This window comes from Microbispora catharanthi (assembly GCF_006334915.2).
Classification (GTDB): domain Bacteria; phylum Actinomycetota; class Actinomycetes; order Streptosporangiales; family Streptosporangiaceae; genus Microbispora; species Microbispora catharanthi.
In genome coordinates, this window is record NZ_VDMA02000006.1 from 230,687 (window position 1) to 456,830 (window position 226,144).

Here is a 226,144-nt window from a genome sequence, read left to right on the forward strand (position 1 = left end):
CCACGCGGGGCGCGAAGCCCACGTAGTAGTTGCCGTCCCGCTGGAGGTGAACGCCGACATGGTCGCGCCGGTCCCCCCGCGGCGCCGCGGGGGCCGGGCCGTCGGGCAGCTCGTACTTGAGGTACTCGGTCTGCAGCACGTCGCGGAACTTCTCCGCGCCCCAGTCGCTGACCAGGAACTTCAGCCGCGCCCTGCCGCGCAGCCGCCGGTAGCCGTAGTCGCGGAAGATGCCGGTGACCCCGGCCCACACCTCGTGGGCCTGCTCGGGCCGGACGAACACGCCGAGCCGCTTGGCGAACATCGGGTTGGTCGACAGGCCGCCGCCCACCCACAGGTCGAAGCCGGCCTCGCCCTGCTCGTTCACCACGCCGACGAAAGCGATGTCGTTGATCTCGTGGACCGTGCAGTGGGCGGCGCAGCCGCTGATCGCGGTCTTGAACTTGCGCGGCAGGTTCGAGAACGCCGGGTCGCCGATGTACCGCTCGCGGATCTCCTGGAGCTGCGGCCGTCCGTCGATCACCTCGTCGGCGTCGATCCCGGCCAGAGGACAACCGAGCATGCCGCGCGGCGTGTCACCGCACGCCTCGGTGGTGGACAGGCCCACGGCCTCCAGTCGCGTCCACATGTCCGGCACCGACTCGATCTCCACCCAGTGGAGCTGGATGTTCTGCCGGTCGGTGACGTCGGCGGTGCCCCTGGCGTAGTCGTTGGAGACGTCGGCGATCACCCGGAGCTGCTCGAGGCTGAGCTGGCCGCCGTCGGTCCGGATGCGGATCATGAAGTAGCGGTCGTCGAGCTCCTCGGGCTCAAGGACGGCAGTCTTGCCGCCGTCGATGCCCGGCTTGCGCTGCGTGTACAGGCCGTACCAGCGGAAACGGCCGCGCAGGTCGGCGGGGTCGATGGAGTCGAAGCCGCGCTTGGAGTAGATGTCGATGATCCGCTGGCGGACGTTCAGCCCGTCATCGGCCTTCTTGTTCTCCTCGTTCTTGTTCAGCGGCTCACGGTAACCGAGAGCCCACTGACCTTCGCCGCGCGGGCGCTTGTGGTGGCGGTTCGCCGGGCGGGCCGGGGTGCTCATGGGCACACGTCCTTCTCCGAGGCTCGGTCTGAGATCGGGTTTCGGCGGACACCGGCGCAGGCGGCCTCTCACCTCGCCGTCGAGTGTGAGGGCATACGAAAACGACGCCTGGCCGAGCGCCCGGGATGGATCAGCGGAGGGCGACGGTCAGCCGGCGTCGATACAGATCGCGCTACGGACACGCAGGAGATCGACGTGGCGTCGCACGACGAGCAACGGGTCCGCTGGCATGTCCCAAACGATACCTCTGAGATCCCCGATGTCCAAGTTCGTGTCCAGGATGCGGGATTGTGACGGCAATGTGACGCGCGTCAGCCCTTGCGGACCCAGTTCTCGGGCGGCTCGGCCTCGTGCTGACTCTCGGACGGCTCCTGATGCTGGCAGTCGCACCAGGACCCGCCGCGGCACTCCTCGTGCCGATGCTCCCTGCACGCTCGGCAGATCATGTCTCCATTGTGAACGCCATGCTGCGAACAGAGCGAACCGGAGAGGCGCTCCGCAGGCACGACCGGCGGATATGACCGCTCGATGGCGAAGTGGGGAACACGGTTCTCGCGAGCAGGGGGCGCAGGCCCCTATTCTTGGCGGCGACAATCCGCCCGCAGGTCACGTACTAACCGCCGCGGCAGCGGGTAGAGCCCATATCTCATGACCGGTTGGGTGCCATGACCTCCACGGACGCGCCGTCGCGCAGGCCGCGGCACATCACGCGCAAGGGCATGGCGCTCGCCCGGGCGCGTCTCACCTGGCTGCGCGACAGGAACATCTGGGCCCTGGTGAAGGCGACCACGATGGCGGGCGTCAATTACCGGGTGACCGGTCTCGCGGGCGAGGCGGCGTTCTTCGCGCTGCTGTCGCTGCCGCCGTTCGTGCTCGGGCTGCTCGGCGTCATGGGCCACCTGAGCGGGCTGCTCGGCCCGGCCGCCATCGCCGAGATCAGGCGCTGGGTCGTGGACCAGTCCGAGCTGCTGTTCACCGACAACACCGTCCAGCGGGTCGTCAAGCCGCTGCTCGCCGACGTGCTGAGCGGCGGTCAGGTCTCGCTGATCTCCGTCGGCTTCCTGCTGTCGCTGTGGTCGGGCTCGCGGGCCCTGTTCGTCTATGTGGACCTGATATCCATCGCGTACGGCCTGGGGGAGACCCGGGGGATCATCCGCACCCGGGTCCTGTCGTTCGTCCTCTACCTCGCCGCGCTGCTGATCGGGCTGGTCGTCATGCCGGTCCTGGTCATCGGGCCCACCCTGATGTCCACCGCCCTGCCCAGGTACGCCGCGCTCGTGACCGTTCTCTACTGGCCCGTGGTCGTGATCGGCTCGGTGCTGATGCTCACGCTGCTCTACCACGTGAGCGTGCCGCACCGGACGCGCTGGTGGCGCGAGACCCCGGGGGCCGTGCTGGCGCTGCTGATCTGGATCGTGTGCGCCGCGTTCCTCCGCGAGGTGCTGGCGGCCTGGTTCACCCCGCTGTCGATCTACGGTTCGCTCGCGGCGCCGATCGCCGTGCTGCTGTGGCTCTACATCACCGCGCTCGCCGTGCTCATCGGGGCGACGCTGAACGCGGAGGTGGACCGGTTGTGGCCGCTGGGCGGCGCCACCAGGCACGAGCACCATCACCGCAAGTCCGATAAAGGCTGATCTAGCCCGGTAGCGGTGGAAGGATGGCGTCGATGGACGCACAGCCTTCCACCGGTGACCCCACCGCGACCCACCGGCGCACGATCGGCCCCTACGTCCCCGTACGCCGCCTGGGGGAGGGCGGCATGGGCATCGTCTATCTCGCCCGCGACCCGGGGGGCCGCCAGGTGGCGCTCAAGGTCATGCGGCCGGAGCTGGCCGCCCAGGAGGAGTTCCGCGCCCGGTTCCGCAAGGAGGCGGAGGCCGCCAAGCGGGTCGCCAGGTTCTGCACCGCGCCGCTCCTCGACGCCGGACGGGACGGCGACCGGCACTATCTCGTCACCGAGTACGTCGACGGTCCCGACCTGTCGTCGGTGATCGACGCGCAGGGGCCGTTGTCCGGCTCGAACCTCGACGCGCTCGCCGTCGGCGTCGCGACGGCCCTCGCCGCCATCCACGAGGCGGGGATCGTGCACCGCGACCTCAAGCCGTCCAACATCCTGCTCTCGCCCCTCGGCCCCCGGGTGATCGACTTCGGTGTCGCCCACCTCGCCGACACGCTGGCCGAGCGGACCGGCACCGTGATCGGGACGCCCAGTTACATGTCACCCGAGCAGGCGCGGGGAGAATCGGTGACCTCCGCGGCCGACGTCTTCGCCTGGGGCTGCGTGGTCGCGTACGCCGCCACCGGCAGGCCGCCGTTCGGCTCGGGCCCCATGCCGGAGGTGCTCTACCGGGTCGCGCACCACGTCCCCTACCTGACGGGGATGGACGAGCGCCTGCGGACCCTGGTCGAGCAGGCGCTGGACAAGGACCCGGCCCGGCGGCCGAGCGCCCAGCGGCTTCTCGACCGGCTGCTCGGCCGGGAGGAGGTGGCGGTCGAGGCCGCCACGAGGATCGTCAGCGACATCTGGGCCACGCCCGCCGAGACGACCCGCCGCGCGGGCGCGGCACCGGACGGCGCGGACGGGCCGGACAGGACGGGGCCGGGCGGCACAGAACGGAGCGACGCGGGGGCGGGCGGCGCGGGCAGGCGGCGCGGCCGCCGCTGGGTGCCGGTCGCGGTGGCCGGCGGGGCGCTCGCGGTGGCCGCCGCGATCCTGATCTTCGCACTCCATCCTTTCGGCGGCGGGACGACGCCGCCGAAGGGCCCGCTGGCGTCCAGGGACATCAAGGTCAACGGGCATCCGCTCCACGTCACGGTGGACGCCGTGAAGCGGCGCGGGACCTCGGTGACCGTCCAGTGGACGATCACGATGACCGGCAGCGAGGGATCGTGGTGGCCGAGGGACCTGTTCGGCGACGAACTGTCCGGCGCGGGCCTCGTGGACCCGCCCAGCGGGTCGAAGTTCCTGCCCGCGCGCAAGGACGACCGCTGCGTGTGCAGCGCCCTTCCGACCCAGTGGCTCCATCCGGGTGACGTGCTCCCTCTCTACGCCACGTACACCGGCGTACCGCAGGACCTGGAGACGATCGGGGTCGACGTCCCCGGGTTCGGGCTTTTCGCCGACGTTCCCGTCTATGACGGCTGACCGGACCGCTTCTTCCGTACAGTCCGGGAATCCGTCGCGAAAGACTGATCTATCCGCCACCATGGGGCGGGTGACGACGCCGATTCCCCCCACTGACGATGCGTCGACGTCCCCGGCGCCGCCTCGGCCCTCGATCGGGGGTTACACACTGCTGCGGCGGCTCGGGGAGGGCGGGATGGGGATCGTCCACCTCGCGCGGGATCCGTCGGGCCGGCCGGTGGCCGTCAAGATCATGCGCCCGGAGCTGGCGGCCGGGCCGGAGTTCCGGCGCAGGTTCGCCCAGGAGGCGCAGGCCGCCCAGCGGGTCGCCCCGTTCTGCACCGCGGCCGTGCTCGACTCCGGACTGGACGGCGACCAGGCCTATCTGGTGACCGAATACGTGGAAGGGCCCGACCTCGGCTCGCTGATCAGGGATCAGGGTCCGCTCACCGGCGGAAGCCTGCAGGCCCTGGCCGTCGCGACGGCCGCCGCCCTGGTCGCCATCCACGCGGCCGGCGTCGTGCACCGGGATCTGAAGCCGTCGAACATCCTGCTCGGCATGCTCGGGCCCAAAGTGATCGATTTCGGCATCGCCCGGCTGGCCGACGCCGACGCCACCCGGACGGGTTCCATCGTAGGCACCCCCGCATACATGGCTCCGGAGCAGGCGAACGGCGATCCGATCACCGCGGCGGCCGACGTCTTCGCCTGGGGATGCGTGATCGCCTACGCCGGTGCCGGCAGCCCGCCCTTCGGCGGCGGCACCCCCGCCGAGGTGCTCTACCGCGTGGTGTCCCGGCCGCCGCGGCTCGACGGCCTCGACGAGCGCCTGCGGCCGCTGGTGGAGCGGGCGCTGGACAAGGACCCGGCCCGCCGCCCCACCGCCCAGGGGCTCCTCGACGCGCTGCTCGGCCGGGAGAGCGCCGGGATCGAGACGGCCACCCGGGTGGTCGGGGACACCTGGACTCCGGTCGTCGCCCCGGCGGCCACCCTCGCGGCTCCCGTTCCACCGGAGCGGCGCGGGCGGCGCCGGTGGCCCTACCTCGCGGCGGCGGTGCTCGCCCTGGCCGTCGCCGCGACGGCGCTGGTGATCGCCCGGCCATGGGAGCCGAAGGGCAACCTTCCGGGCACGCCCGCGACCACCCGTGACATGGAGATCGATAAGAATCCGATGCGGGTGCAGATCACCGAGGCGGTCCGGCTGCGCGACGGCGACGTCCGGCTGAGCTGGGCGCTCACGAACCGGGGACCGAACGCCTGGATATTCATGGACGACTTCGGCAGGAGTGCGCTCGACTACTCGGTGTCCCGGGTCGGCCTGACGACGCCGGGAGGCAAGGAGCCCCTCTACCCCACCTGGAAGGACGGCGCGTGCATGTGCAGCTCCGGGGTCACGGCGGTGCGCTCCGGTGAGGAGAAGCGGTTCTACGCGGTCTACACGTCCGTGCCCGAGGAGGCGGAGTCGGTGGACGTCGACATCCCTCGCCTGGGCGTCTTCCGGGATGTGTCGATTTCCGACGCCTGAGCCGCACTCGGCTTTCCGGCGAGGCGCGCTCGGATAGGGTTGGAGGCATCGCGACTGGCGCTGACGTGCTGCTGTGGCGCGTCGCTAGGTGGGGCACCACCGGGGAGCGAATTCGCGGAGGCCGTGCGCCTGGGTCGCCGCCGAAGAGTCGACGTGGAGAAGGAAGGCGCCATGGCTGGGAACTCGCTGAACGTCGTCGATCCCGAGATCGCCGAATTGATCAGGGCGGAGGAGCGGCGGCAGGCCGACACCGTCAAGCTGATCGCGTCCGAGAACTACGTGTCCCGGGCCGTCCTGGAGGCGACCGGGACCGTTCTCACCAACAAGTACTCCGAGGGCTACCCGGGCAAGCGTTACTACGAGGGCCAGCAGGTCATCGACAAGATCGAGACGCTGGCGATCGAGCGGGCCAAGTCGGTCTTCGGCGTGAGCCACGCCAACGTCCAGCCCTACTCGGGCTCGCCCGCCAACCTCGCCGTCTACCTGGCGTTCCTGAACCCGGGCGACACCGTGCTCGGCATGGGCCTGCCGTTCGGCGGCCACCTCACCCACGGCTGGTCGGTGTCCGCCACCGGCAAGTGGTTCAACTCGGTCAAGTACGGCGTGCGCCGCGACACCGGCCGGATCGACATGGACGAGGTGCGTGCGCTGGCGCTCGAGCACCGGCCCAAGCTGATCTTCTGCGGCGGCACCGCGATCCCGCGCACGATCGACTTCCCGGCCTTCGCCGAGATCGCCAAGGAGGTCGGCGCGGTGCTCGCGGCCGACATCGCCCACATCGCGGGCCTCGTCGCCGGCGGCGCCCACCCCTCCCCGGTCGGGCACGCGGACGTGATCTCCACGACCACCCACAAGACCCTGCGCGGCCCGCGCGGCGCGATGCTCATGGCGAACACCGACGAGGTCGCCAAGGCGCTCGACAAGGCCGTGTTCCCCGGCCTGCAGGGCGGCCCGCACAACCACACCACCGCCGCCATCGCCGTCGCCCTGCACGAGGCCGCCCAGCCGGACTTCAAGGCGTACGCCGCGCAGATCGTGAAGAACGCCCAGGCGCTCGCCGACGAGTTGCTCGCCCGCGGCTTCGACCTGGTCTCCGGCGGCACCGACAACCACCTGATCCTGATGGACCTCACGTCCAAGGGCGTCGGGGGCAAGCCGGCCGCGCAGGCTCTCGACCGGGCGGGCCTGGAGACGAACTACAACACCGTGCCCTTCGACCCGCGCAAGCCGTTCGACCCGTCCGGCATCCGCATCGGCACGCCGTCGGTCACCTCGCGTGGGATGGGCGAGGCCGAGATGCGCCAGATCGGCGCGTGGATGGACGAGGTCGTCACCGCCGTGGCCAAGGGCGACGCGGAGGACGTGATCGCACGGGTGCACGGCGAGGTCACCGAGCTGACGAGCCGGTTCCCCGCGCCCGGCCTGTCCTGATCACCCCAGATCGACGAGCGACGGCTCCCCGCGACCTCGCGAGGTCGCGGGGAGCCGTTCTCGTGCCGCCCGTCGGCAGTGCCCCCGAGGGGATTTAACCGGTTGCGCGGGGCCGCCCGGGTGCTGCTAGTGTTCCCCCCGTCGCCGCCGTCGAGCGGCCAGGACCAGGGAGGTGAGGACTATGCGGGTCTTTCTGACGACCATGCCGTCCGTCAACTCCCGGGTGTCCGCCTAGTCTCTTCTCGCTGGGACGCCCGGTTTCCGAAGGGTGTTCACCAGCAGTGTTCAACGATCTTTCTCTTCTCGGCTGGCACGACGGGCTCGCGGAGCAGCTGCCCGACCTGCCCGGCGGCGCCGTTCCCGCGCGTGTGGCGCGGGTCGACCGGGGCGCCGCCGAGGTCATCGCCGCCGACGGAAACCATCAGGCGCGGTTCGGCGCCCGCGTACGCAGGGCCGCGGCCGCCGATCCGCTCGAGCTCCCGTGCGTGGGGGACTGGGTCGCGCTCGCCCGGCTCGATGAGGGCCGCTACGAACTGGCCGAGGTGTTGCCCCGCCGTACGGCCTTCGTCCGGGGCGGCGTGAGCCGCGACTCCCGCGGAGGGCTGTCGGGCGACGGCCAGGGCCAGGTCCTGGCCGCCAACGTCGACGTGGTCTTCGTGGCCGAGCCGTCCATGCACGCCACGGACTTCGCGGATCTCGGCAGGATCGAGCGCCTCGTGGCGCTCGCCTGGGAGAGCGGCGCCCGGCCGGTCGTGCTCGTCACCAAGGCCGACCTCTTCGATCAGGGACTGGACGATCTCCTCGCCGACGTCGAGGCGGCGGCGCCGGGCGTCGACGTCCACCCGGTCTGCTCGCTCACCGGCGACGGCGTGGACCTGGTGCGCGCCCACCTCGGCCCCTCGGGGACCGCGGTGATCCTCGGCCCGTCGGGCGCGGGCAAGTCGACGCTCGTCAACGCCCTCGCCGGCACGGAGGTCATGGAGACCCAGCAGGTCAGGGCCGCCGACGGGCGGGGCAGGCACACCACCGTCCACCGGCAGCTGATCACGCTGCCCGGCGGCGGGCTCGTCATCGACACCCCCGGCATCCGCCGCGTCGGGCTGTACGAGATGAGCGAGGGCGTCGACCTGGTCTTCTCCGACATCGAGGAGCTGGCCGAGGGCTGCCGGTTCTCCGACTGCCGGCACCGGGAGGAACCGGGCTGCGCGGTGCTGGCGGCGGTCGAGTCGGGCGAGCTGCCCGAGCGGCGGCTGGAGAGCTGGAACAGGCTCCAGCGCGAGGCCGCCTGGATGGCCCGCCGCACCGACGCCCGGCTGCGCGCCGAGGAGACCCGCAAGTGGAAGACCATCCACAAGCAGATGCGGGGCATGAGCCGCCCGTAGGCTCGGGTGCCTCCCGTTCCGGGCGGGTATGACCGGGGCGTGAGGACGATGCGGGTGCGGCTGCCGTACGCCGACCGCGCCGAGGCGGGTGCGCTGCTCGCCGAGGTCCTGTGGGACGTGAACCCGCGGGATCCGGTGGTGCTCGCCCTGCCGCGCGGCGGCGTGGCGGTGGCCGCGCCGATCGCGGAGCGGCTACACGCCCCGCTCGACGTGCTGGTGACCCGGAAGATCGGGCATCCGGCCCGGCCCGAGCTCGGGGTCGGCGCGATCGCGGAGGGCGGGCGGCCCGTGTTCGACTCCGAGATGCTCGACCGGCTCGGTCTGGAACCGGAGGACGTGGCGGAGGTGACCGGACGGGAACGGCGTGAGCTGGCCAGGCGGGTGCGGGTCTACCGGGGAGACCGGCCGCTGCCGGAACTGCGCGGCCGTGACGTGATCGTGGTGGACGACGGCCTGGCGACCGGAGGCACGGCGCGCGCGGCGCTGCGGGCCGTACGGGCGATCCAGGCGGGGCGGGGCCGGGTGACGCTGGCGGTGCCGGTCGCCGCTCCGGAGACGGTGGAGGCGATGCGGGGCGAGGCGGACGAGATCGTCGTGCCGGCCACACCGGAGAACTTCCGCGCGGTGGGCCAGTGGTACCGGCGGTTCGACCAGCTCACCGATGACGACGTGCTGGGCCTGCTCGCCACGGCGGGAAGCGGAGGGACGGATGGATGAGACCTGAAGGGCGCCTCGCGTGCGCCGTCGCCCACATCGGGGGACGGGACGCGAAGCGCCCAGCGGTGACGCGTGTCGGGGAAGGGGGAAACGCTCAGGCGACGGCGCTGATTCCGGCGCTGGCGGCGCGACGCATACGACGGCGACGCTCGGACGCGCGCTCGTCCTCGTTGAGGCCGCCCCACGTGCCGTACTTCTCCGGACGGGAGAGCGCGTAGTCGAGGCACTCCGCTCGCACAGGACACTGAGCGCAGATGGCCTTGGCCTTGCGCTCCCGGATGTCGCGCTCGGGCTGACGCTCGCCGTCAGGACCGAAGAACAGCACCAGGTCCTCTCCCCGGCACGCGGCATCATCCTGCCAACCCCAGCTGGGGCGCGGGCGGGCGAGCTGCCGACGTACCTGAGACATGAGAAACCACCTTTGGTGAGAGGTATTTCAGTGTTTGTGCCGCATTGGACGCTTGTGGCGTCCCTTGTGCCAACGCCGGGATAGGCCGTGGTGTTCCCGGCTCCGGGGCGGAGCCCTCAGGTCAATACCGGCGTGAGCTCGCTCAGCTCGGCCAACCTGTAGGTCGGGATTCCGTCGGCGCATGTCAACCCGCACGGTGCGGTGAACACCGTGGGCTCGACCACGACCCGGAATCGCGACGTCCCACGCTCCGTCGTGCGCCGCACGACGCAGATCGTGGTGTCGTCCACCGACCGGGAGGATTCCACGGCCACCCCGCCGACCGAGATCTCGCCGGTATGCGCCCGGACGAAGTGCTCGGCGGCCTGCAGTGGCTCAGGGATACCCGCGCGTCCCCGGAAACGGTCGAGGACGACCTCGCCGTGCCGGTACGCGTTTGCCGCCGCGATCGCAGCAGCCTGAGACATGCTGCCGTAGTAAAGCCCGTGTGGCAAGCATACGAGGTTGGCGGCGTATCGATCGCCGCCGACATGTGTGGTTTCCCACACTTCGCCGGGCAGGTTCTCGTCGAGGAACCGCGCCAGCGGGAGTCCTAGACGCGCACAGCACGCGTTGTGCCTGCCGTGCGTGCAGACCAGGTACATCGGCTCGTTCACCAGTATGCAGGACTCCGGAACCACTCCGTGCACGAGAGCGCCCAGGTCAAGATCGTCGGGGCGCCCCACGAAGCCCTCGGCGAGCCACGGATCGTCCACCGCGGACGCGGCGACGTAGACGTGCAGGGGGCCCGTGAGGGCCTCGCGGCGGCCGGGCCGGCGGATGAGTTGCGGCCGGATGTCAAGAGCCCTGGCGCGGGAGATCAGCCGGTGGACGTCATCCGGCAGCCGGCACTCCTCCAACTCCGCGGCCCAGGGCCCCGCATGCTCGACGAGCAGCCAGAACCGGCCCTTCTTGGTCGCGCTCGCCAGGATCGGCGCCTCCCCCGTGTGGCAGGCGGCGGGGTGCTCGCACCCGTTGGCCATCCGGTCCCGTCCTTCACTCGTGTTTCTTAGGTAAGACTAACCTTAACCAATGGCGTCAGGGGTTGCGGGCGCGGGGTCGTAAATCCACGTTAAATCCACAAATATCCGGAAACTGCCGGTGCGTACGGCGGAGGTCGTCCGAGAACAGACAGGGGCGGCGCCGAGGGGACGGGCGCCGATCAGGAGTAGGCCAGGGCGGCCTCGGCGGCGGGGAGGGCCGCCGCGCGGTCCTCGGGCACCAGCCCGATCCTGGTCCGCCGGTCCAGCAGGTCGCCGGCGTCCAGGGCGCCCTCGTGGCGCACCGCCCACACCAGTTCGGCCCGGGTGATCCCCAGCGCCACCGGCTCGGCCAGGGCCGGGTCCCCGCGCATCAGGTCGCGCACCGCCCAGGCCTCCGAGCCGTACCTGCGGGCCAGCCGCCCGGGCGCGCCAGGACGCACCGGCCCGGCCCCGACGAGGGGCAGCCGGGCCGTACGGCTCGCGCGGGCGTGGGGGCAGGCGGCGTCGACGGCGTCCTCGGCCATCCGCCGATACGTCGTGAGCTTCCCGCCCACGACCGTCACGACGCCGTCCGGCGAGCGCAGCACGGCGTGGCGGCGGGACAGGTCGGCCGTCCGGCCGTCGGCGGAGTCCGATGCGTCCACCGCGTCGGCCGTGTCTGCCGTGTCCACCAGGGGCCGCAGCCCGGCGAAGGCGCCGGCGACGTCCGCGCGGGACAGCGGCCGGTCCAGCGCCGTCCCGATGACCTCCAGCAGGAACGCGACGTCGCTCTCGGGGGCCTCGGGGACGTCCGGGACCGGGCCGTCGAGCGGCTTGTCGGTCAGCCCGGCGTAGACCCGCCCGTCGGCCTGGGGGAGAACCAGCGCGAAGCGGGCGCGCTCGCCGGGGATCGGCACGTGCAGCCCCGCGCGCAGCGCGCCGAGGGCCCCGGGGCGCAGGACGAGGTGCGTGCCCCGCGAGGGACGCAGCGCCACCGACGGCGTCAGCTCTCCGGCCCACACGCCGGTCGCGTTGATCACCGCACGGGCCCGGATGTCGAACTCGTCGCCGGTCAGCTCGTCGCGCACCCGGGCGCCGTCCCCGGCGAGGGCCAGCGCCCGGCAGCGGGTGAGGATCCGCGCGCCGTGGGCGGCGGCCGTACGCGCCAGCGCGACGACCAGGCGGGCGTCGTCCACCACCCGGCCGTCCCAGGACAGCAGCGCCCCGCGCAGGCCTTCCGCGCGCAGCGACGGGGCGAGCGCGAGCGCCCGGCCGGACGCGAGCCGTGAGGGGCCGGGCAGCAGGCGCCGCGGCGTGCCCGCGGCGGCCCGCAGCGCGTCGCCCAGGCGGTAGCCGGCCATGAGGGTCGCCGCCCGGGCCCGGGGGACGGCCGGCGTCAGCGGCAGCAGATACGGGTGGGCGGCGACCAGATGGGGCGCCGTGAAGCGCAGCAGGGCGTCGCGCTCCACCGCGCTCTCCCACGCCACGCCGACCTGCCCGCTCGCGAGGTAGCGCAGCCCGCCGTGGATCAGCTTGGAGCTCCACCGAGAGGTGCCGAACGCCAGGTCGTGGGCGTCCACGGCGGCCACCGACAGCCCGCGGGAGGCGGCGTCGAGCGCGGCTCCGGCCCCCGTCGCCCCCAGGCCGACCACGAGCACGTCCACGACGTCCGTGCCCGCCTCGTTGAGCTCCCACCGGCGCCTGGCCGCGTTCAGTGAGGAGTTCATATCCCCTCCACTACTTCCGCATTACTCTTTAGTAACCTACCTGGAGGCGCGACGGCTATGGAAACCCCTCTCACCGCGGCGGAACCCATGCTCTGGTCGGGCTGGGGCGATCCCGCCAAGGCCGCCGAGCTGCCCGCGCCGGTGCGCGACCTGCTGGCGGAACTCCTCGGCGTCCGGGCGCCCGCCACACCGGCGGCGACGTTCGGCGAGGTGCGGCTGCCGCCGGTGGCGCTGCCGCCGCCCGTCCTGGCCGCGCTGGCCGCGATCGTGGGGGACGAGCACGTGCGGGCCGACGACGACGCCCGCATCCGGCACACCCGGGGCAAGTCCACCCCCGACCTGCTGCTCATGCGCGCGGGGGACGCCTCGGACGCGCCCGACGCCGTCGTGCTCCCCGGCTCGCACGACGAGGTGGCCGCCGTGCTGCGCCTGTGCGCGGAGCAGCGGGTGGCCGTGGTGCCGTTCGGCGGGGGCACCTCGGTGGTCGGCGGCCTCGTGGCGGCGCGGTGTGGCTCCGAGGGGGGCTTCACGGGCGTGGTCGCGCTCGACCTGGCCCGGCTCAACCGGCTCGTCTCCGTCGACCCCGTCTCCATGATCGCCGAGCTGGAGCCGGGCCTGCGCGCGCCGCAGGCCGAGCAGCTCCTCGCCGCGCACGGGCTGACGCTCGGGCACTTCCCCCAGTCGTACGAGTACGCGACGCTGGGCGGGTTCGCGGCGGCCAGGTCCAGCGGGCAGGCCTCGGCCGGGTACGGCAGGTTCGACGACATGGTCGCCGGCATGACCGTCGCGACGCCTCGGGGCACGCTGGAGATCGGCCGAGCGCCCAGGTCGGCCGCCGGGCCGGACCTGCGTCAGGTGTTCCTGGGCTCCGAGGGCGCCTTCGGGGTGATCACCTCGCTTCGGCTGCGCGTCCGCCGGGCCCCGGACGTCAGGACGTACGAGGGCTGGCGCTTCGCCACCTTCGCCGAGGGCACGGCCGCCATGCGGCGGCTCGCGCAGCAGGAGGGCCCGCCGCCCACGGTGCTGAGGCTGTCGGACGAGACCGAGACCATGGTCGGGCTGGCGAAGCCCACCGACCTCGGCGCGGCCGGGCATGACTCCGGCTGCCTGCTGGTGGCGGGCTTCGAGGGCTCCCCGGGCGACGTGGCCCACCGGCGGGACGGCGCCTCCGCCGTGCTGGTCGAGGCGGGCGGGGTGCACCTCGGGCCGGAGCCGGGGGACAAGTGGGCGCAGGGCCGGTTCTCCGCCCCCTACCTGCGCGACTCCCTGCTGGCCGCGGGGGCGACGGTGGAGACGCTGGAGACCGCCTGCTTCTGGTCGAACCTGCCGCGTCTGTACGACGCCGTACGGCTGGCCCTGCTCGGCGCGCTCGGTTCCCCGCTGATCATGTGCCACATCTCCCACGTCTACGCCACGGGGGCCTCGCTGTACTTCACGGTGGTGACCGCGCAGACCGGCGACCCGCTCGGCCAGTGGGCGGCCGCCAAGCGCGCGGCGAACGAGGCGATCGTGCAGGCGGGCGGCACGATCTCGCACCACCATGGCGTGGGCCGCGACCACCGCGAGGCGTTCGCCGCGGAGATCGGCGACCTGGGCGGCGAGATCCTGCGGGGGATCAAGGAACGGCTCGATCCCGCCGGGATCCTCAACCCGGGTGTGCTGATCCCATGAAATTGCCAAGATTGTTCCCATGGTCGATGTTGGCGCGGCCGCCGCGCGGGGGAAGCAGGTCTCGTCACGGGTGTCGCAGGCCGGAGCGGGCTGGGACTGCTCGCAGATCGGCACGTTCGACGCGCTGCGGCCCAACCGGAACTCTTTCACCTGGCTGAACCCCGCGACCCTGTGGCGGTCCCGCAACGAGATCCTCGCCCAGCTGTTCGGCGACCCCTCGCCGCAGGTGCGCCGCCGCTGGGTGGCGGCCCAGCACGACCGCGGCGTGGACGAGGACTTCCGTATCAGGCTCGACCTGGGGGAGGAGTTCTCCTTCCTGGTGCTCGGCGACACCGGCGAGGGCGACGCCTCGCAGTACGCGGTGGTGCCCGGGCTGCTCAAGCTCGGCGCGGACACCGCGTTCGCCGTCGTCGCGAGCGACGTGATCTACCCGACCGGCTCGGGCAACGAGTACTGCGACAAGTTCTTCCGGCCCTACAAGGACTATCCGGCCCCGATCTTCGCCGTGCCCGGCAACCACGACTGGTACGACGGGCTCGGCGGCTTCATGCGGGTCTTCTGCGACGCGCGCCCCCTGTCCGCGGAGCAGCGAGGGTTCCGGTTGTCTCCCGACGGGCTGCGCGGGCTGCTGTGGAAGAAGCCGGAGACGATCGACGAGGACGCCCTCGCCGAGGCCAGGAAGATGCGGCCCAACCCCGGCCCGGCGTTGCCGGGGCCCTACTGGGTGATCGACACCGGCCGCCTGCTGCTCGTCGGCATCGACACCGGGATCAAGGGCACCCTCGACCGCGAGCAGGGCGAGTGGCTGCGCCGGGTCTCCGCCGACCCCCGGCCCAAGATCCTGATCACCGGCAAGCCGATCTACGTCAACAACGCCTACCACCCCTGCGACATCGAGGGCGGCGGCACGGTGGACGACGTGGTCCGCGACCCGGCGCACAACTACGTCGCGGCCATCGGCGGCGACGTGCACAACTACCAGCGCTACCCGGTGCGGGCGGAGGGGCGGCTCATCCAGTACGTCGTGTCCGGGGGCGGAGGGGCGTTCATGCACGCCACCCACACGATTCCCCGGGTGGACGCGGGCGGCGTCCACGAGGACGACTTCAAGTGCTATCCGCTGCGCGGCGACTCGCTGTCCTTCTACAGCCTGCTCTACAGCAGGAGGCTGCGGCTGCGCGGGCTCTACATCACGCCGGAGGAGGGGCTGGCCCTGATGTCCCGGCAGATCGGCAACACCCCGCCCCGGCCGACGCCGGGGGCGCCGATCGGCGCGCGGGTGAAGTGGGCGGCCCGGCTGCTCGGCGGCTGGCCGATGCCGTTCCGCCTGCCGGTGGGGCGGGTTTTCCACCGGTACATCTCCGAACTGTCCGACTGGGACACCCCGCCCTTCTTCAAGAGCTTCCTCCACATGTCGGTCACGGGGGACACGCTCCGGCTGCGCTGCTTCGCCGCGACGGGCTGCCTGCCGCAGGAGGAGGAGCCGCCGCTGGAGGACGAGGTCGAGATCCCGCTCTGATCGGCCGGGCGCGGCCGGGGAAATGTCGGCGCCGCCTGGCACGCTGGTGGGGTGCACGTTGTGGTGGCGGCCGACGCCGAGGGGGGCGGCACCGTGAAGCCCCTCGGCGGGCCGGCGAGCCGGGTCTCCGATCTCGCGGCGGCCGTGCGCTCGCTGGAGGGCGCCGAGCGGCCCCGCTGGGTGTGGGCCGACGCGCGCCGCGTCTACCCGGCGCTCCTGTCCGCCGGCGTGCGGCTGTCGCGCTGCCACGACGTCGCGCTGACCGAGAACCTCCTGCTGGCGGCGGACGGGCGCTACGGAGAGCCCAGACAGGTCCAGGCGGCCTACGCGCGCCTGCGCGGCCTCCCGGTGCCCGACGACCCGCACGAGGCGTCAGACGCGCACCAGGGGGCCGGGACGCAGGCGAGCCTGTTCGACCCGGCGCCCCCGAGGCACGGCGTGCCCGAGGCCGACATGGTCGCGGAGGTGTTCGAGGATCAGCGCCGCCGCGTCGCGCGCACGCCCGATCCCGGGCGGTTCCGCCTGCTCGTCGCCGCCGAGTCGGCCGGCGCGCTCATCGCGGCGGAGATGGGCCACGACGGCATGCCCTGGCGCGAGGACGTCCACGACGCGCTGCTGACCGACCTGCTCGGGCCCCGCCCCGCCCACGGCATGCGGCCCGCGAAGCTCCAGGCCCTGGCCGACGAGGTGTCGGCCGCCTTCGGCCACCTGGTCAACCCCGACTCCCCGCAGCAGATCGTCCGGGCGTTCAAGACCGCGGGGATCGAGATCCCGTCCACCCGCTCCCGCGTGCTGAAGACCGTCGACCACCCCGCCGTCGCGCCGCTGCTGGCGTACAAGGAGCTGGCCCGTCTGTACAGCTTCCACGGCTGGACCTGGGCCGACCAATGGGTCGGCGGCGACCGCTTCAGGCCCGAGTACGTCGTGGGCGGGGTGGTGAGCGGCCGGTGGGCCACCAGCGGCGGCGGCGCGCTGCAGATCCCCAAGGTCATGCGCAGGGTCGTGGTGGCCGACGACGGCTGGACGCTCGTGGTCGCCGACGCCGCGCAGCTCGAACCCCGGGTGCTGGCCGCGCTGTCCGGAGACCGGGGGCTCGCGCGGGCGGCCGGGGAGATCGATCTGTACGCCGCGCTGGCCCAGGCGTTCGGCGGGGTCCGCGAGTCGGCCAAGATCGCCATGCTGTCCGCGATGTACGGCGGGACCAGCGGCGACGCCTCCAAGCTGCTGGCCGTCATGCGGCAGCGGTTCCCGAAGGCGTACGCGTTCGTGGAGGACGCGGCCCGCGCGGGGGAGGAGGGGCGGCTGGTCCGCTCGTGGCTGGGCCGCACCTGCCCGCCCCCGTCGGACCGGTGGCGGCGCCTGGTGGCCGGTCCTGAGGGCGCCAGGGCGGCCAGGGACCGGGGGAGGTTCACCCGCAACTTCGTCGTGCAGGCCACGGCGGCCGAGTGGGCGCTGACGCTCCTCGCCGTGCTGCGCGGGCTGCTGCCGGACCCGGCACGGCTGGTGTTCTTCCAGCACGACGAGGTGATGGTGCACTGCCCGCTCGACGTGGCGGGCGAGGTCCGCGAGGCCGTCGGCCGCGCGGCGCACGAGGCGACCCGGCTGCTGTTCGGCGACACCTCGGTCCGCTTCCCGATGGAGGCGGTGGCCGTCGCCTGCTACGCCGACGCCAAGTGACCGCGGGACACCTCCGGCTCAGGGGGCCGGGCGTGACTTCCGGGTGACGAGGGCGGCCAGCAGCAGGGCCGGCACTCCGAAGGCGGCAAGGAGCACCAGGAGCGCCACGGCGGCGCCGGCGACGCTCCGTACGTCGGCCGAGGGCGCCGCTCCGACGCCGAACACGGTGTCGTCGCCGGAGCACGTCACCTTGTAGGTGTCCGTCTTCGGCGCGCGGATCTCGTAGAGCAGCCGCCACTTGGCGTCGCCCATGGCGAACGGCCGGTAGCTCGCCGCCGGCCGGGCGAGCCTGGCGTTCCGCCCACGGCCGGTCTCGACCTCGCAGCGCGGATCGGGGGACGCGCCGGAGACGTAGATCGCCGGCTTCAGCGCCGGGTTCAGCGCGACGGTCAACGGAGAACCGTCGCGGGAAATGCTCCTCGGCGTGGCGGAGATGCCCATGCCGACCTCGCACACGGCGGCGACGGCCGTGAGGAGCCCGCAGAGGACCGCCCAGGCGCGCGTGATCCGCCGCAGCCAGGCGGGGTACCGCCTGGGCCGCCGCCCGGCCGTGGGGCGCACCGGCGGCGCGTACGGCCTCGCCGGGAGGCGCGCGGGCCCCGCCGAGTAGGGGGCGGGAGGAATGTACGGAGGGTTCGGCGCGGGGAAGGCCGGTCGCGGACCGGGTGCGATCACCTGCGGGCCTGGTCCGCCGCCCGCCCGGGGGCGCCCGGGCGCACCGGACATGTACGGATACGGCGCCCCCGGCGCCCCCGGCGGCTCCGGTGACGCGGTCGAGGCGCGGGTCGGGGCGACGCGCGTACGCACCGCCTGCGCCACGGTCGGGGGAAGCCACCTGCCCTGCTGGGTGGGCGAGGCGAAGTCACGGCCGCCGCCGGCCAGTTCGTTCAGCACGGCCGACAGGGTCGGCCGCCCTTCGGGTTCCTTGGCCAGGCACCGCGCGACCAGCGTCCGCACGGTGGGCGGCAGCGCGTCGAGGGCGGGCTCCTCGTGGACGATGCGATACCACAGCCCCTGCCACGACCCCTGGCCGAACGGCCCGGTGCCCGTCGCGGCGAACGCCAGCACGAGCCCCAGGCAGAACACGTCGCTCGCCGGTCCGACCCGGGTGCCCTTGAGCTGCTCCGGGGACATGAACCCGGGGGTGCCCATGGTGATGCCGGTCTTCGTCAGCGAGCCGCCCTCGGTGGCCAGGGAGATGCCGAAGTCGATGACGCGGGGGCCGTCCCCGGCCAGCAGCACGTTCGACGGCTTGAGGTCCCGGTGGACGACCCCGGCCGCGTGGATCGATTCCAGCGCCTCGGCCAGCCCGGCGGCCAGGGCCAGGACGGACTCCTCCGGCCACGGCCCGTGCTCGTTCACGGCGTCTTCCAACGACACGCCGGGCACGTACGCCGTCGCGAGCCACGGCGGAGACCCCTGTGGGTCGGCGTCGACCACTCCGGCCGTGAAGAAGCCGTTGACCTTGCGGGCCGTGGCGACCTCGCGGTCGAACCTGAGGCGGAAATCGGCGTCGCCGGCCAACTCGGGCCGCACCACCTTCACCGCGACGGCCCGCCCGCTCCGCGAACGCCCGAGATACACGCGGCCCATCCCGCCCTCGCCGAGGCGTGCCTCGATCCGGAAGGGCCCCACCTGCCGGGGATCGTCCTCCCGCAGCGCCTCGAAGGTCCGCACCGGCACTCCTTGGAATCCGGGATTCACGCGTGGTCGATCAGGACATTCTCTCCAAAGAGCGCGGGAACAGGTCGCCACGCGACGGCGCCGGGGTGAGGCGCGCGCCGCTGCGACGCCGTCGCCGACGCCGGCGAGGGGCAGGCGTCAGGCGGGGCGGAAGGTGCTCCAGAGGGCCTGCCGAACCGGTGCGGCGGACTCGTTCCAGTCGAAGTCGGGCGAGGCGAACATGATGGCGTAGGCGCGTTCGCCCGCCTCCAGATAGCGGATGACCGCGTGGACGGTGACCTCGCTGCTGTTGGTGTAGGTGTACTCCCATTCGGCCGCGGGGTAGCGGTAGTCCACCTGGCGCAGCTGGACCTGCGTGTAGTCCGTGAAGTCCTTGATGTCCAGGTTCTGCTCGGCGGACCGCAGCGCCGCCAGGCTGCCGTCGGGGATCCTCTTGATCGTGACGCTCTGCCCGCTGTCCTTCGGGCCCGTGAGCCTGACGACGTCGTCGTCGGCTGTGGAGGTCCATTCCTTCGGCACCGCCAGCGCCACCCCGCCCTCGGTCACCAGGTGGTAGCCCTCGGGCACGCGTACGGCCGACAGCGGGCGAGCGGTCGGCGTGGCGGCGTCGGTGGGCGCGAGGGTGGCGCCCGACCTGCCGTCCTGCTGCGAGACCACGGCCTCGTCCGGGCCGCTCGGCAGCAGCACGAACACGATCGCGACGATCACCGCGACCACGGCCGCGGCGGCGACGACGAGCAGCAGCTTCGACCGGCCCTCGCCGCCGGCGACCTCGTCGGCCCGCTCCTTGCGCCTGCGCCCGACCCGGGGCCCCTGCGGGCCCGCGGCGTCCGCGACCGGCCCTGAGTCGCCGGCCTGCGCCGAGACGGCCTGCGCGGCGGCCTGTTGCGGTGCCGCGTGTTGCGGCGCCATGTGCTGCGGTCCCGTCTGCTGGGGCGCCGCGTGCTGCCCGGGCCGGTGCGGCGCCCGCGGCGTGCCGCCCAGGTCGCCGGGCATGTCGCCCGGCGTGGGCGTCGGCCACATGGCCTCCTTCGCCCGCTCGGGCGCGTGCGTCGACCCCGAGGGGGACGACAGCGGGTCGAAGCCCGCGTCGAAGGCGGGGTCGAAGGCAGGGTCGAAGGAGGGGGTCTGCCCGAAGGCGTTCACGGGCCCGAACGCGCCCGGGGGCTCGTACGCGGGGTCGGCCGGCCGCGGCTCCCCGGCATGGGGCTCCATGGGACGGGGCGCGGCGCCGGGCGGGGTGGCCGCGCCCGGGGCCAGGTTCTCCGCCGTGAGCGGCACGCGGACCGGACCCGAGGGCGTCTCGATGATGCGCGAGGGCAGCGGCCCCGAGGGGATGTCGAGCGGCGGCAGCAACCCCGCGGGCGTGGAGTCCTGCGGGGTGGGCACCGACGTCGGCGTGCCGGCGCGGCCCGGCAGCCCGGCGCCGTGGCTGTGCAGCACCCGCTCCAGCATCTCCGCGACCTGCGCGGCCGGAAGGCGGTCGGCCGGGTTCTTGCGGAGCAGGCCCTCGATGACCGGCAGCAGCGCGCCCGCCCGGCGCGGCCGGTTGGGCTCCTGCGTGAGCACCGCGCCGAGCACGGCGACCGCGTCCGGCCCCTCGTACGGCGGGCGGCCCTCCACGGCGGCGTACAGCGTCGCGCCGAAGGACCACAGGTCGGCGGCGTGGGTGATCGTGCGGCCCTGGAGGCGCTCCGGCGGGATGTAGGCGGGCGAGCCCATGAGCAGCCCGGTCTGGGTGATCGTGACGTCGCCCTCGATGGCGGCGATGCCGAAGTCGGTGAGCACCACGCGGTCGGCGGTGAGCAGCACGTTGCCGGGCTTCACGTCCCGGTGGAGGATGCCGGCGGCGTGGGCGTGGCGCAGCGCGTCGAGCACCCGGATGCCGATCTCGGCGGCCTGCACGACCGGCAGCGGGCCGCTCTGCCGCACGGCCTGCTCGAGGGACCAGGCGCGGACGAGCTCCATGACGATCCACGGCCGCCCGTCCTCCTCGACGACGTCGTGGACGGTGACGATGCCGGGATGGCTGAGCCGGGCGGCCGAGCGCGCCTCGCGCAGCATGCGCCGGTGGGCGGTCTGCGCGCCGGCGTTGTCGAGCCCGAACGGCAGGAGCAGTTCCTTGACCGCGACGTCCCGGTCCAGCAGCACGTCGTGGGCGTGCCACACCATCCCCATGCCGCCGCGGCCCACCGGGGACAGCAGCCGGTAGCGCCGGCCGACGAGACGGCCCTGCCCTTCGGGGGCGCCCCCCGCGGGGACGCGGCCCACAGGTCCCTGACCCTCTGGCATAGGGGGGACCATACCGAGCAGGCGATCTGTCGTCATAGATAAGGTCCCCAATTCACGCTCGATCCGCAAGATCCCCCGAACGGACCGTGCGAATTGCATCGGATATCTGAGGTTGACGACGATATTACGGTCTGATGACGGTCAAAGGGAATTCACGCCTCGCCCAGCGCGTCGAGGGCGGCGGTGAAGGCCTCGGCCGGCGGGCTGACCAGACCCGCTCCCACCTGCCCGGTTCCGGCGATCCTGCCCGCGATGCCGGTGTTCACGACGGGCAGCAGACCGGTCCTGGCCACGAGCGCGACGTCGATGCCGGCCGGCGTCCCGCGGAAGCCCAGCCCCGGGATCTGGTACGCCGGGTGCTCGGCCATGGTGATCTCGTACATCGAGGTCGTGGCCGCCACGGCGTCGGACACCTCGCCGCCGACGAACCGGACGATCGCGGGGGCCGCCGCCATGGCGAAGCCGCCCAGGCCCGCCGTCTCGGTGATGGTGGAGTCGCCGATGTCGGGGTTGGCGTCGTCCGGGCCGTATCCGCCGAGGTACAGGCCGTCGGGCACGCCGGCGGGGCCGGTGAACCACCGGTCGCCGAGGCCCGACACCTGTATTCCGAAATCGGTTCCATTGCGCGCCATCGCCACGACCAGGCTCGACCCGGGCACGCCGCGCGCCGCGTCGGCGCTCACTTTCGCCGCCGCCATTCCCGCGTTCAGGAAGAAATGATCATTTCCATTGATGAATCGCAGCACCTCGGCCGCGTGCTGCGGGGCCGCCTCCACGACCGCGGGCGCGATCTCGCGCACCAGCAGGGACGTCGCGGCGCGGTTACGGTTGTGCAGCTCGTCGCCCATCTGCAGCGCCTGCGCGATGAGCGTGCGCAGGTCGAGAGGGCCGCACCGCGCCAGCGCCGCCGCGAGCACCGGCCCGAGCACCTCGCCCATCCAGCGCAGCCGCTCGATCACCTCGGGCCCGTACGCGCCGTAGCGCAGGACCTTGCCCAGCCCCTCGTTCAGGGAGCAGTAGGCCGTGCCGCCGTGCTCGGCGTCGGCGACCTCCAGCATCCACATGGACGGGCTGACCACCCCCGCCATCGGACCGACCGTGCGGTGGTGGTGGCAGGAGTCGAGGGTGATCCCCGCGCCGGAGGCCAGGCGGTCCTCCGCCTCCTCCGGGGTGGCCGCCAGGCCCTCGAACAGCATCGCCCCGGCGAGCGCCCCCCGCATCGGGCCGGAGGCCCGTTCCCAGGTGATCGGCGGACCGGCGTGGAAGAACTCCCCGGCCCCCAGGCCGAGAACCTCACGCGCCGGGCGTACGCCGGTCAGCATGGGGCGCGCCGACAGCATCCGCCCGACGGCGGTGGCGTTGGCGCTCTCGCGCCGGGGGTCGGCCAGCACCCGCGCGAGGGCCGCGGAGGCACCCCGCAGCGGCGGCCGCCAGTCGACCTCCCGCCGCGGCACGGCCTGCCGGTCCAGCGCCTCGCCCAGCACCTGCGCGCCCACCGTGATGACGCGCGGCTCGCCGTACAGCATGGAGAGGGTCATCAAGCTCCGATCGGGGTCGGCGCGGCCACGCCCGTCACCCGCCCGCGAGGAGGCGGGCGTGCCGGGCGGCCGCGGCGTTGGAGGTGAAGACCGCCGCCCCGGCCTCGTTCAGCCGGGCGGCCTGGGCACGCAGCCCCTGAGGGTCGCCGTCGGTGCCGACGACGGCCACGACCACGTCCACGCCCCCGGCCACCGCGTCGCGGATCGCGGGCGCGAGCCAGGAGGACGGGTCGGGGTCGGCGCCGTGCCCGAGCACGACGTCCATCAGCACGACGCCGGAGGCGACGCCGCGCAGCGCCTCCAGGCGCAGCGCCGGGTCGATCATGGGATGGGCCCGGCCCCGCGTGTAGGCGTCGTCGCCGAAGTCGGTGAACTCGCCTGTGCCCGCGACGAGCGCCGCCTCCGCGCACAGCGTGCCGCCGGCGTAGAGCCCCCGCAGGACCGCCGCGTCCCGGCGCCCGGCCGAGGCCGGCGGCGCGGGCCAGGAGGGCCACTCGGGGACGTCGCGGCCGAGGGCTCGCAGCACCTTCTCCGCGGCGGTGGTCAGGTCGTCCTGCCCCGGCCCGAGGAGCGCGGCGACGACCGGCGTCGCCAGGTCGAGGTCCCGTACGGCACGGGCCACCTCGGGGGCGGGGGGTTTGGAGACCAGCACGATCAGCTCGGTCGCCGGGTCCTCGTCGAGCGCGCGCAGCGCCTGCACGGCCGAGCGCCCGCCCACCTCGGCGGACAGGTCCCTGCCGCCCACGCCGAGCACGTGGGACACGCCGACGCCGGCGAGGTCGAGCAGGCTCGTCACCTGCTGGGCGCCGGTCCCCGAGGCGGCCACGACGCCGACGGGCCCGGGGCGCAGGACGTTGGCGAAGCCCAGGCCGGCCCCGCCCACGACCGCGGTGCCGCAGTCGGGCCCCATCACGAGCACGCCCCTGGCCCGTGCCCGGTCCTTGAGCAGGATCTCCTGCTCCACGGGCATGTTGTCACTGAAGATCATTACCGAGAGCCCGGCCTCCACGGCGTCGAGCGCCTCGGCGAAGGCGTGCTCGCCCGGCACGCTCACCAGCGCCAGGCTCGCCTCGAAGGCCCGCGCCGCCGACCGGGTCGTACGCGGCGGCGCGTCGCCCCGCGTCCCGCTCGCCGGCGCCCGTGCGGCGAGCTGTCGCTCCAGTTCGGCGGCGGCGTCCTCCAGTTCCGCAGGAGAGTCCGCCCGGACCGCCACCAGCAGGTCGCCGGGCGTCGCGGGCGGCACCGCGAAGCCGAGATCGCGGGCGAGGCCCAGGTTGAGCTCGGTCGCCATCGCGACGACGGCGACGGCCACTCCGGGCATTGCGGTGAGCGCCCGGCTCACCCGCATCAGCGTCACGGAGTCGCGGTAGACCCCGGGGCGCACCTCGACCAGGTCGTTCACTGGCCCTCCCGATGGGCGAGGACGGCGGACAGGCCGATCTGCACGCCCCACGCCAGGTCGGCGCCCGAGGTGTGGCCGAGGCGGAGCAGGCGGTGCACGGCCGGCTCCAGCGGCTGGTGCCCGGCCACGCCGCGCAGCACGCCGGTGACCTCCGGGCTCGCCTCGCCTCTGGCGGCGCAGTGCAACAGGGTGGCAGAGATGGGTGTGGTCCGGGTGCGGGCGTCGTAGGTGACCGCCGCGGCGAGCCAGTCGGCCAGCCAGACGGCGCGCGGCACTCCCGCCGCCGCGCCGAGGTGCCGCAGCGCGACCAGCAGGCCGGCGAGCATGTCGTCGCCGCTCGGCGTCAGCCCCGGGCCGAGGCCGATCAGCCGCTCGGCCGCGGTGATGCTCTCCACCAGAGAACCGGCCCGGCAGCCGCGCTCGAGCAGCGCCGGGGCGCCGTCCGGGTCCAGCCCCGGCCGCCGGGGCGAGGCCGCGCGGGCACGGCGGAGCAGGCCGAGGGCGGGTGCGAGCCGTGTGGGGTCGGCGGGGCCGAGCGGGGGAGCGGGGTCCCACCAGCGGCGCACGCAGATCGACACGCCGCCGACCTCGACGGAGCCCTCGCCGACCCAGGCGTCGTCGCCCGCCGACACCCCGTCGAGGCGCTCCGCGAGCACCACCGCGTTGGGCAGGCGGACGGCCTCGCCCGTCACCACGGCGACGACGTGCGGCTCGGCCTCGCTCCTGATCTCCAGGTAGAGCGCGAGGGGAAAGGCCGCGAGCACCCTGGCCGGGCGGCGGGGCGCCTCGATCGCGGGCCGTACGGCCACGCTCGCGGCGCCGCTCACGTAGGCGGAGGCCGCCGGGGGGCGGGACGCGGGCGTCGTCGCCCGCCGCCCTTTCGGGCGCGTGCCAACACTCACCGGACCTCCCGAAGCCAGTCGTTGCCGACGCTAAGGCCCGGTCTCCCCCCTCCGTACGGAGAAAGATGCCAACAGTCGGCCGAATGCTTGGCTCTTCCTGACAGGACCGTGGTCGGGCACAATCGGCCTGAGACGTCCCCGGAGCGAGCCCGACGCGGTGAGCGGAGTGGTCCGCGAGGTACGAGCGGCCCGCGTAGCGAACGAGGAGGGTGAGCGACCGATGACCCGAGGACGTCGCGACCCCCGGTGACGGCATTCTCGGAGACGGCATTGCAGAACGACCCGGCCCCGCCCGCCATGCGCCTGGCGAGCACTGGAACGATCCTGCACGGCGTGTCGGTGGGCGAGGTGCTCGGGGTCTCGACGCTGGCGGACGCCCGCCTGATCGCCGGGCGGGCCGGCCTCGACCGCATCGTGCAGCGCCTCAACGTGATGGAGGTGCCCGACATCCTCGCCTGGGTGAAGCCGCACGAGCTGCTGCTCACCACGGGCTACCCGCTGCGCAACACGCCGCAGTCGCTCGACCGGCTCGTGGCCGACCTGGACGAGCGCGGCCTCGCCGCCCTGGCGATCAAGCTCGGCCGCTACCTGGACGAGCTCCCCGGGGAGATGGTCGAGCAGGCCGACCGGCTGGGCTTCCCGCTGATCCTGCTGCCCAACGACGTGGGCTTCGACGACATCCTCAACCAGGTGCTCACCGACATACTCAACCGCCAGGCGGCGATCCTCGCCCGTACGGAGGAGGCGCACCGGGCGCTCGTGCAGATCGTGCTGGCCGGGGGCGGGATGCGGGAGGTGACGGCGGAGGTGGCCGGGCTGCTGCAGGTGGCCGTGGGGGCGACCGACGCCGCCGGTCATCTCCTCGCGGCCGCCGGGGAGTCCGCGCAGGTGGCGCGGCTGCGGGAGATCAACGCGGCTCTCGCGCGGACGCCGGCGGCCCCGCCCGCGGGTGGCGACGGGCACTACGCGGCGGTGCCCGTCGTCGCGGGCGGGCACCACCACGGGAGGATCGCGGCCTACAGCGCCCACGGCACGCTGACCCCCAGCGACATCGGCATCCTGGAGCGCGCCGCGACCGTCGCGGCGCTGGTGATCACGAAGCAGGAGGCGGTCACCGCCGTCGAGAGCAAGTACCGCGCCGACTTCCTGCGCGACGTGCTCACCGGCAGGGGCGGGCTGCGGGTGGCCGAGCGCGCCCAGGCGTTCGGCTGGGACCTGGAGCGCCCGGTGAGCGTGCTGGTCGCCGAGATCGACCCGGACGCCGAGGAACGGCCGGTCCAGGACCGCATGCTGGCGGCGTGGCAGGCGTCGGTGCGCAAGCACGACCCGCGCGGCGCGGTCGCCGGCTTCTCCCACGAGGTCGTGGCGATCGTCGGGGCGGCGGCCGATCCGGCGAAGGTGGCCAGGGACGCGCTCGCCGCCGTCTCCGACGGCACGTTCTCCACCGGCCTCAGCCGGGTCGCCTCCGGCGCGGACGCCCTGCCCGGCGCGTACGGCCAGGCGCTGAAGGCCGCCAGGGTGGGCCGCCAGCTCCACGGGGCCGGCGCGGTCGCCCACTTCGACGAGCTGGGCGTCTACCGGCTGCTGTCGCTGGTGAACGACACCGACGAGCTGCACGCCTTCGTCCGCGAGACCCTGGGCCCGCTCGCGGGGGACGACGACGCGGAGAACGCCGACCTGCGCCGCACCCTGCAGGCGCTGCTGGAGACCAACCTCAACGTCGCCGAGACCGCGCGCCGCCTGCACTTCCACTACAACACCCTGCGCTACCGGATCGGCAAGCTGGAGCGCATGCTGGGCAACTTCACCGAGGACGCGCACCTGCGGCTCAACCTCACCCTCGCCCTCCACGTCCTGCGCATGAGGGGCATCTAGGTCGTGCCCCTTAGATCTCTTGCCTACTCCGGTCGCCCAGGCGGCGCCTCGCTTCGTTGTCGCCCCACCCACGAAGATTCCTCGCAAGCTCGGAATCTCCGCGGGGCCCGGGAAGGTCGCCCATAGCTCCGCTATGGGCTCCTCCTCCGCCTTGCGATGCATCCACCTGGCCGATCCTCGCTACGGCGAGATCTGCGGGACACTCCCTGACTATCTAAGCTGGCGGCGTGAACGACGCGAAGGCCCCAGCGATCACCTTCGAGCTGGACGGCGACTACATCCCGCTCTGCGATCTCCTCAAGTTCTGCCAGATCACCGACAGCGGCGGAGCGGCCAAGCACCTCGTCGCGGAGGGCCGGGTGCGCGTCGACGGACGCGTGGAGTTGCGCAAGGCCTGCAAAATCCGGGCGGGCCAGGTCGTCACCGGCGAGGGGTACACGATCCGTGTGGTGTGACGCTCCGGAGCTCGCCGGTTTGGCAGATCATGCCCATGTCTGTCGCGCACGCCAGTCCTAAAGTGCCCCAAACGGTCTAGAACGCCGCGGAGGGACGCCTGCGGGGTGGCCGCCCGGCCCACGGCCCAGTACCAAGAGGGGCGTAAATGGCTTTCAGATGGACAGTGCACGGCGACGGGAGAGGGCTGGCCCCCGGGGAGGTCGTCAAACCGGACGAGAGGCTGAGCTGGCCGCGCATGGTCGGCATCGGCGCCCAGCACGTGATCGCCATGTTCGGCGCGACCTTCGTGTTCCCCCTCGTCATGGGGCTGGACCCGAACACGGCCGTGATGATGTCGGGCGTCGCGACGATCCTGTTCCTGCTCTTCACCCAGGGGCGTATCCCCAGCTACCTGGGCACGTCGGCGTCGTTCGTCGGCGGCGTCGTGGCGGTGCGTGCGGCGTTCGGCGGCGACACCCCGGCGGCCGACCAGGTCGTGACCGGCGCGATCCTCGTCGCCGGCCTGGTGCTCGCCCTGTGCGGCGTGGCGATCCACGTGCTCGGCGTGCAGATCATCCACCGCGTCTTCCCCCCGGTCGTGACCGGCGCGGTGGTCCTGCTGATCGGCTTCGGCCTGGCGTACGTCGTGGCCGACGTGTACTGGCCGCAGGACCCGTGGATCGCGCTCATCACGATGGTCGCGACGTTCGTGTTCATCGTGCTCTTCCGCGGCTTCCTCGGCCGGATCGGCGTGCTACTCGGGCTGGTCTTCGGGTTCGTCCTGTCCTGGCTCGCCGACAAGGTCTTCGGGAACATCACCGCCTACAACGCGGGCACCGGGAAGATCGACACCCACCCCCGGGTGAGCTTCCAGGCCGTCGCCGACGCCGACTGGATCGGGCTGCCGCACTTCCACGCCCCGTCGTTCCAGGCGTCGGCCGTGCTGGTCGTGCTGCCCGCGGTGATCGCCCTGATCGCGGAGAACGTCGGCCACGTCAAGGCCGTGGGCCAGATGACCGGCGCCGACGTCGACCCCCAGATGGGCAGGGCGGTCATCGCCGACGGCGTCGGCACCGTGGTCGCCACCGCCGTCGGCGGCTCGCCCACCACGACGTACGCCGAGAACATCGGCGTCATGGCGGCCACGCGGGTCTACTCGACGGCCGCCTACTACATCGCCGCGGTCATCGCGATCCTGTTCGGCCTGTGCCCCAAGTTCGGCGCGCTGGTCGCCGCCACGCCCGGCGGCGTGCTCGGCGGCGTCACGGTCATCCTGTACGGCATGATCGGGTTGCTCGGCGCCAAGATCTGGGTGGAGAACCGGGTGGACTTCGCCGACCCGGTCAACATGGTGCCGATCGGCGCGGGGATCATCCTCGCGATCGGGCCGGTCACCCACCAGATCACCGGCGACTTCTCGCTCGCCGGGATCGCGCTCGGCACGATCGTGGTGCTCGCCGGCTATCACCTGCTCCGCGCCATCGCGGGCAGACGAGCGAAGGAGGTCACGGGTGGGGAGATCGGGCTCGAACGCGACCCGGCCGTCTGAACGGCCCGCGCCGCGGGTGCGAACGCGGTGAAGCCGCCTCCGTTCGGCTACCACGGCCCGGCCACCCTCGGCGAGGCGCTCGACGTCCTCGCCGAGGCCGGGCCCGACGGGAAGGTGCTGGCGGGCGGCCAGAGCCTGATCCCGCTGCTCAACATGCGGCTGGCCGCGCCCGCCCACATCGTCGACGTGAACCGCGTGCCCGGCCTGGACGGGATCGAGGCCGGGCCGTCCGGCGTACGCGTCGGGGCCCTGGCCCGCCACGCCGCCGTGGAGCGCTCGCCGGAGGCCGCCGCCGCGCAGCCGTTGCTGCGGCAGGCGCTGCGGCTGGTCGCCCACCCCGTGATCCGCAACCGCGGCACTGTGGTGGGCAGCCTCGTGCACGCCGACCCCGCCGCCGAGATGCCCGCCGTGCTCGCCCTGCTCGGCGGGTCCGTACGGCTGGCGAGCCGGGGCGGGGAGCGGGAGGTGCCGGCCTCGGAGTTCTTCACCGGCCCGATGGAGTCGGCGCTGCGGCCCGGTGAACTGGCCGTGTCGGCGTTCTTCCCCGCGCTGCCCCGGCGGTCGGGCACGGCCTTCCACGAGGTGGCCCGGCGGCACGGCGACTACGCGGTGGCCGGGGTGGCCGCCGCCGTCACGCTGGACGAGGACCTCCGGATCGCCGCCGCCCGCGTCGCCTGTGTGAGCGTGGGACCGGTCCCGGTGGTGGTGGACGTGACCGCCGCCTGCGGCCCGCGCCCGGCCGCCTCGGCCGGCTGGGAGGCCGCGGCGGAAGCCGTACGGGACCGGATCGATCCGGAGGGCGACATCCACGCGACGGCGGACTACCGGCGGCACCTCACCGGGGTGCTCGCCGCACGGGCGCTGCGGGACGCCGCCTCCGCGGCCCGCGGGGAGGAATCGTGAACGAGACAGGCCATCACGTGAGGCTGACGGTCAACGGGGTCGTGCGGGAGGCGACGGTGCCCGGGCGGCGGCTGCTGTCGGACTGCCTGCGCCACGACCTCGGCCTCACCGGCACCCACGTGGGCTGTGAGCACGGCGTCTGCGGCGCCTGCACGGTGCTGCTGGACGGCGAGCCGGTGCGGTCGTGCCTGACGTTCGCCGTCACGGTGGACGGCCACGAGATCACGACGGTGGAGGGGCTGGCGCGCGACGGCGAGCTGTCGCCGGTCCAGCGGGCCTTCACCGAGTGCCACGCCCTGCAGTGCGGGTTCTGCACGCCGGGGTTCCTGTGCACGGTCACCGCGTTCCTGCGGGACAACCCCGCACCGACCGAGGAGGAGGCGCTGAAGGCCGTGGCGGGCAACCTGTGCCGGTGCACCGGCTACCAGAACATCCTCAAGGCGGTCCACCGGGCAGCGGAGATCCAGGCGGAGGAGGACCGGTGACGACCAGGTTGTTCGGCGAGCCGGTCCGGCGGCGCGAGGACGCCCGGCTGATCACCGGTCAGGGGCGCTACCTCGACGACCTGGGCGGAGGCGCGCTGGCCGCCGCCTTCGTCAGGTCGCCGCACGCCCACGCGCGGATCCTCGACATCGACGTGTCGGCCGCCCTCGACGTCGAGGGCCTCGTCGCGATCTACACGTGGGAGGACCTGCCGGGCGCGCTGGCCGAGCCGCTGCCGCTGCTGATCCCGCACCCCGCGCTCACCCACGGCCGCACGGCGTACCCGCTGGCCCGGGAGATCGTCCGGCACGTCGGCGAGCCGGTCGTGATGGTCGTGGCCCGCGACCGCTACCTCGCCGAGGACGCCTGCGCCCTGATCCGGGTCGACTACGAGATCCTCAAGCCCGTCGTGGGCATCGAGGAGGCCGTGCGCGGCGTTCATCTCGTGCACGAGGACGTGCCGGGCAACATCGGCGCGCACCTCGTCCAGGAGGTGCCGGGACCGGGCGGCCTGACCGCGCGGGAGGCGATCGACGCCGCCCCGCACACGCTGGAGTTCCGCCTCGACGTCGAGCGCAGCGCGTGCACGCCCCTGGAGGGGAAGGGCGTGTACGCCCGCTGGGACGCCGACGACGGGTCGCTGCGCGTCTACTCCTCCACGCAGACGTCCACGAGCGTGCGGATGGCGATCGCGGCCAAGCTCGGGCTGCCGCTGCCCAAGGTGGAGGTCATCGCGCCCGACGTCGGCGGCGGGTTCGGCGTCAAGATCGTGCATCCGTGGCCCGAGGAGGTCCTCGTCCCATGGGCGGCCCGGCTGCTGAACCGCGAGGTGAAGTGGACCGAGGACCGGCGCGAGCACTTCGTCTCGTCGTCACACGAGCGCGGCCAGGTCCAGCACGTGCGGGCCGGGTTCGACGACGAGGGGCGCGTGCTCGGCCTCGAGGTCGAGATCCTGCACGACCACGGCGCCTACACGCCGTACGGGATCATCGTGCCGATCATCACCTCGACGCAGCTGCTCGGGCCGTACAAGGTGGGGGCCTACCGGGTCGAGTTCTCCTCGATCTACACCAACACGGTGCAGGTCACGCCCTACCGGGGCGCGGGCCGCCCGCAGGGCGTGTTCTGCATGGAGCGGACGATGGACCGCATCGCCGCCCACCTCGGCAGGGACCGCACCGCGGTCCGCGCGGCCAACTTCATCCAGCCGCACGAGTTCCCCTACGACCAGGGCATGACGTTCCAGGACGGGCGCCCGCTGATCTACGACAGCGGCGACTACCCCGAGGCGCTGCGCATGCTCAAGGAGCTGATCGGCTGGGACTCCTTCCCGGAGACGAAGGCCCGCGCGGCGGCCGAGGGACGCAGGATCGGCATCGGCGTCGGCTGCTACGTCGAGGGCACCGGCGTCGGCCCCTACGAGGGCGGGCACGTGCAGGTGACCTCCGACGGCCGGGTGCACGTCTCGACCGGCCTGACCTCCCAGGGACAGGGGCACGAGACCGTGTTCGCCCAGATCGCGGCCACCGAGCTCGGCGTGCCGATCGAGAAGGTGTCGGTCGTCACCGGCGACACCCGGCGCTTCGGGTACGCCGTGGGCACCTTCGCCTCACGGGCGGCCGTGATGAGCGGCAACGCGATCGCGCTCGCCTGCCGGAAGGTCAGGGAGAAGGCGCTGCGGATCGCGGCGGAGGCGCTGGAGGCCGACCCGCGCGACCTGGAGATCACCGACGGGATGGTCCACGTCGCCGGCGTGCCGTCGGCGTCGATCCCGCTGGCGACCGTCGCCGTGCTGTCCAACCCGCTGCGATACGCCTTCGACGAGGAGGCCAAACGGGCCACCCAGTTCGCAGGCCCCGCCTCAGACGACCGGCCGCCGGTGGCGGAGGGGGAGGAGCCGGGTCTGGAGGGCCGTGACTACTACTCGCCGGTCAGGTCCACCTTCGCCGCCGGCATGCACGCGGCGATCGTGGAGACCGACCTCGACACCGCGGAGATCAGGATCCTGCGTTACGCCGTCGTCCACGACTGCGGCAAGCTGATCAATCCGATGATCGTCGAGGGGCAGATCCACGGCGGGGTCGCCCAGGGCGTCGGCGGGGCGCTGTACGAGAAGATGGTCTACGACGAGCACGGCCAGTTGCTGAACGCCTCGTTCATGGACTTCCTGATGCCGTACGCCACGGAGGTGCCGCGCATCGAGACGGCCCACCTGGAGACGCCCTCACCGCTGAACCCGCTGGGGATCAAGGGCGCGGGGGAGGCCGGGGTCATCCCCGTCTCGGCCGTCATCGCCTCCGCGGTCGAGGACGCCGAGGGCATCACGATCGCCCGGATGCCCGTCTCCCCCTCCGACCTCCACCACCTGCGCCTGGAACGGTGACCACCGTCAGAGCGCCGGAGTACACGTCCCGTTCCTGAGTCAGGACACTTCGGCGGTGAGGCGCTTGCGGAAGACCCAGTAGGTCCAGGCCTGGTAGGCGATGACGCCGGGCAGGGCGATCAGGCCGATCCAGGTGAGGACGGTCAGCGTGTACGGCGCCGAGGCCGCCTCGGCCAGCGTGAGCCCGGGCAGGGGAGCGGTCCACAGCACGCCGAAGACGGTGGCGGTCGTCGCGGCGATCGCGGTCGCGGTCGCGGTGAAGGCCCAGCCCTCCCGGCGGCCCCACACCAGCGTCACCCCGGCCGCCAGCGCCGCGGCCGCGAGCAGGGCCGTGCCCAGCGTCCACATCGGCCCCTTGCCGGGCACGGACGGCAGCGTGGCGATCGCCACCGGCACCGCCCCGACGGCCGCGAGAAGCGCGGCGCGGCGGGCGCGGGCCCGGACCCCGCCGGTCGTCTTGAGCGCCACGAACACCGCGCCGTGCAGCACGGCCACCGACAGCGACAGGGCCCCGCCGAGCACGGTCGCCAGCGCCGTGCCGAACAGCAGGTTGCCGAAGATCGCGCCCCACAGGAACGCCGGGAGCACGCTGCCGGTGACGATCCCGGCGTCGCACAGCGCGATCTCGCGCCGGGAGTGGACCTTGCCCCGCCACTCCAGGCCCACGCCGCGCACGACCAAGCCGGCGATGACGAGGAAGACCGCCAGGTAGAAGCCGCTGAGCAGGCCGGAGTACCAGGCCGGGAAGGCGGCGAACATCGCTCCGATCGCGGTGATCAGCCACACCTCGTTGCCGTCCCAGACCGGCCCGATGGTGGCCAGCACCTGCCTGCGGTCGGCCTCCGAGCGCGACAGCAGCGGCAGCAGCGCGCCCACCCCGAAGTCGAATCCCTCCAGGACGAAGTAACCCGTCCAGAGGAACGCGATCACGATGAACCAGAAGGTCGTCATCTCGTGGCTCCTCAGTACATGAGCGTCGGCGTGAGCCGCGCCTCGTCGGGGCGGGCGGGAACGGTGCCGGCGGGCATGTTCTCGACCGGCGGCAGCTCCGGGCCCGCCTTGACGTGCCGCATGAGCAGCACGCCCTCGGCCACCGCCAGCACGCCGTACAGGACCGTGAAGATCGCCAGGGTGATCGCGACCTCGCCGAGCGAGACGCCGGGCGACACGCTGGCGGCCGTCATGAGCTCGCCCTGGACGGTCCACGGCTGACGGCCGATCTCGCTGAGCAGCCACCCCGAGATGATCGCGACGGCGGGCAGCGGGAGCGCCAGCACGCACAGGCGGGCGAACCAGCCAGGCACCGGCTTCGCCGGGCCGCCCTGCCGCCGCCGGGGCCGCCGGGTCAGCCACAGGCCGAGCGCGGACAGGCCGACCGTGGCCATGCCGAAGCCGATCATCACGCGGAACGACCAGAAGACGACCGGCAGGTTCGGGGTGTAGTCGGCCGGGCCGAAGGTCTTCTCGTACCGCGCCTGGATGTCGTCGACGCCCTGGACCGTCGCGCCGGGGTCGTGCGCGGCGAGCAGGCTGAGCAGGCCGGGCACCTCGACGCCGGGCACGATCGAGAACGGCGCTCCGGCGGTGTCGTGGCGCAGGCCTTCCGCCGCGGCGAGCTTCATCGGCTGCTGCTCGCGCAGCAACTGGCCGGACAGGTCGCCGCTGCCGGCGACGACGGCCCCCGCGATCGCCGTCATGACGAGCGCGGCGCGCAGGCTGGTCCGCCACATGTCCGGGAGGCGGCGCATCGGCGTGGTGGCGTCCCCGACGGCCGTACGGGCCGGGCGGCCGTCCTTCCGAGACCGCTCGGGCCGCAGGCCGAGCCCGCGCTCACGCAGGATGCGGTAGCCCGCGACGGCGATGACGAACCCGCCCGCCACGACGAACGAGGCGGCGACGACGTGCGGCACCTGGGCGAGGGCCGTCGAGTTGGTCAGCACCGCCCACAGGTCGGTCATCCTGGCCCTGCCGTCCACGACCTCGTAGCCGACCGGGTGCTTCATCCACGCGTTGGCCGCGAGGATGAAGTACGCCGACAGGTTGGAGCCGATGACGGCCGCCCACAGACAGGCGAGATGGATCCGCTTGGGCAGCCGGTCCCAGCCGAAGATCCACAGGCCGAGGAACGTCGACTCCAGGAAGAACGCGAGCAGCGCCTCCAGTGCCAGCGGCGCGCCGAACACGTCGCCGACGAAGGTCGAGTACTCGCTCCAGTTCATCCCGAACTGGAACTCCTGGACGATGCCGGTGACCACGCCCATGGCGAAGTTGATCAGAAAGAGCTTGCCGAAGAACTTCGTGAGCCTGAGGTAGTGCTCCTTGCCCGTCAGGTGCCAGGCGGTCTGGAGCCCGGCGACGTAGACGCCCAGCCCGATCGTCAGGGGTACGAAGAGAAAGTGGTACACGGTGGTCACCCCGAACTGCCACCGTGCCAGGTCAAGCGCGTCCATGTCTCCCTCACGCCGGAGCTCTACAGCTCGTAGTTCTATAACCAGTAGTACTACAAGCTGTAGAGCATTAGGGCTCCGCGAGGTGCGATCTTCGTCACAGCCGGGCGGTGTGCCGCCCGGACCCCGGTTCGCGGTGCCGGATCCCCGTCGCTTGCAGTACCGACGATTGCGGTCGGACCGTCCCGGTCACCAGGGACAGGGGTCCCGTCCCGCCGGGAGCGCCTCCTGGGGAGGCACGGGATCAAGAATGGACGAACGATGACAAGTGCCGCGTCCGCCGCGCGGCTGATTCACTCGTACGCCGCGCGGTTGACGGCGCGAAGGCCGGATCGGTGGACGGGTGTACGGGCCACCACACCGCGGGGCCGGGCTGGGGACTGATCACAAACACGGGGGAGGGGGACGACGCGCCGGCCTGTTACGTGGCGGGGACGGCCGGGCTGGAACCGCTCGCGCCGCCCGGCGCCCGGGCGTCCTACAGCCAGGCGGGCTACAACCTGGCCGGGCGCGTCGTGGAGAAGGTGACGAGGCTGACGTACGAGCGCGCCGGCCGCGATCGGCCTGCTCCCCGGCGGCGCCGACGAGTGCGGGCGCGGCGCGGCGTTATGGTCATGACTCCGGTAGCCGGCCGTGCCTCCGGGGCATGTGAACTCTGCACGACCGCGGCGCCGTGGCGGGGCAGATGTTGCCGTTCTCGCCGTACGGGTGATTCTCTAGGGTGCTCGGCATCGGAGGTGGCCCATGAAGGTCTCAGGCAGCGCGCTGGTCGCGGCGGAGCGCAAGCGGGTCTGGGACGCCCTCCAGGACCCCGGCGTCCTGGTTCGGACGATCCCCGGCTGCGAGCGCCTGGAGACGATCGGCGAGCACGTGTACGCGATGACGGTGACCGCGGGGGTCGCCTCGATCAAGGGCGTCTACCAGGGCGAGGTGGCGCTGCGCGACCAGGAGGAGCCGGACCGGTTCACGCTCGGCGCACGCGGCCAGGGCGCCCCCGGCACGGTCGAGGCGACCGTGGCCGTACGGCTCAGCGACGCCGGAGGCGGCACCCGGATCGACTACGACGCCGAGGCCGTCGTCGGCGGCATGATCGGCGGCGTGGGGCAGCGGATGCTCGCCTCGGTCGCCAAGAAGACCGCGGGGGAGTTCTTCTCCGCCGTCGAGCGGCACCTGCTGTCCGTCCCCGCCGGATCCGTGGAAACCGTCGTCGCCGAGGTCGCGCCGGTGGCGGCGGCCGGCGACGAGCGTGCGGCGGTGGCGGCGGCCGTGACCGGGGAGGCCGCGCCGCGGGTGTTCACGCGAGAGGTCCCGGCCGCGCCCCGCCAGGGTGTGCCGGCCTGGACGATGCTCGCGGCGTTCGGCACCGGCGCCGGGGTGGCGCTCGGCAGCGCCGTCATCGGCTGGCTCCTCGGCCGCCAAAGCCGCCGCAGGTAGGACGCGCGCCGCCCCGGGCAGGACATACGCCGCCGCGGGTGGGGCAGGCGTCGCGACCACCGACGTCCCGCGACTCCGCGGACAGGCCGGTTCCGCCGTGGCGGGACCGGCCTGTCGTGGTTCGGCTTCCGGCTGCGGGTTCCTAGGAGAGGGCGCCGACGGGCGCGTCCCAGTCGATGCGGTAGCGCTGTTCCGGGCCCACGGTCTTGTCCGGATTCAGGAACGTCTTCACCATCAGCGGCATGAGAAGCGGCACCAGCTTCTGCATGACCGGACCCGGCGTCTTGGCGCTGATGATCTTGGAGGTGCGTGCCGCGACCTTCTCCACCCGGGTGCGGCGGAGCCGCTCGTACGTGGCGAACGCCCGTGGTACGTCCTCGATGTCCCGCAGGCAGCGGGCGAGCTCGACGGCGCTCTCGATGGAGAGCGACGCGCCCTGCCCCGAGCTGTTCGACGGCGCGTGGACGGCGTCGCCGACCAGGACCATCCGATCCCGATACCAGTGCGGGACGCTGGGCATGATGTAGAGGGCCCCCGTCACCTGCATCGATGTCACCGGGGTGTGACGGAGCAGATCCCCGCCGGGCACGTCCTCGCCGTACTTCTCACACAGGATGCGCATCCACTCCTCGCGCGGCACCTCGCGGGCCTGGGTGAGGGACAGGGGGCGGTGGTAGGGCAGGTTGACGCCCCAGGTGGTGCCGCCCGCGGCGTTCAGCCAGTAGAGGTAGTAGCCGCGCCTGCCGAAGGCGAAGACCGTCGTCTCCGGGTCTTCGGGCACCTCGTGCGAGGACACGCCTTCCAGGCCGAGCATCCCGGTCCACTTCGGGCCGGGCGCGTCCGGGTCGATGAGCCGGCGAACGGTGGAGTGGACGCCGTCGGCGCCGACCAGGACGTCGAACCGGGCCCGGCTGCCGTCCTCGAAGACCGCTGTGGTGCCCTCGACCCCGGTGAGCCGTCTGCCGTACTCGATGTTGACGCCCTGCTTCACGGCCTCGTCGTGCAGCGCCCGGTAGAGGTCGGCGCGCCGGACCGCGTGCAGCGGTCCGACCTGGGACAGGCTGGGCAGCTCCAGGCGCGTGCGACTGCCGAGCGTCATCACCGAGCGTGTGCTGGGCTGCGCGGCCGCCCGCACCGCGTCGGCCGCACCGACGATCTCCAGTGCCGCCATGCCGTTGGGGGCGAGGACGAGCGATCCGCCGACGCCGTCGGCGCTGGTGGGGTACGCCTCGTAGACGGTGGCGTCGATGCCCGCCTTACGCAGCGCCAGCGCGGTGACCGGGCCGGCGATGCCGCCGCCGATGATCGCGACGTTCTTCATTTCTCCTCCTGTCGATTGACGTGCTCGCCGAACCGTCATGGGAGGAGACCCGTTATTCTCGATTCGTTGCATCTTCGGGCCACCGCATGCCGGTTCGAAGGTTCTCCTGGTGGCGGTGTTGCAGCACCGCCACCAGGGCTAAATGTCGGTGATGTTCTTTTCCGCGAGTTCCTTCATCTCGGCCGGCAGTCCGCCGGCCTCGTGGAAGGCCCGCCACTCCGGCAGGCCGGGGAAGGTGCCCGCGGTCAGCTCGTCGAGCAGGGCGCCGATCCAGCCCTCTTCCGCCTTGAGTATCGCCAGGTCGTACTCCGTCTCGATGAGGAAAAGACGCGGCACCTGCGCGCTGTCACGTTCGTAGAGCTCCTCCAGCCCGGCGATCCCCTTCCTGATCGCCGCGAGCCGGTCGGTGAGCAGCCCGGCCACGTCGTCCGGGGGGAGCACCGCCATGACCGACAGGCCGGCGCGAAACCACGGGAACTCCGTGTGGGGGACGCGGAGCAGCTCCCGGGTCCAGTCGACCAGCTCCTCCCGGCCCGCCTCGGTGATCCGGTAGACGGTCCGCTCGGGGCGGCGCCCCTGGCGACCGCTCTCCAGTTCCTGGATCAGCCCATGCTTGGCCAGGTTGCCGACGACCGTGTAGAGAGACCCCCACTTGATCCCCATGTCGTGCTCTTTGTTCCAGCCGCGCAGGGCCGCCGCCATCTCGTAGGGATGCATCGGCCGATGCGCGAGCGCGGAGAGCACCGCCAACGCCAGCAGGTTCGCCACCTTGCGCCGCTTCGCCATCGACGATCACCCTCCTGCTCGCTTACTCGCATACGAATATACGGCTGCGAGTCCACTGGCCGCAAGACCGGGGGCCCCGGCGTACGCCGCGGGCGGGCCGGGCGGATCAGGCGGCGGCGCGGTAGACGGTCGCTCTGCGAACCCCGCCGCCCTTGCAGGAGGAACGGGTCCCGACCGCCCACAGCGCCGGCGTCCCGGGCCGGGAGGCCAGGGCCGTGACGTCACCTCCCTCGCACTTGCCGTCCTCCAGGCGCTGGCGCAGGGTGATGCGGCCGTGCCGGTCCATGTGGAGGAGCCGGACGCCCCACTGCGCCTCGATCCACGCGCCGTGCCTCCCGTCGTCCACGATCTCGGTGAGACCCGTCCCGTCGAGCTCCTCGTCGCGGATGACGTCCATGGACCACTCGCGGCCGTTCCAGTGGCCGATCAGCCATTGTGCGAGCTCCTCGTCGCCGGTGTCGTTGAAGACGCCCCCGACCGCCCACACGTCCCTCGTGCCGCGTGCGAGGACGTCCCAGAAGAGCGCGCTCAACCCCTCCACCAACGGCAGGCGGGGAAGGGCCACACTGGTCCAGGCGCGGCCGTTCCACCTCGCCGCGGCGGGCTGACGGGTGGCCGTGTCCCGGCCCACCGCCCACACATCAGAGGGGGTGCGCCCGTCGATCGACTCGGCCCGGATCGGCACGTGCGTGTCCGTCCAGCGGCCGTCGGGCCGCCGGCGCTCGACGACGGTGGCGCTCGTCTGGCCGGCGTCGCCCTTCCGCGCCAGGAACCACACCTCCGGGCCGATCGCCCGTGCCCGGGTGATGCCGAGGCCGCCGCCGAGATCGGTGACCCGCCAGGATCGGCCGTCCCACCGTGCGGCAGAGGATCGGGACATGTCCGGCGCATAATCGGGGGCGCCGGTGAAGACCCACAGGTGATCCTGCTGGTCCACCACCACGGCGCGCCCGGGGCCCTCCACACCGGTCAGCGGCACCCGCTTCCAGCCGCGTACGGTGAACCGTCCCACCCATGCCTCGTTGTCGGCGCCCGCGCCGACGGCCCAGGCGCTCCCGTCCGCTCGCATCGCCACGCCGGTGAACGTCAAAAGTTCCGCCTCCGGTAGGACGCGCACCGGCCGCCATGGTCCCGCCATGGTGGGGGCGGGCAGGAGCGGGGACGCCGGCCGGGCGGCCGGCTGTCCGGGCGTGGGCGTACGCCGGGCCGGCGACTGCGGCCGAGGGGTGTCCGACGACGCGTGCACCGTACGGCGCCTCTCTCCGGGTCCGGCGCACGACGCGACCAGGACGGCCGAGAGCAGGGCGACAAGGAGTTTCCCGCGGGGTGACATGCGCCACAGCGAACTAGACGCACCGGCCCCGCCGCAACCGGTCGGCGCGGGCCTGCCTCCGGTCCTGGTGCGGGCCGAGAAATGCCGCGCCCGGCCGGTTGACGTGAGGCTGTGGCCGCCCCTGCCGCTCCCGGGAAACGCCGCCGGCGGGGAATCGGCCGCCGGAGGCGCTGGTTGGGACATGTCGTGAAAGTCGAGATCTTCTCCGATGTCGTGTGTCCCTGGTGCTACATCGGTCACCACCGTCTCCGGGAGGCCGTGCGCCTCTACGAGGGGGACGTCGAGGTCGCCCATCGTCCGTTCCAGCTCGACCCGGACGGAGTCTCCGGCGGTGAGCCGCTGCTGCGCGCGCTGGAGCGCAAGTTCGGCGGCGCCGCCCGGGTGGCGCAGATGACCGGCCACGTCACGGGCGTGGCGGCGCAGGACGGGCTGGAGCTCCATTTCGACCGGGCGGTCGCCGCCAACACGTTCGAGGCGCACCGGCTGATCCGGCTGGCCGGCCGCGCGGGGCGCGACGCGGACATGGCCGACAGGCTCTTCCGGGCGCACTTCACCGACGGCCTCGACGTCGGCGACCCCGCCACGCTGGCCGCCCTGGCCGCCGAGGCGGGAGTCGAAGACAGGGGCGAGGGGGCGGACGAGGTGCGCGCGGAGCTGGCCCGCGCCCGTGCGCTCGGCGTCCGCGCCGTCCCGCTGTTCCTGTTCGAGGAGAAGTTCGCCGTCTCGGGCGCGCAGCCCGTCGAGACGCTCGTGGCCGCCCTGCGGGAGGTCGAGGCGCGTACGGCCGAGGAGAGGGCCGTACGCGTGCTGGCCGGCGAGGACTGCGACGACGGCACCTGCGCGGTGTGAGTCACCCGTCCGGGCAGGGTCTGACGACAGGACGGCGATTCTTCGGCAGAGTGCGCCGGTTCTTCCGATCGGCGGCGATCGGTAGACACGGAGCATGTCCAGCGTCCGCATCGGGGTCGACACAGGCGGCACCTTCACCGACGTCGTGCTCGTCGACGAGGAGTCCGGCCAGATCGTCACGACCAAGACTCCCTCGACTCCTGCCAACCCGGCCGACGGGTTCATGGCAGGCGTTCACAAGGTGCTCGAGGCCCACGCGGGGTCCCGCGCCCTCGATGCCGTGTCCGCCCTCGTCCACGGCACCACCGTCGCCACCAACCAGTTGCTGGAGGACCGCCCGGACGGCACGTCTCACCTGGGCTTCGTCACCACGGAGGGCTTCGAGTCCGTCCTGGAGATCGCCCGGCAGAGCGTGCCGGACGGGTACGGCAACTCCTACTTCTGGGTCAAGCCGCCGCGGATCGTGCCCGTCCACCGGGTGCGCACCGTCGGGGGACGGCTCGACCACCTCGGCCGTGAGGTCCGGCCGTTCGACGAGGAGCAGGCCGCGGACGTCGCGCGGTGGTTCAGGGAGCGGGGCGTCACCGCGATCGGGGTGTGCTTCCTGCACTCCTACGCCGACCCCGGGCACGAACGGCGGATGCGCGAGGTGCTGGAGCGCGAGCACCCCGAGGCGGTCGTGTCGCTGTCGAGCGACGTGCTGCGGGAGTACCGGGAGTACGAGCGGTCGGTGACCACGCTGGTGGACGCGGCGGTCAAGCCGATCATGCGGCGATACATCGAGAACCTGTCGGAGCGGCTCGGCCGGCCGTTCTCCGTCATGAAGAGCAACGGCGGCGTGCTGTCGGCGGCCGAGGTGGTGCACCAGCCGATCACGACCGTGCTGTCCGGCCCGGCCGCGGGGGCGCTCGGCGCGGCGCTGATCGCGAGGACCGCCGGGCACCCGAGCGCCATCACCCTCGACGGCGGCGGCACCTCGACCGACGTGGCCGTCGTGGTGGACGGAGAGCCGTCGCTGACGACCGAAGGCAGCATCGGCCGCTACCCGTGCAAGATCCCGATGATCGACATCGTCACGGTCGGGGCGGGCGGCGGATCCATCGCCTGGATCTCCCCCGAGGGGACGCTGAAGGTCGGCCCGAGGTCGGCGGGCGCGGACCCCGGGCCGATCTGCTACGGCAGGGGCGGCACCGAGGTGACGGTGACCGACGCGCACGTCTTCCTTGGGCGGGTGCCTCCGCATCTGCTCGGCGGCGAGATCTCCCTCGACGTCGCCGCCGCTCGGGCGGGCGTCGAGGCGCTGGCGGGCCGTCTGGGGCTGACCCCGGAACGCTGCGCCACCGGGATCCTGGAGATCAGCGCGTTCAACCAGTCGAACGCGATCAGGCAGATCACGGTCCAGCGCGGCCTCGACGTGCGGGACTTCCCGATGGTCGCCTTCGGCGGCTCCGGGCCGCTGCTGGCCTGCCGCCTCATCGACATCCTCGGGCTGCGGGCCGCGATCGTCCCGCCCGACCCCGGGAACGTGTCCGCGTTCGGCCTGCTCACGGTCGACGTGAAGAACGACTACGTGCGCACGCACGTCGCCCGCGACCCCTCCCCGGATGCGCTCGGCGAGATCCTCGCCGACCTGGAGGCCCAGGCGGCGGCCGCGCTCGACCGCGAGGGGTTCGCCGAGCACGTGTACGCGCGCAGCGCCGACCTGCGTTACTACGGCCAGGCGTACGAGGTGCGGGTGCCGGCCCCCGACGGCCCGGTGGACGAGGCGTGGCTCGCCGTGATCGCCGAGCGGTTCCACGCCGAGCACGAGAGGCTCTACGGGTACGGCTACCGCGACGACCCCCGCCACGCCGTCGAATGGGTCAACCTCCGGGTGTCCGGCATCGGCCCGATCAACCGGCCCAAGATCGCGCGCAGGCCCCGTCAGGAGGACGAGCCGAGCCCGGTCGCGACCCGCGACGTGTACTACGACCAGTGGGGCCGCACCGTGATCTACCGCCGGGCCGACCTCGGCGCGGGAGCCGCGGTGCGCGGCCCGGCCGTGATCGAGGAGTACGGCTCGACCCTGCCGGTGCACCCCGGCTTCACGGCGACCATGGACGACTACGGCAACCTCGTGGTGGTGAGCGATGACCGATAGGAACGTCGACCCCGTGCTCGTGGAGATCGTGGAGGGCACGCTCGCCTCCGTGGAGATGGAGGTGGAGACCGCGATCGCCCGCACCGCCCGCTCGCCGATGATCCGCGACGCCCACGACTTCCGCGCGGGCATCCACGACGCGCGGCTGCGCAAGCTGACCGGGCGCTCCTATTCGGCGCTGGTGCAGCCGATCGTCCGCGACTTCCCGATCGGCACCATGCGGCCCGGCGACGTCTTCTTCCACAACGACGTCTACCTCTCGGAGGGCGGCATCGGCCACCTGCCCGACCTGTGCGTGACGGTGCCGGTCTTCCACGGGGGCGACGTCGTCGCGTTCGTCCAGGCGTTCGGCCACCACGACGACATCGGCGGCGCGGTGCCGGGATCGATGCCGTCGCACGCGCGCAGCGCGTTCGAGGAGGGCCTGATGGTCCCGCCCATCAAGCTCTGGGACCAGGGCGTGCCCAACCGCGCCGCGCTCACCATCATGACGCGCAACTCCCGGATGCCCGATTCGCTGGCGGGGGACCTCGACGCGGAGTGCTCGGCCTGCCTCATGGGCGCCCGGCGGCTCGGCGAGCTGTTCGACCGGTACGGCCGGGAGGCGGTCGAGGCGTGCTTCGACGCGATCATCGACAAGACGACCGAGACGTTCCGCCGCGAACTGCTCGCGAAGATCCCTGAAGGTGTGCACATCTGGGAGGACTACGCCGAGCACGACGGCGTGGACGAGCCGCGCCTGCACACCCAGCGGATCACTCTCACCGTCGACCACGCGGCGGACACCCCGCTGACCATCGACTTCACCGGCACCTCGCCTCAGGCCAAGGGACCGATCAACCACGCCGGCGACTACGCCGACGGCGTCTTCCTGAAGAAGTGGCTGGCGCCGATCCTGCGCAACCTCGCCGACACGCCCGAGCGGATGGCCGAGCTCGACGTCAACGAGGGCGTCGTGCCGCTGATCAGGATGGTCTTCCCGGAGAAGGGCACCCTGCTGACGCCGATCTTCCCCGCGCCCACCAACGCCCGTACGTTCGTGATCCTGCGCCTGCTCGGCGTGCTGGCGGGCGTGCTCGCCAAGGCGACCGGCGGCCGCATGCCCGCCGACCAGGAGACCATCCGCTACACCGGCGTGTACGGCGAGTCGGACGACGGGCCCTACCTCATGCGCGAGGTGCTCGGCGGCGGCTCGGGCGGGCGCTGGTACGCCGACGGGGAGGACACCATCCACGTGGTGCCCGACAGCCGCAACATCCCGGTGGAGTTCGCCGAGGCACGCTGGCCGTTCCGGGTCGAGCGGCTGGGCCTGGCCGTGGACAGCGGCGGGCCGGGGGAGTTCCGCGGCGGCCTCGGCTACGACAAGCACATCCGCATGCTGCGGGACGCCTCCTTCATGTCGATCGCCGACCGCTCGATCCTGTCGTGCTGGGGCGTCAACGGCGGCCGGGCGGGCCGTCCCTTCCAGGTCACGGTGGACGGCGTGGAGATGGAGGGCCTGGTCGACGACTTCCCCGTACGCGCCGGGCAGGTCATCCGCATCCGCACGACCGGCGGAGGCGGCTGGGGCTCGCCCTACGACCGGCCGGCGGAGAGGGTGGCCGCCGACGTCCGCGACGGGAAGGTGTCGCCCGAGGGCGCGCGCGAGGACTACGGCGTCGTGCTGTCCGTCTCACACGAGGCCGGAGCCGTCGACGAGGTCGTCATGGACGTGGAGGCGACCGAGCGCCTGCGGGAGCGGCTGCGCGAGACGCGTCCCGCCGCCTTCTTCGACCGCGGCCCGGGGTACCCCAAACTCTCCGGCGGCCTCCCGCATGCGGAGGTGGACACCGTCTGACGTGCCGCCGGCCTCAGCCGCTCATCGCGGCGGAACGGGAGACCTTGGCGGGTGTGGTGCGCAGCTCCGCCTCGAGTTCGGCGATCACGTGCTGAACGGCGCTCCTCATCCGTGCCCGGCGGCCGTTGAGCTCTTCGGCGAAGGCGCGAGCCGCCGGGCCCACCCACACCGGTTCACCGCCGAACTGGGCGCAGGCCCGGTCCAGGGCCGTCTCCAGGACGTGAACGTGCTCCCGAACCGTCTCGAGCGCGGCCCGCAGGTCGTCGTACTTCGGATTCGGCACCAGGTCGTCGTCCGTGGGCACGTTTCGGGCTCCCGTTTACAGCGGCAGAAAAGACAGGTGGTCGTAGCGTGCTACTCCCTGAGATTATGTGGCCGGATATGGTTCCGGCGAGACACGGAGGCGGACTCGATGCCCGGCGCGCCCTTTTCCGTACGGCTACGCCCCATCGCTGCCGCGCTCCTGTTGGCGCTTCTCACCTCAACCGCCTGCACATCAGAAGATTCCCCCACAGCAGCACAAGCAGGCCAAACCCTAAAAAAACACGTCCTTCAACTTCTGGAGGAGCGCAACGCCCGGAACGTGACCGTCACCGACCCCGGCGGCAAGAACATCCCCTGCGGCGACGGCAAAGCCAAACAAACCTTCGCCGCCACTGGAGAAGACCTTTGGCCAGGAACCGAACCCGACGCGCTCAACGACATGCTGCTCGGCGCGCTAAAGCGTGTGGGTGCCTATCGGATATCTGGAGCATCTGACGCGAAAACTCCGGTGGAAGTCGTCAACCGATCAACGCGCACCATCCTCCGGCTGAGCTCCAGAGAGAAGGGCCGATATCAGGTGCAGGGGGAGACCGAATGCCTCTTGATTTCCTAGCCGCCGAGTAGCTCTGCACGCGCCTGCGCGCGTTGTTTATTGCCGTCGAATCGGTCGGCCCAGCGTTGTGACGACTGTCCCAGTGAAAGTTGTTCGTCGCCGCCGAGGCCGTTGGCGATGAACCATTGGTCGAGGGCTCGCAGGCCCTGGTTGCCTGACTGAGCTATGGCCGGGAAGGGGCGGAGGTTGCCCTCGCCGTCGGCGATGGCGACACCGGGCGGGCAGGTGGCCTGGTAGTCCTTGGGCGATACGGCCGCGGGGAACCCGGCGCCGAGGAGAAGCCCGGCCACGGTGTGCTGCCGGCCCAGGGTTTCGGCGTCGTCGCTGTCGCGCAGTCGCTCGACGTTCGTCTCCTCACCGGGGCTGATGTTGTTCAGCAGGCCACGGCCCTGGTCGAGCATCAGCCACAACAGTTCCCCCTGCGGCAGGGCCTTGCCGAGCACCAACTGGCTGACGTCCCAGGCCATGTCGTCCGCGATGTCGTTGCGTTCCGCGACGTCGTCAAGAGCCTTGAGGTGTTTTTCCGCGGCGGCGAGTTCGAAGCCGCGGACGTTGCCCAGCGCGGCGAAGAGGTCATCCAGGCGAGAGGGGTCTGCGGCCTTGAGCATCGGCGGCACGTTCACGCCGACGAGGCGCTTGGCGAGGTCCCCCATGCCCTGATCGAAGGGCCTGCGGTCGGACTCGCCGCCGGCGAAGGTGAGCAGGAACCGGTAGGTGTCCTCCGGGCTCAGCCGGAACGCCGGCGACAGTCCCGGCACGCGCGACTCGACCGGGCCGAAGGCGCTGGGCAGCAGCTGGTTGGAGTCGCCGAGGTTCGCGCCCTCGGTCATCTCGGTGGCGTACGCGCCCGCGATCTCGGCGAGGTGGACGCGCGTGGGCGGGGCGAAGCGGAACGCCGAGGTCCCGGTGACGACGGCGAAGGCGAACCGCGCCGCGACGTCGCTGTGGGCTCCGTCCTTCTCGTCGTACGCGCCGGACGCGGCGGCGAGCATCCGCCCGAACGCGTCGGCGGACGTGGCGTCCACGGCCGCGCGGTCGTTCAGGTCCCGCAGGAACGTCACCAGGTCGGGCCGCCGGTCACGCGAGCCGAGACCCGGGCGCGTGAGCAGGCGGGCGGCGGCGTCCCTCGGCAGCGGGTTGTTCCTGGTCGCCAGCGCGATCGCGAGCCGCGCCGCCGCGGGATCGGCGGCCAGCGCCTCGAGGTATGGCGTCAGCGTCTCGCCGCGTGTCGTCTCCCCGGGGAGGAACACCTGTGCGGCCACCACCTCGGCCAGCCACTCGGTGGGCAGTCGCCCCGCCGACAGCAGGTCGCCGATGTCCCTGCGGTCCTCCTCGTCGTCCGCCCTGGTGCGCACGGCGGCGGCGACGGCCGCGAAGCCGGGGACCGCGGACCCTCCGCTCACCGCCGAGCCGAAAGCCCGGCTCGCGGTCCGCGCGGCCTCGTCCACGTTCTCCTGCAGCACCTGGCGCAGCCGCCGGGGCAGTTCGACGGTCCGGCGTACGCCGATGCCGGCGAAGAAGGCGGCGGCGAACTCGGAGTCGTCGGCGTGCGCGGCCAGGTCCTCGACGAGCTTGCGGTACTTGTCCACGAGGTGGAAGTCGAACGGGGCGTCCGGATCGACGTCCTTGTACGCCGCGGCGAGTGCGCCGCCCAGTCGCCGGGCCTCGGCCGACCCGAGGAGGTTCTTCTCGTCGTACGGCACCAGCGAGCCCGGCGACCAACTGGGCGCGTGGGAGAGGCTCACGGCCATCCGGTGGCGGCGGCGCAGATCGGGCAGCCGTTCGTCGATCCACCGTTCGACCTCGCCGACGGGGCTCAGGGACGCGGCGGGCAGTCCCCTCGCGGCGAACACCCGCCGGACGGCCTCGGCGCGTTCCCCGATGACCCCGCGGGCGTGCTCCAGTTCCTTGACGAAACGATCCATGGGCCCGGGGGACATGCCACTGAAGTCCGGAGACAACGGTCCCGTGCCCGGTGCATCCGATCCCACGTCTCGCCCCCAGGTCGCGTACCGACACCGCACGTCGTCCCGGTCTTCACCGTACCGCCCCGCGCGCCCCGGCACCGGTGATTGGCGGCGGTGTCCGTGGGTAGCCGTCCAGTAACGGCACAAACGGGATGGTGAGTTATAAATGGCATCTATCGTCCAGCGCATCAGGGACTACCTGCAGAGCCCCAAGGGCCGGGAGAACGTCGAGAAGGCCAAGACCGCGGCGCGTGATCCGCAGAACCAGCAGCGGCTGCGCCGGCTGATGGACCAGTGGCGCGGCCATCGCACGCATCGCTGACGCAGCCCGGGGTAGGGTGGCGGCCCGGGGCGCCGGGCCGTACCGGGAGTACGGACCGGGCTGTCGCGCCGGCGGGGTGACCTGGCAGGCTTTCCGGTGGAGACCGAAGGACGTTCTCCTCAGCGACCCCCGTGGAGGCTGGCCGTGCAGGGACCTCTCAGCGGCATCGTCGTCCTCGATCTGTCCCGGGCCCTCGCCGGGCCGCACTGCGCGCAGATGCTTGGCGACCTGGGCGCCCACGTGATCAAGGTGGAGCACCCGTCGGGTGACGAGTCACGCGGATGGGGCCCGCCCTTCGTAGGCCCGGATCACGACATATCCACGTACTTCCTCGCGGCCAACCGCAACAAGCGGTCGCTCACGGTGGACATGAAGTCCGAGGAGGGCCGCGACCTGATCGAGCGGCTCGTACGGCAGAGCGACGTGCTGGTGGAGAACTTCCGCACCGGCGTGCTCGACCGCCTCGGGTTCTCCGCCGAGCGCCTGCACGGGCTCAATCCCCGGCTGGTGATCCTGTCCATCACCGGATTCGGCCACGACGGTCCCGAGGGCGGCCGGCCGGGCTACGACCAGATCGCCCAGGGGGAGGCCGGGCTGATGTCGCTGACCGGTCCTTCGCCCGACGAGCCCTACCGGGTCGGAGCCTCGATCGCCGACCTGCTCGCGGGCATCCACGGCGCGTACGGCGTGGTCGCGGCGCTGTACGAGCGCGAGCGCACCGGTCGCGGGACGGTCGTCAGGACGTCCCTGCTGGCGTCGGTCGTGGGTGTGCACTCCTACCACGGCACCGCCTGGACCGTCGGCGGCGCGGTGCCGAAGGCGGGCGGCAACCACCACGCCTCCATCGCCCCGTACGGCGCCTTCCGCTGCGCCGACGGCATGATCCAGATCGCGGTGGCCAACGACGGGCAGTGGCGCAAGGTCGCCCAGCTACTGGACATCGATCCCGGAATGCCGAAATATGCGACGAACAGGGATAGGTTCGCCCATCGGGAAGAGCTGATCGCCGAGATGGAGAAGGCGCTGGCGGCGCACGATCGCGAGCACTGGCTCGCGGCGCTGGGGGAGATCGGCGTGCCCGCGGGCGCGATCCGGTCGATCGACGAGGTGTACGCCTGGGACCAGGTGCGGTCACAGGGCCTGCTCGTCACCGTCGACCATCCCGTGCTCGGCCCGATCGAGCTGCCCGGCCCGCCGCTGCGGTTCGACGGCCGGGCCTCGGATGACGGGCATGCCGCGCCTCCCGGCCTGGGCCAGGACAACGACGCCGTGCTCGACTGGCTGGCCGAACGGGAGCGGCGCTCGCCGTGAACGAAGGCGACGCGGGCAGGCCGGACGCGCGGACGCTGATCGCGCGGGTGCTCGACGCGCACTCGTGGAAGTCGTGGGACGAGCCTCCGCGGGACCGGGCCGCGCCCGGGTCGGAGTACGCCGCCGAACTCGCCCGCGTCCGGGCCAGGACGGGGTACGACGAGTCGGTCGTCACCGGTGAGGGCACGCTCGACGGACGCCGGGTGGTCGTCGTCGCCTGCGAGTTCTCCTTCCTGGCCGGCTCGATCGGGGTGGCGGCGGCCGAGCGGCTCGTCCGGGCCGTCGAACGGGCCACCGCCGAGCGCCTGCCGCTGCTCGCCGCCCCCGCCAGCGGCGGCACCCGCATGCAGGAGGGCGCGCTGGCCTTCACCCAGATGGTGAAGATCACCGCGGCGGTCGCCGCCCACCGCGCCGCCGGCCTGCCGTACGTCGTCTATCTGCGCCATCCCACGACGGGCGGGGTGTTCGCGTCATGGGGCTCGCTCGGGCATGTGACGGCCGCTGAGCCGGGCGCGCTCATCGGCTTCCTCGGGCCTCGGGTGTTCGAGGCGCTGCACGGCTACCCGTTCCCCCAGGGAGTCCAGGTCGCGGAGAACCTCTACGCCCATGGGCTGGTCGACGCCGTGGTCTCGGCCGAGGACGCGCGGGAGATCGCCATCCAGGCGCTGGCCGTGCTCTGCGCCCCGCGCGCGGGTCTGAAGCCCGGCCAGGAACCCGAGGAGGCGGCCGAACCGGCACCGGCGTGGGAGGCCATCACCCGCTCGCGCCGTGACGACCGCCCCGGCGTGCGCGACCTGCTCAGATACGGCGCGCGGGACGTGACACCGCTGCACGGCACCGGCACGGGGGAGCGTGACCCCGGCCTCCTGCTGGCGCTGGCCAGATTCGGCGCCGCGCCCGCCGTCGTCCTCGGCCAGGACCGGCGGCGGCAGCGGGCGGGCAGCACGCTCGGCCCGGCCGGGCTGCGGGTGGCCAGGCGCGGCATGCGCCTGGCCGGCGAACTGCGCCTGCCGCTGGTCACGGTCGTGGACACCGGCGGGGCGGAGCTGTCGAAGGCGGCCGAGGAGGGCGGCCTGGCCGCCGAGATCGCCCGCTGTCTGGCCGACCTCGTCATGCTGGACGCGCCGACCGTGTGCCTGCTGCTGGGGGAGGGCGCGGGCGGCGCCGCGCTGGCCCTGCTCCCGGCCGACCGGGTCGTCTGCGCGCAGCACGCCTGGCTGTCACCGCTCCCGCCGGAGGGCGCGTCGGCGTTGCTGTACCGGACCGTCGACTTCGCCCAGGAGATCGCCGCCGCACAGGGCGTACGCGCCGCCGACCTGCGGCGGGACGGCATCGTGGACAGGATCGTGCCGGAACGGCCGGACGCGGCGTACGAGCCGGAGGAGTTCTGCCGCAGGGTCGGCCGCACGCTCGAACACGAGATCGCGGGCCTGCTGGACCGCCCGGCGGGGGAGCGGACGGCGGCCCGCTTCGCCCGCTATCGGTCGCTCGGCTCCTGAACCGGCCGCCTCACCCTCACTCAAAACCCTGCCTCGCCCGGGTCCTCACGGGCTCTCGTGACCGTCCGCCCGGTCAGGAGTGAGCGGCACGGGCACGCGCTCCACCCGGATCGCGTGGACCTCGTCGCGGGGCACGACCACCTCGTAGGCGCCGTGGTCCACCAGCCAGTAGCCGAGCGCCTCGGCCTTGAGGCCGTTGTGGCCGGTGTAGGCGATGTGCAGGCCGCCCTCTCCGCCGTCGCCACCGTCGTCCTCGTCCAGCACGAGGCACGGCTCGCCGCCGAACGCCCCGACCGTGCGCAGCAGGGTCAGCCGCTCCAGCGCGGAGCGGCTCACCCGCAGCCGCCAGTAGCCGCCCGCGGAGGTGAACCCCTCCTGCGGCGTCTCGCTGAACAGCACCACGTCGTCGCCGCCGGGCCCGACCGCGGCGGCGTAGTCCCGGTCGCGGTAGCGGGCGACGAATCCCAGGCCGGCCGGCTCGATCTCGCTCATCGCGCCGGCCGCCAGGTCAGGCCGTCGTACCCGGCGAAGGGACGCTCACCGGCCGCGGTGAGGTGGACGATCTCCGCGCCCGCGGGGATCGGCATGGGCATCGTGTGGAACTGTGGCACCACCTGCTCGCGCGAGGCGGTGAAGCCGTTCCCGGTGAAGGGCGGTGCATCGCTCCAATCACCGCCCATGTGCGGGCCGTACGGGACGACGTAGGTGTCGATGTCCCGCGCGTCCCAGCGCATGATGTACAGCTCGGGCACGTCCGGCGTCAGCTCCGATCCGTCGAAGCACAGGTCGAGGGCCTCGACGAGCGCGGCGGGGGTGGTGAGGCGGTCGCAGTCCTGCACGCGGTACACGTAGCCGGAGATGATCGTGCGACGGCCCGACAGGTATGGCACGAGCAGCCGCGGCGGAACCACCTTCTGCATCCGTGTCCTGTGTCCCGGCTCGCTCATGGGGCCAAGTTTACGATCTGTGGACTCCGAGCCGGCGGTGTTCGAGCGAGGGGAGGGTGGCGCGGGCGGTCTCCGTCCACGCCGCGTCGATCTCCGCGATCAGCACGCCGGGGCCGGTGCCCAGGTCATGCCGGGCGACGCCCATCGGATCGACGAGCATGCTGCGGCCCACACCGAACCCGTCCGGTATGGCGGGATTGGGCGCTTGACCGACCGCGATGGTCCAGGTGGTGTTCTCGATCGCCCTGGCCCTGACGAGGGTCGTCCAGTGGTCCTCCTTCAGCGGCCCCGAGCCCCAGGCGGCGATCACCGCGAACGTGTCCGCGCCCTGGTCGACCAGCGCGCGGGCCAGTTCGGGGAAGCGGACGTCGTAGCAGGTGATCAGGCCGATCCTGAGCCCGGCCAGCTCCACGACCGCCGGCGCGTCCCCCGGCGCGACCAGCTTCGACTCCTTCGCGCCGAAGGAGTCGAACAGGTGGATCTTCCGGTAGGCCGCGGCGAGCGACCCGTCCTCCCGCAGGGCGACGGCCGTGTTCCAGACCCTGCCGTCCGCGGCGGGCTCGAAGACGCCGGCGATGACGGCCGTGCCGTGCTCGCGCGCGGCCTCGGCCAGGCCGGTGACGAACGGGCCGTCCAGCGGCTGGGCGGTCTCGACGATCCCCGGGCCGAACCGGGCGAGCGTCGCCTCGGGGAACACAGCGAGGTCCGCCCCCCGCGCCCGTGCGAGGGCGTCACGCACGGTCGAGAGGTTGGTCTCCGGGTCGTGGTCGACGGGGATCTGGCACAGCGCTACGCGGGTCACGGATCACAGTCTGCCCGGTCGCCGCCACACCCCACCAGGTGCCCCGTGAGGTGCCCCACCAGGTGAGCGTGCGCCACACCCACTCCAGCGGGCCGTACCGGTGCCGGGCGAGCCACCACCTGCAGAAGACCGCCTGCGCGGCGACGGTGACGACGGCGAGCACCACGACGGCGGCTCCCGTGCCGTCGGCCTCCAGAAGCGGCATCGCCACCACGATCACCGTCGTGCCCGTCACGTAGTTGGTCAGCGTCATCCGGCCCAGCGCCTCGAACACCGCCGCATGACGGGCGAGCAGCAGGAACGCCGTCGCGTACGCCATCGCGCCGCACAGCGCCGCCGCCTGATAGATCCCCCCACCGGGCGGCGCGTGGTTCCACCACCAGGTCAGCCCGGCCGCGAGCAGGGCCGCCGTCCCGCACACGACGCCGAGGAACGGCCCGCTGCCCAGGCCGTCCGTCCCGCCGAGGCGCCCGGCCCCCCTCGCCCGCTCCTCGGGGGCGGCGGCCAGGCCGAGCAGGAACAGCGCGGTGATCAGCACGTACGGATGGGGGTCGAGCACGGCGGCGACCAGGACGCCGCAGCCCACCAGCAGCACGGCCGCCCGGGGAAGGAAGCTCGCCGGCAGCAGGACGACCACCCCCAGCAGCGCGTACGGCAGCAGCACCTCGCCGGGGTCGATCAGGATGTGCGCCGCGCCCAGCGCCGCGAGCACGGCCAGGCGCCGCAGCATGACGACGCGCGGGCGCCGCGTGCGCAGCCGTGCGGAGCGCAGGAACAGCGCGAAGGACAACCCGAACAGGAACGCGAACATCGGGTAGAAGCGGCTCTGGAACAGGTTCTCCATCACCCAGTCCAGCGAGGTCGGCCCCAGCCGCAGCCTCTGCTGCCAGGCGTTGACCAGCATGATCCCGCACACGGCGAACCCGCGCAGCGCGTCGACCCGCCGGATCCTGCCTGTCGCCACGCTCACCCGCCGGTCCCTTCGTCAGCGCGCATCGAGGCGCGGGCGGGTCCACCCGTCGGCGGCCACGTCCCGCAGCGCCCGCTCGTGCGTGCGACCCTCCCATCGACTCTCACCAGCGCAGCAGCCGTCGCCACCGAAGTCGCCACGGTGCCGGCGAATCCGCAGGGACGGCCCTGCCGGCCCTGATCGCCAAGATACGTGAGCGCTTCGCGCGGCGTCCGGAGCGGCTCGAATCCAAGGAACGGCTTGCGCTCGCGCTCGATGAGGAGTTCATGAGCCGGAGGTGTCGCCGGATAGGGTTGACCGCGTGAGCGAGCCGCTGGTGCGGCGGATGCGGGAGTTCGGCACGACCGTGTTCGCCACGATGACGAAGCTGGCCGTGGAGACGGGCTCGATCAACCTGGGCCAGGGCTTCCCGGACACCGACGGGCCGGAGCGCATGCTGGAGCGGGCGGTCGAGGCCGTGCGAAGCGGCCTCAACCAGTACCCGCCCGGGCCGGGCCTCCCCGAGCTGAGGCAGGCGGTCGCCGAGCACCGCAAGCAGTGGTACGGCCTCGCCTACGACCCCGACGGGGAGGTCCTCGTCACCGTCGGCGCCACCGAGGCCATCGCCGCGGCGATCCTCGCGCTCTGCGAACCGGGCGACGAGGTGGTCGTCTTCGAGCCCTACTACGACTCCTACGCCGCGGCCGTCGCGCTCGCGGGAGCCGTGCGCAGGGCGGTCACGCTGCGTGTCGACGCGGGGCGGTTCACCTTCGATCCGGCCGAGCTGGAGGCCGCGATCACGCCCCGCACCCGCGCGATCCTGGTGAACTCGCCGCACAACCCGACCGGCACCGTGTTCACCCGTGAGGAGCTGGAGTGCGTCGCCCGGGTCTGCCTGGAGCACGACCTGATCGCGGTGACCGACGAGGTGTACGAGCACCTCGCCTTCGACGGCGTCGAGCACGTTCCGCTCGCCACGCTGCCCGGCATGCGCGAGCGTACGGTCATGATCTCCTCAGCGGGCAAGACCTTCAGCGTGACCGGCTGGAAGACCGGCTGGGTGTGCGCTCCGGCGCCGCTCGCGGGCGCCGTGCAGGCGGTCAAGCAGTTCCTCACCTTCACCGCGAACGCCCCCTGGCAGGCCGCGGTCGCGTACGCCCTGCGGGAGGAGATGGAGTGGGTCGCGGCCCAGCGGGCGGCCCTGCAGGCCAAGCGGGACCGCCTCGTGACGGGCCTGGCGAAGGCCGGCTTCGACGTGCTCCGGCCGGCCGGCACCTATTTCGTGCAGACCGACATACGGCCGCTCGGCTTCGACGACGGGCTGGAGCTGGCCCGGCGGCTGCCCGAGCTGGCGGGAGTGGTGGCCATCCCGACCCAGGTCTTCTACGACCACCCCGCACGGGGTCGTCACTTCCTGCGGTTCGCCTTCTGCAAGCGGGACGAGGTCATCGACGAGGCGGTGACCCGCCTGCGCCGCCTCGGCGGCGATCAGGCGTGATGGCGGAGGGTCACCTCCTGCCGATTCTCGGCCGACGGTATCGGCGTGACACCGCTCCCTAGGATGAAGGCATGGCCATGACGCTTCGCCTGACCGACGAGCAGACCGAGGCCCTCCGGCGGCGTGCCGAGAAGGAAGGCCGGAGCATGCAGCAGATCGCCCTGCACGCGATCGACGACTACCTCGCCCGCGTCGCCGACGACGAGTACTCCGACATGCTGGCCGAGAAGGGGGCCCAGCGTTTCGCGGACCTCCTGCGCAGGCTGGGAGAGTGATCCGCTACATCAGCCTTGACCAGGGGCTGCGCATCGCCCGCCACGCGACGGGAGCGCCGGTCGAGGTGCGTGACATCGGGCTTCTCGAGGCGGCGCTGCTGCGTCCGCGGACGTCGTTGTTCGGGCGGGACGCCTACCCGGGCCTGCTGACCAAGGCCGCGGCCATCCTGCATTCGATCCTCTCCAACCACCCGCTCGTGGACGGCAACAAGCGAGCGGCATGGCTCACGATGTACGTCTTCTGTGCGAAGAACGGAGTGGAGATCGAACCGCGGGACGACGACGTCGCCTACGACTTCGTGATCGCGGTCGCGTCGGGGAAGCTCACCGAGGTCGACGAGATCGCGGACGTGTTGCGCGGCTTCACCGCCTCATCCTGAGCACACGGACCGTGCCGGCGGCGACGAGCGGGGTCGCCAGCCACAGGAAGGGCACCGCGGTGACCGCCCACGCGCTCGCCGCGGCGGTCAGCAGCCAGTAGATCCCGATGGCCCAGTAGATGCAGGCGTTGCCGCGCAGGCGTCGCAGGTCGGCGTCCGGCCGGTGCACGCGCTGCGCCAGCACCAGGGTGAACAGCGCGCCCTGGGCGAGCAGCAGGATGGCCTCGTTGCCGGCGAACAGGCCGGTCGCCAGGGCCCTCGCGTCCGCCTCGGCCGGCAGGTGGCTGGCGTTGGTCTCGCCGAAGATCGACGTCGTGTACGGCAGGACGGCCACGAAGAACAGCAGCGGGATGTGCAGCAGGAGCATCGACTGCGACACCCGCTCGATCTGGTCGAACAGCGTGTGATGGGCCCGCCAGGCGAACCAGAGCATGAGAAAGGCGATGGCGAAGGCCATGAAGGAGCCGAAGTGGTCCCCGAAGAAGGCGCCCAGCCGCTGGAAGTCCTCGCCCTCAGGGCGGGGGAGTTCCAGAGCGAGCAGCGTGATGGCGATCGCGAAGATCGCGTCGGCGAAGACGCCGACGCGTTCGTGCGTGAGCCCGGGACGCACCTGAGGCGTGGCCATGCGGATCTCCATGAAAGGGGGGCAGTGGCGAGCATTCTGGCAGAAGTCGCCTCGGACCGGAGCCGGCCGGCGACGGGAAGGCCATGTGCCCGGACCCCGGTGGTGACGGCCTCCGCCGCTCGGTGCCGAGCGTGTTTGCCGAGCTTGGTGAAATCTGCCCATGAATGCGGCAGGGGTGGGCGAGACTCGCCAATGAAGGCCCGGATGGGGCTGGATAGTTTCCGGGTGTGGGCGGACGCGTACTGATCGCACTGGGCGGCAACGCCATGACGGCTCCCGACGGGAGCGCGTCCCCGGCTGACCAGCAGCGGGCGATCGGCGAGGCGATGGCCCACGTGGCGGCGCTGAGCAGGGCTGGGCACGAGGTGGTGCTCACCCACGGCAACGGCCCCCAGGTCGGCAATCTCCTGCTGAAGAACCAGCTCGCCGCCCACGTCGTGCCGCCGGTGCCGCTCGACTGGTGCGTGGCCCAGACGCAGGGCACGATCGGCACGCTCATCATGAACGCCCTGCAGCGCGAGGCGGGGCACGCCCGGGTGGCGGCGATCGTCACCCGCACGCTCGTGGACCCGGCCGACCCGGCGTTCCAGGACCCCGTCAAGCCGATCGGGCGGTACTTCGGGGAGGAGGAGGCGCGCCGATTCGAGGGGCACGGCCAGGTGTGGCGGCGCTTCGACCGCGGATGGCGCCGGGTGGTCGCCTCGCCGCGGCCCGTGGAGATCCTGGACGCCCCCGCGGCCGTCGCGCTCATCGACGCCGGGTTCACCGTCGTCGCCGCGGGAGGCGGGGGAGTGCCGGTCGTGCGCGGGGAGGACGGCACGCTGACCGGAATCGAGGCCGTGATCGACAAGGATCTCGCCGCCGCCGCGCTGGCGGTCGCCGTCGGTGCCACCGACCTCGTGATCGCGACCGACGTGCCGTACGCCGCCGTCGACTTCGGCACGCCCCGCGCCCGCCCGATCGGGGAGATCGACGTGGCCGCCCTGCGCGAGTTGCAGGCGGCCGGTCACTTCGCCGGAGGCAGCATGGGGCCGAAGGTCGAGGCCGCCCTGTGCTTCGCCGAGGAGACCGGGGGACGGGCCGTGATCACCTCGCTGCACCACATCGGTGCCGCGCTGTCAGGAAATATCGGTACGAGGGTGTACAGAGGGGTGGAGAGATAGTGCCGGATCCGATCGAGGTACGGAAGGTTCCCATCGAGAGCGTCACCGACGCCTCCGGGCTGGCGAGGCTGATCGACGACGGCGTGATCGAGGCCGACCGCGTGCTGGCCGTGATCGGCAAGACCGAGGGCAACGGCGGCGTGAACGACTACACGCGGATCCTGGCCGACCGGGCCTTCCGCGAGGTGCTCGTGGCCAAGGGCACGCGTACCGCCGAGGAGGCCGCGCAGGTGCCCCTGGTGTGGTCCGGCGGCACCGACGGCGTGCTCAGCCCGCACGCGACGATCTTCGCGACCGTCGATCCGGCCACGGCCGTACGGACCGACGAGCCGCGGGTGAGCGTCGGCGTGGCGATGAGCGAGGTGATCCTCCCCGAGGACATCGGCAGGCCCGCCATGGTCGAGAAGGTGGCCGCCGGGGTGCGCGAGGCGATGAAGATCGCCGGCATCGACGACCCGGCCGACGTCCACTACGTGCAGACCAAGACGCCGCTGCTCACGCTGTCCACGATCACCGACGCCAAGGAGCGCGGCCAGACGGTCGTCACCGAGGACACGCTGAAGTCGATGGACATCTCCAACTCCACCACGGCGCTCGGCATCGCCGTCGCGCTCGGGGAGATCGAGACGCCCTCGGCGGAGCAGATCCACAAGGACCTGTCGCTCTACTCGTCGGTCGCCTCCTGCTCCAGCGGCGTCGAGCTCGACCGGGCCCAGATCGTCGTGGTGGGCAACGTACGCGGGATCGGCGGGCGCTACCGCGCCGGCCACTCGGTCATGAAGGACGCCCTGGACGCCGACGGGATCTGGGAGGCCATCCGCGGCGCGGGCGTCGACCTACCGGAGCGCCCGCACCCGGACGACCTCGGCGACCGGCTGGTGAACCTGTTCATCAAGTGCGAGGCCGACCCGTCGGGCCGCGTACGCGGGCGGCGCAACATCATGCTCGACGACTCCGACGTCCACTGGCATCGCCAGATCAAGGCGACCGTCGGCGGGGTGGCGGCGAGCGTGACCGGCGACCCGGCCGTGTTCGTCTCCGTGGCGGCGGTCCATCAGGGCCCGTCCGGAGGAGGCCCCGTGATCGCCATCGCCGACCTGGGCTGACGCCTCCGGCGCGGTCCTTGGGTAGGGTCGGGAGACGTGCCATCGATTCCGCAGCCCCTGCGCCCCGACGACGACGGCGGCACCGACGCGTCCGTCGCGTCGGCGCTGTCGGCGTTCCAGGCCGGCACGGCGACGGCGGCCGACGTCCTGGCGGCGCTCGCCGGGACGAGGCTGCTGGTGCCCGTGGTCGCGCTGCTCACCGAGTCGGAAGTGGGGGAGCACGGCCTGCGCCAGGAGAAGGAGAGCGAGATGGCCCTCCCGAAACTGGTCGGCAAGGACGGTCGTGAGGCCGTGCTCGCCTTCACCGGGACCGAGCCGATGCGCAGGTGGCGCCCGGACGCCCGGCCGGTGCAGGCCACGGCCCCGCAGGTCTGCCAGGCGGCGCGGCACGAGAGCGCCGCCGCCGTGGTGGTGGACGTGGCCGGGCCGGTCCCGTTCGTGATCGAGGGCGGCATGCTGCAGGCGCTCGCCACGGTGGAGGAGGCTAAGCGGGACGCCTCCGCCGTGGACCGCCTCGCCCGCGAGGTGCCGGGTGCCACGGTGGCCCGTCTGGGGACCGCGGAGGACAAGCGCCGCGGCCGCTGGTGGAGCCGCCGCCGCGCCTGAGCGGCCTCGACCGCCGCCCCGCGCGCTGCCCGGCACCTCCTGCCTGACACGCCTGTGCCGCCGTGGCACCCGAACGTCCGCCCGATCCCGCCCGACCCCGGCTGACCTCCTGTGACGCTCGACCCGCCGCGGGCCGAGACGGGCCGCGCGGCCGGCGACGGCCGCGTCGTCCACAGGAACGCGGTCGTCCACAGGGGGCCCGCACCCCGGCCCTCGGCGGCGCGCGGGCGTTAGTGTCGGCCGCGTGCCCCTCGTCGTCCTCGCCGCCGTCCTCGGCCTGATCGCCGGCGTGTACGCGCGGGCGGCCTCCCGCGGGTTCTGCGCGGAGCCGGACGACCGGCGCGAGAGCCGCCGCGGAGAGGCGCGGAAGGCTCTCGCGGCGGCGGCCCGCACCGTGCCGCTGCCCCGCCCGCCGTTCGCGGTCGAGGGCGCGACCGCGCTGGCCGCGGCGCTGGTGGCCTGGCGCGTCCACGACGGCTGGGTGCTCGCCGCGTGGCTGTACGCCGTGGTGGCGGGGGCCGCGCTCGCGGAGATCGACCGGAGGACCTGGCGGCTGCCCGACGCGATCACGCTGCCGTCGTACCCGATCCTGCTGGCCCTGCTCGCGCCGTCCGGCCGCCTGCTGCCCGCGGTGGCGTCGGGCTGCGCGCTCGGCGCCGTCTACGCCGTGCTGTGGTTCGCCCGCCCCACGGGCCTCGGGCTCGGCGACGTCAAGCTGGCCGGGCTGATCGGCCTGCTCACCGGCGCGCTCGGCGTGCAGGCCACGGTCGTCGCCGGGATGGCGGGCCAGGTCCTCGGCGCGCTGTACGCCGTGGGGCTGCTCCTGGCCCGCAGAGCCACCCGCACGACCGAGTTCCCGTTCGGCCCTTTCATGCTCGCGGGGGCGCTCGTCGCAGTGGCCTTTCCCGGGGCTTTCCCCGGTGGGTAGCACGTGCGGTTTCGGGTCAGGGGGCATCCGCGTACGGTCATGGGGGTGTCAGGGGGACGCCGCAGTCGGGCGCACATGGAAGACTTGTCACCATGCTGCGCTGGTTGACCGCCGGGGAGTCACACGGCCCCGAGCTTCTCGCGATCCTGGAAGGCCTGCCCGCCGGGGTGGAGGTGACCACCGCCGACCTCGCCGAGGCGCTGCGCCGCCGCCGTCTCGGATACGGCCGCGGGGCGCGGATGAAGTTCGAGCAGGACGAGGTGACGATCTCGGGCGGCGTACGGCACGGCCGCACGCTCGGCTCGCCCGTCGCGATCCGCATCGGCAACACCGAGTGGCCGAAGTGGGAGACCGTGATGGCCGCCGATCCGGTGGACCCGGCGGTGCTGGAGGGCCAGGCGCGCAACGCGCCGCGGTCGCGGCCCCGTCCCGGCCACGCGGACCTCGCCGGCATGCAGAAGTACGGCTTCGACGACGCGCGGCCGGTGCTCGACCGGGCCAGCGCCCGGGAGACCGCCGCCCGGGTGGCGCTCGGCCAGGTCGCCCGCGCCTTCCTCAAGCAGGCACTGGGCGTCGACATCGTCAGCCATGTGACCTCGATCGGCGAGGCCGTCGCGCCCCGCGACGTGCTTCCCGGCCCCGGCGACATGGAGGCGGTGGACGCCGACCCGGTGCGCTGCGTCGACCCGGCCGCGAGCGCGGCGATGGTCGCCGAGATCGACAAGGCGCACAAGGACGGCGACACCCTCGGCGGCGTGGTCGAGGTCGTCGTCTACGGCCTGCCGCCGGGCCTCGGCAGCTACACCCACTGGGACCGCCGTCTCGACTCCCGCCTCGCCGGGGCGCTCATGGGCATCCAGGCGATCAAGGGGGTCGCCGTCGGCGACGGCTTCGAGACCGCCCGCCGCCCCGGCTCGCGGGCCCACGACGAGATCGAGAACACCCCCGAGGGCGTGCGCCGGATGACCAACCGGGCCGGCGGCGTCGAGGGCGGCATGACCAACGGCGAGCCGCTGCGGGTCAGCGCCGCGATGAAGCCGATCTCCACCGTGCCGCGCGCGCTCGCCACGGTCGACGTGCTGACCGGCGAACCGGCCAAGGCGCACCACGAGCGCTCGGACGTCTGCGCGGTCCCGGCCGCCGCGATCGTCGCCGAGGCGATGGTGGCGCTGGTGCTCGCGGACGCGGCCGTCGAGAAGTTCGGCGGCGACTCCGTCGAAGAGGTCGCGCGCAACCTGTCGGGTTACCTGTCGTCCCTGGTCATCAAGTAATAGGGTTTGTGATCATGCAATCGGCGTCCCAAGGCCCCGCCGCGGTCCTCATCGGCCCGCCCGGCTCGGGCAAGTCCACGGTCGGGCGGCTCCTCGCGGACCGCCTCGGCCTGCCGTTCCGCGACACCGACGCCGACGTCGAGGCCGTCACGGGCAAGACCGTCAGCGACGTGTTCGTGGAGGACGGCGAGGAGAGGTTCCGCGAGCTGGAGGCGCAGGCCGTGCGCGACGCGCTGGAGACGCACCCGGGCGTGCTCGCGCTCGGCGGCGGGGCGATCATGCACGAGCACACCCAGAAGCTGCTGTCCGGCCACCGGGTCGTGTACCTCCAGGTCGGGCTCGACCAGGCGGTCAAGCGGGTCGGTCTCGCCTCGGCCCGCCCGCTGCTGGTGCTGAACCCGCGCAGCCGGCTGAGGCAGCTGATGGAGCAGCGCCGTCCGATCTACGAGGGCCTCGCCGCGATCACCGTCGCCACCGACGGCCGCGAGCCCGAGGACGTGGTGACCGAGATCGAGGGGGCGCTGTGACCGCGACACGCATCACCGTGCGCGGCGAGAGCCCGTACGACGTCGTCGTCGGCACCGATGTGCTGCCGGAGCTGCCGGGCCTGCTGGACGCGAAGGTGCGCACGGTCGCCGTGATCCACCCCGCCGGGCTGCCCGAGATCGCCAGGCCCGTGCGCGAGAGCCTGGAGGGCGCCGGACACGAGGTCGTCGCCCTGCCCGTGCCGGACGGCGAGGAGGCCAAGTCCGTCCACGTCGCGGCCGAGCTGTGGTCGGCGTTCGGCCGGTACGGCATCACGCGTTCCGACGCGGTCGTCGGCGTCGGCGGCGGGGCGACCACCGACCTGGCCGGATTCGTGGCCGCGACGTGGCTGCGCGGCGTCCAGGTCGTGCAGGTGCCGACCACGCTGCTGGCCATGGTGGACGCGGCCGTCGGCGGCAAGACCGGCATCAACACCCCCGAGGGCAAGAACCTGGTCGGGTCCTTCCACCCGCCGAAGGGCGTGCTGTGCGACCTGGCCACGCTGGCGAGCGTGCCGCGCGAGGACTACGTCGCCGGCCTCGCCGAGATCATCAAGGGTGGGTTCATCGCCGACCCCACGATCCTCATGCTGATCGAGGACGACCCCGCCGCCGCCCGCACCCCCGAGGGCGAGCACACCCGCGAGCTGGTCGAGCGCAAGATCCGGGTGAAGGCCGACGTCGTCGGGGCGGACCTGCGCGAAAGCGGCATCCGGGAGATCCTCAACTACGGCCACACCCTCGCCCACGCGATCGAGCGGGTCGAGGACTACCGCATCAGGCACGGCGAGGCCGTGGCCATCGGGCTGGTCTACGCCGCCGAGCTGTCCCGGCTCGACGGCCGCGTCGGCCGCGACGTCGTGGACCGCACACGCTCGATCCTCGAATCGGTCGGGCTGCCCACCTCCTACCGCGCCGACGCCTGGCCGCGGCTGCGCGAGCACATGCGCGTGGACAAGAAGGCCAGGGGAGCGGTGCTGCGGTTCGTCGTGCTCGACGACATCGGCAGGCCCGCCCGCCTGGAGAACCCCTCGGAGGAGCTGCTCGAAGCCGCCTACCGGGAGGTCGCCCGATGAGGCAGGTGCTCGTCCTGAACGGGCCCAACCTGGGCCGTCTCGGCAGCCGGGAGCCCGACGTCTACGGCGCGCAGACCTTCGACGACCTGGCCGCCCTGTGCCGCGAGTCCGGCCGCGAGCTGGGCCTGTCGGTGGAGGTCAGGCAGACCGACGACGAGGCCGAGCTGGTGAGCTGGATCCACGAGGCGGCCGACAGCAGGACCCCCGTGGTCCTCAACCCCGCCGCCTTCACCCACTATTCGTACGCGCTGCGCGACGCGATCGCGCAGCGCACGGCTCCGCTGGTCGAGGTGCACATCTCCAACCCGAACGCGCGGGAGGAGTTCCGCCACACCTCGGTCGTGGCGGCGGTGGCCACCGGGACGATCGCGGGGTTCGGCATGCGGTCGTACGAGCTCGCGCTGCGCGCGATCGCGGACATGGGCGAGTGACGAAAGAAGGGACCATGGGCTACCGGTCGTACGTGGCGGTCGGAGACAGTTTCACCGAGGGACTCAACGACCCCCTCCCGGACGCGCCCCCTCCGGCGCCGGGTGAGGTGGTCCGTTACCGGGGCTGGGCCGACCGGGTCGCCGAGCGGCTCGCCTTACTCGAACCGGACTTCCGCTACGCCAACCTCGCGGTGCGGGGGAAGCTGATCGACCAGATCGTCGCCGACCAGGTGCCCGTGGCCGTCCAGCTGAGGCCCGACCTCATCAGCTTCTGCGCGGGCGGCAACGACCTCATCCGCCCCGGCGCCGACCCCGACGAGATGGCCAAGAAGCTGGCCGCCGCCGTACGCGACCTGCGGGCCACCGGCGCCGACGTCGTGCTGTTCACCGGGACCGATCCCCGGGACACCCCGATCATGCGGCAGCTGCGCGGCAAGTTCGCGATCTTCTTCATGCACGTGCGCTCGATCGCCGACCTGTACGGCTGCCACCTGGTGGACATGTGGTCGATGCAGGGACTGCGGGACTGGCGGGCCTGGAGCGGCGACCGGCTGCACATGAACGCCGAGGGCCACCGCCTGGTCGCGGCCCGGGTCCTGCACGTGCTGGGCGTGCCCGGCGAGGACGACTGGCGCAAGACCTGGCCGCCCCGGGAGACGGTGGACCCGAGGGCCAAGCGCCGCGAGGACGTGCAGTGGCTCAGAGAGCACTTCGGCCCGTGGATCGGGCGGCGCCTTCGCGGCACGTCCTCCGGCGACGGCCTCGCCCCCAAGCGGCCCGAGCTCGGTCCGCTGCCCCCTGCTCCCTGACCCTGCTCCCTCTCCCCGACCCGGCGGGCCCGCGCCGCGGTGCCGGCGCGTCCCCGCCGACGACTACGCCGGCGTGCCGATCAGCGCCGTCGCGCGGCGCAGGCTCCGCGATGTCCAGGGTGGGCAGTCCGGATCGCCTTCGACCTCAGCGGCGGTGAGCCAGAGGAACTCCTCCACCTCCTCCGGCGAGGCGGCCACGGGCTGGGCGTGAGGCGGCATCGTCGCGCGGAAGACCACGTTGACGACGGGGTCGCCGTCGTCGGTGACGAAGAACCCGCTCTCCACATAGGAGAGTCGGGCTCCCGTGATGTCGACCCCGATCTCCTCGGCGACCTCACGCCGTGCCGTCTCCTCGAGCACGTCGAGTCCCGCGCCGTCTACCTCGACCTTGCCGCCCACGCCGGCGAGCATGCCGGGTGCGTGAGCCTCCCGCCTGCCGCGCCGGATGAGCAGCCACCGGCCGTCTCGCTCCAGGAAGACCTCGACGTTCACGACGAAGGCCGGTCGGCCGCCCCGGGTGAGGCACACCGACGTGACAGGGGTGTCAGCGCTCATCCCCCGCACTCTACGCGCGGTTGCGGGCCTCACGCCCTGCCCGAGGCGCGGATGGCGGCGCGCGGCCCCCGCACCGGCGCCACCGGCAGCCCGGCCGGTGCGAACGCCGCCTCAGACCAGAGGAGGTCCTACCACGGTCCGATGCGCGACGGGCGGGCATCGCGCGAGGATCCTGCTTCACTACCACCGGCGCAGTGGACGCCGATGCCCAATTCGAGCAAGGGGAGTGACGATGGCGTGGAAACGACGGCGCGTGCCCCGGCGCGGACGGGTGTGGCTGCTCGTCGTGCTCGCGGCCCTGCCGATCGCCGCGGCCGCCGTCGTGGCGGTGGCCTTCCCGTCGGTCGCCGCCACGACCTGCCCCGGCTGTTACGGGCTGGAGCGGCTGGCTCCGGACGTCTACACGGAATCGGGACTGCCGCCGGACCGGAGGCGGCAGGTGGTCTCCACCGTGGAGGAGGCGGAGCGGCGCGTCCGCGACTTCTACGGCGGCAGGCAGGCCTCTCCGCGGATCCTCGCCTGCCTCAGCGACCGCTGTTACCGCCGGATCGGCGGCGGAGGGGAGCGGGGCGTCGCGGTGCTGAACCGGGCGGTGATGCTGTCGCCCGAGGGGGTGGATCCGGTCATCGCCTCACACGAGATGTCGCACGTCGAACTGCATGCCCGGCTCGACTCGGGTGGTGCGGAGGTGCCCCAGTGGTTCGACGAGGGCCTGGCCGTCCTGGTCGCCGGCGACCCGCGGTATCTCGCGCCGGAGACGGCGGCCGACCGCTGCCTGGTGAGCACGGACGCCGCGCTGCCCGTGACGCTGGACGCCTGGCTGCGGGCGGCCGGCGCCGACCAGCGCACCTATGCGAAGGCGGCGTGCCGGGTGAGCCGATGGGTCACCGCGAACGGCGGGCCGCACGCCGTGCTCGACCTCGTCCGGCGCCTCAACGCGGGGGAGACGTTCGGCACGGTCACGAAGATGTGACCGGAGCCGGAGCGGCCGGGTTCCCCTCACGCGGAGGCCCGGCTCAGGAGTCGGCGGTGAGGCGGCGCAGGGCGTCGCGGACCTTCGCGGGATCGGTGGTGCGCCAGAAGGGCGGCAGCGAGTTGAGCAGGAACCCGCTGTAACGGGCGGTGGCGAGCCTCGGATCGAGAACGGCGACGACGCCCCGGTCGTCCATCGACCGCAGCAGCCGGCCCGCGCCCTGCGCCAGCAGCAGCGCGGCGTGGGTGGCTGCCACCGCCATGAACCCGTTGCCCCCCGTGGCCGCCACGTGCCGCTGCCGGGCCGAGGCGAGCGGGTCGTCGGGTCGCGGGAACGGGATCCTGTCGATGATCACCAGGGTCAGCGACGGGCCCGGCACGTCGACGCCCTGCCACAGGGACAGCGTGCCGAACAGGCAGGTGGCGGGGTCGCCCGCGAACTGCTTGACGAGCTGCGAGGTCGAGTCGTCGCCCTGGCAGAGCAGCGGCACGTCGAGCCGCTCGCGCAGCGCCTCCGTGGCGGCCTTCGCGGCCCGCATGGAGGAGAACAGACCGAGCGTCCGGCCGCCGGCCGCCTCGATGAGCTCGGCGATCTCGTCGACGTACGCCTCGGGCAGGCCGTCGCGGCCGGGCTGGGGGAGATGCGTGGCGACGTAGAGGATGCCCCGGCGCGGGTGATCGAACGGCGAGCCGACGTCGAGGCCGGTCCACTCCCCGGCTCGCAGGCCCCACTGGCGGGACAGGCTGTCGAACGAGCCGCCGAGTGCGAGCGTCGCGCTCGTGAGGACGACGGTGCGGTCGCCGAACAGCTTGTCGCGCAGCATGCCGCCGACCGAGAGCGGCGCCACCCGCAGGGTGGGAGGAACGCGCCCGCGCCCCTCCTCCAGCCAGACGACCTCCGCCCGGTGGACCTCCTCGGACCGCGCGTCACCCGGGCCGCCGTTCGCGCCGCGCTCCGAATCCCGTGAGCCTCCTGAGTCCCCGGTGTCCTCCGAGTCGTCTCCGGCCTCGTCGCGGCCGGCCGCCGGGCCGAAGGCGTCGAGCATGCGCTGGGCGGTGTCGTGCACCTCGTCCAGCGCCGTGAAGGCGGCCTTGCGCAGCCCGGCGTTCTCCGGGTCGTCCTTGTCCTTGTTGCGCGGTCCGAGGGCCGTGATGCAGGCGAAGGCGGCGTCGCGCACCAGCGCGAGCGTCATCCCGAGCGACCCCGGCAGCGTGTCGACGCGGCCGGGCGGGGCGACGGCCAGCAGGGAGCGCAGGTCCTCACCCGCCTCCTGGAGCCGGTCGGCCACCCCCTGCTCGACGAGCCGTCCGGCCCGGCGCACGGCGAGGCTCACCGTGCTCTCCGACAACTCTCCGGTGACCACCGACGTCACCCGGTCGACCAGCTCGTGCGCCTCGTCCACCACGACCACGTCGTGCTCGGGCAGGACCGCGAAGTCCTCCATGGCGTCGATCGCCAGCAGCGCGTGGTTGGTGACCACGACGTCGGCCTCGCCCGCGCGCTCCCGCGCGAGCTCGGCGAAGCAGTCGGCGCCGCTGGGGCACCGCTGGGCCCCCAGGCACTCCCGGGCCGTCACGGAGAACTGCCGCCAGGCCTGGTCGCTCACGCCGGGCACGATCTCGTCGCGGTCGCCGGTCTCGGTCTCGTTGGCCCACTCCTGGATGCGCTGCACCATCCGGCCGGTGGCGCTGACCTCACGCGGGTCGAAGAGCTGGTCGTCCTCGTCCTCGGGCATCCCGTCGGCCATCTTGTGGCGGCACAGGTAGTTGCGGCGGCCCTTCAGGATCGCGAACTCGGGCCGGTGCGGCAGCAGGCTCTCCAGCGCGTCGGCCAGCCGGGGCAGGTCGCGGTCGACCAGCTGGCGTTGCAGCGCGATCGTGGCGGTGGACACCACCACGGCCTCGCCCTTCTCGGCCGCGTGCCTGATCGCGGGCACGAGATAGGCCAGCGACTTGCCGGTGCCGGTGCCGGCCTGCACCGCGAGGTGCTCCTCGCTCTCGACGGCGTCGCGCACCGCCTGTGCCATCTTGACCTGCCCCGGGCGCTCGACGCCGCCCAGTGCGGTCACCGCGGCGGTGAGGAGTTCTTCGACGGGCGGGAGCTCGGGACGGTCCTTGGGCACGGAAGAACGCTACCCGGTGCCACCGACATCCTGTGCGTGTCCGCCCCACCACATCCTGGCGTTCCAGGAACTCCCTCCCGGCACGCGTGGCACACTGAGATGTCAGTGCTCTCAAGGTCAACAGCGATCTACCCAGTGAGGTCGAAAAGGGGCGAAACGGAAGTTTCGCGAGGGTTCCCGAGATCGAGTGGACGGAAAAGGGCAGGTAAAGGCACTATGTCTGCCATGTCGGAAGTTGTCCCACTGCCATCGTTCGGCGAGGTGTTCTTCGACGCGCGAGGCCAGGACCGTGTGCTCCGGGTCACGTGGCACGACGGCACGCTGGTGCTGAGCCTGTGGCGGGGCGAGATGTGCACGGCCAGTTTCCGCATGCCCATGAACGACGTGGGACGGCTGATCGACACTCTCGACGAGGGTTTCGCCGAGGCGGGTGGCGAGGAGCAGGACGCCGGGACGGGACCGTTCCCCCGGCAGGGAACGGCGGGCCAGGACGGCTACGCCCCCCAGGAGCCGTACCCCGCGCACCCGCAGGACCAGGGGCAGGACGCCTACGCGACCCAGGTCCACGACCCGTACGCCACGCAGGTCCACGACCCGTACGCGGCCGAATCCCCGGACGCGTACGCGACGCGGGCCCAGGACGCCTACGCCGTGCCCGACGCGTACGCGGGGCAGCCCGGTGACGGATACGCGGCGCAGGACCCCTACGGCGCGCCCCAGAACGCCCCGCACAACGCGCCCCAGATCCCGTACGGCCAGGTCCGGGACGGGTACGCAGGCGACGAGGGCCACGCCACCGCGCCCGACGGCTACGGCCAGGCCCCGGACGGGTACGGCAGGGCCAGCGACGGCTACGCGCAGGGCGAGAACGGATACGTCGCCCGGGACCGTCGCGGATCGCACGACGCCGGGTTCCCCGAGCAGCCCGCCCCGTCCGGCTACAACTACCCGGACTATCCCGGCCCCGATTATCCGGGGACGGGGCAGTACGCCCGTCCGCCGGTGCCGCCGCCCGCCCCGGCCCCCGAGGCCTACCCGGCGCCCGCCGCGCTCGGCCCCAACGACGTGCTCGTCGCCCGGGGCACGCCCACCCAGGACCGCCTCGTCGCCTCCTCGGCCCAGACCGGGCCGCAGCCGGCCTACCCCCAGGCTCCGCAACCTCATGCCCCGCAACCTCACGCCCCGCAGCCCGCGGGGCCGCAGCCCGGGGCGGTCGACCCGAGCGACCCCCTCGGCCTCGGCGCGGTCCGGCCCTACGTCAACGAGCAGCACCCGAGCGAGCAGTACGCGAGCGAACCGCCGCTCTACACCACGGGCGAGCGCCTGCGGCCGGACCAGTGGCCGGCCGGTCAGGCCCCGGACCAGCACGCCGAGCACGAGCGCCGCGGGGGGCGGCGCGGCGGGCAGCCCGCCGCGGACTCCCCGATCCCCTGGTCGGACGAGGACGGGGAGGGCTGGGATACCTCACGGGGGTGGTGAGGGTCCCGGTCCGCGGGAGTTGCAGCTGTAAGTAACCTCGTCGTTTGATGGACACATCAACGGCACTGCAGTTCCTCCTGCTCCCGGCCGGCGCCCTCGGCGTCGCCGCCCTGGCCAGATGGCGTGACTGGTCGGCCCCACTGCTCCTGGTGGTGGCCGGCCTGGCCGCCTCCTACGTGCCCGGGGTCCCCGACTACAGCCTCGACCCCCATATCGTCCTGGTGGTCTTCCTGCCGCCGATGCTCTACTCGGCGGCGCTGGACAGCTCATACCTGCGGCTGCGCGACGCCGCCAGGCCCGTCGGCCTCCTGGCCGTCGGGCTCGTCCTGGCGACCACCCTGGTGGTCGGCTTCGTCGCGCACGCGATCGTCCCCCAGCTCCCGCTCGCGGCGGCCTTCGCGCTCGGCGCGATCGTCGCCCCTCCCGACGCCGTGTCGGCGGTCGCCATCGGACGCAGGCTCGGCCTGCCGCGACGCGCGCTGACCATCCTCGTGGGCGAGAGCCTGTTCAACGACGCCACGGCGCTGACCGCCTACCGCGTCGCGGTCGGCGCGGTGACCGGCGCCGCCGCCGACCTGCTCGACATCGGCGGGCAGTTCCTCCTGGCCGCCGGCCTCGGCGTGGCGATCGGCCTCGCCATCGCCTACCTCGCGGGGTTTGTGCTGCGGCGGCTCGACGACGCGCTGATCGCCAACGGCGTCTCGCTGCTCGTGCCGTACGCCGCCTACCTCGCGGCCGAGGCGGTGCACGCCTCCGGGGTGATCGCCGTCGTGATCGTCGGCATCTACCTGGGCCACGAGCTCAGCCGGACGACGTACGGCACCCGGCTGCTGTCGGGCGCGGTGTGGAAGGTCGCCGACCTGGTCCTGGAGTCGATCGTGTTCGCCCTGATCGGCCTGCAACTGCGTCCGATCATCGCCGGGCTGAACGGCGAGCGGCCGGGAGAGCTGGCGACGTACGCGATCGTGCTGTTCCTGGTGGTCGTGCTCGTGCGGATCGCGTGGGTGCCGCCCAGCACCTACCTGCCGCGGATGCTGTCGAAGCGGGTGCGCGCCCGGGAGCCCAAGACGCCGTCCTGGCAGAACGTGATGCTGACGAGCTGGGCGGGCATGCGCGGGGTGGTGTCGCTGGCCGCGGCCTTCGCCCTGCCCGAGCACTTCCCCCAGCGCAACCTGCTGCTGTTCCTGACGTTCGCGATCGTCGTGGGCACGCTGATCGTCCACGGGCTCTCGTTCCCCTGGCTGATCAGGCGGCTGGGCGTCTCCACCGCCCGGGAACGGTACGCCGACGACCTCGCGGAGGCGGGCGCCCAGCAGGCCGCCGCGGCCGCGGCCCTGGCGCGGCTGGAGGAACTCACCTCCGACGGCGTGCTGGACGTCCACGAAGAGGTCGTCGACCAGTTGCGCACCCGCTCCGAGCGCCGGGCCCTGCACGCCTGGGAGCGGCTCGGCGGCGGCACCGGCCCCGAGGGCGAGGAGACGCCCGCCTCGCTCTACCGGCGGCTGCGCCGCGAGATGCTCGCCGCGGAACGCGAGGTGTTCGTGCGGCTGCGCGACGAGCGGCGCATCGACGACGAGGTCCTCCATCGCGTCATGCAGGAGCTCGACTTCGAAGAGGCGACGCTCGAACGCGGCTGAGCGGGCTCAGGGCGCGGCCTACTGGCTCAGGCGCTGGTCCACGAAGCACCAGCGCCAGTTCTCTCCCGGCTCGAACGAGCGGATCACCGGGTGGCCGATCTCCTTGTAGTGAGCGGTGGCGTGCTTGCCGGGAGAGGAGTCGCAGCAGCCGATGTGGCCGCACTCCAGGCACTTGCGCAGGTGGACCCATCGCATGCCGCGCTCCAGGCACTCCTGGCAGCCTTCGGGCGTGAGCGGCTCAGGGTCGGCCGCCACGAGCAGGTGTTCGCAATTCCCCATGCCGCAGATGCTACGGCCCGCGATCGGGTGCCCGACGCGCCCCCGCGTCCGTGGGCCGTGTACGCCGAACCTCTACAAACTCCCCCTCGGGATCTGCACATCGCTTCCGTAGGTTCGTGGGCCATGACGACGACGGTCGACACGGGCGACTTCACCGCCTGGTTACGCGACTTCGAGGGCGCGGCGCTGTTGCGGCGCACCTGGGGCGACCCCGACTGGAGCACGGCTGGAGCCCGCCCTCGTACGGAGCCTCCAACGGTTCCAGGTGGGGGAGGACGGCGACGGCGCCCGCCTGATGGACAAGGCCCGTCAGGCGGGCGACCCCGTGTACGCGGAGGCGGTCCGCCTGTTCGTGGCCGAGGAGTGCGAGCACGCCCGCCTGCTGGGCCGGCTCCTGGAGGCGGCGGGCGCGGCGACGATCTCCGGACACTGGACCGACGCCGCCTTCGTCCGGCTGCGGCGGCTCCTCGGGCTGCGCACGGAGCTGATGGTCCTGATGCTCGCCGAGGTGGTCGCGCTCGGCTACTACCGGGCGGTGCGCGACGGCGTTCGGGACCTGCTCGCCGCGGAGGTCGCGGGCCGGATCCTCGCCGACGAGCTGCGCCATGTGCCCTTCCACCGTGACCGGCTGCGGCGGTCCTTCCTGAGGTCCTCCCGGCTGTCGCGGGTGATCGCCTCGGCCCTGTGGTGGTCGCTGCTGGCGGGCGTGCTGGCCGTGGTCTCCCTTGATCACGGCGACGCCCTGTGCCGGGCCGGAGTGTCCAGGACCGCCTTCGCCCGCGAGGTCGCGGGGTATTTCCGCGGCGTCGTCGCCGAGGTGATGACGCGGTGACGACGCGGTGATGACGGGGTGAGTGCGGAGGGGCCCGAAGGGCGCCCCGGCTTCGGTTCCGCGGCGGGCGGGCCGCCGTTGGGTAGGGTGATCGGCATGCGACTCCTCCCGTTCGCCGCCGCCTGCGCGGCCGCCGTCCTGCTCGCCTCCGGCTGCGCGAGCGCGGACAAGGCGCAGACGTGCGCCGAGTCGACGCGACTGATCACCCAGACCATCAGCGAAATCGGCAAGGTCGTGGACGACCCCGCCGCCATGCGCAAGAAGATCGAGGACGGCGCCGCCGATCTGGAGGACATGGCGAACAAGGCCGCCGACACCACGCTCAGGGACGCCCTCCAGGGACTCGCCGACAGCCTCAAGAAGCTCGATGTCGACGACGCCAACGCGGCGGTGGACGCGGCGCAGAAGGTCGCCACCGACGGCGCGAGCTACCTGCGCGAGGTCAGCCGGGCCTGCCTCTGACCCGGCCCCCGGCACCGCCCCCTCCGCTCAGGCGCGGTCCGCGAGCCGGTCCCTTCCGGCCGGACCGAGTGCGAGCGTGACCACCACGCCGGTCACGGAGATCACGGCGGCGACCAGGACGGCGGAGCGCAGACCGCCGGCGGTGGCGGCGCGCAGCGCCTCCCCGGTCAGGCCGGCGGTCCCGCGGCCGGCCACGGCCACCAGGACGGCCAGGCCCGCGGCGCTGCCCGCCTGCAGGACGGTGGAGGACAGGCCGGAGACCACGCCCTGCTCCTGCGGGGCCACGCCGGTCGAGGCGAGGATGAACATCGTGGAGAACCACAGGCCCGCGCCGACCCCGAACCCGACGACGCCGGCCAGCAGACCGAGGTAGGACCCGTCGGCCGACAGGCGCCACGCCAGCACCGCCGTGCCCGTCGCCCCCACGGCCATGCCGAGGATCAGCGTGCCGCGCAGGCCGAGGCGCGGGATGAGCCGTTCGGCGGCCAGATTGCCCGCGGTGATCGCGAGGGTGGGACCGAGGAAGGCCAGGCCCGACGCGGCGGCGTCGTAGCCGAGCACGTCCTGGAAGTGCAGCGTGAGGAAGTACGGCACGCACTGCAGGGTCAGGCCGTAGACCAGGATGACCCCGGCCCCGGCGGCCGTGTGCCGGTTGGCGAGCAGCCGCGGCGGCAGCAACGGCTCGCGGCTCCGCGCCTCGATCACGAGGAAGGCGGCGAGCAGCCCGGCCGCCGCGGCGGCGGACGCCAGGGCGCCGGGGGAGGTCCAGCCCCGCTGAGGACCCTGCGCGACGGCGAACACGAGTCCGGTGACGCCCGCGGTGCCGATGAGGGCTCCCGGCAGGTCGAGTCCGCCGGCCCGCCGCCTCCCGTCCGGTGTCAGCACGGCGAACGCCGCAGCGGCGCCCACCGTGGTCAGCGGCACGTTCACGAAGAAGACCGCCTCCCAGCCGAACGCGCGGGTCAGGACGCCGCCGAGCAGCGCGCCGAGGCTCAGCCCGGCGGCGCCGCACGTCGCCCACACGGTCATCGCCCGGTTGCGCGCGGGCCCCTCCGCGAACATGGTGACGACCAGAGAGAGGGTCGCGGGCATCAGCACCGCTCCGCCGAGCCCCTGCAGCGCCCTGGCGCAGACCAGCGGTGCGGGGGAGGAGGCCAGCCCGCCGAGCAGTGAGGCGGCGCCGTACAGCAGCAGGCCGGCGACGAACATGCGCCGCCTGCCGAGCAGATCGGACAGGCGGCCCCCGAGCAGCAGGAAGCCGCCGAAGGGCACCGCGTAGCCGCTGACCACCCATTGCAGCGCGTACGGGGAGAACCCCGCCTCGCGGGCGATCTGCGGCAGCGCGACGTAGACGACGGTGAAGTCCAGGGCGGTGATCGAGCTGCCCAGGCCGAGAAGGACGAGAGGGATCACGGATCGCATGCAGGCAGCCTGATCGCGGCCCCGGGTCCCAGCCAGCCCCGAGTTCTGACTACTCAAAAGTCGCCTAGGCTGGACGACCGTGGATCGAGGGGTCGAACTCAGCGAGTTCCTCAAGTCCCGCAGAGCGCGGGTGCGGCCGGAGGACGTCGGCCTGCCCTACAAGGGCAACGGGACGCGGCGCGTGCGCGGCCTGCGCCGCGAGGAGCTGGCGCTCGCGGCGGGGGTCAGCGTCAGTCACTACACGCGCCTGGAACAGGGCAACAGTCGGAACGTCTCGGCCGAGGTGCTGGACGCGATCGCCGACGTGCTGCGGCTTACCGGGGACGAGCGGGCCTACCTGCACGCGTTGGCCCGCCCGGCGCATCGGCGCCAGGACGTCGCGCGGGCCCCGGTCAGGCCGGGGCTGCAGCGTGTCCTGGACTCGCTGGTGCTCACCCCGGCGCTCGTCCTCGGGCGGCACGCCGACGTGGTGGCCTGGAACAGGCCGGCGGCCGCCGTGTTCGCCGACTTCGCCGCGATCCCGGAAGAGCGCAGGACGATCGCCCACCTGATCTTCCTGGACGAGGGGATCAGGCGCATGCACGGCGAGGGGTGGCCGCGGCTGGCCCGGGAGCACGTGGCCCAGCTCCGCGTCCTGGCCGCGCGTCACCCGCAGAACGCGAAGATCATGGAGCACGTCGACACCATCTGCCGGCAGAGCCCCGAGTTCGGGAAACTGTGGCACGAGCATCACGTGGCCGTCGCGACGCACCGCGACTACGTCCTCGACCACCCGGTCGCAGGCGAGCTGCGGCTGTCCGCCGAGCTCGTCGGCCTGTCCGGGGACCCCGAGCTGCAGGGGATGGACCTGTTCGCCGCAGAGCCCGGTTCGGAGTCGGAGGACAGGCTACGCCACCTGATCGCCACGACAACGCGTGTGGCGTCGTCCTGTCTCCCCTAAGAAGTGGCAACCCGGCAAATCTAGGGGAAAAGGGGCAGAAATAGCGTTCTCGCATGGAAGAGAACGAACCCGACCCCCGCTTCGTCCTCGCCAACGAGCGCACGTTCCTCACCTGGATCAGCACCTCCCTCGCGCTGAGCGCGGGCGGCATCGCCATCGCGGTCGTTCCCGAGGACGTCTTCGTGCCGTGGGTGCGCACGCTGCTCGCCGTCGTGCTCGTGCTGCTGTCCGCCGTGGCGGCCGGCTCGGCCTATCCCCGCTGGAGGCACATCGACCGGGCGCTCCGGCAGGACCGCGCACTCCCGCCGCCCGCCCTGGCCCCCATGTTCGGGTACGGCGTGGCCGGGGTGGCCGTCCTGGCCCTGTTCCTCATCCTCCTGGCGCGGTGAGCGGCGCGTGAACGGCGAGCCGAGGCCGGGCCTGCACAGCGAGCGGACCCGGATGGCCTGGGTCCGCACGGCCGTGACCATGTCGGGCTCGGCCGTCGGAGCGGCGGGGATCATGGTCCGCCACGACCTGCCCGGCCTCGCCGTCCCCTTCGCGGCGGCCGCGCTGGCCGGGGCGGTCCTGCTGCTGCGCACCGGGAGGCGGCACCGCGCCCTGGAGCGTACGCTCCGGCACGGGCGTCCGCTCGACCACCGGCTGGACGCCCGCATCGCCTGGGCGGGCGCGCTGGCCGTCGCCGCCGCGGCGCTGGTCGCGGTGCTCGTACTGGCCGCGTGAACCACCGGTCCGGCGGAGCCGGAAGGGGGACGCCGCTCCCGCGCGGCTCGCTCGCTCCTCCGTGCCGTCACGTGGAATGGCGGGTCGCCGAGGGGAATCGTGGCCGGCAGGATCTTTCAGATCGCCGGCACGGCTTCCATGCTGTGCGGACGCGGGCTGGTCTCCAGCCGGACGCCGCCGATGGCCGTCACCGCCGCCTTGTCCGCGTTCTTCCCCGCCCACGCCTCCGCCTGCCCGCGCAGGGTCCGATCGGGAGAAAGCAGAGTGTCGGCCATCATCGAGAAGAGGCTCGTGCACGCCTTCGATCTGGCGCCGAGATCGCAGCGGGCTTTCACGGACAGCACCTTGTCCGGCCCGTCGTACCAGATATAGACGGACATATGGAGCCTGGCGGCGTCGCCGGGCCGGCAGATCATCCCCATCTTGGCGCCGGTCAGCGGGTCGGACGCCGCGGACCTCGCGCAGCTCCACGAATTGGCCGCCTGCAGCCAGTTCACCGCGACCATGGTGATCGTCACCTTGGGCAGGTAGCGCTGCCTTCCCGTGGGGAACCTCCCAGGGAAGGAAGGCGCGGGGGCGTCCGTCACCGGTTCGGTGGTCGCCAGGCCGACGGCACCGCCGGCGACCCCGCCCAGCGCCAGCGCCGCGATCAGCGTACCCACCGTGACCAGCACGAACACCGCGGTTCCCGCCCGGCGGGGCCGAGGGCCGGCGTCGGAGGGGGCCGGAGGAGGAACCCCGGTTCCTGGGGGCGCGTACGGGGGCGTCTGCTGGACGGCGTACGGCTGGGCCGCCTGCGCTCCGGGTGTCTGCGGCCCGGGTGTCTGCGGCCCGGGCGAGGCCGCGGACGGGTGACCGGTCGCGGGCCTGGGAGGCGGCGCCGCGGTGAGGCCCTGCTGGGCGGGTGTTCCGGGAGGCGTCGGCACCGGCTGCCAGGCGGCGCCGTCCCACCAGAACCTGCCGTCGGGAGAGTACGGCCAGCCGGGTGGCGCCGCCATCAATGTCTCCTCTTCATCGTGAGCTCGATGGATCGGGTGTTCGCGTTCCGCTCCAGCGCGTACTCCCAGTCGAGAATGAAGGCGATATCCCCGTCGCCCGCGATCTGCTCGGCCAGCCAGCCGCCGACCTTCTTGACCGTCGGGGGATCGTCACGGTGGGGCAGCGTCGCGAACCACGACATGTAGTCCAACCCGGCCGCCGCCGTAGTGCTGTCCGGGTTGATGATCCTGGCCTCGACCTTGCTGATGTATTCGTAGAAGTCCGCCACGTTGACGGCGCGGAAGAGGTCCGCTTCGAACCGGACCTTGCCGATTCTCAGCTCACAGGACCAGAACCGCCTCTTGTCGGCGCAGGTGTGTCCCTGGCCCTGCAGCGCCTCCACCACGGTGCCGATCTCGAGGCCGGGAACGCAGTCGTGGCCGCAGTATTTCGTGTCCTGCTTGCGAACGTTGGAGGCGACGGCGTAGGCGCCGACGCCGGCGAGCAGGAAGACGACCGCGGCGATCGCCACGACCGTGATCCGGCGAGACCCGCGGCCACTCCGCGTCAACTCCACAGTCACGAAGACGGAGTATGGCAAGGATTCCCCATATATGGGGACAAGGATCGCCAATCTCGCCGATCGGTTGGCCGGCGTCCGCGGTGGTGACGATCACGATGTGAGCCGCGGTCAGTCGCCCGCGGCGGCGATGGTCCCGGCGACCTCCTCCGCCCGTTCCTCCTCCTCACGGGCGAAGCGCTCGGCGTCGAGCCGCTCGGCGATCTCCTCGTCCTGCCGCATCAGCGCGTCGAGGCTCTGCCCGGCCATGTCGAGCACGCCCATGTCGGCGTACGCCTTCTGCAGGCGGGGGCTCCACAGGCCGATGTCCTTCACGCAGGGGACGATCCGGCTGAACAGCAGCGAACGGAACAGCCGCAGGTATTCCGACCGGTCCACGCACTCCATGGCCTCGGCGGATTCCTGTCGCGACAGGCCGACGGTCTCCCAGATCTCCTCGCCGCGCAGCCGGTCGCGCATGAGGTAGCACCCCTCGATGACGAAGTCCTCGCGCTCGCGCAACTCGGCGTCGGACAGGTTGCGGTAGTAGTCGCGCAGCGCCATCCGGCCGAACGCCACGTGCCTGGCCTCGTCCTGCATCACGTACGCGAGGATCTGCTTGGGCAGCGGCTTGGTGGTGATGTCGCGCATCACCCCGAACGCGGCCAGGGCCAGGCCCTCGATCAGCACCTGCATGCCGAGGTAGGGCATGTCCCACCGGGAGTCGTTCAGCGTGCTGTCCAGCAGCGCCTTGAGGTGCTCGTTGATGGGGTAGGCGAGCCCGACCTTCTCCTGCAGGAACCGCGCGTACGTCTCGGCGTGCCGCGCCTCGTCCATCGTCTGGGTGGCGGCGTAGAACTTGGAGTCGAGATCGGGCACCGACTCGACGATCCGGGCCGAGCAGATCATCGCGCCCTGCTCGCCGTGCAGGAACTGGGAGAACTGCCAGGCGGCGTTGTGCCTGCGCACCTCGTCGCGCTGTCGGCGGTCCATGCGGTCCCACAAGGGAGAGCCGTAGATGGCGAGCGTGGTGTCGGGGATGCCGAGCACGTCGTAGGGGTCGACCTCGAGGTCCCAGTCGATCCGCTTGACGGAGTCCCACTGCTTGTCCTTGCCCTTCTGGTAGAGGGCGAGCATGCGGTCCCGGCCGTCGTCGTACTCCCAGGTGAACCGGGCCGCTCCGGTCATCTCCACGTCCCACGTGGACAGCTCGGCGGGGATGGTGTAGAGCTCGTGGGTCGACACGGGGGACCTCCCTTGACGTACACCGTACGTATCCCTGTGAGCGTGTCACGTACGCTGTACGTACGTCAATGGACGGGCGACTGTGCGCGGCGAGAGAGGATTCGGCCATGCTCAACCGCAACCGCATCGTGACCGCCGCCGTGGAGCTCATCGAGAGAGAGGGCGCCGACGCCGTCTCGATGCGCAGGATCGCCGCGGAACTCGGCGTCGGCGTCATGTCGCTGTACAACCACGTGCCCAGCAAGGCCGCGCTGCTCGACGCCGTCGCCGAGGACGTGCTGTCGCGGATCGGCTTCACCGACGACCCGTCCGCCCACTGGACCGAGCGGGTGCGCATCCAGGCGCGGGCCTTCCGGCGCATCGCCCACCACTACCCCCGTTCCACGATGGTCGTGGTGAGCAGGCAGCTGAGCTCGACCGCGGGCCTCCTCCCGGTGGAGCGCGCCCTGGCGACCCTGCGCGAGGCGGGCTTCGACGGCCGGGAGGCCGTCCGGATGCTGCGCATGTTCATCGCGTACGTCGTCGGCTCGCTGCTGCGGGAGGTGGGGGTGACCCCCACGTTCGCCCCCGTACGGGCCGACGCGATCATCGCCGAGGTGGACCCCGCGCTGTTCCCCGTGGTGAGCGAGCTGCGGCCGCATCTGGACTCCTGCGACCACGACGAGGAGTTCGAGTTCGGCCTGGAACTGCTGGTCCAGGCGATGGCCGTACGAGCCGCCGCACGGGCGGACGCGCAGGCCGGCCGCGGGGCCGGCGAGCGGGGCGGCGGGCGGGCCGGTCATGGAGGCGCCCGGCAGTAGGCCGCCGGGCGCCTCCGCCCGGGTCAGTACCAGTTGTGGGACCGGAAGTGGCCCCAGGCGCCGCACGGCGAACCGTAGCGGCCCTTGATGTACCGCAGCCCCCACCTGATCTGGGTCTGCGGGTTGAACCGCCAGTCGCTGGCGACGTAGCCCATCTTCCGCCCGGGCAGCGCCTGCGGGATGCCGTAGGCGCCCGAGCCCTGGTTGTAGGCCCGGTGGTCCCAGTTGCTCTCCCTGGTCCACAGGCTGTCCAGGCACTGGAACTGCTCGCCCGACCACGTGTGGCGGGTGACGAGCCGGAAGGCGTACGCCTTGCTGCGGATCTTCGCCGGCGCCTGGCGGAACCGGGGCGGCTGCGCCGCCACCCGCGTCGTCCACACTCCGACGTGGGTGACGGGCCGCACGCTCTCCCCGGTCCGCTCCGCGGCGGTCCACTCGTCGGCCCACGCCACTCCGCTTCCGCCACCGGTGACGGTGGCCGCGATGACGGCGGCGACTGTGTTGCGTAGAACGCTTCTGCTGTCCAAATCGGTCCTTGTCGTCGGGTCGCGTGCGGAAGGCGGGCGCGCGTGGCGCCCGCCGCGCGGCCGCGCGCCCATGGCGTGGGCGCCGCCGTCCGCTCGGCCCGCACCGGATCACCACAAGCTTCCGGCGGGCACCGCGACGGGTCCTCACGCGGATTGAAATACGGCCGCCCGCCTCCCCGGCGGCATCCGCGGCACCTCGCGGACGGTTCTTTGCCGATCCGCCCCCCAACGCCGACCGTTCCCGGAGGCGCGGCTTACCGTGCACGGCGCGCCCTGCGGCGAGAACGGACGGGACGCTCGTTTAGGGTGCGGACATGAGCGTTCTCGATATTCCGGTGACCACGATCGACGGCGAGGGCACGACCCTCGGCGACCTGCTCGGCGGCGGGGCCGCCCTGGTGGTCAACGTGGCGTCCAGGTGCGGGCTGACCCCGCAGTACGAGGGCCTGGTCGCGCTCCAGCGGGCGTACGCCGACCGGGGGTTCACCGTCGTCGGCGTGCCCTGCAACCAGTTCATGGGCCAGGAGCCCGGCTCGGCGGAGGAGATCAAGGAGTTCTGCTCCACGACCTACGGCGTGGACTTCCCGTTGCTGGAGAAGACCGAGGTCAACGGCCCGGGGCGGCATCCTCTCTACGTCGGGCTGACCGAGACCCCCGACGCGGAGGGCGAGGCGGGCGACATCCAGTGGAACTTCGAGAAGTTCCTGGTCGCCGCCGACGGCCAGGTGGTCGCCCGGTTCCGCCCCCGCGTCGTCCCCGAGGCCCCGGAGATCGCCGAGGCGATCGAGAAGGTCATCGCCTAGGAACCGAGACCTTGGGCCCGCAGCTCGCCCGTACGACGAGCTGGGTGGGCAGCGTGACGGTCGGAGGACGCCTGCCCTGCCGCAGCACCAGCTCGGCGGCGCGGTAGCCGATGTCCTGGGCCGGCTGGGCGATCACGGTCAGCGGCGGGGAGCACAGCTCGGCCCAGGGCACGTCGTCGAACATGATGAGCGACACGTCCCTGGGGATGCGCACGTCCAGCTCGCGGGCGGCCAGCACGGCCGCCTCGCCGAGCACGTTGCCGCCCGCGATCACCGCGGTGACGTCCGGCCGGTGCTGCAGCAGGCCCGCGGCCGCGGCGTAGGCGGAGTCGCGGCTCGACCGGGCGTGCACGACCAGATCCCGGTCGGCGGGCAGGCCCAGCGAGGCGATCGCGGCGCTGAACGCGGCGACCCGCTGCGACTGCCCGTGCCGGCCGAGATAGGCGATCTTGCGGTGGCCCAGCCCGGCCAGGTACTCGACGGCCGTCAGCACCCCCGCCCGGTCGTCGGGCACCACGCTGGGCACGTCGGCGCGCACCCGCCGGTCGGCGAACACGACGTTCAGCCCCGCGCGCAGGGCGGGCGCCCACATCTCGCCGTCCCCGGACGGCACCGCGATCAGCCGGTCCATGCTCTGCTCGATGAGCGTGCCGATCAGCTCGGCCTCCCGTTCGGGATCGTCGCCGGTGACCCCCACCGTGACGGGCTCGCCGTACGAGCGCGCGCACGACAGCACGCCGTCGGTCAGCCGCGCGTAGAAGCTGTCGGTGATGTCGGGGACCAGCAGGCCGATGCCGCCCGTCCGCTGGCGCCTCAGGTTGCGTCCCAGCGCGCTCGGCCGGTAGTCGAGCCGCGCCGCCGCGGCGAGCACCTTCTCGCGGGTCTCCGCGCTCGCCGAGCCGCCCGACAGGACACGGGACACGGTGGCCACCCCGACCCCGGCCGCCTCCGCCACTTCCTTGATGGTTATCCGCCGCTGCGCTGGACCACTCATGGAAACGATTCCATCATGATTCCATGGGTCGTGTCACCGAAATCTTGACAATAGGCGGTATTTCACGGGACAGTCTTGAAAACGTATCCACTTCTTCTTGTTGTCTCGGAAGCGCGAAGGACTGGCATGGCTTCTATCGTTCTGAACAACGTCGACAAGATCTACGCGGGTGGGGTGAAGGCCGTCAACGGCCTCAACCTGGAGATCAAGGACGGCGAGTTCATGGTGCTGGTCGGCCCGTCGGGCTGTGGCAAGTCCACCGCCCTGCGGATGATCGCCGGCCTGGAGGACATCAGCGGCGGCGAGATCGTCATCGGCGACCGTGTCGTGAACCACCTTCCTCCGAAGGACCGCGACATCGCCATGGTCTTCCAGAACTACGCGCTGTACCCGCACATGACGGTCGAGGAGAACCTCGCCTTCGGCCTCAAGCTGCGCAAGATGTCGAAGACCGAGATCCAGAAGCGGGTCAACGACGCCGCGCGCATGCTCGGCCTGGAGCAGTACCTCAAGCGCAAGCCGGCCGCCCTGTCCGGTGGTCAGCGCCAGCGTGTCGCGATGGGCCGCGCCATCGTCCGCGAGCCCCAGGCCTTCCTCATGGACGAGCCGCTGTCCAACCTGGACGCCAAGCTCCGTGTCTCCATGCGCGCCTCGCTGAACCAGCTCCACGAGCGCCTCGGCGTCACGACCGTGTACGTCACCCACGACCAGGTCGAGGCCATGACCCTCGGCGACCGCGTCTGCGTCCTGCGCGACGGCGTCCTCCAGCAGGTGGACACTCCGCAGAACCTGTTCGACAACCCGGTCAACCTGTTCGTCGCCGGCTTCATGGGCTCCCCGGCCATGAACTTCACCTACGCCGAGCTGATCCGCGACAACGGCGGCGCGGCCGTGGCCTTCGCCGGCTACCGCCTCCCCGTCCCCGACTCGACCTTCGCCGAGAAGCCGGGCCTCGACCGCTACATCGGCCGTAAGATCATCCTCGGCATCCGGCCCTCCGACTTCGAGGACGCCGGTTCGGCCAGCGGCAACGGCGCCGGGTGGGTGCGCATCCCGGTGCGCGCCAACGTCACCGAGGAACTGGGCTCGGAGATCAACGTCCTGTTCACGATCGACGCCCCGCCGGTCGAGCACAAGGACACCGTGGCCGCCGCCCACGACGGCGACGACGAGGAGACGACGCTCCCGCTGACCGGCGACAAGTCGCTGTGGACCGCGCGTGTCAACGCCCGCAGCCACGTCCGTCCCGGCCAGGAGATCGAGCTGGTCGTCGACACGCACAACCTGCACTTCTTCGACGTCGACTCGGGCCTGTCCATCGGCCACGAGGCCAACATCGGCCGCTGACCCGGGTCACCCCCGCCGTACTACGGGCGGCGGGGGGTTTCCGGCGGAGCGCGGGCGCGGCACGCGCCCGCGCTGCCGGTCGTCACCGGCCGGCATCCACAAGGACGCCCACGCCCACATCGGGCGCGCGTAGATGAAGTCGTGCCGGAGGCGCGCACAGCAGAGCAGCGCGGTGGCGGTCGCGGCGGTGACCGCGGCCGCTGTGCTCGCGGGCACCCAGCCGAGCGCGACCGCGAGCCCGGCCGTCCCGGTGCCGGCCGAAACACCGCACAGCGCGGGCGCCGCATTCCGCGCCGGTCCCGCCGGCCGGCCCGCCCGCCGCGGACGGCGGACGGCGTACGCCCCGGCCCCCACGATCGCGGCCAGCGCCGGCAGCAGCAGCCCGGCCGCGACCACGGCTGTGCCGCGTCCGGCCGTCAGCCCGGCGGCCGTGCAGGTCAGGACGAATCCGGCGAACAGCGAGGCGGACGGCCCGAGCCGGACCCTGCCACGCGCCCTGCCGTACGGGAGGGCGCCGAGGCACGCCCCCGCCAGGGCGGCCGCGAGCGCCGCGAGGGACGGGTCGCCCAGCACGAGCGCCGTCCCGGCGAGGAACGCGCCGGTGACGGCGCCGACCGCGGCCAGCGCGCCGCCGAGCCGGTCGAGCAGCCCGTACGCGTTGGTCATCGCGACGATCCACATCACGCTGACCGGGCCGTCCAGCCAGTCGCCCGTCAGCGTCACCTGCACTCCGCACAGCACGACCCCGCCCGCCGCCACCGACTCCACGATGAGCCGCGTGACGAGCGGCAGCGCGCCCACGTCCGCGATGAGCCCGAGCAGCGCCACCGCGGCGGCGGCCAGCAGGACCGCGCTCACCCGCCGGTCGAGCGGGCCCATGGCCGTCATCGTGCCCGTCACCGCGGCGCCCGCCGTGGCCGCCGCCAGCGTCACCCCGCCCAGATAGGGGACCGCGCGCCGCACCGGCCGCAGGCCCGCGGCGGCGAGCAGGCAGGCGACCGCTCCCGCGAGCGCGGGCGCCAGCGCCGGGAGGGGCGTCATCGGCTGCCCACCTCCGACCGCGTCGCGCCGCGCAGCGCCCGGTAGAGGGCCTCGGTGTCGGCCACCAGCCGGTCCACGCAGAACGCCCGCCCGGTCCACGCGCGGGCCGACTCGCCCATCCGCCGCGCCAGGCCGGGGTCCACCAGCAGCCGTACGACGTGGTCGGCCATCTCGTCCGAGTCCGGCTCGGTCAGGAATCCCGTGCGGCGGTCCATGACAACCTCGGGAACGCTGCCGACGCGCGTGGCCACCACCGGCAGGCCCGCCATGCCGGCCTCCACGAGCGCCAGCGGCGTGCCCTCGCTGTCGGAGGTGAGCAGCACCACGTCGGCCGCGGCGTACACGGTCTCGACGTCGCGCCGCCAGCCGAGCAGCCGGAAGGATTCCCACATCGGCATGACGGCCCGCTCCACCTCCTCCTTCAGCTCGCCGCTGCCGCAGACGAGGAACCGGGCACCGGGCAGCCGGGCCAGGACGGCCCTGGCGACCTCCGCGAGCCGGTCGGGCCGTTTGGCCTTCTTCAGCCGGCCGACGTACGCCACGACCGGCGCGTCCAGTGGGACGCCCAGCGCGGCGCGGGCCCGGGCACGCTCGGGCAGCGGGGCGAGCCCGGCGCCGGGCGGGATGACGACGTACTGCTCGGGCCGGCCGATCCCGGCCGCGAGGAGGTCGTCGCGCACCCGGGCGCCGACCGTGACGAGGTGGTCGGTCATCCTCGCCAGCCGGCGCTCGGTGCGGACGTAGACGGCCCGCCGCAGGCGGGAGAGCTGTCCGTCGAGGAGGTGGCCGTGGTAGCTGTGCACCCGGGCCGCCCCGACGCCCGACAGCCGCACCGCGAGGCGGCCGAGCGCGCCCGCCTTGGTGGTCCTGGTGTGCACGATGTGCGGCCTGAACTCGCGCATCGCGTTCGTCAGCCGGAACAGGGCCCGGTAGTCGTCGGCCGGCTTGATCGCACGGCCGAGGCCCGGCACCCGGTGGACCGGGATCGTCACGTCGCGAAGCTGCAGGTGGTCGCCCTCGCCGCCGTCGACGTATCCGGTGTACAGGCGGTGGTCGAACTCCACCGGGCTGAGCCGCTCGCACAACCCGGTGACCTGGGTGGCGGGACCGCTCACGTTCATCCGGGCGATTATCTCCATGACACGAATCCGGTCGTCCGGTTTCATGCTGGCTCCTCCCTGATCATGTCGGAGAAGCTAGTCCGCGGTCCCACCGCCGACGGGGCGCCCGGACGCCGCCGGAAGAGACTTTTCCCTATCCGTACCCAAGCCTTACAGCCATCCCGTCCGCCAATCCCGGGGGCGGCGGCGGGGTCGCTCCTACAGTTCGTAGCGTGGCGGAGAAGCTGGTGGTCGTGGGCCAGGGCCCGGCCGGGCTGCCCCTGGCGATGCGCGCCGTGGAGGCGGGATTCCGCGTCGTCGGCCTCGACGAGGACGAGTGGCGGGTCAAGCGGCTGAACGCGGGGGAGCCGTGCGCCGAGGGCGTCGGCGCCGCCGCGCTGGCCGCCGCACACGCCTCCGGCCGGTACGCGGCGAGCGCCGACGCGGCCGACGCCTCCGGGTTCGACGTCTGCGTGCTCACCTCGCCGGTGCGGATGCGGGGCGGCGCGCCCGACCTCGGCCCGCTCGGCTCGGCCGCCGGCCGGATCGTCCCGTTCCTGCGGCCGGGGGCGACCGTGGTGCTGGAGGGCACCGCCTATCCCGGCACCACGGAGGAGTTCGTACGGCCGCTGCTCGAACAGGGGTCGGGACTGCGCGCGGGGGACGACTTCCACCTCGGCCACAGTCCGCACCGGGCCGAGCCGGGCAATCCGCGCTGGCGGCTCGGCAACACGCCCAAGGTCGTCTCGGGCGTCGACGCGGCCTCGCTGCGGGCGGTGACGGACTTCTACGGCAGGCTGGTGCGGGAGACCGTCCCGGTCTCCTCGCCCCGGGTGTCGGAGCTGTGCGCGCTGCTGGAAAGCGCCCGCGCGCACGTCGGCGCGGCCCTGGCGAACGAGCTGTCGATCTTCGCCGCGCACCTCGGCGTCGACGTGTGGGAGGCGGTTGAGGCCGCCGCCTCCACGCCCTTCGGGCACGCCGCCGTGGCGCCCTGCCCCGGGCTCGAGGACTCCTGCCTGCCGCTCGACGTGGCCTACCTGCCGTGGGGGATCCGGCGCGGCGTCGGGCGGGGATTCCGGCTGGTCGAGGCGGCCAACGACGTCAACGCGCACATGCCCGCCCATGTGGTCGACCGGCTCGGCCTCGCGCTCAACCGGAGGTGCCGCTCGATCAGGGGCAGCAGGATCCTGCTGCTCGGGCTGTCGCCTGTCGAGGTCGCCAAGACGCTGTGCCGGCTCGGCGCCCGGGTGCGGGCCGCGGATCCGCATGCCGACGATCTCGTCGTGCCGGCCGGGGTCGAGGTGGTCGAGCCGGACGCCGCGGAGATGGCCAGGGCCGACGCGGTCGTCGTGCTCGGCGGGCAGGACTGCTACGACTACGACCTGGTCCAGCGGGCGAGCCGGTTCGTCTTCGACACCCGGGGCCGCTGCCGCGGCCCGAACGTCGAGCGGCTGTGAGTCAGCGGTAGCGCAGCTTCGCCATGCGGCCGACCAGGTTGAGCGGCAGGAGCCTGGCGAGCGCCGCGACCGCCTTGTAACGGGCCGACGGCACGCTCACCCAGGCCCCGCGGGCCAGGTCGCGCATCGCGTCGGCGGCGACGCGGTCGGCCGACAGCCACGCGAAGCGCGGCAGGCCGGACATGTCGAGCTTGGCCCGGTCGTGGAACTCGGTCCGCACGAACCCCGGGCACAGCGCCATCACCCGCACGCCGTGCCGGTTGACCATGTTGGCCGCCGAGGCGCTGTAGTTCACCACCCACGACTTCGTGGCGCTGTAGGTGCCGCCGGGGAGGAACGCCGCGACCGAGGCCACGTTGATCACCCCGCCCCGCCTCTTGGAGATCATGTACGGCAGGGCCGCCCGGGTCAGCCGCAGCACCGCCTCGCAGTGCAGTCGCAGCATCCGGACCTCGTCCTCCACGGGGGTGTCGAGGAAGCCCCCGGGGTGCCCGAACCCGGCGTTGTTGACCAGCAGGTCGATGCCGGAGCGCAGCCGCTCCTCGGCCGCCGCCATCCCCTCCTCCGTGGTCAGGTCGGCGTGCAGCGGCTCGACCGGCACGCCGTACCGCTTGTGCAGGGCCTCGGCGGAGGCGGCGAGCCGCTCCTCGTCGCGGGCCACCAGGACCAGGGAGAATCCGTCGGCGGCCAGGCGGCGCGCGAAGGCGGCGCCGATCCCGGCGGTCGCGCCGGTGATGAGTGCGGTGGGCATGACGGCAGCGTACCCACCGCACGGGTCCACCCGTCCGGCCCGTAGCGGCGGTCACACCTCGGCGGCGCGGCTGATCAGCTCCTCCACCTTCGCGCTGAGCCGGGCGGCACGGGGCCACCCGGCGTACAGGGTGAGGAACACGACCGTCTCGCGCAGTTCGGCCGGGGTCAGCTCGCCCGAGCGCAGGGCGGTGTCGAGGTGCAGTTCGAGCATGTCGTCCATGTCCTGGCCGACGAGCAGGCCGAGCAGCAGCAACCGCCGTTCCCTGACCGTGAGGACCTGCCGGGACCACACCTCGGAGAACATGCGCTCCGCCGTCACCCCGAAGAAGCCGTCCGGCCCCTCGCCGGTGCCGTCTTCTTCGTAGACCTGCTTCATGTGCGCCAGCCCTCCCACGGTGATTCCTGACGGCATGCATCAAGTTGTCGTGTTCGAGGCAGTCAGGCGTTACATGATCTGCTCATCCGACACCGGCCGATCTCACCGCGCGGGTCTTCCCCTGCTTTCGCCGGTCGTCCATTGGGTATCGCCATCAGAGGGCCACCGGGGGCGGATGCCGGTGCCGGCCGGGCGTTGCGAGCAGCTTCCGTATAACAGGAACAACCAAGATCCGAGAAAGATTCGGTCTAGTTTTCCGGCCCATCGCAGATTTACCGTTGAGAGGGATAGTTGGAAAACGGGCACTACTACCTCGTAGACCCGCAAAGCGGAGGTTGGGCCCTGGTGGAAAGACCGCGGGTAAGGATCGGGGTGGTGGGAACGGTCGTGGGGGCGGCGGTGGCCGCCTCCTTGCTGTCCGGCTGTGCCGGCGCCGAATACACCTACGTACGCGACGATTCGGGCGGCACCTACTTCAAGGTCCCCGCGTCATGGCGGCAGATCGACCAGAAGACACTCGACAAGGAGGTCTTCGGCGACACGGAGTCGGCCAGCGCCCAGCTCGCGAAGCAGGCGCTGTGGACGGCGGCGTTCGACGCTTATGACGAGCCATCCCTCATGCACCTGGTTCAGGGTTCGGCCGGCGCCGAGGACAAGCCCTTCGTGTTCGCGAAGGTGCAGAAGCTCAGCGAGGACGACCAGAACGCGGTGTCGCTCGACGCTCTGCGCCTGTCTCAACCGATTCCGGTGCCGGTGACGAAAGAGCAGCAGCAGGCGATTGAGGCGAGCGGCTTTTCGGGCTTCGAGTTGCTGGCCGACGAGGTGCTGCCCGTCACGGACGGCGTCCGGGGCGTCCACAGCGTCTACAACTACCGGGTGGGAAGCGGGCCGGTGCAGACGTTCGACAAGACCGCCTATCTGTCGGCCGACGGGACGACGGTCTCCACCCTTCTGATCCGCTGCTCGCCCGCGTGCTACAGGAAGCGGGCCACGGAGATCGCCACCGTCGTCAAGTCCTTCAAGGTCAAGCACCTCATCAACCCGTGAAGGAGCCCCTCATATGAGCACGGCCCTCCCACCGAAGCACCACGAGGGGCTTCGCGAGCCGGGGTCGGGTCCGGTGGACCGCGACCCTCGCACCAGGAAACGTCTGCCGCTGTGGGACCGGACCAAGTTCCTGATCCTGCTCGCCGTCGCGTTCGGCGTGCTGCTCTGGAACCAGATCGCGACGTACGAGGGCATCATCTCCCTCTACGACGCCTTGGTGATGACCGTCAGGGACGCGTCCTGGGTCCTGTGGCTGGCGGGCATCGAGGTGGTCCGGCAGATCCACTTCCTCATCAGCGAGCGCTCGGCCGGCTACCACCGGTTCTGGACGCACAAGGTCTTCGGCGGCTGGAACCGCTGGACCCACCGCAGGTTCAACGACTGGAACCGCTACCGCATCGCGCGGGCCGTCAAGTGGGTCGTCTGGATCGCGGTCATCGCGCTGGTGCTGGGCAAGGTGCAGCAGGTCTCGCCGCTGGAGGCGCTGTACAGCGTGCCGGCCACCGTGTGGGGCTTCCTCCCCATGGTCCTGCAGATCGTGCTGCTCATGGTGCTCGCCGTCGGGCAGTTCGTCGCGATCTTCTGGTTCCTGTCGCGGGGCGGTGTCGACGTCTACTACCCCGACGACATCAAGACCCGCTTCTCCGACGTCTGGGGCCAGGACCACGTCGTGGAGCGGGTCAAGGAGAACATCGTCTTCCTGGAGAAGCCGGACGAGATCGAGGCCAGGGGCGGCTACGTGCCCAGCGGCATCCTGCTGTGGGGCCCGCCCGGCACCGGCAAGACGCTGATGGCCGAGGCGGTCGCGGGCTCGACCGGCAAGCCGTACGTGTTCGTCGACCCGGGCGCGTTCATCAACATGTTCTTCGGCGTCGGCGTCCTGAAGGTCAAGTCGCTGTTCCGCAAGCTGCGCAAACTGGCCCTGCGGTACGGCGGCGTCATCGTCTTCTTCGACGAGGCCGACTCGCTCGGCAACCGCGGGGCGCTGGCGCAGGGCGGACCCGGTGGCTGGGGCAGGTCGGTGCCGGCGCCGTTCGGCCCTGCGTCCTTTGAGGGGGCCGGCTGCAACGGCTTCGCCTACCTCGACCCGCACACCCGCACCGCGCTCGGGCGTCACGCCGCCGGCCCGGCCGGCGAGGCCGCGCCCGCGCGGATGCCGCGCACCGGCGCCTTCGTCAACCGCCTGATGTACGGCGGGGGCATGGGCGGCGGTGGCGGCATGGGGACACTGGAGGCGCTGCTCACCGAGATCTCCGGCCTGAAGAAGCCGCGCGGATTCGTCAACCGCTACGTGCGCAGGCTGCTCGGCATGCGGCCCAAGCCGCCGCCGAAGTACCGCATCCTCATCATGATGGCCACCAACCTGCCCGAGGCCCTGGACGAGGCGCTGCTGCGGCCCGGCCGCATCGACCGCATCTACAAGGTCGGCTATCCCTCGAAGGCGGGCCGGATCCGCACGTACAAGGGCTACTTCGACAAGGTCAGCCACCAGCTCAACGACGAGCAGATCGACAAGCTGGCCACGATAACGCCGTACGCCACCGGCGCGACGATCAAGGACCTGGTCAACGAGTCGCTGATCACCGCGATCCGGGACGGCCGCGAGACCATCACCTGGTCGGACGTCATGCGGGCCAAGCGGCTCAAGCAGCTCGGGCCGCCCGAGGACGTCGAGTACATCGAGCGTGAGCGGCACGCGGTCGCGGTGCACGAGGCGTGCCACGCGGTCGCCGCCTACCGCACCCGTCACCACCTGGAGATCGACCTGGCGACGATCGAGAAGGGTGCCGACTACCTCGGCATGGTGGCCAGCATCAAGCCGGAGGACCAGTTCACCCGATGGAAGTCGGAGTACGAGGCCGACATCATGGTGTCCCTCGCCTCGCTGGCGGGGGAGCGGATGTTCTTCGGCGAGGACAACTCCTCCGGCGTCTCCGGCGACCTGCAGAGCGCGACCGCGATCACCGGGCTGATGGAGGCCCACTGGGGCATGGGCATCGGGGTGGCCTCGCTGCCGGCGCTGCAGGAGCTCGGCCTGCGCGAGGGCAAGGCGGCCCAGCCGCAGCCCGGGGGCGGCGGCACCGGCTTCACCGGCACCCCGGCGGGCGGGCGCGACGAGATGGTGCCCGACATGCTCCCCGAGCGCATCGAGTTCAACCTCAGCCGGCTGCTGGAGAAGACGGCCGAGCTGCTGCGCGAGAACCGCCGCGAGGTGCTGTCGGTCGCGCACGCGCTGGAACAGCACAAGACGCTCAACGGCGACGACGTGGTCGCGGTCATCGAGGGCAGGATGGGCCCGCTGATCGACGGCAGCGCCTACACCTCCGACGAGTTCTACGAGGAGATCGAGGCATACCACACGGCCGCGGCGGCGGCCCACAAGGCGCACAGCGAGGTTCCCGTCGAGCTCCCGCTGCCCCGGACGCGGGTGATCGAGGCGTCGGTCGTGGCGGCGTCCTCGGGCGGCGCCGCGCCGGTGCTGGTCGCCCCGCCGCCGAACGGCCTGGCCGGCGGCAACGGGCACGCCCCGGCGGTGCAGCCCGGCGTGGCGCAGCCGGACTTCGTGCCCTGGAACGGCGCGCCGCCACCGGTCTCCCCGGCTCCGCTGCTCGGGGGGTCGCCCGGCGCGCCGTCCCGCACGTCGTACGGCGCGTTGTGGGCGGTCGTCGGCGTCGTCGTGGCGGTGGTGCTGCTCACGCTGCTGGGGGTGCTGCTCTTCGCCTCGCCGCGGGGCGCGGCCGGCGCCGGGGCCGCCGCCGCCGTCGGGGGCGTGCCCGCCGGAACGGCCGTGCTGCTGGCCGTCGCGCTGGTCGCGGTGATCGGCGGCATCGCGGTCGCGGCCCTGCTGGTCCGGTCCCATCAGACGGGGCGGCGGCGGGCCGAGGAGGCCAGAGACCGGGCAGCCGAACGGGCGCAGTTGCTCGCGGCGGCCATGGACCCCGAGGTCGCGATGCGGCTGCTCGGCTACGACGGCAGGCGAGGCCCGGAGGCCTGAGACGTCCTGCGATTTCGATCCCCGGCGGGCACGGCCCGCCGGGGATCGGCGTTTTCCGGCCACTATTCACTTCAGTAACTTAATTAAGTTTCTGATACAGTTCGCCGCGTGCCTGAGTTCGCCGAGCTGAGCATCGCCGGTCTGACCCGCGTGCTCGAAGACTTCACCCGCATGCACATCCGGCTGCCCGCGGAGCGGCGGCTGAGCTTCACGACCCTGTCCGTGCTCCACACGCTGGCGGGCGACGGACCCAAGCGGCTCACCGAACTCGCCGGCAGCGAACAGGTCACGCAGTCGGCGATCACCCAGATGGTGACCAAGCTGGAGCGTGAGGGCCTGGTGGAGCGTCACCCCGATCCGTCGGACGGCCGGGCGGTCCTCGTCAGCGTCACGGCCGCGGGCGCGGCGATCGTGGACGGACGGCGCGCCGAGCGCATGGCCCGGCTCTCCGAGCTCGCCGACCGGCTCACGGAGGCGGAGCGGACGGCCATCGCGGCGGCGCTGCCCGCGCTGGCCCGCATGGTCGAACTGCACTCCACCGCGATCGGGGACTCACCGATCGAAAGGGAAGCCTGTGCGGGCGACTCCGGCACGGACACGCCGCGCGACAGTGCGAGGAGATGAACGATGCACCCCACGACCACCCCGTCCGCCGAGGCCCGGCCGTTCCCGCTGGAGCCCGCGCCGATCCACGTGCCCGACGAGGTGCTCGCCGACCTGCGGCGGCGCCTGGAACTGACCCGCCTGCCGGACGACGCGGGCAACGACGACTGGCGCTACGGCGTGAGCGCCGCCTACCTGCGGGAACTCGTCGACTACTGGCGCGACGGCTACGACTGGCGGGCGGCCGAGGCCGCGATCAACGCCTACGAGCACTACCGCGTCGAGATCGAGGGCGTGCCGGTCCACTTCATGCGCAGGCCCGGCGCCGGTCCCGCCCCCACACCGCTGATCCTCACCCACGGCTGGCCCTGGACGTTCTGGCACTGGTCCAAGGTCGTCGATCCGCTGGCCGACCCCGGCGCGTACGGCGGCGACCCCGCCGAGGCGTTCGACGTGATCGTGCCCTCGTTTCCCGGCTTCGGGTTCTCCACCCCGCTGCCGGGCCACCTCGGCATGAACTTCTGGAAGGTCGCCGACCTCTGGCACACGCTGATGACCGACACGCTCGGCTACGAGAGGTACGGCGCGGCGGGCTGCGACGTCGGAGCCATGGTGACCGGACAGCTCGGCCACAAGTACGCCGACGAGCTGCACGCCATCCACATCGGGTCGGGCCAGAAGCTCACGTTGTTCAACGGCGACCGGGGCTGGGATCTCAGCGGCGGCAAGCCCATCCCCGACGGCCTGCCCGCCGACGTCCACGCCCAGGTCGTCGCGTGGGAGAGGCGGTTCGCCGTCCACCTCGCCGCGCATGTGCTCGCCCCGAGCACGCTCGCCCACGGGTTGTCCGACTCGCCCGCAGGGATGCTCGCCTGGATACTGGAGCGCTGGGCGAACTGGAGCGACAACGGCGGCGACGTCGAGACCGTCTTCACCAAGGACGACCTGCTCACCCACGCCATGATCTTCTGGGTGACCAACTCCATCGGCACGTCGATACGGACCTACGCCAACAACAACCGCTACCCCTGGACCCCGTCCCATGAGCGGCAGCCGGTCGTCGAGGCGCCCACCGGCATCACCTTCGTCGGCTACGAGAACCCGCCCGGCGTGAGCACGGACCAGCGGGTGCGGCACTTCCTCGACGGCGACCGCGCCGGCTGGTACAACCTCGTCAACCCCAACGCCCACGACCGCGGCGGCCACTTCATCCCCTGGGAGATTCCCGGCGAGTGGGTGGACGACCTGCGGCGAACCTTCCGGGGCCGGCGCTGACCCGTCCTGCCCCGGCGGGGACCTGGGCGAACGGACTGTCCGGCGGTAATTCTGGTTCGGCCACGACTTTGTCCTACCTCATGCGAAAGTCGTTGAAACATGTACGTAACTTCTTCCCACTCGTGACCAAAGAGGGTAACTTGGCGCCCACTTGAGGCCGTCGTCACCTTCCGGCGTACGACCCCGCCTTCGTCACCGGACCCGTGGCCCACCCCTGAGGGTGGGCCACGGCGTCCAGGGCGCACGAGATGGAGGACTGTCACCCATGTCACGTAAGCGACTACTCGCTCTGGCGGCGCTGTCCGCGATCGTCGCGCCGGCGTTCGTCGGCGTCAGCGCGCATGCGGCCGGCGCGGACGACTCCGCGTTCCGCGTGCTGGTCTTCTCCAAGACCACCGCCTTCCGCCACGACTCGATCCCCGCCGGTGTCGCTGCGATCCAGAAGCTCGGCCAGGAGAACGGCTTCGCGGTGGACGTGACGGAGGACGCCGCCCAGTTCACCGACGCGAACCTGGCCAAGTATCAGACCGTCGTCTTCATGTCCACGACCGGCGACCCGCTGGGCCAGCCCGAGCAGAAGGCGGCGTTCGAGCGCTACATCGAGAACGGCGGAGGATTCGCCGGCGTGCACGCCGCCGGGGACTCGGGCTACACCTGGGCCTGGTACGGCGGCCTCGTCGGCGCCTACTTCCGCAACCACCCGGCACAGCAGTACGCCACGGTGAAGATCGTCGGCCAGGGCGCGGCGTCCAACCGCGGGCTGCCGAACCGCTGGAACCGCTGGGACGAGTGGTACAACTACCGCACCAACCCGCGCGACGCCGGGGTGCGCGTGCTCGCCGCCCTCGACGAGACGTCCTACAACCCCGGCTCCGGCGCCATGGGCGACCACCCGATCGCCTGGTGCCACAACTACGACGGCGGGCGCGCCTGGTACACGGGCATGGGCCACACCAAGGAGGCCTACAGCGACCCGCTGTTCCTGAAGCACCTGCTCGGCGGCATCCAGATGACCGCCGGAGCGGCGAGCTTCCCCTGCGACCCCCACGACGACTGAGCACGCGCGGGGAGCGTTCCACCGCGTGACGGGCGACCGGCGGTGCCGGGGCCGATGCCCTGAGGCACCCGGGTGAGGCACGTGACGGGCACGCCGTCCGGTGTGGTCACCGGGCGGCGTGCCCACGCGTGTCAGGGCCGCGGTCGCGGGGCGGCGATCGGTCCTCGGGTGTCAGGGCCGCGGTCGCGGGGCGGCGATCGGTCCTCGGGTGTCAGAGCCGGAAGCCCAGGTCGGGCGTGATCTCCGCCACGTCCATCTGGGCCTTCTGCAGGCGGCCCGAGTAGTCCCAGTTCATCGCCTGCCAGCGGGTGAACTGGTCGAGCACCCACATGCCGCTCTGCCTGCTGCCGTTGCCCGACTTGCCGTTCCCGCCGAACGGCAGGTGGGCCTCCGCGCCGGAGGTGGAGTTGTTGACGCTGACCATGCCGGCCGACACGCCCTCGCGGAACCGGAACACCGCCTTCGGGTCGGTGGTGTAGATGGACGACGACAGGCCGTATCCCGGCCGGTTGGCCAGGGCGATCGCCTCGTCGAGGGTGGAGAACGTCGTCACGCCCACGATCGGGCCGAACGTCTCCTCCAGGAACAGCCGGTCGTCGGGGCGGACGCCGTCCACCACGACGGGGTGGTAGTAGAGGCCCTCGCCGTCCATCCGGCCGACCGGGCCCGGCAGCACGGTGTGGTGCGGCTGGATCCAGCCCAGGTACTCCTCGTATCGCTCGGCGAACTTGTGGTCGAGCAGCGGGCCGTACAGCACGTCGCCGTTCGGGTCGCCGATCTTCGCGTCGCGCACGGCGGCGGTGAACCGGCGCAGGAACTCGTCGTGGACGTCCTCGTGGACGATGACCGTGCCGAGGGAGGTGCACCGCTGACCGGCGGTGCCGAAGCCGGAGAACAGGGCGCCCTCGGCGGCGAGGTCGAGATCGGCGTCCGGCATGACGACCATCGGGTTCTTGCCGCCGAGCTCCAGACAGGGTGACTGCAGGTGCCGCCCGCACAGCTCGCCGACGGCCCGGCCGACCGCGCTCGATCCGGTGAAGCCGACCTTCTGCACGGTGCCCTCGCCGAGCGCGCGATCAAGGCCCTCGTATGTCTGGGCGCCGTCGGCGAAGACGAGGTTGAGCACGCCGTCGGGCAGTCCGGCCGCCGCGAACAGCCGGTAGAGCGCGTGCGCGGAGGCCGCGGCGTATTCCGCGGGCTTCCACACCACCGCGTTGCCGCACAGCAGCGCCGGAACCAGATACCACGAGGGGACGGCCACCGGGAAGTTGCCCGCCGTCACGACCGCCGCCACGCCGACCGGGACGCGGAAGGTGAACAGGCTCTTGTCGGGCATCTCCGACGGCACGGTCTGCCCGTAGAGACGGCGGCCCTCGCCGAGGAAGAAGTCGCAGGTGTCCACGATCTCGCGGACCTCGCCCAGCGCCTCGGCGTACGGCTTGCCGATCTCCTCGGTCACCAGCCGGGCCAGCGCCTCGGTGTTGGCCTCGACCAGGCGGCCGATCGACGCGATTACCCGTCCGCGCACCGGTGCGGGGACGCGCGCCCACTCCCGCTGGGCAGCCGCCGCGGCGCGGCAGGCGCCGGCGAAGTCGTCCGCGCCGGCGAGCAGGATGGTCGCCACCGTCTCCGAAGGCCGCGCCGGGTTCACGGACTCGTACGGCGTGCCCGAAGAGAGCTCCTCACCCGCGACGACGGAAACGATCTGCAGAGCCACCGCTGACCTCCGGAATTGTTGCTGGTGCCGGGCCTCGATTACACAGTATTTCCGTCCGCGGCGCCCGGCGACAGCCCCTCCTGCAGGGCGACGGCGGCAGCCTGGGTGCGGCTGGTCACGCCGAGCTTGGCCAGGATGTTCGAGACGTGCACGCTGACCGTCTTCTGCGAGATGAACAGCCGCGCGCCGATCTCCCGGTTGGCCAGACCGTCCGCGACGTGGGCCAGCACCTCCCGCTCGCGGGCGGTGAGCGCGGACAGCCGCCGCCCCGGCTCCCGTGCCACTCTCGGCGGCTCACCGGCGGCGATCTCCTGTGCGTCACCGTCGTGGGCGGCGGGAGAGGCCGTGGGAATGGCCGCCGTCGGGTCGGGGAATCCGGCCCGCGCCCCGACCGCCCTGAGCGTCTCGAGGAAGGGCCGGGCTCCCAGCGCGGCAGCCACGTGCACTGCGCGCTCCCACTCGGCGCGGGCCGCCGCGCGGTCACCCGTCCGCAGCAGGCTCTCGGCCAGGCGCCACCGCGACCGCGCCTCCTCGTAGACGAAGCCGAAGCCGAAGGCCGCGGTGGCGCGCCGCCAGACCTCCGGATCCTCCGTGCCGTGAGCGCGGTGCCACTCGGCCTCCGCCCGGGCCAGCCAGGCGACCCCTTCCGGCCCCAGCCTGCCGCGCGGGCCGTTCGGCCCGTTCTCCGCCGCCCACCGCGCCCGGCGCAGCAGGTCGTCGCAGGGCTTGCCGGTCCTGCCGAGGTCGGCCAGCGCCCACAGGCCGGTGGCCGCGATGCGGATCACACTGGGATCGAACGGCTCGAGCGCCGCGACGATCGCGTCGACGTGGTCGAGCGCGGTCTGCGGGTCGCCGCGCCACAGCGCCTGCTCGGCCGCCATGCCGCGCGCCATGTAGCCGATCAGCGCGTCCGACCAGAAGCGGGACAGCCACCGCAGTCTCTCGTCGGCGCCCGGGCGCCCCCGGCCCACCTCGGCGAAGAGGGCGAACGACGACAGCTGGGCCTCGGCCCTGGTGCCGACCCGGACGCCGAACCCTCCCGCCAGCCGCTCCGCGGCGTCCCAGTCGCCGTCGGCGTAGTGCACCAGGTAGTGCAGGAAACGCAGGTCGGTGCCGAACGTGCTCCAGGTGAGCCCGGTCTCCCCGGCGAGCCGTACGCCGTCCTCGGTGATGCGGGCGGCCACCGCGAGGGCGCCGTTCTCGTAATGGATGCGGGCGAGGTTGAAGCGCGCCCGCAGGTCGATGGACAGGTCGCCCGAGGGGCGGCGGGTGGCGCGCGTGAGCAGGTCGACGGCGCGCTCGACGCTGCTCCCGAACTCCTCCTCGATCAGGGCGAGCGAGACGAGGGCGCTGACCTCCGCGTCGTGGGCGCCGGTCGCCTCCGCGACCTCCAGCGCCCTGGACGCCGTCGCCGCCGCCTCCTCGTCGTGGTATTGCCTGAAGAGGGCGCGGGCGTAGGTGGCCAGGGCCCTGGCCAACAGCGGGCTGTGCGGTGCGATGTCCACCGCCTCCCGGGCGGCCGCGACCGCCTCGGCCTCGTCGCCGCCCGCGTCCGCCAGATAGTAGGACAGGCGCTCGCCGGTCTCCGCGATCAGGACCGGGTCGCTCGCCTCGCGGCGCAGCCGCCGCACCTGTTCCGCCGCCCGGTGGTAGTCGCCGGCCGCGGCCGCCGCCGCGGCGCTGGCCAGCGCGATCCTCGCCCTGTGCTCCCCGGCCAGCCGTTCGGCCTCCGGCACCTGGTCCCAGACCTCGAGCGCGCGCTCGAAGTGCCGGTGCGCCTCCGCCGGCGCGCCGAGCCCGGCGGCCAGCCGCCCGGCCTCCACCGACGCCCGCAGCGCGCCCGGCAAATCGTGCCCGGCGAGATGGTGATGGGCCAGCTCGGCGGGGGCGCCGCCGCGTTCGGCGAGCAGCGCGGCGAACGCGGTGTGCAGGCGGGTCCGCTCGCCCGGCAGCAGGTCGTCGTAGACGGCCTCCTGGAGGAGCGCGTGCCGGAACGTGTAACCGTCGCTGCCCGCCGTGAGCAGCCGCTGCGAGACGATCTCGCGCAGCGCGTCCTCCAGCGGCAGGTCGCCGAGCCCGGTCGCGTCGCGCAGCAGGTCGTGGCCGACCCGGCGGCCGGCCACCGCGGCGACCCGCAGCACCTGACGGGCGGTCTCCGACAGGGTCTCCACCCGGGCGAGCAGCAGGTCGGCCAGCGTTCCGGGCAGCCGAGCCCGTTCGGCGCCGGCCGCCAGGAGTTCCTCGGCGAAGAACGGGTTGCCCCCGGCGCGCTCGATAACGGTGGTCAGGCCGTGTCCCGCCACCGGGCCCGCGGGGCCCTCGCCGTACCGGTCGAGGACGGCGAGATACTCCGCCATCTCGTCGTCGCCGAGCGGTGGCAGCTCGACGGAGGTGACCAGCGGCAGCCGCCGCAGCTCGGCCAGGACCGGACGCAGCGGGTGGCGGCGGTGGAGGTCGTCCGTGCGGTAGGTGCCGACGAGGCAGACCCGCTCGCGCTGCAGCATGCGGGTGAGGAAGACGAGCAGGTCCCGGGTCGAGCGGTCGGCCCAGTGCAGGTCCTCGAACACGAACAGGACCGGCTGCCGTCCGGCCACCTCCGACAGCATGTCGAGCACCGAGCCGAACAGGCGCTGCTGGGCGAGCCCCCCGGTGGTCCCCTCCGCCGGGCCCGCCTCGTCGCCGGGCAGCAGCCGCCGCAGCGCGGGACGGGCCGTGACGGCCGGACCGACCGGCCCGTCGGCGTCGGCGGCGGCGCCGCGCAGGGCGTCCGCGAGCGGCAGGTAGGGCAGGGCGTCGCCGAGCTCGGCGCACTGGCCGGTGAGCGTCACGAAGCCCCGCCGCTGCGCGAGGTCGCACAGCTCGGTGACGATCCGGGTCTTGCCGATCCCCGCGTCGCCGCCCACCAGAGCGACCCCCGCGAGCCCGGCCGTGGCGGCGTCGAGCACGCCCACGAGCCGATCGAGCTCTGCGGAACGCCCGATCAGCACCCTTTGGGGCGTACGCGCAACCACGCAGGTGAGTATGACACGCGACCCCGACAGAACCGGTTCCGCGCTTCCGCCCGCCTCGGCATCGCACGCCGCCGCATCCGGCCCCGAAGCGTCATCCGAAAGTCTGCTGAACTTTTCAGCGTCGGCCGAACCGTCCGTCGAGCGGTTCGATCGCATCGCCATACCTTCCACCAGGCTGAATGCTTCCTCTCGTGCGATGCCGGGTGGAATGTGCTTTTCCGGATCATTTCGGGTGACGTTGACGACTCGGCGAGGCGGTCCGATACTTTCGCCACTACGCCGATACTTTCGGCTGCGCGGCGCCGGCGCGGTGGCCGTCACTTCGGCCGTCCCAGCCCACGGTGCCTGTCCCCGTCAGCCCTCACGAGGAGGAAGCGCGCATGATCGACGCTCCCGTTCACTGGTCAGGCCGCAGACGCGGCGGCCTCAGGCTGCTCGTCGTCCGGGCCTGCGCCGTGGCGCTGGCCGCGGCCGTGGCGCTGCTGCCCGGCGTCGCCCACGCGGCCGTCACGACGAACCAGACCGGCACCAACAACGGATACTTCTTCTCGTTCTGGACCGACAGCCAGGGCACGGTCTCCATGGATCTGGGGTCCGGCGGCAACTACAGCACCTCCTGGCGCAACACCAACAACTTCGTCGCCGGCAAGGGCTGGAAGCCCGGCGGACGCAGGACCGTCACCTACTCCGGTAGCTTCAACCCCTCCGGCAACTCCTACCTGTCGGTGTACGGCTGGACCCGCAACCCGCTGGTCGAGTACTACATCGTCGACAGCTGGGGCTCCTGGCGGCCCACCGGCACCTACAAGGGCACCGTCACCAGCGACGGCGGCACCTACGACATCTACGAGACCACGCGCTACAACGCGCCGTCCATCGACGGCAACCAGACCTTCAACCAGTACTGGAGCGTCCGCCAGCAGAAGCGCGTCGGCGGCACCATCACCACCGGCAACCACTTCGACGCCTGGGCCCGCTACGGCATGAACCTCGGCACCCACGACTACCAGATCCTCGCCACCGAGGGCTACCAGAGCAGCGGCAACTCCAACATCACCATCGGCGGCTCCACCTCCACCGGCGACCCCACCACCTCTCCGAGCAACCCGCCGTCCGGTGGCGGTGGCCAGATCAAGAACGTCGCCGCCGGCCGCTGCCTCGACGTGCCGAACGCCAGCACCACCGACGGCACCCAGGTGCAGCTGTGGGACTGCAACGGTCAGAGCAACCAGCAGTGGAGCTACACCTCCGCCCAGGAGCTGCGGGTCTACGGCAACAAGTGCCTGGACGCCGCGGGCACCGGCAACGGCGCCAAGGTCCAGATCTACAGCTGCTGGGGTGGCGACAACCAGAAGTGGCGCCTCAACTCGGACGGGACCATCGTCGGGGTCCAGTCGAACCTGTGCCTCGACGCCGTCGGCGCGGGCACGAGCAACGGCACCCAGATCCAGCTCTACTCCTGCTGGGGCGGCAACAACCAGAAATGGACGCGGAGCTGACGCCCGGGGCCGCGATCCCCGCCTGATGATCCTTTCCTTCCGGTGAGGAGGCTCCGGTGCGGCGGCATCCGCCGCGCCGGAGCCTTCCCTGACGGGGCATCCCGTGGGCATCCGGTGCCGATGCCGGCGTAGGGCTCTGGGAACCGCCAGCGCGGGAGCGGGGCCTTCCCTCCCGGGCCGTCTCCTACCACGATGGGCCGCAGCAGTTGCCGATGGAGAAACAGTCGTCGACTCGTGAAGGCACATACTGATGCGACTTGTTCGTGGTTACCTCGCCGGTGATGCCGGCGCCTCGGGCCCCGCACGCTGGGCCGTCCGTGACGAGGAGGGCGACCGCCTGCTTCCCGAGGACTTCTCACTCGGGGAGGCGCTCTCGTCCGGTCTCGGCCACTTCCGCCGATCCCTCGCGGCGGAGACGGGTGAGGCCGCGACACTGGCCTCGCTCGCGGCCCCCGTGGACCACTGGACGGAGGTCTGGGCCGCGGGGGTCACCTACCGTAGATCGCGGGAGGCGCGCAGAGAGGAGAGCCGCGCCCCCGACGTCTACGAGATGGTCTACGACGCTCCCCGCCCCGAGCTGTTCTTCAAGTCGCTCGGCTGGCGGGTGCGCGGGCATGGGCAGGCGATCGCCGTAAGGCCCGACTCGTCCTGGGACGTCCCGGAGCCGGAGCTGGCCGTGGTCGTCTGCGCGAACGGGGAGATCGCCGGTTACACCATTTGCGACGACGTGAGCTCCCGTTCAATCGAGGGCGAGAACCCGCTGTACCTCCCGCAGGCGAAGGTCTACCTCGGCGGAACCGCGCTGGGGCCTGGCATCCGCCCCGCCTGGGAGGTGCCGGACCCCTACGCCCTCGGCATCCGTCTCGGCATCTCGCGCGACTCCCGGGAGATCTGGACGGGCTCGGCGAGCACCCGCCTGCTCCACCGGCGGATCGACGATCTCGTCGAACACCTCCTGCGCGCCGACCGCTATCCGCACGGGGTGATCCTGGCCACCGGCACCTGCCTCGTGCCCGAGTCGGACTTCACGCTGACCCCCGGCGACGAGGTGCGCATCGAGATCGACGGTCTGGGCCGCCTCGTCACCCCCGTGGGCGCGGTCACGGACATCGACCCCTGATCGGGAGAGCCGGCCGGCTCGGCGTTAACCGGTCGCGGGCGATCCCCGGGGACCGCCCGGCTCATGTCCTCATTGGCCGGTGGCGCCGTCGATCCGCTCGCGGAGCAGGTCGGCGTGCCCGTTGTGGCGCGCGTACTCGGCGATCATGCCGACCAGGACGCGGCGCAGCGAGACCGGCTGTCCGGTGGCGCGGTGGACACCGGTCTCGTCCAATGAGCGGGCGGCGGAGACGATCTCGCGGGAGCGCGCGCACTCCGCCCGCCACACGGCGAACGCCTCCTCGACGTCCCCGTCCAGATCCTCGAAGTCCTGGTCGGGGTCGTCGTCGGAGTAATAAAGGAGCGGGACGTCCTCGCCGGCGAACTGGATGCGGAACCACCACCGCTCCACGCCCCCGAGGTGCCGGAGGATCCCGTGGAGGCTGAGCACGGACGGCGGCACCCCCTTGTCCGACAGCCGATCCTTCGGGATGCCCGAGCACTTCAGCGCGAACGTCTCGCGGTGCCAGTCGAGGAAGGCCGTGAGGATCTCCCGCTCGTCGCCGACGAGGGGAGGGGTGGACCGGGAATCGTCGTCCCACTTCTTCGAGTAGTTGGCCTCGGGTATCTCGCTCATGGGCCCGACCCTGCCAGACGTCGCCGACATTTCCGCCCGGGCGCCGGACACGGAGGCACACTCAGCCGCCGGGAGCCTGCCCCCGGCCGTCCGCCCGAGGATCCGTGCGAGGTGCGTGATCCCCCCTGCGGGGGAGGAGGACCGGCGGCGACTTCGGCAAAGTGGCAGGGTGAATGAGGAGCCACGACGGATGTCATCGCATGACCAGCCGTCGCTCAAGGGCCGAGAGGTCCAGCGGACGTTCGACAAAGTCACCGACTACTACGACCGGATGAATCGCCTCATGACACTGGGACGGCATGCCGCCTGGTGTCGTGACGTCGCGGCGAGCGCGGGAGTCCCTCCAGGTGGAAGCCTGCTCGACATCGCCACCGGAACCGGCGTCATCGCTCTTGCGGCACTGGAGAGGTATCCGGGCTCGGCCGTCTTCGCCGTCGATTTCTCGGAGCGGATGCTGGCGGAAGCGGCGAACAAGCCGGGGGCGTCCGCCGTCACCTGGCAGCATGCGGATGCGAACGATCTGCCCTTCGATGACGAGTCATTTGATGCCGTCACGCATGGTTACCTCCTCCGCAACGTCGATGATGTCGAGCGCGTGCTCGAAGAGCAGCACCGGGTGCTCAAACCCGGAGGCCGGGTCGTCATTCTGGAGACCTGCCCACCACGAGGGCTGCTCCGCTACCCGGTGAGCCTGGGAGTTCGGGTGATGATCCCCCTTCTCGGCCAGATGGTCGCGCGCGATCGTGAGTCGTACGCATACCTGCAAAGATCCACGCTGGGATTCATGACCCCGCAGGAGGTCGTCGCGATCCTGCGTCGAGTCGGCTTCGTCTCCATGGCGTGGAAGAAGAGGTTCTTCGGCACTCACATGATCATCTCGGCGCGGAAGCGGTAGCCGTCGTAAGGCGCCGCTGATCCTCCGGCGCCGGGCGAACCGCCGGATCACCGTGCGCGGCGGGCCCGGGCTCGCCGCGGCGAGGGTGTCCTCCGGACACCGTCTCCCCGGACCGTGAACTGGCCCGACTTCACGAGCGAGCCTAAATGTCGGAGCGCGTGGCTACTGTGCGGCGCGTGGAGGAACGGTGGGGCGGGGCCGCGACCCGGAACACGGGCGACGCCGAGGCGGGCCGCGGCCGGGCCGGCGCCGAGGGCGGTGACCGGGCGGCGGCCAGGCGCACCCAGGCCGAGCAGCGGGAGAGCAGGGTCGGCGCGGGCCTGTCGGAGCTGGAGCGGTGGCTGGCCGACCAGATCGGGCAGGGGATCGCGCAGGCGCGACAGACGGGGCCGGCCGACTGGGACGACCTCGCCAGGCGACTGGTCGACGCGCAGGCGCCGGGTGTGGCGGGGGCGGTCACCCGGCTCTCGCGGGTGCTCGGCGCCGAGGACTGGCCGGGCCTTCTGCTCGGTGAGTACGCGCTGCTTCATCTGCTCGCGGTCGCCTATCGCCGCGCCGCGGCGCTGCCCGAGCCGTTGCGGCAGACCGTGCGGGCGCGGGTCGGCTTCTCCGTCACCAGGGAGTCCGTCCTGGCCACCCCGGCGGTGCCCGACCACTGGGATGTCGTCGGCTGCCGGGACGAGGAGCAGGACCGGCTGGTCGCCCGGCGCGTGTGGCTGGCGGGGCGGACGACGGGCCGCCTGGCGATGGTGCTGTCGTTCGCGCCTGCCGGGCAGCCGCTCGAGTCGTTTCCGCCGCCGGGCACGACGATCGACGCCGACCTGGCCTTCTACCCGGGGGCGTCGCCGCTGCGCGCCCTGGTCGCCGAGCGACGGGGCCTCGTCGACGCGGGGCCGCCCCCGGGGACGAAGGTCTCCCAGGTGCCCGCGCTGATCGCGGAGGTGCTCGCGGCCGATCCCTGGACCGACTCCTGGCCGCTGGTGCTCGACGGAGCCGTCCCCTGCCCGGACGGGCTCGCGGACGACGAGGGGAACGCGCTGCCGCTGCATCCGTCCGCGGGTGTCCCGTGGCGGCTGCTGGCCGTCTCCGGCGGGCGGCCGGTGACGGTCGCCGCCGAATGGACGCCGCGCGGGCTGCTCCCGCTGACGGCGTGGAACGAGGACGGCGGGGTGGTGCGGTTATGACGCGGGCCGCTTCCGGCGGATGGGAGGCCGGGCGGGTTTCGTGGGAGGAACTGGTGTCCACCGCGCTGGTCGGCGCCGACCGCCGCGCCGTCCCGCCGGAGAGCCTCCTGGAGCGGGCCGCCGAGCAGGTGGTCCGGATGCGCGCGGGGCGGCGGCCGGGCAGGGGCAGGCCGCCGGCCCCGGCGGCGGCGGAGACGCTGCCACTCGTGCCCGGGGCCGCCGCGGACCGGCTGGCCCGGATGCTCGCGGGTGAGCAGGGGAGGCTGCTGACCGAGTGGCTGGAGACGGCGGCCGCGCGGCGGGTGCGGGTCCCGGCCGAGATGATCCCCGGGCTGCTCGACCTCGGGGCGCGGGACCGGTCGATCCGCGCCTGCCTGGGGGCGGTCGCCGGAGCCCGGGGCCGCTGGCTCGCCGGTCTCAACTCCGCCTGGGCCTATCTGCTGGCGGAGCCGGCGCAGGTGCCGCCCGACGAGGTGTGGGAGCTCGGCACGAGCGGCGACAGGCGTGCCTTCCTGACCGTGTTGCGGCGCCGCGACCCCGCTGCCGCGCGGGAGCTGCTCGAACGCGGCTGGAGCGCGGAGACGCCGGAGGAGCGTGCCGTCTTCGTGACGATCCTCGCGGACGGCCTCGGCATGGCCGACGAGCCGTTCCTGGAGGCGGTGCTCGACGACCGGCGCCGCGAGGTGCGGCAGGCCGCCGCCGACCTCCTCACCCGCCTGCCGCGGTCGCGGCTGGCCCTCCGCATGACCGCACGGGCGCGCCGTTTCGTGACCAGGAACGGCTCCGGGCTCCGGGCGGAGCCGCCGCCGGCCTGCGACGGAGCGATGGAGCGCGACGGTGTCAGGGCGCGGCCACCCGCCGGGATGGAGACGCGGGGCTGGTGGCTGCAGCAGGTGGTGGCGCACACGCCGCTGTCGTTCTGGCCGGGTCACCTCGGCATGCCGCCGGACGAGATCGCCGGGGCCCGGATCGGCGACTGGGAGCGGGAGGTCCGCATGGGCTGGACCAGGGCCGCGATCCTGCAGCGGGACGCGACCTGGGCGCGTGCCCTGTTCGAGGCCGAGCCGCTGACCGACCTGCTGGCGGTGCTCCCGCCGGAGGAGCGGTCCCACCGGGCTGCCGAGCTGGTGGCGGGCCATCCGGTGGACGGCCAGATGGTCATGATGCTGGGCGGCGTGCCGCGGCCGTGGGGGCACCGGCTGGCGAGAGCCGTGCTCAAGAAGATCGTCGAGACCACGCGGACGCAGCCGTGGAACGCCGGCGAGCTGATCCGGCTGGCGGGGGAGCGGTTCCACCCCGCGATGCACGAGCACGCCGGGGAGGTCCCCGAACTGGCCGCGACCCTGCGGTTCCGCTTCGACATGCTCAAGGAGCTTGCATGACCAGCGTTCTGCGCCCGCACGCGGAGGACCAGTTCGCCGACGAGCTGGTGATCCTCGCGAAGACCGACGACCGGCCACGCCCGCCGGGCTGGCGGCTGTCGCCCTGGGCGGTGACGACCTACGTGCTGGGGGACGGCGGCCAGATCACGCCGAAGTACATCGGCCCGCGCAGGATCGTCGAGGTCGCGGTGGCGACGCTCGCCACCGACAGGGCGCTGCTGCTGCTCGGCGTGCCCGGCACGGCCAAGACCTGGCTGTCCGAGCACCTCGCCGCGGCGATCAGCGGTGACTCGACCCTGCTCGTGCAGGGCACGGCCGGCACGGCGGAGGAGGCCGTCCGCTACGGGTGGAACTACGCGCGGCTCCTGTCGGAGGGCCCTTCCCACGGGGCGCTGACGCCGAGCCCGATCATGCGCGCGATGGCGGAGGGACGGCTGGCCCGGGTCGAGGAGCTCACCCGCATGCCGTCCGACGTCCAGGACGCCCTGATCACCGTGCTGTCGGAGAAGACGCTGCCGATCCCTGAGCTGGGGGAGGAGGTGCAGGCGGCCAAGGGCTTCAACGTCATCGCCACCGCCAACGACCGCGACCGCGGGGTCAACGACCTGTCGAGCGCGCTGCGCAGGCGGTTCAACACCGTCGTGCTGCCGGTCCCCGCCACCACGGAGGAGGAGGTCGGCATCGTGGCCCGCCGCGTGGCGCAGCTCGGCCGCTCCCTGGAGCTGCCCGAGACCGTGACCGGGCTGGAGGAGATCCGCCGCGTGGTGACGGTCTTCCGGGAGCTGCGCGCGGGCGTGACCTCCGACGGGCGGACCAAGGTCAAGTCGCCCAGCGGCACGCTCAGCACGGCGGAGGCCATCTCGGTCGTCACCAACGGGATCGTGCTCGCCGCCCACTTCGGGGACGGCGTGCTGCGCCCGGCCGACGTCGCGGGCGGCATCCTGGGGGCGGTGGTCCAGGACCCGGTGTCCGATCGCGTGGTCTGGCAGGAGTACCTGGAGACGGTCGTCCGCGACCGCGACGACTGGCGCGACTTCTACCGGGCCTGCCGCGATGCCGGCTGAGATCGCCGCCGGCGCCTCGTCCGGGCCGGGGGCGCCGGTGCCGGAGGTGCCGGTGCCGGGTTCGTCTGTGCCGCCGGGTTCGTCTGTGCCGCGTTTGTCGGTGCTGGGGGTGCGGCACCACGGGCCGGGATCGGCCAGGGCCGTGCGTGACGAGCTGAACAGGATCAGGCCCGATCTGGTGCTCGTCGAGGGCCCGCCCGAAGCCGACGGCCTGGTGGCGCTCGCCGCCGATCCCGGCATGCGCCCGCCCGTCGCGCTGCTGGCGTACGTGCCGGGGGAGCCGTCGCGGGCCGCCTTCTGGCCGTTCGCGGAGTTCTCGCCGGAGTGGCAGGCGATCGCCTACGCCGCCCGGGCGGGCGTCGAGGCGCGCTTTTGCGACCTGCCCGCCGCGCACGGTCTCGCGCTCGACGCCGACCCCGTACGCCGCGATCCCATCGGCGAACTCGCCCGCGCGGCGGGCTACGACGACCCGGAGCGGTGGTGGGAGGACCTGGTCGAGCACCGGGGCGAGGCCGGGACTCTCGACGTGGTCGCCGAGGCGATGAGGGCCGTGCGCGAGGGGCACGTCGCGGAAGGTGTCGAGGCCCGGCGCGAGGCGTACATGCGCAGGACGCTGCGGAAGGCGGCGCGAGAGGGCTTCGCCCGGATCGCGGTGGTCTGCGGGGCCTGGCACCTGCCCGCGCTGTCCCCGCCCGCCCTGTCCCTGCCCACGCTGTCCCTGCCCGCGCTGTCCCCGCCCGGAGGCCGCGCCCGCGGGAGCGGCCTGCCCGCCGGGTCCGGCCCGGACGCGCCGGACGGGCCCCGCCGGCTGCCCTCCCCGGCCGAGGACGATCGGCTGCTGCGCGGTCTGCCCAAGGTCAGGATCGAGATGACGTGGGTGCCGTGGACCCACGGACGGCTCGCCGCGGGGGCGGGCTACGGCGCGGGCGTCGCCGCGCCCGGGTGGTACGAGCACCTGTTCACGGCGCCCGACCGCCCGGTGGAGCGCTGGCTCGCCCGAGCCGCCGCGATCCTGCGGGAGGAGGACCTGCCCGTCTCCTCCGCGCACGTCATCGAGGCCGTACGGCTGGCCGAGGGGCTGGCGGCGCTGCGCGGTAGGCCGCTCGCCGGGCTGTCGGAGGTCACCGAGGCGGTCAGGGCGGTGCTGTGCGGCGGCGACGAGCTGCCGGTCGAGCTGGTGCAGCGGCGGATGGTCGTGGGGGAGCGGCTCGGGCGGGTGCCGGACGCCACGCCGATGGTGCCGCTGCGGCGGGACCTGCGCGACGAGCAGCGGCGGTTGCGCATGAAGCCCGAGGCGATGTCCGGGGAGCACGACCTCGACCTGCGCAGGCCGCTCGACCTCGGCCGAAGCCGGCTGTTGCACCGGCTCGCCCTGCTGGACGTGCCCTGGGGGACGCCACGGCGGGCCCGGAGCAAGGGGACGTTCAAGGAGTCCTGGTCGCTGGAGTGGCGTCCGGAGCTCGACGTGGCCCTGGTCGAGGCCGCCGTGTGGGGGATCACGGTCGAGGCGGCGGCGACCGCCCGCGTCCGCAACCTCGCGGGCGGCGCGGGCCTGCCCGAGTTGTCCGCGCTGGTCGAGCGCTGCCTGCTCGCCCACCTGCCGGACGCGCTGCCGTACGTCCTGGGGCGGATCGAGGACCGGGCGGCGCTCGACGGCGAGGTGCGCCATCTCATGGGGGCGCTGCCCGCGCTCGTGCGGGCCCGCCGGTACGGGGACGTGCGCGGCACCGAGGGGCTCGCGGGCGTCACCGAGTCGATGCTCGCGCGGATCTGCGCAGGGCTGTCCCCCGCCCTCACAGGACTGGACGAGGACGCGGCCCGCCAGATGGCGGCGCTGATGGACGGCGTCCACACCGCGGCCGGGTTGATGGGGAGCGGCCGGTGGCTCGCGACGCTGACCGGGATCTCCGGGCGCGACGACCTGCCGGGGCTGCTCGACGGCCGGATCGTGCGGATCCTGTTCGACGCCGAGGCGCTGGGGGACGACGTGGCCGCCCGCATGGCGCGGTCGATGTCGCCCGGCAACCCCCCGGCCCGGTCGGCGGCCTGGATGGAGGGATTCCTGTCCGGGGGCGGCCTGCTGCTCGTCCACGACCCGCGCCTGCTCGCCACCGTGGACGCCTGGCTCACCGGCCTGTCACCCGAGGCGTTCGTCGACGTGCTGCCGTTGCTGCGGCGCACGTTCGGCGCGTTCCCGGCGCCGGAGCGGCGGATGATCGGCGGGCGGGTCCGCTCCGGCGCCGCACCGCGTCCCGGTTCGCCGGGCGGTGACGAGGGGGCGGACTACGACGACGGGCTGGCGGCGGGAGCCGTGCGGACCGTGCGCGACATCCTGGGACGCGGGACGGGCGGGAGGCCATGATGGGCGGCGAGGACGAGCGGCTGCGCCGATGGCGGCTGGTGCTGGGCGGCGCGGCGGAGGGAACGCTGGAGGGAGCGGACGCCCGGATGGACGCCGCCCTCACGGCCCTCTACGACGGGCAGGAACGGCGCGGCGCCGGTCTCGGCGCGTCCGCGCCGCGGGTGGCCCGATGGCTGGGGGACATCAGGGAGTACTTCCCCGCAGGCGTCGTGCAGGTCATGCAGAAGGACGCCATCGAGCGGCTCGACCTGACCCGGCTGCTGCTGGAGCCCGAGATGCTGGAGGCCGTCGAGCCCGACGTGCACCTGGTGGGCACGCTGCTGTCGCTGAGCCGGCTGATGCCGGAGCGGGCCCGCGAGTCGGCCAGGGCCGTCGTCCGCACGGTCGTGCGGGAGCTGGAGGCGCGGCTCACGCGGCGCACTCTTACGGCCGTCGGCGGCGCGCTCGACCGCTCGGCCAGGACCCACCGGCCCAGGAGGGCGGCCGAGGTCGACTGGAACCGTACGATCCGGGCGAACCTGCGCAACTACCTCCCCGAGCGGAAGACCGTCGTGCCGTCCCGGCTGGTCGGGTACGCCCGCGGGCAGCGGGCCGTCCAGCGGGAGGTCGTGCTGGCCGTCGACCAGAGCGGCTCGATGGCCGCCTCGGTGGTGTACGCGGGCGTCTTCGCCGCGGTGCTCGCCTCGATGCGTTCGCTCAAGACCTCGTTCGTGGCCTTCGACACGGCCGTGGCCGACCTGACCGACCGGCTGCGCGACCCCGTCGAGGTGCTGTTCGGCACCCAGCTCGGCGGCGGCACCGACATCAACCGGGCGGTGGCCTACTGCCAGAACCTCGTCACCCGGCCGGCCGACACGATCTTCCTGCTGGTCAGCGACCTGTACGAGGGCGGGCCGCGGGAGGAGATGCTGCGCAGGATCGCCGCCATGACCGCCGCCGGGGTCCAGGTGATCGTGCTGCTCGCACTGTCGGACGAGGGGGCGCCGCAGTACGACCACGACAACGCCGCGGCGCTGGCCGCGATGGGCGTGCCGGCCTTCGCCTGCACACCGGACGCCTTTCCCGGCCTCATGGCGGCCGCCATCGAGCGCCGGTCCTACGACCAAGGTCGCATTTTCGCGTCAGGACGGTGATTTGTAATGTCCGTATCATGTCTTCGGTAATGACCGCCCCAGCAGCCGTCTTCAGTCAGCGCTACCGTGCCCTGAGCGTCGGGATCGTGGCCCTGGTGATGCTCGTGGCGTTCGAGTATCTGGCGGTGGCCACCGCGATGCCCCTGATCGGCCGGGAGCTGAACGGCTACCACCTGTACGGCCTCGCGTTCAGCGGCGGCATGGCGGCCAACGTCATCGCCACGGTGGTGGGCGGGCGCTGGAGCGACGCACGGGGGCCGTTCCCCGCCTTGTGGACGGGAGTGGCGGGATTCGTCGCCGGCCTGGCCGTCTCCGGGTTCGCGCCCGCCATGGAGGTCTTCCTCGTCGGGCGCTTCCTCCAGGGACTCGGCGGCGGTCTGTTCAACGTGGCGCTGTACGTCCTCGTCGCCCAGGCGTACCCCTCCGCCATGCACCCGCGCGTGTTCTCCGCGCTGGCCGCGGCGTGGGTGCTGCCGTCCGTGGTCGGCCCGGCCGTCACCGGCTTCGTGGCGGAGACCTGGAGCTGGCGCTTGATCTTCCTGGGCGTGGCGGTGCTGTCGGTCCCCGCCGCGCTGATCATGTGGCGGGGACTGCCCGCCACGGGCGGGCAGCCGAGGGAGGCGATGGGCCGGGCCTTCCTGCCCCGGTTCGCCTGGGGCGTGTGCGCCGCGATCGGCGCGGCCCTGCTGCAGTACGGCAGCGGCGCGGCGGGTGCGGGGATCGTCCTGGCGGTCGCCGGAGTGGCGGTCCTCGCGCTGGCGCTGCCGAAACTGCTGCCCAAGGGGACGCTGCGGGCGGCCCGCGGGCTGCCCACCGTGATCGCGCTGCGCGGCCTGGCGGCCGGATCGTTCTTCGCCGCCGAGGTGTTCGTGCCGCTGATGCTGGTGCAGGAGCGGGGCCTGAACACGGCCGAGGCCGGGCTCGCGCTCACCGGAGGGGCCCTCGCCTGGTCGCTCGGCTCGTGGATCCAGGGCCGCAGGCCCCACGCGCGGGCGCTGACCATCCGCATCGGCGCGACGCTGATCGCCGTCGGCATCTGCGTCACCGCTCTGATCGTCATCCCCGCCACGCCGGCCGTCGTGGTCTTCGCGGGCTGGGTGGTGGCGGGCCTGGGCATCGGAATGGTCTTCCCGACGTTGTCGGTGCTGGTGCTGGAGTTGTCCGCGCCGGGGGAGGAGGGCCGCAACAGCGCGTCGCTGAGCATCGGCGAGTCGGTCTTCTCCGTCGTCGCCGTCGCGATCACGGGGGCCGTGTTCGCCGCGTACGGGGGCCGGCCGTGGGTCTACGTGACGTGCCTGGGCCTGCTCGTCGTCATGGCGGGCACGGCCACTCTCGTCGGCGGCCGTTTCGAGCACCGCCGCGAAGCGGGCACCATGGAGGTCTAGGGAATCCCGGGAATCCCGCCGTGGAGCAGGCCGGCCGGACGCAGCGCACCCGAGGCGCCGCCGGGACGGCCTTCGGCGGGATCCGGGGGAAGAAGCGAGGGGATCCGAGTGCCGCGTGTCCGGGAGCTGGAGGTCTTCAGGATGACCCTGCCGTACGGCAGGCGTCCCGAGACCGTCCTGATAAAGATCACGGACTACGGCGGCATGGTCGGCTGGGGCGAGGCCGTCGATCCCGCCGAGGCCGGGCCGCTCGAGCGGGGCCTGCCCGCGCTCGTCGGCCTCGACTGGGAGCACCCCTCGGAGCTGGGGGAGATCCCCGGCGGCGCGGCCGGTGACATGGCCTGCTGGGACCTGTGGGGCCGCATGAACGGCGTCCCGCTCTCCCACGCCCTCGGCGGCAGCCGCACGTCGCTGATCGCGACCGTCAGGCTGGCGGCGGACCGGTCCCTGGAGAGCATGGTCGCCCGGGTGAACCGGCACGTGTGCGCGGGCTACGGCCACGTGACGCTGGACGTCCACCCCGGCTGGGACGTCGAGCCGCTGCGCGCCGTGCGCGCCGCCTATCCCGGCCTGGCCATCGCGGTGGACGGGCGCGGCGCCTACACGGAGATCGCGCAGCTGGAGGCGCTGGACGCCTACGGGGTGGTGGCCATCGAACGCCCCTTCAAGGACCTGCTGACCAGCGCCGACCTGCAGGACCGGGTGTCCGCCGCGGTCGCGGTCGAGGTGACCTCCGTGTCCGACCTCGACGAGGCGGTGAGCCTCAAAGCGGGCCGGGCGCTGCTGCTGCGCCCCGCGAAGTTCGGCTCGCTCGGCGCCGTACGGCTCGCGCACGACCGCGCGGTGGAGGCGGGGTGGGACATCGTCTGCGCCGGTGGCCTCGGCGCGGGGCTGGCCCGGGCCGCGACGGTCGCCGTCGCCAGCCTGCCCGGCTGCTCTCTGCCCAGCGACGTGGCCGAGCCGCCGCGAAGCGCCCAGGTGGTGCTCCCGCCGGTCGGCGCGTCCGGAGGAGTCGTCGCCGTGCCGCTCACCCAGCCCGGTCTCGGGCACACGGTGGACGAGGACCGGGTGCGCCGCATGGCCCGCGAGTCGTTCCGCGTCTGACAGTGATGACGCACTCATCGAACGGGTGGCCTCACAGGAACCCGCCCTTCATCGGTCACTCGGCCGGCTGAGGCGAGGAGAACCCGGCGGCGGCCGTCGAGGCTTGCGTGCACGACAAGCCGCTGCACGCGGGCTTCCGTGAGGAGGACGCGCGACCGGCGCGGACGAGAAGAGACGGGCTCAGCGTGCCATCGCCGTATGCGGCGCCCCGCAGCCGTCGTCGATCGGGCTGGGCGTCCCCGGCGGCGAGAGCACGGGCGTGGGGGAGGGCGGCGGCAGGAAGTGCCGATGCCGGTGCGGCCCCAGCGCGGGCGGGGAGCCGGACGGCGTGGCGGAAGGGCCGGCCTGGGCGTGGACCGAGGCGCGGATCGCCCTGGCCGTGAGCAGCCGGATCCGGTCCCAGTCGGGATAGGCGGTGTTGATCAGGGGCGGCACGAACTGCAGGCTGGTGATCGCGGCGTGTTTGACCTTCCAGGCCAGCGGCACCAGGTGCTCCAGCATGGGCCGGGGCACGTCGGTGCTGATGATCCTGCGCGTGGCCGCCGCGATCTCGGTGAACCGCGTCAGCACCGTGGCCGGGTCGGCCTGGGAGAGCAGGGCCCCGAGAACGCAGCGCTGCCGGTGCATCCGGTCGAAGTCGTCGCTGAAGGTGCGGGAGCGGGCGTACCACAGCGCCTCGGTGCCGTTCAGCCGCCGGGTGCCCGCCCTGACGGTGCCCTCGTTGTGCAGGCCGTACACGATGTCGCGGTCCACCGCCACCACGAGCCCGCCGAGGGCGTCGATCATCTTCGCGAAGCCCCAGATGTTGACCAGGGCGTACCAGTCGATCCGCAGGCCCAGGATGTGGCCGACCGTCTCCTTGAGGACCTCGGCGCCCATGTGCCGCCGCCCGCCGAACAGCTCGGGGTGGTCGTCGGCGTACTGCCACACCGAGAACAGCAGGTCCTCGCGCCAGCCGGGGCGATACTCCGGAAGCTGGAAACCGAAGGGGAACCGGGCGGCCATGGCGCTGCCCGGGGGGAAACGGACGTGCTCCAGGTTGCGCGGCAGGCCGAGCAGCACGGTGTTGCCGGTCCGTACGTCCACGCTGGCGACGTTGATGCTGTCGGTGCGCATCCCGATCCGGTTGTCGCCCCAGTCGCCGCCGAGCAGGAGCACGTTGACCCGGTCGCGGCCGGCCCACGGGTCGTCCCGGCGTACGGCGCCGCCCGCCTGGGCGGTCCCGCCCGGCGCGGCGAACAGCGAGTCGAGGGTCTGCTCGGACACGCGGGCATACCGGGCGGCGATCGCGAACGGCACCGCGACGACGACCGCGAGCACGCCCGCGGCCAGCCCGGTGAGGATCTGCCCCTTGCGGGGCAGCCGCCCGGGACGCAGGACGACGTACGAACGGACGACCAGCCAGAACCAGGCGACGGCACAGGCCGCGAACACCAGGGAGATCTGGCCCAGCCAGCCCAGCGCGCGCCCGGCGAGGCCCGCGTCCGCGCCGACGGCCAGGCACGCGACGGCGACGACCACGGTCAGGTAGCCGCCGAGCAGGAGCAGCCCGGTGCGCCACCGGCCCGCTCGAAGGTGGGCCGCGCCGGGCAGCACCGCCGACAGCGCCACCCAGCCGATGAGCGCGGCGGCTCTGAACACCGGCCCGCTGCGACGCGTCGCCGGCGAGGCGCCGTTCCGGGGTGCCAGATCAGGGGTGACCACGCGTCAATTGAAGCGACACCGGCCGCAGAAAACCCGTGACCGGCCCGAGCCGGAGCAGTCCATACCGGCATTTGACCGAGGCTCGACCTGGGGCTCGACCTACCAGGGGAAGGCGAACAGGCCGTAGTAGGCGGCGGTCAGCAGCAGCAGCGCGGTCCCGCCGAGCACGCCGGCGAGCACGCTCTTCTGCCAGGGCGTCGGCTCCCAGCCGTCCCGCAGGCCGCCGATCACCGCCGCGAACGTCGTGACCGTCTGCACGAGCATCAGGATGGCGAGCAGGCGCACGACCAGCCATCCGGCTTGCACGGCGGGCCAGGCGCCGGCCTGGTTGACCGAGAACAGCACGATGAGCGTGATGAACGCCAGGACGGCGGCGAGCTCCCCGAGGCCGGTCCAGGCCATCCGGCGCAGCCGCCGCCGGATGGCCGGCCACAGCCGCACGTTGGCCTCCACCCTGGCCTGCAGTCGCAGGTCGCGCCCGCGCAGCCGGACGACCATCTCGGTCACCGGCGCCGCGACGTACCCCACCGCGGCCAGGCAGAGCGCGAGCCACAGGAACGTGCTGTCCCCCCACCACGGCGCGGCCGGCACATCGGCCGCCTCGAAGCGCTGCACCGGCGTCGCTCCCGCGATCGCCACCGGGGACCTGGCCGTACGCGGCAGGTCCTTCATCCAGTTGGCCAGCGTGGGCAGATAGTCCGCCGCGTACGGCCCGCCGCGGATCCGCATGGCGTGGTCGGCCCCGGCGAGGAAGCGGATCGTGTAGTCGGTGTTGCCGCCCTCGGCCAGGGCGCCGGTGAGCGTCTCGGTGCTCTCCACGAACGGGATGGACGGGTCGTCGGTGCCGTACAGCGCGAGGACGGGCTGGGTGATCCCGCGCAGGGCGGGCACCCCGTCGTAACGCAGGAAGTCGAAGCCGACCCCGCCCATCGCCCGGGTGAGCAGGTCGCGTACGCCGGTCGGGGCGTGCAGGCGCAGCAGTTGCTCGTTCAGCGCCCAGGCGACCTGGCGCAGCGGTGAGACGTTCGGAGAGGAGACCAGGACCACGAACGCGGCCTGCGGATCACGCTCGGCGGCGATCGGGACGACCCAGCCGCCCTCGCTGACGCCCCACAGGCCGGCTCGCGCCGGGTCGACGTCGGGCCGCCCGCGCAGCACCCGCAGCATGCGCAGGGCGTCGTCGGCGAGCAGACCGAAATCGCGGCTGCGGAAGGAGTAGCCCACCGTCCGCTTGTCGTAGGCCAGCGTCACGATGCCCGCCTGGGCCAGCCACTCGGCCTGCTGGGTGAACTCCCCGCCGTCGCCCGACCCCGAGCCCTGCACGAACACCATCGCGGGGTGGCGTCCCGGGGACAGGGGCGCTTTGATCGTCGCCTTCAGCGTCTCGTTCTTCGCCGGCACGAGCAGCGACTCGGTACGGAACCGGCCGGTGCGGGTGACCGGCCGCGCTTCGCCGGCGGGCTGGGGAGGTAAGTCGCGAAACTGAGGCGAAGTGGACAGAGGTGGGGGATCGAAGGCCGGTGGGGAGAGCATGTAACCGACTGCGGCGAGCACCACCATCAGCACACCGGCGATCACCCCGAGAGTGCCCCGGCCGACGTTCATGAGGCCGCTCCCCCATGCGTACTCGCGATACCGAACCCAGGCTAAGTCATTACTCCTCCTTTGCGTCATACACCAGAGGGGCGGTTGGGGCCGCGTTTGTCGGCGGGACCTGTTAGCTTCCTGCGACATGCGTGTCCTGCACAGCTCCGACTGGCATCTCGGCCGGTCGTTCCACCGCGAGAGCCTGCTCGGCGCCCAGGCCGCGTTCGTCGACCACCTGGTCGAGACCGTGCGGGCCGAGCGTGTGGACGTCGTGGTGGTCTCCGGCGACGTCTACGACCGTGCCCTGCCTCCCGTCGACGCGGTCGCGCTGTGCAACGAGGCGCTGGCCAGGCTCAAGGCCCTCGGCGTGCACACCGTGCTGATCAGCGGCAACCACGACTCCGCCGTACGGCTGGGCTTCGGCGCCGACCTCATGGAGCGGGTGCACCTGCGCACCGACCCCGGCAGGGCCTGGGAGCCGGTCGTGATCGGTGACGTGGCCTTCTTCGGCATCCCCTACCTCGAGCCCGAGCTGGTCAGGGGGCCGTGGGAGCTGGCCGAGCGCAGCCACACCGCCGCCGTCACGTACGCGATGGACCGTGTGCGGGCGCATCCGGCGGCGCGCAGGGTCGTGCTCGCCCACGCGTTCGTCACCGGGGGAGAGGCCAGCGACAGCGAGCGGGACATCAGCGTCGGCGGGGTCTCGCACGTGCCGCTGAGCGCGTTCTCCGGGGTCGACTACGTGGCGCTGGGGCACCTGCACGGCCGTCAGGTGATGAGCGAGACGGTCCGCTACAGCGGCTCGCCGATCGCCTACTCCTTCTCCGAGGCCGGCCACACCAAGGGCTCCTGGCTGGCCGACCTCGACGCGGGCCGGACGGAGTTCGTCCCCGCCCCCGTGCCCCGGCCGGTGAGCACGGTGCGGGGCCGCATCGACGACCTGTTGACCGACGGCCGTTTCGAGCGGTACGAGGACCACTGGCTGCAGGTGACGCTGATTGATCCGGTGCGGCCGCGCGAGGCGATGGAGCGCCTGCGCCGGCGCTTCCCGCACACGCTGGCGCTCGCCTTCCAGCCGGACGGCGTGCCGGAGGGACCGGCGGGCCGGGCGAGGATCGCCGGCCGGGCCGAGATCGAGGTGGCGCTCGACTTCGTCCGCGAGGTCCGCGGTGAGCCCGCGGACGACGACGAACGGCGCCTGCTGCGGGAGGCGGTCGAGGCGTGCCGTATCAAGGAGAGCGCGTGAGCGAGCGGAGCGAGCGAACCGGGAGGCACAGTGCGAGCGGAGCGAATCGGTAGGCACCAGCGGCCTGCCCGGACCGTGGACGAGTGAGGAGGTCCGGTGAGGCTGCATCGACTGCGCCTGGTCGCGTTCGGGTCGTTTCCCGGGGCGGAGGAGGTCGACTTCGACGCGCTCGGCGAGGCGGGCCTGTTCCTGATCCACGGGCCGACCGGCGCCGGCAAGACGACCGTGCTCGACGCCGTCTGCTACGCCCTGTACGGCAGGGTGCCCGGCCAGCGGGAGAGCGCCAGGAGCCTGCGCTGTGACCACGCGCCGCCCGACCGCGGGCCGTCGGTCACGCTGGAGCTGACGATCCGGGGCAGGCGCCTGCGCATCACCCGTTCGCCCGCCTGGATGCGGCCGAAGCTGCGGGGATCCGGCCTGGTTGAGGAGAAGGCCAAGGCCCGGATCGAGGAGCTGACCGAGCCGGGCGGGCAGTGGATCGTACGCAGCACCCGCAGCGACGAGGCCGGCGACTTCGTGAACGCGCTGACGGGCATGACCGCGGCCCAGTTCTGCCAGGTCGCGATGCTGCCGCAGGGCGAGTTCGCGAAGTTCCTGCGGGCCGGCGGCGAGGAGCGGCGCGAGCTGCTGGAGCGGCTGTTCTCCGTACGGGTGTTCGGCGACATGGAGCGGTGGCTGGCCGACCACCGCACGCGCGCGTGGCGGGAGGCGCAGGAGCTGGGCCAGCGGGTCGAGTCGGTGCTCGACCGCATGCGCGGCGCGGCGGGCGACGGCCTGCCGCTGCCCGAGGACGCCGACGACCCCGCGGTCTGGGCGGGGGAGGTGCTCGACCTCGCCCGCGGGGCGCTCGCCGACGCGGTCGCGGCCCGCGCGGCGAGCCAGGAGGCGCTGCTGTCGGCCCGCGCCCGCCTGGAGGAGGGCAGGGCCCTGGCCGACCGGCAGCGCAGGCACGCCGCCGCCCTCGCCCGGCGGCAGGAGCTCGACGCGGCGGCGGACGAGCGGTCGGACCTGGAGGCGATGCTCGACGAGGCCGCCCGGGCCGATCGGGTGGCGCCGCTGATCCGGCAGGCCGCCCAGCGGGCGGAGGCCGCCGCCAAGGCGCGGCGGGTGGCGGCCGACGCCGTGCTCCGCGCGCTACCGGGCGGCGGGCCGGGGCGCAACGGGGAACCGGGCGTGAAGCGGCCGGGCGAGCGTGCGGGCGCGGAGTGGCCGGAGGTCACGCGGCCGGGTGACATGTGGCCGGAGGCCGAGAGCGTCGTCGCCCGGCCCGGCCCGCAGGGACCGGACCCGGAGCGGATGGACCCGGAGCGGCCGGACCCCGAGCGGATAGACCCGGAGCGGCTGGCCGTGCTGGAGCGGGAGCGGCGCGACGAGGTCGCCCGGGTGCGTCAGATCCTTCCGGAGGAGGCGCGCCTGCGGCAGGTGCGAAGCGAGCGCGCGGACGCCGAACGCGGGCTGGCGGAGTTGACCGAGGAGGAGGCGGAGCTGACCCGGCGGCTGGCGGCCCTGCCCGCCGAGCGGCTCGACGCCGAGGAACGGCTCGCCCGGGCGCGCACGGCGGCGGCGAGCCTGCCGGGCCTGACGGCCGCCAGGGACGCCGCGCTCCGGCTGCGGGAGGTCACCGGGCAGGCCGCACGGCTGGACGCCGAACTGGCGCGGCTCGCCGAGGACGAGGTGCGGGCGCTGGCCGCGCAGGCCGAACTGCCGGAGTCGCTGGCCGGCGCCGAGGAGCGGCTCAGGGGCTTACGCGACATGGCCGCGCGCGTCCCCGCGCTGGAGGCCGCCGCTCATATGGCGGGGGAGCGGCTGGAGGCGGCGCGGTTGCGCGACGCCTTGACCGCCGATCTTGAGCGGGCCGAGCACGACCGGCGCGCGGCCGTCGACCTGGCCCAGGAGCGTCGCGACCGGCTCCAGGAGGTCCGCCAGGCCAGGATCGACGGAATGGCCGCCGAACTGGCGGCCGCGCTCGTGGCCGGGGCGCCCTGCGCCGTCTGCGGCGCCACCGAGCACCCCCGTCCCGCCGCGCCCGCCGGACGGGCCGCGACCGCGGACGACGAGCAGGCGGCGCAGGAGGCGTTCGAGGCCGCGCAGCGGGCCCGCGAGGAGGCGGAGACGAGCGTCGCCGCCCTCTCGTCTCGGCTCGGCGACGCGGCGGCGCGCGCCGGCGACCTGTCCCAGGAGGACGCGTCCGCCACCCTCGCGGACGCCCGCGAGGAGCTGGCACGGCTGCGCGCGGCCGAGACGGCGGTCGCGGCTGCGGAGGCGGAGGCCGGGCGGCTCGCGGCGGAGCTGGAGTCGGCCCGAGAGCGGGCCGCGGAGCTGACCGGGCTGCTGACCGAGATCAGGACCAGGCGGGACGCCCTGATCGCGGAGGGGGAGCGGCTCGCCGCCGGTCTGCAGGGCGACCTCGCGACGGCGGAGGCGGACCTGGAACGCGCCCGGTCCCTGGCCGCGGCCGAGGAGGAACTGACCGCCCGCGCCGCCCGGCTCGCGGCCGAGCTGGAGGAGCTGGGCGCGCGGGCCGCGCGCACCGGCGCGGCGTTCGCCGAGGCGCGCGCGCACCGGGACAGGCTGGAGGCCGACGAGCGCAGGCTGGCCGAGGTGATCGACGGCTCCCGGGGCGAGGACCTTTCGCTCGCCGCCCGCCTCGACCGGCTGAGCGAGGAGGCGGACCTGCTCAGGGAGGCCGCCGAGGCGGCGGCCGAGGCGGCCGCCGCCGACCGCGAGAGCGAGACGGCGCTGGTCGAGACGGCCAGGGCGGCCACCGGCGAGGGGTTCGCGAGCGTGGAGCACGCGGCGGCCGCCGTGCGCACGCCGGAGGAGCGGGAGGCGATGTCCGAGCGGCTGGGACACCTGGACGCCGAGCGGGCCACGGTCGAGGGGCTGCTCGCCGATCCCGAACTGGTCGCGGCGGCGGCCGAGCCCGCCGCGGACCTGCCGGAGCTGGAAGCCGGCCACGAGCGGACCGAGCGGGACCACACCGCCCGCACCTCGGCGCGCGACCGGGCGAAGGGCAGGCTCGACCAGCTCACGGGGCTCGCCGGCGAACTGGACGCGGCGCTGCGCGCCTACCGGCCCGCGGAGGAACGGCACCGCCTGGCGCGCCGGCTCGCCGAGCTGGCGACCGGCACGTCCGGCGACAACCGGTGGCACATGAGGCTGTCGGCGTACGTGCTGGGCGAGCGCCTCCGCCAGGTCGTCGACGCGGCGAACGAGCGCCTCGACCGCATGTCGAGCGGGCGCTACCTGCTGCGGCACGACCTGAACCGGTCCGCGGGCGACCGGGGCCGGTCGGGCGGCGGACTGGGCCTGCGCGTGCTCGACGCCTGGACCGGCGTGGAACGCGACCCGGCCACGCTCTCCGGCGGCGAGAGCTTCATCACCTCGCTCGCCCTGGCGCTGGGGCTGGCCGACGTGGTGACCGCCGAGGCGGGCGGCGCGGAGATCGGCAGCCTCTTCGTGGACGAGGGCTTCGGCACCCTCGACGACGAGACGCTCGACGACGTGCTCGACATCCTCGACGGCCTGCGCGAGGGCGGCCGGGCCGTCGGCGTGGTCAGCCACGTCGCCGAGCTTCGGGTGCGCATCCCCGCCCAGCTCCGCGTGGTCAAGGGCCGTTCCGGCTCCACCCTGTCGCACCGCTGAGCTTCCGCGCTTGTCCCACCGGCTCCGGCGGTTCCGCCTGCCGTGGGGTGTGAGGCGCCCAACCGCACGACGCCCACATCCTGAGGACCGCAACCCGCCGGCTGACCTCCCCGCCCGCGGCGCTCCCGCAGTCCGACGGCCCGGGTCAGGGGCAAGAGCGGTCACGGGCAAGAGAAGGTCAAGCACTCTGCAACCGTGCGGACCTATCAACGGTTTGCAAGGCCCGCGGAGCCCACCACGGGGCTCCGCCAGACCGGCTGAGCGGCACAGCGACCGATGAGAAATGAGCATGTCATGAAGAGCATCCGCAGGAGCACGGTCATGGTCGTCACCGTGGGCGCCCTCGCCCTCGGCCTGTCGCTCCCCACGGGAACGGCCAACGCGTCCGCCGGCTACAAGACGTTCACCTGGAAGCACGGCTCCACCGCGGGTGACTGCACGATGTACAGCGGCGGCGCCGGCTGGACGGCCCCGACATGGACGCTCTACCCGGACGGCACGGCCTGGTTCGACGCCACGCTCACCAGCATGTCAGGTGACGACGCCTGGCTGATGTGGGCACATCTCAAGGACGAGAACGGCGCACTGCTCGCCGACATACGCATACCCGGCAGCACCAGCACCAAGTTCGTCAAGAACCTGCCCCTCGCCTGGCCGCGGAAGTATCGATGGCTGGCCGAAGGCAGGTTCGACCCCAGCTTGTACCCCCTGATCAAGGGGATGTCGCTGAGCAAGCACTGCTGAGCGTCGGCCACCGCCGAGGACCCGCCGGAGCGCCGGGCGGGGAGAGGGCCGGACGGGCCGGGCTCGGCTCACCAAAGGGCGAGCGAACGGGTCAGGATGCCGGCGAGATCCTCCTCCCGCACGGGCCTGGGAGAGGTGGTGAGCAGCCGCTGCTGCTTCATCGCCCCTTCCACCAGCGCCGGCACGTCGGCCTCCGCGTATCCCACCCCGCCGATGCCGTTCGGGATGCCGACGTCGCGCATGAGCGCGGCCAGCACGCCGGGCAGGAACTCCGCCGGCTCGTCAGGCACGGCCGCCGTGGGATCGAGCAGCCCGGCCACGCGCAGGTGCCGCGCCGGGGCCGCCTCGAAGGTGAACCGGAACGCCTCCGGCGCGGTCAGCGCCACGGCCATTCCGTGCGGCACCATCGGCTCGCCGCCGGGATAGCCACGCGGGTGGAAGTCCTTCACCCGGCCCGCGATCGGATAGGCGTTGGCGTGCGGGATGTGCACGCCCGCGTTGCCGAATCCGAGCCCCGCGAACGTCGCCGCCAGCGCCATCGCGCCCCTCGCCTCCACGTCGTCGCCGTGCCGTACGGCGGTGCGGAACGAGCCCGCGAGCAGCCGGATCGCCTGCTCCGCCCACATGTCCGCCACCGGGTTCGACCCGCAGTACGGCACGCGCTCCTCCGGCCGCCTGCGCTCGTAGGAGGTGTACGGCCGGGCGGTGTAGCTCTCCAGGGCGTGACAGAGGATGTCCATCCCCGCCGCGGCGGTCACCTCGGGCGGTTGCGTCATCGTGAGGTCCGGGTCCACGACGGCCAGCACGGGACGGAGGCGGGCGTGGCTGATCCCCGTCTTGACCTTCAGGCCGAGCACGTCGAGCACGCAGATCGTGGTGCTCTCCGAGCCGGTGCCCGTGGTCGTGGGCACCGCGACCAGCGGCTTGAGCGGCCGGGAGGGGGCGCGCCCGGCGCCGATCGGCGCGTTGACGTAGTCCATCAGCTCGCCCGGATTCGTCGTCAGCAGGTTGACGGCCTTGGCCGTGTCGATGCTCGACCCGCCGCCGACGGCGACGAAGGCGTCCCACGGGCCGCTCGCGCGGGCGTGCCCGATCGCCGCGAGCAGGCTCTCGTCGGTGGGCTCGACGTGCACGCCGTCGTACACCTCCGCGTGCATGCCGAACCCGGCGATCTGTTCGGCGATCCGCGCCGGGGCGCCCGTCGCCGCCACGCCCGCGTCGGTCATCACCAGCACGCGGCGCACGCCGTACTGCCCGAGGTCGAAGCCGATCTCGGCGGACGCGCCGGGGCCGAACTTCAGGGCGGGCGCGCCGTACGTGAAGACGGACTCGGGGTTGCTCGGCACGATCACGATCGCGGGGCCTTTCACTCGCGGGGTCATGAGGGCACAGGCCGGCATGCCCACGCGGCGCGCGGCACACCCGATGGGCAACCTGGCATGTAGCATGCTGCATGTCAATGCGCCGCCGTACGCGGGCGAGCCCATTCCCGGAGGGTGGTCAGACGGTGCGAGCGGTCGCCGGCACGTCCAGTCTCACCGAGCAGGTCATCGAGGCGGTCAGGGAGGCCATCCACACGGGGGAGCTGCGGCCGGGAGAGCTCTATTCGGTGTATCGGCTGGCCGAGCAGCTCAACGTCTCCCGCACCCCCGTACGCGAGGCGATGCTCCGGCTGGCGGAGGCCGGCCTGGTGCGGTTCGAGCGGAGCCGGGGTTTCCGGGTGCTGCGCCGCGACCCCAGGGAGATCGCCGAGGTGTTCCACCTGCGGCTGCTGCTCGAGGTGCCGGCGACCAGGCGGGCGGCCCGCCATGCCGGTCCAGGCCTCTCCCGCGCGCTGCGCGAGGAGCTGGAGGCCATGCGCGCCGCGGCGGCCGACCACGACGAGCCGCGGTTCATGCGGCACGACCGGGCGTTCCACGACGCGATCCTCGCCGCGGGGGCCAACCGGCGCCTCGCCGAGGTCGTCGCCGGGCTCAGGGACGCCACGGTGACGCTGGGCGCCTCCACCGTGGACCGCTCCCGCTCGCTGGCGGACGTCGCAGCGGAGCACGAGCCGATCCTCGCCGCCGTCCTCGGGGGCGACCCGGACGCCGCCGCCGCGGCGATGCGCGGCCACGTGGCCCACACCGGCGAGCTCCTCGTGGCCCAGGCCGCCGCCGAGAACGGCCGGCCCGCCGACCCCGCCGACATCGCCCTCATCCGCGACGCAACGGACGAATCTACAACGTAAAGGACCCGGGCGGGCCGCAGCGACGAGCGACCGCGCACATGATCGGAACATGGACGAGAACCGATCGGTGCGAACCGTCGTCATCCCCCGGCACGACGATCTGGAGAACGCCAGGCGGGTGGTGCGGGCCCACCTGCGCCCCACACCCGTGGACCTGGGCGCGGGCACGGCCGGTGACCCCACGCTGAAGCTGGAGAGCCTGCAGCCCACGGGGTCGTTCAAGGTCCGCGGCGCGCTCAACGCCGTGGCCGCCGCACCCGCACCCCGTGTGGTGACGGCGTCGGCCGGCAACCACGGGCTGGGCGTCGCCTTCGCCGCGAACGCGCTCGGCGGCAAGGCCACGGTGGTGGTCCCGAGGACCGCGTCGGCGGCGAAGACGGACCGGCTGCGCCGCCAGGACGTTGACCTGGTGTGCGCCGGAGAGAGCTTCGACGAGGCGGAGGAACACGCGCTCGCGCTCGCCGAGGCGTCGGGGTGGTGCTACATATCGGCTTACAACGATCCGTACGTCATCGCGGGTCAGGGCACGATCGGACACGAGCTGGACGAGCAGCTCGACGGGCCGTTGACCGTGGTGTGCCCGGTCGGGGGCGGAGGGCTCGCCTCCGGGCTGGCGCTGTGGGCCGCGGGCCGCGCGGACGTACGCGTCGTCGGCGTGGAGGCCGCGGCCTCCACCGCCGTGTCCGCGGCGGTCGCCGCGGGCCGCCGTGTGCCCGTCGAGGCCGGCCCGACCCTCGCCGACGGCCTGGCCGGGAACATCGAGCCCGGATCGGTCACCGTCGGCCTCGTCGCGCAATATGTGCATCAACTGGTCACGGTGACCGAGGACGAGATCCGCGCCGCGCTGCGCTACCTGGCCGCCGAGCGTGGATACGTCGCCGAGGGCGCGGGAGCGGTGCCGGTCGCCGCCCTGCTCGCCGGGAAGGTCGCCGCGTACGGACGGGTCGTGGCGGTGGTCTCGGGCCGCAACATCACCGCCGCCGCGCTCGCGTCCGTCCTCGCGGCCGGTGAGGCGGAACCGGCCGCGTCGTCGTGAACCCTGGGCCGTGTTCGGCAACCGGGAGCGGGGCATCCGGTTCCCGCCGTTCGGCCCTGAGCATCTCATCAACTCGCTGCACCACCTGGCCGAGCTTGTCTCCGACAGGTGACGCCGTCGTCCACGATGACCATCAGTGCGACATCGAGAGCGCGCCGACGGCCCGCACCGCCGCCGGGTCGTCGGCGAAGAACCGCACCCGCCGTACGGCCGCCGCCGAGCGCACGGCCGTCATCCAAGGGCGGCGCGGGCGGGGCACCTCGATCGGTTCGCGCAGCTCGGCCACGATGTTCGTCTGGGACGAGACCGCGAGGGCGAGTTCGCCGTCCGCAAGGCACACGAGTCTCTTCTCGTCGTAGCGGCGGTCGATCCGCGCCGACGCGATGAGCTCCGCCGGGACGTCCAGGCTGAACAGCCGGCCGTACCGCAGGCGCAGCCCGTCCGGCGACACGGTGTGCGGCCGGCGGGCGCAGCTCACCATGACGCCGAGGACGCCGACGGCCGACGACGCGTCGAGTGCCAGGATCACCAGGCGCGGCACGTCCGGCAGCCCGAACCGGCGCAGCAGCAGGGCAGGTGGGCGGCGAAGTCGGCGGCGAGGGCGCCGACGCGGGGATCGGCGGGGTCGGCGCGGTCCAGCTCCGCCAGCCTCCGATACAACGCCTCAGCCCGGGCCAGCGCCTCCGGCGTGATCATGGGCCGCATCAGCTCCAGCAGGCGGTCCCGGTCCTCCGGCTCCGCCGCGGTGTCGAGGAGGGCGAGCAGCTCGGCGTCGGCCGCCGCGAACGGGGAGTCACGCACGGGCTCGAGGCACCGCAGGAACTCGGCCATCCGCGGCGAGACGGCTCCGTCCGGCGACGGCGACTCCTCGCTCAGCAGCACGGCGAGCCGCTCGCGCCTGGCCCGGATCGCCGCCTCCTGACGGGCGAGGTCGGCGTCCAGTTCCAGCAGGATCTCCCGCAGCTCCCTGGCGGAGTCGCCGGCCAGCACGTCGCGCACCTCGTCCAGCGACAGGCCCAGCTCGGTCAGCCTGCGGGCCCGGGCGAGGCGGAGCGCGTCGCGCAGGCCGTACTCGCGGTAGCCGTTGACCCGCCTCGGCGGCTCGGGCAGCACGCCCTGGTGGTGGTAGTGCCGCACGGTACGGGTGGACACCCCGGCCAGCGCGGCGAGTTCTCCGATCCGCATGCCCTCATTAGAGATGTTGCCGTCGCGTCAAGGTCAACGGCTCACAGAGGCAGCCAGCGGGCGGTGAGGAGATAGCCGCCGTAGACGAGCGCGGCGGCGGAGACGACCAGGAACAGCAGCACCCAGAGCGTGCCGGGCACGCGGGTCAGCCGGGCGAGCTGGTCGGCGTCGGAGTCCGGGGCGCGGCCGAGGCGGCGCTTGGTCTGCAGCTCCAGGATCGGCCGCACACCGCCGAGCAGCAGGAACCACGCGGCGGCGTACGCGCAGGCCGACTGGACGTGGGGCGGGGCGAACCACGACAGCGCGAAGACCGCGCCGCCCACGGCGAGCACCGACACGGCGCCGAAGAAGTTCCTGATCATCAGCAGCATGCAGGTCAGCAGCGTGAGCACGGCCCACAGCAGCATCGTGATCCGCCCGCCGGAGACCAGCCAGGCCGATCCGAGCCCGATCAGGGAGGGCGCGACGTACCCCGCCGCGGCCGTGGCGATCATGCCGGGCCCCGTCGGCCTGCCCCTGGTGAGCGTCACGCCCGAGGTGTCCGAGTGGAGGCGGATGCCCCGCAGCTTGCGCCGGGTCAGCACCGCGACCAGCGCGTGGCCCCCCTCGTGCGCGATCGTGATCAGGCCGCGGGAGATGTGCCACGACGCCGGGTAGGCGACGACGGCGAGAGCGGCGAACCCGGACAGGACGACCAGCCAGAGCGGGGGCGCGATCTGGGTGGCGGTCAGGTGGTTCCACAGGGGCTTCAGGGGGTTCACCCCCGAGATCGTACGGCCCGCCGCACCGGCCCGTGCTCCCCGTGCTTCGGTCCTCGGTCCGTACGGTCCGCCTGAGTAAGGGTGACGATGGTGGTTACCTTCTATGTGTGGCTGAGCGGCGTATGCGTGGACTACGTGGATTGAGCGGATTGAGTGGGCTGATGAGGGCGAAACCGGAGCATGCTCCCGAGCACTCCATGGACCCCCGTGCGGACGAGGGGGAGACGTTCAGGCAGAGCGTGATCGACAACGCGGTGTACGTGGACGGCGAGCGCGTGGACTCGCCGCTGTCGCTGGGCGACGCGATCGCCTCGCTGCGCTCGCGGCCGAATGCGATGGCGTGGATCGGCCTCTACCGGCCGGAGGAGGCCGAGCTGATCAAGGCGGCCGAGGAGTTCGGCCTGCACGAGCTCGCCATCGAGGACGCCATCGTCGCCCACCAGCGGCCCAAGGCCGATCGGTACGGCGACACGCTGTTCGTCGTGCTGCGGGCGGCACAGTATCTCGACAAACCCGAGAAGGTCGCCTTCGGCGAGCTGCACGTCTTCGTCGGCCCCGACTTCGTGCTGACCGTACGGCACAGCGAGGCGCCCGACCTGTCCAAGGTGCGCCGGCGCATGGAGTCGGACCCCGACCTGCTCCGCCAGGGGCCGCAGGCCGTGCTGTACGCGATCCTCGACGTGGTGGTGGACGGATACGCGCCGGTGGTCGCCGGGCTGCAGAACGACATCGACGAGATCGAGGTGCAGGTCTTCGGCGGCGACCCCGCCGCGCCCAGGCGCATCTACAGCCTGTCGCGGGAGGTCATCGAGTTCCAGCGGGCGACCAGCCCGTTGGTCCCGATGCTCGACGGCTTCATCGCGGGCTCTCCCAAATACGGCGTGAACGAGGAGCTGCAGCGCTACCTGCGCGACGTGTCCGACCACGCCATCACGGTCACCGAGCGTGTTGCGGGCTTCCGGCAGATGCTCCAGGACATCCTCGTCGTCAACTCCACACTCGTCAGCCAGCAGCAGAACGAGGAGATGACCAAGCTCACGGCCGCGAGCATCGCCCAGGGCGACGAGGTCAAGAAGATCTCGGCGTGGGCGGCCATCCTGTTCGCCCCGACGCTGGTCGGCACGATCTACGGGATGAACTTCGACCACATGCCCGAGCTGCACTGGCTGCTCGGATACCCCGTGGCGATCATGCTCATGGGCGTCGTCTGTCTCACGCTCTACCTGGTCTTCAAACGCCGCGACTGGCTCTGAGCCTCCTGGGGCCGGGCGCGGCCTTGTCGTGCCAACTATCTAGATATATCGTTTACGTATCTCGATAGTTGGAGGATACGTTGCACGATGAGATGTGGCCTCCGGCGGCCCCGTTCGCACCGCCTCCGCCACCCCACCTCGATCTCCCGCTCCCGCCGGTTCCACCCGAACCCCCGCTCGGTGTGCCGCCCGCGCTGGGCCCGCGCGTACGGCGGGGCGACGTCCGCGCGGCCCTGCTGCGCCTGCTGACGGAGGAGCCGCGCAACGGCTACCAGATGATCGAGGAGATCGCGCGGCGCAGCGGGGGAGTGTGGCGGCCCAGCCCCGGCTCCGTCTACCCCGCCCTCCAGCAGATGGAGGACGAGGGGCTGGTCAGCGGGGTGGAGGCCGGCGGCAGCCGTACGTACCGGCTGACGGAGGAGGGGCGGCGGCAGGCCGACGAACGGGCCGAGCCGTGGGCCGACGTGTGCCGCAGCCTGCCGGAGGACCGGCACGAGCTGCGGATGCTGTGGGGGCAGCTGAACGAGGCGTTCGTCCACCTCACCCACGTCGCGGACGACCGCCAGGTCGCCGCGACCAAGAAGCTGCTCAAGAGCACCAGGCAGGCGATGTTCCGGATCCTCGCGGAGGACGCATGAACACCGCGGTGGAGGTGCGCGGGCTGCGCAAGAACTACGGCGAGGTCGAGGCCGTCAAGGGCGTCGGCTTCGAGGTGGCGCCCGGCGAGGTGTTCGGCTTCCTCGGACCGAACGGCGCGGGGAAGACCACCACGATCAGCATGCTGTGCACGCTGGTCACCCCGACGGGCGGCACGGCGCACGTCGCGGGGTACGACGTGGTGAAGCAGCGTGACGAGGTGCGCCGCAACATCGGCCTGGTCTTCCAGGACCCGACCCTGGACGGCTACCTCACCGCCGAGCAGAACCTGCGCTTCCACGCCGAGCTGTACGGCGTGCCGAAGGAGGTGCTCGGCGACCGGATGCGCCAGGTGCTGGAGATGGTCGGGCTGTGGGACCGCAAGGACAGCAAGGTCATGACGTTCTCCGGTGGCATGAAGCGCCGCCTGGAGATCGCCCGTGGCCTGCTGCACTCGCCCCGCGTGCTGTTCCTGGACGAGCCCACGGTGGGCCTGGACCCGCAGACGCGCTCGGCCATCTGGGGGTACATCGACAAGCTGCGTCACAGCGAGGACATCACGATCTTCATGACGACGCACTACATGGACGAGGCCGAGTACTGCGACCGCATCGCGATCATCGACCACGGCGAGATCGTCGTGATCGACTCGCCGGAGGCGCTGAAGGCGAGCGTGGGCAAGGACCGGGTGCAGATCCAGACCGGCGACGACGAGCGGGCCATCGGATTGCTCAAGGAGAGGTTCGGTGTCGACGCCGCCGTGCGCGAGGGCCAGGTGACGTTCGCGGTGGCGTCCGGGGAGGAGTTCGTGCCCCGGCTGTTCGCCGGCCTCGGCGTGCCGATCCGGTCGGTGAGCGTGTCACGCCCGTCGCTCGACGACGTCTTCATGTCCTACACCGGCTCCACGATCCGCGACGCCGAGTCGTCGGGCGCGGGCAACCAGTGGATGCGGGCGAGAGCCATGCGGGGAAGGTGAGCCGATGACGACCGACGTGGTCCGGGTCAGCGTGCCGCGCGCGAGCGGCGGCCACGACCTGCGTGCGATCAAGGTGGTTCTGCACCGGGAGATGCTGCGGTTCGCGAACGACCGCACCAGGATCGTCTCCTCGCTGGTCCAGCCCGTGCTGTGGCTGTTCGTGATGGGCACCGGGCTCGGCACGCTCGTGCGCGGGTCGATCCCCGGCGTCGACTTCCGCACGTTCATGTACCCCGGCATGATCTCCATGACGGTGATCATGACGGCGATGTTCTCGGCCGGTTCGATCGTCTGGGACCGCGAGTTCGGCTTCCTGCGCGAGATGCTGGTCGCGCCGGTCAGCCGGGGCGCGATCGTGATCGGCAAGTGCCTCGGAGGCGCCGTCGTCGCCTGCCTGCAGGGTGTGATCATCCTCGCTCTCGCGGGGCTGGTCGGCGTGCCGTACTCGCCGATGCTGATCCTCACGCTGCTCGGCGAGATGTTCCTGGCCGCCTTCACGATCACGGCGTTCGGTGTGACGCTGGCCGCCAGGATGCGCAACATGCAGAGCTTCTTCGGCGTGATGCAGATGGCGATCATGCCGATGATGTTCCTGTCGGGCGCGATGTTCCCGCTGGCCAACCTGCCGTCGTGGCTGCACGTGCTGACCACGGTCAACCCGCTGACGTACGCGGTGGACCCGATGCGCCGGGCGGTCTTCGGCCACCTCGCCGTGCCGCCGCGGGTGGACGCGATGCTCAACCCCGGAGTGAGCTGGTTCGGCCACAGGCTGTCGGTGCCGCTCGAACTCGGCCTGGTCGCCGCGATCGGCGCCGCCCTGCTCGGCGTGGCCGTCCTCCAGTTCCGTCGTACGGACTGAACGGCCGCGCCGGGTCACTCCTCCCGGCGCTCCCGGAAGATCGCCACGAGCACGCGCAGCGCGAGGATGGCGCTCACCACCAGCAGGTTGTAGCCGATGAGCTGGTAGAGCGTGACGGCGGGGGTCACCCGCGGCCCGCGCTCCGAGTCGAGCAGCAGCACGGCCATGATCCCCGCGGTGGCCGCCAGCACCGTCAGGAGTGCCTGGTGGAGCAGGCCGGTCATGTGCCGCCGGTCCCGGGCGTCGGCGAACAGCCGCACGTTGACGCTGAACCTGCCGCTCTCCGCCGCTCCGACGATGCGGTCCACGCTCCGGGGCAGCCGCCGCAGCAGGGGCAGCAGGCGCACCGCCTCCTGGGCCACCGCGGCGCGGATCTCCTCCCGGCCGCCGGGCGGGGACAGGCGGCGGCCGGCGAAATCCCGCGCCTCCTTCACGATGTCGAACCCGGGCGCGAGGCCGGTGAGCGTGCCCTCGATCGTCCCGAGCGCCCGGAACACCGCCGCCACCTCCGGCGGCACCGAGAGCTTGTGGGCGAAGACCAGGCGGAACAGGTCGGCGAACATCCGGGAGTCCGGGACGATGCCGGGCACCAGGTGCCGGGCCATGAAGCGGCCGATCTCGCGCTCCAGCTCGCGCTCGTCGATCTCGTCCGGCCGGGGGACCAGCTCCAGCAGGGCGTCGCCGACGCCCGCGGGGTCGGCCAGGTCCAGCGCGGCGAGCAGGCGCTGGAGCGCGGCCCGGAGGGCGCCGTCGAGACGTCCGACGGACCCGTAGTCCAGCAGGGCGACGCCCCCGCCGGACAGCAGCATGATGTTCCCCGGATGGGGGTCGGCGTGGAACACGCCGTTCAGCAGGATCTGCTCCAGCAGCGCGTGCAGCACGGCCCTGGCGGCCTCCTCGCGTTCGGCGGGGCCGAGGCCGTCCTGACCGGTGGCGAGCGGAACGCCGTCCAGCCGCTCCATCACGAGGAGGCAGCGGCCGCTCAGCCGCGGATGGGGCACGGGCGACCGTACGGCCGAGTCCTTCGACGTCGCGGCGACGGCGGCCATGTTCGCCGCCTCGACCCGGAAGTCGAGCTCCTCGCGCAGCGCCTCGGCGAACCCCCGGGCGAGGTCGCCGACGCCCACCCCGCGGGCCCATCGCGTGCGCCGCTCCGCCGTACGGGCGAGGCGGGCCACGATGTCCAGATCCCTCTCCACCACGGGGGCGATCCCGGGCCGCTGGACCTTGACCACCACTTCCTCTCCCGACCGCAGCCGCGCGAGGTGGACCTGCGCGATCGACGCCGCCGCCAGCGGCTTCCGCTCGAACGAGGCGAAGACCTCCTCCACCGGCCCGCCGAGTTCTCCGGTGACGACGCGCTCGATCTCCTCCCAGGGTGCGGGCTCGACCCGGTCCTGGAGCAGGCGCAGTTCCTCGACGAACTCGGGCGGCAGCAGGTCGCCGCGGGTGGACAGGATCTGCCCCAGCTTCACGAACGTGACCCCGCCCTCGTCGAGTGCCTCGCGCAGCGAGCGGGCCAGCCGTAAGCGGCTGGAGGGGGCGCCCAGGTCGGGGTCGCGGCCGCGCAGATAGGGGCCGAGGCCGTGGCGGATGAGAATGCGGGTGATGCGCAGATAGCGTCGTGACCGTCCTGCTCGCCGCCGGATCGCGGCCACCGCCTCCAAGGGGCCCGGGATCGAGCCCGTCGGCACCAGGGCCTCGGCGATCGCCAGGAACACCATCGAGGCCAGCAGCGCGCAGGCGTACGCGAGGATGATGAACCACATCGGGGTGATTCCGGCATGGTCACCCACCACCGGGCCGACCAGGGCCTGTGAGACCGGGCCGAACAGCACGACGGCGAGGGCGGCGCCGAGCAGTGTGCGGACCGTCCCGAAGCGCAGGCCGAGAAGCCGCCGGGCGGCCAGGGCGAAGGCCGCGACCATCACGACGGCCGTCACCGCGAAGGCGATCAATATCAACGCGTCCAACCGTCGCCCCCGATGCCGTGCTCGCCGTGATCGCCGAAACTCTAGCCGTCCCGGCCGCTGGACGATCGCGGACGCGAACCGGCCCGGGGCGTGCGGCACGCCCCGGGCCGGCTCAGTGATTGCCTAGCGCTTCACGCGCACCCAGTCGCTCCGGCTGGTGGAGCGATCGGCCTCGCCGTTCCCGGCGAAGACGACCTTCCAGTAGCCGGACGCCGACGCCTTGGTCTTGCCCCAGAACTTGCCGGTGCTGTTCGTCCACAGCGTCTTGACGTAGTGCCAGGAGCCGCCGGCCTTCTTGAACCACACGGACACCCTCTGGTGGCCGTAGCCCTCCCAGCCGTCGTCCCAGGCCTGGAGCTTGCCCCGGAAGGTGAGGTACCGGTGATACCTGACCGGCTCCGGCGCGGCGTTGAACTGGACGACGCGGGTGTCGGCCTTGGGCGCGGGCGGAGGCGTCGGCCGGGGCACGCGGACCGTCACGTAGTCGGTCGCGCTCGCCGAGTGGCCCGCCCCGCCGGCGCCCTCGAACTCGGCCCGCCACCAGCCGGAGGTCCTGGCCGTGACGTCCGCGGAGAAGCGGCCGTAGGAGTCGGTCCAGTCGGAGGTGACGTACTGCCAGCGGTAACCGCCGGCCGGCTTGAACAGGATCTTCACCTGCCGGCCCGGGTAGCCGCTCCAGCCGGCGAAGCCGGAGATCTCCAGCCGCCCGCGCAGGCGCAGGTCGTCACCGGCGTCGACGGGCTCGGGGGAGGCGTCGAATCCGGTGATCCGGGTGTGACTGGACTGGGCCCTGACGTCGACCCGGTCGCTGTCGCTCGTCGCGGGCTCGGCGTCGGAGGCGCCCTCGAACTCGGCGCGCCACCAGCCGCTCCTGTCCGCCCTGCGATCGACCGAGAAGCGGCCGTGCCGGTCGGTCGTCACCGAGCCGACCCGGCTGTAGGAGCCGCCGACCGGCTTGAAGGCGAGGTACACCCGCTGCCCGTCGTACGCCTGCCGGCCGTCGCCGTCCCGGTAGGTCAGCGCGCCGGTCAGCCTGATCCCGTCGCCCCGGTCGACGACGTCCGGCGCCGCGTCGAAGTCGAGGTCGGTGGTCCAGTGGACCTGGAACTCCTTGCTCGCGGTGCCGCCGCCGGCCCGCACCTCCAGCTTCCAGACGCCCGGCTCGTCCCTGAACGTGAAGCCGTACGTGGCCGAGTAGGCGCCGGAGCCCGCGGGGGCGGGGTCCAGGGGGACGGCCCGGCCGTCGCGGTCGACGAGCCTGGCCGCGCCCTTGTCGGACGCCTTGTAGGTGAAGGTCGCCGTCGTGCCCGCGTCGCTGCCGACGACCACGGGACTGGGGGAGACGGCCAGGTCGCCGGGACCCGCCGCCGTCGCCGCGCCGGCGGTGGCCGGGAGCGCGACGAGGGCCGCCCCTCCCAGAACCACTGCCGCGATCGCGGCGTGAATGCGTTTCAACATTCCGGTGAACCATCCTTCCGGTGGTTGAACGCGGCCTGAGGGTGCCACGTCATTCATAACGAGTAGACGGGCGAATACCGGCAATGGTTGAGCCCTCTTACTTATCGTCATCGATTCGTGTCAAAAGGCGTGATCCATAACCGTCTGGTGTACGGAGTTGTCGCTGTGCGGGACGGAGCGTGCATCGTGCGACATAATCGGCCGTGTGGTGCGGGACGCTGTGGAGACGCATTTCGCCGAGGCCGTCGGGGCGCTGACCCCCGGACCCTCCCGGGATCCGGACCTGCCGGTGCGGCCGGGCACGGGCCTGACGGGGACGCGGTGCCGTGAACTGTTCGCCGTGCAGCTCGGCAGCCGGCTCCTCGACGTCGCCGCCCGCCTCATGCGTGAGCGAGACGAGGGCTTCTACACGATCGGGTCGTCGGGGCACGAGGGCAACGCCGCCGTGGCGGCCGCGCTCCGTGTAGACGACCCCGCGCTCCTGCACTACCGGTCCGGCGCCTTCTACCTGACCCGTTCGGCTCAGGCCGGGCGGCTGGCCGAGGAGGGGCTGCGCGACGTGCTGCTGGGGATCGCGGCGTCGGCCGAGGAGCCGATCGCGGGCGGCCGGCACAAGGTTTTCGGCCACCCCGGCCTCGCCGTCATCCCGCAGACCTCCACGATCGCCAGCCACCTGCCGCGCGCGGTCGGCGTCGGCTTCGCGATCGAGCGGGCGCGCATGCTCGGGCTGCCCTCGCCCTGGCCCGGGGACGCCGTCGCCGTCTGCAGCTTCGGCGACGCGTCGATGAACCACGCCTCCGCGCTGACCGGGCTGAACACCGCCGCGTACGGCCGCTTCCGCGGGCTGCAGATCCCGGTGCTCTTCGTGTGTGAGGACAACGGCCTCGGCATCAGCGTGAAGACCCCGCCGGAGTGGGTCGCGCAGGCCAGGCACCCCCTGCTGGAGTACTTCCAGGCCGACGGCGGCGACCTGGCCGAGACCTACGACGTGGCGCTGCGCGCCGTCGAGCACGTGCGCGTCAACCGCGCCCCGGCGTTCCTGCACCTGCGCACCGTCCGCCTGATGGGCCATGCGGGGTCCGACGTGGAGATCGGCTACCGCACCCGCCGGGAGATCGCCGCCGACCTGGACCGCGACCCCCTCGTCCGTACGGCACGGCTGCTCGTGGAGGCGGGCCTGGCCGCGCCCGACGAGTTGCTCGCACGCTACGAGGCCGAGCGCGACCACGTGCTCAAGCTGGCGTCGGAGTGCGCGCGGCGGCCCCGGCTCGCGACGGCGGCGGAGGTGATGGCTCCGCTCGCGCCGCGCCGTCCCGAGGCGGTGGCCGCCGAGGCCCTGCGGTCCGCGCCCGCCGAGGCGCGCGAGCGCGCCTTCGCCACCCTGCCGGAGCAGGAGGGCAGGCTGACGGTCGCCCAGGCGGTCAACCGGGCGCTGGCCGACGCGATGGCGCTGGACCCCGGGGTCCTGGTGTTCGGCGAGGACGTGGCCCGCAAGGGCGGGGTGTACGGCGTCACGCGCGGGCTGCTGCGCAGGTTCGGGGCCGAGCGGGTCTTCGACATGCTCCTGGACGAGCAGGCGATCCTCGGCCTCGCGCTCGGTGCCGGGGTGTCGGGGCTGCTGCCGGTGCCGGAGATCCAATACCTGGCCTACCTGCACAACGCCCTTGATCAGATTCGCGGCGAGGCGTCGACCATGCAGTTCTTCTCGCAGGGCGCGTATCGCAATCCCCTGGTCGTACGAGTCGCCTCATATGCCTACCAAAAGGGCTTTGGGGGACATTTCCATAATGACAACTCAATTGCCGCATTGCGGGATATTCCCGGCGTGATCGTCGCCTCTCCGGCGCGGCCCGACGACGCGGCCGCGATGCTGCGCACCTGCCTGGCCGCCGCCCGCGCGGACGGCAGCGTCTGCGTGTTCCTCGAACCCATCGCGCTGTACCACACACGTGATCTCTTCGAGGAGGGCGACGACGGCTGGCTCACGCCGTACGCGCCGCCGGCGCGCTGGGACGAGACGCACGTCCCGGTCGGCCGCGCCCGCTCCTACGGGGACGGCCGCGACCTGACCATCGTCACATACGGCAACGGCCTGCGGATGAGCCTGCGAGCGGCGGTCAAGCTCACGGCGGAGGACATGGGCTGCCGGGTGCTCGATCTGCGGTGGCTGTCGCCGCTGCCGGTCGACGACCTCATGCGCGCGGCCGAACTGACCGGGCGCGTGCTGATCGCCGACGAGACCCGCCACAGCGGCGGCGTCTCCGAGAGCGTGATCGCGGCGCTCGTCGACAACGGCTTCCGCGGCCCGATCGCCCGGGTGACCTCACAGGACAGCTTCGTGCCGCTCGGCCCGGCCGCCGACACCGTGCTGCTGTCGGAGTCCGACATCGAACGCGCCGCCCGCAAACTGCTCGGCTGACCGGGAGAACGGGGCCTGAACCCGCGATCTTCATTGGTCTTCTCCACGGGGTTCATCCTGTGGTCATCCAGCCCCCGGTCGCCGTCATTTGAATAGTGCCACCTTCATGGGTGGCCGATGTCCCCGTCCAGCCCCTAGCCGCCCATTCCTCCGTATGTGGGTGGAATATGTATAAAACTAGCGGACTGGCGTTTATATCACGTCATGTCCCGATCGTCGTGATGGCCATCATCATGGTGGTGTGCCTCGCTCCCGTCACACCGGCGCGAGCGGCCGCGCGGGATGTCACCATCACCCTCAGCGCCTCAGACCTCGGCGTGAACCCCGCCGTCCTGCGGGACATCGTCCCGGAGATGCAGGCGGAGATCACAGAGCACGGCGGACTGGGCGACACGCTCAAGCAGGCGATCGCGGACAGCCAAAGCCCGGTGAGCATCACCGTCGACACCTCGGTGTGGCCGAATTTCAGCGGCACGGTGAATGTGACCCCCGACGGCGCCGGCCTGGTCCTGACCATCCCGGCCGCGGAGATCACCACCTCCGGCTTCTGGCAGCAGGTCGCCGCCACGGCGATCGCCTGGATCGTGGGATACGGGCTCAGGATGCTCTGCATCGGCTCCTTGACAGCCAGCGGGGTCCTCGCCGCGACCATTCCGCTGGTCTGCACCCCCCTTCAGACCACCGTCACCGGCATCATGGCGGCGCTCGTGACGCACGCGTTCGCGGGAGACCTGGGCACCCCCGAGGCGACCAGGGACATCATCATCGCCGGGATACTCGGGCTGGCGGGGGGCTTCCTCTGGGAGAAGTACCTCGCCCCGTGGGCGAAGGCCAACCTCGCCGATGCCATCAAGAGGGCCGGGATCTGGATCAGGTCCCAGGTGCCCTGGCTCGACTCCTGGTTCGGAGGTGTGGTCGCCGGCAGGGTGGAGCAGCTCGGCTGGCGGTTCCAGGAGCTGGAGAACCTCATCGCCGAAGAGACGGCGGCATGGGCCGGGGTCACCTCGAACCTCCAGCGGAATGTGCGGATCATGGCGTTGGGCGACTCGATCACCTACGGCGCGGGCAGTTCGAACGGAGGCGGTTACCGGTCGACTCTCGGCGACATGCTGAGAGAGGACGGGGCCACCGCCACGTTCGTCGGCTCACAGCACTCGGGCCCGGCGCCCGACGCCCACGAGGGACACTCCGGCTGGACGATCTCTCAGATCGCCGGCATCACGGACGCGGCGATGGCCACGTATGCGCCCAATGTCGTGCTGCTGCATATCGGCACCAACGACCTGAACAACAATGACGACCCGGACGGCGCACCGGCCAGGCTCGGCAGCCTCATCGACCAGATCTTCCGGGCCGACCCCAATGTGACCCTCCTGGTCTCGACCATCGTCCCGTCCAACTGGGGGGCGACCCAGGCGCGGATCCTGCGGTTCAACGAGGCGATCCGGTCGGAGACAGGGTCGCGGTGGGCCGCCGGCAAGCACGTCTACATGGTCAACATGAGTCCGGTGACGCTCACCGATCTGGCCGACCTCCTGCACCCCAACGACTCCGGGTACCTGAAGATGGCGGCATTGTTCTACCGCGGCCTGGTGGACGTGGGGCGGGCCGGATGGATCGCAGGATCCGGCGGCGGGACGTCGGCTGCCGGTCCCGTCAAGGGCTGGTTTCCGCAAGGCACGATCGCGTCCGGGACCTTCGCCGAATTCAACGGGCGGGTCGTCTACGCCGACATCAACGGCGACCGCAAGGCCGACTATCTTGAGATCAACGACGACAGCTCGGTCCGGGCCTGGCTGAACGGCGGTGCGAAGCCCGGTGGCGGGGACTGGTACTGGTGGCCGCAGGGCACTATCGCCGGTGGCGTCGGCGCGATCGGCATCCATGTCCACTTCACGGACATCAACGCCGACGGCCGGGCCGACTACCTGGTAGTCGGTTACGACGGCTCCGTCCAGGCCTGGCTGAACGGCGGTCCCAAGCCCGGTGGCGGGGACTGGTACTGGTGGCCGCAGGGCACTATCGCCGGTGGCGTCGGCGCATCCGCCAGCCATGTCCAGTTCGCCGACCTCGACGGCGACGGCCGGGCCGACTACCTGAAGGTCAATGACGACAGCTCGGTCCAGGCCTGGCTCAACGGCGGTCCCAAGCCCAGCGGCGGCGACTGGTACTGGTGGCCGCAGGGCACCGTCGCCGGCGGCGTCGGCGCGCCCGGAAGCCGGATCCGCTTCGCCCCGCTCTACGGCACCCGGTCCGCGGACTACGTCCGGATGGGCGGCCTCAGCGACCCCGGCGCCGCGGGATACGACAGCTCCGTTCAGGTCTGGCAGAACGGCGGTCCCAAGCCGAGCGGGGGCGACTGGTACTGGATCCCCGGCGGACAGGTCGCCGGCGGCGTCGGCGTCGACGGCAGACAGATCCAGTTCGCCGACCTCGACGGCGACGGCCGGGCCGACTACCTCGACGTCGATCCCCGAACCGGAGCCACCCGAGCCTGGACCAACTTCGGCTGACGACATCGCGGACATCGGACGACCGCTCTCCTGTCCCGCGGCCGGAAGCGCCGATCCGCCAGGGCCGGACGACGGGGGAGATTCAGAGCCGGGACAGAGCGGCGCGGGCCATGGTGCGGAGCAGGTCGGCCATGGCCTCGGGCGCGAGCTCCCCGGCGCTGCGCGGGGTGGAGTTGAGCAGGCCGAAGACCGCGTGGGTGGCGGCGCGCAGCCGCGCGGGCGGGCACGCGGGGTGCAGTTCGGACAGCACCGTCACCCATTCCTCGACGTACAGCCGCTGCAGCCGCCGGATGGCCCGGCGGGCCTGCTCCGGCACGTTGTCCAGCTCGCGCTCGTGGACGCGGATGAGCGCGGGGTGAGTCAGCGCGAACTCGATGTGCCCGGACAGCAGCGCGTCGAGCGCCGCCTCCGCGGTGTCGGGGTCGGCGGTGGTGGCCAGCCGTGCCCCCTGCTCGCGCAGCCGCTCGCTGATGTCGAGCAGCATCTCGGCGAGCAGGGCCTCCTTGCCGCTGAAGTGCCGGTACAGCGCCGGCCCCGACACGCCCACGGCCGCGCCGATGTCCTCGATGGACACGCCGTGGAAGCCGCGTGCCGCGAAGAGGTCCGCGGCCGCTTCGAGGATCTCGGCCCGCCGATTGCGGGTAGGGGTCTTCACGGTCCTCCCGGTCGTCACGGCACCATGGTAGACGGAGTCTGTTAATGATGATTAACATCCGAGCATGAGTACGAGTGACTGGCCGGTGCTGGAGAGCCGGTGCGACCCGGGCGGCGAGCCGTACAAGCGCAACGCGGAGGCGAACGAACGCTTGGTGGCGGACCTGCGGGAACGGCTCGCGGCGGCGGCGCGCGGCGGCCCCGAGCGGGCCAGGGCCAGGCACGTCCAGCGCGGCAAGCTGCTGCCCAGGGACCGCGTCGACACGCTCCTCGACCCCGGCGGGCGCTTCCTGGAGCTGTCCCCGCTCGCGGCCACCGGCATGTACGACGACCAGGCCCCGGCCGCCGGGATCATCACCGGCGTGGGGCGGGTGAGCGGGCGCGAGGTCGTGATCGTGGCCAACGACGCCACCGTCAAGGGCGGCACGTACTACCCGATCACGGTCAAGAAGCACCTGCGCGCCCAGGAGGTCGCCCTCCACAACAACCTGCCGTGCGTGTACCTGGTCGACTCGGGCGGCGCCTTCCTGCCGAAACAGGACGAGGTCTTTCCCGACCGCGAGCACTTCGGCCGCATCTTCTACAACCAGGCCACCATGTCGGCGCGGGGCATCCCGCAGATCGCGGCCGTGCTCGGCTCCTGCACCGCGGGCGGCGCGTACGTCCCGGCGATGAGCGACGAGGCCGTGATCGTCCGCAACCAGGGCACGATCTTCCTGGGCGGGCCGCCGCTGGTGAAGGCCGCCACCGGCGAGACCGTCACGGCCGAGGAACTGGGCGGCGGCGAGGTCCACGCCCGCGTCAGCGGTGTCACCGACCACCTCGCCGAGGACGACGCGCACGCCCTGAAGATCGTGCGGGACATCGTGTCGACGCTCGCGCCGAAGAACCCCCGCCCCTGGGAGGTCGCGCCCGCCGAGCCGCCGCTGTGGGACCCGCGCGACCTGTACGGCATCGTCCCCCAGGACACCCGCCGGCCGTACGACGTGCGCGAGGTGATCGCCCGGGTGGTCGACGGCAGCAGGTTCCTCGAGTTCAAGGCCGAATACGGCCCGACCCTGGTCACCGGGTTCGCCGGCATCCACGGGCACCCCGTGGGGATCGTGGCCAACAACGGCATCCTGTTCAGCGAGTCGGCGCTCAAGGGCGCCCACTTCATCGAACTGTGCGACCGGCGGTCGATCCCGCTGGTGTTCCTGCAGAACATCAGCGGCTTCATGGTCGGCAAGGCGTACGAGGCCGGGGGCATCGCCAAGCACGGCGCGAAGATGGTGACGGCGGTCGCCTGCGCCCGGGTGCCGAAGTTCACGGTGATCATCGGCGGCTCGTTCGGCGCGGGCAACTACGCGATGGCAGGGCGCGCCTACTCGCCCCGCTTCCTGTGGATGTGGCCGAACGCCCGCATCTCGGTCATGGGCGGCGAACAGGCGGCCACCGTGCTCACCATGGTCGGCGACGCCGACGCCGACGAGATCCGGGCCCAGTACGAGCACCAGGGCAACCCCTACTACTCGACCGCGCGTCTGTGGGACGACGGGGTGATCGACCCGGCGGACACCAGGACCGTCCTCGGCCTGGCGCTCGGCGCCGCCGCGAACGCCCCCCTCGAACCCGTCGGCTACGGCGTCTTCCGGATGTGAGTGATGTTCTCCAGTGTCCTGATCGCCAACCGGGGCGAGATCGCCGTCCGGATCATCCGTACGCTGCGGGCCCTGGGCGTGCGCGCCGTCGCCGTCCACAGTGACGCCGACCGCGACGCGCGCCACGTGCGCGAGGCCGACCTCGCCGTACGGCTCCCGCGCGGTTACCTCGACATCGACGCGATCGTCGAGGCCGCCCGGACGAGCGGCGCCGAGGCCGTCCACCCCGGGTATGGCTTCCTCGCCGAGAACGCCGAGTTCGCCCAGCGCTGCGCGCAGGAGGGCCTGGTGTTCGTCGGCCCGCCGGCCGGGGCCATCGAGGCCATGGGCGACAAGATCCGGGCCAAGGAGACGGTCGCCCGCGCGGGCGTTCCGGTCGTGCCCGGCGGCGCGGAACCGCACGACGACCTGGCCGAGGTCGCCGAGCGCATCGGCTTCCCCGTGCTGATCAAGCCGTCCGCGGGCGGGGGCGGCAAGGGCATGCTGCGGGTCGAGTCCGCCGACGGCCTGGCCGCGGCCGTCGAGTCGGCCCGCCGTACGGCGACGGCGGCCTTCGGGGACGGCACCCTGCTGATCGAGCGGTTCGTGGACCGGCCCCGGCACATCGAGATCCAGGTCATGGCCGACGGCCACGGGAACGTCGTGCACCTCGGCGAGCGTGAGTGCAGCCTGCAGCGGCGGCACCAGAAGATCGTCGAGGAGGCGCCCTCGCCGCTGCTCGACGACGAGACGCGGGCCCGCATGGGGGCGGCGGCGGTGCAGGCCGCCCGGTCGGTCGGCTACGTCGGCGCGGGGACGGTCGAGTTCATCGTCCCCGGCTCCCATCCCGGCGACTTCTTCTTCATGGAGATGAACACGCGGCTGCAGGTCGAGCACCCGGTCACCGAGCTGGTCACGGGCCTCGACCTGGTCGAACTGCAACTGCGGATCGCCGCGGGAGAGTTGCTGCCGTTCGGGCAGGACGAGGTGCGCCTGCGCGGCCACGCCGTCGAGGCTCGCGTCTACGCCGAGGACCCGGCCCGCGACTTCCTGCCGACCGGCGGCCGGATCCTGGCCCTGCGCGAGCCCGCGGGCGAGGGCGTGCGGTTCGACTCCGGGCTGACCGGCGGGATGGCCGTGGGCAGTGACTACGACCCGATGCTGGCCAAGGCGGTGGCCTGGGCCCCCGATCGGGCGGGCGCGCTCGCGACCCTCGACCGTGCGCTGGCCTCGACCGTGATCCTCGGGGTCACCACGAACATCGGGTTCCTGCGCGCGCTGCTGGCCGACCCCGAGGTCGCGGCCGGGCGCCTCGACACCGGGCTGGTCGAGCGGCGGCTCGGCGACCTGGTGAGCGGCGAGGTGCCGGACGAGGTGCTGGCGGCGGCCGCGCTCGTCTTCCACTCCGGGTTCCACGTCTCCGGACGCACGACCGACGACCCGTGGGACGTGGCGGACGGGTGGCGCGTCGGAGAGCCCGCCTGGACCGTGCACCGGCTCGGCGTGCCCGTACGAGTGCGGGGCGCCGCCGGCGACGCGGAGATCGAAGTTAACGAGCGTTCACTCGGCCGGGTGCGGCTGGAGTGGACCGGCACCGATGAGGCGGCGGTCACCCTCGGCGGCGTCACCCGGAGGTACGCGGTGGCCCGGAACCGCGACACGGTGTGGCTCGCCGAGGGCGGCCGCGCATGGCCCGTCACCCGGCACGATCCCGGCGACCCGAAGGACCGGCAGGGTGGGGCGCTCGCCGGCGACGGGGTCGTACGCAGCCCGATGCCGGGAACGGTGCTGCTCGTGAAGGCGGCGGAGGGCGACCGGGTCACCGCGGGGCAGCCGCTGGTCGTCGTGGAGGCGATGAAGATGGAACACACCCTGACGGCGCCGGCCGACGGCGTGCTCGCCGAGCTGCGCGCCCGGCCGGGGCAGACGGTGGAGCTGGACGCGCTCGTGGCGAGGGTGACGCCGTGCGAGTGACGATCTACGAGGTCGGCCCGCGCGACGGCCTGCAGAACGAGTCCGCCGTCGTGCCCGTCGAGGTCAAGCGCGAGTTCATCGGCCGGCTGGCCGAGGCCGGGCTGACGACCATCGAGGCGACGAGCTTCGTGCACCCCAAGTGGGTGCCCCAGCTCGCGGACGCAGGGGAGCTGCTGGAGAGCCTGCCGCGGGTGCCGGGAGTCCGCTACCCGGTGCTCGTCCCCAACGAGCGGGGCCTCGACCGGGCCACCCTGCAGCAGGGCGTCACCGACATCGCGATCTTCGGCAGCGCCACCGAGTCGTTCGCCCAGCGCAACCTGAACCGGACCGTCGAGTCGCAGTTCGAGATGTTCGCCCCCGTCGTCGCACGGGCCCTCGCCCACGGCATGCGGGTCAGGGCGTACGTGTCGATGTGCTTCGCCGACCCCTGGGAGGGACCGGTCGCGCCCGAGCAGGTCGCCCGGGTCGGGCGCAGGCTGCTCGACCTCGGCTGCTGCGAGCTGTCGCTCGGCGACACGATCGGCGTCGGCACGCCCCGGCACGTCGAGGCGCTGCTCGACGCCTTCGCCGAGGCCGGCGTCGGGCCCGACCGGCTGGCCGTCCACTTCCACGACACCTACGGACAGGCCCTGGCCAACACGCTCACCGCCCTCAAGAGGGGGATCACTGTCGTGGACTCCTCCGCTGGCGGCATCGGCGGCTGCCCGTACGCCAAGAGCGCCACCGGCAACCTCGCGACCGAGGACCTGGTCTGGATGCTCGACGGTCTCGGCGTCGAGACCGGGGTGGACGTCAGGTCGCTGGCCGCCACCAGCCTCTGGCTCGCCGAGATCCTGGGCCGGCCGAGCCCCTCCCGCGTCGTCCAGGCTCTGGCCAAGGAGATTTGAGATGCTCAACGACGAGCACGTCGAACTACGCAAGTCAGTCGAGGAGTTCGCCCGTGAGGTGGTGGCCCCCGTCATCGGGGACTACTACGAGCGGTGCGAGTTCCCGTACGACATCGTCCGCAGGATGGGCGCGATGGGCCTGTTCGGCCTGCCCGTTCCGGAGGAGTACGGCGGCATGGGCGGGGACTACTTCGCGCTGTGCCTGGCCCTGGAGGAGCTGGCCAGGGTCGACTCCTCGGTGGCGATCACCCTGGAGGCGGCGGTCTCGCTGGGCGAGATGCCCATCCTGCGGTTCGGCACGGACGCCCAGAAGCGGCGGTGGCTGCCGAAGATGGCGGCGGGGGAGATCCTCGGGGCGTTCGGCCTGACCGAGCCCGGCGGCGGGTCCGACGTGCCGGGCGGCATGCGCACCACGGCCGTCCTCGACGGCGGCGAATGGGTGATCAACGGCGCGAAGGCGTTCATCACCAACTCGGGCACCGACATCACCGGCGTCGTCGCCGTGGCGGCGATCACCGGCCGCAGGGAGGACGGCAGGCCGGAGATCTCCACGATCCTCGTGCCGTCGGGCACGTCCGGCTTCACCGTGTCGAAGAAGTACTCCAAGGTCGGCTGGTCGGCCTCGGACACCCGGGAGCTGTCGTTCGCCGACTGCCGGGTGCCGGAGGAGAACCTGCTGGGCGAGCGCGGCCGGGGCTACGCGCAGTTCCTCCAGACGCTGGACGAGGGCCGGGTGGCCATCGCCGCGCTGTCGGTCGGCCTCGCCCAGGGCTGCGTGGACGAGTCGCTGCGGTACGTGCGCGAGCGCCGGGCCTTCGGCCAGGAGATCGGCCGCTACCAGGCCATGCAGTTCAAGATCGCCGACATGGAGGCCAGGGTGCACACGGCCCGCCTGGCCTACTACCACGCCGCCGAGCGCATGCTGGCCGGTCTGCCGTTCAAGAAGGAGGCGGCGATCGCCAAGCTCGTGTCGTCCAACGCCGCGATGGACAACGCCCGCGACGCCACCCAGATCTTCGGCGGCTACGGCTTCATGAACGAGTTTCCCGTCGGCCGCTTCTACCGCGACGCGAAGATCCTGGAGATCGGCGAGGGCACCAGCGAGGTGCAGCGCATGCTCATCGCCCGCGAACTCGGCCTGCCCGCTTAGATCGCTCTTACCTGGAGATACGCCGTGCTCGATCGTGCGAGCCGGGGTCGCGTACACGCCCCCGGAGGCCGTCGTCGCCGGGGCATGCCCCCGCGGCAACGAGCAGCTTGCCCCGAAAACGGCCTCAGGCGCTCGTGCCGCTCGGCCGGCCGGTGAGCGGCCGGACGTCGATGATCGCCATGCCCGCCGCCTGGGCAGCGGCGATGCCTTCGTCGCTGTCCTCGTACACGGTGCAGCGGTTTGGGGGGATGCCGATCAGCTTCGCCGCGCGCAGGAAGATGTCCGGCGCGGGCTTGCCCCGTTCGACGTCGTCGCGGGTGACCACGGTGCCGAACCGGTGACGGATCGGCAGGTGGCGGAGCGTCATCTCGATCACTCTCCGGGCGCCGCCGGAGGCCACGGCCATGGGCAGCCTTCCGTGGAAGGAGGAGACCACGGCCTCGATCTCCGGGTGCACGCGGATCTCGTGCGCCGTCCGCAGGAACCGTTCGTCGCGATCCGCCACTATCTCCTCCACGGGCCGCCGGAGGGTGAGCCCGCCCTCGCGTGCCAGCAGACGGACCATCTCGGCCGAGGAGAGGCCGGTGCGCGCGTCGAACCATTCCTGGTCCAGCTGTACGCCCTCCTCGGCCAGCGCTCCGGCCAACGCGACATAGTTCGCCCGCTGGCTGTCCACCAGCGTTCCGTCCCAGTCGAAGAGCAGGGCACCGGCGTCTCCGGGATGGAGTTCAGGCAACAAGGTCCTCCGCCTTCCGACGAGGGTGATCGATTCTCACCGTTGCACCGTACGCGCTCGCGCGGTCAGGCGATGGTGTAGCGGAGCTCCGGGCGGCCGGGGCCGCCGTACCGCGGGACCCGGCGCGCGACGCCGGTGTCGACGAGGTGTTCCAGATAGCGCCGGGCCGTCACCCGGGACGCGCCCACGGCCGTGCCCACGGTCTGGGCCGACATGCCGTCGGCGGCGTCCCGCAGCGCGCCCGCCACCGCCTCCAGGGTGTCGGCCGTCATCCCCTTCGGCAGATGAGGGCGGGCGGTTCCGCGCAGGGTGGACAGCGCTCGGTCCACCTCGCCCTGGCCGCTGACCTCGCCCGACCCGCTGATGGACGACCGGAACGCCGCGTACCGTTCGAGCTTCTCCTGCAGCAGGGCGAACGTGAAGGGCTTGAGCAGATACTGCACGACCCCGGCGGAGACGGCCGACCTGACCACCGACAGGTCTCGCGCGGAGGTGACGGCGATGACGTCGCAGGGGAGGCCCGCGGCCCGCATGGCCCGGCAGACGTCCAGCCCGTGCATGTCCGGCAGGTAGAGGTCGAGGAGCACGAGATCCACCGGATCGCGGCGCAGCACGCGGACGGCCTCGCCGCCGGACCTGGCCACGTCGGCGACCCGGAAGCCCGGCACCCGCTCGACGTACAGGCGGTTCGCCTCGGCCGTGAGCTCCTCGTCCTCCACGATCAGGACCGAGATCACGGCCGCACCTCCTCGCGCGCCGAGCCGCCGCCGGGAGCGCCTGCGGGGGCCGGGCCCGACCCTTCCGTCGGGGGCGGCAGCGGGAGCCGTACGGTGAAGACCGCACCCTGACCACCGGTGCCCTGACCGCCGGGGCCCTGACCACCGGTGCCCACCTCGATGCCGCCGCCCAGGCGCCGGGCGGCCTGCCCCGCCATCGCGAGGCCGAGCCCCCGGCCGTCGCCCTTCGTGGACCAGCCGCGCCGGAACACGTCCCGTACGACGGCGGGGTCGAGCCCGGGACCGCTGTCGGCGACCCGGATCAGGAACGTGCCGTCCTCGGCGCGCAGGTGGACGCGGACCCGGGCGGGCGGCGCGCCCTGGACGGCCGCGCCTACAAATGCCATGCCCAATTGTTCTAACGATCCGTACTCGCTAGTCAACGGATGGTAAGACGCTGGTGTGAGGCTCCGGTACAACTTCCGCCTCTACCCCACCCCGGACAGCGCGTCGCGCTGGCCAAGGCGTTCGGGTGTGCGCGGGTGGTGTTCAACGACGGGTTACGGGCACGAGTCGACGCCCACGCGGTCGGGTTGCCGTATGTCTCGGACGGCGAGTTGTCCAAGCGGGTCATCACCGAGGCGAGGAGGCCCCCGGAACGCTCCTGGCTGGGCGAGGTGTCGGCTGTGGTGTTGCAGCAGGCGCTGGCGGACTTGAACACCGCGTACCGGAACTTCTTCGCCTCGGTCACGGGTAGGCGGAAGGGGCCGAAGGTCGCCCCGCCCCGCTTGCGATCGCGGAAGGACACTCGGCAGGCGATCCGCTTCACCCGCAACGCCCGGTTCTCCATCACCCCGAGTGGGAAGCTTCGCCTTCCGAAGATCGGGGACCTGGCAGTGCGCTGGTCCCGCGCCCTGCCTGTCGAACCATCGTCGGTGACGGTGGTCAAGGACGCGGCCGGGCGATACTTCGCCTCGTTCGTGGTCGAGGTCGCCGAACAGCCCCTGCCACAGGTGGAGCCAGAGGCCGGGATCGACCTCGGACTGACCGCCTTCGCGGTCCTGTCGAACGGACGGAAGATTGGCTCCCCGCGGTTCCTGCGCCGGGCGGAGAAGAAACTCAAGCGGCTCCAGCGGGCGCTGTCGCGCAAACAGAAGGGGTCGAACAACCGGGCCAAAGCCCGCCTCGCCGTGGCCCGCCAGCATGCCAAGGTCGCCGACGCGCGCCTCGAGTTCCGCCACCGGCAATCCACGAAGCTGATCCGCGACAACCAAGCGATCTATGTGGAAGACCTGGCGGTCAAGGGGCTGGCACGCACCCGGTTGGCCAAGAGCGTGCACGACGCGGGCTGGTCGTCCTTCGTGACCATGCTGGAGTACAAGGCCCGCATGCACGGGCGGGTCTTCCACCGGATCGATCGGTGGTTTCCCTCCTCCAAGCTCTGCTCTGAGTGCGGGGCACTGGCCGAGTCCATGCCGCTGAAAGTCCGGGAGTGGACCTGCCCGTGTGGGGCGATTCACGACCGGGATGTCAACGCCGCCAAGAACATCCTCGCCGCCGGACGGGCGGAGAGGCTAAACGCCTGTGGAGCGCAGGTAAGACCGGGGCCAGCCCCGGCACAGCGCGAGGAAGCAGGAAGCCACAGGGGTGCCGCGTGACCGTGCGGCACGGGCTGAATCCCGGGCCTTCAGGCCGGGGAGCGCGTTAATCCTTCAATCTCGACGGCACCGCCATCTACCTGACCATGGCGACGCTGTTCGTGGCGCGGGCGACCGGCTTGCCGCTCTCCGCGGGGGAGCAGATCGGTCTGCTGGTCTTCATGATCATCGCATCCAAGGGGGCGGCGGGCGTCACCGGAGCCGGCCTCGCCACGCTGGCGGCGGGCCTGCAGTCGCACCGGCCGGCCCTCGTGGACGGCGTCGGCCTGATCGTGGGCATCGACCGGTTCATGTCGGAGGCCCGGGCGCTGACCAACTTCGCGGGAAACGCGGTCGCCACCGTCCTGATCGGCACGTGGGTGGGCGACTTCGACCGCTCACGGGCGGAGGAGGTGCTGGCCGGCCGGGCCCCCTTCGACGAGGCGACGTTCGTGGACGACGGGGGCGCCGCCCCGGCCTCCGAGGCGGACCGCGCCCCCGCCGCCGCCCCGCTGGCTCACCCGTAACCGGATCAGCGGGCGGGCGGCTGGAACTCCGGCTGGTCGAGCACCCGCAGCCAGCTTCCGTCGGGCTGGCGCCGCACGACCTGGGCCCGGGCGCCGGCGCCGTCCCCCGGCGGGGTCGAGGTCAGCGCGATGTCGCCGCTGACCAGGGTCGGCAGCGGTTCCTCGGGCTCGAAACGGGGACGGTTCGCCAGCACCTTCTCCCATAGGGCGCGGATCGCCTCCCGGCCGACCGTCACGCTGCCCGGAGGGTAGGCCAGCACCGCGTCCTCCTCGTACAGCGCCGCCACTCCCGCGGCGTCCCCGGCGTTGGACCGCTCGACGAACAGGCGGGTGATGTCCTCCGGCCGCATGGCCTTCTCGTACTCCGGCATGGGTTCCTCCCGAACTCTCGTACGGGCTCCAGCCTGCCGAGCCGCCTTCCAGAAGTCCAACAGATGGATCGGATGGAAACTAGAATCAGCGGTTATGGAACTGCGTCAGCTGGAGTATTTCGTCGCGGTCGCCGAGGAGCGCAACTTCACCCGCGCCGCCGAGCGGGTGCACATCAGCCAGTCGGGCGTCAGCGCCCAGATCCGGCAACTCGAACGCGAACTCGGCGCCGAGTTGTTCGACCGGTCCGCGCGGAGCGTCACGCTGACCGTCGCGGGGAAGGCCGCGCTCGACCACGCCCGCGCCGCGCTCGCCGCGGCCGGGGCGCTGGGACAGGCGGTGGGCGAGGTGACCGGCCTCATCCGGGGCCGGCTCACCGTCGGAATGGTCGTCGGCTGCACCGTCACGCCGCTGTTCGACGCCCTCGCCGCGTTCCACCGGGCCCATCCGGGGGTCGAGATCTCCCTGCTGGAGGACAACTCCGACCGGCTCGTCGAGGGGGTGCGCGCCGGCGCCCTCGACCTGGCCCTCGCCGGTCTCGCCGCCGCTCCGGACGGCCTGGAGACGTTGACGGTCATCAGCGAGCGGCTCGTCGCCGCCGTCCCCCCGAACCACCCCCTCGCGGGCCGGGACGGGGTCACTCTGGGCGACCTCGGCTCCTACCCGATCGTCTGCATGCCGTACGGCACCGGCCTGCGCACGGTGTTCGACCGGGCCTGCGCGTCCCGGGGCCTCCAGCCGGTGATCGCGCTGCAGGCCGGGGCGGCCGACGCCGTCGCCGGCCTCGCGGCCAGGGGACTCGGCGTCGCCGTCCTCAGCGAGTCGATGGCCGCGGCCCACCGCGACCGGCTCACCGCGCTCACCATCGAGGACGCCGACACGCCCGCCCTGCTCGCGCTGCTGTGGCGCGGCGGGCAGGGTCCCGCCGTACGCGAGTTCGTGCGGCACGCCCGGCGGTCCTTCGCCGTCACCGCCGGCTGAGGGGCCTTCCCCGCCTGCCGCCGGTCTCGCGGGGTGAGCTCGGATTGGACGTATGTGCCTGGGTACTCCTAGAGTCCATTTCATGACGTCTGGTGATCTCCAGTTCCGGAGGGCCGAGAAGACCGACGCGGACGAGATCTTCGCACTCGCCCGCGAGTTCGCGGTGACGTTCCGGCCCGAGCGGGCGCCGTTCGACGCGGCGCTGCCGCAACTCCTGGAGAACGAGGACGCCTTCCTCATCGTCGCCACGGTCGAGGGGACCGTACGCGGCTACCTGCTGGGCTTCACCCACCTCACGCTGTTCGCCAACGGCAGGGTCGCGTGGGTCGAGGAGGCGATGATCGAGAGCGGCTACCGCCGCCACGGCATCGGGCGGCGGCTGCTGGAGGAGTTCGAGACGTGGGCGCGCTCACGGCAGGCCGGATACGTCGCGCTGGCGACCCGGCGGGCCGCCGAGTTCTACGGCGCCCTCGGCTACGAGGTGTCCGCCACCTACTACCGCAAGATGCTCAGACCGAAGACCTGAGTCCGCTATCCGGGCTCGCGGGATCGGGAAACTCCTGATCGACCTGAGGCCGGCGATGATCGCGTCTATGATTCCCGGATGCCTCCAAGGTCCGTTCTGCCGCTTCTGGTGCTTCTCGGTCTCCTCGTCGGGTGTGGCGCGGTCGGCCGCAAGAGCAGCACGGACGACGTCGTGTCTTCGGAGCCGTCCGCCTCGCCGGTGGAGTCCATCCAAGGACGCTGGTGGACGTGGGCGTCCTCCGAGACCGAGAGCACCAACCCCGTCGCGGACGACACCGGAGAGTTCTGCGACCGGAACCAGCCGGAGGACGTCTGGTTCCTCGCCGGGACCTTCGGCGGCACCGTACGGCGGACATGCGCGCTTCCCGCGGGGAGGCCGGTGGTGTTCCCGCTGGTGAATCTGGTCGGCTCCCAGGCGGACTGTGAGGACTTCATGGTCACAGCGAAAGGCCGCGCCGTCCTCGACGGCCGACCGGCCACGCCGGAACGGATGGAAGAGGAGGACGTCGCCGTGACCGGTGTGGCGGGCAATCCTCTGACCGGCGTGGAGGGAACGGAAACGTTCTACGCGTGTGGACTCTGGGTGCGCCTCCAGCCGCTGCGGCCCGGCCGCCACACGCTGACCGTCCACGGGTCCTCCGGTGGCTTCCGCGTCGGCGCCGACTACACGCTCATCGTCGGCACCGGGCGGCAGGCATGACCCGACCGCCCGTCCGGCGAGATCCCGTGCGCGTCGCGCCGTAGGCCACTCGCGGGCGGGACGGTCAGACGGCCGAGGTGAGCTGGGCGTCCAGGCGGTAGCCGTCCACGGTCACGTAGACCGAGTCGCCGGGCCGCGCGTTCAGCCGCATCAGGACCGGCTGGAGCGAGTCGAACACCGGCTGCCGGTCGCGCCACACCAGCACGACGGCGTTGTCCCCCGGGCCGGTGACCGACAGCAGCGTCCCCGGACGCATGCCGAGCTGGGCGGCGTACCCCTCGGGGACCGCCACCGGCTCGCCGCGCAGATGACCGCTGGTGACGTCGATCCGCTGCCAGCGGCGCGGGTCGGAGGCCGGGCTGGAGGTCGGGCGGGGGTTCGGCACCAGATGCGGCCGGGGCACGCCCCCCGCGAGGTTGCCGCCCGCCAGGTTCCCGTTCGGATGGCCGCCCAGGTTCCCGTTCACGGTGCCGTTCAGGTTGCCGCTCGTGAGCGCGCTGAGCGCGGCGAGCGCGGTGGCGGCGTCGGGCCCGTTGTTGGCCTGCGAGGGGATCGGGACCCCGCCGCGGCCGTGGTGGTGCCCGTTCGCGCCCGGCGTACGGCGGGGCAGCGGCGCGGGCTTCGCCGTCTGGTCGGGGCCGTGCCGGGTGGGCAGTGCGCCGGGTTCGGACGCGGAGCCCGGCTGCGGCATGGAGTCCAGCCACGCCTTGGCCGAGTGGGCGCGGATGCCGAGCTGGCCGAGCAGCTCCACGACGTCGGCGTCGGCGGGCTTGTTCGCCAGTAGCTGGCGGGTCTTCTCCCGCAGCCCCGCCAGGTCGCCGACCACGAGCCAGCCGTCCTGCAGGCGGCGGTCGGGCATCAGCGTCACCAGCACCCGCCACAGCGGCGTGCCGAGGGCCGGGACCTCGATGGGGTGGGACGGGTCCGCCGCGATGAGCTGCTCCTGGGTGGCGGCGGCGCCCAGCCACTCGGTGAGCCCGAACAGATGGCCGGTGAGCGGCGCGGAGTCGGGGGAGCGCAGCCACAGCAGCACCCGCTCCTCGGCCGTGCGCTGGGCCTGGGAGAGCAGTTCGCGGTCCACGTTGAGGTTGTGCGCCAGCGTGCGCAGGCTCACCGGCTCGGCGGCGAACAGCCGCTCGGCGGCGACGGCCCTGGCGAGCGGGTCCCAGCCGCGGAACAGGCCCTCGATTACCGCGACCATCGGGTGCGCGCTGAGGTCGGCCGGCTGCCGCTCCCGTGCCGCCTCGGCCGGCGGCTGGGCGGGGGCGGCCGCGGGCTGCGGGAGCGAGGCCCCGGACTGCCGGGCGAAGGGCTGGGTGGCGGGCTTGGCCGGCTCCGCGGCAGGCGCGGCGGGTGACGGGGCCGGTGACGGCGCGCCCTGCCCCGGCCGGGCGGGCGCCTGCCCCTGCTGCGCGGGTGTCTGGGCGGGTGCCGGCGCGGCCTGCCCGGGCGCCGGCGCGGCCGGCCGGGCGAACGGCTGTGAGGTGGTTCCGGGGGCGGTCGCCTGGGGGAACGGCTGAGACGTCGTCCCCGGCGCGGCCTGCGGAAGGGGCCCGGAGGCGGGACCGGCGGGCGCCTGCGCCTGTGCCTGGGGTGCGGCCTCGCCCCCCGCGAGCGCCTGCGCGGACCGCCCGGACGCCAGCTCGCTCTCCAGGCGCGCGAACACCTCACGGAACACCGTGGTCAGGAGGACCTCGGGCGAGGCGGGGGCGGCCGGGGCCTGGAGATCGCACGGCGTCAGACGGCGCAGCCGGTACCACCCGCCGAGGTGGTTGACCACCGCGCGTACGGGATCGGGCCAGCCGGGCATGGCCGGGTCCACGGTGTGCACCTGGAGCGCCGGGAGCAGGTCGGTGAGGGGCAGGTGATCCCATCGGCCGACGGCCAGGCGGGCGAGCCGCTCGCAGAGCCAGTCAACGCCGGTCGCCCGCATCGCGCGGCCGATCCCGACGGATGCCCACCAGCCGCCGGGCAGGCGCGGGTCGGCCAGCATCTCGGCCACCTGCTGAGGACGGCTCCAGCGCAGGGCCGGGACCAGGTCGCTCAGGCAGATCGTTGACTCGGCGTCCATCGGTATGACCGCACCCTCCCGAGAGTGACGCATGTTGCTAATGGTGCAGCTTACGCCGCAAACCAGCAATTGGTGTCAATAGGGTAAAGTTCCCAGGATCCGGCCGGGCGCCGACCTGCGCGACCGCCGCCGCGCCCGTCTCACACCCCTTGCGCAGGGCTTCCTCGGGTGCGCTCCCGGCCATCGAGGCGACCAGGAACCCCGCGGCGAACGCGTCTCCCGCGCCCGTCGAGTCGACCACCTCCGCCGGGGGCGCGGCCGCTCTGGCGACTATACGGCCATCGCGGGCCAGCAGGGCACCACCGGCCCCCAGCTTGACCACCGCCGTGCCGTAGTGGGCGCTGAGCGTGCGGGCCGCCGCCTCCGGATCCGGGGCGTCCGCGAGCAGCAGCGCCTCCTCCAGGTTGGGGATCACGACGCTCGCCGGGGCGGTCTCGCGGAGGAACCGCTCGGTGCCGAACGCGCGCAGCGGCCCGCAGGAGGCCGGATCGACGCTGACGGGGATCCCGCGCCCGGCGGCCTCGCGCATGGCGAGCCGCACGAGCTCCAGGCCCGGCTCGGCGAACATCGTGTACGCCGACAGGTGCAGATGCCCGACCCCGTCGAGCAGGTCGGGCGTCCAGTCGCCGACCCCGATGTGGCCGCTCGCCCCGCGGTTGGTGAGCATGGACCGCTCCCCGGTGGAGTCGACCATCGCGATCACGACGGCCGAGGGCCGTTCCGGGTCGATCCGCAGGTGCGGCCGGACCCCGGCCCTGGTCAGCTGGGCCGCGTGCCACTCGCCGGTGTCGTACCCCGCCCGCGCGAGCAGGCGGGTGTCGGCGCCGAGCCGGGCGGCCCAGGAGGCGGTGTTCGCCCCCGAGCCGCCCGGGCGCAACGCGATGTCGGCGGGCGTGTCGGTGCCGGTGGCCGCGGGGCCGTCGTGTAGCGCGACGACGTCGGTGACCACGTCGCCGATCACCAGCAGACCGCTCACCCGGCCGCCCAGGCGGCCGCGATCTCCCCGGCCAGGCGGGTGTTGCCGCGTACGGCCGCGAGGTTGGCCTCCAGCGACGCGCCGCCCGTGCCCTCGACCAGGTATTCCAGCAGGAACGGGGTGATGGCCTGCCCGGTGATCCCGCGCTCCTCGGCGGCGCGCAGGCCCTCCGCGAGCACCCGGTCGTGCAGGTCCGGGTCGAGCTGGAGCTCGGCCGGAACCGGGTTCGCCACGATCAGCGCCGTGTCCAGCCCGCCGAGCGCGTCCTGGGCCCGCATGACGCCGGCGGCCTCCTGCGGCGTCTCGACGCGCCAGTCCACCGGCTCACCGGAGCTGTGCAGGTAGAAGCCGGGGAACTCGTCGGTCCGGTAGCCGACGACGGTGACCTGCTTGGTCTCCAGCCGCTGGAGCGTCGCGGGCACGTCGAGGATCGACTTCACCCCGGCGCACACGACCGTGATCCTGGTGCGGCTGAGCGTGTCGATGTCGGCCGACTCGTCCTGCACCGTGGTCCAGCCGCGGTGGACGCCGCCGAGACCCCCGGTGGCGAAGACCCGCACGCCCGCGCGGGCGGCCAGGAACGAGGTGCCCGAGACCGTCGTGGCACCGCTCAGCCCGAGCGCGGCGGCCGGGGCGAGGTCGCGGAAGCCGAGCTTGCGCAGGCCCGGCTCGGTCGCGATCCGCTCCAGCCCGTCCTTGTCCAGGCCCACCCGGGGGACGCCGTCCAGCACCGCCACCGTCGCCGGCACGGCCCCCGCCTGCCGGACGATGTCCTCCAGTTCGAGGGCGACCTGGAGGTTGCGGGGCTGGGGAAGCCCGTGGGAGATGATGGTGGACTCCAGGGCGACGACCGGACGGCCGCCGGCCAGCGCCTCTGCGACCTCATCGGAAACGCGCATGTCTCTCCTGTCTCCCGCTTGGGGTGCTTTCGTTGGCGGAAGATTGTCCGCTTCGGCATATTCTGCCCGGGTCATGCGGGGGATCTTGCGATAAGTTGCGGGCGTCCGCCCAGGCCCACCCGCCATCCTCCCGTCACCCCCTCCGAGACCCTCCCACGTCCGCCGCCGCGACCCGCGTCCGGCCCGCATGCAACCGCGACACCGAGCCACGTACGACCCGGGAGAACGCTCCATGCCACGCTCGCACTACGACGTCGTCATCGCCGGCGCCGGGCACAACGGCCTCGTTGCCGCGGCCTACCTCGCCCGGGCGGGGCGCAGCGTGCTGGTCCTGGAACGCCTCGGCCACGTGGGCGGCCTCGCGGTGTCGGCCCGCGCGTTCCCCGGCGTGGACGCGCGGCTGTCGCGCTACTCCTACCTGGTCAGCCTGCTGCCCACGAAGATCGTGCAGGATCTCGGGCTGCGCCTCGACCTGCGCCGCCGCCGCTTCGCCTCCTACACCCCGGCCGGCGACACCGGCCTGCTCGTGGACAACGAGGACGCCGCGCGCACCGCCGCCTCCTTCGAGGCGGTGACCGGGGGGCGGCACGACCTGGCGGCCTGGGAGCGGTTCTACGGGATGACCGCCCACGTGGCCCGGCGGGTCGCGCCGACGCTGCTCGAACCGCTGCGCGGCCGTACGGCTCTGCGGGAGGTCGTGGGGGACGACGAGGCGTGGCGCGACCTGTTCGAACGGCCCGTCGGCGAGGTGGTGGACGAGCGGTTCGCCGACGACACCGTGCGCGGGGTCGTCCTCACCGACGCCCTGATCGGCACCTTCGCCGATCCGGCCACCGACCTGCTGGCCAACCGGTGCTTCCTCTACCACGTCATCGGCGACGGCACGGGCGACTGGAACGTGCCTGTTGGCGGCATGGGCGCGGTGACCACCGAGCTCGCCGAGGTCGCCCGGCGGCACGGGGCCGAGATCCGCACCGGCGCCGAGGTGCTGGCCATCGACCCGGGCACGGGAGAGGTCACGTTCGACGACGGCGCGGAGCACGCGGTGACAGCGGGGAAGGTGCTGGCCAATCTGCCGCCCGCCGTGCTCGCCCGGCTGCTTGGGGAGACTCCCGAGCAGCCCGAGGGCGCCCAGCTCAAGATCAACATGGTGCTGTCGCGGCTGCCCCGGCTGCGGGACCCCGCCGTGGACCCCGCCGAGGCGTTCAGCGGCACCTTCCACATCAACGAGAGCCGCGATCAGCTCGCCGCGGCGTACGCGCAGGCCGCCGCGGGGAAGGTGCCGGACCTGCCGCCCGCCGAGGTCTACTGCCACTCGCTCACCGACCCCTCGATCCTCGGCCCGCGGCTGCGGGAGGCGGGGGCGCACACGATGACGCTGTTCGGCCTGCACATGCCGGCGCGCCTGTTCACGGACCCGGCGGCCAAGCGGGAGGCGCTGGCCCGCACGCTCGCCTCGATCGATTCCGTGCTCGCCGAGCCCATCGAGGACTGCCTGCTGCGCGCGCCCTCGGGCGAGCCCTGCCTGGAGGTCAAGACCCCGCTCGACCTGGAGCGGGACGCGGGCCTGCCCGGCGGCCACATCTTCCACCACGACCTGTCCTGGCCGTACGGCGAGGAGGGCGGCCACGGGGCTCGGCCTGCTCAGTGGGGCGTCGAGACGGCGCACGAGCGGGTGCTGCTGTGCGGCGCGGGCGCCCGGCGCGGCGGCGGCGTCAGCGGCATCCCCGGTCACAACGCCGCGATGGCGCTCTTAACGGAACCTTCATGACGCTCGGGTAGCTTGTGCCGGTGCGTGAGGAACCGGCAAAACTACTGGTAGTGGACGACGAGCCCGCTCTCAGGGAGGCGTTGCGCAGCAGCCTGGAGTTCGAGGGCTACGCGGTCGAGACCGCCGCGGACGGGCTGACCGCGCTCGACCTCCTCGACCGCGCCGCACAGAACGGGGGAGCGTACGACGGGGCCCTCCTCGACGTCATGATGCCCCGGCTCGACGGGCTGACGACCTGCCGACGGCTGCGCGCCTCGGGCAACCGGCTCCCGGTCCTCATGCTGACCGCGCGCGACGCCGTCGGCGACCGCGTCTCCGGCCTGGACGCCGGGGCGGACGACTACCTGGTCAAGCCGTTCGAGCTCGACGAGCTGCTCGCCCGGGTGCGGGCGCTGCTGCGGCGCGGCGGGCAGTACGCGCAGAACGAGAGCGGCGGCGACGTCCTCGCCTTCGGCGACCTGCGCATGGACACCGTGAGCTGGGAGGTCACCCGGGCCGGCCGCAGGCTCGACCTCACCCGCACCGAGCACCTGCTGCTCGAACTGTTTCTCACCCATCCCCGGCAGGTGCTCACCCGCGAGCAGATCCTTCGGGAGGTGTGGGGCTTCGACTTCGAGCCGTCGTCGAACTCGCTCGACGTGTACGTGATGTACCTGCGGCGCAAGACCGAGGCGGGCGGGCTGCCGCGCCTGATCCACACCGTGCGCGGCGTGGGCTACGTGCTGCGGCCGTCGCCGTGAGGCGGCGTTCGCTCCGGTCCCGGCTCACCCTGCTGATCGCGGCGGCGGTCGCCCTGGCCGTCGCGGTGGCGGCGGCCGTGTGCTGGCTGTTCGTCCGCGGCGAGATGCGCGGCCAGATCGTCGGCTCGATCACGCACCTGCGGCCGCCGGCGCAACAGGTCGGGTTCGCGCTGCGGGACTGCGCCGGTCAGGGACGCAAGGAGGGCCACCCGCGGCCCGACTGGGACCCCTCCGGGCGCAGCTGGCAGGTCGTCCTGGCGGACGGCTCGGTCTGCGTCGCGTCCGGATCGGCGCAGGTGACGCCGACCGCGCGGGAGCGGGTGATGGCCGTCTCCGGCGGCACGCCCGTGCTGCGCGACGCGGTCACCACCGACGGCACCTCCGTGCTCGTCTACACCTTCAGATATGAGCCTCGTCTCGGCGGCCCGCCGGGCGACGCCGCGCAGTTCCCGGAGCCGCCCCTGCCGCAGGGCCCGGTGACGGTCAGCGTGTTCCGCTCCACCGCCGAGATGGACCAGACGCTCCGCATCCTCGCCCTCGTCTTCGGCTCGGTCAGCGTGCTCGGCGTGCTCGGCGCCGCCGTGGCCGGTCTCTGGCTGGCCCGTACGGCGCTGCGCCCGGTGGAGGGGCTGACCCGCGCGGTCGAGCACGTGGCCAGGACCGAGGACCTGCGTGTGACGATCCCGGTGGAGGGGGAGGACGAGATCGCCCGCCTCAGCCGGTCGTTCAACACCATGACCGCCGCCCTGTCCAGCTCGCAGGAGCGCCAGCGGCGGCTCGTGGCCGACGCGGGACACGAGCTGCGCACTCCGCTGACGAGCCTGCGCACCAACATCGACCTGCTGCTGCGCAGCGAGAACACCGGCCGCGCCATCGAGCCCTCGGCCAAGCGGCGGCTGCTGGCGAACGTCAAGGAGCAGTTCGAGGAGATGTCGAGCCTCATCGGCGACCTGCTGGAGCTGTCGAGGAAGGCGGAGAGCGGCGAGCTGTCGTCCGACATCGACCTGCACGAGGTGGTGGCGTCGGCGGTCGAGCGGGCCAGGCGGCGCGGCCCCGGGCTGCGCTTCGACGTCGACCTGGAGCCGTGGCAGGTCCACGGGGACGCCCGGGGCCTGCAGCGGGCCGCGGTGAACGTGCTCGACAACGCCGTGAAGTTCAGCCCGCCCGGGGGGCTGGTGACCGTGCGGCTCAAGGGCGGCGTGCTGACCGTGCGCGACGAGGGCCCCGGCATCCCCGAGGACGAGCTGCCGCACGTCTTCGAGCGGTTCTGGCGCTCGCCGTCGGCGCGCAGCCTGCCCGGCTCGGGGCTCGGCCTGTCCATCGTGGCACAGGCCGTACGGGACGCCGGGGGACGGGTCGCGATCGAGAACGCGCCGGGAGGCGGCACGCTCGCCACGGTCGAACTCCCCGGCGGCCCGCCCACCGCCTGACCTGCCTGGGCAGGCTCGGGTGCGTGGACGCCGAGGTCCGGCGGGGTCACCGCCGTCCGGGCGTCCGCGATCGGCCCGGATCCGCAGGTGACGACCACTAGGGTGGTGGGTTAACGCGACGGGAACGACGGATGACGAGATCCCGCTCGCTCCACCAGGTGCCGAGCCCGTTCGGGAGACGCGACAGGATGACCAGCCCGAAGGCCACCGTCGACGTGGTGGTGCTCACCATGAACGACCGGCCCGAGCCGTTCGAACGGGCGATGGAATCCCTTCTGGCCCAGCGGGACGTCGATCTGCGCGTGGTCATCGTCGGCAACGGCGTACAGCCCGATCACGTGCCCGCCGGGGCCCGTACGGTGGTCCTGCCCGTCAACGAGGGCATCCCCGCCGGGCGGAACGCCGGCTCCGACGCCCTCGCCGGGCCGGACGCCGGCGAGTTCGTCTTCTTCCTCGACAACGACGCCGTCCTGCCTGCCACCGACACCCTCGCCCGGCTCGTCGCCGTCGCCCGCCGCCACACCCGGGCGGCCTACATCCAGCCGCGCATCGCCGACCCAGGCACCGGGGTCACGCTGCGCCGGTGGGTGCCCCGCCTGCGCGCCGGCACGGCCACCCGGCCGGGCACCATCACCGTCATGGCCGAAGGCGTCGTCCTCATCCGCCGCGCCGACTACGAGCAGGCCGGGGGCTGGCCGGGCCACTTCTTCCTCTTCCACGAGGGCATCGACCTGAGCTGGCGGCTGTGGGACCTCGGGCGCACCGGCTACTACGCGCCGGACGTCGTCATCCACCACCCCGCCACCGACCCCGCGAGGCACGCTCCCTTCTACCGCCTCGTCGCGCGCAACCGCGTGTGGCTCGCCTACCGCCGGCTGCCCGCCCCGCTCATTCCCGTCTATCTGGCCCTCTGGACCGTGGTCAGCGTCGCGCGGATTCGCTCCCGTGCGAACCTCGCCGTCTGGTTCCGGGGGCTGCGCGAGGGCCTGAAGGGCGGGCACGGGCAGCGCAGTCCCATGTCCTGGGCCACCGTGGCACGGCTCACCCGCGCGGGCCGTCCCCCGATCGTCTGACCGGAGCCTCTCGGGAGCGTTCTCGCGTTCTCATCCGGGGTTAATGAACGCCTCAGGGCCGTCCCATTCCGGCCCGCGAGCGTGGGCCCATGAGCGAGCGACTCAACAGGCACAGCGCGGTTTGCACCGGCGTCATCGGCGCGCCTCCGGCGCGACGCCACTCCGAGCCGTCGGGCGAGGAGGCGGCATGAGCGAGCGAAGCGAGCGAATCGGTAAGCACAGTGCAATTTGCGAATGCAACTCCGAGCCGTCGGGCGAGGAGGCGGCATGAGCGAGCGAAGCGAGCGAATCGGTAAGCACAGTGCAATTTGCGAATGCAACTCCGAGCCGTCAGGCGAGGAGGCGGCATGAGCATGACGATGGTTTCCGGGCCGGCGGCGGGGGCGTCCCGCAGGACCCGCCTGGTCGAGGTTGTCGTCCCGGTGTACAACGAGGAGCGCGTCCTGGCCGCGAGCGTGGAGCGGCTGCACGCCTACCTGAGCGGCGACTTCCCGTACGGCTTCCGCGTGACGATCGCCGACAACGCGAGCACGGACGGCACGTGGACGATCGCCCGGCGGCTGGCCCGGGAGCTGCCGGGGGTGCGGGCCGTCCACCTCGACCAGAAGGGCCGGGGCCGGGCGCTGCGGCGGGTGTGGGAGTCCAGCGACGCCGACGTGGTCGGCTACATGGACGTGGACCTGTCGACCGACCTGGACGCGTTCCTCCCCCTGATCGCGCCGCTGATGACCGGCCACAGCGACCTGGCGATCGGGACCCGCCTGTCCCCGTGGTCCAACGTGGTGCGCGGCCCGAAGCGGGAGGTCGTCTCCAGGTCGTACAACCTGCTGCTGCGCTCGCTCATGGGGGCGCGCTTCTCCGACGCGCAGTGCGGTTTCAAGGCGGCCCGCACCGAGGTCGTGCAGGCCCTGCTGCCCGCCGTCAAGGACGAGGCGTGGTTCTTCGACACCGAGCTGCTGCTGCTGGCCGAGCAGCACGGGCTGCGCATCCACGAGGTGCCGGTCGACTGGGTGGACGATCCCGACAGCCGGGTGGACATCGTCAGGACGGCCGTGGACGACCTCAGGGGCATGTGGCGGGTCGCCCGGGGGAGCCTCGCGGCCCCCGCGGCACCGCCGTCCCGGACGTCGGTGCGCACGCAGATCCCGGTCTTCGCGGTGATCGGGGCGATCAGCACGGTGGCGCACCTGGCGCTGTTCTGGATGCTGCGCTCGGTGCTGCCGCCCGTGGCGGCCAACGCGATCGCGCTGTTGGTCACCGCCGTCGCCAACACCGCGGCCAACCGCCGCTTCACCTTCGGCGTGCGGGGCCGGGCGGGCGCTCTGCGGCATCACCTCGGCGGGCTCGTCGCCTTCGTCGCCGGGCTCGCGCTGACCAGCGGGGGCCTGGCCGCGCTGCCCGGCGGCGCGTCACGGGCGGCCGAGCTCGCCGCCGTCGTCGTGGCGAACGGCCTGGCCACCCTGCTGCGCTTCCTGCTCCTGCGATCCTGGGTCTTCGCGCCCCGGAAGGACTCCCGATGACCCTCGTCGCCGCCGTGACTCAGACAAGCCACCGGGCCGCGGCGGACAGGGTGACCCCGCTCCTGCGCTGGGGGAAGTGGGCCGTCCTCGTCCTCGCCGCCGTGCTCTACACGTGGGCGCTCGGCCGCAACGGGTACGCCAACGACTACTACGCCGCCGCGATCTACTCCGGCACGAAGAGCTGGAAGGCGTTCTTCTTCGGCGCGCTCGACGCCGGGTCGTACATCACGGTCGACAAGCCGCCCTTCGCGCTGTGGGTGATGGGCCTGCCGGCCCGGATCTTCGGGTTCGGCACGTGGAGCATGCTGCTGCCGCAGGCGGCGGCCGGCGTGGCGTCGGTCGCCCTGGTCCACTCCGCCGTACGGCGGGCGCTGCGCGGGCTCGACGCCCGTGCGGCCGGGGCCGCGGCCCTGCTGGCGGCGCTCGTCATGACGCTGACCCCCATCACCGTGGCCATCAACAGGGACAACAACCCGGACACCGTCCTGGTGCTGCTGCTGGTCGCGGCCGGATGGTTCTGCCTGGAGGCGATCCGCACCGGGCGCCTGCGCACGCTGCTGGTCACCGCCGTGCTGGTGGGTCTCGCCTTCAACACCAAGATGCTCCAGGCGTACCTCGTGCTGCCGGCGTTCGCGCTGACCTTTCTCTACGCCGCGCCGGGGGCGTTCGTACGCCGGATCGGGCGCCTCCTGGCCGCCGGGGCGGTCCTCGTGGTCACCAGCGCGTGGTGGATGGTCGTGGTCGACCGGTGGCCCGCGTCCTCGCGGCCGTACATCGGCGGCAGCACGGACAACACCGTCTGGGACCTGGTGATCGGTTACAACGGCCTGGGCCGGATCTTCGGCGGCGCGGGCAACGGCGGCGGCCCGGGACGACTTCCCGCCGACGCCCCGGAAGGCGTGACACGCGCCTTCGGCGGCGGCATGGGCGGTGGCGCTGGCGGCGGCGCTGGTGGCGGATTCGGCGGCGCGTCCGGCGCGGGCAGGCTGTTCAACGACGTCATGGCCGGGCAGATCTCCTGGCTGCTCCCGTTCGCCGCCGTGGCCCTCGTCTGCGGCCTCGTCCTGGTCGCCAGACCGGGCCCCGGGCCGTCGAAGGGGACCGCGAGGAACGCGGTGCGCGCGTCGCTGCTGGTGTGGGGCGGCTGGCTCGTCGTGCACTACGCCGTCTTCAGCTTCTCCAGCGGCACCTTCCACCCGTACTACACGACCGCGATGGCCCCCGCGGTCGCCGCGCTGACCGGCATCGGCGGCGTGCTGATGTGGCGGGCGGCACGCGCCTCGGCCGCCTGGCGGCTGATCCTGGCCGCCGCGGTCGCCGTGACCGGGGCCTGGTCGTTCGTCGTGCTGCGCCGTACGCCGGAGTTCGTGCCGTGGCTCGCCTGGGCCGTCGCGGGCGGCACGGTGGTCGCGGCGCTCGCCCTGGCGGCCACGCCGCTCGCGGGCCGCGGCACGGGGCGTGGCGGCCCGGCCGGGCGTGGGGGCCGGGCGGCCGCGCGGATCACGGCGGTGGCGCTCGCCGCGGCGGTCGCGGCCGGGCTGGCCGGTCCGGCGGCGTACGCGGTGACGCCGCTGGGCACGGCGGTGAACGGCACCAACCCCACGGCGGGGCCGTCGCAGGGCATGGGAGGACCGTTCGGCCGCGGCGGCTTCGGCGGCTTCGGCGGCCCCGGCGGGCGGCAGGGCGGACGCGGCATGCGCGGGCCCGGCGGCCAGGTGGACGCCGCGATGGCGGCCTACCTGAAGCGGAACAAGGGCGGCGCCACCTGGCTGGTGGCGGTGGACAGCGCGCAGAGCGCGTCGTCGCTCATCCTGTCCACCGGCGAGCCGGTCATCGCGATGGGCGGGTTCACCGGGTCGGACCCGGCGATGACGGTCGACAAGCTGCAGCGGTACGTCGCCGAGGGGAGGCTCACGTACATCCTGATCGGCGACGGCGGTTTCGGACCCTCCCGGGGCGCGAGCTCGGAGGTCACCGAATGGGTGAAGGCGCACGGCACGCAGGTCGAGCCCGCGGAGTACGGGGGCACGGACAGCGGCGCGGACGGCGGTGGGTCCTCGCTGTACAAGCTGGGCTGACGGCGTTCGGCCGCCTCCTCAGCGGGTACGTGATGGGACTTGCGACCGACGAAAGGACGACCCCACATGGACACCGAGGGCTTCATCGCCCTGCTCAACGAGGACCTGGAGAGCGAGTACCGCTCGATCGTGCAGTACGTGCAGCACACGGCCACGATCAAGGGCGCGCAGTACCTGTCGATCATCGAGGAGCTCAAGCAGCACCTCGGCCAGGAACTCGACCACGCGAGCACGCTGGCCGAGCAGATCGACTTCCTCGGCGGCGTCCCGAGCGTCCGCGTTCCCGAGGTGCCGGTGGCGACCGACGGCGCCGACGCCCTCCGGCTCGACCTGGAGTTGGAGCAGGAGCAGCTGCGCCGCTACCGCGAGCGTGTGGAGCAGGCCCAGGAACTCGGCCTGAGCGACGTGGCCGAGGCGCTGCGCCCGCTGCTGCAGCAGACCCAGGACCACGTCATGGACCTGCAGACCGCCCTGGGGAAGTGACGGACGGCCACAGGTGGAGTGAGGCGGGACGTCGCGGCCGGTGCCGGGCCGCGACGTCCCGCATGCGGGTGCCGAGGAGGACGAGCGCAACCGGCCGCCACCGCCGCCAGGGACGACCACGACGCCCGATGCGGGCCCATGAACAAGTCCCGCTGAGCGAATACCCATCGGGCGTTGTGGGTGGCCCAGCTCGAGCCACAGGCCCCGTCGGCGGCACCTCGCCGTGATCGTACGGCGGGCGGATCAGCGCGGCCTGGCGTAGTCGTCGAGGGCGCGCACGATCAGCGCCCTCGCGTCGTCGCGGAAGGCCGCCACCTCGCAGAACTCCTCGAACGCCTGGGCGTAGAAGGCGACGTCCTCGGCGTCGCGAAGCAGCAGGTCCCTGGTTCTGGTCGCCACCCCGACCAAGCGGTCGTCGTAGATCCAGAACGAGTTCATCAGGGCGGACGGCAACTGCGCCTCGAACGGCAGCAGCCCGAACTCCACGTTCGGCAGCGTGGTCACCGCGATCAGCCGGTCGAGCTGGCCGCGCATCACGTCCGGCGGCGCGAGCCGATAACGCAGCACCGCCTCCGGCATGACGAACCGGAACCGCCGCGCCGGGTCGTACAGGATCTCCTGGCGCCGCATGCGGACGCGGATGGCGTCGTCCACGTCGTCGGTGGACTCATGCACCCGCCTGACCTTGCCGAAGATGTGCCTGGCGTACTCGGTGGTCTGCAGCAGGCCGATCACCACGCCCGGCTCGAAGGCCCGGAACAGCCGCGTGCGCGTCTCCAGGTCGCGGACGTCCTCCTGCAGCGCGGCCAGGCCGTTCCTGTGCCGCTGCCGCCAGGAATCCTGCCGCTCCAGCAGGCCGGCCGCCTGCCGGATCAGGCCGTCGATCGTCTGCGGGTCGGCGTCCAAGGCCTTCCCCCATAGGGCCACGTCGTCCTCGGTGGCGGTCTGGCGGGCGTTCTCGATCCGCGAGACCTTCGACGGCTGCCAGCGCAGCCGCTCCGCGAGGTCCTTCCCGGACAGGCGGGAGTTCTCCCGCAACCGGCGTAGCTGGGCTCCCAGGTCCATGCGGGCCTGATGGAAACCGCTCATGCCCACCTCCGGCCGTGGTGCGGACCAAGGTAGACCCGGCACGCCGGATCACGCCAGAGGGCGGCCATCAGTCGTGATCAGGCAAGACCCGCCGGGCGATCTCGACGAGGAGTTCCCTCGGCACCTCGACCGCGGTCTCCCCGTCGAGCACATGGCGCAGGTCGGCGCGGGCCTCGCGGTCCACGACCTCCAGGCCCTGGACGACTATCGTGCCGCGGTCGGTCTCGTAGAGGGAGGGGCAGGCCCCCGCCTCCGACGTGGAGCCGAGAAAGCGCAATCGCATGTCCTTCTCTCCCGATTGGCGGCGATCGGGCGCAATCCTAGTCATGGGGGAACGGGCACGCACACGGCGCGAAGACGCTCGCCGAGCGCCTTCGCCTGGGCGTCCAGGAGCGGGCTGGCCGCCACGCCTCTGCCCAGGAGCCCGTGGACGACGAAGTTCAGCGCGTGCAGGTTCGGCAGCGCGAACCGCTCGATCGGGAGGTCGCCGACCTCCGGCAGCAGTTCCCTGAGCCGGTCCACGGTCAGGAACGCCGCGAGCCACGGATACCGTGCGGGGTCGCGCACCCACACGCCGAGGTTGGCGTCGCCGCCCTTGTCGCCCGACCGGGCGCCGGCGACCGTGCCGAGCGGGGCGACCGGCCCGGCAGCGAGATCCCCGGCGTACGGCGGAACCGCGGTGCCGGCCGCGTCGCCGGGCGGCGGCCCGCCCGCCTGCTCGCCCAGCACAGGGCCGGACGGCGGCACGTGCGGCACCTCGACGCGGAATCCGTCCACGGTCACCACCGGGAGCACGGCCTGCGCGTCGACCGACGAGGGCCAGTAGACCCCGTAGGGGGAGGCGTCGCCGGGCGGCGTCAGACCGTAGAAGCCGGGATAGCTCGCCAGACCGGTCTCCACGACGGCGGAGGAGAACGCCCGCCCCGCCCTGCGCGGATCGGGATCCATGACCGTGATCCGCAGCAACGCGGTCCCGGCGTCGCCCCCGCCGAGGGGGGTGAGCTCCACGTGGACCTGCTCGAACGACTCGCGGGGGACACGGGCCCAGATCGCCTCCTGCGCGATCCGGGCCTTGGCCGCGATGTCGAGGCCGGTCAGCACGAGCGTCATCGTGTTGCGGTGGCCGCCGAGGTAGGTGACGGCGACCTTCAGCGTGTCCGGAGGCGGTTCGCCGCGCACGCCCGTGATCCTGACCCGGTCGGGGCCCTCCTGCTCCAGCCGGACGGTGTCGAAACGGGCGGTCACGTCCGGTCCGAGGTAGCGGGGGGAGGCGATCTCGTACAGCAGTTGCGCGGTCACGGTCCCGGTCGAGACCAGCCCGCCGGTGCCGGGGTGCTTGGTGATCACGCTCGACCCGTCGGCGTACAACTCGGCGATGGGGAAGCCGCAGTGAGCGAGGTCCGGCACCTCTCCGAAGAAGGCGTAGTTGCCGCCGGTCGCCTGGCAGCCGCACTCGATCACATGCCCGGCGACGACGGAGCCGGCCAGCGGGTCGAGATCGCTCGGATCCCAGCCGAACCACCACATGCCGGGCCCGGTGACCAGCGCCGCGTCGGTGACCCGCCCGGTCACGACGACGTCCGCGCCGTGCTCCAGCGCCACGGCGATCGGCCGGCCGCCGAGGTAGGCGTTGGCGGTGAGCGGGGCCGCCCGCAGGGTCTCGCCGGTGTCCGCGTTGACCGGCGGTTCGGCGAGTGGCATGAGGTCGTCGCCGGTGACGTGGGCGACGGCCGCGCGCAGCCCGAGCCGGTCGGCCAGGGCCGAGACCGCCTCGGCGCAGCCGGCCGGATCGAGGCCGCCCGCGTTGGCCACGACTCTGATGCCCCGGTCGAGGCAGGTGCCGAGGACCTGCTCCATCTGCGTGAGGAACGTACGCGCGTAGCCGGGGCGGCCCTTGAGCCGGTTGCCGGCGAGGATCGACATGGTGAGCTCGGCGAGCCAGTCGCCCGTCAGCACGTCGATCGGCCCACCCTCGACCATCTCCGCGGCGGCCGACAGCCGGTCGCCGTAGAAGCCGCCGCAGTTCGCGACCCGCATCGGTCCCGGCCGTCCGGCCTCCGCCGTCATCGTCCCGCGTCTCCGGCCGGGGCCTCGGCGGGCACCCAGGCGGCGGGCCGTTTCTCCGCGAAGGCCCGGATGCCCTCCTGCCCCTCCTCCGAGGTGAAGCGCTCGGCCGACAGCGCGGCCATCGCGCGGAACCCCTCCTCGACCGGCAGCAGCGGCACCTCCCGCACGAGCCGTTTGGTGATCGACAGCGCCTCGGGGCCGCCGCGCAGCAGCATGCCGGTGTAGTGCGCCACGGTCGCGTCGAGGTCCTCCTCCGGGACGGCCCGGGTCAGCAGGCCGATCTCCACCGCGCGTTCGGCGGTGAAGACCTCTCCGGTCAGGAAATACTCGGCCGCGGCCCGGGGCTCCAGGCGCCGCAGGCAGGTGACCGCGATCATGGCGGGGACCACCCCGAGCCGCACCTCGGTGAAGGCGAACGACGCGGTCGCCGGGGCGACGGCGAAGTCGCAGGCCGCCACCAGGCCGAGGCCGCCCGCTCGCGCCGTGCCGTTCAGACGGCACACGACCGGCTTCGGGCTCTCCCAGATCCGCAGCATGATGTCGGGGAACGACGCGGTGACCGGCGCCCCTCCGCCGCGCTGCTCCTTCAGGTCGGCGCCCGCGCAGAACACCGGCCCCGCGCCGGTGAGCACGACGACCCGTACGGCGGGCTCGTCCAGCGCCCACGACAGGGCGTCGTCGAGCTGCCGCAGCAGCCGGGACGACAGGGCGTTGCGGTTGTGCGGCGAGTCGAGCGTGATCGTGGCCACGCCGCCCGCCTGCTCCCGGCGTACCAGCACCTCCTGGGGTTCGCTCACGGCCGGCTCGCCTCCCCGCCCGGATCCGCGCCGATCTCCCTGCCGATCTCTGTCCCGATTTCTGGGCCGATCTCCGCGCCGATCTCTGGGCCGCCGTGCGTGCCCGGATCCGCGCCGCGATCCGGGTCCGAACCCGCACCGGTCGCAGGGCTGGCTGCGGTCCCTGACTCCGTCGCGGGCTCCGTTCCGGTGCCTTCCGGGTGCGGGCCGCCGTCCGGTTCCCGCGGCGGCGACGGCTCGATGACGGCGAGCGGCACGCCCGCCTCGACCTGCGCGCCCGGCGTCACGTGCAGCGCGGCCACCGTGCCCGAGGCGGGGGACACGATCAGGTGCTCCATCTTCATCGCCTCCAGCACGACCACCGGCTGCCCGGCCTCGACCACGTCACCGGGCTTGACCTCGACACGCAGGACCGTACCCGGCATCGGGGCGGGCAGTGCTCCCGGCGTCACGCGCGCGGCCGGTTCGGGCAGCCGCTCGACCGGGGTGAGCCGCACCGGACCGAGCGGAGAGTCGACATGCACCATGCCGGGGTGCATGTCGGGGTAGGCGGCCACCTCGAAGGCGTGCCGCAGGCCCGCCGTCTCCAGCACCACCCGGCCGGGTTCCGCCGCCACGAGCGTGACGTCCTCGAAGCCGTCGGCTCGCAGCCCGTCCCTGGTCAGCCGGTAGGCGATCTCCAGGCGTCCGCCGTCCTCGGCGGAGAACACCGCTTGTTGCGGCTGGGACGGGACGTTGCGCCAGCCGCTCGGCAGCCCGCCCAGCACGCCGTCGCGCCGGGCGGCCGCGCGGCCGGCCGCCGCCCCGGCCAGCGCCGCCGCGAGCGCGGACAGCCGTACGGCCTCGGGACCGGCGAGCGGGGCCGGTGCGGGATGCCGGTCGAGGAAGCCGGTGTCGAGCGCCCCGGACAGGAAGTCCGGGTGCCGCAGCACTCCCACGAGCAGGTCGCGGTTGGTCGTAAGCCCGTGGATGCGCGCCCGCGCGAGCGCGTCCGCCAGCCGCCGGGCCGCCTCCGCCCGGTCCCGGCCGTAGGAGACGACCTTGGCCAGCATCGGGTCGTAGTGGACGCCCACCTCCGAGCCGGAGAGCACTCCCGAGTCGAGCCGCAGCCGTGCCCCGAGTCCGAACTCGCCGTCCACGCCGGGGATCTCGAAACGGTGCAGCACGCCGCTCTGCGGGCGGCCCCCGGAGTCCTCCGCGTACAGGCGGGCCTCGATCGCGTGACCGACCGGGCTCGGCGGCAGCGCGGCGAGATGGGCGCCCTCGGCCACCTCGATCTGCAGCCGGACCAGGTCCACCCCGTAGACGCACTCGGTGACCGGGTGCTCCACCTGGAGGCGGGTGTTCATCTCCAGGAAGAAGAAGCCCTCGTCCGACAGCAGGAACTCGACGGTGCCCGCGCCCTGGTAGCCGATCGCGCGGGCGGCCCGGATCGCCGCCTCGCTCAGCTCGCGGCGCAGTTCGGGGGTGACCGCGGGGGAGGGGGCCTCCTCGATCACCTTCTGGTGGCGGCGCTGGATCGAGCACTCGCGCTCGCCGAGCGCCCAGACCGTGCCGTGGGCGTCGGCGAGGATCTGCACCTCGATGTGGCGGGCGCCCTCCAGCAGCGGCTCGGCGAACAGCGTCCCGTCGCCGAAGGCCGACAGCGCCTCCCGCCGGGCCGACTCGACGGCCCCGGCCAGATCGGCCGGATCGCGCACCACCCGCATGCCGCGCCCGCCGCCGCCCGCCGACGCCTTGACCAGCACGGGAGCCGTCATCTCCACCAGGCCGTCCGGGGACAGCGGGATGGTCGGCAGGACCGGCACGCCGGCCTCCGCCATCAGCGCCTTGGCCTCGATCTTCTTGCCCATGGCGGCGACGGCCTCGGGAGAGGGGCCGATCCAGGTCAGCCCGGCGTCCAGCACGGCGCGGGCGAAGCCGGCGTTCTCCGACAGGAAGCCGTATCCGGGGTGGACCGCGTCGGCTCCCGACCTGCGGGCCGCCTCGACGATCCGCTCCGGGTCGAGGTACGCCAGGGGGGCGCCCAGCCGTACGGCCTGGTCGGCCTCGGCGGTGTGCGGGGCGGACGCGTCGGCGTCGGTGAAGACGGCGACGGTCTCGATTCCCAGCTCCCGGCAGGTGCGGAAGACCCGGCGGGCGATCTCCCCGCGGTTCGCGACCAGCAGCCGCCCGATCATGACCCCTCACCCCCGTCGATCTGCGTGAACACGGTGCCGATGCACGCGGTGCCGATGAACACGGTGCTGATGAACACGGTGCTGATGAGCATGCCGGTCACATCCGGAAGACGCCGTAGCCGGCCCGGCCGGCGTCCGGCGCTCCCGCCACCGCCGACAGGCACAGCCCGAGCACCGTACGCGTGTCACGGGGGTCGATGACCCCGTCGTCGTACAGCCGGCCGGACAGGAAGAACGCCGCCGACTCCGACTCGATCTGCGCCTCGACCGCCGCGCGCATCGCCGCGTCGGCCTCCTCGTCGTAGACCTGCCCCCGCGCCTGGGCGGCGGCCCGGCCCACGATCGACATGACGCCCGCGAGCTGGGCCGGCCCCATGACGGCCGACTTGGCGCTCGGCCAGCTGAACAGGAAGCGGGGGTCGTAGGCCCGCCCGCACATGCCGTAGTTGCCCGCGCCGTAGGAGGCGCCCATGACGATCGTGATGTGCGGCACGGTCGAGTTGGCCACCGCGTTGATCATCAGCGCGCCGTGCTTGATGATGCCGCTCTGCTCGTACTCCCTGCCGACCATGTACCCCGTGGTGTTCTGCAGGAAGACCAGCGGCGTACGCGACTGGTTCGCGAGCTGGATGAACTGGGCGGCCTTCTGGGACTCCGCGCCGAACAGCACGCCGCTGGCGTTGGCGAGGACCCCGACCGGATGGCCGTGGACGCTCGCCCACCCGGTGACCAGGCTCGGCCCGTAGAGCGGCTTGAACTCGTCGAAGTCGCTGCCGTCCACCACCCGGGCCAGGACCTCGCGGGGATCGAAGGGGACCTTCAGGTCCTCCGGCACGATCCCCAGCAGTTCGTCCTCGTCGTACAGCGGAGCCGCGTAGCCGGGGACGGGAACGTTCCCGCTCTTGCGCCAGTTGAGGCGCCGCACGATGCGGCGGCCGATCCGCAGCGCGTCGTACTCGTCGGTGGCGAGGTGGTCGGCCAGCCCGGAGGCCCGCGCGTGCATCTCCGCGCCGCCCAGCGACTCGTCATCGGACTCCTCGCCGGTCGCCATCTTCACCAGGGGCGGGCCGCCGAGGAACACCTTGGCCCGCTCCCGCACCATGACGACGTGGTCGCTCAGGCCCGGCACGTACGCGCCGCCCGCGGTGGCGTTGCCGAAGACCAGTGCGATCGTCGGGACGCCTTCGGCCGACAGCCGGGTCAGGTCGCGGAAGACCTGGCCACCGGGGATGAAGATGTCCTTCTGCGACGGCAGGTCCGCGCCGCCCGACTCCACCAGGTTCACGTACGGCATCCGGTTGCGCAGCGCGATCTCGGCGGCGCGCAGCGTCTTGCGCAGCGTCCAGGGGTTGGACGCGCCGCCGCGCACGGTCGGGTCGCTGGCCGTGACGACGCACTCGACACCCTCGATCACCCCGATGCCGGTCACGACGCTCGCGCCGACGGGATACTCGGTGCCCCAGGCCGCCAGCGGGGACAGCTCCAGGAACGGCGAGTCGGGGTCGACGAGCAGTTCGATCCGCTCGCGGGGGAGCAGCTTGCCGCGCTCCCGGTGCCGTTGGACGTACTTGGGCCCGCCTCCGGCGACGGCCTTGGCGTGCTCGGCCTCGAGCTCGGCGAGCTTCGCCAGCATGGCCTCGCGCCGCGTTCCGTACTCGCCGCTGGAGGTCTCCAGCCGGCTGACGAGCACCGTCATGGCACCACCGAACCGAGTTCTGTCACCTGATGATCCTCCGTGGTGAGCCGCCGTCACGTCAACGAGCCGGGTCCGGCCTCCGGGTCGGCCCCGGCCGAATCAACCCCAACCTGAACCAGCACCGACCCGAACCGGCCCCGACGCCTTTCGCGTCAGCCACAGTGTGACCACGCGCTGCTCCAGGCGGCGGTGCCGTAGCCGCCGCCCCAGATGACGCACTTGCCCTTGGCCGGCAGCCGGATCGGCCCGGCGTAGGTCGTGTAGCTGCCGGAGTCGGTCTTCGACGAGCCGTTCTGGACCTTGAGGACCGCGCTCATCTTGATCTTTCCGGGCACCACGTACTTCGACATGGTGATCACACAGTTGTAGCCGTTGGACGCGTTGTAGAGCAGGTACGTCGTCGCCTGCCCGTAGGAGTGCGAGTCGACGACGGCGTAGCCGCTGCCGCACACGCCCTTGGCGGTGTACGGGTTGAGCTTGGGCGCCGCGGTCTGCGTCGGGGTGGCCTTCGCCGTCGCGCTGGGCTTGGGCGCCGTCGTGGTCTTCGCCGGAGCCGGGGTGGTCTTCGCGGGTGCCGGCGTGGTCTGCGCCGGCGCGGTGACCTTGGGAGTGGGCTTGACCTGGGTCGGGACCGGGTGGGAGGGCGACGGGTGCGCCTGACGGGTGCGCGTGGGGGAGGCGGCCGGCTTCGGTCCCACGCTCGGCCGGTGTGCCGAGGGACTCGGCGAGGGCTTCCTGTCTTTCGGCCGCACGGGGTTGGTGACCAGATCGGACGGCTGCGGGATGGGCACGTCGTCGTCCTGGGACTGCGTCACCATGGGCGTCACCGTGGGCGACGCGGTGGGACCGAGGGGGTCCTCCGAGGAGATCTGCTGGGCGGACACCCACGTCGGCACGAGGAAGGCCGCCGCCGCGAGGACCGACACCCCGACACCGGCCGCCGTCCACGTCAGCACCGGCCGCCGCGGTCGCGACCCGTCGGGGCCGGGCCCGCGCCGTACGGGCGGTGCGGGCGGCGTGGGCGCTCCGGCGCCGTGCGGCCCCGGTACGGGCGCGTGCGGGCCCGGCGCATGCGGCCCGGGCACCGGCGCGGCGCCGTGCGGCCCCGGTCCTGGTGCCTGCGGCCCGGCCGCGGCGGCGGGCCGTACGGGCATGGTGGGCTGCCCGGTGAGCCGCGCGACCACGTCCTCGGCCGAGGGACGCAGCGCGGGGTCCTTCGACAGGCACGCGGCGACGATGTCCCGCAGGGGCGCCGCGAGGTCGCCCAGGTCGGGCTGCGCGTGCAGGATCCGGGTGATCACCGAGGGGATCGAGTCCGCTCCGAAGGCGGGCCTGCCGGTGGCGGCGAACACCATCGTGACGCCCCAGGCGAACATGTCGGCGGACCCGCCCGCCGTGCCGCCGGAGAGCACCTCGGGGGCCAGGTAGGCGGGTGTGCCGATGGACGCGCCGGTCGCGGTGGACTGGGGCGAGTCGGGCGCCCTGGCCACCCCGAAGTCGATGACGACCGGGCCCTCGGGGCCCATCAGGACGTTGGCCGGCTTGAAGTCGCGATGGGTGATGCCCGCCCGGTGGATGGCGGCCAGCGCCGTCGCCGTGCTGATGGCGAGCCGTTCGAGCGCGGCGCCCCTGCGCGGGCCCTCCCGGTCGACGAGCTGCCGCAGCGACGGCCCGGACACGAACTCGCTGACGATGAACGGCTGGTTGCCCGCGAGGTCGGCGTACAGGACGGGGGCCGTGCAGAAGGGCGCGACCCGCTGCGCCAGCGCGACCTCGCGCAGGAACCGCTCCCGTGCCTCGGGATCGGCCGTCAGCCGGGTGTGCAGCAACTTGACCGCGACCTGCTCGCCCGCCGGGCCGCGCCCCAGGAAGACGACCCCCTGGCCGCCCTCCCCGAGCCGGTCGACGAGCGTGAACGGGCCCAGGCGGTCGGGATCCCCAGCCTCTAACGCCACCATCGCCCCCGATTAACACGCAACCTGACAATGGGACCAAACGCTACCAGTGGTCAGATCGCCTTACCGGGGTTGAGGATGTTCAGCGGGTCGAACACCTGCTTGATGCCCTGGTGCAGTTCGGCCGCCACCGGGCCGGTCTCCAGGCCGAGCCAGCGCTTCTTCAGCAGGCCCACGCCGTGCTCGCCGGTAAGCGTCCCGCCGAGGTCGAGGGCGGCGCGGAAGACCTCGTCGGCCGCGGTCCAGACCTCCTCCGGCGGCTCGGCGAGGCCGCGGTCGAACACGAACACCGGGTGCACGTTGCCGTCCCCCGCGTGGGCGACCGTCGCGATCATCACGCCGTGCCGGGCCGCGACCTCCTCGATCGTGGTGATCATCTCGGGAAGCACGGAGCGGGGCACGCACACGTCCTCCACCAGGCACTGGCCCAGCCGCTCCTTGGCCTGGTAGGCCAGGCGCCTGATGCCGATGAGCTCGGCGGCCTCCTCCGGCGTGGACGACACCGCGACGAACGACGCGGCCCCGCACAGCGCCGCCATCTCGTCGGCCGAGCCCTCCGCCTGGGCGATGAGCATCGCCCTGGTGGACGGCTCCAGCCCGATGTTCTTCCAGTCGTCGATGGCCTGCAGGGTCGTGCGGTCCATCAGTTCGAGCATCGACGGCTGGCAGCCCGCGGCGACGATCGCCGACACGGCCGCCGCGGCGTCGCGCAGCGAGGTGAACTCGGCGGCGACCGTGGCCATCTCGCGCGGCGCCCGCCGCAGCCGCACGGTCGCGGCGGTGATCACGCCGAGCGTGCCCTCCGAGCCGACGAACAGGCCGGTCAGGTCGTAGCCGGTCACGCCCTTCATCGTCCGGCGGCCGGTGTTCAGCACCCGCCCGTCCGCCAGCACGACCTCGAGCCCGAGCGTGGAGTCGCGGGTCACGCCGTACTTCACGCACCGCAGGCCGCCCGCGTTGGTCGCCAGGTTGCCGCCGATGGTCGAGATCTCGTACGACGAGGGGTCGGGGGCGTACATCAGGCCGTGCTCGCGGGCCGCCCGGTCGAGGTCGGCGGTGATGACGCCGGGCTCCACGACCGCGATCTCGTCCTGCGGCGACAGTTCGCGGATCGCCGTCATCCGCGCGAGGGACAGGACGACGCAGCCGTCGACGGCCGTCGCCCCGCCGGCGAGCCCGGTGCCCGCGCCGCGCGGGACCACCGGCACGCGGTGCTCGCTCGCCCAGCGCATCGTGGCCACGACGTCGTCGCGCGACTGCGCGAGCACCACGCCGAGCGGCCTGCCCGGCGGCACGAACGTGCGGTCCCTGGCGTACGAGTCCATGACGTCGGGATCGGTGAGGACTCGCCCGTCCGGCAGCGCCGCGGCGAGCGCGGAGGTCAGCTCGTTCACGTCTGGACTTTACGGCACGGTTCGGTATCGGGTCTCATCCGGAATTATTAACGGTTTTAGGCACAGATCACATTTTGACAACCATGCCGGTTGCCTCTTTACCCCCCCTTTACCCCCTCGTTTAAGGTCCCGCATGCGCGCTCATCCCGGCGCGCCGTGCATGGGTGTCCGGGGAACCCGGACGGGAAGGGATCTCGTTGTCCAGAAGAATCCGGCGTCTCGCCGCGATCGTGCCCGCGCTCGGGCTGGCGGCAGGAGGTCTGGCCGCGGCCGGTGCGGCTGCGGCGCCCACGGCGGGCTACCAGCCCTCCGCCAAGGACCACTACATCAACTACGCGCCGCCGCGTGTGCAGGGCGACTTCACCACCACCGAGGAGAAGGTCCCTGCCAAGGGCGCCAAGCGCACCGCGGCCCTGGCGCAGGCCGTCGACCACAAGTTCGCGAGCGGCAACCCGGTCGCGGCACGGGTGCTGGCCAAGCACGAGAAGCAGGCGATCAGTACCGGGAAGAACCCCTTCGACTTCATCTACAAGAAGGCGAAGACGACCCGCACCGCCAAGCTCCTCACGCTGCTGGTCGAGTTCAACGACCAGGCCAACGACGACTTCTCCGGCTGGTCCCACCCGAAGACGATCGACGACGTCGACGACTGCATCACCGAGCCGCCCGGCACCAAGCTGAACGGCCCGCTGCACAACAAGATCCCCGACCCCGCGACCGCCGGCGGTGGGGGCAAGGACAACAACTCCATGTGGGTGGCCGACTTCAACACCGCCCACTACAACAACATGCTCTACAGCTCGAAGGGGATCACGACCCGGGTCCGCCCGGACCTGACCGACCCCCGGGACGGCAAGAAGGGCATCGACATCTCCGGCTCCACCATGAAGAACATGTACGAGGAGATGTCGAAGGGCGCCTACACCGTCACCGGCGAGGCCGTCGGCTGGATCAAGGTCCCGCACTCCGAGGCGTGGTACGGCGCGGGCAAGTGCCACACCTACCCGCAGGACATGACCGGTCACCCGGACAACCCGCGCGGCGCCGCCCAGCTCGCGGTCGACGCGGTCGACGCGCTCGTGAAGTCGAACCCGAACTTCCCGTGGGCGGACTACGACGTGGAGGACACCTCCGACGCCGACGGCGACGGCAACTACGACGAGCCCGACGGCGTCGTCGACCACCTCGTGCTGATCCACGCCGGCGAGGACAAGTCGGGCGGCGGCGGCGCCGAGGGCACGCTCGCCCTGTGGGCCCACTCCAGCGACGTGGCCGGCGGCTACACGGTCCCGGGCACGAGCGTGAAGATCTCCAACTACATCCTGCAGCCGGAGGACTCCGGCGTGGGTGTGTTCGCCCACGAGTACGGCCACGACCTCGGCCTGCCGGACCTGTACGACACCACCGGCGAAGGCGACTCCGACGTCGACTTCTGGGACCTGATGTCGAGCGGCTCGCACTCCGGGCCGATCTTCCAGTCCCTGCCCACCCACATGGGCCTGTGGGACAAGTGGGTGCTCGGCTGGGCCAACCCCAAGGTCATCGAGCCGGGCGGCAAGAACCAGCTCGTGGCGGTCGGCCAGACCTCGCGTACGCCGAAGGGCACCGAGGACGGCGTCCGCATCAACCTGCCGGACAAGCTGAACATCATGTCCACCCCGCACAGCGGGTCGAACCTGTGGTGGTCCAACAGCGACCAGGACTGGGCCGACAACAAGCTGACCAGGACGGTCGACGTCCCGGCCGGATCGGACGTGAAGTTCCGGTGGTGGAGCGACTGGGACATCGAGGCCGACTGGGACTACGGCTTCGTCGAGGTCTCCGCCGACGGCGGCGCCACCTGGACCGAGCAGAAGGTCTTCAACGAGGACGGCAGCCTCGCCAGCACCGGTGACGACTACACCGACCCCAACGGCCGCCTCAAGGACTACGGCGGCAAGAAGTACGGCGTCACCGGGGTCAGCGCCGGCTGGCAGCACCTGTACGTCGACCTGGCGCCGTTCGCCGGGAAGTCCGTCCAGATCCGCCTGCGCATCGCCACCGACGCGGCGTCCGTGCACCGCGGCTGGTTCAACGACGACTTCTCGCTGACCAACGGCGCCACCGCGGTCTGGTCCGACGACGTCGAGGGCGGCGCCAACGGCTGGACGGCCACCAAGGGCACGTTCACCGACACGACCGGCGCGGGCTGGGTCATCCACTCCGGCCAGGAGCAGGCGGCGCAGTACTACCTGGCCGAGTGGCGCAACTTCGACGGGTTCGACAAGGGCCTGCAGTACGCCTACGACACGACCTGGCTGCGCGACGGCGCGTGGAAGGTCGAGAAGGTCAAGTACAACGCCCCCGGCCTGCTCGTGTGGTACCGCGACACCTCGGTGGCCAACAACGACGTCTCGGGCCGCACGTTCGACCTGCCGTCGGTGGGCCCGAAGGGCGAGCTGCTCATCGTGGACTCGCACTTCGACCCGCTGCGCCGTACGGGTGCGGCGGCGGAGAAGGACCCGTCGGTCCTGAAGAACCTCCCGTCCCGTCCGCAGTCGTCCAACGCGGCGTTCAACTTCGCCGGCACCTACCCGTTCAAGGAGTGCGTCGAGGGCGAGCCGTTCACGGAGTACTGCACCTCGTTCGGCAAGCAGGCCGCGGTGACGACGTTTACGGACGCCAAGGGCTGGTACCCCGGCCTGGAGGTCCGCGACGACAGCCTCTACTACCGCCAGCGTGACTCCTCTGCGGTCGTCCCGTCCAAGGACAACCAGCCGTACTCGACCAGGATCGTCCACGCCGACGGCTCCCCGGCGACGGAGCTGTACGGCACCGACCTCGGCGACGGCGTCATCCTCGGCACCGGCAACCCCGGCGACGAGGGCAAGCAGCTCGGCGTGCAGATCAAGCTGATCAGCCCGCTGCCGGCCAACATGGGCGCGATCGTCCAGGTCACCCCCGCCAAGAAGTAACAGCCAAGAAGTAACCGCCACCGGGTTGTGAAACCCCGTGGTCCCCGTGCCCGGCCGCCGTCCGCTCCGGACGGCAGCCGGGCACACTCGTGCCCGGGGCCGCGCGCCCGGCCGCGGCGGCCCCTAGCATGTGACCGTGCGGAGCAAGGCGGAGCATACGGCGGCCATTCACCGGGAGCGGAAGGCCGCCGTCGTCGTGAACACCAAGTCCCGGCGGGGCCGCCGCCACTACGCCGAGGTGCTGCGGCTGCTGAAGGAGCGGGACTTCCGGCTCACCGGCGTCCACCCCGTGACCGACCCCTCGCGGCTGCGCGACATCCTGACCCGCGCGCTCGACTCCGGCCCCGACCTGCTCGTCGTCGGCGGCGGCGACGGCACGCTGAGCAGCTCGGTCAGGCACGTGGCGGGCCGCGACGTCGCCCTCGGCGTGCTGCCGCTGGGCACCACCAACAACTTCGCCCGCAGCCTGGGGCTGCCGCTCGACCTGGCCGGGGCGATCGGCGTGTTCACCGAGGGCAAGGTGGCCGACATCGACCTCGGGATCTGCGGCGACCGGCCCTTCGCCAACCTCGCGAGCTTCGGCGTCTCGGTCGAGGTGGCGGGCACCGTGAAGCCGTGGCTCAAGCGGATGCTCGGCCGGGCGGCCTACCCGCTGACCGCGATCACGATCCTGCCGAGGCACCGGCCGTTCCGCGCCTACATCACTGTGGACGGCAAGCGCCACGAGCTGCTGACCCACCAGCTCAACATCGCCAACGGCCGCTTCCACGGCGGCTGGCAGATCGCCAGGGACGTCAGCATCGACAACCGCAAGCTGGTGGCCTACCAGCTCGGCTCCGGCAAGCGGCTGCGCCTGCTCGGGGAGACCCTCGTGCGGGCGACCACCGGCAGGTGGACCAGCCTCGCGGGCGGGCCGTTCGTGACCGGCCAGGAGATGCTGCTGGAGACCGACCCGCCCATGGCGGCCGACATCGACGGCGAGGTGCGGCTGCGCACCCCGCTCGTGCTCAGGACCATCCCGAACGGCGTTCGGGTGATGGTTCCGCAGAGCTTCGAGGACACCTGATCCCTACTCGTTCTCCTCGGCCGCGAGAGTCCGGTACGCGGGCCGCAGCAGGTCGAGGAGCGGGATGTGCCTGGCCTTGACCTGCGGCGGGTCCAGCGCGCGCAGCAGCAGGTCGGGAGGCGACCCGGGATCGGCCGGCGGGCCGAGGCGGGCCGGTGAGGCGCCGGACTCGTAGAAGTCGCCGATCCGCTCGGCGAACGGAACGTCGGCCACGTCGAGCAGCTCGGGAATGCCGCCGCCAGGCCCACCCTGAACGCCGCCACCCTGAACGCCGCCGCCGTGGCCGCCTCCGCCGGTGGCGCGGAGGGCGTCGAGCAGCGCCTCCCTGCCCATGCCCCGCCAGGCCAGCACCAGGAACGGGTCGCCGTCGAACGCCTCGGCCAGCAGGTAGAGCACGGCCGACAGGTGCTTGCACGGAAAGCCCCAGTCGGGACAGGAGCAGGCCATGTCCAGGCCGCGCTCGCCGGGGAACAGCGGAAGCCCGCACCCGGAGAAGACGTCCTCGATCTCCGGCGGCATCTCCCCGGCGAGCAGCTTGGCCCGGTGGAGGGCCTGCGCGGCAAGCGCCTCGACCAGCCCCGCCCACTCCCGCGCGCCGTACGCCGTGATCCGCACGCTCACGTCGTACGGCTCCGGGCGCGAGCCCTGCACCCGGGCCTTCACCAGGCCGGGACCGAGGTCGAGATCGAGCACCTGGCCCCGTCGCGCGTAGGCCCGCCCCCGGCTCAGCCTGCCCGCGTCGCAGACGCGCTCCAGGATGTCGATGAACCGCCGCGACCACCATTGCTCGCCGATGGAGCCCCGCTTCGAGCGCGCCTTGATGCCGCCCTCGACCCTGATGGGCCGCGCGGCCTCGAACCAGCCGTCCCGCCCGACCGGCATTCAGCTCACCGCCTCGGGGGACAGGCGGAACAGCTCGCGCAGCTCCGCCGTGGACAGCCCGGCGATCCAGTCCTCGCCCGTCCCGACGACGCTTTCGGCCAGGGCCTTCTTGCGCTCGATCATCTCGTCGATCCGCTCCTCCAGGGTCCCCGCGCAGATGAACTTCCTGACCTGTACGTTGCGGGTCTGGCCGATGCGGAACGCCCGGTCGGTGGCCTGGTTCTCCACGGCCGGGTTCCACCACCGGTCCACGTGCACGACGTGGTTGGCGGCGGTGAGGTTGAGCCCGGTGCCGGCGGCCTTGAGCGACAGCAGGAAGATCATCGGCTCGTCCTCGGTCTGGAACCGCTCCACCAGCGCGTCGCGCGTCTTCTTCGGCAGCCCGCCGTGCAGCCACAGCACCGGGCGGTCGAGGCGGGCCGCCAGATAGGGCTGCAGCATCGAGCCGAACTCGGCGTACTGCGTGAAGACCAGCGCCTTGTCGCCCTCGCTGAGGATCTCCTCGGCCAGCTCCTCCAGCCGGGCCAGCTTCCCCGACCGGCCGGTCAGCCGGGAGCCGTCCTTGAGCAGGTGGGCGGGGTGGTTGCAGACCTGCTTGAGCCTGGTCATCGCGGCCAGGACGTTTCCGCGCCGCTCGATGCCCTCGCTGCCGGCGATCCTGTCCATCATGTCCTCGACCACCGCCTCGTAGAGGCTCGCCTGCTCGGGGGTGAGCGTGCACCAGACCTTCATCTCCATCTTGTCCGGCAGGTCGGAGATGATCGTTTTATCGGTCTTCAGGCGCCTGAGCACGAACGGGCCGGTGGCCCGCTTGAGCGCGGTTGTGGCCACCTCGTCGCCCCGCCGTTCGATCGGCTCCTGATAGCGGTCGCGGAAGGCCCTCGCCGATCCGAGCAGGCCGGGATTGCAGAACTCCATGATCGACCACAGCTCGGCCAGATGGTTCTCGACCGGGGTGCCGGTCAGCGCCAGCCTCGTCCGCGCCGGGAGCGAGCGCACAGCCTGGGCCTGCCGCGCGGCGGCGTTCTTGATGGCCTGGGCCTCGTCGCAGACGACCCGGGCCCAGCCGAAGCGGGCCAGGGCGTCCCGGTCGCGCAACGCCGTGCCGTACGTCGTGAGGACGAGGTCGGCCACGCCGACCCGCTCGGCCAGCTCCTCGCCGCGCAGGCGGCCCGTGCCGTGATGGAGGTAGACGTCCAGCGAGGGCGCGAAGCGGGCGGCCTCCTTCTGCCAGTTGCTGAGCAGCGACATCGGGCACACCAGCAGCGTCACCCCGGCCCGCTCGCCCGACTCGCGCTCATTTACGAGCAACGAAAGGGTCTGGGCGGTTTTGCCCAAGCCCATATCGTCGGCGAGGATGCCGCCGAGTCCGATCCGGGACATGAAGCTGAGCCAGGCGAGGCCGCGTTCCTGGTAGGGCCGCAGCGTGCCGTGGAAGGCGGCCGGGGTCGTCACGGGTTCGAGACGGCGGTCGGCCTCGCCGGACAGCAGGTCGCCGAGCAGGCCGTCGGCGTCCACCTCGACGAGCGGCAGCTCGTCGTCCCCGCCGTGGACCACCTCCTGGATGACCTCGCCGATCGTCATCCGGCCCGAACCGCGGCGCTCCACCGCCTTGAGCGCGGCCCCGAGCTGCCGGGCGTCCAGCTCGACCCACTGCCCCCGCAGCCGGACCAGTGGCACCTTGAGGCGGGCCAGATCGGCCAGCTCCGCCTCGCTGATCGTCTCGTCGCCGACGGCCAGCTCGGCCCGGAAGTCCACGAGCTGAGCCAGCCCGAACCCCTGGTCGGCGGCGGCGCCGGGTCCGGAGCGGGACCGTGCGGTGAGCTTCAGGCCGAGCCGGGTGCGCCCCGCCCACGCGGGCAGCTGCACGCCGAACCCGGCCGACTGGAGGAGGGGCGCGGCGTGCCGGAGGAAATGGAAGGCCCCCTCCACGTCGAGGCCGACGTGTGTCGGCCGAACCTCCCGGAGCGCGTGGTCGATCGTCGGGTAGAGACGCGCCGCCCGGCCCAGGCCGGCGAGCAGCGTCTCGTCCGGCCGCCCGGGCAGGCCGGGCATGCTCTCGCCCGCCCAGACGAGGGGAGCGGGCACGTAGAGGCTCGGGTCCTCGGCCGACTGGAGGGCGAACTCCACCCGCCACGCCCCTGCGCCCGCCTCGTGGCCGGGCTGCTCCTCGGCCAGGATGGGCTCGACGAGGCGGAAGCACACCTTGACCGGGCCGTCGAGCTGGTGGGCCGCCCTGAACCAGTCCTCCAGCGGCCGGGCCAGCGCCTCCGCCTCCTCCCGGCGCGCGCCGGGAAGGGCCGCGGTGTCCCCGGTAAGCGCCACCGTCCACCGGTCGGCCAGGGGGCTGCGCGGCCCGGGCCGGTGCCCGCCGAGCAGTCGCTCCGGCAGCGCCTGCCGTACGGCGGCGTCGGCCAGACCCGCCAGCGCCTCGATCAGCACATGGGCGGAGGGCCGCTCTTCTCCCACGGCCCGGCAGGCCGGTGGCATGGCGGCGGCGAGCTCGCGGACGCGGTCGGCGTGCGCGCCGGTCAACACCGGCCGCCAGCGCGCCGCGTAGCCGCCGTCCTCGGCGACGAGCTGGGGCAGCACCCGGCCGCGCCGCACCAGGTCACGGGCGTGGGCGGCGACGACCGTGAGATAGCGCAGGGACGGCCCGGCGGCGGGCGGCGGCTCGAACGCCCCTGTCAGCAGCCGCAGCGCGGGCCCCGGCTCGACCAGCAGCGCGGGCACCCGCCACGGGCTGATCCTCGCCCGGCGCGCGGTGATCCGCAGACCGGTCTCCGGCGAGGGGAGGGGACTCGTCGCCGAACTCGGCAGCAGCAGCACCGCCTCGCCGGACACGGCCTTGCCCGCCGCCTCGGCCGCGGCGTCCCCCCAGCGCGGCAGCTCCGCGGCGAGGGTGCTCGCCGGAGTGGCGAAGGGGTGAGGGCGCACCTCGGCGCGGGAGGCCAGCGGCTCCGCGCCGGCCGTCTCCTCCGCCCAGAGCACGAGTCTCCCGCCGTTCCAGGCGGCGTGGATCACGATCAAATCGTTTCCTTCACCTGGAGTGCGAGCCGCCCGCCGTCGCAGGCCGCGTGGATCACCAGCACGCCGTCTCCTCCCGCCAATTCGGAACGCTAGCAGCGGAGACAAGGCTCCCGAGCATCACTCGGTGGGCGGGAGCCGTACGGCCGTGTAGCGGCGCAGGTCGTCCTCGCCGAGCGGAGCTCCGGGGAGGGGCGACTCCACGTCGGCGCGCAGGCCGTCCAGCATGATCTCCACCACGCGTCCCATGGCCTGCTCGTTGTGCATGCCCGGTGGCGTGTACACGTTCAGGGTCATCAGCAGGGCGATGTCGCCGGGGCCGATGTCGGCGCGCAGCACGCCGTCCGCCTGCGCCCGTTCGATCATCCGCAGGACGGCGACGATCACCCGCTGCCGGAGCTCGTGCAGGTCGGCGCCGGCGCGCATCCGCTGGTGCAGGTGCGGTTGGAGCTTCGCCGGCAGCACGCCCAGCCGCAGGGCCACCGAGCCGCGCAGGAAACGGCACAACGCGTGCCAGGCGTCCGGCTCCTCCTGCCAGGCCGTCTCCGCCAGGTCCACAAGCCGGCGCAGGCTCTGCTCGCCGACCGCCCGGAGGAGCGCGTCCCTGTCGGGGAAGCGGCGGTAGAGCGTGCCGACGCCCACGCCCGCCCGGCGGGCGACCTCCTCCAGCGGCACGTCGACGCCCTGCTCCAGGAACAGCTCCTGGGCCGCGGCGACGATCAGGTCCCGGTTGCGGCGTGCGTCGGCGCGCAGCCCCTTCTCCACTGCCACCTCACGAAGGATCTGGACGTTTTTCCTCCGGTTAGGATACCGTCGCTTATGCGGAGGAAAATCTTCCGGTTAGGGGGTGCGTGATGAGCACAGCGCTGATCTCGGGGGCCGGGATCGCGGGCCCGACGCTGGCCTACTGGCTGGCGAGGCACGGATTCCGGGTCACGGTCGTGGAACGCGGGGGAAAGCCCCGGTCCAGCGGCAACCCGGTGGACGTCAGAGGGCCGGCCGTCACGGTCGCGGAACGGATGGGCGTCATGCCCCGGCTGCGCCGGGCCGCCACCGGCACGACGGGGGTCAGCTTCGTCGACGCGGCGGGCAGGCGGGTCGGCCGGATGGACATGCGCGCCGTGCAGCGGCCGGACGAGGTCGAGGTGCCGCGCGGCGACCTCGCGTCGATCCTGTACGAGGCGAGCCGCGACCACGCCGAGTTCCTCTTCGACGACTCCATCACGGCGCTCGGCCAGGACGAGCACGGGGTGGACGTCGCCTTCGAGCGCGCCGCCCCCCGCCGCTTCGACCTGGTGATCGGAGCCGACGGCCTGCACTCGGTGACGCGGCGCCTGACGTTCGGCCAGGAGACGGGGACGCCGCAGAGCGGGCTCGTGCGCCACATGGGCCTGTACGTCGCGACGATGCCGCTCCCCGACGGGGCGGCCGGAGCGGGCCGGGACATTCTCATGCACAACACGCCCGGCAAGGCGATCGCCGTCAACCCCCGGCCCGCGGGCGCGTTCTTCCTCTACCGCAGCCCGGCGGCGCCGGGGTTCGACCACCGCGACACCGAGCAGCACAGGCGGATGCTGATCGACGCCTTCGCGGACGTGTCCTGGCGGGCGCCGGAACTGCTCGACCACGTACGCACCGCCGGTGACCTCTACTTCGACTCCGTCAGCCAGGTGCGCCTGCCCCGGTGGTGGAAGGGCCGCGTCGCGCTCCTCGGCGACGCCGCGTCCTGTGTGTCGCTGTTCGGAGACGGTTCCACCCTGGCCATGGCGGGGGCGTTCACCCTCGCCGAGGCACTGGCCGCCCGCTCCGGCGACCCCGCGGCGGCCTTCCGGCGGTACGAGGCGGCGCACCGGCGCCTGGTGGACCCCAAGCAGCGCAACGTCGCGCAGGCGTCGGCACTTCTCGCTCCCGCGACGCGAGGCGGCATCCTCGCCAGGAACCTGGCCACCCGCCTGTGGCCCGCCGTGGCCGCCGCCACACGGCTCAAGCACGCTCTCGCGTGGTGAGTGCGGGCGTGGTGCCGGTGGCGGACTCGGCCGACCACCCAGGTCGCGGTCACCGGCTCCGGCCCGCGCGTCGTCCCCTCAGAGACCGGACGTCCGCCAGGTGGCGCCGGTCGCGGTGACGGCGAAGGCCTCGTAGCCGTCCAGCTCCTCCACCCACTCCCGGGCGGCGCCGCCCATGGCGAAGGCGCCGGTGGCGTACGCGTCGGCCAGGGCGAGGTCCGGCCCGATCACCGTCACCGAGGCCAGCTCGGTGGCGGGCCGGCCGGTGTGGGGGTCGATGACGTGCGCCCCGCGCTCCGCGGTGCCCGAGGTCGCCACGGCGAGGTCGTTGCCCGACACCACGGCGGCGAGGTCTCCCGGACGGAGCGGGTGGGCGACGCCGACCCGCCAGGAGCGGCCGGGGCCCGCCGCGCCGGACAGCCGCACGTCCCCGCCGCCGTTCACGCAGTGGTCCGGCGCGCCCGCTTCGCGCAGCATGGCGGAGGCCCGTTCGACCGCCCAGCCCTTGACGATGGCCGAGGGGTCGAGCCGGCCCCCGGGGTAGGCGGTGAAGTATCCGCGGGACCGGTCGCTCACCGATTCGCACATGCGGAGGATGCCGGCCACCTCCGGCGGGCAGTCGGCCAGGGTGATCTCGCCCCGGCCCAGCCGGCTGACCGGGCTGTCCGGCTTGTAGGTCGAGAAGACCTCGTCGACGTGGTGCAGCCAGGCCACCGCCTCCGACAAGGCCGCCGCGACACGCGGCCCGTCCTCGTCGTCGTGACGTCCGTCGGAGTGGCGTACGTCGAAGGAGAAAACGGTGCCCATCACATGCTCGACGTGGCGGGTCATAGGCCGGCCTTGTCGAGCGCGCTCTGCAGGGAGCGGGTGTAGCCGTCGCTGGTGTACGTGGCGCCGGAGACCGTGTCGATCTGGGCGGACTTCGCCGACAGCGCCTCGTCGTTGAGGATCGGCAGGGCCTCGTTGTTGATCCTGATGTCGCGGTGGTTGTTCGCCGGGGCGTCGAGCACCTTGATGCCGGCCATCTTCCCACCGGAGACCACGATCGCCACCTGCACCGGTCCCCAGCGGGTGTCGGCGGAGTCGCCGGTGACGGTCTTGTCGCCGCTGGTGGCACCCGCGGTGGCGCCCTGCCCGGTCCAGGATCCCGTGGGATTCGAGGAACCGGCGGCACCGGAGGACTTGGAGGAACCCGAGGCGCCGGAGGAACCGGCGGCACCGGAGGAGCTCCCGCCGAAGCGGTCCCCGTCTCCGTCGTCGAACTCGTCGTGGTCGTCGTCGTGGTCGTCGTCGTGGTCGCGGTCACGGCCGAAGAAGCCGTCGCCGGAGCCCTCCCCGCTCCCGCCCGCCGTCCCGTCGTCACCCTGCGTGACGGCGGCCGGACGCTCGGCGAGTGAGGTCACCTCGTGCGGTTTGAAGGACAGCAGCAGCACGAGACCGACGGCGGTCGCGAGCACGGCCAGTATTGCTCTGCGCATGGCACTTCCAATCCGGATGGTCAGAACTCGAACGACTCGTGGTGGATGCGGCGCTTCGGCACCCCGGCGGCCCGCAGGGCGGCGGTGACGGCGCGCGTCATCTCGGCCGGCCCGCAGACGTACGCCTCGTGGCGGGGCAGGTCCGGCACCAGCCCGGCGAGCGTCGCGGGGGTGAACGGGTCGCCGATCACGGCTCGGGGGCCGACGCAGTAGCGCAGCGTCGCGCCGCGCGCCCTGGCGATCTCCTCGAGCTCGGCGCGGAACACCAGGTCCCGTTCGTCGCGCGCACGGTAGAGGAGGGTCAGGTCGCCGGAGGCGGCCGGCACCGACTCGAACAGCGCGCGCAGCGGCGTGATGCCGACGCCGCCCGCGACGAGCAGCACCTTGCGCGCCCGGCGCCCGCTCGCGGTGAACGCGCCGTACGGCCCCTCGGCGAGCACCCGGGTGCCGGGCCGCAGACCGGCGAGAGAGCGGCTCTGGTCGCCGAGGTCCTTCACCGTGATCCGCATCTCGCTCGCACCGGGCGGGGCGGACAGCGAGTACGGGTTGGGGGACCACCACAGGTGCCCGGTCAGGAACCGCCAGCGGAAGAACTGGCCGGGCTCGGCCCGCAGCCGGTCCAGGCGCCGTCCGGTCACGTACACGGAGACGACCCCCGGAGCCTCGGGCACCACCCGGGAGACCCTCAGGCGGTGCCGCACGGCCAGTCGCACGGGCGTGAGAAAGCGATACCACACGATCAGCGCCGCGACGCCCAAGTAGAGGACGTACCAGGAGGTGCGGGCGACCGGGGCCACGGCGAACTCCGCGCCCGTGGCGAGCTGGTGCCCGAAGGCCAGCCACGCGGCCAGATAGGTGTAGAAGTGCAGGTGGAACCACGTCTCGTAGCGCAGCTTCGGGCGGATCTTACGGGCGGAGACGACACCGACGCCCACCAGGAGCAGCAGCGCGACGGTGGCCTTCAGCACGTCGGGATAGGTGAGGTTCAGCGTCACCGTCTCGCGCACCACGTCGGTGCGGTCGGTCAGCGCGTAACCCCAGATGATCAGCAGCATGTGCGCCACCGCCAGACCGACGACGTAGCGGCCGCCCATGGAGTGCCACCGGGCGAGCCGGTCGGAGCCGACGCCGCGCTCCAGCGCGGGGACCCGGGCCATCAGAGCCAGCAGCACGGCGATCGCGTATCCGGCGAGCAGCCCGGTGATGCGCCCCGCGTTCGTCAGCCAGTCGTCGAAGCCCGCGACGCTGGGCGTGTTCGCCCACCACATGCCGACGACCGCGACCACGCCCGCGGCGATGAGCGCCAGGACGGCCTCTGGGCGGGCCCGCACGCTCCGTCGCGGCGGATGCGCGTGCCCGGTCGTCACCGATGTCCCCGGGAAGGTGGTGGTCACGGCTGCCTCCTCGTCGTCAACACGCGACCCACCGTGCCAACCGAACCTCTTGTTTTCCTATGAACCGGGGCACCTGCGGACCATTCATAGGATTCTCTGAGGCGGCTCACAGGGTAGGCCCGGTGAGCGGGGAGGACCCTGTAGGCATCATGCGTAAGACTTCGAACGACCAGCCCGGACTGGTCCGCCCCGACGGAACCCCCGTACGCGTCCTCGTGGTCGACGACGAACCGGACCTCGTCGAGGTCCTCGCCGCGGTGCTGAAGTACGAGGGATGGGAGGTGCGCACGGCGGGTGACGGGACGTCGGCCGTGCAGGAGGCACGGGAGTTCCAGCCCGACGCGGTGCTGCTGGACGTGATGCTGCCCGACTTCGACGGGCTGGAGGTGCTGCGCCGCCTGCGTGCCGAGGCCCCGGACGTGTGCGTACTGTTCCTGACCGCGCGCGACGCGGTGGAGGACCGCATCGCGGGCATCACGGCGGGCGGGGACGACTACGTGACCAAACCGTTCAGCCTGGAGGAGGTGCTCGCCCGGCTGCGCGGGCTGCTGCGCCGCGCCGGCATGGCGCGCAGCGCCGAGGGCGACCGGCTGGTGGTGGGCGATCTGGTGATGGACGAGGACGCCCGCGAGGTGACCCGGGACGGGGAACTGGTCGATCTCACGCCGACCGAGTTCGAGCTGCTGCGCTTCCTCATGCGCAACCCCCGGCGCGTGCTGAGCAAGGCGCAGATCCTCGACCGCGTCTGGTCGTACGACTTCGGCGGGCAGGCGCACGTGGTCGAGCTGTACATCAGCTACCTGCGCAAGAAGATCGACGCCGGCCGCAGGCCGCTGATCCACACGGTGCGGGGCGTGGGATACGTCCTGCGGCCGTGATCGCGCCGCCGTGACCGGCTCGCCGCGCCACACGGTGCCGCGTACGCGCCGCCGCCTGCTTCGCCTGGTGCCGACGACGCTGCGGGCCCGCCTGGTGGTGGGCACGCTGGTGCTGCTCGTGCTCGCCTGCGCGGCGGCCGGGGCGGCCTCGTCCCTCCTGCTCGAACGCTTCATGGTCGAACGAGTGGACCAGCAGCTGTCCGTGACGGCCGGGCGGTTCGCGGCGAGCCTGGCCCACGAGGAGCGCGAGCACGGGTATCCGCGCAATCCGTACGGCGAGCGCGGCGACTCGCGCGGCCAGGCCCCCGGCACGCTGGGCGTCCTCGTCCGGGACGGCCAGGTGGGCGAGCCGGCGGTGGTGGGCCGGGCCGACCCGGTCCTGTCCGCGGCGGACCAGAGGTTGCTGGCCGCCGTCCCGGCCGACGGGCTCGGGCACACGGTGGACATGTCCTCGGGCGGACTCGACGACTACCGGGTGATGGCCGTGGAGAACGACGACGGGGAGCTCCTCGTCACCGGCCTGCCCCTGGACGACGTGCGTGACACCGTGCAGCGCCTGCAGATGGCCGAGATCGGGGTGTTCGCCGTCGTCGTGCTCGTCACCGGGATCGCCGGGGCCGTCTGGGTGCGGCTGTCGCTGCGCCCGCTGGACCGGGTCGCGGCCACGGCCCGGCGCGTGGCCCGCCTGCCGCTGGCCGACGGTGAGGTGGCGCTGCCCGAGGGGGTGCCCGACGAGGACCCCCGCACCGAGATCGGCCAGGTGGGGGAGGCCTTCAACCGCATGCTCGGCCACGTGGGGCGGGCCCTCGCCCACCGCCACGCCAGCGAGCAGCGGATGCGCACCTTCGCGGCCGACGCCAGCCACGAACTGCGCACCCCGCTCGCCACCGTCCGCGCCCACGTCCAGCTCGCCCGGCGCGACGAGCGGGCCGTCCCCGGCGCCGTGCGGCACGCCCTGGAACGCATCGACGCCGAGTCGGCCCGCATGGGCACGCTCGTGGACGACCTGCTGCTGCTCACCCGGCTCGACGCCGGCCGCCCGCTGGCGCGCGAGGTGGTCGATCTGACCCGCCTGGCCATCGACGCGACCGGCGACGCCCGCGCCTACGGGCCCGACCACCGCTGGAGGCTCGATCTGCCCGAGGAGCCGGTCACCGTGCCCGGGGACCCCGACCGGCTCCACCAGGTGGTGGCCAATCTGCTGGGTAACGCCCGCGCGCACACCCCGCCCGGCACGACGGTCACCGTGGCCTTGCGTGTGCCCGGCCCGGACACGGTGGAGCTGACCGTGACCGACGACGGCCCCGGCATCCCCGAGGACCTTCAGGGCGAAATCTTCGAGCGGTTCGTCCGCGCCGACAAGGCCCGCACCCGGGCCTCGGGCGGCAGCGGCCTGGGGCTCGCGATCGTCAAGGCGGTGGTGGCCGCGCACGGCGGCACCGTCGACGTCGAGAGCCGTCCCGGCCGTACGGCGTTCCGGGTCATACTGCCCGCCGGGCCTGTGCCGTCGGACAAGGCGCTTCTCGATTGATCCTGACCCCTGGTGATCGGTTCCGGTAATGTCGCCCCGTCCGATACCGGGAGGGGGACATGGCGGGGTTACGGGCGCTTCGTACCGACGATCCGCGGCAGGTGGGCCTCTACCGGCTGCTCGGCCTGCTCGGCGAGGGCGGCCAGGGAACCGTTTACCAGGGCCTGGCCCCGGGCGGTGAGCCGGTGGCGGTGAAACTGCTGCACGCGCGGTTCGCCGGGGACGACCGGGCGCGGGCGCGGTTCGCGGCCGAGCTGGACCACGCGCGCAGGGTGGCGGCGTTCTGCACGGCGCGGGTGCTGGACGCCGACGTGGCGGGGGATCGTCCCTACATCGTGTCGGAGTTCGTGGCGGGGCCGTCGCTGGGTGAGGTGATCGCCTCGGGCGGGCCGGTGACGGGCGGTGCGCTGGAGCGGCTGGCGATCGCGACGGTGACCGCGCTGGCGGCGATCCACGAGGCCGGGGTGGTGCACCGCGACTTCAAGCCGGGCAACGTCATCATGGGGGCGGACGGACCTCGGGTGATCGATTTCGGCATCGCGCGGGCGCTGGACGCCACCGGCACCATGTCCAGCGCGGTCGTGGGCACCCCCGCCTACATGGCGCCCGAGCAGATCGCGGGACAGGCGGTCGGTCCTGCCGCGGACGTCTTCGCCTGGGCCTGCACGATCGCGCACGCCGCCACCGGGGCCACCCCCTTCGGGCAGGACTCCATCCCCGCGGTCATGCACCGCATCCTGCACGCCGACCCCGACCTGGGCCCCCTCACCGGCGCACTGACCGGCCCGTTGCGCGAGATCCTCACCGCCTGCCTGGCCAAGGACCCCGCCCGCCGCCCCGCCGCCCGGCAGATCCTGCTGAGCCTCCTCGGCGCCGGCCACCCCGCCGACACCTTGCTCGCGGAAGGCGCCCGCGCGGCCGCCCACCCCGCCGCCCACCCCGGTCCCGGCGCCGGCCCACCGCCGTACGACGGGCCGCGGCCCTCCGACGCCCCGCCTCCGCGCACGCTGCCGCTGTCGTCCGCGCCTTCGGCCGCCGACGGCCCGCGGCCCGGCGCGCGGGTGCTCGGCGCGTCACCGATGATCGTGGCGGCGGTGCTGGCGCTGGGCGGGTTCATGGTGCTCCTGGACGGCACCGTGATGGGGACGGCCGTGCGTACGCTCTCCATGGACTTCGGGGCGTCGTACGCGGACGCGCAGTGGGTGATCACCGCCTACCTGCTGGCCGCGACGATGGTCATCCCCGTCACCGGATGGCTGGCTCAGCGGTTCGGGGCGGCGGCGGTGTGGATCACCGCACTCGTCCTGTCGTTGGCCGGCTCGGTCCTGTGCGGGCTGGCCTGGTCGTTCGGCGCCCTCATCGCCTTCCGGGTGATACAGGGACTCGGCGCCGGGATGGTCTTCCCGCTGAGCCGCATCCTCGTCGCCGAGGTCGCCGGCCGCGAGCGGCGCGGCCGGGCGATGGCCCTGATCGCGGTGGCCGTGCAGGCGGCGCCCATCGCCGGGCCCGTCGTCGCGGGAGTGGTCATCGACATGCTGTCGTGGCGGTGGATCTTCTTCCTCACCGTCCCCCTGCTGCTGCTGACGAGCATCCTGTCCGCCGTGCTCATTCCCTTCGCACCCGACCCGGCGGTCGTCGGCCGGCCCGACGTGGGCGGGCTGATCTGCCTGAGCGGCGGACTGACCGCGGTCGTCTTCGGGTTGAGCCGGATGGGCGGGAACGTCGCCTCGGTCGTCACGCCCGAGGTCGCACTCCCCTTGACGGCCGGGGTGGGGCTGCTCGCGGCGTACGTGGGGTGGGCGGCCCGATCCACCGGGCGGGTGGTGGACCCGCGCCTGTTCCGCGACCGCGCGTTCGCCGCCTCGGCATCCGCGTCGCTGCTCCACCACGTCGCGCTCTTCGCCGCGGTGTTCCTGGTGCCGCTGTACTTCCAGACCGTCGACGGCCTGTCGGCCCGGCAGGCCGGCTGGTTGTTCGCCGCGCAGGGGGCGGGCACGCTCGTCGCGGTGCTCCTGGCCGGGTGGCTGGTCGACGTCTCGCGCAACGCGCGCCTGCCGGTGCTCGTCGGCCTCGCCCTGGTCGCGGCCGGCACGCTTCCCTTCGCGCTCGCCTCGGCGCACACGAATCCGCCGGTGCTGGTCGCGGCGTTGTTCGTCCGCGGCGTCGGGCTGGCGTTCGTCGGCACGCCCCTGATGACCAGCCTCTATCACTCGCTGCCGGAGGCGCGGATCCCGGCGGCGACGACGGCCAACGCCATGGGCCTGCAGGCCGGCGGCGCGGCGGGGACGGCGCTGATCGCGGTGGTGCTGGGATGGTCCACCGTCCCAGGCGTCGCGAGCCTGAGCTCGGGATTCCCCTCGGCGTTCTGGGCGATTCTGGTGGTCGTCGCGCTCACCGTGGTCCCCGCCCTGTTGCTGCCCGCGGGCGAGGCCCGCCGGACGAGCACCTGACCCCGACCCCCCTGTTTGAGGGGGTGCTGTGAAACAAATGTTGCATATGAGGAATACTTAGACGTTGGGGGGGCAGGGGGGGTCTTTCTGAGCGGAGGTCCCTCCGCGACAAGAGAGGTGTGCAATGACCGCGACCGCTACCGAGCGCCGCACTGCTGACGGGCTTACTCACCCGTGGCCGGATGACCGCTACGAGGTCAGGTGTGACAGGGAGAGCCCGTTCACCGGTAGCCGTGACCGTTACCACTACGCCAAGAACGCCGTGGAGTCGGCGAAGGCGCTGGAGAGAGCGGGGCTCGCCCGCCGCGTTGTGGTCGTCAGGCTGGCGGACGAGACCGTCATCTACGACCGTGTCGGCGACGTGAACCTGCCTCCAGAGTCGTGGTGATTTGGCATGACACAGTGTGACATGTCCGGTCGCGTCTGGTTCGTCTAACGGAAGACGACGATCCCCCGGGAGTGTGTCCCGGGGGATCGTCTGTGTAGGCGTGGCCGGTTGCCGCCGCGCGGGGCGTCAGGCGGGCGTGCAGCTGATGCTGGGAGCTCCGCCGCCGCCCCCGCTGGTCATGAGGCCGAAAGCGGTCGAGCCGCCCATCGGGATGTCGCCGTTGTAGCTCTCGTTGCCGAACGCGTAGATGCCCGGCAGGCCGATCACCGGAAGCGAGACGGCTCCCCCTACCTGGGTGACGACGGTGCCGTCGGTGTAACGCAACGACACGCGCCAGCCCTTGATCGCCGACGACCCGCTGTTGCGCACGGTGACCTGTGCGATCGCGCCGTGGCTCTGCGAACCGCCCCAGACGGTGGTGATCGTGTAGGTCGCCGTGCAGCCGATCGAGTCCGCGGCCGCCGGGACGGCCGTGATCCCCGCGGTCGCCAGGACCAGGGCTGCCGTGGCGATCGTCTGTCTGATCATCGATCTCTCCCTTTCTCGGCGCTGACGTGGATACCCGCCTTCCCCAGAGAGGGGTCCGTCTGGGGAAGGCGGGCGGACTCGGGCGAGCCCGGGAACGCGGGCTACGCGGGGGTGCAGGTGACGGACGACGGGACGGTGCCCGAGCCGGTGCCGGTGAAGCCGAAGCTCGTGGTGGCGCCGGCGCTCAGGCTGCCGTTCCAGGACAGGTTCTTCACCGTGACGTTCGACCCGCTCTGGCTGACGGTGCCGCTCCACAGCTGGGAGACGGTCTGGCCGTTCGGGAACGACCAGGCCACCGTCCAGCCGGAGACGGCCGAGGTGCCGGAGTTGCCTACGGTGACGTCCGCCTGGAAGCCGCCCTGCCACGAGTTGGTGACCTTGTACGTCGCGGTGCACGCCTTGCCGGTCACCGGCGACGGGGACGGGGACGGCGACGGGGACGGGGACGGAGAGACGGACGGGCTGGGGGACGGAGACGGGGACGCGGACGGGGAGGCCGAGGGGCTGGGCGACGGGGACGCGGACGGGGAGACCGACGGGCTGGGCGACGGGGACGGCTCGGTGCCCGGCGCGTTGCCCCAGATCTTGGTGGACCCCGAGTAGAGCGTCATGTTCTGCACCGTCGCCGGCGTGGACGGCGTAGTGGACACCCCGGTGTACGACCAGTCGTTCGACGGGTCCCACGAACCCGAGCTGGCGATGCGGAACTGCACCTCACGCCGCGACTCCGACTGCCCCTGCGGTGCGATGACCTGGCCCGAGCAGTCGATCGTGACGTAGTAGACCTTGCCGGAGAACTGCGTCGGGCCGGTCGGCGGCTTGCACTGGTTGTAGTTGGCCGTCAGCGTGATCTGGCCCGGCGTGGTGTCGCCGTCGAGGGTGAAGTAGTAGCGGAACGAACCGTCGGTCAGCGCGCGGGCGGGCCAGGCCGAGTGGTTGTAGACCAACGTCTTGATCTCGGTGAAGTTCTGGCCGGTGGCGTTGAGCGCCGCCTGGAGGTAGATCTCCGGGCCGTCGGGGGTCTCCGCGACCGGGAAGTTCGCCAGCGGCGTGCCGCCGTACTCCTTGTACAGCCGCACCAGCGCGCTGGTGAAGCCGGCGTTGTAGTCGGTGGCGACCTCGTTCATCGTGTAGTCGGCACGGCTGTCGGTGTAGGCGTCGTCGGCCGACTTGGGGCCGCCGACCAGCGCGCCGTACAGGATGTGCCGGCTCTGCTCCGGCTCGCCGTTCAGGTTGTTGGTCCAGGTGCCGTGCGCGGTGCGGTGGTGCGGGTTGCGCGGCGGGTTGGTCCCGAAGCCGATTTCGTACGACGACTTGCGCGGGTTGTCGCCGAGCGCGTAGTTGATCTGCCGCACGGCGAAGTCGTGGTAGCGGGCCTTGCGGGTGGTGTCGGTCAGCCAGTCGCTGTAGTCGAGCGCGACGAACGCGGTGTTGGCGGCGTAGCGGAGCGAGCCCCACGAGTCGAGCACGGCCTGGCCGCCGGGGGAGTAGTTCACCTTCTGCCCGTTGACGCCGACCGTCCACCAGTCGAGCCATCGGTTCGCGTCGTCGGCATACTGCTGCTTGCCGGTCAGCTTGGCCAGCAGCGCGTAGCAGCCGTACGACTTGTCGTCCCAGGCGATCGTCCACTTGTACGACCTGGTGGTCGACTGCGGCTCGGTGCCGAGGTTCGCGTAGTACGACTCGGCCTTGGCGAGGTAGGAGGAGTCCTGGGTGGCGCGGTAGAGCCAGATGGCGCCCCACACCAGCTCGTCGTTGTAGCCGCTCCAGGACTTGTAGAAGTTGGCCGCGTCGGTGATGCAGTCGCTGTACTTGCCCCGCACGGTGTCGGCGAACGTGTACAGCTGCTTGGCGTGGGTGAGGAGCTTGTCGGCGTACGACGGGTCGGTGGGCCGGAAGACGATCGAGGAGGCCGCCATCGCGGCCGCCGTCTCACCGGCCAGGTCGGCTCCGCCGCACGAGGAGTCGATCTTGTATGAGGGCCTGCTCATCGGCAGCACCTCGGCCGCCCCCCACCAGGCGTGGTCGGCGTTGCCGCTGCCGACCTGGCCGTACAGGACGTTGGGGGAGGGGTGCGCCTTCACGAAGTAGTCGTTGACGAAGCGCAGGCTGTTGAGCAGGTAGGTGAGCTGCCCGGACGAGGCGTAGGCGTCGCGGTAGTCCACCGCGCCCCACGCGAGCATCGTCGTGCTGAACGCCATCGGCAGGCCGAACTTGACGTGGTCGCCGGCGTCGTACCAGCCGCCGGTCAGGTCCAGGCCGGCGTCCTTGCCGTCGTTGAGCGCCGAGTCGCCGCGCCAGGTGACGCGGTTGGTGGACGGCAGCTTGCCGGACTGCTGGGCCTCGTAGAAGAAGAGCGACTTCTGCAACGCCTCGCCGTAGTTGAACGCCGGGGCCGCGGAAGCCGACATGGGGACCGCGGCCGGGACGACCGCGGTGGAGATGATCAGCGCCGCCAGTGCCGGGAACGTACGCCGCATGAAGATGTGCCTCACATGGGTGGGGGGGTCGGGGGCGCGGCGGCGGGTCAGGCGCCGCCGCGCCCCGGCTTACTCGGTCGTGTCCCGCCGGGACACTTCCTGGGGGTGCGGTGAAGGGTCAGGCGACACCGCACCCCGGCTTACGGGGCGTGCTCAGCCGTTGGGGAAGAGCAGGCCGTACTGTCCGAGCGCGGTGGCCACGTCGGTCTGCGCCCAGAAGCGGTGGTAGTGGAAGACCGGCGCGGATCCGCCGTTCAGGTACGACTGGACCTTCGGCCAGTCCGGGTCGTTCTTGTACCAGGACCGGATGGAGATGAAGGTCGAGTTGCTGTTGATCGGGTCGCCGTTCGGCATCTTGCCGGTCCAGCCGGACGGGACGTAGATCGGGTCGTCGAGGCGGTTGTAGTCCGTCTTGGTCTCGGCCACCGACACGCCCTTGGCGTCCTGGTTGTTCTTCCAGATGCCGTCGAGCAGCGCCTTGGCCGTGCTCTTGGCCTGGGCGTTGCCCGACTTGGCCGCGTAGAACATCAGCGTCTTGGCGTACGAACCGGCCACGCCGATGTCGTCGGTGTAGTCGGCGATGGTCACGTGCAGGCCGGTGTTGGCCGGCGGCATCCCGGTGCCGCTGAAGCTGGCGTCCGGCTGGCCGGTCCAGTGCAGCGTCGACGGGATCTGGAAGGTGCCGTCGGAGTTCACCGTGGTGCCGGACAGCGCCCAGGTGACCCACTTGTCGAGCACCGACTTGGCGTCGGCGTTGCCCGTGGCGTAGTAGTACTCCGCCACGCGCTCCATCGACCACGCCTGGAAACCGAACCACTGGTTCGACGGCGGGTCGTGGTAGACCGGCTGCCAGTCATAGGCCATGCCGAAGAACTTCGGCAGACTCGACGGCGGGGCGGCGTAGTGACCCTCCCAGCTGTTGGTCGCGCCACCGGCGATGGCGCCCTCGGCCGACTGCAGCCACTTGTAGAACTGGATCTGCCGGGTGAGGCTGGTCGACCAGTCGGTGACGGCCGTGGCGCCCTTGGGCTTCAGCGCGCTGACGTTCGACAGCGCCCAGGCCGCCATCGGGTTCTGGTAGCCGCCGTGGTTGTGGCTGGAGCCGATGCGCCAGGCCCAGCCGGCCGACGTGTCGTACGCGCCGCCCCAGGCGTAGTACCAGGACAGCAGGTAGTTCGACGCGTTCTTGCCGGTGCCCGCCGGGCAGGAGGTGCTGGTGCAGTTCGGCTGCTTGAAGTACTTGTCGTACATCGCGTAGCGCAGGTAGTCGCCCATCTTCGCGGCGTTGGCCACGGAGGTGGAGATCTGCGACTGCTTGCCCTGCTCGGTCGCCCAGGTCAGCGCCCAGTAGGCGGCCTGGACGGCGCGGGCGTCGGCGTCCGGCGCGTTGGTGTACTTCCACTGCTTGGCGTAGCTGCTGTCGCCGGTGAACAGGTCGAGGTACCCGTTCGGGCCGCCGAACTTGAAGGTGTCGCACGACGGCTGCGGGATGGTCTCGAAGACCGACTCCTCGGGCCCGCGCTGGTAGGTGTTGATGTACGCCGGCTTGGTGGTGCCGTCGCCGCAGCGGCCGTAGCCGTAGGTGTTGTCGACGTCCAGCAGCCAGTGCATGCCGTAGATGTCGGAGGTGCCGTAGGCGGACTTCAGCTCGCCCGCGATCGGGTCGGTGCCGACGCTGACGCTGTTGTCCAGCTTCGACGGGTACTGGCTGATGTCGTTCCACTCACCCGCGTACGTCGCCGGCTTGCTGGCGTCGTACTTGTCGTTGGTGGGCTGGTCGGTGTGCGACGGGATGATGTACTTCTCCATCGTCGTCCACGCGGTGTTGAACTTCGACCAGTCACCGGTGATCTTGCCGTACATCGCCTCCAGCCACAGGTAGTAGCTGAACGCCTCGGACGTCGTCTCGTGGCCCTGGTCGGGAGCCTCCACGAGCAGCGTCTCGACCGAGTGGTACGGCACGCCCTGGGGCGAGAAGTACCCGTTGGCCGGGTCGTGGATCTTGTTGTACATCGTCATGAAGTTGTTGATGTACTGGTTGTCCCCCGGCGAGGGGCTCGTCGACGGCGACGCGGAGGGCGACGCCGAAGGCGAGGCGGAGGGGGACGCCGACGGCGACGCGGAGGGCGACGCGGACGGGCTGGCCGAGGGGCTCGGGGAGGGGCTCGGGGACGGGCTGACGGTCGCCCCACAGGTCACGCCGTTGATGGAGAACGAGGTGGGCTTGTTGTTGCTGCCGGACCACGTTCCCTGGAACCCGATGTTGGTCGTCGCGCCGGTGCCGAGGTTCCCGTTCCACGACATGTTCGTGGCCGTGACGGTGGCGCCGCTCTGGCTCCAGTTGGCCGACCAGCCGTTCGACAGCCTCTGCCCGTTGGGGAAGTCGAACTTGAGCGTCCAGCTGCTGATCGAGTCGCCCAGGTTCTTGATGTCCAGGCTGGCTGTGAAACCGCCCGATCCGGAACCCCAGGAGTTAAGCGCGTACTGGACGTCGCAGGACACGGCGGCGGACGCGGGGGTCTGCGCCAGCCCGACGAGGAGGCCGCCCGACACGGAGGCGGCCGCCAGCAGGGCGAGCCGTTTCCGCGATCGTGGGAGCGCTCCCGTACTCAGAGCTCTCGTTCGCATTTGAGGAGGGTCTCCAAAGTGGGTTGGGGGTGGGAGCATCGGGTGAAGAAATGCCAGGTAGCGGATTTCGTGACCGATGCGGGCAAGGGTGGATCTGAACCGATACGATGGGAGCGCTCCCACCTCAGGATTGTGGATTGGGCCCCCGGTATGTCAATGACGGGTTGCCGACGCCTCACGCGGTGACCCCCTCGGGCGGTGAGCCGGGCCCTCTTGCTGGCCTTTTGCCCGCCTCAGGCGGATGTGGCACTAATTCATAACTGAAACTTTCATGTGTAACAGCCTGGCCGTTCACCCCGCCGAGCCCCGTGGTTAGGGCTCTCGGCTGCGGGTAGGCGCTTCCCAACCCTGGAAGGGAGGCAGGCCATGACCATCCAGAAGGAGTCGCTGTCCACGGGCGAACTCGTCCGCCGGCTGTCCGAGGACGTCTCCCGGCTGATCCGCGACGAACTGCGGCTGGCGCGGCTGGAAATGACTCGAAAGGGCAAACGCGCGGGCATGGGCGCGGGCCTGCTCGGCGCCGCGGGTCTCATCGCGTTCTACGGCGGAGGAGCCCTCGTGGCCACGGCGATCCTGGCGCTCGCGCTTGTGCTGCCGGCCTGGGCCAGCGCCCTGATCATCGGCGTCGCGCTGCTGGCGCTCGCCGGGCTGCTCGCCCTGGTGGGCAAGGAGCAGGTGTCCCGTGCGGCGCCGCCCACTCCCGACGAGGCGATGCGCAGCCTCAAAGCAGACATCGACGTCATGAAGGAGAGTGCGCGCAGATGACCGAGACCGAACCCGGAGCGGCCCGGCCGAACGCCGGGACCGTGGGTGTGCACAGACAGGACGTGTCCGAGCCGGTCACCGAGCCGGAGTCGCTGAACGCCGTGCGGCAGTCGCGGCCCGGCCCCGAGCCCGTCGCCGCGGCCCGGGACACCGAGACCAGGGGCGAACACGAGGAGAAGGGGCACGACGAGATCGCCGAGGTCCGCCAGGAGATCGAGCGGACCCGCGACCACCTCGGCGACACGATCGAGGCCCTGGCCGCCAAGGCCGACGTGAAGGCACGGGCGCAGGAACGCGTGCACGCGACCACCGCGGCCGCGCGGGCCAGGGTGGCCGGTGTCACCGGCCGCGTGCGCGAGGCCACGCCGCAGCCGCTGCGCGGAGCCGCAGGCAGGGTCGGCGAGCAGGCGAAGCGTCGTCCCGGCCTGATCGCCGCCGTCGGAGCCGCGGGCACCGCGCTGCTGCTGCTGCGCCGGATCACCCGGAGCCAGGGCCGTATGACGAGGCCCGGTCTGTCCGGCATGTTCCAGAAGCCGGGCATCTCTGGCAAGGGGGGCGTGTCGAGGATGCGCGGCCTCGGCGGAGCCCGCGCGGGCAGGGGGATGCTCGGCACGTCCGGCAAGATCGGCATGCCGCGCGGCGGCTCCCGGATGTTCGGCTCCCGGATGTTCGGCGCCAAGAGCAGGTTCGGCGGCATGGGCCCGCTCGGCGGCAAGGGCGCGTTCGGCGGCAAGGGTGCGTTCGGTGGGAAGAGGACGTCCGGTGGCATGAGCGTGTTCGGCGGGAAGAGGACGCCCGGCGGCATGAGCGTGTTCGGCCGCAAGAGCAGGTTCGGCGGGACGGGCATGCGCGGCATGTTCGGCCGGTCCCGCGTGTTCGGCGGTCGCCGGATGTTCCCGCAGCCACGTCGCACGCTCATGCGGAGGTTCGCCCACCGATGACCGACCCCGAGGACGAGCAGGGGCCGCTGGAGAGGCTGTCGCGCCGCGACTGGATCGGAGTCGTCAAGCGCACGGCCAAGGAGTTCAAGGAGGACAACGTCCCCGACTGGGCGGCCTCGCTGACGTACTACGCCGTCCTCTCGATCTTCCCCGGGCTCATCGTGCTGGTGTCGATACTCGGCCTGCTGGGGCAGAGCGCCACCGGCCCGCTGCTCGGGAACATCAAGTCGCTGACGCCGGGGCCGGTCCAGCAGATGCTGCAGACCGGCCTCGCCAACGTCCAGCAGCACCAGGGCACCGCCGGGGTGTTCGCCATCACGGGTCTGCTGCTCGCGCTGTGGGCGGCCTCCGGCTACATGGGGGCGTTCATCCGGGCGACCAACGCGATCTTCGACATCCGCGAGGGCCGTCCGTTCTGGAAGGTGACCCCGCTCCGGGTGGGGCTGACGCTGCTGCTGGTGATCCTGATGGCGGTCTCCGTGCTCGCCGTCACCTTCACCGGCCGTCTCGCCGAGATCGCGGGGAACCTGCTCGGCCTCGGGCCCGCCGCGGTCACCGTCTGGGGCATCGTGAAGTGGCCGGTCCTCGTGCTGCTCGCGGCGGGCATGATCACGTTGCTCTACTACGCCGCGCCCAACGTCCGCCAGCCCGGCGTGCGGTGGCTCAGCCCCGGCAGCCTGTTCGCCGTCGTGGCCTGGGTCGTGGTGTCCGCCGGCTTCGGGCTGTACGTCGCGCGGTTCGGCTCCTACAACAAGACGTACGGCACGCTCGCGGCCGTGGTCGTCTTCCTCGTCTGGCTGTGGCTGTCGAACATCGTCATCCTGAGCGGCGCGGAACTCGACGCCGAGCTCCAGCGCGGTCGCAAGATCGCCGAAGGCGAGTCCCCCGCGGAGCCGTACGTCGACCCCCGTGATCCCCCGAAGAACCCCGAGCCCGAGGAAGGCCTGAGCGAGGTTCCAGGGACACGGCGTGAAGCGCGCCAGGAAGCCGACGCGCCGTAAGGCGGCGCGCCCGGCATCGACGTCTCGCTGCCGAAGAGAGTTTGTGAGACAGGCCCGGCCCGGTGCCGGGCCTGTCTCATGACTGCGGCGCTTCTCATGGCTGAGGCGACGGAGACCGGCCGTCGTCCGCGCCGGGCGGGGCGGACGGGGCGACGTTGCGGCGGCGGGCGCGGAGCGCGCGAACTCTGCCCCGGCTCGCGCACGCCGGGGACGGGCACCACCGCCGGCGCCCCGGCGGGTCGACGAAGACGCCCCTGCAGTCGGGCTCGGGGCAGCTCTTCAGGGCCAGCCGGTCGGAGCCGGTCATCTGGTCCACCGCCTGACGGGCGATCCGGGCCAGGGCGTGCGCCGTGGTCAACGGGGGCTCGCGCCGCAGCCGGTCGTCCGCGCTCAGCCGGACCGGATCGTCGTGCTCGCGGAGGAAGGCGGACAGGTGGGCCACGGCGTCCGCCGGTGGCGGCCGCTCCTCGACGGTGGCCAGCGCGAGCGAACGCAGCGCCTCCCGCAGCGTCCACGTGCGGTGCAGGTCGCCCTGTCCCGGCGGCCGGGCCGGGGACAGCTCGCACCGCTCCAGCCACTCCGCCAGGCGGGCGGGAGTGGCCAGCCGTTCCACGGGAGCCGCGCTGAACGTTCGGCCTCTGGTGGCGAGCAGGTTCAACCAGACGGCGCCGCAGTCGAAGCGGAAGGCGAGCCTGTCGTCCTTGGTCACGACATCAGGGTAACGCTTCAGCCGTTACATCCCCTACAGTCCTCCTCGTAACGCCCAAGGCGTTACCTCGGTGAGGAGGAGTGGGACATGACGACGAGGCAGGCGCCGCGGGAGCGGCTGACGCCGGCGGCCGTCCGGACCGTGCTCGGGGACATACCGCCCGAGGAGCTGGGGGTCTGCGACGCCCACGACCATCTGTTCTTCGCCTCGCCGGCCCTGCCGGGTCAGGAACTGGACGACGCCGGGGCCGCGCTCGCCGAGCTCGACGCCTTCGCCGCTCTCGGTGGACGTGCGGTGGTGCAGTGGACCCCCTGGGGGCTGGGACCGCGGGCGGGAGAACTGCCGGGCCTGTCCCGGCGGTCCGGTGTGCACGTCGTCTCCGCCACCGGGCTCCACCAGGCCAGGCACTACGACCCGGACGAGCTGCGGCGCGTCCACGGCGGGCTGGCCGGCCTGTTCGTCCGCGAGCTGACCGCCGCTCCCGTGAGAGCCGGCCTGATCAAGGTCGCCGGCGCCTATCACCGGCTCGACGACCACGCACGGCACGTCATGGCGGCCGCCGCCGAAGCGCACCACGCCACCGACGCGCCCATCGGCGTCCACCTGGAGGCCGGAACCGCGGCCATGGACGTGCTCGACCTGCTGTGCCGTACGCACGGTGTCCCTCCGCACCGCGTGATCCTCGGGCACCTGCACCGGTTCCCGGACGCGCGCATCCACAGGGAGGCAGCCGAGGCCGGTGCGTTCCTGGCGTTCGACGGTCCGTCGCGGGCGCACCATGCCGGCGACTGGCGCCTTCTGGACTGCCTGGAAGCGCTCGCCGGGGCGGGACACTCCCACCGGATCCTGCTCGGCGGCGACACGGTCACGGCGGCGGCCCGGTCCGGCGCCGACGGTCCGGGTATGCCGTTCCTGCTCGGCGGCCTGCGCCCGCGGATCGAGCGGGAGCTCGGCCCCGGCGTCGCATCCGCGATCTTCGTCGAGAATCCGGCACGGGCGTTCGCGGCCCACTGGCGGCGGCCATGAAGCCGGGAGAAGCCCGGCCGGCGCAGGCCCCGCCTTCTCGATCAGGAGAAAGGACGGGGCCGCGTCCGGTCAGCAGCAGTGCATCATGTCCGCGCTGGCGGGGGTGGTCGACGCTGCGGTGATGGCGGCGGTGACGCCGATGGACATGAGGGCGGTGAGTACGGCGGCGGCGATGCGGCGGCGCATAGGAGCTCCTTCGGTATCGGCGGTGGGCAGGGCGATCCCGGGTTCGGTCAGCAGCAGTGCACCTCGTCCGCGCTGGCGGGGGTGGTCGACGCTGCGGTGATGGCGGCGGTGACGCCGATGGACATGAGGGCCGTGAGTACGGCGGCGGCGATGCGGCGGCGCATGACGAGCTCCTTCTTGGGACTGCGGTGGATGCGGGTGCGGACCTCGCCGCGTTCGGCGAAGTCCTCGCGAAGCGATCCCCACTGTTGGAGGCGCGGGTCGTGTACGCCAGGTGTCCGGATGTCCGGAAAAATTCGGAACGCTGCCGCTTTGCCGAAACTCGACTGCGGAAAACGCCAACGGCGTACCGGGGCGTGACGGTGGCCGGGCTCACCCCGCCGGGAGCTGATCCAGAATAGTATTCTGGTGTGACGGTCCATGAAGCCCGCATCGGGCGCTATTACGAGGACTTCGTGGTCGGCGACGTCTACCAGCACCCTCTCGGCCGGACGGTCGGCGAGGCCGACAACACCTGGTTCACGCTGCTGACGATGAACACCAACCAGAACCACTTCAACGCGCACTTCGCCGCTCGGGCTCCGGTCGGAAAGATCATCGTGAACTCGGGCCTCTCGGTGGCGATCGTGCTCGGGTTGTCGGTCCTCGACGTCAGCCAGACGGCCATGATGAACCTCGGCTGGGACGAGATCCGGCTGACCCATCCGGTCTTCGTGGGCGACACGCTGTACGCCGAGTCGATCGTGGTGGACAAGCGCGAGTCGAGGTCCCGGCCGTACGCCGGGATCGTCACCTGCCGCACCCGGGGCCTGAACCAGGACGGGGACGAGGTGATGTCCTGGCGGCGCGCGGTGATGGTCTACAAGCGCGACGCGCCGCACGACAAGGGGTACTTCCCGCGTGCCAAGACCGGCCCGATGGAGGCGTAGTGGACTTCGAGCTGAACGAGGAGCAGCGGCTGTTCCGGCAGACGCTGCGGGAGTTCGTGGACAAGGAGATCGTCCCCGTCGCCTCCGAGTGGGAGCGCGCCGGCCGCTATCCGGAGGAGATCGTCCGGCGGTTCGCGCAACTGGGACTGTTCGGCATCACCGTCCCGGAAGAGTACGGCGGGCTCGACCTCGACCGGGTGTCGTTCGCCCTCGTCTTCGAGGAGATCGCCCGGGGCTGGATGGGCGTGGCGGGGATCCTCGGCTCCCATTCCCTGTCCACCTGGATGATCGCCGAATACGGCACGGACGAGCAGCGCCGCCACTACCTGCCGGACCTGGCCGCCGGCACCCGCCGCACCGGGATCGCGCTGACCGAGCCGGGCGCGGGCACCGACCTGCAGGGCATCGCCACCCGGGCGGTCCGCGACGGCGACCACTACGTCGTCACCGGGACCAAGACGTGGATCACCAACGCGCGGCACGCCGACCCGCTGCCCGTCCTGGTGAAGACCTCGATCGAGACGCCCGCCCACCGCGGGATGTCGGTGCTGCTGGTGGACGCCGCCAGCGAGGGCCTGACCGTGAGCCGCGACCTGCCCAAGCTGGGCTACAAGGGCACCGAGACGTGCGAGGTCGTCCTCGACGGCGTGCGCGTGCCGGCGTCGCGGCTGCTCGGCGGCACGGAGGGGCGCGGCATGCAGCAGGTGCTGTCGGCGCTCGAACTCGGCCGTCTCAACATCGCCGCCCGGGCCGTGGGCGTCGCCCAGTGCGCCTACGACGCGGCCCTGGGCTACGCCCGGGAACGGCACGCGTTCGGGCAGCCGATCGCCGGCTTCCAGGCGATCCAGCTCAAGCTGGCCGACATGGCGACCGACATCCAGGCGGCCAGGCTCATGACGTACTGGGCCGCCGTGCGGTCGGAGGCGGGGCCGGTGCGCAGCGAGGCCGCGATGGCGAAGTACTTCGCCTCGGAGACGGCGCTCAGGGCGACCATGGAGGCGATGCGGATCCACGGCGGGTACGGCTACTCGCAGGAGTTCGTGGTCGAGCGCCTCTACCGGGACGCGCCGCTCATGGCGATCGGGGAGGGCACCAACGACGTGCAACGGCTGATCATCGCCAAGGCCCTCGTCGAGGGCGACGCCACGCTCGGCTGGTGACCGTGGACGGCTGCCTGTTCTGCGAGATCGCGGCGGGGGAGCGGCCCGCCTGCGTGGTGCTGGACGACGAGGTGGCGGCGGCCTTCCTCGACACCCGGCCGGTGTTCAAGGGGCACGTGCTCGTCGTGCCGCGCGGCCACGTCGAGACCCTGCCCGACCTTCCGGCGGAGGAGGTCGGACCGTTCTTCGCCCGGGTCCAGGCCGTCGCGCGGGCGGTCGAGGCGGGCACCGGCGCGGCCGGCACGTTCGTCGCGATGAACAACCGCATCAGCCAGAGCGTGCCCCACCTGCACGTCCACGTCGTGCCGCGCAACCGCAAGGACGGCCTGCGCGGCTTCTTCTGGCCCCGGGTGAAGTACGACGGCGACGCCGAGATCGAGGACTACGCCGCCCGCATCCGCGCCGCGCTGAACGAACCTCCCCACCTGTGAATCTACAACGTAAAGGCAACCGGATGGACTTCCTTCGCACCCCCGTCGAACGCTTCGCCGACCTGCCTGACTTTCCCTACGAGCCCCGCTACGCCGAGGTGACCGGCGGCGCTCGGATGGCGTACGCCGAGGCGGGCCCGGCGGACGGCTCGCCGGTGCTGCTGCTGCACGGGGAGCCGAGCTGGTCGTTCCTCTACCGGCACGTGATGGCCGTGCTGGCCGATGCGGGCTGCCGTGCCGTCGCCCTCGATCTGGTCGGCTTCGGCCGGTCGGACAAGCCGTCCCGCCCCCAGGACCACACGTACGCCCGGCACGTGGAGTGGGTGCGATCGCTCGCCTTCGACGCGCTCGACCTGCGCGGCGTGACGCTGGTCGGCCAGGACTGGGGCGGGCTGATCGGGCTGCGGCTCGTGGCCGAGCACCCGGACCGCTTCGCCCGGGTCGTCGCCGCCAACACCGGCCTGCCGACCGGCGACATCCCGATGCCCGAGGTGTGGCACCGCTTCCGGGAGGCCGTCGAGAAGGCGCCCGTGCTCGACATCGCCCGGTTCGTCCAGTCGGGCTGCGTCACCGACCTGCCCGAGCCCGTACGGCGGGCCTACGACGCGCCGTACCCCTCGGAGGAGTTCAAGGCGGGGCCGCGGGCGATGCCGGGCCTGGTGCCGATCGCCCCCGACGACCCGGCCGCTCCCGCCAACCGCGCCGCCTGGCAGACCCTCGTCACCCTCGACCTGCCGTTCCTCGTCGCGTTCTCCGACCGCGACCCCATCACCGGCGGGATGGCGCCGATCCTGAAGAAGTCCATGCGCGGCGCGGCCGGGCTCGCTCACCCCGTCATCGCCGGCGCAGGCCACTTCCTGCAGGAGGACGCGGGCCACGAGCTGGGCGAGGCCGTCGCCGCCTTCGTCCACGAGACGGCTGCCCGGTAGGTCCGGTGAGCTGAGGACGGCCGCGCGGCCTCACGCGCCGGCCGTCCCGAGGCCGGGCTCCTGCCGCCCCGCCGTTCATCTCGCTCGCCGGTTGGTGCGCGAATGGCCGGTTTTGATTCGTGTCGATTGCGCAACGGGACATCAAAGCGCCGTGCTGGCTGGATGGTGACCGGATCGGCCGCCGCAGCCGCCGCTCGTCCGGCTGGCGGCCCGTGGCAGGCCCCATGTCCCATCCGCAGCAGGAGGAAGCACATGAAGAACGGCGCAGGCCCTTCGCCCAGAACGGCACGAGTGGCCGCACTCATCGGAGCGCTGCTCCTCGGCCCCGGCGCGGTCGTCGCCACGACCTCACCGGCGATGGCCGCTGCGACGGCGGCCACGGCCGTCACGAGTTGCAGCAATCCGAACCGGAAGGTCGACATCGTCGACTCGCGCGGATTCCACACATGCTTCACCGGCACCGGTTACCTCGGGTACCGGATCAACGGTGTGGCCGCGGTCAGCTCCCTCGACTGGGGCTGGATGAAGATGTACCTCCGCGGCTCGACCGACGGCTGGTTCGAGGATCTCCGCGGCGACGGCAAGTGGTACTACTACCCGGCCAACCACGACATCACCCAGATCTGCGTCCACTGCTGAATCCGCGCTCGCCACGGCGGAACATCGCGCTTCGGCCCGTCCGGGTTCGCCCGGTGGGCCGGGCGCGTCGTCCCCGCCCGGGTCGGGAGTAGGCTGCGGCGGCGTGGAACCGGTCGTCACCGCGCTCGTCGTCGCCGTCCTCGTCGCCGTGCCGGCGGTCGTCCTGTGGCGGGTGCTGCGGGGCCGGCGCGACCTCGGCAGCAGCCCCGCCGAGCGGGCGACGTTCGAGACGCTGCACACCGCGTCGCTGGCCGCGCCGCCGCTGCGCGCCGGGCTGACCCAGGCCGGGGCGCTGAAGGCGTCGCGGCACCTGCGCGAGCTGCTCGGCTCCCCGGCCATCGCCGTCACCAACGGTGAGGAGCTGCTCGTCTACGACGGCGCGGGCGACCATCACGCGGCCGAGGCGTTCGAGCACGCGGCGGAGACGCTGAAGGACGGCCGCACCCAGGTGCTCGCGCTCGACTGCGCGCGGCCCGAGTGCCCCGTCAGACACGCCGTCGTCGTCCCGCTCACCACCGACGACCGCGTCGTCGGCTCGCTCGCGGCGTACGGCGACCACGCCTCGGCGGGGCTCGTGCGGGCGGCGCAGGAGGTCGCGCGATGGGTCGACTCCCAGCTGGAGCTGGCCGAGCTCGACCGCTCCCGGACGATGCTGATGGAGGCGGAGGTCCGGGCGCTGCGGGCGCAGATCTCGCCCCACTTCATCTACAACTCGCTGACCACCATCGCGTCGTTCGTCCGCACCGACCCCGAGCGGGCCAGGGAGCTGCTGCTGGAGTTCGCCGACTTCACCCGCTACTCCTTCCGGCGGCACGGCGACTTCACCACGCTCGCCGAAGAACTGCGTTCGATCGACCGCTACCTCACGCTCGAGCGGGCCAGGTTCGGCGACCAGCTGCAGGTCACGCTGCGCATCGCGCCGGAGGTGCTGCCCGTGGCCGTGCCGTTCCTGTGCCTGCAGCCGCTGGTGGAGAACGCCGTACGGCACGGTCTGGAGGCCAAGCCCGGCGTGGGCCGCATCACGATCGTCGCCGAGGACGCGGGCGCGGAGTGCGGCATCACCGTCGAGGACGACGGTGTCGGCATGGACCCCGAACGGCTGCGGCGGGTGCTCGCCGGGGAGGACCGCTCGGGCGCGGGCGGCATCGGCGTGGCCAACGTGGACGAGCGGCTGCGTCAGGTCTACGGCGACGAGTACGGCCTCGTGGTGGAGACCGGCGAGGGCGCCGGCACCAAGGTCACCGTGCGGATTCCCAAATACCACCCCGGAGTCCAGGCGTGAGCGAGCGCACCGAGCGAATCGGTCGACGCGGGGTACCACCCCGCCGGCCGTGCCTGACCTTTCGAAAAACTGTGCGTATCCATGTGATTACGTTTAGTGTTCGTACCGGTCAGGCCGCCCCTTGCCCGGAGGATCTAAGCTGATGAGCGTGACGATCGAGTTCGACCAGCACGGGACGATGTATCCGTGGACCCGGGATGACACGCGCGACCTGCCGGAAGGATTCCGGTACGAGATCGAGGACGGGAACCTCCTGGTCATGAACTCCCCCGCACCCGAGCACCAGTACGTCGCCAACCGGCTCATGCGCATCCTCGATGATGCGGCCGAGGACGCCGGGCTGGACTTGATCACCATCGGGCCGCTCGACGTCGACGTCCCAGGCCCGCTGCCCGGCTATCGCAGCCCCGATCTCGTCACCGTGCCGGGGAAGCTGGCTGAGGGCGGCTACGACCTGCTCAAGGGGCAGGACATCCTGGTCGTCACCGAGATCACCGGCAAGGACACGATCACGCGTGACATGATCACCAAGCGTCAGGTCTACGCGAGCATCGGCATCCCCTTCTACTGGGTGGTCCGCCTCGATCAGCCGGAGCCGCGCCTCATCGTCTTCGAGCTCGCCGCGGGAGAATATCGCGAGCGTCACGACGTGCGGGTGGGTGCGCCGGTGACGATCGGCGAGCCGTTCCGGGTGACGATCGAGCCGGGGGCGCTGCTCCGCCGCCGTCCGGGTTGACCTCGGACCGCCGCGATCCCGAGCCGTGATGCGGTCGTGATGGGGAGGCGTTGACTTCCGCACGTTCCGGTCATCACTCTCTAGGGGACCGGTCGGTGAGAGGGGTGATCGTGAGCGGTCTGCGGGTTCTGGCGGTGGACGACGAGCAGCCCGCGCTGGAGGACGTCGCCTACCTGCTGCGCGCGGATCCCCGGATCGGCGACGTGCTCACCGCCCGCGACGGGGCCGCCGCGCTCCGGCTGCTCGACCGTGCCATCGCGGACGGCAGGCCGGTGGACGCGGTCTTCCTCGACATCCGCATGCGCGGGCTCGACGGAGTGGTGCTGGGCCGGCTGCTGACCCAGTTCACCCGTCCACCGAAGATCGTGTTCGTGACGGCGTACGAGGACCACGCCGTGGACGCCTTCGAGCTGAAGGCCGAGGACTACCTGCTCAAGCCCGTACGGCCGGAGCGGCTCGCCGAGGCGATCCGCCGGGTGTGCGGCAGCCGGGGCGAGCCGGGGGAGGGGCCGCAGGCGGACACGATCCCGGTCGAGCTGGGCGGCGTCACCCGGTTCGTGGCGAGCACGGAGGTGCGCTACGTCGAGGCGCAGGGCGACTACGCGCGGCTGCACACGGCGACCGGCAGCCACCTGGTCCGCATCCCGCTGGCCACGCTGGAGGAACGCTGGGCGTCGGCCGGGTTCCTGCGCGTCCACCGCAGCCACCTCGTCGCGGTCAAGCACATCGACGAGCTGCACATCGACTCGGGCAAGTGCGTGGTGCGAGTGGGGGAGACCGAGATCCCGGTGAGCCGCCGCCACACCCGAGAGCTGCGCGACCTGCTCGTCCGCCGGGCCCGAAGGGGCCAGACCCGGTGAGCGGACGGTGAGGGCGCGATGACCGGCAAGCCCCGCAGGGCGGCGTCGACCGGCGCGCGCGGACAGGGCGAGGGCGCGGCGACGACCGGGAAGCCCCGCAGGGTGGTGGTGACCAGCCCGCGCACGGCGGCGGCGCGCAGGCCGCGGCACCCGCTCACCCGGGAGATCGATGAGCAGACCCGCCTGGGCGAGGTCTACATGGGCTCCCTGGTGCGGACCCAGTTCCGCCTGGCGTTGTTCGTGTGCAGCCTGCTCGCCTGCGTCGTGGGCGGGCTGCCGCTGCTGTTCCTGCTGGCCCCGGAGTTGCGCGCGGCCGAGCTGTTCGGCCTGCCGCTGCCGTGGGTCGTGCTCGCGGGGCTGATCTACCCGGCGCTCGTCGGGGGCGCCTGGCTGTACGTGCGGCAGGCCGAGCGCAACGAGCGCGACTTCGCCGACCTCGTGGAGCGCCGGTGAGGACAGCACGGGGATGAGGACGGTGCGCCGGTGAGCCAGATCGCCGCGGTCGTCCTGGTGATGCTGGCGACCGTCCTCATCGGCGCGTTCGGCATCCGGGTGTCCCGCACCACGTCGGACTTCTACGTCGCCTCCCGCACGGTCTCGCCCGTGTGGAACGCCTCGGCCATCGGCGGGGAGTACCTGTCGGCGGCGTCCTTCCTCGGCATCGCGGGGCTGATCCTCACCTTCGGCGCGGACATGCTGTGGCTGCCGGTCGGCTGGACCGGCGGCTACCTCGTGCTGCTGGTGCTGGTGTCGGCGCCGCTGCGGCGGTCGGGGGCCTACACGCTGCCCGACTTCGCCGAGGCGCGGCTGGAGTCGATGGCGGTGCGGCGGCTGTCCAGCGTGCTCGTCGTGCTGATCGGCTGGCTGTACCTCATGCCGCAGTTCCAGAGCGCCGGGCTGGTCTTCCGTACGATCACCGGGGCGCCGCCGTGGACGGGCAGCCTGCTGGTGGCGGTGGTGGTCGCGACCAACGTGCTGTCGGGCGGCATGCGGTCGATCACGTTCGTCCAGGCGTTCCAGTACTGGCTCAAGCTGACCGCTCTGGCGGTGCCGTTGGCGTTCATGCTGGTGGCCTGGTGGTCCGACGGAAGGCCGGGGCTCACCCCGGGGGACGAGTGGGTGCTGCCGCTCCACGGCCGCGATCACCCCGTCTACGAGACGTACTCGCTGATCCTGGCGACGTTCCTCGGGACGATGGGGCTGCCGCACGTGCTCGTCCGCTTCTACACCAACCCGGACGGCCGGGCCGCCCGCCGCACCACGCTCGTCGTGCTGACGCTGCTCGGCGCCTTCTATCTGATGCCCGCGGTGTACGGCTACCTCGGCCACGTCTACGGCATGCCGGAGAGCGACACCGTGGTCATCGCGCTGCCGGGGCGGCTGGTCGGCGGGCCGGTGGGCGAGTTCCTGACCGCGCTGGTGACCGCGGGGGCGTTCGCGGCGTTCCTGTCCACCTCGTCCGGGCTGACGGTGTCGGTCGCCGGGGTGATCGCGCAGGACATCCTGCGCGGCGGGGTGCGCGCGTTCCGCGTCGCGACCGTGCTCGCGGTGCTCGTGCCGTTCGCGCTGGCGGGCGCGGCCCGGTCGCTGCCGGTGGCGACCGTGGTGGGGCTGGCGTTCGCCGTGGCCGCCTCGTCGTTCTGCCCGCTGCTCGTGCTCGGCATCTGGTGGCGCAGGCTGACGACGGCGGGGGCGATGGCCGGGCTGCTGGCCGGGGGAGGGCTGGCCTGCGCGGCGGTCGTGATCACGATCATCGGCGGCCCGCACACCGGCTGGGCGGGATCCCTGCTGGCCGAGCCTGCGGCCTGGACGGTGCCCGTGTCGTTCACGGTCATGGTGGTGGTGTCGCTGCTGACGCCGTCGCGGGTGCCGCGCGGCGTGGCGCGCACGATGGTCCGCCTGCACACGCCGGAGACGCTGAACGTCGACCGTGGCGACTGGCGCCCGCGTTTCATGTAGCCGGGCGTTCCGCTGCGGCCTGGCGTTTCATGTAACGCGGCGCGTGACCGCTCGGCGCGTGCAACCGACCATTCGTCGCACGGATGCGCCATGTGAACGAGCGGGCGGTACGGCTGGGCGACTCGGCGGCTCCCGGGACTCGTCGGCGGACACGGCGCGCTCCTACGTTGAAGTGATCCAGATCACTTGCCGAAGGAGATCTTGTGACCGTCCAGCACGATCCATCGGTCTACGAACGTATACAAGCGGGTGAGCAGTTCCAGGAGCTGCGCCGCCGCTACCGGTCCTGGGCCTTCCCCATGACCATCGCCTTCCTGGTGTGGTATCTGCTCTACGTGGTGCTTTCCGGCTTCGCCCGGGGCTTCATGGGCACCAAGTTGTTCGGCAACATCAACGTCGCCCTCGTCTTCGGTGTGCTGCAGTTCGTGTCGACGTTCCTGATCGCCTGGGCGTACTCGCGGCACGCGGCGGCCAAGCTCGACCCGATCGCCGACGAGCTGCGCGACGGGACCGAGAGCCGTGACGAGGTCGGGGAGGGCGCCAAGTGAGTCACGAGACGCTGTCCACCATCCTCTTCCTGGTCTTCGTCGCCCTCACGCTGGCGATCACGTTCTGGGCCAGCCGCAACACCAAGAGCGCGGCGGACTTCTACGCCGGCGGCCGATCGTTCAGCGGCCTGCAGAACGGCCTGGCGATCGGCGGCGACTACATGTCGGCCGCGTCGTTCCTCGGCATCGCCGGCATCATCGCGCTGTCGGGCTACGACGGCTTCCTCTACTCGATCGGCTTCCTCGTCGCCTGGCTGGTGGCGCTGCTGCTCGTCGCCGAGCTCATGCGCAACTCCGGCAAGTACACGATGGCCGACGTGCTGGCGTTCCGGATGTCGCCGCGCCCTGTCCGTACGGCGGCCGGAGTGTCCACGATCGTCGTCAGCATCTTCTACCTGCTCGCGCAGATGGTCGGCGCGGGCGCGCTCGTCGGCCTGCTGCTCGGCGTCCACTCCCAGGCGGGCAAGATCTGGACGATCATCGCGGTGGGCCTGTTGATGATCATCTATGTCGTGTTCGGCGGCATGAAGGGCACCACCTGGGTGCAGATCGTCAAGGCCGTCATGCTGATGGTCGGCGCCGCGCTGATCACCCTGCTGGTGCTCGGGAAGTTCGGCTTCAACCTGTCCGGGCTGCTCGGCGACGCCGCCACCCAGAGCGGCAAGGGCGACGCCTTCCTCAACGCGGGCCTCAAGTACGGCACCGCCGCCCAGGGGACCTGGGGCAAGATCGACCTGATCAGCCTCGGCCTGGCCCTGGTGCTCGGCACGGCGGGCCTGCCGCACGTCCTCATCCGCTTCTACACGGTGCCCACCGCCAGGGACGCCCGTAAGTCGGTCCTGTGGGGCATCGGCATCATCGGCGTGTTCTACCTGCTGACGCTGGTGCTCGGCTTCGGCGCCGCGGCCCTGGTGGGCTCCAAGACGATCGCCGCGGCCGACAAGGCCGGCAACACGGCGGCTCCGCTGCTCGCCCAGAAGGTGGGTCAGGACATCTTCGGCGACGTCGGCGGCACGGTCCTGCTCGCGGTCATCGCGGCGGTCGCGTTCGCCACGATCCTCGCGGTGGTCGCGGGCCTGACCCTCGCGTCCTCCTCCAGCTTCGCCCACGACCTGTACGCCCACGTGTTCAAGCGGGGCGCCGCCACCGAGCGCCAGGAGGTCGTGGTCGCCCGCGTCGCCGCGTTCGTGATCGGCGCGGTCGCGATCGCGCTGAGCATCTTCGCCCAGTCGCTCAACGTGGCGTTCCTCGTGTCGCTGGCCTTCGCGGTGGCCGCGTCGGGCAACCTCCCGGCGATCCTCTACAGCCTGTTCTGGAAGAGGTTCAACACGGCGGGCGCGGTCTCGGCCATCTACGGCGGCCTGATCTCCGCCGTGGTGCTGGTGATCTTCTCGCCGGTCGTCTCGGGCGCGCCGACGGCGATGTTCCCCGACGCCGACTTCCACCTGATCCCGCTGTCGAACCCGGGCATCTTCTCGATCCCGATCGGCTTCCTGTGCGGCTACCTCGGCACGATCCTGAGCAAGGAGTACAACGCGTCGAAGTACGCCGAGATCGAGGTCCGCTCGCTCACCGGCCTCGGCGCCGAGCAGGCCACGGGCCACTGACGCCGGCTTCCGGCCACATGTCGCCGGCCTCCCGGCGGTGCCTCCCACCGCCGCCGGGAAGCCGGCGCCTCCTTACGCCCGGTCGCCGGCTCACCGCCGGCGGGCGGGCGTATGCCTGCCCTGTCCCTCGCGTCATGGTGTTGGGACACCCACTCTGGTTATGGTTCGGTCCGTGGACAGCCCTCTCCAGACCGCCAAGGCGTGGTCACGCTCGCGGAGAAGGAAGCAGCCGCCCGACGGCGACACCCGCACCCGCATCCTCGACGCCGCCGAGGAACTGTTCGCCGGCGGCGGCTACGAGGCCACGCCGACCGCGCGCATCGCCGAACTCGCCGGCGTGCCCAAGGGCCTGGTCTTCCACTACTTCCCCCGCAAGATCGACGTACTGATCTCGCTGGTGGACGAGCGCACCGTGGTGGTCGAGGAGGAGGTCGAGGCGGACCCCGGCGACGCGGCCGGCGCGCTGTCGCGGCTCGCCCGCAGGCTGCCGCTGCGCGCGTCCCCCGCGATGCGGCGCATCCTGTTCCGGGAGGCCGACACCCACCTGTCCGTACGGGAGCGCCTGAGCCGCCTCAACGCCGAGATCATCCGCCGGGCCAGGTTCGCCCTGGAGCTCGCCCTGCCGGGCGGGCGCGGCGACGCCGCCCGGCTGGAGGCCGCCGCCGCGACCTTCGCCGCGGTCCTGCTGTACCAGGAGAGCATCTGCCTGCTCACCGGCCATCACATCGACCCCGACGCCGTCGCGGAACTGATCGCCAACGCCCTGCACTGACGAGGGCCGTGGTCGTGGGGAGCCGGGTCGTCCGGGGAGTCGTCGAGCAGGGCCAGGAGCTCGTCCATCGACTCGCGCAGGTGGCCGATCACGCTCCGGACATCGGGCAACCGGGTCGGGCAGGCGACGACGCCGAAGTCCAGCCGCCCGTCGTACGACGCGCAGGTGATGCTGATCCCCCCGGTCGCGTCGGTGACCACCGACAGCGGGTGGTAGGCGAGCATCCGGGCGCCGCACAGGTACAACGGCAGGCGGGGGCCCGGCACGTTCGACACGATGAGGTTGACGCCCGCCCCGGCGACCCCCGCGAGGCGGAACACCACCGGCGTGGCCAGCGCCGCGAAGGCGTTCGGCACCATCGCGCACACGTCGTCCAGCCAGGTGCGGTGGGAGACGGCGAAGCGCCGCTTGGCGGCGGCCAGCGCCGAGCGGACGGCGGCCAGGCGCTCCCCGGGGGAGGCGACGTCCGTGGCCAGTGGCGTGATCATGGCTGAGATCCGGTTGCCGACCCGCCCGTCCGCGGCGTTTCGGGACGACCCGCCCGTGCCCGGCGACCGCTGAGGGCGCAACGCCACCGGCACGGCCGCCAGCAGGGGCCGGTCGGGCAGCGCGTCGTGGGCGAGCAGCCAGCGCCGCAGCGCCGAGGCGCACAGCGTCATCACCACGTCGTTCGGGCCCATGCCGAAGGCCCTGGCCACCCTCCTGACCTCCGTCAGCGGCACGGAGCCGAGGGCGATCTCCCGCTCCCCGGAGATCGGGCCGTTGAACGGTGTGCGCGGCGCGACCAGCGGCGGCGTCTCGGGCAGGGGGCGCGCGTCTCCCGCGAGCGCGCGGGCGGCCTGGGCCACGAGCCGGGCGTCGGGCAGCGCCGCCAACACCGGGATCGCGTCCAGGTCGGCGGCGGCGCGGGCGAGCGAGCACAGCGTCTCCACCGGCTGGACGATCGACCGGGTGATCGCCCCGGCGAGCATCGCGAGCAGCCCGGGCGGCTGCGGCGACGCCGGGGCCGGGGGCGCCTCCACCCGGCGCGGCTGTGGCGACGGGTCGAGCAACGCGGTCAGGACCTCCGAGCCCGACACGCCGTCGATGGCACAGTGGTGCACCTTCATGTAGAGGGCGCAGCGGCCGCCCTCCAGGCCGTGGATGAGGTGCGCCTCCCACAGCGGCCGCCCGCGGTCGAGCCGCCGCGCGTGGGCGCCCGCGACGTACGCCGCCAGTTCCCGCTCCCCGCCGGGCGCCGGGAGAGTGGTCTCGTGCACGTGCGCGTCGAGGTCCACGTCCGGGTCGTCCAGCCAGTACGGCCGGTCGAGCCCGAAGGGCACGTCGGCCAGCCGCATCCGCAGCGGCGGGGCGAGGTGCAGCCGCTCGCGCAGCAGGGCGAGCAGCGCCTCCCTGGTCAGGGCGCCGGAGGGCGAGGTCGAGGGGTCGAGTATGGCGACGCCCGCCACATGGGCCGCGGTCGTCGCCGACTCCACGCTCAGGAACTGCGCGTCGAGTGCCGTCAACTGGCGCATCTCGTCATCCTCCCGCTCACGCCGCCCGGTCATGCCCGCGGTCCGCGGCCGGCCCCGGCGCCGGGCGCCGTACGCCGGGGGGCACCCGCCCGCGGCGATGCCCTGGCGCAGGATAATCGCCCGCCTGCGCACCGTGACCATCATCGCCGCGCCGCGTTACCGCCGCATTTCTCCCACGTGCCGCCGGGGGATGTTCAGGCGTGCCCGTGACTGTCCCGAGACGGTCGACGGCCCGAGCCGGAGAGCGCGAAGTCGCCAGAACAAGCGCGAGAAAGATCTTAGTTTTCTCGTTTCTTCCAGCTGAAAGGCGCTTTTCTCCTGTAGGCGATCAAGCTCGCTCGAATTCGCCGCGAAAGCCCGGTCGATTGCCGATGATCGTATGCTGTGGTGCATGCGATGGTGGAAGCTCCCGCTTTCAGGTGCGCCGTACCGTCAGACGCTCTTTCTGCTGCTGTCTCTCCCGCTCGCGGTCTGGTCGCTGTTCGACCACGGCACCCTGCAGCGCAGGTCGGCGACCCTCCTGCTCTCGCACACACCCGCGTTCTCGCGCATACGCGGGCTCACCGCGGTGCCGCTGGACGGGGTGTCGCTGGTGGTGGTCGGGTACTGCTGGCTCGGCGTGATACTCAATGTGGCGTACCCGGCACGGCCGCTGTTCGGTCTGAGCGGCGAGTACCGCGCTTCGTGGGGTGGTCCGACACTCGCCGGAGCCTGGTCCGTGCACGCGCTCGGCGGCATCGCTCTCTGGCTGCTCATCCCGTGGATGCTGCGCGGCTATGTGGCACTGTGGCGCCGAATTGCCGGCAGCTGATGCCTTTCGGGTGCCTCTTCACGGTCGCGCTCAGAATCGGGATTCCCTGATTGCCTGGCTTATGCACCTGGCTTTCTTCGCGGCCGAGCTCGACCGGCCACACATGCGCTCGTAGCGTTCACCGACGCGTTCGTCCGGGGCGCCGCGATGAAGGCGGTGCGGAGTGGCCGGCGAGATGGGACGCGTGAATCCGGGTCAGGGCTTGCGCGCGAGGCCGCCGAAGCAGGCCACCTCGCGGGGCTCGCCCCACGGGTTTTCCTCCGGCCGCCACCGCGACACCGAGACGATGCCGGGGTCGAGCAACTCGAGGCCGGTGAAGTAGCCCTCGATCTGCTCGGGGCTCCGCGGCGTATAGGGCGTGGCGCCGCTGCCCGCGTTGTAGCCGCCCAGCGCCTTGACGTACGCCGGATCGGTGTCGGAGCCGTCGTAGAGCGCGAGATAGCTGCCGGAGGGCAGGGCCGCCAGCAACCGGCGCACGATCTCCCGCGCCTCGTCGTAGTCCGCCACCAGGCCGAGGATGCCCATCAGCATGAGCGCGGTCGGTCGCGCGAAGTCCAGCGTTCCGGCCGCCTCCCGCAGGATGCGGCCGGGGTCGCGTACGTCGGCCTCGATGTAGTCGGTGGCCCCCTCGGGGGTGCTGGTCAGCAGCGCCTGGGCGTGCACCAGCACCAGGGGGTCGTTGTCGACGTAGACGATCCGGGACGCCGGGGCCAGCCGCTGGGCGACCTCATGGGTGTTGCCGACGGTGGGCAGGCCCGTGCCGATGTCGAGGAACTGGCGGATTCCCGCCTCGCGGGCGAGGTATCCGACGGTGCGCACGAGCATCTGCCGGGACTGGCGGGCGATGTCCACCATCCCGGGGAAGACGGCGCGGATCCGTTCCCCCGCCTCTCTGTCGACCGGGTAGTGGTCCTTGCCCCCCAGGAAGTAGTTCCAGACGCGAGCCGAGTGCGGCACGCTGCTGTCGATCCTGCGGACGCCAAGGTCCTCGGCGGGAGGAGTGTCGCGAGGAGTGTCGCTCATGGGGGCCTCGGAGTGGTCGGAACGGAGAGACGACCGCACCCGTGTCAGTGATCTCCGCTCGTTGCTGGCGGATCGCGCGTCGGGCCCATCCTTTCCGATCAAGCTCCGGCACGCAACCACATGGGTCGGGCTGAAAAGTGCGATTACGGCCGCGTTCGCCCCGATACCATCCCGTCACCGGAGGCGTCGGCGTACGGCCGGTACCGGTGAGACCCATATCGGGGAGGACAGGGATGATCTCGGCTCGACCGGAGGCTGCGACTTCCCCGGACGGACGGCCGGTTCAGCCGCGGGGCGGGCCGACGGTGGTGCGCATGATGCTCGGCGCCCAGCTGCGCCGGCTCCGCGAGGCCAGGAACATCAGCCGTGAGCAGGCCGGGCACGCCATCCGCGCCTCCATGTCGAAGATCTGCCGGCTGGAGCTGGGCCGCACCCCCTTCAAACGGCGCGACGTGGCCGACCTGCTCACGCTGTACGGCGTCGTCGACAGCGGGGAACGGGAGACGATGCTGGCGCTCGCCGAGCAGGCCGGCACCCCCGGCTGGTGGCACCAGTACAACGACCTGCTGCCCGGCTGGTTCGAGGTCTACGTCGGGCTGGAGGAGGCGGCGGCCACCATCCGCACCTACGAGGTCCAGTTCGTGCACAGCCTGTTGCAGGCCGAGGACTACGCACGCGCGGCGATCCGGCTGCGGCATCGCGGGGCGCCGGGGTCCGACGTCGACCGGCGCGTCGGCCTGCGCATGCGGCGTCAGCGGCTCCTGGACCAGGCCGACGGGCCCCGGCTGTGGTCGGTGGTGGACGAGTCGGCGCTGCGCCGCCCCCTGGGCGGCCGGGCCGTGCAGCGCCGCCAGATCGAGCACCTGATCGAGGCCGCCGCGCGCCCGAACGTCACCCTGCAGGTCCTGCCCTTCCGGGCCGGGGGTCACCCCGCGGTGGGCGGCCCCTTCACCATCCTGCGGTTCGCCGAGCCCGACCTGCCCGACGTCGTCTATCTCGAACAGCTCAGCAGCGCGTTGTACCTCGACAAGCAGGAGGACGTGGACGACTACACCGCCGTGATGAACGACCTCAGCGTGCAGGCCGAGTCGGCCCGCGACACCGTGACCATGCTGCGCGCGATTCTCCGGGATCTGTGAGACGGGGAGGTCAGCCCCTGCCCAGGTGGGCCAGCAGGCGGTCGAGGGGCCAGGTGTTCACCACGTCGTCCGGGGTGAGCCAGGCCCGCTGCGCGATGCCCACGCCGAACCTCTGGTGGGCCAGATGCGGGACGGCATGGGAGTCGCTGTCGATCGAGAACGTGACGCCGTGGTGGCGCGCGAGCCGTACGAGGTCGGAGGGCAGGTCGGCCCGATCGGGGTAGGAGTCGATCTCCATGATCGTGCCGGTCCTGGCGGCGGCGCGGAACACCGCGTCCCAGTCCGCGTCCACCGGCGGCCGCTTGCCGATCTTCCGCGTCGTGGGGTGGCCGATGACGTGGACATGGGGGTTCTCGCATGCGGCGATGAAACGGCGGGTCATCTCCTCCCGTGACTGGGTGAAGTGCGAGTGAACCGACGCGACGCAGACGTCGAACCCGGCCAGCACCTCGGCGGGCCAGTCCACCGACCCGTCCGGGGCGATGTTCAGCTCGCTGCCGTGCAGCAGCCGCATGTCCGGATATTTCGCCTGCAGCTCGGCGATGCGGGCGCGCTGGGCGAGGGCCTTGTCGAGGGTCATCCGCTGCATGACCAGGTCGGGCGCGTGGTCGGTCACCGCGTAGTAGGAGTAGCCGCGCATCGCGGCGGCGGCCACCATGTCCTCCAGTGAGGCGATGCCGTCGGTGAGGTCGGTGTGGGTGTGCAGGTCGCCCCGCAGGTCGTGCAGCTCGACCAGGCGTGGCAGCTCGCCCCGCAGCGCGGCCTCCACCTCGCCGCCGTCCTCGCGTAGTGCCGGGTGCACCCAGGCCATGCCGAGCGCCTGGTAGATCTCCTCCTCGGTCTCCGACGCGATGAGGCGGTCGCCGTCGAACAGTCCGTACTCCGACAGCTTCCAGCCCTTCTTGACCGCCATCTCCCGGATGTGGACGTTGTGCTCCTTGCTGCCGGTGAAGTAGACCATGGCCGCGCCCCACGACTCGGCGGGAATGAGCCGCAGGTCGACCTGCAGGCCGCGGTCGGTCCTGACCGAGGTCTTCCGCTCGCCCTTCGCGATGATCTCGGTGACGTACGGCTGCCGCGCGAACAGCTCCATCAGGCCGGGGTCGCCGACGGCGAGGATGTCGATGTCGCCGATCGTCTCGCTCATCCGGCGCAGCGATCCGGCCAAGGCGATCCGGTCGGCGGGCAGCGACGCGATGACCCGCTCGGCGAGATCCGTCGCGATGCCGAGGTGGACCCGGTCGCCCGACCGCTCCATGTGCTCGATGCCCTTGAGCAGGTTCTCCTCGGTCTTGGCGCCGAAGCCGCGCAGGCCCTTCAGACGACCGTCCCGGATCGCGTCGGCCAGCGCGGCGGGGGAGTCGATGCCGAGCTCCTGGAACAGGAACAGCGCCTTCTTCGGGCCGAGCGAGGGGATCCGGGTCAGTCTGCGCACCCCCTCGGGCACCTTGCCCCGCAGGTCGTCGAGCTGGCGGAAGCTGCCGCGCTCGAGGAACTCCTCGACCTTCTTGGCGATCGCCTCGCCCACGCCCGGGATCGACCGCACATCGGTCTCCCCGAGGTCCCCGGGGAATCCCGCGATCGATTTGGCCGCCTTCTGGTAGCTGCGCACCCGGAAGGCGTCCCCGCCGTTCAGCGCGAAAAGCTCGGCGTACTCCTGCAGCGCCGCGGCTGCCTCGTCATTGGCCCGTCCCATGCGTCTCAGGGTAGGAGAAGCGGCAGCGCGCGTTCGAACGAACGGATCCAGTATGGCCAGGTGTGGGTGCCGTTTCCGTAGAAATCCGTCGTTACCTTCACCCCGGCCTTCTCCGCGGCCCTGGCGAAGTTCAGGTTCTGCCGCATGATCGCGGCCTCGGTGCGATCGGCCGGTCCGTCCCCGTGGTCCAGCGGGCCGGGCTCGCCGTCGCCCGCGGACGCGTAGAGGCGCACGCCCTTGAGTCGCCCGGCCAGGTCGGCGGGGTTGTGCTCCGGCCAGGCGCTCGGGTCGCCCCACAGGTCCTCGGTGTCCACGCCGTTGTCCGCCATGAACGCCCGATATCCCGGGACGTCGTCGCGGGTGTCGAGCACCCCGGAGAACGACGCCGCGGCCTCGAACACACCCGGATGCCGGGCCGCGTAGACGAACGCGCCGTGGCCGCCCATGGAGAAACCGGCGATCGCGCGGCGCGTGCCGACGCCGTACCGCGGCTCGACCAGGCGCGGCACCTCGGTCAGGTGGAACGTCTCCCAGGCCGGGCCGTCACGCCAGTCGGCGTACCAGCCCATCGAACCGCCCTCGGGGACGATGACGACGGCGTCGAGGCGGGCGGTCAGCCGAGCCACCTCGCCCGTCCTGAGCCAGTCCCAGCCGCCGCCGGCGCAGCAGCCGTGCAGCAGGTACAGCGCGCGCCAGCCGGTGGAACCCGGCTTCCAGGCCGCGGGCTTCACCACCCACACCGATCGCCTCCCGCCCGTGGCGGGGGAGTCGATCACGAGTTTGTCCGTCCGCCCGTCCACGGCCTCGTGCGAGACGACCACGGCCGAAGCCGGGGGACGGACGGGCGGCGGCGCCGCGGACTCGGCGGTGCTCTGGCAGCCGGTCGCCATGACGACGAGGGCGAGCCACGTCACAATCTTCTTCACGAGGGGCTGGATGTCATATCGATCAGCCGCCGTCAACCGTGGAGAAGGGCTCCGCGTAGACGAAAGGCCCGCGCGGCGGCGGGACCGGTCGCTCGAACACCCGGACCTGGAAATACGTCCCCCACTTCGGCTCGGGGGCCGTCACGCCGTACGTCTCCGAGTGCTCGAAGCCGAAGCGGGAGTAGTACGCGGGATCGCCGAGCAGCGCGACCAGCGGCTCGCCGAGCGCCTCGGCGGCCCCGAGCACGGCGTGCACGAGCGCCGAGCCGACGCCTTGACGGTGGTGAGCGGGGTGCACGGCCAGCGGGCCGAGCCCCAGCACGGGCACGGACCCTACGTGGGCCCTCGTGCAGACGACGTGACCCGCGATCCCGCCGCCCGGCGCCGGTGCGACGAGTGACAGCTCCGGCAGCCAGCCGGGGTCGGTGCGCAACTCGTCGAGCAACGTCACCTCGACCGGCAGCCCGTCCGGCCGGTCGGGGTTGCGGGCCGCTTCGTAGGGGGCGAAGGCGGCGGCGACGACCGCGCGGACGGCCTCGACGTCGCCGGGGTTCTCCCGTCGGATCAGCATCCGCCCAGCCTCCCGCCCGCCCTCGCGACCCGGCAAGGGATCAACGGGCCGAGCCGACCGCGGAAGGCGGATCCGAACGCGCGGAGCGGTCATGCGCCCCGGCGGCAACGCCGGTGAGACGCGGGGGCTTTGTCGCGCGACGTGGTTGATTCGGCAGCAAACCTGGTCATCAGTACCAATATCACTGCTCTCGAGACCGAATTTGAGGCTTTATGGGGGAATTGGTGCGAAATTCGAGTCCGCCGGGCTTGACCTGCCGCAAGTCGGGCCGCAGCCGGCCGGTGATTGGCCGCATGACTTGACCGGATCCCGGTGGGGCGAATAGCGTCTCCCGAAAATTACCTAAAATGCCGCGAAAGTTTCTGTGGCGGTCAGACGCGGCGATCGGGTGCCGTTGTGTCCCCCTGTCGATCGAGAGACAACGATCGAGAGACAACAGTAAGGAGCACTGATGCCGGAGCTGACGGACCCCGAGCCGGTCGCCAGGCCCGTCCCGCGAATCAACACCACGGTTCCGCACCCTGCCCGGATATACGACTACCTGCTGGGCGGCAAGGACAACTTCGCGGCCGACCGGGAGGCGGCCGAACACCTCCTCAGGATTTCGCCCGGGACCCGCGAGGGCGTCCGCGCCCACCGCGCCTTTCTCCGCCGGGCGGTGCGGCATCTCGCCACCGAGGCGGGAATGACGCAGTTCCTCGACATCGGCACGGGCATTCCCACCCAGGGCAACACCCACGAGATCGCTCAGCAGGCCAACCCCGAGGCCCGGGTGGCGTACGTGGACAACGACCCCATCGTCCTGGTGCACGGCCGTGCCCTGCTGACGGGCAGCGCCGCGGGGATGACCTCGGTGATCGAGGCCGACCTGCGGAAGCCGGAGGCGATCCTGTCCCACCCGGAGGTCCGGGCCGTGATCGACTTCGACCGTCCGGTGGCCGTCATCATGGCGGGCGTCCTGCACTTCGTCACCGACGAGGAGGACCCGTACGGCCTGGTCGAGACCTTCAAGGCCGCCGTGCCCTCGGGCAGCCACCTGCTGCTGTCGCACATCACGCTCGACTTCGCCCCCCAGGTGAGCCAGGAGGACTTCACCAAGCCCTACGACAACAGCACCGCGCCCATGGTGCCCCGCACCCACGACCAGGTGCTGCGGTTCTTCGAGGGCTGGCAGGTGATCGACCCGGGCGTGGTCGAGGTGGTGCGCTGGCGGCCTGACGAGTACAGAGACCGGGAGCGAATTCCCGGAGGTCACGCCTGGGCCTACGGCGCCCTCGCGGCGAAGCCCTGATGGAGGGCCGAGAAGCAGACGTACGGTCCCACGAATGGCCTCCGGCGCGGCGTGCGCACCGGAGGCCATCGCTTGCGGCTAGAGGGAAAGGGTCAGGAGCCGGACTGGGTCAGCGGCCCCGCCGGGCTCACTGCGCGAAGGTCCACTTCTGGTTGTTTCCGCCCCAGCAGGAGTACAGCTGGATCTGGGTGCCGTTGCCGGTGCCCTGTCCGACGGCGTCCAGGCACAGCCCGGACTGAACACCGACGATGGAGCCGTCGGAGTTGAGGCGCCACTTCTGGTTGTCGCCGCCCCAGCAGGAGTAGATCTGCACCTTGGCGCCGTTGCCGGTGCCGGCGGCGTCCAGGCACTTGTTGCCGTACACCCGGAGCTCACCGGCGGAGGTGGAGGTCCAGGTCTGGTTGGTCTGGCCGTTGCAGTCCCAGATCTGCAGCTGGGTGCCGTCGTTGGTGCTGGCGTTGGGCACGTCGAGGCAGCGGCCGGAGCCGACACTCCTGATCGGCCCGCTACCGTTCCCGCCACCGGGGCTGGGCGAGGTGCCAGGGCTGGGCGAGGTGCCGGGGCTGGGGGAGGTGCCGGGGCTGGGGGAGGTGCTCGGCGTGGCGGCGTTGAGGGCGTTCAGGACCGAGGTGTAGGCGGCCTTCTTGTTGCCGTTGCTGTCGAACAGCAGCGGGCTGGTGTTCGCGCCGAGCCAGGAGTCGCTGTCGCGCACGCCCCACACGGTGATGCCGACGCAGCGCGGCACGGCCAGGCAGTCGTTGGTCACGCTGGCGTAGGTCGAGGCCGAGCCGCCCTGGATGTCCAGCTCGGTGATGGCCACGTCCACGCCGAGGGCGGCGAAGTTCTGCAGGGTCTGGCGGTAGTTGCCGGGGTAGGGGCTCTGGCCGTTGAAGTGGGACTGGAAGCCGACGCAGTCGATCGGCACGCCGCGGGACTTGAAGTCCTTGACCATGTTGTAGACGCCCTGCGTCTTGGCCCAGGTCCAGTTGTCGGTGTTGTAGTCGTTGTAGCAC

Annotated in this window: 192 protein-coding genes, 3 pseudogenes and 1 riboswitch (1 of these 196 only partly in view); of the genes and pseudogenes, 117 read left to right on the forward strand and 78 right to left on the reverse strand. The window is 72.4% G+C overall.

Annotation, left to right across the window (positions count from 1 at the left end; all coding sequences use genetic code 11):
- Positions 1–1,078, reverse strand: partial view of a nitrite/sulfite reductase gene (locus tag FH610_RS13670; protein WP_139574715.1) — the 5' portion only. It extends 605 nt beyond the left edge of the window; 1,078 of the gene's 1,683 nt are visible here — the first part of the coding sequence; its start codon is at positions 1,076–1,078; its stop codon lies beyond the left edge, outside the window.
- Between the two features lie 311 nt (positions 1,079–1,389).
- The gene (locus FH610_RS45185; protein WP_259405717.1) at positions 1,390–1,524 is read right to left on the reverse strand and encodes a hypothetical protein; all 135 of its coding nucleotides are present in this window, start codon (positions 1,522–1,524) and stop codon (positions 1,390–1,392) included.
- A 219-nt stretch (positions 1,525–1,743) separates the two neighbouring features.
- Between FH610_RS45185 and FH610_RS13675 the strand changes: the two genes are divergently transcribed.
- The 6 genes from FH610_RS13675 (at position 1,744) to FH610_RS13700 (ending at position 9,257) form a co-directional block, all read left to right on the forward strand.
- Positions 1,744–2,712, forward strand: a complete 969-nt coding sequence (locus FH610_RS13675) for a YihY/virulence factor BrkB family protein (RefSeq protein WP_240808953.1) — start codon at positions 1,744–1,746, stop codon at positions 2,710–2,712.
- Between the two features lie 32 nt (positions 2,713–2,744).
- Positions 2,745–4,223: a serine/threonine-protein kinase gene (locus FH610_RS13680; RefSeq protein WP_139574719.1), complete on the forward strand. Its 1,479-nt coding sequence runs from the start codon at positions 2,745–2,747 to the stop codon at positions 4,221–4,223.
- 61 nt (positions 4,224–4,284) lie between these two features.
- Complete coding sequence (locus FH610_RS13685) at positions 4,285–5,727, forward strand: serine/threonine-protein kinase (RefSeq protein ID WP_139574721.1); 1,443 nt, start codon at positions 4,285–4,287, stop codon at positions 5,725–5,727.
- A gap of 40 nt (positions 5,728–5,767) precedes the next feature.
- A riboswitch (ZMP/ZTP riboswitch) is annotated at positions 5,768–5,869 on the forward strand.
- Between the two features lie 11 nt (positions 5,870–5,880).
- A complete protein-coding gene (glyA, locus tag FH610_RS13690) occupies positions 5,881–7,158 on the forward strand; it encodes a serine hydroxymethyltransferase (protein WP_476703415.1) in 1,278 nt (425 codons plus the stop codon).
- A gap of 281 nt (positions 7,159–7,439) precedes the next feature.
- Positions 7,440–8,540, forward strand: a complete 1,101-nt coding sequence (rsgA, locus tag FH610_RS13695) for a ribosome small subunit-dependent GTPase A (RefSeq protein ID WP_205825750.1) — start codon at positions 7,440–7,442, stop codon at positions 8,538–8,540.
- A 48-nt stretch (positions 8,541–8,588) separates the two neighbouring features.
- Positions 8,589–9,257 carry a phosphoribosyltransferase gene (locus FH610_RS13700; protein ID WP_167538722.1) on the forward strand — a complete coding sequence of 223 codons (669 nt, stop codon included), beginning with the start codon at positions 8,589–8,591 and terminating at the stop codon, positions 9,255–9,257.
- A gap of 94 nt (positions 9,258–9,351) precedes the next feature.
- Here FH610_RS13700 and FH610_RS13705 read toward each other — a convergent pair whose 3' ends face one another.
- From FH610_RS13705 to FH610_RS13715, 3 genes are all read right to left on the reverse strand, one after another.
- Entirely contained in the window at positions 9,352–9,666 is a 315-nt protein-coding gene (locus tag FH610_RS13705; protein WP_076434697.1) for a WhiB family transcriptional regulator, read from the reverse strand.
- Between the two features lie 116 nt (positions 9,667–9,782).
- Positions 9,783–10,688: a sucrase ferredoxin gene (locus FH610_RS13710; RefSeq protein ID WP_139574726.1), complete on the reverse strand. Its 906-nt coding sequence runs from the start codon at positions 10,686–10,688 to the stop codon at positions 9,783–9,785.
- A gap of 179 nt (positions 10,689–10,867) precedes the next feature.
- Positions 10,868–12,394: a glycerol-3-phosphate dehydrogenase/oxidase gene (locus tag FH610_RS13715; RefSeq protein ID WP_139574728.1), complete on the reverse strand. Its 1,527-nt coding sequence runs from the start codon at positions 12,392–12,394 to the stop codon at positions 10,868–10,870.
- A 57-nt stretch (positions 12,395–12,451) separates the two neighbouring features.
- Between FH610_RS13715 and FH610_RS13720 the strand changes: the two genes are divergently transcribed.
- The 3 genes from FH610_RS13720 to FH610_RS13730 are packed head-to-tail and all read left to right on the forward strand — an operon-like array spanning position 12,452 to position 17,261.
- Positions 12,452–14,065 carry an FAD-binding oxidoreductase gene (locus tag FH610_RS13720; protein ID WP_240808954.1) on the forward strand — a complete coding sequence of 538 codons (1,614 nt, stop codon included), beginning with the start codon at positions 12,452–12,454 and terminating at the stop codon, positions 14,063–14,065.
- 19 nt (positions 14,066–14,084) lie between these two features.
- The gene (locus FH610_RS13725) at positions 14,085–15,584 is read left to right on the forward strand and encodes a metallophosphoesterase family protein (RefSeq protein ID WP_139574730.1); all 1,500 of its coding nucleotides are present in this window, start codon (positions 14,085–14,087) and stop codon (positions 15,582–15,584) included.
- A 51-nt stretch (positions 15,585–15,635) separates the two neighbouring features.
- Entirely contained in the window at positions 15,636–17,261 is a 1,626-nt protein-coding gene (locus FH610_RS13730) for a bifunctional 3'-5' exonuclease/DNA polymerase (protein WP_139574732.1), read from the forward strand.
- A gap of 18 nt (positions 17,262–17,279) precedes the next feature.
- Here FH610_RS13730 and FH610_RS43650 read toward each other — a convergent pair whose 3' ends face one another.
- From FH610_RS43650 to FH610_RS13755, 5 genes are all read right to left on the reverse strand, one after another.
- Positions 17,280–18,938 carry a serine/threonine-protein kinase gene (locus tag FH610_RS43650; protein ID WP_205825751.1) on the reverse strand — a complete coding sequence of 553 codons (1,659 nt, stop codon included), beginning with the start codon at positions 18,936–18,938 and terminating at the stop codon, positions 17,280–17,282.
- A gap of 144 nt (positions 18,939–19,082) precedes the next feature.
- On the reverse strand, positions 19,083–21,236 hold the full coding sequence (locus tag FH610_RS43655; RefSeq protein ID WP_205825752.1) for a serine/threonine-protein kinase: 2,154 nt from the start codon (positions 21,234–21,236) through the stop codon (positions 19,083–19,085).
- A 152-nt stretch (positions 21,237–21,388) separates the two neighbouring features.
- A complete protein-coding gene (locus tag FH610_RS13745) occupies positions 21,389–22,774 on the reverse strand; it encodes a YlbE family protein (protein ID WP_139574734.1) in 1,386 nt (461 codons plus the stop codon).
- A 34-nt stretch (positions 22,775–22,808) separates the two neighbouring features.
- Positions 22,809–24,176 carry an FdrA family protein gene (locus tag FH610_RS13750; protein ID WP_139574735.1) on the reverse strand — a complete coding sequence of 456 codons (1,368 nt, stop codon included), beginning with the start codon at positions 24,174–24,176 and terminating at the stop codon, positions 22,809–22,811.
- The gene (locus FH610_RS13755) at positions 24,173–25,078 is read right to left on the reverse strand and encodes an oxamate carbamoyltransferase subunit AllH family protein (protein ID WP_139574737.1); all 906 of its coding nucleotides are present in this window, start codon (positions 25,076–25,078) and stop codon (positions 24,173–24,175) included. The genes FH610_RS13750 and FH610_RS13755 overlap by 4 nt, the downstream gene beginning before the upstream one ends.
- Positions 25,079–25,375: 297 nt before the next feature.
- Here FH610_RS13755 and FH610_RS13760 point away from each other — a divergent pair, with 297 nt between their 5' ends.
- The 6 genes from FH610_RS13760 (at position 25,376) to cutA (ending at position 32,706) form a co-directional block, all read left to right on the forward strand.
- Positions 25,376–26,953 (forward strand): PucR family transcriptional regulator, encoded by a 1,578-nt coding sequence (locus FH610_RS13760; RefSeq protein ID WP_139574962.1) that lies wholly within the window; start codon positions 25,376–25,378, stop codon positions 26,951–26,953.
- Positions 26,954–27,180: 227 nt separating this feature from the next.
- Entirely contained in the window at positions 27,181–27,408 is a 228-nt protein-coding gene (locus tag FH610_RS13765; protein WP_167538717.1) for an RNA-binding S4 domain-containing protein, read from the forward strand.
- 146 nt (positions 27,409–27,554) lie between these two features.
- Positions 27,555–28,937, forward strand: coding sequence for a uracil-xanthine permease family protein (locus tag FH610_RS13770; RefSeq protein ID WP_139574739.1), 1,383 nt, complete (start codon positions 27,555–27,557; stop codon positions 28,935–28,937).
- Positions 28,938–28,964: 27 nt separating this feature from the next.
- Positions 28,965–29,840: an FAD binding domain-containing protein gene (locus FH610_RS13775; protein ID WP_139574741.1), complete on the forward strand. Its 876-nt coding sequence runs from the start codon at positions 28,965–28,967 to the stop codon at positions 29,838–29,840.
- On the forward strand, positions 29,837–30,325 hold the full coding sequence (locus FH610_RS13780; RefSeq protein WP_139574743.1) for a (2Fe-2S)-binding protein: 489 nt from the start codon (positions 29,837–29,839) through the stop codon (positions 30,323–30,325). The genes FH610_RS13775 and FH610_RS13780 overlap by 4 nt, the downstream gene beginning before the upstream one ends.
- Positions 30,322–32,706, forward strand: coding sequence for an aerobic carbon-monoxide dehydrogenase large subunit (cutA, locus tag FH610_RS13785; protein WP_139574744.1), 2,385 nt, complete (start codon positions 30,322–30,324; stop codon positions 32,704–32,706). The genes FH610_RS13780 and cutA overlap by 4 nt, the downstream gene beginning before the upstream one ends.
- A gap of 39 nt (positions 32,707–32,745) precedes the next feature.
- Here the strand turns inward: cutA and cydB are convergent, their stop codons facing one another.
- Both cydB and FH610_RS13795 read right to left on the reverse strand, forming a co-directional pair.
- The gene (cydB, locus tag FH610_RS13790; RefSeq protein WP_139574745.1) at positions 32,746–33,657 is read right to left on the reverse strand and encodes a cytochrome d ubiquinol oxidase subunit II; all 912 of its coding nucleotides are present in this window, start codon (positions 33,655–33,657) and stop codon (positions 32,746–32,748) included.
- 11 nt (positions 33,658–33,668) lie between these two features.
- Positions 33,669–35,156, reverse strand: coding sequence for a cytochrome ubiquinol oxidase subunit I (locus FH610_RS13795; protein ID WP_139574746.1), 1,488 nt, complete (start codon positions 35,154–35,156; stop codon positions 33,669–33,671).
- 422 nt (positions 35,157–35,578) lie between these two features.
- Between FH610_RS13795 and FH610_RS45635 the strand changes: the two are divergent.
- Positions 35,579–35,704 (forward strand): annotated as a pseudogene (locus FH610_RS45635) (serine hydrolase); the annotation flags it as partial.
- 193 nt (positions 35,705–35,897) lie between these two features.
- The gene (locus tag FH610_RS13805; RefSeq protein WP_139574747.1) at positions 35,898–36,587 is read left to right on the forward strand and encodes an SRPBCC family protein; all 690 of its coding nucleotides are present in this window, start codon (positions 35,898–35,900) and stop codon (positions 36,585–36,587) included.
- A 142-nt stretch (positions 36,588–36,729) separates the two neighbouring features.
- Here the strand turns inward: FH610_RS13805 and FH610_RS13810 are convergent, their stop codons facing one another.
- The 3 genes from FH610_RS13810 to FH610_RS13820 all read right to left on the reverse strand — a co-directional run bounded on the left by FH610_RS13810 (position 36,730) and on the right by FH610_RS13820 (position 40,027).
- Positions 36,730–37,908 carry an FAD-dependent oxidoreductase gene (locus FH610_RS13810; RefSeq protein WP_139574748.1) on the reverse strand — a complete coding sequence of 393 codons (1,179 nt, stop codon included), beginning with the start codon at positions 37,906–37,908 and terminating at the stop codon, positions 36,730–36,732.
- 138 nt (positions 37,909–38,046) lie between these two features.
- Positions 38,047–38,694: a PadR family transcriptional regulator gene (locus FH610_RS13815; protein ID WP_139574751.1), complete on the reverse strand. Its 648-nt coding sequence runs from the start codon at positions 38,692–38,694 to the stop codon at positions 38,047–38,049.
- Between the two features lie 106 nt (positions 38,695–38,800).
- On the reverse strand, positions 38,801–40,027 hold the full coding sequence (locus FH610_RS13820) for a hypothetical protein (RefSeq protein ID WP_139574753.1): 1,227 nt from the start codon (positions 40,025–40,027) through the stop codon (positions 38,801–38,803).
- A 186-nt stretch (positions 40,028–40,213) separates the two neighbouring features.
- On the opposite strand from FH610_RS13820, the gene FH610_RS13825 reads away from it, so the two are divergent.
- The 3 genes from FH610_RS13825 (at position 40,214) to FH610_RS13835 (ending at position 44,853) form a co-directional block, all read left to right on the forward strand.
- The gene (locus FH610_RS13825) at positions 40,214–40,876 is read left to right on the forward strand and encodes a DsbA family oxidoreductase (RefSeq protein ID WP_139574755.1); all 663 of its coding nucleotides are present in this window, start codon (positions 40,214–40,216) and stop codon (positions 40,874–40,876) included.
- A gap of 94 nt (positions 40,877–40,970) precedes the next feature.
- A complete protein-coding gene (locus tag FH610_RS13830; RefSeq protein ID WP_139574757.1) occupies positions 40,971–43,016 on the forward strand; it encodes a hydantoinase/oxoprolinase family protein in 2,046 nt (681 codons plus the stop codon).
- Positions 43,006–44,853 carry a hydantoinase B/oxoprolinase family protein gene (locus tag FH610_RS13835; protein ID WP_139574759.1) on the forward strand — a complete coding sequence of 616 codons (1,848 nt, stop codon included), beginning with the start codon at positions 43,006–43,008 and terminating at the stop codon, positions 44,851–44,853. The genes FH610_RS13830 and FH610_RS13835 overlap by 11 nt, the downstream gene beginning before the upstream one ends.
- A gap of 13 nt (positions 44,854–44,866) precedes the next feature.
- On the opposite strand, the gene FH610_RS13840 is transcribed toward FH610_RS13835, so the two are convergent.
- On the reverse strand, positions 44,867–45,157 hold the full coding sequence (locus FH610_RS13840; protein WP_139574761.1) for a hypothetical protein: 291 nt from the start codon (positions 45,155–45,157) through the stop codon (positions 44,867–44,869).
- A gap of 108 nt (positions 45,158–45,265) precedes the next feature.
- On the opposite strand from FH610_RS13840, the gene FH610_RS13845 reads away from it, so the two are divergent.
- A complete protein-coding gene (locus FH610_RS13845; RefSeq protein ID WP_139574763.1) occupies positions 45,266–45,730 on the forward strand; it encodes a hypothetical protein in 465 nt (154 codons plus the stop codon).
- Here the strand turns inward: FH610_RS13845 and FH610_RS13850 are convergent.
- Positions 45,727–47,655: a hypothetical protein gene (locus FH610_RS13850; protein WP_139574764.1), complete on the reverse strand. Its 1,929-nt coding sequence runs from the start codon at positions 47,653–47,655 to the stop codon at positions 45,727–45,729. The genes FH610_RS13845 and FH610_RS13850 overlap by 4 nt on opposite strands.
- A gap of 208 nt (positions 47,656–47,863) precedes the next feature.
- Here FH610_RS13850 and FH610_RS42855 point away from each other — a divergent pair, with 208 nt between their 5' ends.
- The 3 genes from FH610_RS42855 (at position 47,864) to FH610_RS13860 (ending at position 50,829) form a co-directional block, all read left to right on the forward strand.
- The gene (locus tag FH610_RS42855) at positions 47,864–48,019 is read left to right on the forward strand and encodes a hypothetical protein (RefSeq protein ID WP_161628001.1); all 156 of its coding nucleotides are present in this window, start codon (positions 47,864–47,866) and stop codon (positions 48,017–48,019) included.
- A gap of 144 nt (positions 48,020–48,163) precedes the next feature.
- Positions 48,164–49,330 (forward strand): CaiB/BaiF CoA transferase family protein, encoded by a 1,167-nt coding sequence (locus tag FH610_RS13855; RefSeq protein ID WP_139574766.1) that lies wholly within the window; start codon positions 48,164–48,166, stop codon positions 49,328–49,330.
- Positions 49,327–50,829 (forward strand): carboxyl transferase domain-containing protein, encoded by a 1,503-nt coding sequence (locus FH610_RS13860; RefSeq protein WP_139574768.1) that lies wholly within the window; start codon positions 49,327–49,329, stop codon positions 50,827–50,829. The genes FH610_RS13855 and FH610_RS13860 overlap by 4 nt, the downstream gene beginning before the upstream one ends.
- A gap of 45 nt (positions 50,830–50,874) precedes the next feature.
- Here FH610_RS13860 and FH610_RS13865 read toward each other — a convergent pair whose 3' ends face one another.
- The 4 genes from FH610_RS13865 to FH610_RS13880 are packed head-to-tail and all read right to left on the reverse strand — an operon-like array spanning position 50,875 to position 53,548.
- Positions 50,875–51,321, reverse strand: coding sequence for a hypothetical protein (locus tag FH610_RS13865; RefSeq protein ID WP_139574770.1), 447 nt, complete (start codon positions 51,319–51,321; stop codon positions 50,875–50,877).
- Positions 51,318–51,776 (reverse strand): hypothetical protein, encoded by a 459-nt coding sequence (locus tag FH610_RS13870; RefSeq protein ID WP_240808955.1) that lies wholly within the window; start codon positions 51,774–51,776, stop codon positions 51,318–51,320. The genes FH610_RS13865 and FH610_RS13870 overlap by 4 nt, the downstream gene beginning before the upstream one ends.
- Positions 51,777–51,786: 10 nt before the next feature.
- Positions 51,787–52,578 carry a carbon-nitrogen hydrolase family protein gene (locus FH610_RS13875; protein WP_139574772.1) on the reverse strand — a complete coding sequence of 264 codons (792 nt, stop codon included), beginning with the start codon at positions 52,576–52,578 and terminating at the stop codon, positions 51,787–51,789.
- Complete coding sequence (locus tag FH610_RS13880; protein ID WP_139574774.1) at positions 52,508–53,548, reverse strand: DUF418 domain-containing protein; 1,041 nt, start codon at positions 53,546–53,548, stop codon at positions 52,508–52,510. Before FH610_RS13880 ends, FH610_RS13875 begins: the two co-directional genes overlap by 71 nt.
- A 301-nt stretch (positions 53,549–53,849) precedes the next feature.
- Here FH610_RS13880 and FH610_RS13885 point away from each other — a divergent pair, with 301 nt between their 5' ends.
- From FH610_RS13885 to FH610_RS13895, 3 genes are all read left to right on the forward strand, one after another.
- Positions 53,850–55,025, forward strand: a complete 1,176-nt coding sequence (locus FH610_RS13885) for a pyridoxal phosphate-dependent aminotransferase (RefSeq protein ID WP_139574776.1) — start codon at positions 53,850–53,852, stop codon at positions 55,023–55,025.
- A gap of 71 nt (positions 55,026–55,096) precedes the next feature.
- Positions 55,097–55,300, forward strand: coding sequence for a type II toxin-antitoxin system TacA family antitoxin (locus FH610_RS13890; protein WP_240808956.1), 204 nt, complete (start codon positions 55,097–55,099; stop codon positions 55,298–55,300).
- Positions 55,297–55,680, forward strand: coding sequence for a type II toxin-antitoxin system death-on-curing family toxin (locus FH610_RS13895; protein WP_139574777.1), 384 nt, complete (start codon positions 55,297–55,299; stop codon positions 55,678–55,680). Before FH610_RS13890 ends, FH610_RS13895 begins: the two co-directional genes overlap by 4 nt.
- Here FH610_RS13895 and FH610_RS13900 read toward each other — a convergent pair.
- On the reverse strand, positions 55,664–56,305 hold the full coding sequence (locus FH610_RS13900; protein WP_161628002.1) for a TMEM175 family protein: 642 nt from the start codon (positions 56,303–56,305) through the stop codon (positions 55,664–55,666). The genes FH610_RS13895 and FH610_RS13900 overlap by 17 nt on opposite strands.
- A gap of 227 nt (positions 56,306–56,532) precedes the next feature.
- Between FH610_RS13900 and FH610_RS13905 the strand changes: the two genes are divergently transcribed.
- The 9 genes from FH610_RS13905 to FH610_RS13945 all read left to right on the forward strand — a co-directional run bounded on the left by FH610_RS13905 (position 56,533) and on the right by FH610_RS13945 (position 64,219).
- Entirely contained in the window at positions 56,533–57,468 is a 936-nt protein-coding gene (locus FH610_RS13905) for a carbamate kinase (RefSeq protein ID WP_240808957.1), read from the forward strand.
- Positions 57,468–58,574, forward strand: a complete 1,107-nt coding sequence (gene bar, locus FH610_RS13910) for a barbiturase (protein ID WP_139574781.1) — start codon at positions 57,468–57,470, stop codon at positions 58,572–58,574. Before FH610_RS13905 ends, bar begins: the two co-directional genes overlap by 1 nt.
- A gap of 36 nt (positions 58,575–58,610) precedes the next feature.
- On the forward strand, positions 58,611–59,180 hold the full coding sequence (locus FH610_RS13915) for an SseB family protein (RefSeq protein ID WP_139574783.1): 570 nt from the start codon (positions 58,611–58,613) through the stop codon (positions 59,178–59,180).
- A 244-nt stretch (positions 59,181–59,424) separates the two neighbouring features.
- Positions 59,425–60,108 carry a prepilin peptidase gene (locus FH610_RS13920; RefSeq protein WP_139574785.1) on the forward strand — a complete coding sequence of 228 codons (684 nt, stop codon included), beginning with the start codon at positions 59,425–59,427 and terminating at the stop codon, positions 60,106–60,108.
- Positions 60,109–60,200: 92 nt separating this feature from the next.
- A complete protein-coding gene (gene aroC / locus FH610_RS13925) occupies positions 60,201–61,379 on the forward strand; it encodes a chorismate synthase (RefSeq protein WP_139574787.1) in 1,179 nt (392 codons plus the stop codon).
- A gap of 14 nt (positions 61,380–61,393) precedes the next feature.
- A complete protein-coding gene (locus tag FH610_RS13930; RefSeq protein ID WP_139574788.1) occupies positions 61,394–61,906 on the forward strand; it encodes a shikimate kinase in 513 nt (170 codons plus the stop codon).
- Positions 61,903–62,979: a 3-dehydroquinate synthase gene (aroB, locus tag FH610_RS13935; RefSeq protein ID WP_139574790.1), complete on the forward strand. Its 1,077-nt coding sequence runs from the start codon at positions 61,903–61,905 to the stop codon at positions 62,977–62,979. Before FH610_RS13930 ends, aroB begins: the two co-directional genes overlap by 4 nt.
- Positions 62,976–63,410, forward strand: a complete 435-nt coding sequence (aroQ, locus tag FH610_RS13940) for a type II 3-dehydroquinate dehydratase (RefSeq protein ID WP_030505341.1) — start codon at positions 62,976–62,978, stop codon at positions 63,408–63,410. The genes aroB and aroQ overlap by 4 nt, the downstream gene beginning before the upstream one ends.
- Before the next feature lie 14 nt (positions 63,411–63,424).
- Complete coding sequence (locus tag FH610_RS13945; protein WP_139574967.1) at positions 63,425–64,219, forward strand: SGNH/GDSL hydrolase family protein; 795 nt, start codon at positions 63,425–63,427, stop codon at positions 64,217–64,219.
- 63 nt (positions 64,220–64,282) lie between these two features.
- Here FH610_RS13945 and FH610_RS13950 read toward each other — a convergent pair whose 3' ends face one another.
- The gene (locus FH610_RS13950) at positions 64,283–64,774 is read right to left on the reverse strand and encodes an NUDIX hydrolase (RefSeq protein ID WP_139574792.1); all 492 of its coding nucleotides are present in this window, start codon (positions 64,772–64,774) and stop codon (positions 64,283–64,285) included.
- Positions 64,775–65,006: 232 nt separating this feature from the next.
- Between FH610_RS13950 and FH610_RS13955 the strand changes: the two genes are divergently transcribed.
- Entirely contained in the window at positions 65,007–65,747 is a 741-nt protein-coding gene (locus FH610_RS13955; protein WP_205825753.1) for a hypothetical protein, read from the forward strand.
- A gap of 43 nt (positions 65,748–65,790) precedes the next feature.
- Here the strand turns inward: FH610_RS13955 and FH610_RS13960 are convergent, their stop codons facing one another.
- Positions 65,791–67,869, reverse strand: coding sequence for an ATP-dependent DNA helicase (locus FH610_RS13960; RefSeq protein WP_139574793.1), 2,079 nt, complete (start codon positions 67,867–67,869; stop codon positions 65,791–65,793).
- 225 nt (positions 67,870–68,094) lie between these two features.
- Here FH610_RS13960 and FH610_RS13965 point away from each other — a divergent pair, with 225 nt between their 5' ends.
- Together FH610_RS13965 and FH610_RS13970 are read left to right on the forward strand one after the other, a co-directional pair.
- Positions 68,095–69,348: a hypothetical protein gene (locus tag FH610_RS13965; RefSeq protein ID WP_139574795.1), complete on the forward strand. Its 1,254-nt coding sequence runs from the start codon at positions 68,095–68,097 to the stop codon at positions 69,346–69,348.
- Positions 69,349–69,395: 47 nt separating this feature from the next.
- On the forward strand, positions 69,396–70,985 hold the full coding sequence (locus FH610_RS13970; RefSeq protein WP_139574796.1) for a Na+/H+ antiporter: 1,590 nt from the start codon (positions 69,396–69,398) through the stop codon (positions 70,983–70,985).
- 18 nt (positions 70,986–71,003) lie between these two features.
- Here the strand turns inward: FH610_RS13970 and FH610_RS13975 are convergent, their stop codons facing one another.
- Positions 71,004–71,264 carry a ubiquitin carboxyl-terminal hydrolase 14 gene (locus FH610_RS13975; protein ID WP_139574798.1) on the reverse strand — a complete coding sequence of 87 codons (261 nt, stop codon included), beginning with the start codon at positions 71,262–71,264 and terminating at the stop codon, positions 71,004–71,006.
- Between the two features lie 265 nt (positions 71,265–71,529).
- Between FH610_RS13975 and FH610_RS13980 the strand changes: the two genes are divergently transcribed.
- Together FH610_RS13980 and FH610_RS13985 are read left to right on the forward strand one after the other, a co-directional pair.
- Entirely contained in the window at positions 71,530–72,096 is a 567-nt protein-coding gene (locus FH610_RS13980; RefSeq protein ID WP_139574800.1) for a ferritin-like domain-containing protein, read from the forward strand.
- Between the two features lie 96 nt (positions 72,097–72,192).
- Positions 72,193–72,558 carry a hypothetical protein gene (locus FH610_RS13985; RefSeq protein WP_139574802.1) on the forward strand — a complete coding sequence of 122 codons (366 nt, stop codon included), beginning with the start codon at positions 72,193–72,195 and terminating at the stop codon, positions 72,556–72,558.
- 27 nt (positions 72,559–72,585) lie between these two features.
- Here the strand turns inward: FH610_RS13985 and FH610_RS13990 are convergent, their stop codons facing one another.
- The gene (locus FH610_RS13990; protein WP_205825754.1) at positions 72,586–73,980 is read right to left on the reverse strand and encodes an MFS transporter; all 1,395 of its coding nucleotides are present in this window, start codon (positions 73,978–73,980) and stop codon (positions 72,586–72,588) included.
- Between the two features lie 79 nt (positions 73,981–74,059).
- On the opposite strand from FH610_RS13990, the gene FH610_RS13995 reads away from it, so the two are divergent.
- From FH610_RS13995 to FH610_RS14005, 3 genes are read left to right on the forward strand one after another with little or no spacing between them, the layout of a single operon-like run.
- Positions 74,060–74,920 (forward strand): helix-turn-helix domain-containing protein, encoded by an 861-nt coding sequence (locus FH610_RS13995; RefSeq protein WP_139574804.1) that lies wholly within the window; start codon positions 74,060–74,062, stop codon positions 74,918–74,920.
- Between the two features lie 53 nt (positions 74,921–74,973).
- Positions 74,974–75,309, forward strand: a complete 336-nt coding sequence (locus tag FH610_RS14000; protein ID WP_139574806.1) for a YidH family protein — start codon at positions 74,974–74,976, stop codon at positions 75,307–75,309.
- A gap of 7 nt (positions 75,310–75,316) precedes the next feature.
- A complete protein-coding gene (locus FH610_RS14005; RefSeq protein ID WP_240808958.1) occupies positions 75,317–75,643 on the forward strand; it encodes a DUF202 domain-containing protein in 327 nt (108 codons plus the stop codon).
- Positions 75,644–75,759: 116 nt separating this feature from the next.
- Here the strand turns inward: FH610_RS14005 and FH610_RS14010 are convergent, their stop codons facing one another.
- The 3 genes from FH610_RS14010 to FH610_RS14020 form a co-directional block, all read right to left on the reverse strand.
- A complete protein-coding gene (locus tag FH610_RS14010; protein ID WP_139574808.1) occupies positions 75,760–76,641 on the reverse strand; it encodes a hypothetical protein in 882 nt (293 codons plus the stop codon).
- Positions 76,641–77,204: a hypothetical protein gene (locus FH610_RS14015; protein WP_139574810.1), complete on the reverse strand. Its 564-nt coding sequence runs from the start codon at positions 77,202–77,204 to the stop codon at positions 76,641–76,643. The genes FH610_RS14010 and FH610_RS14015 overlap by 1 nt, the downstream gene beginning before the upstream one ends.
- Positions 77,205–77,312: 108 nt before the next feature.
- Positions 77,313–78,425 (reverse strand): ferritin-like domain-containing protein, encoded by a 1,113-nt coding sequence (locus tag FH610_RS14020; RefSeq protein WP_139574811.1) that lies wholly within the window; start codon positions 78,423–78,425, stop codon positions 77,313–77,315.
- A 107-nt stretch (positions 78,426–78,532) separates the two neighbouring features.
- Here FH610_RS14020 and FH610_RS14025 point away from each other — a divergent pair, with 107 nt between their 5' ends.
- Positions 78,533–79,225 (forward strand): TetR/AcrR family transcriptional regulator C-terminal domain-containing protein, encoded by a 693-nt coding sequence (locus tag FH610_RS14025; protein WP_139574813.1) that lies wholly within the window; start codon positions 78,533–78,535, stop codon positions 79,223–79,225.
- A 23-nt stretch (positions 79,226–79,248) separates the two neighbouring features.
- On the opposite strand, the gene FH610_RS14030 is transcribed toward FH610_RS14025, so the two are convergent.
- Entirely contained in the window at positions 79,249–79,752 is a 504-nt protein-coding gene (locus FH610_RS14030; protein WP_139574814.1) for an aggregation-promoting factor C-terminal-like domain-containing protein, read from the reverse strand.
- 314 nt (positions 79,753–80,066) lie between these two features.
- On the opposite strand from FH610_RS14030, the gene FH610_RS14035 reads away from it, so the two are divergent.
- Positions 80,067–80,555, forward strand: a complete 489-nt coding sequence (locus FH610_RS14035; RefSeq protein ID WP_139574816.1) for a glutathione peroxidase — start codon at positions 80,067–80,069, stop codon at positions 80,553–80,555.
- Here FH610_RS14035 and FH610_RS14040 read toward each other — a convergent pair.
- Positions 80,545–81,549: a LacI family DNA-binding transcriptional regulator gene (locus FH610_RS14040; RefSeq protein WP_139574817.1), complete on the reverse strand. Its 1,005-nt coding sequence runs from the start codon at positions 81,547–81,549 to the stop codon at positions 80,545–80,547. The two genes, FH610_RS14035 and FH610_RS14040, sit on opposite strands and share 11 nt — an antisense overlap.
- Positions 81,550–81,675: 126 nt before the next feature.
- On the opposite strand from FH610_RS14040, the gene FH610_RS14045 reads away from it, so the two are divergent.
- Positions 81,676–82,896, forward strand: a complete 1,221-nt coding sequence (locus FH610_RS14045; RefSeq protein ID WP_139574818.1) for an ABC transporter ATP-binding protein — start codon at positions 81,676–81,678, stop codon at positions 82,894–82,896.
- A gap of 6 nt (positions 82,897–82,902) precedes the next feature.
- Here FH610_RS14045 and FH610_RS14050 read toward each other — a convergent pair whose 3' ends face one another.
- Positions 82,903–83,937 carry an MraY family glycosyltransferase gene (locus FH610_RS14050; protein WP_139574820.1) on the reverse strand — a complete coding sequence of 345 codons (1,035 nt, stop codon included), beginning with the start codon at positions 83,935–83,937 and terminating at the stop codon, positions 82,903–82,905.
- Positions 83,934–85,103, reverse strand: a complete 1,170-nt coding sequence (locus tag FH610_RS14055; protein WP_139574821.1) for a glycosyltransferase — start codon at positions 85,101–85,103, stop codon at positions 83,934–83,936. Before FH610_RS14055 ends, FH610_RS14050 begins: the two co-directional genes overlap by 4 nt.
- Positions 85,104–85,270: 167 nt before the next feature.
- On the opposite strand from FH610_RS14055, the gene FH610_RS14060 reads away from it, so the two are divergent.
- On the forward strand, positions 85,271–86,494 hold the full coding sequence (locus FH610_RS14060) for a nucleotide sugar dehydrogenase (RefSeq protein WP_139574823.1): 1,224 nt from the start codon (positions 85,271–85,273) through the stop codon (positions 86,492–86,494).
- 1 nt (position 86,495) lies between these two features.
- On the opposite strand, the gene FH610_RS14065 is transcribed toward FH610_RS14060, so the two are convergent.
- Entirely contained in the window at positions 86,496–87,245 is a 750-nt protein-coding gene (locus FH610_RS14065; RefSeq protein ID WP_139574825.1) for an SDR family NAD(P)-dependent oxidoreductase, read from the reverse strand.
- 51 nt (positions 87,246–87,296) lie between these two features.
- Positions 87,297–87,659: a carboxymuconolactone decarboxylase family protein gene (locus FH610_RS14070; RefSeq protein ID WP_139574827.1), complete on the reverse strand. Its 363-nt coding sequence runs from the start codon at positions 87,657–87,659 to the stop codon at positions 87,297–87,299.
- A gap of 339 nt (positions 87,660–87,998) precedes the next feature.
- Between FH610_RS14070 and FH610_RS14075 the strand changes: the two genes are divergently transcribed.
- The 5 genes from FH610_RS14075 (at position 87,999) to FH610_RS14095 (ending at position 94,600) form a co-directional block, all read left to right on the forward strand.
- A complete protein-coding gene (locus FH610_RS14075) occupies positions 87,999–88,670 on the forward strand; it encodes a hypothetical protein (protein WP_139574829.1) in 672 nt (223 codons plus the stop codon).
- 13 nt (positions 88,671–88,683) lie between these two features.
- On the forward strand, positions 88,684–91,665 hold the full coding sequence (locus tag FH610_RS14080) for an AAA family ATPase (RefSeq protein ID WP_139574831.1): 2,982 nt from the start codon (positions 88,684–88,686) through the stop codon (positions 91,663–91,665).
- A gap of 108 nt (positions 91,666–91,773) precedes the next feature.
- A complete protein-coding gene (locus FH610_RS14085; RefSeq protein ID WP_240808959.1) occupies positions 91,774–92,289 on the forward strand; it encodes a MarR family winged helix-turn-helix transcriptional regulator in 516 nt (171 codons plus the stop codon).
- A 3-nt stretch (positions 92,290–92,292) separates the two neighbouring features.
- Entirely contained in the window at positions 92,293–93,543 is a 1,251-nt protein-coding gene (locus FH610_RS14090) for an epoxide hydrolase family protein (protein WP_139574833.1), read from the forward strand.
- Between the two features lie 265 nt (positions 93,544–93,808).
- Positions 93,809–94,600, forward strand: a complete 792-nt coding sequence (locus FH610_RS14095) for a ThuA domain-containing protein (RefSeq protein WP_139574835.1) — start codon at positions 93,809–93,811, stop codon at positions 94,598–94,600.
- 211 nt (positions 94,601–94,811) lie between these two features.
- Here FH610_RS14095 and FH610_RS14100 read toward each other — a convergent pair whose 3' ends face one another.
- Positions 94,812–96,317: an aldehyde dehydrogenase family protein gene (locus FH610_RS14100; RefSeq protein ID WP_139574837.1), complete on the reverse strand. Its 1,506-nt coding sequence runs from the start codon at positions 96,315–96,317 to the stop codon at positions 94,812–94,814.
- Positions 96,318–96,355: 38 nt separating this feature from the next.
- Positions 96,356–99,328 (reverse strand): helix-turn-helix transcriptional regulator, encoded by a 2,973-nt coding sequence (locus FH610_RS45190; RefSeq protein ID WP_276607664.1) that lies wholly within the window; start codon positions 99,326–99,328, stop codon positions 96,356–96,358.
- Between the two features lie 380 nt (positions 99,329–99,708).
- Here FH610_RS45190 and FH610_RS14110 point away from each other — a divergent pair, with 380 nt between their 5' ends.
- Together FH610_RS14110 and FH610_RS14115 are read left to right on the forward strand one after the other, a co-directional pair.
- Positions 99,709–100,827, forward strand: coding sequence for a glycoside hydrolase family 11 protein (locus FH610_RS14110; protein ID WP_139574841.1), 1,119 nt, complete (start codon positions 99,709–99,711; stop codon positions 100,825–100,827).
- 250 nt (positions 100,828–101,077) lie between these two features.
- Positions 101,078–101,947 (forward strand): fumarylacetoacetate hydrolase family protein, encoded by an 870-nt coding sequence (locus tag FH610_RS14115; RefSeq protein WP_139574843.1) that lies wholly within the window; start codon positions 101,078–101,080, stop codon positions 101,945–101,947.
- Between the two features lie 69 nt (positions 101,948–102,016).
- Here FH610_RS14115 and FH610_RS14120 read toward each other — a convergent pair whose 3' ends face one another.
- Positions 102,017–102,562, reverse strand: a complete 546-nt coding sequence (locus FH610_RS14120; protein ID WP_139574845.1) for a DinB family protein — start codon at positions 102,560–102,562, stop codon at positions 102,017–102,019.
- Positions 102,563–102,752: 190 nt separating this feature from the next.
- Here FH610_RS14120 and FH610_RS14125 point away from each other — a divergent pair, with 190 nt between their 5' ends.
- From FH610_RS14125 to FH610_RS14160, 8 genes are all read left to right on the forward strand, one after another.
- On the forward strand, positions 102,753–103,457 hold the full coding sequence (locus tag FH610_RS14125) for a ubiquinone/menaquinone biosynthesis methyltransferase (protein WP_139574846.1): 705 nt from the start codon (positions 102,753–102,755) through the stop codon (positions 103,455–103,457).
- Positions 103,458–103,633: 176 nt separating this feature from the next.
- Positions 103,634–104,641, forward strand: a complete 1,008-nt coding sequence (locus tag FH610_RS14130) for an SWIM zinc finger family protein (RefSeq protein WP_139574848.1) — start codon at positions 103,634–103,636, stop codon at positions 104,639–104,641.
- Positions 104,638–106,023, forward strand: coding sequence for a DUF5691 domain-containing protein (locus FH610_RS14135; protein WP_139574850.1), 1,386 nt, complete (start codon positions 104,638–104,640; stop codon positions 106,021–106,023). Before FH610_RS14130 ends, FH610_RS14135 begins: the two co-directional genes overlap by 4 nt.
- Positions 106,020–107,087 (forward strand): ATP-binding protein, encoded by a 1,068-nt coding sequence (locus FH610_RS14140; RefSeq protein ID WP_139574852.1) that lies wholly within the window; start codon positions 106,020–106,022, stop codon positions 107,085–107,087. The genes FH610_RS14135 and FH610_RS14140 overlap by 4 nt, the downstream gene beginning before the upstream one ends.
- On the forward strand, positions 107,077–109,449 hold the full coding sequence (locus FH610_RS14145) for a DUF5682 family protein (RefSeq protein WP_240808960.1): 2,373 nt from the start codon (positions 107,077–107,079) through the stop codon (positions 109,447–109,449). The genes FH610_RS14140 and FH610_RS14145 overlap by 11 nt, the downstream gene beginning before the upstream one ends.
- Positions 109,449–110,582, forward strand: a complete 1,134-nt coding sequence (locus FH610_RS14150; protein ID WP_205825776.1) for a VWA domain-containing protein — start codon at positions 109,449–109,451, stop codon at positions 110,580–110,582. The genes FH610_RS14145 and FH610_RS14150 overlap by 1 nt, the downstream gene beginning before the upstream one ends.
- 29 nt (positions 110,583–110,611) lie before the next feature.
- Positions 110,612–111,967 (forward strand): MFS transporter, encoded by a 1,356-nt coding sequence (locus FH610_RS14155; RefSeq protein WP_240808961.1) that lies wholly within the window; start codon positions 110,612–110,614, stop codon positions 111,965–111,967.
- A 108-nt stretch (positions 111,968–112,075) separates the two neighbouring features.
- Positions 112,076–113,071: an enolase C-terminal domain-like protein gene (locus tag FH610_RS14160; RefSeq protein ID WP_139574856.1), complete on the forward strand. Its 996-nt coding sequence runs from the start codon at positions 112,076–112,078 to the stop codon at positions 113,069–113,071.
- Positions 113,072–113,251: 180 nt separating this feature from the next.
- Here FH610_RS14160 and FH610_RS14165 read toward each other — a convergent pair whose 3' ends face one another.
- Together FH610_RS14165 and FH610_RS14170 are read right to left on the reverse strand one after the other, a co-directional pair.
- Complete coding sequence (locus FH610_RS14165; protein ID WP_139574858.1) at positions 113,252–114,775, reverse strand: LCP family protein; 1,524 nt, start codon at positions 114,773–114,775, stop codon at positions 113,252–113,254.
- A gap of 99 nt (positions 114,776–114,874) precedes the next feature.
- Positions 114,875–116,380, reverse strand: a complete 1,506-nt coding sequence (locus FH610_RS14170; protein WP_139574860.1) for an alpha/beta hydrolase family protein — start codon at positions 116,378–116,380, stop codon at positions 114,875–114,877.
- 127 nt (positions 116,381–116,507) lie between these two features.
- On the opposite strand from FH610_RS14170, the gene FH610_RS14175 reads away from it, so the two are divergent.
- The 3 genes from FH610_RS14175 to FH610_RS14185 all read left to right on the forward strand — a co-directional run bounded on the left by FH610_RS14175 (position 116,508) and on the right by FH610_RS14185 (position 121,997).
- A complete protein-coding gene (locus FH610_RS14175; protein ID WP_139574861.1) occupies positions 116,508–117,608 on the forward strand; it encodes an exonuclease SbcCD subunit D in 1,101 nt (366 codons plus the stop codon).
- Positions 117,609–117,704: 96 nt separating this feature from the next.
- Positions 117,705–121,253: an AAA family ATPase gene (locus FH610_RS14180; protein WP_139574862.1), complete on the forward strand. Its 3,549-nt coding sequence runs from the start codon at positions 117,705–117,707 to the stop codon at positions 121,251–121,253.
- A 294-nt stretch (positions 121,254–121,547) separates the two neighbouring features.
- On the forward strand, positions 121,548–121,997 hold the full coding sequence (locus FH610_RS14185; protein ID WP_139574863.1) for a DUF6294 family protein: 450 nt from the start codon (positions 121,548–121,550) through the stop codon (positions 121,995–121,997).
- A 68-nt stretch (positions 121,998–122,065) separates the two neighbouring features.
- Here FH610_RS14185 and FH610_RS14190 read toward each other — a convergent pair whose 3' ends face one another.
- Complete coding sequence (locus FH610_RS14190; RefSeq protein ID WP_240808962.1) at positions 122,066–123,367, reverse strand: hydroxyacid-oxoacid transhydrogenase; 1,302 nt, start codon at positions 123,365–123,367, stop codon at positions 122,066–122,068.
- Between the two features lie 137 nt (positions 123,368–123,504).
- Between FH610_RS14190 and FH610_RS14195 the strand changes: the two genes are divergently transcribed.
- Positions 123,505–124,227 carry a GntR family transcriptional regulator gene (locus FH610_RS14195; RefSeq protein WP_205825755.1) on the forward strand — a complete coding sequence of 241 codons (723 nt, stop codon included), beginning with the start codon at positions 123,505–123,507 and terminating at the stop codon, positions 124,225–124,227.
- A gap of 49 nt (positions 124,228–124,276) precedes the next feature.
- The gene (locus FH610_RS14200; protein WP_139574866.1) at positions 124,277–125,263 is read left to right on the forward strand and encodes a threonine ammonia-lyase; all 987 of its coding nucleotides are present in this window, start codon (positions 124,277–124,279) and stop codon (positions 125,261–125,263) included.
- A 133-nt stretch (positions 125,264–125,396) separates the two neighbouring features.
- Here FH610_RS14200 and FH610_RS14210 read toward each other — a convergent pair whose 3' ends face one another.
- The 3 genes from FH610_RS14210 to FH610_RS14220 are packed head-to-tail and all read right to left on the reverse strand — an operon-like array spanning position 125,397 to position 127,209.
- Entirely contained in the window at positions 125,397–125,804 is a 408-nt protein-coding gene (locus FH610_RS14210; protein ID WP_139574867.1) for a hypothetical protein, read from the reverse strand.
- A complete protein-coding gene (locus FH610_RS14215) occupies positions 125,789–126,448 on the reverse strand; it encodes a MerR family transcriptional regulator (protein ID WP_139574868.1) in 660 nt (219 codons plus the stop codon). The genes FH610_RS14210 and FH610_RS14215 overlap by 16 nt, the downstream gene beginning before the upstream one ends.
- 41 nt (positions 126,449–126,489) lie before the next feature.
- Positions 126,490–127,209 (reverse strand): M50 family metallopeptidase, encoded by a 720-nt coding sequence (locus tag FH610_RS14220; RefSeq protein ID WP_240808963.1) that lies wholly within the window; start codon positions 127,207–127,209, stop codon positions 126,490–126,492.
- 161 nt (positions 127,210–127,370) lie between these two features.
- Between FH610_RS14220 and FH610_RS14225 the strand changes: the two genes are divergently transcribed.
- From FH610_RS14225 to FH610_RS14240, 4 genes are all read left to right on the forward strand, one after another.
- Positions 127,371–128,462, forward strand: a complete 1,092-nt coding sequence (locus FH610_RS14225) for a magnesium and cobalt transport protein CorA (protein WP_240808964.1) — start codon at positions 127,371–127,373, stop codon at positions 128,460–128,462.
- An 80-nt stretch (positions 128,463–128,542) separates the two neighbouring features.
- Positions 128,543–129,100 carry a PadR family transcriptional regulator gene (locus FH610_RS14230; RefSeq protein ID WP_240808965.1) on the forward strand — a complete coding sequence of 186 codons (558 nt, stop codon included), beginning with the start codon at positions 128,543–128,545 and terminating at the stop codon, positions 129,098–129,100.
- Positions 129,097–130,074 (forward strand): ATP-binding cassette domain-containing protein, encoded by a 978-nt coding sequence (locus FH610_RS14235; RefSeq protein ID WP_139574870.1) that lies wholly within the window; start codon positions 129,097–129,099, stop codon positions 130,072–130,074. Before FH610_RS14230 ends, FH610_RS14235 begins: the two co-directional genes overlap by 4 nt.
- 4 nt (positions 130,075–130,078) lie before the next feature.
- Complete coding sequence (locus FH610_RS14240; RefSeq protein ID WP_139574871.1) at positions 130,079–130,933, forward strand: ABC transporter permease; 855 nt, start codon at positions 130,079–130,081, stop codon at positions 130,931–130,933.
- A 14-nt stretch (positions 130,934–130,947) separates the two neighbouring features.
- Here FH610_RS14240 and FH610_RS14245 read toward each other — a convergent pair whose 3' ends face one another.
- Together FH610_RS14245 and FH610_RS14250 are read right to left on the reverse strand one after the other, a co-directional pair.
- Entirely contained in the window at positions 130,948–132,906 is a 1,959-nt protein-coding gene (locus tag FH610_RS14245; protein ID WP_240808966.1) for an ABC1 kinase family protein, read from the reverse strand.
- Between the two features lie 123 nt (positions 132,907–133,029).
- Entirely contained in the window at positions 133,030–134,364 is a 1,335-nt protein-coding gene (locus FH610_RS14250; protein WP_139574872.1) for a hypothetical protein, read from the reverse strand.
- A 205-nt stretch (positions 134,365–134,569) separates the two neighbouring features.
- Here FH610_RS14250 and FH610_RS14255 point away from each other — a divergent pair, with 205 nt between their 5' ends.
- Complete coding sequence (locus FH610_RS14255) at positions 134,570–136,783, forward strand: thiamine pyrophosphate-dependent enzyme (RefSeq protein ID WP_139574873.1); 2,214 nt, start codon at positions 134,570–134,572, stop codon at positions 136,781–136,783.
- A gap of 221 nt (positions 136,784–137,004) precedes the next feature.
- The gene (locus tag FH610_RS14260) at positions 137,005–139,296 is read left to right on the forward strand and encodes a GDSL-type esterase/lipase family protein (protein ID WP_161628003.1); all 2,292 of its coding nucleotides are present in this window, start codon (positions 137,005–137,007) and stop codon (positions 139,294–139,296) included.
- A gap of 82 nt (positions 139,297–139,378) precedes the next feature.
- Here the strand turns inward: FH610_RS14260 and FH610_RS14265 are convergent, their stop codons facing one another.
- Positions 139,379–139,969 (reverse strand): SACE_7040 family transcriptional regulator, encoded by a 591-nt coding sequence (locus FH610_RS14265; RefSeq protein ID WP_240808967.1) that lies wholly within the window; start codon positions 139,967–139,969, stop codon positions 139,379–139,381.
- A 46-nt stretch (positions 139,970–140,015) separates the two neighbouring features.
- Here FH610_RS14265 and FH610_RS14270 point away from each other — a divergent pair, with 46 nt between their 5' ends.
- From FH610_RS14270 to FH610_RS14285, 4 genes are read left to right on the forward strand one after another with little or no spacing between them, the layout of a single operon-like run.
- On the forward strand, positions 140,016–141,590 hold the full coding sequence (locus FH610_RS14270) for a carboxyl transferase domain-containing protein (protein ID WP_139574875.1): 1,575 nt from the start codon (positions 140,016–140,018) through the stop codon (positions 141,588–141,590).
- A gap of 3 nt (positions 141,591–141,593) precedes the next feature.
- A complete protein-coding gene (locus FH610_RS14275; RefSeq protein WP_139574876.1) occupies positions 141,594–143,543 on the forward strand; it encodes an acetyl/propionyl/methylcrotonyl-CoA carboxylase subunit alpha in 1,950 nt (649 codons plus the stop codon).
- Positions 143,534–144,430 carry a hydroxymethylglutaryl-CoA lyase gene (locus tag FH610_RS14280; protein WP_139574877.1) on the forward strand — a complete coding sequence of 299 codons (897 nt, stop codon included), beginning with the start codon at positions 143,534–143,536 and terminating at the stop codon, positions 144,428–144,430. The genes FH610_RS14275 and FH610_RS14280 overlap by 10 nt, the downstream gene beginning before the upstream one ends.
- Before the next feature lies 1 nt (position 144,431).
- Positions 144,432–145,580, forward strand: coding sequence for an acyl-CoA dehydrogenase family protein (locus FH610_RS14285; protein ID WP_139574878.1), 1,149 nt, complete (start codon positions 144,432–144,434; stop codon positions 145,578–145,580).
- Between the two features lie 124 nt (positions 145,581–145,704).
- Here FH610_RS14285 and FH610_RS14290 read toward each other — a convergent pair whose 3' ends face one another.
- The 3 genes from FH610_RS14290 to FH610_RS14300 form a co-directional block, all read right to left on the reverse strand.
- Positions 145,705–146,316 carry an HAD family hydrolase gene (locus FH610_RS14290; RefSeq protein WP_240808968.1) on the reverse strand — a complete coding sequence of 204 codons (612 nt, stop codon included), beginning with the start codon at positions 146,314–146,316 and terminating at the stop codon, positions 145,705–145,707.
- A gap of 65 nt (positions 146,317–146,381) precedes the next feature.
- Positions 146,382–147,053, reverse strand: coding sequence for a response regulator (locus FH610_RS14295; RefSeq protein ID WP_139574880.1), 672 nt, complete (start codon positions 147,051–147,053; stop codon positions 146,382–146,384).
- On the reverse strand, positions 147,050–147,511 hold the full coding sequence (locus tag FH610_RS14300; protein WP_420813689.1) for an ATP-binding protein: 462 nt from the start codon (positions 147,509–147,511) through the stop codon (positions 147,050–147,052). The genes FH610_RS14295 and FH610_RS14300 overlap by 4 nt, the downstream gene beginning before the upstream one ends.
- Between FH610_RS14300 and FH610_RS14305 the strand changes: the two are divergent.
- Both FH610_RS14305 and FH610_RS14310 read left to right on the forward strand, forming a co-directional pair.
- Positions 147,495–148,690, forward strand: a pseudogene (locus FH610_RS14305) (RNA-guided endonuclease InsQ/TnpB family protein). The gene FH610_RS14300 and the pseudogene FH610_RS14305 overlap by 17 nt on opposite strands.
- Positions 148,691–148,752: 62 nt before the next feature.
- A pseudogene (locus FH610_RS14310) lies at positions 148,753–149,196 on the forward strand (cation:dicarboxylate symporter family transporter); the annotation flags it as partial.
- A gap of 5 nt (positions 149,197–149,201) precedes the next feature.
- On the opposite strand, the gene FH610_RS14315 reads toward FH610_RS14310, so the two are convergent.
- A complete protein-coding gene (locus FH610_RS14315) occupies positions 149,202–149,567 on the reverse strand; it encodes a YybH family protein (protein ID WP_139574882.1) in 366 nt (121 codons plus the stop codon).
- Positions 149,568–149,661: 94 nt separating this feature from the next.
- Here FH610_RS14315 and FH610_RS14320 point away from each other — a divergent pair, with 94 nt between their 5' ends.
- The 3 genes from FH610_RS14320 (at position 149,662) to FH610_RS14330 (ending at position 151,771) form a co-directional block, all read left to right on the forward strand.
- A complete protein-coding gene (locus FH610_RS14320) occupies positions 149,662–150,546 on the forward strand; it encodes a LysR family transcriptional regulator (protein ID WP_139574883.1) in 885 nt (294 codons plus the stop codon).
- Positions 150,547–150,628: 82 nt separating this feature from the next.
- Positions 150,629–151,072: a GNAT family N-acetyltransferase gene (locus tag FH610_RS14325; RefSeq protein WP_139574884.1), complete on the forward strand. Its 444-nt coding sequence runs from the start codon at positions 150,629–150,631 to the stop codon at positions 151,070–151,072.
- 78 nt (positions 151,073–151,150) lie between these two features.
- Positions 151,151–151,771, forward strand: coding sequence for a signal protein (locus tag FH610_RS14330; protein ID WP_205825757.1), 621 nt, complete (start codon positions 151,151–151,153; stop codon positions 151,769–151,771).
- Positions 151,772–151,835: 64 nt separating this feature from the next.
- Here FH610_RS14330 and FH610_RS14335 read toward each other — a convergent pair whose 3' ends face one another.
- The 3 genes from FH610_RS14335 to FH610_RS14345 are packed head-to-tail and all read right to left on the reverse strand — an operon-like array spanning position 151,836 to position 155,717.
- Positions 151,836–153,842, reverse strand: coding sequence for a hypothetical protein (locus FH610_RS14335; RefSeq protein WP_139574885.1), 2,007 nt, complete (start codon positions 153,840–153,842; stop codon positions 151,836–151,838).
- Between the two features lie 37 nt (positions 153,843–153,879).
- Positions 153,880–154,818 (reverse strand): carbohydrate kinase family protein, encoded by a 939-nt coding sequence (locus FH610_RS14340; protein WP_139574886.1) that lies wholly within the window; start codon positions 154,816–154,818, stop codon positions 153,880–153,882.
- Positions 154,815–155,717 carry a pseudouridine-5'-phosphate glycosidase gene (locus tag FH610_RS14345; protein ID WP_139574887.1) on the reverse strand — a complete coding sequence of 301 codons (903 nt, stop codon included), beginning with the start codon at positions 155,715–155,717 and terminating at the stop codon, positions 154,815–154,817. The genes FH610_RS14340 and FH610_RS14345 overlap by 4 nt, the downstream gene beginning before the upstream one ends.
- Positions 155,718–155,949: 232 nt before the next feature.
- Here FH610_RS14345 and FH610_RS14350 point away from each other — a divergent pair, with 232 nt between their 5' ends.
- The 7 genes from FH610_RS14350 (at position 155,950) to FH610_RS14380 (ending at position 164,812) form a co-directional block, all read left to right on the forward strand.
- On the forward strand, positions 155,950–157,488 hold the full coding sequence (locus FH610_RS14350; protein ID WP_139574888.1) for a phytoene desaturase family protein: 1,539 nt from the start codon (positions 155,950–155,952) through the stop codon (positions 157,486–157,488).
- Positions 157,489–157,538: 50 nt separating this feature from the next.
- Positions 157,539–158,228: a response regulator transcription factor gene (locus FH610_RS14355; protein WP_276607665.1), complete on the forward strand. Its 690-nt coding sequence runs from the start codon at positions 157,539–157,541 to the stop codon at positions 158,226–158,228.
- Positions 158,225–159,658, forward strand: a complete 1,434-nt coding sequence (locus tag FH610_RS14360) for a sensor histidine kinase (protein WP_139574890.1) — start codon at positions 158,225–158,227, stop codon at positions 159,656–159,658. The genes FH610_RS14355 and FH610_RS14360 overlap by 4 nt, the downstream gene beginning before the upstream one ends.
- 131 nt (positions 159,659–159,789) lie before the next feature.
- Entirely contained in the window at positions 159,790–160,731 is a 942-nt protein-coding gene (locus tag FH610_RS14365; RefSeq protein WP_205825758.1) for a glycosyltransferase family 2 protein, read from the forward strand.
- A 347-nt stretch (positions 160,732–161,078) separates the two neighbouring features.
- Positions 161,079–162,251, forward strand: coding sequence for a bifunctional glycosyltransferase family 2/GtrA family protein (locus FH610_RS14370; RefSeq protein ID WP_139574891.1), 1,173 nt, complete (start codon positions 161,079–161,081; stop codon positions 162,249–162,251).
- Positions 162,248–164,329 carry a glycosyltransferase family 39 protein gene (locus FH610_RS14375; RefSeq protein WP_139574892.1) on the forward strand — a complete coding sequence of 694 codons (2,082 nt, stop codon included), beginning with the start codon at positions 162,248–162,250 and terminating at the stop codon, positions 164,327–164,329. Before FH610_RS14370 ends, FH610_RS14375 begins: the two co-directional genes overlap by 4 nt.
- A 66-nt stretch (positions 164,330–164,395) precedes the next feature.
- Positions 164,396–164,812, forward strand: coding sequence for a ferritin-like domain-containing protein (locus FH610_RS14380; RefSeq protein WP_139574893.1), 417 nt, complete (start codon positions 164,396–164,398; stop codon positions 164,810–164,812).
- A 243-nt stretch (positions 164,813–165,055) separates the two neighbouring features.
- Here the strand turns inward: FH610_RS14380 and FH610_RS14385 are convergent, their stop codons facing one another.
- The 8 genes from FH610_RS14385 to FH610_RS14420 all read right to left on the reverse strand — a co-directional run bounded on the left by FH610_RS14385 (position 165,056) and on the right by FH610_RS14420 (position 175,990).
- Positions 165,056–165,901 carry a helix-turn-helix domain-containing protein gene (locus FH610_RS14385; RefSeq protein ID WP_139574894.1) on the reverse strand — a complete coding sequence of 282 codons (846 nt, stop codon included), beginning with the start codon at positions 165,899–165,901 and terminating at the stop codon, positions 165,056–165,058.
- Between the two features lie 67 nt (positions 165,902–165,968).
- Positions 165,969–166,184 (reverse strand): hypothetical protein, encoded by a 216-nt coding sequence (locus FH610_RS14390; RefSeq protein WP_139574895.1) that lies wholly within the window; start codon positions 166,182–166,184, stop codon positions 165,969–165,971.
- A gap of 41 nt (positions 166,185–166,225) precedes the next feature.
- On the reverse strand, positions 166,226–167,968 hold the full coding sequence (locus FH610_RS14395; protein ID WP_139574896.1) for an acyclic terpene utilization AtuA family protein: 1,743 nt from the start codon (positions 167,966–167,968) through the stop codon (positions 166,226–166,228).
- Positions 167,965–168,765: an enoyl-CoA hydratase-related protein gene (locus tag FH610_RS14400; protein WP_205825759.1), complete on the reverse strand. Its 801-nt coding sequence runs from the start codon at positions 168,763–168,765 to the stop codon at positions 167,965–167,967. The genes FH610_RS14395 and FH610_RS14400 overlap by 4 nt, the downstream gene beginning before the upstream one ends.
- Complete coding sequence (locus tag FH610_RS14405; protein WP_139574897.1) at positions 168,762–170,945, reverse strand: ATP-binding protein; 2,184 nt, start codon at positions 170,943–170,945, stop codon at positions 168,762–168,764. Before FH610_RS14405 ends, FH610_RS14400 begins: the two co-directional genes overlap by 4 nt.
- 97 nt (positions 170,946–171,042) lie before the next feature.
- A complete protein-coding gene (locus tag FH610_RS14410) occupies positions 171,043–172,641 on the reverse strand; it encodes an acyl-CoA carboxylase subunit beta (protein WP_139574898.1) in 1,599 nt (532 codons plus the stop codon).
- A 152-nt stretch (positions 172,642–172,793) separates the two neighbouring features.
- Positions 172,794–174,599 carry a serine/threonine protein kinase gene (locus FH610_RS43660; RefSeq protein ID WP_205825760.1) on the reverse strand — a complete coding sequence of 602 codons (1,806 nt, stop codon included), beginning with the start codon at positions 174,597–174,599 and terminating at the stop codon, positions 172,794–172,796.
- Between the two features lie 50 nt (positions 174,600–174,649).
- Entirely contained in the window at positions 174,650–175,990 is a 1,341-nt protein-coding gene (locus FH610_RS14420; protein WP_406540372.1) for an FAD-binding oxidoreductase, read from the reverse strand.
- A 197-nt stretch (positions 175,991–176,187) separates the two neighbouring features.
- Between FH610_RS14420 and FH610_RS14425 the strand changes: the two genes are divergently transcribed.
- Together FH610_RS14425 and FH610_RS14430 are read left to right on the forward strand one after the other, a co-directional pair.
- On the forward strand, positions 176,188–178,944 hold the full coding sequence (locus FH610_RS14425) for an immune inhibitor A domain-containing protein (RefSeq protein WP_139574899.1): 2,757 nt from the start codon (positions 176,188–176,190) through the stop codon (positions 178,942–178,944).
- A 136-nt stretch (positions 178,945–179,080) separates the two neighbouring features.
- Positions 179,081–180,010, forward strand: coding sequence for a diacylglycerol/lipid kinase family protein (locus FH610_RS14430; RefSeq protein WP_139574900.1), 930 nt, complete (start codon positions 179,081–179,083; stop codon positions 180,008–180,010).
- A gap of 3 nt (positions 180,011–180,013) precedes the next feature.
- Here FH610_RS14430 and FH610_RS14435 read toward each other — a convergent pair whose 3' ends face one another.
- The 3 genes from FH610_RS14435 to FH610_RS14445 form a co-directional block, all read right to left on the reverse strand.
- A complete protein-coding gene (locus FH610_RS14435; protein WP_139574901.1) occupies positions 180,014–180,892 on the reverse strand; it encodes an SWIM zinc finger family protein in 879 nt (292 codons plus the stop codon).
- Positions 180,893–183,916, reverse strand: a complete 3,024-nt coding sequence (locus tag FH610_RS14440) for a DEAD/DEAH box helicase (RefSeq protein ID WP_476703416.1) — start codon at positions 183,914–183,916, stop codon at positions 180,893–180,895.
- A gap of 123 nt (positions 183,917–184,039) precedes the next feature.
- Positions 184,040–184,690 (reverse strand): TetR/AcrR family transcriptional regulator, encoded by a 651-nt coding sequence (locus FH610_RS14445; RefSeq protein WP_161628004.1) that lies wholly within the window; start codon positions 184,688–184,690, stop codon positions 184,040–184,042.
- Positions 184,691–184,773: 83 nt separating this feature from the next.
- Between FH610_RS14445 and FH610_RS14450 the strand changes: the two genes are divergently transcribed.
- A complete protein-coding gene (locus FH610_RS14450) occupies positions 184,774–185,925 on the forward strand; it encodes an FAD-dependent monooxygenase (RefSeq protein ID WP_139574904.1) in 1,152 nt (383 codons plus the stop codon).
- Between the two features lie 78 nt (positions 185,926–186,003).
- On the opposite strand, the gene FH610_RS14455 is transcribed toward FH610_RS14450, so the two are convergent.
- The 3 genes from FH610_RS14455 to FH610_RS14465 are packed head-to-tail and all read right to left on the reverse strand — an operon-like array spanning position 186,004 to position 188,797.
- Positions 186,004–186,756, reverse strand: a complete 753-nt coding sequence (locus tag FH610_RS14455) for an FAD:protein FMN transferase (RefSeq protein ID WP_205825761.1) — start codon at positions 186,754–186,756, stop codon at positions 186,004–186,006.
- The gene (locus tag FH610_RS14460) at positions 186,753–187,403 is read right to left on the reverse strand and encodes an FMN-binding protein (RefSeq protein ID WP_139574905.1); all 651 of its coding nucleotides are present in this window, start codon (positions 187,401–187,403) and stop codon (positions 186,753–186,755) included. The genes FH610_RS14455 and FH610_RS14460 overlap by 4 nt, the downstream gene beginning before the upstream one ends.
- A gap of 20 nt (positions 187,404–187,423) precedes the next feature.
- Positions 187,424–188,797 carry a ferredoxin reductase family protein gene (locus FH610_RS14465; protein ID WP_139574906.1) on the reverse strand — a complete coding sequence of 458 codons (1,374 nt, stop codon included), beginning with the start codon at positions 188,795–188,797 and terminating at the stop codon, positions 187,424–187,426.
- A 149-nt stretch (positions 188,798–188,946) separates the two neighbouring features.
- Between FH610_RS14465 and FH610_RS14470 the strand changes: the two genes are divergently transcribed.
- The 4 genes from FH610_RS14470 (at position 188,947) to FH610_RS14485 (ending at position 194,044) form a co-directional block, all read left to right on the forward strand.
- Positions 188,947–189,675 carry a response regulator transcription factor gene (locus FH610_RS14470; protein ID WP_139574907.1) on the forward strand — a complete coding sequence of 243 codons (729 nt, stop codon included), beginning with the start codon at positions 188,947–188,949 and terminating at the stop codon, positions 189,673–189,675.
- 10 nt (positions 189,676–189,685) lie between these two features.
- Positions 189,686–191,206 (forward strand): sensor histidine kinase, encoded by a 1,521-nt coding sequence (locus FH610_RS14475; protein ID WP_240808969.1) that lies wholly within the window; start codon positions 189,686–189,688, stop codon positions 191,204–191,206.
- A 59-nt stretch (positions 191,207–191,265) separates the two neighbouring features.
- Positions 191,266–193,656, forward strand: a complete 2,391-nt coding sequence (locus FH610_RS14480; RefSeq protein ID WP_139574908.1) for a DHA2 family efflux MFS transporter permease subunit — start codon at positions 191,266–191,268, stop codon at positions 193,654–193,656.
- A 124-nt stretch (positions 193,657–193,780) separates the two neighbouring features.
- Entirely contained in the window at positions 193,781–194,044 is a 264-nt protein-coding gene (locus FH610_RS14485) for a hypothetical protein (protein WP_139574909.1), read from the forward strand.
- A 126-nt stretch (positions 194,045–194,170) separates the two neighbouring features.
- Here the strand turns inward: FH610_RS14485 and FH610_RS14490 are convergent, their stop codons facing one another.
- The 3 genes from FH610_RS14490 to FH610_RS14500 all read right to left on the reverse strand — a co-directional run bounded on the left by FH610_RS14490 (position 194,171) and on the right by FH610_RS14500 (position 199,680).
- The gene (locus FH610_RS14490; protein WP_139574910.1) at positions 194,171–194,572 is read right to left on the reverse strand and encodes a cellulose binding domain-containing protein; all 402 of its coding nucleotides are present in this window, start codon (positions 194,570–194,572) and stop codon (positions 194,171–194,173) included.
- Positions 194,573–194,673: 101 nt separating this feature from the next.
- Positions 194,674–197,052, reverse strand: a complete 2,379-nt coding sequence (locus tag FH610_RS14495; RefSeq protein ID WP_139574911.1) for a glycoside hydrolase family 9 protein — start codon at positions 197,050–197,052, stop codon at positions 194,674–194,676.
- Positions 197,053–197,205: 153 nt separating this feature from the next.
- Positions 197,206–199,680: a glycoside hydrolase family 48 protein gene (locus tag FH610_RS14500; protein ID WP_139574912.1), complete on the reverse strand. Its 2,475-nt coding sequence runs from the start codon at positions 199,678–199,680 to the stop codon at positions 197,206–197,208.
- A 366-nt stretch (positions 199,681–200,046) separates the two neighbouring features.
- Here FH610_RS14500 and FH610_RS14505 point away from each other — a divergent pair, with 366 nt between their 5' ends.
- The 3 genes from FH610_RS14505 to FH610_RS14515 are packed head-to-tail and all read left to right on the forward strand — an operon-like array spanning position 200,047 to position 202,387.
- Positions 200,047–200,445 carry a phage holin family protein gene (locus tag FH610_RS14505; RefSeq protein ID WP_139574913.1) on the forward strand — a complete coding sequence of 133 codons (399 nt, stop codon included), beginning with the start codon at positions 200,047–200,049 and terminating at the stop codon, positions 200,443–200,445.
- Positions 200,442–201,386, forward strand: coding sequence for a DUF3618 domain-containing protein (locus FH610_RS14510; protein WP_139574914.1), 945 nt, complete (start codon positions 200,442–200,444; stop codon positions 201,384–201,386). Before FH610_RS14505 ends, FH610_RS14510 begins: the two co-directional genes overlap by 4 nt.
- Positions 201,383–202,387, forward strand: a complete 1,005-nt coding sequence (locus FH610_RS14515) for a YihY/virulence factor BrkB family protein (RefSeq protein ID WP_139574915.1) — start codon at positions 201,383–201,385, stop codon at positions 202,385–202,387. Before FH610_RS14510 ends, FH610_RS14515 begins: the two co-directional genes overlap by 4 nt.
- 94 nt (positions 202,388–202,481) lie before the next feature.
- Here FH610_RS14515 and FH610_RS14520 read toward each other — a convergent pair whose 3' ends face one another.
- Positions 202,482–203,096, reverse strand: coding sequence for a CGNR zinc finger domain-containing protein (locus FH610_RS14520; protein WP_139574916.1), 615 nt, complete (start codon positions 203,094–203,096; stop codon positions 202,482–202,484).
- Between the two features lie 87 nt (positions 203,097–203,183).
- Here FH610_RS14520 and FH610_RS14525 point away from each other — a divergent pair, with 87 nt between their 5' ends.
- From FH610_RS14525 to FH610_RS14590, 14 genes are all read left to right on the forward strand, one after another.
- Entirely contained in the window at positions 203,184–204,122 is a 939-nt protein-coding gene (locus FH610_RS14525; RefSeq protein WP_139574917.1) for a phosphotriesterase family protein, read from the forward strand.
- 596 nt (positions 204,123–204,718) lie between these two features.
- Positions 204,719–205,237, forward strand: coding sequence for a MaoC family dehydratase (locus FH610_RS14530; protein WP_139574918.1), 519 nt, complete (start codon positions 204,719–204,721; stop codon positions 205,235–205,237).
- Positions 205,237–206,397, forward strand: coding sequence for an acyl-CoA dehydrogenase family protein (locus FH610_RS14535; RefSeq protein ID WP_139574919.1), 1,161 nt, complete (start codon positions 205,237–205,239; stop codon positions 206,395–206,397). Before FH610_RS14530 ends, FH610_RS14535 begins: the two co-directional genes overlap by 1 nt.
- The gene (locus tag FH610_RS14540) at positions 206,394–206,828 is read left to right on the forward strand and encodes an HIT family protein (protein WP_310739086.1); all 435 of its coding nucleotides are present in this window, start codon (positions 206,394–206,396) and stop codon (positions 206,826–206,828) included. The genes FH610_RS14535 and FH610_RS14540 overlap by 4 nt, the downstream gene beginning before the upstream one ends.
- A 23-nt stretch (positions 206,829–206,851) precedes the next feature.
- Complete coding sequence (locus FH610_RS14545; protein WP_139574920.1) at positions 206,852–207,757, forward strand: haloalkane dehalogenase; 906 nt, start codon at positions 206,852–206,854, stop codon at positions 207,755–207,757.
- A 252-nt stretch (positions 207,758–208,009) separates the two neighbouring features.
- Complete coding sequence (locus FH610_RS14550) at positions 208,010–208,396, forward strand: hypothetical protein (protein ID WP_139574921.1); 387 nt, start codon at positions 208,010–208,012, stop codon at positions 208,394–208,396.
- A 103-nt stretch (positions 208,397–208,499) separates the two neighbouring features.
- A complete protein-coding gene (locus FH610_RS14555) occupies positions 208,500–209,678 on the forward strand; it encodes a sensor histidine kinase (RefSeq protein ID WP_139574922.1) in 1,179 nt (392 codons plus the stop codon).
- A 142-nt stretch (positions 209,679–209,820) separates the two neighbouring features.
- A complete protein-coding gene (locus FH610_RS14560) occupies positions 209,821–210,414 on the forward strand; it encodes a Uma2 family endonuclease (protein ID WP_139574923.1) in 594 nt (197 codons plus the stop codon).
- Between the two features lie 110 nt (positions 210,415–210,524).
- Positions 210,525–211,274 (forward strand): LytR/AlgR family response regulator transcription factor, encoded by a 750-nt coding sequence (locus FH610_RS14565; protein ID WP_139574924.1) that lies wholly within the window; start codon positions 210,525–210,527, stop codon positions 211,272–211,274.
- Positions 211,275–211,292: 18 nt separating this feature from the next.
- Entirely contained in the window at positions 211,293–211,727 is a 435-nt protein-coding gene (locus FH610_RS14570; protein WP_205825762.1) for a DUF485 domain-containing protein, read from the forward strand.
- Between the two features lie 30 nt (positions 211,728–211,757).
- Positions 211,758–213,233, forward strand: coding sequence for a sodium/solute symporter (locus FH610_RS14575; protein ID WP_240808970.1), 1,476 nt, complete (start codon positions 211,758–211,760; stop codon positions 213,231–213,233).
- A gap of 203 nt (positions 213,234–213,436) precedes the next feature.
- A complete protein-coding gene (locus FH610_RS14580) occupies positions 213,437–213,781 on the forward strand; it encodes a DUF485 domain-containing protein (protein ID WP_139574925.1) in 345 nt (114 codons plus the stop codon).
- On the forward strand, positions 213,778–215,388 hold the full coding sequence (locus FH610_RS14585; protein ID WP_139574926.1) for a solute symporter family protein: 1,611 nt from the start codon (positions 213,778–213,780) through the stop codon (positions 215,386–215,388). The genes FH610_RS14580 and FH610_RS14585 overlap by 4 nt, the downstream gene beginning before the upstream one ends.
- A 172-nt stretch (positions 215,389–215,560) precedes the next feature.
- Entirely contained in the window at positions 215,561–216,160 is a 600-nt protein-coding gene (locus FH610_RS14590; RefSeq protein ID WP_240808971.1) for a TetR/AcrR family transcriptional regulator, read from the forward strand.
- Here FH610_RS14590 and FH610_RS14595 read toward each other — a convergent pair.
- Positions 216,109–217,818: a wax ester/triacylglycerol synthase family O-acyltransferase gene (locus FH610_RS14595; RefSeq protein WP_338104545.1), complete on the reverse strand. Its 1,710-nt coding sequence runs from the start codon at positions 217,816–217,818 to the stop codon at positions 216,109–216,111. The genes FH610_RS14590 and FH610_RS14595 overlap by 52 nt on opposite strands.
- 247 nt (positions 217,819–218,065) lie before the next feature.
- On the opposite strand from FH610_RS14595, the gene FH610_RS14600 reads away from it, so the two are divergent.
- Entirely contained in the window at positions 218,066–218,485 is a 420-nt protein-coding gene (locus tag FH610_RS14600; protein ID WP_139574928.1) for a hypothetical protein, read from the forward strand.
- Between the two features lie 195 nt (positions 218,486–218,680).
- Here FH610_RS14600 and FH610_RS14605 read toward each other — a convergent pair whose 3' ends face one another.
- Positions 218,681–219,508: an SAM-dependent methyltransferase gene (locus FH610_RS14605; protein ID WP_139574929.1), complete on the reverse strand. Its 828-nt coding sequence runs from the start codon at positions 219,506–219,508 to the stop codon at positions 218,681–218,683.
- Between the two features lie 233 nt (positions 219,509–219,741).
- Here FH610_RS14605 and FH610_RS14610 point away from each other — a divergent pair, with 233 nt between their 5' ends.
- Positions 219,742–220,647: a helix-turn-helix domain-containing protein gene (locus FH610_RS14610; RefSeq protein ID WP_139574930.1), complete on the forward strand. Its 906-nt coding sequence runs from the start codon at positions 219,742–219,744 to the stop codon at positions 220,645–220,647.
- Positions 220,648–220,657: 10 nt separating this feature from the next.
- Here the strand turns inward: FH610_RS14610 and polX are convergent, their stop codons facing one another.
- Genes polX through FH610_RS14625 form a run of 3 tightly spaced genes read right to left on the reverse strand, consistent with a single transcriptional unit; the run spans position 220,658 to position 223,840 of the window.
- Complete coding sequence (gene polX / locus FH610_RS14615) at positions 220,658–222,343, reverse strand: DNA polymerase/3'-5' exonuclease PolX (protein ID WP_139574931.1); 1,686 nt, start codon at positions 222,341–222,343, stop codon at positions 220,658–220,660.
- A gap of 5 nt (positions 222,344–222,348) precedes the next feature.
- Positions 222,349–223,269 carry an alpha/beta hydrolase gene (locus tag FH610_RS14620; RefSeq protein WP_139574932.1) on the reverse strand — a complete coding sequence of 307 codons (921 nt, stop codon included), beginning with the start codon at positions 223,267–223,269 and terminating at the stop codon, positions 222,349–222,351.
- A 22-nt stretch (positions 223,270–223,291) separates the two neighbouring features.
- On the reverse strand, positions 223,292–223,840 hold the full coding sequence (locus tag FH610_RS14625) for a GNAT family N-acetyltransferase (protein WP_139574933.1): 549 nt from the start codon (positions 223,838–223,840) through the stop codon (positions 223,292–223,294).
- Positions 223,841–224,291: 451 nt separating this feature from the next.
- Between FH610_RS14625 and FH610_RS14630 the strand changes: the two genes are divergently transcribed.
- Complete coding sequence (locus tag FH610_RS14630) at positions 224,292–225,131, forward strand: SAM-dependent methyltransferase (RefSeq protein ID WP_139574934.1); 840 nt, start codon at positions 224,292–224,294, stop codon at positions 225,129–225,131.
- Between the two features lie 127 nt (positions 225,132–225,258).
- Here the strand turns inward: FH610_RS14630 and FH610_RS14635 are convergent.
- On the reverse strand, positions 225,259–226,144 hold an 886-nt coding region (locus FH610_RS14635; protein ID WP_205825763.1), incomplete at its 5' end, for a ricin-type beta-trefoil lectin domain protein.

Bases quoted from the DNA above. Each gene is read 5' to 3' on its own strand.
- FH610_RS14480 (WP_139574908.1), top strand. From the start codon at position 191,266: ATGGCGGGGTTACGGGCGCTTCGTACCGACGATCCGCGGCAGGTGGGC.
- FH610_RS14025 (WP_139574813.1), top strand. From the start codon at position 78,533: ATGCTCAACCGCAACCGCATCGTGACCGCCGCCGTGGAGCTCATCGAG.
- FH610_RS14550 (WP_139574921.1), top strand. From the start codon at position 208,010: ATGAAGAACGGCGCAGGCCCTTCGCCCAGAACGGCACGAGTGGCCGCA.
- FH610_RS14110 (WP_139574841.1), top strand. From the start codon at position 99,709: ATGATCGACGCTCCCGTTCACTGGTCAGGCCGCAGACGCGGCGGCCTC.
- FH610_RS14605 (WP_139574929.1), bottom strand. From the start codon at position 219,508: ATGAGCGACACTCCTCGCGACACTCCTCCCGCCGAGGACCTTGGCGTC.
- FH610_RS13865 (WP_139574770.1), bottom strand. From the start codon at position 51,321: ATGAGCGAGATCGAGCCGGCCGGCCTGGGATTCGTCGCCCGCTACCGC.
- FH610_RS14115 (WP_139574843.1), top strand. From the start codon at position 101,078: ATGCGACTTGTTCGTGGTTACCTCGCCGGTGATGCCGGCGCCTCGGGC.
- FH610_RS13795 (WP_139574746.1), bottom strand. From the start codon at position 35,156: ATGGACGCGCTTGACCTGGCACGGTGGCAGTTCGGGGTGACCACCGTG.
- FH610_RS14485 (WP_139574909.1), top strand. From the start codon at position 193,781: ATGACCGCGACCGCTACCGAGCGCCGCACTGCTGACGGGCTTACTCAC.
- FH610_RS14185 (WP_139574863.1), top strand. From the start codon at position 121,548: ATGAAGAGCATCCGCAGGAGCACGGTCATGGTCGTCACCGTGGGCGCC.
- FH610_RS14090 (WP_139574833.1), top strand. From the start codon at position 92,293: ATGCACCCCACGACCACCCCGTCCGCCGAGGCCCGGCCGTTCCCGCTG.
- FH610_RS14505 (WP_139574913.1), top strand. From the start codon at position 200,047: ATGACCATCCAGAAGGAGTCGCTGTCCACGGGCGAACTCGTCCGCCGG.
- FH610_RS42855 (WP_161628001.1), top strand. From the start codon at position 47,864: ATGGCATCTATCGTCCAGCGCATCAGGGACTACCTGCAGAGCCCCAAG.
- FH610_RS14345 (WP_139574887.1), bottom strand. From the start codon at position 155,717: ATGCGCGTTTCCGATGAGGTCGCAGAGGCGCTGGCCGGCGGCCGTCCG.
- FH610_RS13975 (WP_139574798.1), bottom strand. From the start codon at position 71,264: ATGGGGAATTGCGAACACCTGCTCGTGGCGGCCGACCCTGAGCCGCTC.
- FH610_RS14370 (WP_139574891.1), top strand. From the start codon at position 161,079: ATGAGCATGACGATGGTTTCCGGGCCGGCGGCGGGGGCGTCCCGCAGG.
- FH610_RS14050 (WP_139574820.1), bottom strand. From the start codon at position 83,937: ATGACGCCCCTCCCGGCGCTGGCGCCCGCGCTCGCGGGAGCGGTCGCC.
- FH610_RS13760 (WP_139574962.1), top strand. From the start codon at position 25,376: ATGCGCCTGGCGAGCACTGGAACGATCCTGCACGGCGTGTCGGTGGGC.
- FH610_RS13900 (WP_161628002.1), bottom strand. From the start codon at position 56,305: ATGGCCACGCCTCAGGTGCGTCCCGGGCTCACGCACGAACGCGTCGGC.
- FH610_RS14145 (WP_240808960.1), top strand. From the start codon at position 107,077: ATGCCGGCTGAGATCGCCGCCGGCGCCTCGTCCGGGCCGGGGGCGCCG.
- FH610_RS14150 (WP_205825776.1), top strand. From the start codon at position 109,449: ATGGGCGGCGAGGACGAGCGGCTGCGCCGATGGCGGCTGGTGCTGGGC.
- FH610_RS14390 (WP_139574895.1), bottom strand. From the start codon at position 166,184: ATGCGATTGCGCTTTCTCGGCTCCACGTCGGAGGCGGGGGCCTGCCCC.
- FH610_RS13955 (WP_205825753.1), top strand. From the start codon at position 65,007: ATGGCGTGGAAACGACGGCGCGTGCCCCGGCGCGGACGGGTGTGGCTG.
- FH610_RS14330 (WP_205825757.1), top strand. From the start codon at position 151,151: ATGCCTCCAAGGTCCGTTCTGCCGCTTCTGGTGCTTCTCGGTCTCCTC.
- FH610_RS14135 (WP_139574850.1), top strand. From the start codon at position 104,638: ATGACGCGGGCCGCTTCCGGCGGATGGGAGGCCGGGCGGGTTTCGTGG.
- FH610_RS13930 (WP_139574788.1), top strand. From the start codon at position 61,394: ATGCAATCGGCGTCCCAAGGCCCCGCCGCGGTCCTCATCGGCCCGCCC.
- FH610_RS14515 (WP_139574915.1), top strand. From the start codon at position 201,383: ATGACCGACCCCGAGGACGAGCAGGGGCCGCTGGAGAGGCTGTCGCGC.
- FH610_RS14000 (WP_139574806.1), top strand. From the start codon at position 74,974: ATGGAAGAGAACGAACCCGACCCCCGCTTCGTCCTCGCCAACGAGCGC.
- FH610_RS14490 (WP_139574910.1), bottom strand. From the start codon at position 194,572: ATGATCAGACAGACGATCGCCACGGCAGCCCTGGTCCTGGCGACCGCG.
- FH610_RS14040 (WP_139574817.1), bottom strand. From the start codon at position 81,549: ATGAGTGGTCCAGCGCAGCGGCGGATAACCATCAAGGAAGTGGCGGAG.
- FH610_RS14065 (WP_139574825.1), bottom strand. From the start codon at position 87,245: ATGCCCACCGCACTCATCACCGGCGCGACCGCCGGGATCGGCGCCGCC.
- FH610_RS13725 (WP_139574730.1), top strand. From the start codon at position 14,085: ATGGTCGATGTTGGCGCGGCCGCCGCGCGGGGGAAGCAGGTCTCGTCA.
- FH610_RS13710 (WP_139574726.1), bottom strand. From the start codon at position 10,688: ATGGCCAACGGGTGCGAGCACCCCGCCGCCTGCCACACGGGGGAGGCG.
- FH610_RS14325 (WP_139574884.1), top strand. From the start codon at position 150,629: ATGACGTCTGGTGATCTCCAGTTCCGGAGGGCCGAGAAGACCGACGCG.
- FH610_RS14405 (WP_139574897.1), bottom strand. From the start codon at position 170,945: ATGATCGGGCGGCTGCTGGTCGCGAACCGCGGGGAGATCGCCCGCCGG.
- FH610_RS13845 (WP_139574763.1), top strand. From the start codon at position 45,266: ATGCCCGGCGCGCCCTTTTCCGTACGGCTACGCCCCATCGCTGCCGCG.
- FH610_RS13815 (WP_139574751.1), bottom strand. From the start codon at position 38,694: ATGGCGAAGCGGCGCAAGGTGGCGAACCTGCTGGCGTTGGCGGTGCTC.
- FH610_RS14460 (WP_139574905.1), bottom strand. From the start codon at position 187,403: ATGCGCAGAGCAATACTGGCCGTGCTCGCGACCGCCGTCGGTCTCGTG.
- FH610_RS13745 (WP_139574734.1), bottom strand. From the start codon at position 22,774: ATGACCCTCTCCATGCTGTACGGCGAGCCGCGCGTCATCACGGTGGGC.
- FH610_RS14435 (WP_139574901.1), bottom strand. From the start codon at position 180,892: ATGCCGGTCGGGCGGGACGGCTGGTTCGAGGCCGCGCGGCCCATCAGG.
- FH610_RS14495 (WP_139574911.1), bottom strand. From the start codon at position 197,052: ATGCGGCGTACGTTCCCGGCACTGGCGGCGCTGATCATCTCCACCGCG.
- FH610_RS13965 (WP_139574795.1), top strand. From the start codon at position 68,095: ATGTCGGAAGTTGTCCCACTGCCATCGTTCGGCGAGGTGTTCTTCGAC.
- FH610_RS13675 (WP_240808953.1), top strand. From the start codon at position 1,744: ATGACCTCCACGGACGCGCCGTCGCGCAGGCCGCGGCACATCACGCGC.
- FH610_RS13770 (WP_139574739.1), top strand. From the start codon at position 27,555: ATGGCTTTCAGATGGACAGTGCACGGCGACGGGAGAGGGCTGGCCCCC.
- FH610_RS13970 (WP_139574796.1), top strand. From the start codon at position 69,396: ATGGACACATCAACGGCACTGCAGTTCCTCCTGCTCCCGGCCGGCGCC.
- FH610_RS43655 (WP_205825752.1), bottom strand. From the start codon at position 21,236: ATGCCAGAGGGTCAGGGACCTGTGGGCCGCGTCCCCGCGGGGGGCGCC.
- FH610_RS13830 (WP_139574757.1), top strand. From the start codon at position 40,971: ATGTCCAGCGTCCGCATCGGGGTCGACACAGGCGGCACCTTCACCGAC.
- FH610_RS14315 (WP_139574882.1), bottom strand. From the start codon at position 149,567: ATGCCGGAGTACGAGAAGGCCATGCGGCCGGAGGACATCACCCGCCTG.
- FH610_RS14560 (WP_139574923.1), top strand. From the start codon at position 209,821: ATGAGCGTGACGATCGAGTTCGACCAGCACGGGACGATGTATCCGTGG.
- FH610_RS13990 (WP_205825754.1), bottom strand. From the start codon at position 73,980: ATGCGATCCGTGATCCCTCTCGTCCTTCTCGGCCTGGGCAGCTCGATC.
- FH610_RS13950 (WP_139574792.1), bottom strand. From the start codon at position 64,774: ATGAGCGCTGACACCCCTGTCACGTCGGTGTGCCTCACCCGGGGCGGC.
- FH610_RS13945 (WP_139574967.1), top strand. From the start codon at position 63,425: ATGGGCTACCGGTCGTACGTGGCGGTCGGAGACAGTTTCACCGAGGGA.
- FH610_RS13870 (WP_240808955.1), bottom strand. From the start codon at position 51,776: ATGAGCGAGCCGGGACACAGGACACGGATGCAGAAGGTGGTTCCGCCG.
- aroQ (WP_030505341.1), top strand. From the start codon at position 62,976: ATGAGGCAGGTGCTCGTCCTGAACGGGCCCAACCTGGGCCGTCTCGGC.
- FH610_RS14285 (WP_139574878.1), top strand. From the start codon at position 144,432: ATGCTCAACGACGAGCACGTCGAACTACGCAAGTCAGTCGAGGAGTTC.
- FH610_RS14380 (WP_139574893.1), top strand. From the start codon at position 164,396: ATGGACACCGAGGGCTTCATCGCCCTGCTCAACGAGGACCTGGAGAGC.
- FH610_RS14225 (WP_240808964.1), top strand. From the start codon at position 127,371: ATGAGGGCGAAACCGGAGCATGCTCCCGAGCACTCCATGGACCCCCGT.
- FH610_RS13835 (WP_139574759.1), top strand. From the start codon at position 43,006: ATGACCGATAGGAACGTCGACCCCGTGCTCGTGGAGATCGTGGAGGGC.
- FH610_RS14500 (WP_139574912.1), bottom strand. From the start codon at position 199,680: ATGCGAACGAGAGCTCTGAGTACGGGAGCGCTCCCACGATCGCGGAAA.
- FH610_RS43660 (WP_205825760.1), bottom strand. From the start codon at position 174,599: ATGGTGGCGTTAGAGGCTGGGGATCCCGACCGCCTGGGCCCGTTCACG.
- FH610_RS14335 (WP_139574885.1), bottom strand. From the start codon at position 153,842: ATGGACGCCGAGTCAACGATCTGCCTGAGCGACCTGGTCCCGGCCCTG.
- FH610_RS14055 (WP_139574821.1), bottom strand. From the start codon at position 85,103: ATGAAACCGGACGACCGGATTCGTGTCATGGAGATAATCGCCCGGATG.
- FH610_RS14365 (WP_205825758.1), top strand. From the start codon at position 159,790: ATGACGAGATCCCGCTCGCTCCACCAGGTGCCGAGCCCGTTCGGGAGA.
- FH610_RS14200 (WP_139574866.1), top strand. From the start codon at position 124,277: ATGGACGAGAACCGATCGGTGCGAACCGTCGTCATCCCCCGGCACGAC.
- FH610_RS13705 (WP_076434697.1), bottom strand. From the start codon at position 9,666: ATGTCTCAGGTACGTCGGCAGCTCGCCCGCCCGCGCCCCAGCTGGGGT.
- FH610_RS14320 (WP_139574883.1), top strand. From the start codon at position 149,662: ATGGAACTGCGTCAGCTGGAGTATTTCGTCGCGGTCGCCGAGGAGCGC.
- FH610_RS14410 (WP_139574898.1), bottom strand. From the start codon at position 172,641: ATGACGGTGCTCGTCAGCCGGCTGGAGACCTCCAGCGGCGAGTACGGA.
- cydB (WP_139574745.1), bottom strand. From the start codon at position 33,657: ATGACGACCTTCTGGTTCATCGTGATCGCGTTCCTCTGGACGGGTTAC.
- polX (WP_139574931.1), bottom strand. From the start codon at position 222,343: ATGGGACGGGCCAATGACGAGGCAGCCGCGGCGCTGCAGGAGTACGCC.
- FH610_RS13805 (WP_139574747.1), top strand. From the start codon at position 35,898: ATGAAGGTCTCAGGCAGCGCGCTGGTCGCGGCGGAGCGCAAGCGGGTC.
- FH610_RS14610 (WP_139574930.1), top strand. From the start codon at position 219,742: ATGATCTCGGCTCGACCGGAGGCTGCGACTTCCCCGGACGGACGGCCG.
- FH610_RS14375 (WP_139574892.1), top strand. From the start codon at position 162,248: ATGACCCTCGTCGCCGCCGTGACTCAGACAAGCCACCGGGCCGCGGCG.
- FH610_RS14120 (WP_139574845.1), bottom strand. From the start codon at position 102,562: ATGAGCGAGATACCCGAGGCCAACTACTCGAAGAAGTGGGACGACGAT.
- FH610_RS13700 (WP_167538722.1), top strand. From the start codon at position 8,589: ATGCGGGTGCGGCTGCCGTACGCCGACCGCGCCGAGGCGGGTGCGCTG.
- FH610_RS13820 (WP_139574753.1), bottom strand. From the start codon at position 40,027: ATGTCACCCCGCGGGAAACTCCTTGTCGCCCTGCTCTCGGCCGTCCTG.
- FH610_RS14125 (WP_139574846.1), top strand. From the start codon at position 102,753: ATGTCATCGCATGACCAGCCGTCGCTCAAGGGCCGAGAGGTCCAGCGG.
- FH610_RS14350 (WP_139574888.1), top strand. From the start codon at position 155,950: ATGCCACGCTCGCACTACGACGTCGTCATCGCCGGCGCCGGGCACAAC.
- FH610_RS14080 (WP_139574831.1), top strand. From the start codon at position 88,684: ATGAGCACGGCCCTCCCACCGAAGCACCACGAGGGGCTTCGCGAGCCG.
- FH610_RS14170 (WP_139574860.1), bottom strand. From the start codon at position 116,380: ATGAACGTCGGCCGGGGCACTCTCGGGGTGATCGCCGGTGTGCTGATG.
- FH610_RS14395 (WP_139574896.1), bottom strand. From the start codon at position 167,968: ATGACGGCGGAGGCCGGACGGCCGGGACCGATGCGGGTCGCGAACTGC.
- FH610_RS13890 (WP_240808956.1), top strand. From the start codon at position 55,097: ATGGCCATGACGCTTCGCCTGACCGACGAGCAGACCGAGGCCCTCCGG.
- FH610_RS14215 (WP_139574868.1), bottom strand. From the start codon at position 126,448: ATGCGGATCGGAGAACTCGCCGCGCTGGCCGGGGTGTCCACCCGTACC.
- aroC (WP_139574787.1), top strand. From the start codon at position 60,201: ATGCTGCGCTGGTTGACCGCCGGGGAGTCACACGGCCCCGAGCTTCTC.
- FH610_RS14250 (WP_139574872.1), bottom strand. From the start codon at position 134,364: ATGTTGAAACGCATTCACGCCGCGATCGCGGCAGTGGTTCTGGGAGGG.
- FH610_RS14385 (WP_139574894.1), bottom strand. From the start codon at position 165,901: ATGAGCGGTTTCCATCAGGCCCGCATGGACCTGGGAGCCCAGCTACGC.
- FH610_RS14525 (WP_139574917.1), top strand. From the start codon at position 203,184: ATGACGACGAGGCAGGCGCCGCGGGAGCGGCTGACGCCGGCGGCCGTC.
- FH610_RS13985 (WP_139574802.1), top strand. From the start codon at position 72,193: ATGCGACTCCTCCCGTTCGCCGCCGCCTGCGCGGCCGCCGTCCTGCTC.
- FH610_RS14570 (WP_205825762.1), top strand. From the start codon at position 211,293: ATGACCGGCAAGCCCCGCAGGGCGGCGTCGACCGGCGCGCGCGGACAG.
- FH610_RS14095 (WP_139574835.1), top strand. From the start codon at position 93,809: ATGTCACGTAAGCGACTACTCGCTCTGGCGGCGCTGTCCGCGATCGTC.
- FH610_RS13850 (WP_139574764.1), bottom strand. From the start codon at position 47,655: ATGGATCGTTTCGTCAAGGAACTGGAGCACGCCCGCGGGGTCATCGGG.
- FH610_RS45185 (WP_259405717.1), bottom strand. From the start codon at position 1,524: ATGATCTGCCGAGCGTGCAGGGAGCATCGGCACGAGGAGTGCCGCGGC.
- FH610_RS14600 (WP_139574928.1), top strand. From the start codon at position 218,066: ATGCGATGGTGGAAGCTCCCGCTTTCAGGTGCGCCGTACCGTCAGACG.
- FH610_RS14625 (WP_139574933.1), bottom strand. From the start codon at position 223,840: ATGCTGATCCGACGGGAGAACCCCGGCGACGTCGAGGCCGTCCGCGCG.
- FH610_RS14455 (WP_205825761.1), bottom strand. From the start codon at position 186,756: ATGACCCGCCACGTCGAGCATGTGATGGGCACCGTTTTCTCCTTCGAC.
- FH610_RS14510 (WP_139574914.1), top strand. From the start codon at position 200,442: ATGACCGAGACCGAACCCGGAGCGGCCCGGCCGAACGCCGGGACCGTG.
- FH610_RS14155 (WP_240808961.1), top strand. From the start codon at position 110,612: ATGACCGCCCCAGCAGCCGTCTTCAGTCAGCGCTACCGTGCCCTGAGC.
- FH610_RS14275 (WP_139574876.1), top strand. From the start codon at position 141,594: ATGTTCTCCAGTGTCCTGATCGCCAACCGGGGCGAGATCGCCGTCCGG.
- FH610_RS14175 (WP_139574861.1), top strand. From the start codon at position 116,508: ATGCGTGTCCTGCACAGCTCCGACTGGCATCTCGGCCGGTCGTTCCAC.
- FH610_RS14630 (WP_139574934.1), top strand. From the start codon at position 224,292: ATGCCGGAGCTGACGGACCCCGAGCCGGTCGCCAGGCCCGTCCCGCGA.
- FH610_RS14035 (WP_139574816.1), top strand. From the start codon at position 80,067: ATGAGCGTTCTCGATATTCCGGTGACCACGATCGACGGCGAGGGCACG.
- FH610_RS13715 (WP_139574728.1), bottom strand. From the start codon at position 12,394: ATGAACTCCTCACTGAACGCGGCCAGGCGCCGGTGGGAGCTCAACGAG.
- FH610_RS14240 (WP_139574871.1), top strand. From the start codon at position 130,079: ATGACGACCGACGTGGTCCGGGTCAGCGTGCCGCGCGCGAGCGGCGGC.
- FH610_RS14045 (WP_139574818.1), top strand. From the start codon at position 81,676: ATGGCTTCTATCGTTCTGAACAACGTCGACAAGATCTACGCGGGTGGG.
- FH610_RS14010 (WP_139574808.1), bottom strand. From the start codon at position 76,641: ATGGCGGCGCCACCCGGCTGGCCGTACTCTCCCGACGGCAGGTTCTGG.
- FH610_RS14545 (WP_139574920.1), top strand. From the start codon at position 206,852: ATGGACTTCCTTCGCACCCCCGTCGAACGCTTCGCCGACCTGCCTGAC.
- FH610_RS13720 (WP_240808954.1), top strand. From the start codon at position 12,452: ATGGAAACCCCTCTCACCGCGGCGGAACCCATGCTCTGGTCGGGCTGG.
- FH610_RS14140 (WP_139574852.1), top strand. From the start codon at position 106,020: ATGACCAGCGTTCTGCGCCCGCACGCGGAGGACCAGTTCGCCGACGAG.
- FH610_RS14070 (WP_139574827.1), bottom strand. From the start codon at position 87,659: ATGCCGTCAGGAATCACCGTGGGAGGGCTGGCGCACATGAAGCAGGTC.
- FH610_RS14470 (WP_139574907.1), top strand. From the start codon at position 188,947: ATGCGTAAGACTTCGAACGACCAGCCCGGACTGGTCCGCCCCGACGGA.
- FH610_RS14260 (WP_161628003.1), top strand. From the start codon at position 137,005: ATGGCCATCATCATGGTGGTGTGCCTCGCTCCCGTCACACCGGCGCGA.
- FH610_RS13810 (WP_139574748.1), bottom strand. From the start codon at position 37,908: ATGAAGAACGTCGCGATCATCGGCGGCGGCATCGCCGGCCCGGTCACC.
- FH610_RS14235 (WP_139574870.1), top strand. From the start codon at position 129,097: ATGAACACCGCGGTGGAGGTGCGCGGGCTGCGCAAGAACTACGGCGAG.
- FH610_RS13680 (WP_139574719.1), top strand. From the start codon at position 2,745: ATGGACGCACAGCCTTCCACCGGTGACCCCACCGCGACCCACCGGCGC.
- FH610_RS14270 (WP_139574875.1), top strand. From the start codon at position 140,016: ATGAGTACGAGTGACTGGCCGGTGCTGGAGAGCCGGTGCGACCCGGGC.
- FH610_RS14450 (WP_139574904.1), top strand. From the start codon at position 184,774: ATGAGCACAGCGCTGATCTCGGGGGCCGGGATCGCGGGCCCGACGCTG.
- FH610_RS13685 (WP_139574721.1), top strand. From the start codon at position 4,285: ATGGGGCGGGTGACGACGCCGATTCCCCCCACTGACGATGCGTCGACG.
- FH610_RS14595 (WP_338104545.1), bottom strand. From the start codon at position 217,818: ATGATGGTCACGGTGCGCAGGCGGGCGATTATCCTGCGCCAGGGCATC.